This window comes from Klenkia taihuensis, from assembly GCF_900112525.1.
GTDB classification, from domain to species: domain Bacteria; phylum Actinomycetota; class Actinomycetes; order Mycobacteriales; family Geodermatophilaceae; genus Klenkia; species Klenkia taihuensis.
This window is the reverse complement of record NZ_FOMD01000001.1, coordinates 737,563-962,652: the sequence shown is the minus strand read 5'-3', so window position 1 is coordinate 962,652 and position 225,090 is coordinate 737,563. Positions and strand designations below refer to the sequence as shown.

Annotated in this window: 230 protein-coding genes and 4 tRNA genes (1 of these 234 only partly in view); 107 read left to right on the top strand and 127 right to left on the bottom strand. The window is 75.6% G+C overall.

From position 1 onward, the window contains the following. Together BM158_RS04785 and BM158_RS04780 are read right to left on the bottom strand one after the other, a co-directional pair. Nucleotides 1–469, bottom strand: the 5' portion of a protein-coding gene (locus BM158_RS04785) for a response regulator transcription factor (protein ID WP_091555125.1). Its footprint begins 212 nt before the window's first position; only the first 469 of its 681 coding nucleotides appear in the window; the start codon lies at nt 467–469; the stop codon falls past the left edge of the window. Then, nucleotides 466–1,737: a sensor histidine kinase gene (locus BM158_RS04780; RefSeq protein ID WP_091555123.1), complete on the bottom strand. Its 1,272-nt coding sequence runs from the start codon at nt 1,735–1,737 to the stop codon at nt 466–468. Before BM158_RS04780 ends, BM158_RS04785 begins: the two co-directional genes overlap by 4 nt. A gap of 233 nt (nt 1,738–1,970) precedes the next feature. On the opposite strand from BM158_RS04780, the gene phoU reads away from it, so the two are divergent. Continuing rightward, a complete protein-coding gene (phoU, locus tag BM158_RS04775) occupies nt 1,971–2,633 on the top strand; it encodes a phosphate signaling complex protein PhoU (RefSeq protein ID WP_091555122.1) in 663 nt (220 codons plus the stop codon). Nucleotides 2,634–2,753: 120 nt separating this feature from the next. Here phoU and BM158_RS04770 read toward each other — a convergent pair whose 3' ends face one another. Genes BM158_RS04770 through BM158_RS04760 form a run of 3 tightly spaced genes read right to left on the bottom strand, consistent with a single transcriptional unit; the run spans nt 2,754 to nt 4,467 of the window. Continuing rightward, complete coding sequence (locus tag BM158_RS04770) at nt 2,754–3,512, bottom strand: phosphoglyceromutase (RefSeq protein ID WP_091555120.1); 759 nt, start codon at nt 3,510–3,512, stop codon at nt 2,754–2,756. Nucleotides 3,513–3,525: 13 nt separating this feature from the next. Next, a complete protein-coding gene (locus BM158_RS04765) occupies nt 3,526–3,825 on the bottom strand; it encodes a hypothetical protein (protein ID WP_091555118.1) in 300 nt (99 codons plus the stop codon). An 18-nt stretch (nt 3,826–3,843) separates the two neighbouring features. Next, a complete protein-coding gene (locus BM158_RS04760) occupies nt 3,844–4,467 on the bottom strand; it encodes a hypothetical protein (RefSeq protein WP_091555116.1) in 624 nt (207 codons plus the stop codon). 130 nt (nt 4,468–4,597) lie between these two features. Here BM158_RS04760 and BM158_RS04755 point away from each other — a divergent pair, with 130 nt between their 5' ends. Next, nucleotides 4,598–5,311 carry a YoaK family protein gene (locus BM158_RS04755; protein WP_207506178.1) on the top strand — a complete coding sequence of 238 codons (714 nt, stop codon included), beginning with the start codon at nt 4,598–4,600 and terminating at the stop codon, nt 5,309–5,311. A gap of 1 nt (nt 5,312) precedes the next feature. Here the strand turns inward: BM158_RS04755 and BM158_RS04750 are convergent, their stop codons facing one another. The 6 genes from BM158_RS04750 to mshA form a co-directional block, all read right to left on the bottom strand. Beyond that, nucleotides 5,313–5,873, bottom strand: a complete 561-nt coding sequence (locus BM158_RS04750) for a maleylpyruvate isomerase N-terminal domain-containing protein (protein WP_091555112.1) — start codon at nt 5,871–5,873, stop codon at nt 5,313–5,315. Then, nucleotides 5,870–6,346: an SRPBCC domain-containing protein gene (locus BM158_RS04745; protein WP_091555111.1), complete on the bottom strand. Its 477-nt coding sequence runs from the start codon at nt 6,344–6,346 to the stop codon at nt 5,870–5,872. The genes BM158_RS04750 and BM158_RS04745 overlap by 4 nt, the downstream gene beginning before the upstream one ends. Beyond that, entirely contained in the window at nt 6,343–6,678 is a 336-nt protein-coding gene (locus BM158_RS04740; protein WP_091555109.1) for an ArsR/SmtB family transcription factor, read from the bottom strand. Before BM158_RS04740 ends, BM158_RS04745 begins: the two co-directional genes overlap by 4 nt. A gap of 62 nt (nt 6,679–6,740) precedes the next feature. After that, nucleotides 6,741–8,252: an MFS transporter gene (locus BM158_RS04735; RefSeq protein WP_229827646.1), complete on the bottom strand. Its 1,512-nt coding sequence runs from the start codon at nt 8,250–8,252 to the stop codon at nt 6,741–6,743. Then, on the bottom strand, nt 8,249–8,749 hold the full coding sequence (locus BM158_RS04730) for a type III secretion system chaperone family protein (RefSeq protein WP_091555107.1): 501 nt from the start codon (nt 8,747–8,749) through the stop codon (nt 8,249–8,251). Before BM158_RS04730 ends, BM158_RS04735 begins: the two co-directional genes overlap by 4 nt. After that, a complete protein-coding gene (gene mshA, locus BM158_RS04725; RefSeq protein ID WP_229827647.1) occupies nt 8,746–10,101 on the bottom strand; it encodes a D-inositol-3-phosphate glycosyltransferase in 1,356 nt (451 codons plus the stop codon). Before mshA ends, BM158_RS04730 begins: the two co-directional genes overlap by 4 nt. Nucleotides 10,102–10,172: 71 nt before the next feature. Here mshA and BM158_RS04720 point away from each other — a divergent pair, with 71 nt between their 5' ends. Beyond that, a complete protein-coding gene (locus BM158_RS04720) occupies nt 10,173–10,943 on the top strand; it encodes an SDR family oxidoreductase (RefSeq protein ID WP_091555105.1) in 771 nt (256 codons plus the stop codon). An 83-nt stretch (nt 10,944–11,026) separates the two neighbouring features. Here the strand turns inward: BM158_RS04720 and BM158_RS04715 are convergent, their stop codons facing one another. Continuing rightward, nucleotides 11,027–12,043 carry a UDP-N-acetylmuramate dehydrogenase gene (locus BM158_RS04715; protein ID WP_091555103.1) on the bottom strand — a complete coding sequence of 339 codons (1,017 nt, stop codon included), beginning with the start codon at nt 12,041–12,043 and terminating at the stop codon, nt 11,027–11,029. Between the two features lie 26 nt (nt 12,044–12,069). On the opposite strand from BM158_RS04715, the gene BM158_RS04710 reads away from it, so the two are divergent. From BM158_RS04710 to BM158_RS04700, 3 genes are read left to right on the top strand one after another with little or no spacing between them, the layout of a single operon-like run. Then, entirely contained in the window at nt 12,070–12,933 is an 864-nt protein-coding gene (locus tag BM158_RS04710) for a class I SAM-dependent methyltransferase (RefSeq protein ID WP_091555100.1), read from the top strand. Continuing rightward, nucleotides 12,930–13,790, top strand: coding sequence for a spermidine synthase (locus tag BM158_RS22640; protein ID WP_091555099.1), 861 nt, complete (start codon nt 12,930–12,932; stop codon nt 13,788–13,790). The genes BM158_RS04710 and BM158_RS22640 overlap by 4 nt, the downstream gene beginning before the upstream one ends. 41 nt (nt 13,791–13,831) lie before the next feature. Further along, nucleotides 13,832–14,026, top strand: coding sequence for a PspC domain-containing protein (locus BM158_RS04700; protein ID WP_091555097.1), 195 nt, complete (start codon nt 13,832–13,834; stop codon nt 14,024–14,026). A 60-nt stretch (nt 14,027–14,086) separates the two neighbouring features. On the opposite strand, the gene BM158_RS04695 is transcribed toward BM158_RS04700, so the two are convergent. The 9 genes from BM158_RS04695 to BM158_RS04655 all read right to left on the bottom strand — a co-directional run bounded on the left by BM158_RS04695 (nt 14,087) and on the right by BM158_RS04655 (nt 20,886). Then, on the bottom strand, nt 14,087–14,374 hold the full coding sequence (locus tag BM158_RS04695; protein WP_091555095.1) for a DUF2516 family protein: 288 nt from the start codon (nt 14,372–14,374) through the stop codon (nt 14,087–14,089). 71 nt (nt 14,375–14,445) lie between these two features. Beyond that, nucleotides 14,446–15,405: a hypothetical protein gene (locus BM158_RS22635; protein WP_268247918.1), complete on the bottom strand. Its 960-nt coding sequence runs from the start codon at nt 15,403–15,405 to the stop codon at nt 14,446–14,448. Beyond that, nucleotides 15,402–15,854 carry a helix-turn-helix domain-containing protein gene (locus BM158_RS04685; protein WP_278247547.1) on the bottom strand — a complete coding sequence of 151 codons (453 nt, stop codon included), beginning with the start codon at nt 15,852–15,854 and terminating at the stop codon, nt 15,402–15,404. The genes BM158_RS22635 and BM158_RS04685 overlap by 4 nt, the downstream gene beginning before the upstream one ends. A 64-nt stretch (nt 15,855–15,918) precedes the next feature. Next, nucleotides 15,919–16,872, bottom strand: coding sequence for an asparaginase (locus tag BM158_RS04680; RefSeq protein ID WP_091555092.1), 954 nt, complete (start codon nt 16,870–16,872; stop codon nt 15,919–15,921). Between the two features lie 82 nt (nt 16,873–16,954). Then, the gene (locus BM158_RS04675; protein WP_091555091.1) at nt 16,955–17,524 is read right to left on the bottom strand and encodes an RsiG family protein; all 570 of its coding nucleotides are present in this window, start codon (nt 17,522–17,524) and stop codon (nt 16,955–16,957) included. Then, nucleotides 17,521–18,363, bottom strand: a complete 843-nt coding sequence (locus BM158_RS04670; RefSeq protein ID WP_091555089.1) for a beta-keto acid cleavage family enzyme — start codon at nt 18,361–18,363, stop codon at nt 17,521–17,523. Before BM158_RS04670 ends, BM158_RS04675 begins: the two co-directional genes overlap by 4 nt. Beyond that, nucleotides 18,360–19,460, bottom strand: coding sequence for a CAF17-like 4Fe-4S cluster assembly/insertion protein YgfZ (gene ygfZ, locus BM158_RS04665; protein ID WP_091555088.1), 1,101 nt, complete (start codon nt 19,458–19,460; stop codon nt 18,360–18,362). The genes BM158_RS04670 and ygfZ overlap by 4 nt, the downstream gene beginning before the upstream one ends. Before the next feature lies 1 nt (nt 19,461). Next, nucleotides 19,462–19,917, bottom strand: a complete 456-nt coding sequence (locus BM158_RS04660; protein ID WP_091555086.1) for a Fur family transcriptional regulator — start codon at nt 19,915–19,917, stop codon at nt 19,462–19,464. A 9-nt stretch (nt 19,918–19,926) separates the two neighbouring features. Beyond that, on the bottom strand, nt 19,927–20,886 hold the full coding sequence (locus BM158_RS04655; RefSeq protein WP_091555085.1) for a squalene cyclase: 960 nt from the start codon (nt 20,884–20,886) through the stop codon (nt 19,927–19,929). Between the two features lie 33 nt (nt 20,887–20,919). Between BM158_RS04655 and BM158_RS04650 the strand changes: the two genes are divergently transcribed. From BM158_RS04650 to BM158_RS04635, 4 genes are read left to right on the top strand one after another with little or no spacing between them, the layout of a single operon-like run. Beyond that, nucleotides 20,920–21,123 (top strand): zinc-ribbon domain-containing protein, encoded by a 204-nt coding sequence (locus tag BM158_RS04650; protein WP_091555083.1) that lies wholly within the window; start codon nt 20,920–20,922, stop codon nt 21,121–21,123. A gap of 14 nt (nt 21,124–21,137) precedes the next feature. Next, nucleotides 21,138–21,980 (top strand): aminotransferase class IV, encoded by an 843-nt coding sequence (locus tag BM158_RS04645; protein ID WP_091555082.1) that lies wholly within the window; start codon nt 21,138–21,140, stop codon nt 21,978–21,980. Then, entirely contained in the window at nt 21,977–22,318 is a 342-nt protein-coding gene (locus tag BM158_RS04640; protein WP_207506175.1) for a DMT family transporter, read from the top strand. The genes BM158_RS04645 and BM158_RS04640 overlap by 4 nt, the downstream gene beginning before the upstream one ends. Nucleotides 22,319–22,328: 10 nt before the next feature. Then, nucleotides 22,329–22,655 carry a DMT family transporter gene (locus BM158_RS04635; RefSeq protein ID WP_091555080.1) on the top strand — a complete coding sequence of 109 codons (327 nt, stop codon included), beginning with the start codon at nt 22,329–22,331 and terminating at the stop codon, nt 22,653–22,655. Nucleotide 22,656: 1 nt separating this feature from the next. On the opposite strand, the gene BM158_RS04630 is transcribed toward BM158_RS04635, so the two are convergent. Next, nucleotides 22,657–23,322: an SDR family NAD(P)-dependent oxidoreductase gene (locus BM158_RS04630; RefSeq protein ID WP_207506173.1), complete on the bottom strand. Its 666-nt coding sequence runs from the start codon at nt 23,320–23,322 to the stop codon at nt 22,657–22,659. A gap of 398 nt (nt 23,323–23,720) precedes the next feature. On the opposite strand from BM158_RS04630, the gene BM158_RS04625 reads away from it, so the two are divergent. After that, the gene (locus tag BM158_RS04625) at nt 23,721–24,431 is read left to right on the top strand and encodes a hypothetical protein (protein ID WP_091555078.1); all 711 of its coding nucleotides are present in this window, start codon (nt 23,721–23,723) and stop codon (nt 24,429–24,431) included. Here the strand turns inward: BM158_RS04625 and BM158_RS04620 are convergent. Then, nucleotides 24,412–25,047, bottom strand: a complete 636-nt coding sequence (locus tag BM158_RS04620; protein ID WP_131801973.1) for a hypothetical protein — start codon at nt 25,045–25,047, stop codon at nt 24,412–24,414. The genes BM158_RS04625 and BM158_RS04620 overlap by 20 nt on opposite strands. A 27-nt stretch (nt 25,048–25,074) precedes the next feature. Here BM158_RS04620 and BM158_RS04615 point away from each other — a divergent pair, with 27 nt between their 5' ends. Continuing rightward, the gene (locus tag BM158_RS04615; RefSeq protein ID WP_091555075.1) at nt 25,075–25,461 is read left to right on the top strand and encodes a DUF6992 family protein; all 387 of its coding nucleotides are present in this window, start codon (nt 25,075–25,077) and stop codon (nt 25,459–25,461) included. Here BM158_RS04615 and BM158_RS04610 read toward each other — a convergent pair. The 3 genes from BM158_RS04610 to BM158_RS04600 all read right to left on the bottom strand — a co-directional run bounded on the left by BM158_RS04610 (nt 25,448) and on the right by BM158_RS04600 (nt 28,782). Beyond that, a complete protein-coding gene (locus tag BM158_RS04610; protein ID WP_091555073.1) occupies nt 25,448–27,145 on the bottom strand; it encodes a DUF885 domain-containing protein in 1,698 nt (565 codons plus the stop codon). The genes BM158_RS04615 and BM158_RS04610 overlap by 14 nt on opposite strands. After that, a complete protein-coding gene (locus tag BM158_RS04605) occupies nt 27,142–27,714 on the bottom strand; it encodes a heme-binding beta-barrel domain-containing protein (RefSeq protein ID WP_091555072.1) in 573 nt (190 codons plus the stop codon). Before BM158_RS04605 ends, BM158_RS04610 begins: the two co-directional genes overlap by 4 nt. Before the next feature lie 144 nt (nt 27,715–27,858). Continuing rightward, nucleotides 27,859–28,782 (bottom strand): NAD-dependent epimerase/dehydratase family protein, encoded by a 924-nt coding sequence (locus tag BM158_RS04600; RefSeq protein ID WP_091555070.1) that lies wholly within the window; start codon nt 28,780–28,782, stop codon nt 27,859–27,861. 116 nt (nt 28,783–28,898) lie between these two features. Here BM158_RS04600 and BM158_RS04595 point away from each other — a divergent pair, with 116 nt between their 5' ends. Beyond that, entirely contained in the window at nt 28,899–29,576 is a 678-nt protein-coding gene (locus BM158_RS04595) for a TetR/AcrR family transcriptional regulator (protein WP_091555068.1), read from the top strand. Nucleotides 29,577–29,675: 99 nt separating this feature from the next. Here the strand turns inward: BM158_RS04595 and BM158_RS04590 are convergent, their stop codons facing one another. The 7 genes from BM158_RS04590 to BM158_RS04560 all read right to left on the bottom strand — a co-directional run bounded on the left by BM158_RS04590 (nt 29,676) and on the right by BM158_RS04560 (nt 34,221). Continuing rightward, nucleotides 29,676–29,969, bottom strand: a complete 294-nt coding sequence (locus BM158_RS04590; protein WP_091555066.1) for a DUF1416 domain-containing protein — start codon at nt 29,967–29,969, stop codon at nt 29,676–29,678. 1 nt (nt 29,970) lies between these two features. Then, nucleotides 29,971–30,804: a sulfurtransferase gene (locus BM158_RS04585; RefSeq protein ID WP_091555065.1), complete on the bottom strand. Its 834-nt coding sequence runs from the start codon at nt 30,802–30,804 to the stop codon at nt 29,971–29,973. Between the two features lie 25 nt (nt 30,805–30,829). Beyond that, the gene (locus BM158_RS04580) at nt 30,830–31,261 is read right to left on the bottom strand and encodes a DUF4395 domain-containing protein (RefSeq protein WP_091555063.1); all 432 of its coding nucleotides are present in this window, start codon (nt 31,259–31,261) and stop codon (nt 30,830–30,832) included. A gap of 157 nt (nt 31,262–31,418) precedes the next feature. Next, nucleotides 31,419–31,862 (bottom strand): thioredoxin family protein, encoded by a 444-nt coding sequence (locus BM158_RS04575; RefSeq protein ID WP_229827650.1) that lies wholly within the window; start codon nt 31,860–31,862, stop codon nt 31,419–31,421. Nucleotides 31,863–31,901: 39 nt separating this feature from the next. Next, nucleotides 31,902–32,588 carry an LmeA family phospholipid-binding protein gene (locus BM158_RS04570; RefSeq protein ID WP_091555061.1) on the bottom strand — a complete coding sequence of 229 codons (687 nt, stop codon included), beginning with the start codon at nt 32,586–32,588 and terminating at the stop codon, nt 31,902–31,904. Next, entirely contained in the window at nt 32,585–33,406 is an 822-nt protein-coding gene (locus BM158_RS04565; RefSeq protein ID WP_091555059.1) for a hypothetical protein, read from the bottom strand. Before BM158_RS04565 ends, BM158_RS04570 begins: the two co-directional genes overlap by 4 nt. Beyond that, nucleotides 33,403–34,221: an alpha/beta hydrolase gene (locus tag BM158_RS04560; RefSeq protein ID WP_207506171.1), complete on the bottom strand. Its 819-nt coding sequence runs from the start codon at nt 34,219–34,221 to the stop codon at nt 33,403–33,405. The genes BM158_RS04565 and BM158_RS04560 overlap by 4 nt, the downstream gene beginning before the upstream one ends. A 99-nt stretch (nt 34,222–34,320) precedes the next feature. Between BM158_RS04560 and BM158_RS04555 the strand changes: the two genes are divergently transcribed. From BM158_RS04555 to pstB, 6 genes are all read left to right on the top strand, one after another. Then, nucleotides 34,321–35,061, top strand: coding sequence for a winged helix-turn-helix transcriptional regulator (locus BM158_RS04555; protein ID WP_091555057.1), 741 nt, complete (start codon nt 34,321–34,323; stop codon nt 35,059–35,061). 56 nt (nt 35,062–35,117) lie between these two features. Then, nucleotides 35,118–36,029 carry a mycothiol synthase gene (gene mshD, locus BM158_RS04550; RefSeq protein WP_091556315.1) on the top strand — a complete coding sequence of 304 codons (912 nt, stop codon included), beginning with the start codon at nt 35,118–35,120 and terminating at the stop codon, nt 36,027–36,029. A gap of 210 nt (nt 36,030–36,239) precedes the next feature. Beyond that, the gene (gene pstS / locus BM158_RS04545; protein ID WP_229827652.1) at nt 36,240–37,328 is read left to right on the top strand and encodes a phosphate ABC transporter substrate-binding protein PstS; all 1,089 of its coding nucleotides are present in this window, start codon (nt 36,240–36,242) and stop codon (nt 37,326–37,328) included. Nucleotides 37,329–37,451: 123 nt separating this feature from the next. Continuing rightward, complete coding sequence (gene pstC / locus BM158_RS04540; RefSeq protein WP_091555053.1) at nt 37,452–38,408, top strand: phosphate ABC transporter permease subunit PstC; 957 nt, start codon at nt 37,452–37,454, stop codon at nt 38,406–38,408. Beyond that, on the top strand, nt 38,408–39,487 hold the full coding sequence (gene pstA, locus BM158_RS04535) for a phosphate ABC transporter permease PstA (RefSeq protein ID WP_091555051.1): 1,080 nt from the start codon (nt 38,408–38,410) through the stop codon (nt 39,485–39,487). The genes pstC and pstA overlap by 1 nt, the downstream gene beginning before the upstream one ends. A gap of 28 nt (nt 39,488–39,515) precedes the next feature. Continuing rightward, nucleotides 39,516–40,295 carry a phosphate ABC transporter ATP-binding protein PstB gene (gene pstB / locus BM158_RS04530; RefSeq protein WP_091061034.1) on the top strand — a complete coding sequence of 260 codons (780 nt, stop codon included), beginning with the start codon at nt 39,516–39,518 and terminating at the stop codon, nt 40,293–40,295. 129 nt (nt 40,296–40,424) lie between these two features. Here the strand turns inward: pstB and BM158_RS22260 are convergent, their stop codons facing one another. After that, complete coding sequence (locus tag BM158_RS22260; RefSeq protein WP_242657452.1) at nt 40,425–42,515, bottom strand: LytR C-terminal domain-containing protein; 2,091 nt, start codon at nt 42,513–42,515, stop codon at nt 40,425–40,427. A 211-nt stretch (nt 42,516–42,726) separates the two neighbouring features. Between BM158_RS22260 and BM158_RS04515 the strand changes: the two genes are divergently transcribed. Beyond that, complete coding sequence (locus tag BM158_RS04515) at nt 42,727–43,524, top strand: hypothetical protein (protein ID WP_091555048.1); 798 nt, start codon at nt 42,727–42,729, stop codon at nt 43,522–43,524. A gap of 13 nt (nt 43,525–43,537) precedes the next feature. Here the strand turns inward: BM158_RS04515 and BM158_RS04510 are convergent, their stop codons facing one another. Continuing rightward, complete coding sequence (locus BM158_RS04510) at nt 43,538–43,957, bottom strand: DUF2795 domain-containing protein (RefSeq protein ID WP_091555046.1); 420 nt, start codon at nt 43,955–43,957, stop codon at nt 43,538–43,540. After that, complete coding sequence (locus BM158_RS21695) at nt 43,954–44,163, bottom strand: hypervirulence associated TUDOR domain-containing protein (protein ID WP_165628836.1); 210 nt, start codon at nt 44,161–44,163, stop codon at nt 43,954–43,956. Before BM158_RS21695 ends, BM158_RS04510 begins: the two co-directional genes overlap by 4 nt. Before the next feature lie 293 nt (nt 44,164–44,456). Here BM158_RS21695 and BM158_RS04500 point away from each other — a divergent pair, with 293 nt between their 5' ends. The 6 genes from BM158_RS04500 to cysD all read left to right on the top strand — a co-directional run bounded on the left by BM158_RS04500 (nt 44,457) and on the right by cysD (nt 50,124). Continuing rightward, nucleotides 44,457–45,233 (top strand): siderophore-interacting protein, encoded by a 777-nt coding sequence (locus BM158_RS04500; RefSeq protein ID WP_091555043.1) that lies wholly within the window; start codon nt 44,457–44,459, stop codon nt 45,231–45,233. Nucleotides 45,234–45,354: 121 nt separating this feature from the next. Beyond that, on the top strand, nt 45,355–46,077 hold the full coding sequence (locus tag BM158_RS04495; protein ID WP_091061016.1) for a response regulator transcription factor: 723 nt from the start codon (nt 45,355–45,357) through the stop codon (nt 46,075–46,077). Nucleotides 46,078–46,222: 145 nt separating this feature from the next. After that, nucleotides 46,223–47,635 (top strand): sensor histidine kinase, encoded by a 1,413-nt coding sequence (locus tag BM158_RS04490; protein WP_229827654.1) that lies wholly within the window; start codon nt 46,223–46,225, stop codon nt 47,633–47,635. Between the two features lie 25 nt (nt 47,636–47,660). Beyond that, a complete protein-coding gene (locus BM158_RS04485) occupies nt 47,661–48,392 on the top strand; it encodes a PaaI family thioesterase (protein WP_091555040.1) in 732 nt (243 codons plus the stop codon). Then, nucleotides 48,389–49,120, top strand: coding sequence for an inositol monophosphatase family protein (locus tag BM158_RS04480; protein ID WP_091555038.1), 732 nt, complete (start codon nt 48,389–48,391; stop codon nt 49,118–49,120). Before BM158_RS04485 ends, BM158_RS04480 begins: the two co-directional genes overlap by 4 nt. A 92-nt stretch (nt 49,121–49,212) precedes the next feature. Then, complete coding sequence (gene cysD, locus BM158_RS04475) at nt 49,213–50,124, top strand: sulfate adenylyltransferase subunit CysD (RefSeq protein ID WP_091555036.1); 912 nt, start codon at nt 49,213–49,215, stop codon at nt 50,122–50,124. Here cysD and BM158_RS04470 read toward each other — a convergent pair. After that, nucleotides 50,115–50,330, bottom strand: a complete 216-nt coding sequence (locus BM158_RS04470; RefSeq protein ID WP_091555034.1) for a hypothetical protein — start codon at nt 50,328–50,330, stop codon at nt 50,115–50,117. The two genes, cysD and BM158_RS04470, sit on opposite strands and share 10 nt — an antisense overlap. A gap of 59 nt (nt 50,331–50,389) precedes the next feature. Between BM158_RS04470 and BM158_RS04465 the strand changes: the two genes are divergently transcribed. Beyond that, nucleotides 50,390–51,676 carry a sulfate adenylyltransferase subunit 1 gene (locus BM158_RS04465; protein ID WP_207506169.1) on the top strand — a complete coding sequence of 429 codons (1,287 nt, stop codon included), beginning with the start codon at nt 50,390–50,392 and terminating at the stop codon, nt 51,674–51,676. A gap of 81 nt (nt 51,677–51,757) precedes the next feature. Here the strand turns inward: BM158_RS04465 and BM158_RS04460 are convergent, their stop codons facing one another. From BM158_RS04460 to BM158_RS04450, 3 genes are all read right to left on the bottom strand, one after another. Further along, nucleotides 51,758–52,621, bottom strand: a complete 864-nt coding sequence (locus BM158_RS04460) for an FAD binding domain-containing protein (RefSeq protein ID WP_091555032.1) — start codon at nt 52,619–52,621, stop codon at nt 51,758–51,760. A 70-nt stretch (nt 52,622–52,691) separates the two neighbouring features. Next, complete coding sequence (locus BM158_RS04455) at nt 52,692–53,195, bottom strand: (2Fe-2S)-binding protein (RefSeq protein ID WP_091555030.1); 504 nt, start codon at nt 53,193–53,195, stop codon at nt 52,692–52,694. Further along, on the bottom strand, nt 53,195–55,498 hold the full coding sequence (locus BM158_RS04450) for a xanthine dehydrogenase family protein molybdopterin-binding subunit (RefSeq protein ID WP_091555029.1): 2,304 nt from the start codon (nt 55,496–55,498) through the stop codon (nt 53,195–53,197). Before BM158_RS04450 ends, BM158_RS04455 begins: the two co-directional genes overlap by 1 nt. Nucleotides 55,499–55,633: 135 nt before the next feature. Between BM158_RS04450 and BM158_RS04445 the strand changes: the two genes are divergently transcribed. Beyond that, entirely contained in the window at nt 55,634–56,848 is a 1,215-nt protein-coding gene (locus BM158_RS04445; protein WP_091555027.1) for an MFS transporter, read from the top strand. Between the two features lie 3 nt (nt 56,849–56,851). Here BM158_RS04445 and BM158_RS21690 read toward each other — a convergent pair whose 3' ends face one another. The 3 genes from BM158_RS21690 to hrpA form a co-directional block, all read right to left on the bottom strand. Beyond that, nucleotides 56,852–57,016, bottom strand: coding sequence for a hypothetical protein (locus tag BM158_RS21690; protein WP_165628835.1), 165 nt, complete (start codon nt 57,014–57,016; stop codon nt 56,852–56,854). A 52-nt stretch (nt 57,017–57,068) separates the two neighbouring features. Beyond that, nucleotides 57,069–58,070: a hypothetical protein gene (locus BM158_RS04440; RefSeq protein WP_091555024.1), complete on the bottom strand. Its 1,002-nt coding sequence runs from the start codon at nt 58,068–58,070 to the stop codon at nt 57,069–57,071. Nucleotides 58,071–58,167: 97 nt separating this feature from the next. Beyond that, nucleotides 58,168–62,100 carry an ATP-dependent RNA helicase HrpA gene (hrpA, locus tag BM158_RS04435; protein WP_191328655.1) on the bottom strand — a complete coding sequence of 1,311 codons (3,933 nt, stop codon included), beginning with the start codon at nt 62,098–62,100 and terminating at the stop codon, nt 58,168–58,170. Between the two features lie 167 nt (nt 62,101–62,267). Here hrpA and BM158_RS04430 point away from each other — a divergent pair, with 167 nt between their 5' ends. From BM158_RS04430 to BM158_RS04415, 4 genes are all read left to right on the top strand, one after another. Further along, on the top strand, nt 62,268–62,846 hold the full coding sequence (locus BM158_RS04430) for a MarR family winged helix-turn-helix transcriptional regulator (RefSeq protein WP_091555023.1): 579 nt from the start codon (nt 62,268–62,270) through the stop codon (nt 62,844–62,846). Then, nucleotides 62,843–64,786 (top strand): MDR family MFS transporter, encoded by a 1,944-nt coding sequence (locus tag BM158_RS04425; RefSeq protein ID WP_091555021.1) that lies wholly within the window; start codon nt 62,843–62,845, stop codon nt 64,784–64,786. The genes BM158_RS04430 and BM158_RS04425 overlap by 4 nt, the downstream gene beginning before the upstream one ends. 222 nt (nt 64,787–65,008) lie before the next feature. Further along, on the top strand, nt 65,009–65,917 hold the full coding sequence (locus BM158_RS04420; RefSeq protein WP_091555019.1) for an alpha/beta fold hydrolase: 909 nt from the start codon (nt 65,009–65,011) through the stop codon (nt 65,915–65,917). Between the two features lie 9 nt (nt 65,918–65,926). Next, nucleotides 65,927–67,717 (top strand): acyl-CoA dehydrogenase, encoded by a 1,791-nt coding sequence (locus BM158_RS04415; RefSeq protein ID WP_091555016.1) that lies wholly within the window; start codon nt 65,927–65,929, stop codon nt 67,715–67,717. Nucleotides 67,718–67,727: 10 nt separating this feature from the next. Here BM158_RS04415 and BM158_RS21685 read toward each other — a convergent pair whose 3' ends face one another. Next, on the bottom strand, nt 67,728–67,895 hold the full coding sequence (locus BM158_RS21685) for a hypothetical protein (protein WP_165628834.1): 168 nt from the start codon (nt 67,893–67,895) through the stop codon (nt 67,728–67,730). 198 nt (nt 67,896–68,093) lie between these two features. Between BM158_RS21685 and BM158_RS04410 the strand changes: the two genes are divergently transcribed. Further along, on the top strand, nt 68,094–69,554 hold the full coding sequence (locus BM158_RS04410; protein WP_091555014.1) for an MFS transporter: 1,461 nt from the start codon (nt 68,094–68,096) through the stop codon (nt 69,552–69,554). Here the strand turns inward: BM158_RS04410 and BM158_RS04405 are convergent. Then, a complete protein-coding gene (locus BM158_RS04405) occupies nt 69,551–69,895 on the bottom strand; it encodes a winged helix-turn-helix transcriptional regulator (RefSeq protein WP_091555012.1) in 345 nt (114 codons plus the stop codon). The two genes, BM158_RS04410 and BM158_RS04405, sit on opposite strands and share 4 nt — an antisense overlap. A gap of 80 nt (nt 69,896–69,975) precedes the next feature. On the opposite strand from BM158_RS04405, the gene BM158_RS04400 reads away from it, so the two are divergent. Next, on the top strand, nt 69,976–70,629 hold the full coding sequence (locus BM158_RS04400; protein WP_091555011.1) for an FMN-dependent NADH-azoreductase: 654 nt from the start codon (nt 69,976–69,978) through the stop codon (nt 70,627–70,629). Between the two features lie 117 nt (nt 70,630–70,746). After that, a complete protein-coding gene (locus tag BM158_RS04395) occupies nt 70,747–71,748 on the top strand; it encodes a YihY/virulence factor BrkB family protein (RefSeq protein WP_091555009.1) in 1,002 nt (333 codons plus the stop codon). Between the two features lie 3 nt (nt 71,749–71,751). Here the strand turns inward: BM158_RS04395 and BM158_RS04390 are convergent, their stop codons facing one another. Genes BM158_RS04390 through BM158_RS04380 form a run of 3 tightly spaced genes read right to left on the bottom strand, consistent with a single transcriptional unit; the run spans nt 71,752 to nt 74,668 of the window. Further along, nucleotides 71,752–72,501 (bottom strand): enoyl-CoA hydratase/isomerase family protein, encoded by a 750-nt coding sequence (locus tag BM158_RS04390; protein ID WP_091555007.1) that lies wholly within the window; start codon nt 72,499–72,501, stop codon nt 71,752–71,754. Nucleotides 72,502–72,509: 8 nt separating this feature from the next. Next, on the bottom strand, nt 72,510–74,063 hold the full coding sequence (locus BM158_RS04385; RefSeq protein WP_229827655.1) for an MDR family MFS transporter: 1,554 nt from the start codon (nt 74,061–74,063) through the stop codon (nt 72,510–72,512). Then, on the bottom strand, nt 74,060–74,668 hold the full coding sequence (locus BM158_RS04380; protein WP_207506161.1) for an acyl-CoA-like ligand-binding transcription factor: 609 nt from the start codon (nt 74,666–74,668) through the stop codon (nt 74,060–74,062). Before BM158_RS04380 ends, BM158_RS04385 begins: the two co-directional genes overlap by 4 nt. 113 nt (nt 74,669–74,781) lie before the next feature. On the opposite strand from BM158_RS04380, the gene BM158_RS04375 reads away from it, so the two are divergent. The 3 genes from BM158_RS04375 to BM158_RS04365 are packed head-to-tail and all read left to right on the top strand — an operon-like array spanning nt 74,782 to nt 76,753. After that, nucleotides 74,782–75,468, top strand: coding sequence for an IclR family transcriptional regulator (locus BM158_RS04375; protein WP_091555004.1), 687 nt, complete (start codon nt 74,782–74,784; stop codon nt 75,466–75,468). A 51-nt stretch (nt 75,469–75,519) separates the two neighbouring features. Continuing rightward, nucleotides 75,520–76,530, top strand: coding sequence for a Rossmann-fold NAD(P)-binding domain-containing protein (locus BM158_RS04370; RefSeq protein ID WP_091555002.1), 1,011 nt, complete (start codon nt 75,520–75,522; stop codon nt 76,528–76,530). A gap of 13 nt (nt 76,531–76,543) precedes the next feature. Beyond that, nucleotides 76,544–76,753: a hypothetical protein gene (locus BM158_RS04365; protein ID WP_091555000.1), complete on the top strand. Its 210-nt coding sequence runs from the start codon at nt 76,544–76,546 to the stop codon at nt 76,751–76,753. On the opposite strand, the gene BM158_RS04360 is transcribed toward BM158_RS04365, so the two are convergent. The 4 genes from BM158_RS04360 to BM158_RS04345 all read right to left on the bottom strand — a co-directional run bounded on the left by BM158_RS04360 (nt 76,686) and on the right by BM158_RS04345 (nt 78,772). After that, entirely contained in the window at nt 76,686–77,849 is a 1,164-nt protein-coding gene (locus tag BM158_RS04360) for an NAD(P)/FAD-dependent oxidoreductase (protein WP_229827656.1), read from the bottom strand. The genes BM158_RS04365 and BM158_RS04360 overlap by 68 nt on opposite strands. Then, the gene (locus BM158_RS04355) at nt 77,846–78,070 is read right to left on the bottom strand and encodes a helix-turn-helix domain-containing protein (RefSeq protein ID WP_091554998.1); all 225 of its coding nucleotides are present in this window, start codon (nt 78,068–78,070) and stop codon (nt 77,846–77,848) included. Before BM158_RS04355 ends, BM158_RS04360 begins: the two co-directional genes overlap by 4 nt. Then, complete coding sequence (locus tag BM158_RS04350) at nt 78,070–78,546, bottom strand: DUF2975 domain-containing protein (protein ID WP_091554997.1); 477 nt, start codon at nt 78,544–78,546, stop codon at nt 78,070–78,072. The genes BM158_RS04355 and BM158_RS04350 overlap by 1 nt, the downstream gene beginning before the upstream one ends. A gap of 153 nt (nt 78,547–78,699) precedes the next feature. Further along, a tRNA-Lys gene (locus tag BM158_RS04345) sits at nt 78,700–78,772 on the bottom strand. Between the two features lie 49 nt (nt 78,773–78,821). On the opposite strand from BM158_RS04345, the gene BM158_RS04340 reads away from it, so the two are divergent. Together BM158_RS04340 and BM158_RS04335 are read left to right on the top strand one after the other, a co-directional pair. Further along, nucleotides 78,822–79,325 (top strand): putative immunity protein, encoded by a 504-nt coding sequence (locus tag BM158_RS04340; RefSeq protein WP_091554995.1) that lies wholly within the window; start codon nt 78,822–78,824, stop codon nt 79,323–79,325. Nucleotides 79,326–79,466: 141 nt separating this feature from the next. After that, entirely contained in the window at nt 79,467–80,594 is a 1,128-nt protein-coding gene (locus BM158_RS04335) for a glycosyltransferase family 2 protein (protein WP_091554993.1), read from the top strand. A gap of 126 nt (nt 80,595–80,720) precedes the next feature. Here the strand turns inward: BM158_RS04335 and BM158_RS04330 are convergent, their stop codons facing one another. Beyond that, the gene (locus BM158_RS04330) at nt 80,721–81,551 is read right to left on the bottom strand and encodes a hypothetical protein (RefSeq protein WP_131801972.1); all 831 of its coding nucleotides are present in this window, start codon (nt 81,549–81,551) and stop codon (nt 80,721–80,723) included. A 251-nt stretch (nt 81,552–81,802) separates the two neighbouring features. On the opposite strand from BM158_RS04330, the gene BM158_RS04325 reads away from it, so the two are divergent. The 3 genes from BM158_RS04325 to BM158_RS04315 are packed head-to-tail and all read left to right on the top strand — an operon-like array spanning nt 81,803 to nt 84,185. Next, complete coding sequence (locus BM158_RS04325) at nt 81,803–82,297, top strand: GtrA family protein (protein ID WP_229827657.1); 495 nt, start codon at nt 81,803–81,805, stop codon at nt 82,295–82,297. 37 nt (nt 82,298–82,334) lie between these two features. Next, a complete protein-coding gene (locus BM158_RS04320; RefSeq protein WP_229827658.1) occupies nt 82,335–83,843 on the top strand; it encodes a metallophosphoesterase family protein in 1,509 nt (502 codons plus the stop codon). 18 nt (nt 83,844–83,861) lie between these two features. Continuing rightward, entirely contained in the window at nt 83,862–84,185 is a 324-nt protein-coding gene (locus tag BM158_RS04315) for a hypothetical protein (protein ID WP_091554990.1), read from the top strand. On the opposite strand, the gene BM158_RS04310 is transcribed toward BM158_RS04315, so the two are convergent. Next, nucleotides 84,186–84,824, bottom strand: coding sequence for an AMIN-like domain-containing (lipo)protein (locus BM158_RS04310; protein WP_091554988.1), 639 nt, complete (start codon nt 84,822–84,824; stop codon nt 84,186–84,188). A 111-nt stretch (nt 84,825–84,935) separates the two neighbouring features. On the opposite strand from BM158_RS04310, the gene BM158_RS04305 reads away from it, so the two are divergent. From BM158_RS04305 to BM158_RS04250, 12 genes are all read left to right on the top strand, one after another. Next, nucleotides 84,936–85,520, top strand: coding sequence for a hemerythrin domain-containing protein (locus BM158_RS04305; RefSeq protein WP_091554986.1), 585 nt, complete (start codon nt 84,936–84,938; stop codon nt 85,518–85,520). Nucleotides 85,521–85,604: 84 nt separating this feature from the next. Further along, nucleotides 85,605–85,677 (top strand) — tRNA-Glu (locus tag BM158_RS04300). Between the two features lie 42 nt (nt 85,678–85,719). Then, a tRNA-Asp gene (locus tag BM158_RS04295) sits at nt 85,720–85,793 on the top strand. A gap of 29 nt (nt 85,794–85,822) precedes the next feature. Continuing rightward, nucleotides 85,823–85,896: transfer RNA gene (locus BM158_RS04290), tRNA-Phe, on the top strand. A 103-nt stretch (nt 85,897–85,999) separates the two neighbouring features. Next, nucleotides 86,000–86,260 (top strand): hypothetical protein, encoded by a 261-nt coding sequence (locus BM158_RS04285; RefSeq protein ID WP_091554985.1) that lies wholly within the window; start codon nt 86,000–86,002, stop codon nt 86,258–86,260. Beyond that, nucleotides 86,257–87,183, top strand: coding sequence for an FAD:protein FMN transferase (locus BM158_RS04280; RefSeq protein ID WP_091554983.1), 927 nt, complete (start codon nt 86,257–86,259; stop codon nt 87,181–87,183). Before BM158_RS04285 ends, BM158_RS04280 begins: the two co-directional genes overlap by 4 nt. Beyond that, the gene (locus BM158_RS22630) at nt 87,180–87,809 is read left to right on the top strand and encodes a ferric reductase-like transmembrane domain-containing protein (RefSeq protein ID WP_207506157.1); all 630 of its coding nucleotides are present in this window, start codon (nt 87,180–87,182) and stop codon (nt 87,807–87,809) included. The genes BM158_RS04280 and BM158_RS22630 overlap by 4 nt, the downstream gene beginning before the upstream one ends. A 5-nt stretch (nt 87,810–87,814) precedes the next feature. After that, nucleotides 87,815–89,002, top strand: coding sequence for an NADH-ubiquinone oxidoreductase-F iron-sulfur binding region domain-containing protein (locus BM158_RS04270; protein WP_091554982.1), 1,188 nt, complete (start codon nt 87,815–87,817; stop codon nt 89,000–89,002). After that, on the top strand, nt 88,999–89,259 hold the full coding sequence (locus BM158_RS21680) for a ferredoxin (protein ID WP_165628833.1): 261 nt from the start codon (nt 88,999–89,001) through the stop codon (nt 89,257–89,259). The genes BM158_RS04270 and BM158_RS21680 overlap by 4 nt, the downstream gene beginning before the upstream one ends. A gap of 5 nt (nt 89,260–89,264) precedes the next feature. After that, nucleotides 89,265–90,032 carry a response regulator transcription factor gene (locus BM158_RS04260; RefSeq protein WP_091556297.1) on the top strand — a complete coding sequence of 256 codons (768 nt, stop codon included), beginning with the start codon at nt 89,265–89,267 and terminating at the stop codon, nt 90,030–90,032. Between the two features lie 7 nt (nt 90,033–90,039). Next, nucleotides 90,040–91,581, top strand: coding sequence for an ATP-binding protein (locus BM158_RS04255; RefSeq protein ID WP_091554977.1), 1,542 nt, complete (start codon nt 90,040–90,042; stop codon nt 91,579–91,581). 55 nt (nt 91,582–91,636) lie between these two features. Next, nucleotides 91,637–92,029 carry an STAS domain-containing protein gene (locus BM158_RS04250; protein WP_229827659.1) on the top strand — a complete coding sequence of 131 codons (393 nt, stop codon included), beginning with the start codon at nt 91,637–91,639 and terminating at the stop codon, nt 92,027–92,029. A gap of 91 nt (nt 92,030–92,120) precedes the next feature. On the opposite strand, the gene BM158_RS04245 is transcribed toward BM158_RS04250, so the two are convergent. From BM158_RS04245 to BM158_RS04235, 3 genes are all read right to left on the bottom strand, one after another. After that, entirely contained in the window at nt 92,121–92,783 is a 663-nt protein-coding gene (locus BM158_RS04245; RefSeq protein WP_091554975.1) for a Type 1 glutamine amidotransferase-like domain-containing protein, read from the bottom strand. Between the two features lie 118 nt (nt 92,784–92,901). Beyond that, nucleotides 92,902–93,306: a hypothetical protein gene (locus tag BM158_RS04240; RefSeq protein WP_091554973.1), complete on the bottom strand. Its 405-nt coding sequence runs from the start codon at nt 93,304–93,306 to the stop codon at nt 92,902–92,904. 66 nt (nt 93,307–93,372) lie between these two features. After that, on the bottom strand, nt 93,373–94,239 hold the full coding sequence (locus BM158_RS04235; RefSeq protein WP_191328657.1) for an SDR family oxidoreductase: 867 nt from the start codon (nt 94,237–94,239) through the stop codon (nt 93,373–93,375). A 76-nt stretch (nt 94,240–94,315) separates the two neighbouring features. On the opposite strand from BM158_RS04235, the gene BM158_RS04230 reads away from it, so the two are divergent. The 4 genes from BM158_RS04230 (at nt 94,316) to BM158_RS04215 (ending at nt 97,022) form a co-directional block, all read left to right on the top strand. Further along, a complete protein-coding gene (locus BM158_RS04230) occupies nt 94,316–94,696 on the top strand; it encodes a hypothetical protein (RefSeq protein ID WP_091554970.1) in 381 nt (126 codons plus the stop codon). Further along, complete coding sequence (locus tag BM158_RS04225; RefSeq protein WP_091554968.1) at nt 94,689–94,922, top strand: hypothetical protein; 234 nt, start codon at nt 94,689–94,691, stop codon at nt 94,920–94,922. The genes BM158_RS04230 and BM158_RS04225 overlap by 8 nt, the downstream gene beginning before the upstream one ends. Before the next feature lie 173 nt (nt 94,923–95,095). Next, nucleotides 95,096–96,577 carry an HNH endonuclease signature motif containing protein gene (locus BM158_RS04220; RefSeq protein ID WP_131801971.1) on the top strand — a complete coding sequence of 494 codons (1,482 nt, stop codon included), beginning with the start codon at nt 95,096–95,098 and terminating at the stop codon, nt 96,575–96,577. Nucleotides 96,578–96,716: 139 nt separating this feature from the next. Next, nucleotides 96,717–97,022, top strand: a complete 306-nt coding sequence (locus BM158_RS04215) for a hypothetical protein (RefSeq protein ID WP_091554964.1) — start codon at nt 96,717–96,719, stop codon at nt 97,020–97,022. A gap of 10 nt (nt 97,023–97,032) precedes the next feature. Here BM158_RS04215 and BM158_RS04210 read toward each other — a convergent pair whose 3' ends face one another. The 6 genes from BM158_RS04210 to BM158_RS04185 are packed head-to-tail and all read right to left on the bottom strand — an operon-like array spanning nt 97,033 to nt 103,188. Beyond that, entirely contained in the window at nt 97,033–98,247 is a 1,215-nt protein-coding gene (locus BM158_RS04210; RefSeq protein WP_091556295.1) for a glycosyltransferase, read from the bottom strand. Nucleotides 98,248–98,306: 59 nt separating this feature from the next. Next, a complete protein-coding gene (locus BM158_RS04205) occupies nt 98,307–99,197 on the bottom strand; it encodes a glycosyltransferase (protein WP_091554962.1) in 891 nt (296 codons plus the stop codon). After that, the gene (locus tag BM158_RS04200) at nt 99,194–100,210 is read right to left on the bottom strand and encodes a glycosyltransferase (RefSeq protein ID WP_229827660.1); all 1,017 of its coding nucleotides are present in this window, start codon (nt 100,208–100,210) and stop codon (nt 99,194–99,196) included. The genes BM158_RS04205 and BM158_RS04200 overlap by 4 nt, the downstream gene beginning before the upstream one ends. Next, nucleotides 100,207–100,998, bottom strand: coding sequence for a glycosyltransferase family 2 protein (locus BM158_RS04195; protein ID WP_091554960.1), 792 nt, complete (start codon nt 100,996–100,998; stop codon nt 100,207–100,209). The genes BM158_RS04200 and BM158_RS04195 overlap by 4 nt, the downstream gene beginning before the upstream one ends. Next, nucleotides 100,995–101,966, bottom strand: a complete 972-nt coding sequence (locus BM158_RS04190; RefSeq protein WP_091554958.1) for a glycosyltransferase — start codon at nt 101,964–101,966, stop codon at nt 100,995–100,997. The genes BM158_RS04195 and BM158_RS04190 overlap by 4 nt, the downstream gene beginning before the upstream one ends. 16 nt (nt 101,967–101,982) lie before the next feature. After that, a complete protein-coding gene (locus BM158_RS04185; protein WP_207506153.1) occupies nt 101,983–103,188 on the bottom strand; it encodes a glycosyltransferase in 1,206 nt (401 codons plus the stop codon). 339 nt (nt 103,189–103,527) lie between these two features. On the opposite strand from BM158_RS04185, the gene BM158_RS04180 reads away from it, so the two are divergent. Continuing rightward, nucleotides 103,528–105,099 (top strand): hypothetical protein, encoded by a 1,572-nt coding sequence (locus BM158_RS04180; RefSeq protein ID WP_091554954.1) that lies wholly within the window; start codon nt 103,528–103,530, stop codon nt 105,097–105,099. Between the two features lie 135 nt (nt 105,100–105,234). Continuing rightward, the gene (locus BM158_RS04175; RefSeq protein ID WP_091554953.1) at nt 105,235–107,469 is read left to right on the top strand and encodes a diguanylate cyclase domain-containing protein; all 2,235 of its coding nucleotides are present in this window, start codon (nt 105,235–105,237) and stop codon (nt 107,467–107,469) included. Here BM158_RS04175 and pcaC read toward each other — a convergent pair. Genes pcaC through pcaH form a run of 5 tightly spaced genes read right to left on the bottom strand, consistent with a single transcriptional unit; the run spans nt 107,459 to nt 111,384 of the window. Next, nucleotides 107,459–107,863: a 4-carboxymuconolactone decarboxylase gene (pcaC, locus tag BM158_RS04170; RefSeq protein ID WP_091554950.1), complete on the bottom strand. Its 405-nt coding sequence runs from the start codon at nt 107,861–107,863 to the stop codon at nt 107,459–107,461. The genes BM158_RS04175 and pcaC overlap by 11 nt on opposite strands. Continuing rightward, nucleotides 107,860–108,630, bottom strand: a complete 771-nt coding sequence (gene pcaD, locus BM158_RS04165; protein WP_091554948.1) for a 3-oxoadipate enol-lactonase — start codon at nt 108,628–108,630, stop codon at nt 107,860–107,862. Before pcaD ends, pcaC begins: the two co-directional genes overlap by 4 nt. A gap of 9 nt (nt 108,631–108,639) precedes the next feature. Then, nucleotides 108,640–109,959, bottom strand: coding sequence for a 3-carboxy-cis,cis-muconate cycloisomerase (gene pcaB / locus BM158_RS04160; RefSeq protein ID WP_091554946.1), 1,320 nt, complete (start codon nt 109,957–109,959; stop codon nt 108,640–108,642). A gap of 25 nt (nt 109,960–109,984) precedes the next feature. After that, nucleotides 109,985–110,644 carry a protocatechuate 3,4-dioxygenase subunit alpha gene (gene pcaG, locus BM158_RS04155; RefSeq protein WP_091554945.1) on the bottom strand — a complete coding sequence of 220 codons (660 nt, stop codon included), beginning with the start codon at nt 110,642–110,644 and terminating at the stop codon, nt 109,985–109,987. Next, nucleotides 110,644–111,384, bottom strand: a complete 741-nt coding sequence (gene pcaH, locus BM158_RS04150) for a protocatechuate 3,4-dioxygenase subunit beta (protein WP_091554943.1) — start codon at nt 111,382–111,384, stop codon at nt 110,644–110,646. Before pcaH ends, pcaG begins: the two co-directional genes overlap by 1 nt. Before the next feature lie 70 nt (nt 111,385–111,454). Between pcaH and BM158_RS04145 the strand changes: the two genes are divergently transcribed. From BM158_RS04145 to BM158_RS04125, 6 genes are all read left to right on the top strand, one after another. Next, nucleotides 111,455–112,252, top strand: a complete 798-nt coding sequence (locus tag BM158_RS04145; protein WP_091554941.1) for an IclR family transcriptional regulator — start codon at nt 111,455–111,457, stop codon at nt 112,250–112,252. A 38-nt stretch (nt 112,253–112,290) separates the two neighbouring features. Then, nucleotides 112,291–113,478, top strand: a complete 1,188-nt coding sequence (locus BM158_RS04140) for a 4-hydroxybenzoate 3-monooxygenase (RefSeq protein ID WP_091554939.1) — start codon at nt 112,291–112,293, stop codon at nt 113,476–113,478. A 189-nt stretch (nt 113,479–113,667) separates the two neighbouring features. Further along, nucleotides 113,668–114,027 carry an STAS domain-containing protein gene (locus BM158_RS21675; protein WP_165628831.1) on the top strand — a complete coding sequence of 120 codons (360 nt, stop codon included), beginning with the start codon at nt 113,668–113,670 and terminating at the stop codon, nt 114,025–114,027. After that, nucleotides 114,024–114,539, top strand: coding sequence for a GAF domain-containing protein (locus tag BM158_RS21670; RefSeq protein WP_165628830.1), 516 nt, complete (start codon nt 114,024–114,026; stop codon nt 114,537–114,539). The genes BM158_RS21675 and BM158_RS21670 overlap by 4 nt, the downstream gene beginning before the upstream one ends. Beyond that, nucleotides 114,536–115,285, top strand: coding sequence for a GAF and ANTAR domain-containing protein (locus BM158_RS04130; RefSeq protein WP_091554935.1), 750 nt, complete (start codon nt 114,536–114,538; stop codon nt 115,283–115,285). The genes BM158_RS21670 and BM158_RS04130 overlap by 4 nt, the downstream gene beginning before the upstream one ends. Beyond that, complete coding sequence (locus BM158_RS04125) at nt 115,282–116,013, top strand: GAF and ANTAR domain-containing protein (protein ID WP_091554933.1); 732 nt, start codon at nt 115,282–115,284, stop codon at nt 116,011–116,013. The genes BM158_RS04130 and BM158_RS04125 overlap by 4 nt, the downstream gene beginning before the upstream one ends. On the opposite strand, the gene BM158_RS04120 is transcribed toward BM158_RS04125, so the two are convergent. After that, a complete protein-coding gene (locus BM158_RS04120; RefSeq protein ID WP_109504823.1) occupies nt 115,940–117,031 on the bottom strand; it encodes an ABC-2 transporter permease in 1,092 nt (363 codons plus the stop codon). The genes BM158_RS04125 and BM158_RS04120 overlap by 74 nt on opposite strands. Before the next feature lie 54 nt (nt 117,032–117,085). Between BM158_RS04120 and BM158_RS04115 the strand changes: the two genes are divergently transcribed. The 3 genes from BM158_RS04115 to BM158_RS04105 all read left to right on the top strand — a co-directional run bounded on the left by BM158_RS04115 (nt 117,086) and on the right by BM158_RS04105 (nt 118,521). Continuing rightward, on the top strand, nt 117,086–117,697 hold the full coding sequence (locus BM158_RS04115) for a TetR/AcrR family transcriptional regulator (RefSeq protein ID WP_207506151.1): 612 nt from the start codon (nt 117,086–117,088) through the stop codon (nt 117,695–117,697). A 5-nt stretch (nt 117,698–117,702) separates the two neighbouring features. Then, complete coding sequence (locus tag BM158_RS04110) at nt 117,703–118,188, top strand: SSI family serine proteinase inhibitor (RefSeq protein WP_165628829.1); 486 nt, start codon at nt 117,703–117,705, stop codon at nt 118,186–118,188. Nucleotides 118,189–118,296: 108 nt separating this feature from the next. Then, nucleotides 118,297–118,521: a hypothetical protein gene (locus tag BM158_RS04105; RefSeq protein WP_091554929.1), complete on the top strand. Its 225-nt coding sequence runs from the start codon at nt 118,297–118,299 to the stop codon at nt 118,519–118,521. Between the two features lie 2 nt (nt 118,522–118,523). On the opposite strand, the gene BM158_RS21465 is transcribed toward BM158_RS04105, so the two are convergent. After that, complete coding sequence (locus BM158_RS21465; protein WP_091554925.1) at nt 118,524–119,654, bottom strand: hypothetical protein; 1,131 nt, start codon at nt 119,652–119,654, stop codon at nt 118,524–118,526. Nucleotides 119,655–119,691: 37 nt separating this feature from the next. Between BM158_RS21465 and BM158_RS04095 the strand changes: the two genes are divergently transcribed. From BM158_RS04095 to BM158_RS04080, 4 genes are read left to right on the top strand one after another with little or no spacing between them, the layout of a single operon-like run. Next, entirely contained in the window at nt 119,692–120,309 is a 618-nt protein-coding gene (locus BM158_RS04095; RefSeq protein WP_091554923.1) for a hypothetical protein, read from the top strand. Then, a complete protein-coding gene (locus BM158_RS04090) occupies nt 120,306–120,944 on the top strand; it encodes a hypothetical protein (RefSeq protein WP_091554921.1) in 639 nt (212 codons plus the stop codon). Before BM158_RS04095 ends, BM158_RS04090 begins: the two co-directional genes overlap by 4 nt. Next, entirely contained in the window at nt 120,941–121,540 is a 600-nt protein-coding gene (locus BM158_RS04085) for a hypothetical protein (RefSeq protein WP_091554919.1), read from the top strand. Before BM158_RS04090 ends, BM158_RS04085 begins: the two co-directional genes overlap by 4 nt. After that, nucleotides 121,540–122,157 (top strand): hypothetical protein, encoded by a 618-nt coding sequence (locus BM158_RS04080; RefSeq protein WP_091554917.1) that lies wholly within the window; start codon nt 121,540–121,542, stop codon nt 122,155–122,157. Before BM158_RS04085 ends, BM158_RS04080 begins: the two co-directional genes overlap by 1 nt. 7 nt (nt 122,158–122,164) lie before the next feature. On the opposite strand, the gene BM158_RS22935 is transcribed toward BM158_RS04080, so the two are convergent. The 3 genes from BM158_RS22935 to BM158_RS04025 form a co-directional block, all read right to left on the bottom strand. Beyond that, nucleotides 122,165–131,650 carry a WXG100-like domain-containing protein gene (locus BM158_RS22935; protein WP_479723821.1) on the bottom strand — a complete coding sequence of 3,162 codons (9,486 nt, stop codon included), beginning with the start codon at nt 131,648–131,650 and terminating at the stop codon, nt 122,165–122,167. 74 nt (nt 131,651–131,724) lie between these two features. Next, the gene (locus BM158_RS04030; protein ID WP_091554896.1) at nt 131,725–132,072 is read right to left on the bottom strand and encodes a hypothetical protein; all 348 of its coding nucleotides are present in this window, start codon (nt 132,070–132,072) and stop codon (nt 131,725–131,727) included. Next, nucleotides 132,069–132,479 (bottom strand): YbaB/EbfC family nucleoid-associated protein, encoded by a 411-nt coding sequence (locus BM158_RS04025; RefSeq protein ID WP_091554894.1) that lies wholly within the window; start codon nt 132,477–132,479, stop codon nt 132,069–132,071. Before BM158_RS04025 ends, BM158_RS04030 begins: the two co-directional genes overlap by 4 nt. A gap of 168 nt (nt 132,480–132,647) precedes the next feature. Between BM158_RS04025 and BM158_RS04020 the strand changes: the two genes are divergently transcribed. Both BM158_RS04020 and BM158_RS04015 read left to right on the top strand, forming a co-directional pair. Beyond that, nucleotides 132,648–133,262: a hypothetical protein gene (locus BM158_RS04020; RefSeq protein ID WP_091554892.1), complete on the top strand. Its 615-nt coding sequence runs from the start codon at nt 132,648–132,650 to the stop codon at nt 133,260–133,262. Next, nucleotides 133,259–135,244: a WXG100 family type VII secretion target gene (locus BM158_RS04015; protein WP_091554890.1), complete on the top strand. Its 1,986-nt coding sequence runs from the start codon at nt 133,259–133,261 to the stop codon at nt 135,242–135,244. Before BM158_RS04020 ends, BM158_RS04015 begins: the two co-directional genes overlap by 4 nt. Nucleotides 135,245–135,254: 10 nt before the next feature. On the opposite strand, the gene BM158_RS04010 is transcribed toward BM158_RS04015, so the two are convergent. After that, a complete protein-coding gene (locus BM158_RS04010; protein ID WP_091554889.1) occupies nt 135,255–135,635 on the bottom strand; it encodes a hypothetical protein in 381 nt (126 codons plus the stop codon). After that, nucleotides 135,632–136,510, bottom strand: a complete 879-nt coding sequence (locus BM158_RS21460; protein WP_091554887.1) for an SseB family protein — start codon at nt 136,508–136,510, stop codon at nt 135,632–135,634. Before BM158_RS21460 ends, BM158_RS04010 begins: the two co-directional genes overlap by 4 nt. A 69-nt stretch (nt 136,511–136,579) precedes the next feature. Between BM158_RS21460 and BM158_RS04000 the strand changes: the two genes are divergently transcribed. Both BM158_RS04000 and BM158_RS03995 read left to right on the top strand, forming a co-directional pair. Next, nucleotides 136,580–138,262 (top strand): right-handed parallel beta-helix repeat-containing protein, encoded by a 1,683-nt coding sequence (locus BM158_RS04000; RefSeq protein ID WP_091554885.1) that lies wholly within the window; start codon nt 136,580–136,582, stop codon nt 138,260–138,262. 5 nt (nt 138,263–138,267) lie between these two features. Further along, nucleotides 138,268–139,590 carry a S8 family serine peptidase gene (locus BM158_RS03995; RefSeq protein WP_109504821.1) on the top strand — a complete coding sequence of 441 codons (1,323 nt, stop codon included), beginning with the start codon at nt 138,268–138,270 and terminating at the stop codon, nt 139,588–139,590. 76 nt (nt 139,591–139,666) lie between these two features. Here BM158_RS03995 and BM158_RS03990 read toward each other — a convergent pair whose 3' ends face one another. The 4 genes from BM158_RS03990 to eccD all read right to left on the bottom strand — a co-directional run bounded on the left by BM158_RS03990 (nt 139,667) and on the right by eccD (nt 143,259). After that, nucleotides 139,667–139,963 (bottom strand): WXG100 family type VII secretion target, encoded by a 297-nt coding sequence (locus tag BM158_RS03990; RefSeq protein ID WP_091554883.1) that lies wholly within the window; start codon nt 139,961–139,963, stop codon nt 139,667–139,669. A gap of 17 nt (nt 139,964–139,980) precedes the next feature. Then, entirely contained in the window at nt 139,981–140,307 is a 327-nt protein-coding gene (locus tag BM158_RS03985; RefSeq protein ID WP_091554881.1) for a WXG100 family type VII secretion target, read from the bottom strand. A gap of 123 nt (nt 140,308–140,430) precedes the next feature. Then, nucleotides 140,431–141,855 (bottom strand): type VII secretion protein EccB, encoded by a 1,425-nt coding sequence (eccB, locus tag BM158_RS03980; RefSeq protein ID WP_091554879.1) that lies wholly within the window; start codon nt 141,853–141,855, stop codon nt 140,431–140,433. A 6-nt stretch (nt 141,856–141,861) separates the two neighbouring features. After that, the gene (gene eccD, locus BM158_RS03975; RefSeq protein ID WP_207506149.1) at nt 141,862–143,259 is read right to left on the bottom strand and encodes a type VII secretion integral membrane protein EccD; all 1,398 of its coding nucleotides are present in this window, start codon (nt 143,257–143,259) and stop codon (nt 141,862–141,864) included. 125 nt (nt 143,260–143,384) lie between these two features. Here eccD and eccCa point away from each other — a divergent pair, with 125 nt between their 5' ends. Genes eccCa through BM158_RS03955 form a run of 4 tightly spaced genes read left to right on the top strand, consistent with a single transcriptional unit; the run spans nt 143,385 to nt 150,208 of the window. Next, nucleotides 143,385–147,332: a type VII secretion protein EccCa gene (gene eccCa, locus BM158_RS03970; RefSeq protein WP_229827921.1), complete on the top strand. Its 3,948-nt coding sequence runs from the start codon at nt 143,385–143,387 to the stop codon at nt 147,330–147,332. 37 nt (nt 147,333–147,369) lie between these two features. Beyond that, nucleotides 147,370–148,977, top strand: coding sequence for a type VII secretion protein EccE (gene eccE, locus BM158_RS03965; protein WP_091554877.1), 1,608 nt, complete (start codon nt 147,370–147,372; stop codon nt 148,975–148,977). Further along, entirely contained in the window at nt 148,974–149,651 is a 678-nt protein-coding gene (locus BM158_RS03960) for a hypothetical protein (protein ID WP_091554875.1), read from the top strand. Before eccE ends, BM158_RS03960 begins: the two co-directional genes overlap by 4 nt. 47 nt (nt 149,652–149,698) lie before the next feature. Beyond that, on the top strand, nt 149,699–150,208 hold the full coding sequence (locus tag BM158_RS03955) for a hypothetical protein (RefSeq protein ID WP_131801967.1): 510 nt from the start codon (nt 149,699–149,701) through the stop codon (nt 150,206–150,208). Between the two features lies 1 nt (nt 150,209). On the opposite strand, the gene BM158_RS03950 is transcribed toward BM158_RS03955, so the two are convergent. The 5 genes from BM158_RS03950 to BM158_RS03930 form a co-directional block, all read right to left on the bottom strand. Next, nucleotides 150,210–150,884, bottom strand: a complete 675-nt coding sequence (locus tag BM158_RS03950) for a GNAT family N-acetyltransferase (protein WP_091554872.1) — start codon at nt 150,882–150,884, stop codon at nt 150,210–150,212. Beyond that, a complete protein-coding gene (locus tag BM158_RS03945; RefSeq protein WP_131801966.1) occupies nt 150,881–151,825 on the bottom strand; it encodes a MinD/ParA family ATP-binding protein in 945 nt (314 codons plus the stop codon). Before BM158_RS03945 ends, BM158_RS03950 begins: the two co-directional genes overlap by 4 nt. 63 nt (nt 151,826–151,888) lie before the next feature. Next, nucleotides 151,889–153,481: a GMC family oxidoreductase gene (locus tag BM158_RS03940; RefSeq protein ID WP_091554868.1), complete on the bottom strand. Its 1,593-nt coding sequence runs from the start codon at nt 153,479–153,481 to the stop codon at nt 151,889–151,891. After that, a complete protein-coding gene (locus BM158_RS03935) occupies nt 153,478–154,788 on the bottom strand; it encodes a class I adenylate-forming enzyme family protein (RefSeq protein WP_091554866.1) in 1,311 nt (436 codons plus the stop codon). The genes BM158_RS03940 and BM158_RS03935 overlap by 4 nt, the downstream gene beginning before the upstream one ends. Continuing rightward, nucleotides 154,785–155,654: an MBL fold metallo-hydrolase gene (locus BM158_RS03930; protein ID WP_091554864.1), complete on the bottom strand. Its 870-nt coding sequence runs from the start codon at nt 155,652–155,654 to the stop codon at nt 154,785–154,787. Before BM158_RS03930 ends, BM158_RS03935 begins: the two co-directional genes overlap by 4 nt. 65 nt (nt 155,655–155,719) lie before the next feature. Here BM158_RS03930 and BM158_RS03925 point away from each other — a divergent pair, with 65 nt between their 5' ends. After that, nucleotides 155,720–156,250, top strand: a complete 531-nt coding sequence (locus BM158_RS03925) for a hypothetical protein (protein WP_091554862.1) — start codon at nt 155,720–155,722, stop codon at nt 156,248–156,250. A 67-nt stretch (nt 156,251–156,317) separates the two neighbouring features. Here BM158_RS03925 and BM158_RS03920 read toward each other — a convergent pair whose 3' ends face one another. The 5 genes from BM158_RS03920 to BM158_RS03900 form a co-directional block, all read right to left on the bottom strand. Then, nucleotides 156,318–157,583 carry a peptidoglycan DD-metalloendopeptidase family protein gene (locus tag BM158_RS03920; protein ID WP_091554859.1) on the bottom strand — a complete coding sequence of 422 codons (1,266 nt, stop codon included), beginning with the start codon at nt 157,581–157,583 and terminating at the stop codon, nt 156,318–156,320. Nucleotides 157,584–157,769: 186 nt separating this feature from the next. After that, nucleotides 157,770–158,558: an ATP-binding cassette domain-containing protein gene (locus BM158_RS03915; protein ID WP_229827457.1), complete on the bottom strand. Its 789-nt coding sequence runs from the start codon at nt 158,556–158,558 to the stop codon at nt 157,770–157,772. Continuing rightward, a complete protein-coding gene (locus BM158_RS03910; protein ID WP_091554857.1) occupies nt 158,555–159,598 on the bottom strand; it encodes an ABC transporter permease in 1,044 nt (347 codons plus the stop codon). The genes BM158_RS03915 and BM158_RS03910 overlap by 4 nt, the downstream gene beginning before the upstream one ends. After that, nucleotides 159,595–160,569, bottom strand: coding sequence for a substrate-binding domain-containing protein (locus BM158_RS03905; RefSeq protein WP_091554855.1), 975 nt, complete (start codon nt 160,567–160,569; stop codon nt 159,595–159,597). Before BM158_RS03905 ends, BM158_RS03910 begins: the two co-directional genes overlap by 4 nt. A 58-nt stretch (nt 160,570–160,627) precedes the next feature. After that, nucleotides 160,628–161,389: a GntR family transcriptional regulator gene (locus BM158_RS03900; protein WP_191328564.1), complete on the bottom strand. Its 762-nt coding sequence runs from the start codon at nt 161,387–161,389 to the stop codon at nt 160,628–160,630. A 67-nt stretch (nt 161,390–161,456) separates the two neighbouring features. Between BM158_RS03900 and BM158_RS03895 the strand changes: the two genes are divergently transcribed. Then, on the top strand, nt 161,457–162,527 hold the full coding sequence (locus BM158_RS03895) for a Glu/Leu/Phe/Val family dehydrogenase (RefSeq protein WP_091554853.1): 1,071 nt from the start codon (nt 161,457–161,459) through the stop codon (nt 162,525–162,527). 183 nt (nt 162,528–162,710) lie between these two features. Further along, nucleotides 162,711–162,923, top strand: a complete 213-nt coding sequence (locus tag BM158_RS03890) for a DUF3073 domain-containing protein (RefSeq protein ID WP_091554851.1) — start codon at nt 162,711–162,713, stop codon at nt 162,921–162,923. 78 nt (nt 162,924–163,001) lie between these two features. Here the strand turns inward: BM158_RS03890 and purM are convergent, their stop codons facing one another. Genes purM through BM158_RS03865 form a run of 5 tightly spaced genes read right to left on the bottom strand, consistent with a single transcriptional unit; the run spans nt 163,002 to nt 168,091 of the window. Continuing rightward, nucleotides 163,002–164,078 (bottom strand): phosphoribosylformylglycinamidine cyclo-ligase, encoded by a 1,077-nt coding sequence (gene purM, locus BM158_RS03885; RefSeq protein ID WP_091554849.1) that lies wholly within the window; start codon nt 164,076–164,078, stop codon nt 163,002–163,004. Beyond that, nucleotides 164,075–165,655, bottom strand: coding sequence for an amidophosphoribosyltransferase (gene purF / locus BM158_RS03880; protein WP_091554847.1), 1,581 nt, complete (start codon nt 165,653–165,655; stop codon nt 164,075–164,077). The genes purM and purF overlap by 4 nt, the downstream gene beginning before the upstream one ends. Nucleotides 165,656–165,678: 23 nt before the next feature. Continuing rightward, the gene (locus tag BM158_RS03875) at nt 165,679–166,386 is read right to left on the bottom strand and encodes a DUF72 domain-containing protein (protein WP_278247558.1); all 708 of its coding nucleotides are present in this window, start codon (nt 166,384–166,386) and stop codon (nt 165,679–165,681) included. A gap of 8 nt (nt 166,387–166,394) precedes the next feature. Further along, entirely contained in the window at nt 166,395–167,003 is a 609-nt protein-coding gene (locus BM158_RS03870) for an MBL fold metallo-hydrolase (protein WP_091554843.1), read from the bottom strand. Next, nucleotides 167,000–168,091 (bottom strand): S-(hydroxymethyl)mycothiol dehydrogenase, encoded by a 1,092-nt coding sequence (locus BM158_RS03865; RefSeq protein WP_091554842.1) that lies wholly within the window; start codon nt 168,089–168,091, stop codon nt 167,000–167,002. The genes BM158_RS03870 and BM158_RS03865 overlap by 4 nt, the downstream gene beginning before the upstream one ends. 182 nt (nt 168,092–168,273) lie before the next feature. Between BM158_RS03865 and BM158_RS03860 the strand changes: the two genes are divergently transcribed. Beyond that, nucleotides 168,274–169,677: an OFA family MFS transporter gene (locus tag BM158_RS03860; RefSeq protein ID WP_091554840.1), complete on the top strand. Its 1,404-nt coding sequence runs from the start codon at nt 168,274–168,276 to the stop codon at nt 169,675–169,677. Beyond that, nucleotides 169,674–169,805, top strand: coding sequence for an MFS transporter small subunit (locus BM158_RS22620; protein WP_268247899.1), 132 nt, complete (start codon nt 169,674–169,676; stop codon nt 169,803–169,805). Before BM158_RS03860 ends, BM158_RS22620 begins: the two co-directional genes overlap by 4 nt. Before the next feature lie 57 nt (nt 169,806–169,862). Here BM158_RS22620 and BM158_RS03855 read toward each other — a convergent pair whose 3' ends face one another. From BM158_RS03855 to purS, 4 genes are read right to left on the bottom strand one after another with little or no spacing between them, the layout of a single operon-like run. Continuing rightward, nucleotides 169,863–170,246: a sterol carrier family protein gene (locus BM158_RS03855; RefSeq protein WP_091554838.1), complete on the bottom strand. Its 384-nt coding sequence runs from the start codon at nt 170,244–170,246 to the stop codon at nt 169,863–169,865. Next, the gene (purL, locus tag BM158_RS03850) at nt 170,246–172,531 is read right to left on the bottom strand and encodes a phosphoribosylformylglycinamidine synthase subunit PurL (protein WP_091554836.1); all 2,286 of its coding nucleotides are present in this window, start codon (nt 172,529–172,531) and stop codon (nt 170,246–170,248) included. Before purL ends, BM158_RS03855 begins: the two co-directional genes overlap by 1 nt. After that, nucleotides 172,528–173,208: a phosphoribosylformylglycinamidine synthase subunit PurQ gene (gene purQ, locus BM158_RS03845; RefSeq protein ID WP_242657451.1), complete on the bottom strand. Its 681-nt coding sequence runs from the start codon at nt 173,206–173,208 to the stop codon at nt 172,528–172,530. Before purQ ends, purL begins: the two co-directional genes overlap by 4 nt. Continuing rightward, nucleotides 173,205–173,444, bottom strand: a complete 240-nt coding sequence (purS, locus tag BM158_RS03840; protein WP_091554834.1) for a phosphoribosylformylglycinamidine synthase subunit PurS — start codon at nt 173,442–173,444, stop codon at nt 173,205–173,207. The genes purQ and purS overlap by 4 nt, the downstream gene beginning before the upstream one ends. Before the next feature lie 105 nt (nt 173,445–173,549). On the opposite strand from purS, the gene BM158_RS03835 reads away from it, so the two are divergent. Beyond that, entirely contained in the window at nt 173,550–174,224 is a 675-nt protein-coding gene (locus BM158_RS03835) for a PilZ domain-containing protein (RefSeq protein ID WP_091554832.1), read from the top strand. Between the two features lies 1 nt (nt 174,225). Continuing rightward, nucleotides 174,226–174,915, top strand: coding sequence for a PilZ domain-containing protein (locus BM158_RS03830; RefSeq protein WP_091554830.1), 690 nt, complete (start codon nt 174,226–174,228; stop codon nt 174,913–174,915). On the opposite strand, the gene BM158_RS03825 is transcribed toward BM158_RS03830, so the two are convergent. The 3 genes from BM158_RS03825 to BM158_RS03815 are packed head-to-tail and all read right to left on the bottom strand — an operon-like array spanning nt 174,882 to nt 177,660. Continuing rightward, the gene (locus BM158_RS03825) at nt 174,882–175,742 is read right to left on the bottom strand and encodes a phosphoribosylaminoimidazolesuccinocarboxamide synthase (protein WP_091554828.1); all 861 of its coding nucleotides are present in this window, start codon (nt 175,740–175,742) and stop codon (nt 174,882–174,884) included. The genes BM158_RS03830 and BM158_RS03825 overlap by 34 nt on opposite strands. After that, on the bottom strand, nt 175,739–177,046 hold the full coding sequence (purB, locus tag BM158_RS03820) for an adenylosuccinate lyase (protein ID WP_091554826.1): 1,308 nt from the start codon (nt 177,044–177,046) through the stop codon (nt 175,739–175,741). The genes BM158_RS03825 and purB overlap by 4 nt, the downstream gene beginning before the upstream one ends. Continuing rightward, nucleotides 177,043–177,660: a mismatch-specific DNA-glycosylase gene (locus BM158_RS03815; protein WP_229827460.1), complete on the bottom strand. Its 618-nt coding sequence runs from the start codon at nt 177,658–177,660 to the stop codon at nt 177,043–177,045. Before BM158_RS03815 ends, purB begins: the two co-directional genes overlap by 4 nt. 99 nt (nt 177,661–177,759) lie before the next feature. Here BM158_RS03815 and BM158_RS03810 point away from each other — a divergent pair, with 99 nt between their 5' ends. Beyond that, nucleotides 177,760–179,238, top strand: coding sequence for an AI-2E family transporter (locus BM158_RS03810; RefSeq protein WP_229827461.1), 1,479 nt, complete (start codon nt 177,760–177,762; stop codon nt 179,236–179,238). A 9-nt stretch (nt 179,239–179,247) separates the two neighbouring features. Here the strand turns inward: BM158_RS03810 and purD are convergent, their stop codons facing one another. Together purD and rsgA are read right to left on the bottom strand one after the other, a co-directional pair. Next, on the bottom strand, nt 179,248–180,519 hold the full coding sequence (purD, locus tag BM158_RS03805; protein ID WP_091554822.1) for a phosphoribosylamine--glycine ligase: 1,272 nt from the start codon (nt 180,517–180,519) through the stop codon (nt 179,248–179,250). 11 nt (nt 180,520–180,530) lie between these two features. Then, complete coding sequence (gene rsgA / locus BM158_RS03800; protein WP_091554820.1) at nt 180,531–181,523, bottom strand: ribosome small subunit-dependent GTPase A; 993 nt, start codon at nt 181,521–181,523, stop codon at nt 180,531–180,533. Between the two features lie 156 nt (nt 181,524–181,679). Between rsgA and BM158_RS03795 the strand changes: the two genes are divergently transcribed. Continuing rightward, on the top strand, nt 181,680–182,687 hold the full coding sequence (locus BM158_RS03795) for a glycerophosphodiester phosphodiesterase family protein (protein WP_091556279.1): 1,008 nt from the start codon (nt 181,680–181,682) through the stop codon (nt 182,685–182,687). A gap of 89 nt (nt 182,688–182,776) precedes the next feature. Here BM158_RS03795 and BM158_RS03790 read toward each other — a convergent pair whose 3' ends face one another. Both BM158_RS03790 and BM158_RS03785 read right to left on the bottom strand, forming a co-directional pair. Continuing rightward, a complete protein-coding gene (locus BM158_RS03790) occupies nt 182,777–183,646 on the bottom strand; it encodes a DUF559 domain-containing protein (RefSeq protein ID WP_091556277.1) in 870 nt (289 codons plus the stop codon). Nucleotides 183,647–183,785: 139 nt separating this feature from the next. Continuing rightward, nucleotides 183,786–185,075, bottom strand: a complete 1,290-nt coding sequence (locus BM158_RS03785) for an adenylosuccinate synthase (protein ID WP_091554819.1) — start codon at nt 185,073–185,075, stop codon at nt 183,786–183,788. 64 nt (nt 185,076–185,139) lie between these two features. Here BM158_RS03785 and BM158_RS03780 point away from each other — a divergent pair, with 64 nt between their 5' ends. Continuing rightward, nucleotides 185,140–185,760: a hypothetical protein gene (locus BM158_RS03780; RefSeq protein WP_091554817.1), complete on the top strand. Its 621-nt coding sequence runs from the start codon at nt 185,140–185,142 to the stop codon at nt 185,758–185,760. Here the strand turns inward: BM158_RS03780 and BM158_RS03775 are convergent. Next, nucleotides 185,751–186,992 carry an MFS transporter gene (locus BM158_RS03775; RefSeq protein WP_165628827.1) on the bottom strand — a complete coding sequence of 414 codons (1,242 nt, stop codon included), beginning with the start codon at nt 186,990–186,992 and terminating at the stop codon, nt 185,751–185,753. The genes BM158_RS03780 and BM158_RS03775 overlap by 10 nt on opposite strands. A gap of 78 nt (nt 186,993–187,070) precedes the next feature. Between BM158_RS03775 and BM158_RS03770 the strand changes: the two genes are divergently transcribed. Together BM158_RS03770 and BM158_RS03765 are read left to right on the top strand one after the other, a co-directional pair. Next, on the top strand, nt 187,071–188,120 hold the full coding sequence (locus BM158_RS03770) for an ABC transporter permease (RefSeq protein WP_229827462.1): 1,050 nt from the start codon (nt 187,071–187,073) through the stop codon (nt 188,118–188,120). After that, nucleotides 188,117–188,959: an ATP-binding cassette domain-containing protein gene (locus tag BM158_RS03765; RefSeq protein WP_229827463.1), complete on the top strand. Its 843-nt coding sequence runs from the start codon at nt 188,117–188,119 to the stop codon at nt 188,957–188,959. Before BM158_RS03770 ends, BM158_RS03765 begins: the two co-directional genes overlap by 4 nt. On the opposite strand, the gene ppsA is transcribed toward BM158_RS03765, so the two are convergent. The 5 genes from ppsA to fbaA all read right to left on the bottom strand — a co-directional run bounded on the left by ppsA (nt 188,956) and on the right by fbaA (nt 195,016). Beyond that, nucleotides 188,956–191,322: a phosphoenolpyruvate synthase gene (ppsA, locus tag BM158_RS03760; RefSeq protein WP_229827464.1), complete on the bottom strand. Its 2,367-nt coding sequence runs from the start codon at nt 191,320–191,322 to the stop codon at nt 188,956–188,958. The genes BM158_RS03765 and ppsA overlap by 4 nt on opposite strands. Further along, nucleotides 191,319–192,227 carry a pyruvate, water dikinase regulatory protein gene (locus BM158_RS03755; RefSeq protein WP_091554813.1) on the bottom strand — a complete coding sequence of 303 codons (909 nt, stop codon included), beginning with the start codon at nt 192,225–192,227 and terminating at the stop codon, nt 191,319–191,321. Before BM158_RS03755 ends, ppsA begins: the two co-directional genes overlap by 4 nt. Nucleotides 192,228–192,410: 183 nt before the next feature. Then, nucleotides 192,411–193,403: a type IV toxin-antitoxin system AbiEi family antitoxin domain-containing protein gene (locus BM158_RS03750; RefSeq protein WP_091554811.1), complete on the bottom strand. Its 993-nt coding sequence runs from the start codon at nt 193,401–193,403 to the stop codon at nt 192,411–192,413. Nucleotides 193,404–193,580: 177 nt separating this feature from the next. Then, the gene (locus BM158_RS03745; RefSeq protein WP_091554809.1) at nt 193,581–193,988 is read right to left on the bottom strand and encodes a DUF3151 domain-containing protein; all 408 of its coding nucleotides are present in this window, start codon (nt 193,986–193,988) and stop codon (nt 193,581–193,583) included. After that, nucleotides 193,985–195,016, bottom strand: coding sequence for a class II fructose-bisphosphate aldolase (gene fbaA / locus BM158_RS03740; RefSeq protein WP_091554808.1), 1,032 nt, complete (start codon nt 195,014–195,016; stop codon nt 193,985–193,987). The genes BM158_RS03745 and fbaA overlap by 4 nt, the downstream gene beginning before the upstream one ends. A 105-nt stretch (nt 195,017–195,121) precedes the next feature. Here fbaA and BM158_RS03735 point away from each other — a divergent pair, with 105 nt between their 5' ends. After that, entirely contained in the window at nt 195,122–195,754 is a 633-nt protein-coding gene (locus tag BM158_RS03735) for a hypothetical protein (RefSeq protein ID WP_091554806.1), read from the top strand. Here the strand turns inward: BM158_RS03735 and BM158_RS03730 are convergent. Continuing rightward, entirely contained in the window at nt 195,732–197,090 is a 1,359-nt protein-coding gene (locus BM158_RS03730; RefSeq protein WP_091554804.1) for an FAD-dependent oxidoreductase, read from the bottom strand. The two genes, BM158_RS03735 and BM158_RS03730, sit on opposite strands and share 23 nt — an antisense overlap. 19 nt (nt 197,091–197,109) lie before the next feature. Further along, the gene (locus BM158_RS03725; RefSeq protein ID WP_091554802.1) at nt 197,110–198,531 is read right to left on the bottom strand and encodes an FAD-binding oxidoreductase; all 1,422 of its coding nucleotides are present in this window, start codon (nt 198,529–198,531) and stop codon (nt 197,110–197,112) included. 80 nt (nt 198,532–198,611) lie between these two features. On the opposite strand from BM158_RS03725, the gene BM158_RS03720 reads away from it, so the two are divergent. Then, nucleotides 198,612–199,223 carry a DedA family protein gene (locus BM158_RS03720; RefSeq protein WP_229827465.1) on the top strand — a complete coding sequence of 204 codons (612 nt, stop codon included), beginning with the start codon at nt 198,612–198,614 and terminating at the stop codon, nt 199,221–199,223. On the opposite strand, the gene pyrE is transcribed toward BM158_RS03720, so the two are convergent. Continuing rightward, nucleotides 199,224–199,778: an orotate phosphoribosyltransferase gene (gene pyrE / locus BM158_RS03715; RefSeq protein WP_091554800.1), complete on the bottom strand. Its 555-nt coding sequence runs from the start codon at nt 199,776–199,778 to the stop codon at nt 199,224–199,226. 34 nt (nt 199,779–199,812) lie between these two features. Beyond that, entirely contained in the window at nt 199,813–200,451 is a 639-nt protein-coding gene (locus BM158_RS03710) for a fasciclin domain-containing protein (protein ID WP_091556270.1), read from the bottom strand. Between the two features lie 97 nt (nt 200,452–200,548). On the opposite strand from BM158_RS03710, the gene BM158_RS03705 reads away from it, so the two are divergent. Further along, nucleotides 200,549–200,983, top strand: a complete 435-nt coding sequence (locus BM158_RS03705) for a hypothetical protein (protein ID WP_131801964.1) — start codon at nt 200,549–200,551, stop codon at nt 200,981–200,983. A 3-nt stretch (nt 200,984–200,986) separates the two neighbouring features. Here BM158_RS03705 and BM158_RS03700 read toward each other — a convergent pair whose 3' ends face one another. The 4 genes from BM158_RS03700 to clpB all read right to left on the bottom strand — a co-directional run bounded on the left by BM158_RS03700 (nt 200,987) and on the right by clpB (nt 205,656). Next, a complete protein-coding gene (locus BM158_RS03700) occupies nt 200,987–201,625 on the bottom strand; it encodes a hypothetical protein (protein WP_091554798.1) in 639 nt (212 codons plus the stop codon). A 49-nt stretch (nt 201,626–201,674) separates the two neighbouring features. After that, nucleotides 201,675–202,007 carry a hypothetical protein gene (locus tag BM158_RS03695; RefSeq protein WP_091554796.1) on the bottom strand — a complete coding sequence of 111 codons (333 nt, stop codon included), beginning with the start codon at nt 202,005–202,007 and terminating at the stop codon, nt 201,675–201,677. Between the two features lie 188 nt (nt 202,008–202,195). After that, nucleotides 202,196–202,891 (bottom strand): hypothetical protein, encoded by a 696-nt coding sequence (locus tag BM158_RS21980; RefSeq protein WP_091554794.1) that lies wholly within the window; start codon nt 202,889–202,891, stop codon nt 202,196–202,198. A 131-nt stretch (nt 202,892–203,022) separates the two neighbouring features. Beyond that, nucleotides 203,023–205,656 (bottom strand): ATP-dependent chaperone ClpB, encoded by a 2,634-nt coding sequence (clpB, locus tag BM158_RS03685; RefSeq protein ID WP_091554792.1) that lies wholly within the window; start codon nt 205,654–205,656, stop codon nt 203,023–203,025. Nucleotides 205,657–205,793: 137 nt separating this feature from the next. Between clpB and BM158_RS03680 the strand changes: the two genes are divergently transcribed. From BM158_RS03680 to BM158_RS03670, 3 genes are all read left to right on the top strand, one after another. Further along, nucleotides 205,794–206,255 carry a MarR family winged helix-turn-helix transcriptional regulator gene (locus BM158_RS03680; protein ID WP_091554789.1) on the top strand — a complete coding sequence of 154 codons (462 nt, stop codon included), beginning with the start codon at nt 205,794–205,796 and terminating at the stop codon, nt 206,253–206,255. A gap of 61 nt (nt 206,256–206,316) precedes the next feature. After that, nucleotides 206,317–206,760 carry an OsmC family protein gene (locus BM158_RS03675; RefSeq protein ID WP_091060611.1) on the top strand — a complete coding sequence of 148 codons (444 nt, stop codon included), beginning with the start codon at nt 206,317–206,319 and terminating at the stop codon, nt 206,758–206,760. Nucleotides 206,761–206,869: 109 nt separating this feature from the next. Beyond that, on the top strand, nt 206,870–207,175 hold the full coding sequence (locus BM158_RS03670; protein ID WP_091554788.1) for a hypothetical protein: 306 nt from the start codon (nt 206,870–206,872) through the stop codon (nt 207,173–207,175). A gap of 52 nt (nt 207,176–207,227) precedes the next feature. Here BM158_RS03670 and BM158_RS03665 read toward each other — a convergent pair whose 3' ends face one another. The 8 genes from BM158_RS03665 to BM158_RS03630 form a co-directional block, all read right to left on the bottom strand. After that, on the bottom strand, nt 207,228–209,000 hold the full coding sequence (locus tag BM158_RS03665) for an MDR family MFS transporter (RefSeq protein ID WP_091554786.1): 1,773 nt from the start codon (nt 208,998–209,000) through the stop codon (nt 207,228–207,230). Between the two features lie 47 nt (nt 209,001–209,047). Beyond that, nucleotides 209,048–209,518, bottom strand: a complete 471-nt coding sequence (locus BM158_RS03660) for a MarR family winged helix-turn-helix transcriptional regulator (protein ID WP_091554784.1) — start codon at nt 209,516–209,518, stop codon at nt 209,048–209,050. Between the two features lie 152 nt (nt 209,519–209,670). Next, complete coding sequence (locus BM158_RS03655; RefSeq protein ID WP_091554782.1) at nt 209,671–210,219, bottom strand: MarR family winged helix-turn-helix transcriptional regulator; 549 nt, start codon at nt 210,217–210,219, stop codon at nt 209,671–209,673. Continuing rightward, nucleotides 210,216–210,644, bottom strand: a complete 429-nt coding sequence (locus BM158_RS03650) for a heat shock protein transcriptional repressor HspR (RefSeq protein ID WP_091554780.1) — start codon at nt 210,642–210,644, stop codon at nt 210,216–210,218. Before BM158_RS03650 ends, BM158_RS03655 begins: the two co-directional genes overlap by 4 nt. Nucleotide 210,645: 1 nt before the next feature. Next, entirely contained in the window at nt 210,646–211,872 is a 1,227-nt protein-coding gene (gene dnaJ / locus BM158_RS03645; protein ID WP_091554778.1) for a molecular chaperone DnaJ, read from the bottom strand. A gap of 96 nt (nt 211,873–211,968) precedes the next feature. Continuing rightward, a complete protein-coding gene (gene grpE / locus BM158_RS03640) occupies nt 211,969–212,712 on the bottom strand; it encodes a nucleotide exchange factor GrpE (protein WP_091554777.1) in 744 nt (247 codons plus the stop codon). After that, nucleotides 212,709–214,586, bottom strand: coding sequence for a molecular chaperone DnaK (dnaK, locus tag BM158_RS03635; protein ID WP_091554775.1), 1,878 nt, complete (start codon nt 214,584–214,586; stop codon nt 212,709–212,711). Before dnaK ends, grpE begins: the two co-directional genes overlap by 4 nt. Nucleotides 214,587–214,718: 132 nt before the next feature. After that, nucleotides 214,719–215,774: a GGDEF domain-containing protein gene (locus BM158_RS03630; protein ID WP_091554772.1), complete on the bottom strand. Its 1,056-nt coding sequence runs from the start codon at nt 215,772–215,774 to the stop codon at nt 214,719–214,721. A gap of 203 nt (nt 215,775–215,977) precedes the next feature. Between BM158_RS03630 and BM158_RS03625 the strand changes: the two genes are divergently transcribed. From BM158_RS03625 to BM158_RS03595, 7 genes are all read left to right on the top strand, one after another. Continuing rightward, entirely contained in the window at nt 215,978–218,332 is a 2,355-nt protein-coding gene (locus BM158_RS03625; protein WP_091554768.1) for a (Fe-S)-binding protein, read from the top strand. Between the two features lie 22 nt (nt 218,333–218,354). Further along, nucleotides 218,355–218,915 carry a hypothetical protein gene (locus BM158_RS03620; protein ID WP_091554765.1) on the top strand — a complete coding sequence of 187 codons (561 nt, stop codon included), beginning with the start codon at nt 218,355–218,357 and terminating at the stop codon, nt 218,913–218,915. Between the two features lie 10 nt (nt 218,916–218,925). Then, nucleotides 218,926–219,882 (top strand): DUF389 domain-containing protein, encoded by a 957-nt coding sequence (locus BM158_RS03615; protein ID WP_207506147.1) that lies wholly within the window; start codon nt 218,926–218,928, stop codon nt 219,880–219,882. Nucleotides 219,883–219,923: 41 nt separating this feature from the next. Next, nucleotides 219,924–221,099 (top strand): ROK family protein, encoded by a 1,176-nt coding sequence (locus tag BM158_RS03610; RefSeq protein WP_229827466.1) that lies wholly within the window; start codon nt 219,924–219,926, stop codon nt 221,097–221,099. A 284-nt stretch (nt 221,100–221,383) separates the two neighbouring features. After that, nucleotides 221,384–222,895 carry a sugar ABC transporter ATP-binding protein gene (locus BM158_RS03605; RefSeq protein WP_091554762.1) on the top strand — a complete coding sequence of 504 codons (1,512 nt, stop codon included), beginning with the start codon at nt 221,384–221,386 and terminating at the stop codon, nt 222,893–222,895. Then, nucleotides 222,892–223,992 (top strand): ABC transporter permease, encoded by a 1,101-nt coding sequence (locus BM158_RS03600; RefSeq protein ID WP_091554761.1) that lies wholly within the window; start codon nt 222,892–222,894, stop codon nt 223,990–223,992. Before BM158_RS03605 ends, BM158_RS03600 begins: the two co-directional genes overlap by 4 nt. 59 nt (nt 223,993–224,051) lie before the next feature. After that, the gene (locus BM158_RS03595) at nt 224,052–225,077 is read left to right on the top strand and encodes a substrate-binding domain-containing protein (protein WP_229827467.1); all 1,026 of its coding nucleotides are present in this window, start codon (nt 224,052–224,054) and stop codon (nt 225,075–225,077) included. Nucleotides 225,078–225,090: the final 13 nt, after the last annotated feature.

Genomic DNA, 225,090 nt, shown 5'->3' with positions numbered 1-225,090 from the left:
CCTTCAGCGGCAGCGGCACGACCTCGCCGTCCACGGTCACGGTGTGCCGCTCGACGTCCATCCGCACCGGGCCGGCCGACAGGGTCGCGTCCGGCGGCAGGTCGGCCTCGCTGCCGCGGCGCAGCACCGCCCGGATCCGGGCCAGCAGCTCCCGCGCCGAGTACGGCTTGGTCACGTAGTCGTCGGCGCCCAGCTCCAGGCCGACGACCTTGTCGATCTCGGTGTCCTTGGCGGTGAGCATGATGATCGGGACGGCGCTGCGCGAGCGCAGCGTGCGGCACACCTCCGTGCCCGACAGGCCCGGCAGCATGAGGTCCAGCAGCACGATGTCCGCGCCGCCCCGGTCGAACTCGGCCAGGGCGTCGATCCCGTTGCCGGCGACGACGGCCTCGTAGCCCTCGCGGCGCAGCATGTAGGACAGCGCGTCGGAGAAGGACTCCTCGTCCTCCACGACCAGCACTCGGGTCATGTCCGTCCTCTCTGGAGGTCTGTCTCGGTGACGGCGGCGCGCAGCGCGTCGACGCGGTCGCGGGAGATGCCCGCGGGGTCGGTGGGCGGGTCGGCCGGCTCGGCGGCGACCGGGGCGAGCGGGATGCGGAGGGTGAAGGTCGACCCCAGCCCCTCCTCGCTCCACACGCTGACCGAGCCGCCGTGGTTGGTGGCCACGTGCTTGACGATCGCCAGGCCCAGGCCGGTGCCGCCGGTGCTGCTCGCGCGCGACTGGTCGACCCGGTAGAAGCGCTCGAACACCCGCGCCCGGTCGGCCCGCGGGATGCCGATGCCGGAGTCGGTCACCGCGATCTCGGCGAACCCGGAGCGGGCCCGGGTGCCGACGGCGATCTTGGTGCCCTCGGGCGAGTAGGTGACGGCGTTGGCCAGCAGGTTGGTCACCGCGGTGGTCAGCTGCGCCTCCACCCCGAGGACGACCAGGTCGGACTGCTCCCCCACGGCCAGCTCGATGCCCTTGGCCACCGCCGCCAGCCGGGTGCGGTCGGCGGCCTCGGCCACCACCGCGCCGACCTCGACCGGCGCGAGCTCGGGCATCGGCTCGGCGCCCTGCAGCCGGGACAGGTCGATCAGCTCGCGCACCAGCCGGGAGAGCCGGTCGGCCTCGTGGGTCATCCGGGCGGCGAAGCGCTGCACGGTCTCGGGGTCGTCGGCCGCGCCCTGGGTGGCCTCCGCCAGCAGCGCCAGCGCCCCGACCGGGGTCTTCAGCTCGTGGCCGACGTTGGCGACGAAGTCCCGCCGCACGGCCTCGACGCGACGGGCCTCGGTGACGTCCTGCAGCACCAGCGCGACGGGGCCGCGCTCCAGCGCCGGGCCGCTGTCCAGCCGCACGCCGTGCACCCCGACCAGCCGCGGGCCGGTGCCCACCAGGTCGCCGGGCAGCTGGACGTCGGCGCGCCGGCTGCCGTGCTTGCGCACCTCGTGCGCCACCGACACCAGGCCGGGCACCAGCAGGCGGGTGCCGCGGACGATGCCCAGCGCCCGCGCCGAGGGGTTGGCCAGCAGCACGGAGTCGTAGAGGTCCAGCAGGACGACGGCGGGGTCCATGAGGTCCAGCAGCCGGCGGGCCAGCACGGTCTCGTCGTCCACCGGCGGAGGGCTGCCGGGCAGGTACTCCGGGGGGTCCTCGAAGGAGTCCGGGTCGGTGGCCCGGCGCCGGGCCCGGGCGATCAGGGCGACGACCGCCCCGCCGACGAGCAGGCCGAGCGCCAGCCACAGGAGCGGGTGCACGGGGTCGATGCTAGGCCGACCGGGGACCCGTTCCTGCCCGCCGACGACCGGATCACCCCTCCGGGGAGCACTGTTCACGGGCCGGTGCCCCCGCGTTCACCTGCTGGCCCCGTCGCCGGACGCCGCTGCTCCCTAGACTCGCCTGCGGGGCCGCCGAGCCGCAGCCACCCGGCTTGCGCCGCGCCCCGGACGACTGCCCCGGGCGCGGCCCGGGGACGCGTTGGAGGGGAACCGTGCGCGACACCTACCGCGAAGAGCTCGACGACATCACCACCTGCCTGGTGGAGATGACCAACTCGGTCGGCTCGGCGATGAGCAAGGCCACCACCGCGCTGCTGGACGCCGACGTCGCGCTGGCCGACCTGGTCATCGCCGGCGACGCGCACATCGACGCGGTGCGCGAGAACGTCGACGACCGCTGCTTCACCCTGCTGGCCCGCCAGGCCCCGGTCGCCACCGACCTGCGCTCGGTCACCACCGCCATGGCGACCGTGCAGGACCTCGAGCGGATGGGCGACCTGGCCCAGCACATCGCCAAGGTGGCGCGGATGCGCTTCCCCGACCACGCGGTGCCGCAGGAGGTCCGCCCGGTCTTCCTCGACATGGGCCACACCGCCGAGAGCCTGGTCGCCCAGGCCGGCGCCATCATCGCCAAGCGCGACGTCGCGGCCGCCGCCCAGCTCGAGGCCGACGACGACCTGATGGACCGCAGCCACCAGCAGCTGTTCCGCGAGCTGCTCGACGACGCCTGGCCGCACGGCATCCAGTCGGCCATCGACATCACCCTGCTGGGCCGCTACTACGAGCGCTTCGCCGACCACGCCGTCAGCGTCGCCCGCCGGGTGGTCTACCTGGTCACCGGCGAGCGCCCGCTCCCCGTCGCCGCCGCCAGCTGACCCCACCACGACGAAGGGCCCCGGGACGCCGTCCCGGGGCCCTTCGTCAGTCAGTGCTGGAACGGCCCCGTCGCAGGGTCCCGCCGCGAGCTCGCTCGTGGTGGGGGGCGACGGGGTCCTTCACTTCTTGCCCTGGTTCGCCACGGCCTTGATCGCCTCGGCGGCGGCCTCGGGGTCGAGGTAGGTGCCGCCGGGGTTGGTCGGGCGCAGGTCGTCGTCGAGGTCGTAGCGCAGCGGGACGCCGGTGGGGATGTTCAGGCCCACCACCTCGTCGTCGCCCATGCCGTCCAGGTGCTTGACCAGCGCCCGCAGGCTGTTGCCGTGCGCGGTGACCAGCACGGTCTTCCCGGCCCGCAGGTCCGGCACGATCGCGTCGTACCAGTAGGGCAGCATCCGGACGACGACGTCGGCCAGGCACTCGGTGGCCGGCCGCGCCTCCGGGGGCAGGAACGCGTAGCGGGGGTCGGCGTCCTGGCTGTACTCGTCGCCCGGGTCGATCGGCGGCGGCGGGGTGGCGTAGCTGCGCCGCCAGGTCATGAACTGCTCCTCGCCGTACTCGGCGAGGGTGGCGGCCTTGTCCTTGCCCTGCAGGGCGCCGTAGTGCCGCTCGTTGAGCCGCCAGGAGCGGGTCACCGGGATCCACTGCCGGTCGGCCGCGGCCAGCGCCAGCTCGGCGGTGGTGATGGCCCGCTTGAGCAGCGAGGTGTGCAGCACGTCGGGCAGCAGGCCCTCGGCCTTGAGCAGCTCACCGCCCCGGGCGGCCTCCGCGCGGCCCTTCTCGGAGAGCGCGACGTCCACCCAGCCGGTGAAGAGGTTGGCCTTGTTCCACTCGCTCTCGCCGTGGCGGAGGAGCACCAGAGTTCCGGTCACGGCGCCCATCCTGCCCGACGGCTCACCCGGTGAGCAGGGGCCAGAGCAGCCAGGCCTCGAACAGCAGCGGCGGCAGCAGACCGGCCAGCAGCCAGGGGCTGCGCACCCGGCGCCCGGTGCTCCAGCGGATGACCGCGACCACGGCCACGCACAGCGCCGTCCCTGCCGTCCCCCAGCCGACCGCGGCACCGGGGTCGTCGATGAGGAACTGGGCCAGCGCCACCTGCACCGCGCAGACGAGGAGGGGGTAGACCAGCGCGGTCGCACCAACCACTCCGGTGAGCGCGCGGGTGCGGCTGCGCAGCTCCGTCTCGTCGGCCATCGCCGTCGACGGTAGGCCTCAGGTCAGGGTGCCCGCCCGCCAGCGGCGGGCCGCGGCGGCCAACTGGTCGGCGGTGCGGGCCAGCGCGTGCCCGCCGCGGGTGACGCGGTCGGCGGCCGCGGAGTCGGCGTCGTCGAGGTCGTCGGCCAGCACGGCCCGTCCGCCCGCGACCACCCAGCAGAAGGCGGCGGCGCGGTCCAGGGCGACGTCCAGGTCGCCCTCGAAGACGCCGGTGAGCACGGCGTCGGCCAGGTCGCGGACGCCGTCGGGACCGGGCGGGTCGGCCAGGCCGGCGACGACCTCGCGGGGAAGCACCCGGCCCTGGCCGGCCCCGAACTGCCGGGCCGCGGACACCGGGTCGCGCTGCACCCACGCGCGCAGCAGGTACAGCCGCCACAGGGCCCCGGGCAGCGACACCGCCGGGGCGTCGGCCCACAGCTCGGCCAGCTCGTCGAGCCCCTGGTCGTCGGCCAGGCGCACCAGCCGCCGGGTGACCTCGGGGTCGTCGCTGTCGCGGGCCCGGTCGACCAGCGCGTAGGCCACCCCGCGGGCGGCCTCGGTGGTGGCGATCGGGTCCACCTCGCCGGCCAGGTGGGCGCCGAGGGTGGCGCGCAGCAGCGGTCGGCGGTTCCGGGCGGCCATGCGGTCCTCTCGTCGGCGACGGCCGCGGTGGTGGACGACCTCCTCCGTTGTACGTGGCCGACCGCGCCGGGGCCAGTCCGCCGGCGCGGGTTCTCGGCCACGGGGAGCGGGACGGGTGCAGGATCGGCCGGTGGGCACGGAGGGCACGCTGGTCGGGAGCTACCTCCGCCACCCCCGGCACGGCCCGCTGCCGGCGGTCCTCGTGCTGCTCACCGTGGCGACCGGGGTCGTGGACGCGGTGTCCATCCTGGGGCTCGGCCGGGTCTTCGTGGCCAACATGACGGGCAACGTCGTGTTCGCCGGTTTCGCCCTGGCCGGCGCGCCGGGCTTCTCGCTGGCGGGGTCGGTGCTGGCGCTCGGCGCCTTCCTCGTGGGCGCGGCCGCCACCGGCCAGCTGCTGCTCCGGCGCGCCGACCACCGCGGCCGGCTCCTGCGCGACGCCCTGGTGGTGCAGCTGGTGCTGGTCGCGGTGGCCCTCGCGGTGGCGGCGTCCGCGCGGGGCACCGGCTCCCAGCTGGTGGTCCTCGCCGCGCTGGCCCTCGCGCTCGGGGTGCAGAACTCCGTGGTGCGGCACCTCGCCGTCCCCGACCTGACCACCACCGTGCTCACCATGACGCTGACCGGCATCGGCGCCGACCTGCGCCGGCGGGACACCGCGACCGTGGTGCGGCGACTGGCCGCCGTGGTGGCGATGCTCGTGGGCGCCGGCGTGGGCGCGCTCGTGGTGCTCGGTCCCGGGCCCGTGGCCGGCCTGGCGCTGGTCGCGGTCCTGCACGCCGTCGCCCTGGGTGCAGCCGTCGTGGCGGGTCGCTCGCGGGCCGCCTGGACCCGGCCGGCCGGCTGATTCAGGCGGTGCGGGGTGCGGGCCGCCAGGCGGGGTCGCGGCCGACGAAGCCCATGAGCCGGTCGACAGCCGGGGCGTCGGCGGGCACCTCGACCTCCGGCCCGTACTGGCCCGAGGCGCGCAGCACCTCGTCCATCGGCTCCATCCCGGCCAGCAGCTGCGCGCACTCGGCCTGGTCCAGCCCGGCGTCTTGCCCGCTGGCCGCGGCCAGGTCCCAGGTGTGCAGGAACACGTCGGTGGTCCAGAACCGGTCGACGGCGTCGGCCAGCGGCAGCGTGCCCAGGTGCGGGTGGGTGAACGGCTCGGCGGCGCGCGGCGAGGCCAGCAGCGCCCGGACGGCGGTGGTGTGCCGCGCCCAGTCGTGCGCCGGGTCACCGGTCCGCTCCACGGCCAGCACGACGTCGTCCGCGGCGAGCAGGCCCGGCAGCCAGTCGACCAGGTGGCCCACCACGTCGGCCGCCGTCCAGCCCTCGACCGGGGCCGGCGCGGCCCAGTCGGGGACGCCGGCGACGACCTCGGTGAACCGGCCGGTGACCCGGTCGAACCGCTCGAGCGCGCTCACGCCGCGGCCAGCAGGGCGTCGAGCTTGGCGTAGCCCTGGTCCACGCCGGTCTCCATGCCGCTGCGCAGCCAGGCGTCCCGGCCCTCGAAGGAGTCCACCAGCGACTGCGCGTGCAGCCGGACCCGGCCCCCGCCCAGGTCCTCGAACCGCAGCGTCTCCAGGGCGACGTCCTCGGGCATGCCCTCCCAGGTGAAGGTCTGCACGATCGTGTCGGTGCCGATGCGGTGGAAGCAGCCGCGGAAGGACCACTCCTCGCCCTCCCGGACCCCGGTGAACCGCCACGACCCCCCGTCGCGGGCGTCCCAGACGTCGATCCGGGTGGCGGTGTCGTCGGGGCCGACCCACCGGGCGTAGAGGTCGGGGTCCAGGTGGGCGCGCATCAGCTGCTCGACCGTGCCGGTGAAGTCGCGGGTGATCCGGATGATCGGCAGCGCGGGGTCGGCCTCGATCCGGGCCTGGGTGGCGGTGGTCATGACGGGTCCTCCTCGGCGGTGAGCTCCGCCAGGACGGCGTCCAGGCGGGTGAAGCTTTCCTCGGCGCGGCGGCGGTACCGCTCGATCCACGCGGTCATCAGGTCCAGCACCTCGGCCTCCAGGTGCACCGGTCGGGTCTGGGCGGACCGGCTGCGGCTGACCAGACCGGCGCCCTCGAGCACCTTGAGGTGCTTGGAGACGGCCTGGGTGCTGACGTCGTAGGGCGCGGCGAGCTCCCCGACGGTGGCGTCGCCGACGGTCAGCCGGGCGACCATGTCGCGCCGGGTGGGGTCGGCCAGGGCGGCGAACACCCGGGACAGCTGGTCGGCCATCGGCCCTCCTTCTGCAACCGATCGGTTGCCGAAGTCAGGATGACGTCACCGGTGAAGAGTTGTCAACCCATCGGTTGCGGACGGCGTCCGGGGAGCCAGACCAGGCAGACGACGGCGGCGAACGCGGCCGACGCCGCCGTCCCGATCGCGGTGACGTGCATGGCCGCCACGAACGCCTCCCGGGCCGGCTGCACCAGCTCGGTGGCCCCGGTGACACGGACCGCCTCCAGCGTGGCGACCACCGACTGCCGGGCCTGCTCGCGCGCGGCCTCGGGCAGCACGTCCACCGCGTCGCCCAGCCGCGCGGCGTAGACCCCGGCCACCAGCGACCCCAGGATGGCCACGCCGAGCGCGCCGCCGACCTGCCGGACGGTGTTGTTCACCGCTCCCCCGGCCCCGGCCTTCTCCCGCGGCACCACGCTCATGATCGACTCCGTCGCCGGGGCCAGCACCGAGCCCAGGCCGAGGCCCTGCACGAACAGCACCGCCAGGACCAGCCACACCGGCGCCTCGAGGTCGAGCAGCTGGTTGGCCGCGAACGCCGTGGCCATCAGCCCGAACCCGGCCGCGCAGACCAGCTTCGCGCCGAACCGGTCGGCCAGCCGCGAGGCCCGCGGCGAGGCGATCGCGATGGCCACCGCCATCGGCACCAGCGTCGCGCCGGACTGCAGCGGCGAGAACCCCAGCGCGCCCTGCAGGTAGTAGACGAGGTAGAAGGTGGCGCCCTGCAGCGCGAAGAAGTTCAGCGCCAGCGCACCGGCCGCGGCGGAGAAGGCCGGCAGCCGGAACAGCGAGACGTCCAGCGCGGGGTGGTCGGTGCGCCGCTGCCACCAGACGAACACCCCGAGCAGCGCCACCCCGGCCAGCAGCGGCCCGAGGACGCCCGGCGTCGTCCAGCCCACCCCCTCGCCGCCGCGGATGATGCCGAACACCAGCGCCCCGAGGCCGGCGATCGACAGCAGCACCCCGGGGACGTCGAGCCGACCCGGGGCCGGGTCCTTGGACTCCGGCACCAGGGTGAGGACACCGACCGCCCCCACCGCGGCGACCGGGATGCCGAGCAGGAACACCGCACCCCACCAGAAGTGCTCCAGCACCAGGCCGCCGGCCAGCGGGCCCCCGGCGATCCCGATGCCGGCCGCCCCGGCCCAGATGCCGATCGCCCGGCTGCGCTCCCCCGGCGGGAAGACGTTGCTGATCACCGCCAGCGTGGCCGGCTGCACCGCCGCACCGCCGACGCCCATGAGCGCCCGCCAGGCGATGAGCTCCCCGGCGGAGCCGGCGACGGCGGCCAGCACCGACCCCAGGGAGAAGATGCCCAGGCCCAGCAGCAGCGCGCGCCTGCGGCCGATCCGGTCGCCGATGACGCCCCAGCTGAACAGCAGCCCGGCGAAGACCAGGATGTAGGCGTCGATCGCCCACTGCAGCTGGCTCTGGGTGGCGGCGAGGTCGCGCTGCAGGGTCGGCAGGGCCACGTTGAGCACCGTGTTGCCCATGATCACGACCATGAGGCAGACGATCATGGTGGTGAGCACCCACCAGCGGCGCTCGTAGCCCGCCGGCCGGTCGGTCACTCCCGCGGTCGGCGCACGAAGTCGGCGAACGCCTCCAGGTTGCGCAGCGACTCACCGCGCTTGACCCGCCAGTCCCACTCCCGCCGGATCGAGGTGCCGAAGCCGATCTCGAGCATGGTGTTGAAGTGGTCGTCGGCGTAGCTGAGCACCGCCCCCAGCAGCCGGTCCACCTCCTCGGCCGTCACCGAGGCCGCGCTGACCCGGCCGGTCAGGTAGACGTCGCCGACGGCGTCGATGGAGTAGGCGACGCCGTACATCCGGGCGTTGTGCTGGAGCAGCCAGGTCCACAGCTGCTCGCGGTTCTCGTCGGGCTGCCGGCAGACGAAGGCCTCGACGCGCAGCCCGTGCTCCCCGATGACCAGCCCGCAGACCGTCTTGAGCTTCTTGGTGCCGGGCAGGTCGACCAGGAACCGGCCGGGCGCGGGGTGCTCGTAGACCAGCTCGGCCTCCCGCAGCGCGGCGTCGACCACCCGCTCCAGCTCGGCGACGGTGCTCACCGCGACCCCCCGACCGAGAACGCCCGGACGGCGGCGCGCACCCGGTCGCGGGGCGGCCGGACCACCGCGCGCATCTCGCCGATGGCGGCGGCGTAGGCGTCGACGAGGGAGTCGGTGGTGCGGTCCCAGCTGAACCGCTCGGCGTGCCGGCGGGCCCCGGCCGACAGCAGCTCGCGCTGCTCCACGACCTTGCGGATGGCCGCGGCGTAGTCGGCCGGGTCGTGGCCGGGGACCAGCACGCCCGACACCCCGTCGTCGACCGCGGTGGGCAGCCCGCCCACGGCGGCGGCCACCACGGGGGTGCCGCAGGCCTGCGCCTCCAGCGCCACCAGCCCGAAGGACTCGTTGTGGCTGGGGACGACGGCGACGTCGGCGGCGCGGTAGTGCTCGGCCAGCGCGGCGGGCGCCTGCGGCGGCACGGACCGGACGACGTCGGTGATGCCCAGGGAGACGGCGAGCTCCTGCAGCCGGCGGGGCTCGGCCAGCCCGCTGCCGCTGGGCGCACCGACCACCAGCACCTGCAGCCGGCTCCGCAGTGCCGGCTCGTCGGCCAGCAGCCGGGCGGCGGCGCGCAGCAGCACGTCGGGGGCCTTGAGCGGCTGGATGCGGCCGACGAACAGCAGCACCAGCGCGTCGTCGGCCACCCCGACCGCGCGGCGCGCGGCGGCCCGGTCGCCGGGGGTGAACCGGTCCAGGTCCACCCCGGGCGGGACGACGAGGGTGCGGGCGGGGTCGGCGTCGTACCAGCGCACCAGCTGGCGGGCCTCCTCGGCGGTGTTGGCGATCAGCCGGTCGGCCTCGGCCACCACCTGCTCCTCGCCGATCACCCGGGCCCGCGGCTCGGGGGCGTCGCCCTCGGCCAGCGCGGCGTTCTTCACCTTGGCCAGCGTGTGCGCGGAGTGCACCAGCGGCACGCCCCACCGGTCGCGGGCCAGCCAGCCCACCTGGCCGGAGAGCCAGTAGTGGCTGTGCAGCACGTCGTAGTGGCCGGGCTCGTGCCGGGCCTCCTCGCGCAGCACCGCGGCGGTGAACGCGCACAGCTGCGCGGGCAGGTCGTCCTTGCCCAGGCCCTCGAACGGGCCGGCGGACACGTGCCGCACGGTGACGCCGGGGACCATCTCCACCACCGGCGGCAGCTCCGAGGAGGTGGCCCGGGTGAACACCTCGACGGCGATGCCGCGGGCGGCGAGCCGGCGCGACACCTCGACGACGTAGACGTTCAGCCCCCCGGCGTCCCCGGCCCCGGGCTGGTCCAGCGGGCTGGTGTGCACGCTGAGGGTGGCGACCCGGCGCGGCAGCGGGACGCGCCCGTGCCGCTGGCCCACCGGGCGCAGGGGGCGACGACCAGGCACGCCACTCCTCCCGCGGGCGCCCCGGGCGGGCGCGTTGTCGGCCCCCCATCCTGCACCAGCAGACTGGGGGCATGCCTGCCGAGACCCCGTCGCTCCCCTTCCCCGGCACCGGTCGTGTGGCCGTGGTCACCGGTGCCTCCAGCGGCATCGGCGCGGCCACCGCGACCCGGCTGGCCGCCGACGGCTTCGACGTCGTCCTGGCCGCCCGCCGGCTGGACCGGCTGAGCGAGCTGGCCGGGCGGATCGGCGGCCGCGCGGTCGAGCTCGACGTGACCAGCGACGAGTCCGTGGCCGCGCTGGCCGGATCGCTGGACCGGGTCGACGTGCTGGTCAACAACGCCGGCGGCGCGTTCGACGCCGCCCCCGTCGCCGAGGCCGACCTGTCCTCCTGGACCCGCGCCTTCGAGGTCAACGTGCTGGGCACCGTGCGGGTGACCAAGGCGCTGCTGCCCGCGCTGCGCGCCTCCGGCGCCGGCGACGTGGTGCTCATGGGCTCCACCGCCGGGCTGGTCAGCTACGAGGGCGGCGCGAGCTACACCGCGGCCAAGCACGGCGTGCACACCCTGGCCGAGACGATGCGGCTGGAGCTGGTCGCCGAGCCGGTGCGCGTGGTGGAGATCGCGCCCGGGATGGTCCGGACCGACGAGTTCGCGCTCAACCGCACCGGTGACGCCGCGAAGGCCGCCAAGGTCTACGAGGGCGTGCGGGAGCCGCTGGTCGCCGAGGACGTCGCCGACTGCGTGGCCTGGGCGATCACCCGCCCGCACCACGTGAACGTCGACCTCATGGTGGTCCGCCCCCGCGCCCAGGCCGCCCAGCACAAGGTGCACCGCGAGCCCTGACCCCCCGGGGTACCGGAAGCTCTACCCGTCCCGACGGGCCCGTTCGCTCGGGTGGAGCTTCCGATACCCGGGCCGTGCCCGGGTCAGGAGGGGCGCACCGCGGTCGGCTCGGGGACGAGGGTGACGCCGAACCGCTCGCGGACGGCGTCGACGACGCGGCCGGCGAAGGCGAGCAGCTCGTCGGCGGTGGCGCCCGGCTCGGTGGTGAGCGCCAGCGAGTGCCGGGACGACGTCCCCACGAGGCCGTCGCGGGTGCCGCGGCCGAACCCGGCGTGCTGCACCAGCCACGCCGCCGACAGCTTCACGTCGTCCCCGGCCGGCCAGCTCGGGCACCCCTCGACCGCCATCGACGCCGGGACGACGGGGTTGGTGAAGAACGAGCCGGCGCTGCGCGAGTCGGGGTCGGCCGGGTCGAGCACCATGCCCTTGCCGCGGCGCAGCTCCAGCACCGCGGCCCGGACGTCGGCCAGCGGCGCCCGCTCCCCCACCTCGACGCCCAGCCGCCGGGCCAGCTCGGCGTACCCCACCGGCATCGACAGCTCCGAGGCGGTCAGCCCGAAGGTCACGGTGAGGACGACGAACACGCCGGGGTCCCGCTTCAGCGCCGAGTCCCGGTAGCCGAACCCGCAGTCGCCCGGCGAGAGCGTGCGCACGGTGCCGTCGCGGCGGTCGAGCACCCGCACGGCGGTGATGGTCTGGGCGACCTCCTGGCCGTAGGCGCCCACGTTCTGCACCGGCGTGGCCCCGGTGCTGCCGGGGATGCCGGAGAGCGCCTCCATGCCGGCCAGGCCCTCGGCGACGGTGTGCGCGACCAGGTCGTCCCACGGCTCCCCGGCCTGGACCTCCAGCGAGTCGCCGGTGCGCACCATCCCGCGCGAGCGGACGGCGACGACGTCCCCGGGCCAGCCGGCGTCGGGGGCGACCACGTTGGAGCCCCCGCCCAGCACCAGCAGCGGCCGGCCGGCCTCGTCGGCGCCGCGCACCGCGGCGACCAGCTCGTCGGCGTCGTGCACCTCGACCAACCGGTCCACCGGACCCCCCACCGCGAGCGTGGTGAGGTCGGCCAGCCGGGTTCCCTGATGCACCTGCACGGCCCCCACGCTAGCCGCGACTACGCTGCGGGCCGGTGAGCAGCGACCACGGGCGGGACCACTCCGCCAAGGCGGTGCTGCCCCCGACCCGCAGGCAGCCCCGGCTGGCCGCCGGCCGCGCCCGCGCGCTGGGCCTGCCCACCCGCGGCACCACCAACGCCAACCGGCTGCGCAGGGTCGACCGCTGGCTGCTCGCCACCCAGGTGCCCCGGCTGCGCGACGCGGCCCGCCCGCTGGTGGTCGACCTGGGGTACGGCGCCTCGGCGGTGACCACCCTGGAGCTGGTCGACCGGCTCGGGCCCGAGGTCGACGGCCTGGAGGTCGTCGGGCTGGAGATCGACCCCGAGCGGGTGGCCGCGGTCGCCGGCGACCGGGACCCGCCGCGGGTGGACTTCCGGGTGGGCGGCTTCGAGCTGGCCGGGCTGGCGCCGGTGCTGGTGCGGGCGTTCAACGTGCTGCGCCAGTACGACGAGGAGTCCGCGGCCCGGGCCTGGCAGACCATGTGCGCGGCGCTGGGCCCCGGCGGGCTGCTGGTCGAGGGCACCTGCGACGAGTGGGGACGGCGGGCCTGCTGGGTGGCGCTGGACGAGTCGGGGCCGCTCACCCTCACCCTCGCCGTCCGGCCCTCCGACATCGACCGGCCCTCCGACCTGGCCGAGCGGCTGCCCAAGGCGCTCATCCACCACAACGTCCCCGGGCAGCCGGTGCACGGGTTCCTGACCGCCTTCGACACCGCGTGGGCGTCGGCGGCGGGGCTGTCGACGTTCGGCCCGCGGCAGCGGTGGGTGGCCGCCGTGGAGGCGCTGGCCGCGCAGGGCTGGCCCCTGGTGGGCTCGACCCGGCGCTGGCGGCACGGCGAGGTGACCGTCCGCTGGTCCGCCGTCGCGCCCGCCCCGTGAGCAGGCGCAGGGCGCCCGAGCACCCCGTCCTGCCCGGGCAGGTGGCGGTGGCCGGCGGGGTGGCCGAGATCCTCGGGGACGCCGACCGCGACCGCAGCTACGTGCTCATGCTGGACGGCGTCCCGCAGTCGCACGTGGACCTCGACGACCCGGCGCACCTGGAGTTCGAGTACGTGCGCCGGATGGGCCACGTCGTCGACCTGGCCGCCGAGGAGGGCGCGCCGCTGGACGTCGTCCACCTGGGCGGGGGCGCGCTGACCCTGCCCCGGTACGTGGCGGTCACCCGGCCGGGCTCGCGGCAGCGGGTGGTGGAGGTCGACGAGCCGCTGACCGAGCTGGTCCGCGAGCACCTGCCGCTGCCCCGCGGGGCGCGCATCCGGGTGCGGGCCGCCGACGCCCGGGCGGGCCTGGAGGCGATGCACGACGCGAGCGCCGACCTGGTGCTGGTCGACGTGTTCGCCGGTGCGCGCACCCCGGCGCACCTGACCAGCACCGAGTTCGCCGCGCAGGTGGCGCGGGTGCTGCGGCCGGGCGGGGTGACGGCGTGGAACGTCTCCGACGGCCCGCCGCTGCGCTTCCTGCGCACCCAGGCCGCGACCCTGCGGGCGGTGTTCGGCCACGTGCTGCTGGCCGCCGAGCCCGGCACGCTGCGGGGACGCCGGCACGGCAACACCGTCGCGGTCGCCTCGGGTGCCGAGCTCCCGGTGGCCGCGCTGACCCGCCGCTGCGCCGGGGACCCGATGCCCTCACGGGTGGTCGCGGGCGAGGACCTGGACGCGTTCGTGGGGACGTCGCTGCCGGTCGCCGACGATGCGGCCGTGGCGTCGCCGGAGCCCCCACCAGGCATCTTCGGCTGATCCACCAGGCGCCTGCCAGCGGGCGACCTTACGGTGTCGGCATGACCTCCCCGGCTCCGCGCAGCTTCGCCCGCGACACCCAGCACAAGGTCATTGCCGGGGTGTGCTCCGGCCTGGCCCGCCGTTTCGGGCTGTCCCGCACCGTCGTCCGGGCGGCGTTCCTGATCTCCTGCGTGCTGCCCGGGCCGCAGTTCATCGCCTACCTGCTGCTCTGGGTGGTCATGCCCCGCGGCTGAGCCGCGCAGGGGTGCCGCGGCTGAGCCGCGCAGGGGTGCCGCGGCTGAGCCGCGGGCAGCTCACCAGCTGCTGTTGCCCGACTGCAGGCCGCGCAGGGCCGGCCGGACGTCGACCAGGTAGACGATGATGGCCACGATGGCCGGCAGGCCCAGGAACGACAGCACGCCGAAGGCGTAGACGACCAGCGTCGCGATGGCGGTGATGGCCACCCACGCGGGCTTGCTCAGCTTGCCGGTGGCCACGTATCCGGCGGCCGGGCGGATGATCGCGTCGACCGTCGCCCAGGCCCCGAGGGCGAGCACGGCGTAGAGGATGACCGCGAACACCGCGTTGTCGAAACCCGCCATGCGCCCAGCGTAGCTGCGGGGACACCGCAGGGCCCGCAGCGGCGGTTGCGCTGCGGGCCCTGCGGTCGTGCTCAGCTGGAGCTGGGGGCGGAGCTGGACGCCGAGGGGGCGTTGCTCGAGGCCGACGGCGCGCTGCTGCGGGCCGACGGGGCGGTGGCCTTGGCGGAGGCGGCCTTGGCGGGGGTGGCCTTGGTGCCCGTGGCGGCGGCGGTCCGCTTGGCCGGGGTGCGCTTGGCCGGGGCCTGGGTGGTGGTGCCGGCGGTGGAGCGCAGCGAGCGCTTGGCCGAGCGGGCCTCGCGGCGGACGTCCCGCTTGACCTCGGTGACGGCCTTGCTGGTGCGCGCCTTGGTCCTCTGCGCCGCGGAGGTGACCTCGTCGGCGGCCTCGCCGGCCTCGGACTTGGTCCTCTGCGCGACCGAGGTGACCTCGTCGGCGGTCTCGCCGACGGTCTCGTCGGTCGTGTCGAGCACGTCCTCGAGGGCGTCCTCGACGGTGTCGACGGCGCGCTCGGCGGTGCCGACCAGGTTGCGGAAGCCGGGCTGGCGGCGCAGGTCGTCGACGACCTCCTCGCCGCGGGCGGCCAGGCCGGTGACCATGGTCAGCGCCTGGTCGCGGACGGCGCCGGCCAGGGTGGTGACGGTGCCGCGGACCTCGGTGGCGGTGTCCTTGACGGCCTCGGGGCGGGCGGCGTCCTGCGCGCGGTCGGCCGCGCTCCCCGCGCGGGTGCGGGCCTGGCCGAACAGCGAGGTGACCCGCTCGCGGGTGGCCTCGGCGCGGGCGCGGGCCTCCTTGACGGCGGCGTCGGCCTGGGCCTGGGCCTCGCCGGGCAGGGCCTCGGCGCGACCGCGCAGCGTCTCCAGGACGGTGCGGGCGCGGTCGACGGCGACGTCGCCGGCGCCGATGGCGGCCAGCACGCCGGTGCGGCCGGTGCTGACGGCGTACTCGCCGGCCGCCTTGGCGGTCAGCTGGACGTCGCGGACGGTGCGCTGGGCGCGCTTCTTGGTGAGCTCGCGGGCCTCGGTGGCGTTCACGGGTGCTCCTCCTTGTTCGAGAGCGGGGTGTTCTGCGGGGTGGGGGGACTGGCGAGGGACTCGTAGAGGTCGAGCAGCACGGCCTTGTGCCGCTCGCTCAGCGCCGGGTCCGACCGGATCGCGGTGACCGTGTCCGGCGTGCCGGACCGGCGGTCGAGGATCCCGGCCTGCTCGTAGAGCGTCTCGGCGGAGATCTTCAGGCCCCGGGCGATCTGGGCCAGGATCTCCGCCGACGGCTTGCGCAGTCCCCGCTCCACCTGCGAGAGGTAGGGGTTGCTGACCCCGGCGCTGCGGGCCAGTTCGCGCAACGACACCTGGGCGGCGTTGCGCTGGGTGCGGATGAAGTCACCGACCTGGGAACCGACCTGCGACCCCACGGTGGTGGCCTCGACCGCAGCGTGGGTCACGCTGTCGCGGACCTGGCTGACGATCTCCGACGGGTTCTGCACGCCGTCGACCATAACCAGCACTGCTTGCTCCTGCAAGCACAGAGCTAGCAGTGTGAGCGACCCCTCAGACGGCCGCGCGGACCTCGCCCACGACGCCGTCCCCACCGCTGACCGGCAGCGCCGCGAAGGGCGCCAGCAGGTCGGCGTCCACGCCCAGCCGGGCCAGGCCGGCGGCCAGCGCCGGCATCCGGCCCCGGTCGCCGCCGTCGTCCAGCTTCAGCGCCACCGCGCCCGCGCCGGGCAGCGCGGCCACGTGCACGCCGTCGGCGCCGCCCTTGACCAGCAGGCCGGGGACGGCGTCCATCAGCCGGGTGTCGTCCTTGCCCGTGCCGGCGACCAGCCACGGGTGCGCCCGCACCGCGTCGGCCACCGCGCGGCCGGGTGTGCCGGGGTCGGCCTGCACCAGCGACAGCACGCCGCGGGCCAGCGCGGTCACCGGCAGCGCGTGCTGCGGGGCCCCGCACCCGTCGACGACGACGGCGCTGACCGGGACGCCGCCGGCCTCGCCCAGCCGCGCCTCGATCGCCTGCTGCAGCGGGTGCGCGCGGTCCAGGTAGCCCCGGGTGGGCCAGCCGGCGGCGACGCAGGCCGACAGCATCGCGGCGTGCTTGCCCGAGCAGTTCATCGCCGCCCGCTCGGGTGCCCGGCCGGCCACCAGCCAGCGGGCCCGCTCGGCCTCGTCCGAGGGCAGCGCGGCGGGGCAGCCCAGGTCGTCGGGGCCGAGGCCCACGGCGGCCAGCATCGCCAGGGCGAGCTGGACGTGGCCGGGCTCGCCGGAGTGCGAGCCGGCGGCGATGGCCAGCTCCTCGGTGGAGCGGGGCACCCACCCGGCGTCGAGGTAGGTGGTGGCCTGCACCGGCTTGTTCGACGACCGGGGCAGGGTGGGGACGTCGACCGCGCCGGCCGCGTGCACGACCGCGCCGTCGGCGTCGAGCACGACGAGCGACCCGCGGTGCACCGACTCCAGGAACCCCGACCGGTGCACCTCCACCAGGACGGGGTTGACAGGGAAAGACATCAGGTTCCGATCTCGCGGTTCGGCCCCCTCGCAGGGGCCTGCGGCGTGCGGAGCACGTCGTGTGGGGCGAGGGGGTCCTTCTTCAGTGGCGGCCCTCGGCGGCGAGGAGCTGGGCGACGTCGGCCTCGCCGTCGCGGTAGCGGCGGCCCAGCTCCCCGGCCAGCGCGTCCATCACCTGCTGCACGCCGCGGCGCCGCTCGGACAGCCCGCGCTCGCCCTCGGCCAGCGCGCGGGCGGCGGTCTCCAGCTGGTCGTCGGGCAGCTCGCCGACGTCGGAGAGGTCCACGCCGGGGGCGAGGGAGTTCACCCAGTGCTCCAGCGCCACCGGGTCGCCGGGCTGCACGGTCTGGTGCCGGCCCAGGCCGTGCGCGGGGCCGCGGCCCTTCTCCGAGAGGATCTCCGGGAGCAGGTCGACCAGCGAACGGCCGTCGTGCTCGGCCCGGCGCTGCAGCTCGCGGCGGACGATGTCCAGCCGGCCCTGCAGCAGGCGGCGGGTGTAGGACAGGTCGACCTCGGACTGCTCGGCGCGGCGGCGCAGCCCGCGCACCTCGAGCATGGGGCGCTGCTGCACGCCCTCGAGGAACGCGGGGTCGAGCAGCGTGTCGACGGCGGTGCCGCCCGCAGCTGCGGGCCCGGGCTGCGACGTGGTCATCGGGTTGCCTCCTGGCGGGTGCGGATGCCCAGCAGCTCGCGGGCCTCGGTGGTGGTCAGGGCGGGGCGCTGGGCGATCCTGGCGAGACCCGCGGCGCGGGCGACCAGCTGGGCGTTGTCGCGGACCGGCTCGCCGGGGGCGTAGGTCAGCGTGTCCTCCATGCCGACCCGCAGGTGGCCGCCCGCGGACAGCGCGGCGAGCATCACCGGCAGCGACGTGCGGCCGACGCCGGTGGCGGCGAAGGTCCAGCCGGGCTCGATGGCGGGCAGGCACGCGGCCAGCGCGCCGGTGGTGCCGGGCATGCCGCCGGGCACGCCCATCACCAGGTCGACGTGCACGTGGCCGCCGGCCGGCAGGCCGTGCCGGTCCAGCAGCCGGGACAGGGTGGCCAGGTGGCCCAGGTCGAAGGCCTCGTACTCGGGCACGATGCCGCGGTCGCGCATCTGGGTGTGCAGCTCGACGATCAGGTCCCACGGGTTGCTGAACACGTCGCGGCCGAAGTTGACCGTGCCCAGCGACAGGGAGGCGGCGTCGGGGTCGGCGTCGAGGACGGCGACCCGGTCGGGCAGCGGGTCGGTGACCGCGCCGCCGGAGGACAGCTGCACCACCAGGTCGGTGCTCCCGCGCACCGCGGCGACCACCTCGCGCACCCGGCCGAGGTCCAGCGTGGGCCGGGTGTCGAGGTCGCGGACGTGCAGGTGGACGACGGCGGCACCCAGCGCCTCGCAGTCGCGGGCGGTGGCCACGACCTCCTCCACGGTCACCGGCAGCGCCGGCACGTCGGCCTTCGCCGACTCGGCCCCGGTGGGGGCGAGGGTGATGAGGGTGCCCGTGGTCACCGGCCGATCGTCGCAGACCGGACCGCGCGGACGCGCTCCCGGGCGGCCAGCACCGTGTCGTCGGGAGTGACGACGAGGTCGTCGGGGTCGACGGCGACCACCGAGCCGTCCGCGCGCAGCTCCGGGAGGGGCTCCTTCTCCAGCACCGAGGACTTCACCAGCGCCAGCCCCACGACGCCGAGCTCGTGGTGCCGCACCACGGTGCCCAGCCGGCCCACCTCGCGGGTGCCCGCGGTGACCGGGGTGCCCGGCGGGGGCAGCTGCTCCTCCATGCCGTCCAGGTGCACCAGCACCAGCCGGCGCGGCGGGCGGCCGAGGTTGTGCACCCGCGCGACGGTCTCCTGGCCGCGGTAGCAGCCCTTCTCCAGGTGCACCGCGCTGGCCAGCCACGGCGTCTCGTTCGGGATGGTGCGGTGGTCGGAGTCGGTGCCGACCCGCGGCCGGTGCGCCTCGACGGCCAGCGCGGCGTGCGCGTCGACGCCGGCCGGGGTGGCGCCGGCGGCCAGCAGGGCGTCGGCCACCGCGGCGAGGTCGGCCCGGGGCACCAGCAGGTCCACCGCCGCGACGCCGTCCCCCAGCGGCGGCATCCGGCGCACCCAGCCGCCGCCGGCCAACGGGGTCACCCCCGTGGGCACGGGCAACCCGGCGGCGGCGAGGACGTCGTCCCCCCGCGGGCCGAGCAGGGTGAGCACCGCCCAGGCGTCGGTGACCAGCGCGGGCTCGACGCGCAGCATGAACCGCATCCGGTCCAGCCAGCCGGCCAGCGCCGCCCCGGCGCCGGGCTCGGTGTCCAGCCAGGTGGTGCCGCCGGTCTCGGCGACCACGACGTGGTGCTCGACGTGGCCCTGCGGGGAGAGCACCAGCGCCTCGGTGCCGCTGCCGTCGGGCAGCCGCTCGAGGTGCTGGCTGAGCAGGTTGTGCAGCCAGGACAGCCGGTCGGGCCCGGGGACGGCGACGACGTCGCGGTCGCTGCGGTCGACCAGCACCGCGCCCTCGGTGGCCCGGCGCTGCTCGGGCAGCGGGTCGCCGTAGTGCGCGGCGACCTGGCCGCCGTCGGTGGCGACGGCGCCGGGGCGGGACAGCAGCGGGGAGGGCACCTCAGGACTCCGATCCGGCCGCACGGCAGTCCCGGCACGTCCCGGACAGCGCCACGTGGCCCACGTCCAGGGTGTAACCCAGGTCGGCGGCCAGACGTTCCGCGACGCCGTCCATCACCGCGGGGTCGACGGAGTCGATCCGCCCGCAGCCGGCGCACACCACGTGCAGGTGCGGGTGCTGGGCGGCGTGGTAGACCGGCGCGCCCTTGCCGAGGTGGGTGTGCCAGACCAGGCCGAGGCGCTCGAGCAGCTCGAGGTTGCGGTAGACGGTGGAGGTGTCCGGTGCCGCGCCGTCGGGGCCGGCCTGCTCGGCCAGCCAGGTGCCGATCTGCTCGGGCGTGCCGTGCTCGAGCGCGCCGACCGCCTCCAGCACCCGCTGCCGCTGGGTGGTCAGCCGCAGCCCGCGGGAGCGCAGCTGCTGGGCCAGCGGCGGCGGCTCGTGGTCGTGGTCGGCCATGGCGGGAGCCTAGGTCCCGTCCCACCAGCGCAGGACCCGCAGCGCCCCCAGCGTGACGCCCTTCGAGGGCTCGCCGGTCGGCGCGTCCACCGGGAACCACACCGCGCCCGGCTGGACCGGGCCCTGCAGCCACCGGCCGTCGGGCTGCCGGCCGGCCCGCAGCCGGTCCACCGCGTCGGCGGCGCGCGGGTCGGGCGGCGTGCCGTCGTGCAGCGACGCGGCGCGCAGGTGCTCCAGCGCCCGCAGCGCGTCGAACCGCCAGCGGGAGGGCCAGACCGGCGGGGTGAGGCAGGCCTCCAGCGGGGTGCCGTCGGAGCGGTGGGTCAGCCGGCGGGCCAGCAGGTGCTCCTCGCCGCGGTGCCGGGCCGCGCGCAGCTCGTCGCTGCCGCCGGTGGCCACCTCGTGCGCCAGCAGCCCGCGGACGGCGTTGAGCGTGGAGTGCACCGACGAGCGGGTGGAACCCTCGACCCACGCGCAGTTCCAGCCGCCGTCGGCCAGCTGGTGCTCCGGGAACCAGGCGGCCAGCGCCTCGACGTCGGCGCCCAGCCACACACCGTTGGCGAGGGTCTTCGCGTTGATGCAGACGTCGGTCTCGCCGCCCCAGTAGGGCAGGTCCTCGTACTCCCACCGGCAGTGCGCGGCGAGCAGCTCGGCGGTGCCGGCCAGCGCCCCGGCGTCCAGGCCCCACTCGCGCAGCGCAGTCAGCGACCAGGTGGTCGCCGTCCAGGGCTGGCCCTCGCCCTCGGCCGGCCACTGCACCTCGCCGTCGGCGCGGGGGAAGAAGGCGCCGCCGGCCCACTGGCCGTCGTCGTCCTGCAGCGCGAGCAGGCGGGCGCCCCACCCCTCGACGGCCACGCGGGCCCGGGTGGCCTGCCAGACCCCGGGCGGCGCGTCGGCCAGGTCCCGCTCGACCTGCCAGCGCAGCGCCGGGTCGGAGTCCAGCAGCCAGGTCAGGACGTCGTCCGCCATGCCGGGACCCTAGACCCCTCCTAGGGTCGGTCCGTGATCTTCTTCTTCGGGTTCGGCAGCAAGCAGAAGGAGCTGGGCCCGGGGGCGACCCGCACCTGCCCGCGCTGCGGCAACACCACGGTGTGGGCGCGGGTCCGGCGGTACCGGCAGTTCACCGTCTTCTTCGTCCCGCTGCTGCGGTGGCGGCGCGAGCAGCTGGAGATCTGCACCGTCTGCGGGACCGCCGTCACCGTGTGAGGCAGGCTGGTCGCGTGGGTGACCAGCGTGCGGTGGCGGTGTGGCGGGACGGCGGTGCGGTGCGGGTGCCGGCCGACCAGCCGGTGGTGACGGCGTTCGACGCGGGGCTGGCCCGCGGGGACGGCGTCTTCGAGTCGGTGCTGGTCGACGGCGGCGCGACCCCGCGGCTGGCCGACCACCTGGTCCGGCTGCAGCGCTCCACCGGCCTGCTCGACCTCCCCGCGGTGCCCGACGAGGCCTGGCGGGCGCTGGTCACGGCGGTCACCGACGGCTGGCCGGCCGGCGTCGAGGGCGTGTGCCGGCTGTTCCTCACCCGCGGCGACGGCACCACCCCGACCGCGCTGGCTCTGCTCGCCCCGGTCGGCGCCGACGTGCTCGCCCAGCGGCGGGACGGCGTCGCCGTGGTCGCGCTGACCTACGGCCTGGCCGCCGGCGTCCGCGCCGGGGCGCCCTGGCTGCTGGGCGGGGCGAAGACGCTGTCCTACGCGGTCAACATGGCCGCCCAGCGGCACGCGCACGCGGTGGGCGCCGACGACGTGGTCTTCACCTCGGCCGAGGGCCGGCTGCTGGAGGGCCCGACGTCCACGGTGGTGTGGGCCGCCGGCGGCACCCTGCACACCCCGCCGCTGGACACCGGCATCCTGGCCGGCACCACCCAGGCCCGGCTGTTCGCCGCCGCGGCGGCCGACGGCTGGCCCACCGCGGTCACCCCCGGCACCGTGGCCGACCTGCACGACGCCGACGCCGTCTGGCTGCTCTCGGGCATCCGCGGCGCCGCCCGGGTGACCGCGCTGGACGGCACGGCCCGCGGCGACGCCGGGCTCACCGGGCGGGTCCAGGAGCTCCTGACCCGTTGACGCGCTCCTCCTCCGCCTGGCTGCTCGGGGGCGCGGTGGTCAGCGAGGTGGCCGGCACGCTGGCCCTGCGGGTCTCCGATGGCTTCACCCGTCCGCTGCCCACCGCGGCGACGCTGGTCGGCTACGGCGTCTCGCTGTGGCTGTTCGCCCGGCTGCTCGACCGCGGCGGCGTCGCGCTGGGCACCGCCTACGCCACGCTCACCGGGGTCGGCCTGGCCGCGGCGACGGTGGCCAGCGTGCTGCTGTTCCGCGACCCGCTGACCGTCGTCCAGCTGGTCGGCATGGCCGTCCTCGCGGCGGGCGTGCTGGTGCTGCAGACCGGGCCCCGGCCGTCGTGACAGCGGCCTCGTGAGCGGTGCGGCGGCGGCCTGGCTGGCGGGGGCGGTGCTCGCCCAGGTCGTGGGCATCGGGTCGCTGCGGGCGTCGGCGGGGTTCCGCCGTCCGGTGTTCGCCGTGCTGACCCTGCTGGGCATCGGCGCCTCGGTGGCGTTGATGGCGCGGGCGCTGGTCAGCGGGGTGTCGCTGGCTGTGGGCTACGGCATCTGGACCGGGTCGGGCATCGCGCTGGCCACCCTCGGCGGGGCCGCGGTGTTCGGCGACCGGCTGGGCCGCCGCGAGCTGCTCGGCGTCGCGTTGGTCGTGCTCGGCGTGGTGGTCGTGCACGCCGGCGGCTGACTCAGCTCCCGTCGACGACCCGGTCGACCGACCACGAGCCGCGCGGCTCGCGGTGCAGCTCCCAGTAGGTCTCGGCGATCCGGTCGGGGTCCAGCGGCGTCCCCGGCTCGACGACCCCGACGACGGTGACGCCGGCCGCGTGCACGCCGTCGGCGGCCAGCTGCTCGTGCAGCACGGCGACGGCGTTGCGCAGCGCCGCCTTGCCGAGGGTCAGCGACGCGTGGGCGGGGTCGGGGTGCAGGGCCGGGCCGCCGCCGGTGACGAGGAACGTGCCCGCGCCGGCTGCGCGCATCGCGGGGGTGAACAGCTGCGCGACGGCGACCGCGCCGACGACGTCGACGGCGAGCGCGTGGGTGAAGTGCTCCGGCGGGTCGACCAGCAGGTCATCGGCCACCACCAGCCCGACGTTGTAGACCACGACCCCGGGCAGGGCAGCGGCCACCGGGGCGAGCGCGGCGGCCAGCGCCGCCGGGTCGGCGACGTCGGCGGTGACCACGTCGACGTCGGTGCCGGCCGCTCTCAGCTCCCCGGCGAGCGGGGCCAGGGTCCCGGCGGAGCGGGCCACCAGGGTGAGCGCGAAACCCTCCCGGGCGAAGCGGCGGGCGATGCCGGCACCGAGCCCGGGGCCGGCACCGACGACGACGGCGTGCGTGCGGTCGATGTCCACCGTGCAGTGGTGTCCCGCGACCGGGTTGCGCACACCCCGTCGCCGTCGGAAAAGGGCGTTGCGGTGGCGGTCGCACCGGTCGTACCGTGGCCGTACACGGGAGAGGAGGTGGTCCGAACAATTGATGTCGTTCAGGACTCGTGAGGTGGCTGTCCGCTAGCCGCCGTCCAGATGGGCCGCCCGCTCAGCACCGGATCGAACCGGTCTGACGCGTGTGGCATCGCCCGTCCGTCGTACGGCGGCGAGCGAGAACCGGACAGTTCACCCGACCCCCGGGCCGCCGACCCAGTCCAGTCGGCCCGCCCCCCGCCACAAGTGCTCATCGAGCCGGCGGGGATGGCGGAGCAGCCCGGGGGTTGTCCGTGCCCGGAACCGGTCGGGTTCCCTAGGGTGGACCCGTGCAGTTCGCCGGGCGCGACCCCGAGGCCGACGTCTCCCCGGGTCGGTGGGTCGCCGACGCCGTCCGCCCCGGCCTGGGCGTCGCGGGTCTGCTGCCGCCGCTGTTCCCCGCCGCCGCCCGGGTGCTGCACCCGGCCGCGCAGTACGACGGGGACGACGACGTCGACGTCCGCTGGGCCGACGTCGCCGCGGCCAACGGCACCGTCGCGCACCCGCTCATGGAGTGGGGCGGCATCACCGGCTCGCTGGACTTCTACGAGGAGGCCGACCAGAGCCCGCTCTGGGAGGGCGCACCTGCCCGCGGCCACCTGCCCGAGCAGGTCGCCGGCCCGCTGGCCGAGGTGCTCGCCCGCCACACCGGCACCCCGCAGGACTGCCTGTTCGCCGTCTGGGACGGCTTCGGCTACATCAGCGCACCCCAGCCGCGGCTGACCGTCGGCGCCCGCAGCTTCTGGCTGGTCCGCGGACCCGTCGGGCTGGCCGCGGCGAACATGGCCGTCGAGCCGTGGGACCAGAGCGCGAGCCTGTGGTGGCCGGCCGACCGGGCCTGGTGCGTGGCCACCGACGTCGAGCTGGTGAGCACCTACGTGGTGGGGTCGGCCGCCTGCATCGCCGAGGTGCTGGCCGACCCCCGGCTGGAGGCCGTCCCGGCGACCGCCACCCAGCCGGTGGGCGACGACGCCGACACCGTCAACCCGCCGCCGGACTGAACCGCCGGGCGGCGACCACCCCGGTGGGCAGGTCGGCGCGCAGCGGGCCCAGGACGTCGGCCAGCTGCTCGACGGTGAGGTCCGGGCCGGCCTGCCCCAGCGCGGCCACCGCGGGCCACGGGGTGCGCCAGTCGCCCAGGCCCTGGTCGTCGGCGACGCCCTCGACGTAGGAGTCGACCATCCCGTAGAGCTGCTCGGCGTCCACCGGCAGCCCGGCCAGCCCGCCGCTCCGCAGATCGGGCTGCAGGTCGGCGGGCACCCGCTCCCACCGGCCGGACGACCAGCCGAGCAGGAACGCGACGTCCTCGGTCCGCCCGCGCAGGGGCTGCGCCCACCAGTCGGGGGCGCCGGTCAGCAGCTCGCCGGTGGGTTCGCCGTCCGGCCGGCGGGACAGCGACCCCCGGGCGGTGCGGTCCCAGCCGAGCAGCACGGCGCGGTCGGCGTCCAGGACGGCGACCTCGGCCCAGTTTCCGCCGCCGTCGTCCCACCGCCAGGCACCGGCGTCGCGGGCGTGCGCGGCCCCGGGGAAGCCCAGCGCGGCGACGACCGCCGCGGCCGCGGCCCACCGGCCGCGCAGCACGTCCAGCGGGGGCAGGTCGGCGACGGCGAGCTCCACGCCCGGCACTGTAGGACGATCAGGCCCATGGACGCCGCGCTGGTGGAGACCCGGCTGACCACCGTGCTGGGTGCGTGGGCCGCCGGGTCCGTCGTCCTCGGCGGGGTGCTGGCCACCCGGCCGGCGACCCGCGGGTTCGGCCGGCAGACCGCGGCGTGGGGCGCCGTCGACGGCGCGATCGCCGCGGTCGGGGCGCGCAACCGCCGTCGGCGCGGGCCCACCGCCCCGGCCCGGCTGCGGACGGTCCTGCTGGTCAACGCCGGGCTGGACGTGGGCTACCTGCTCGCCGGCGCGGCCCTGCTCCGCAGCGACCGGTGGCGCGGCGACGGCGCGGCCGTGCTCGTCCAGGGTGCGTTCCTGCTGCTCCTGGACGGCACGGCCGCGCGGGCGCTGCCGCGGACTACAGCCGGCTGAGCTCGTCCACCAGGTCGTCGAGGCCCAGGCTGCCCTGCGAGAGCGCGGCCATGTGCCAGGCCTTGAGGTCGAAGGCGTCGCCCTGGGCCGCACGCGCGGCCTCCCGGCCGGCCAGCCAGGCCCGCTCGCCGAGCTTGTAGCTGATCGCCTGCCCGGGCATGCCGAGGTACCGGACCAGCTCGCTGTCCAGGAAGTCGGCGTCGCGGCCGCAGTACTCGCCGAAGAAGGCCCGCGCCGTCGCCGGCGTCCACGGCTGGCCGCGGTGGCCCTCCAGCGCGCCGTCGGCGTCGTCGGGGATGGGCAGCTCCAGGTGCATGCCGATGTCGACGACCACCCGGACCGCGCGCATCTGCTGGGCGTCCAGGTAGCCGAGCCGGGCGCCGGGGTCGGTGAGGAAGCCCAGCTCGTCCATCAGCCGCTCGGCGTAGAGCGCCCAGCCCTCGAGGTTGGCGCTGACCCCGCCGACGGCGGTCTGGAACACCGACAGGTCGCCGGAGACGTAGGCCCACTGGGCCAGCTGCAGGTGGTGGCCGGGGACGCCCTCGTGGTACCAGGTGGAGACCAGGTCCCACAGCGGGAAGCGGTCCTTGCCGAGGGTGGGCAGCCAGGTGCGGCCGGGCCGGGAGAAGTCCAGCGACGGCCGGGTGTAGTACGGCGCCGCGGCACTGCCGGGCGGGGCGATCATCGCCTCGACGCGCTTGATGGGGTCGGCGATGTCGAAGTGCGTGCCGTCCAGTGCGGCCATCGCCTCGTCCATCATCGCCTGCAGGCGCTGCCGGATCTGCTCGACGCCGTCCACGGCCTCGCCGTGCTCGCCGAGCCAGCGCATGGCCTCCATCGGCGTGGCCCCCGGCCGGACCAGCTCGGCGGCGGCCCGCTGCTCCTCGCGGATGCGGCGGTGCTCGGCCCAGCCCCAGGCGTAGGCGTCCTCCAGACCGGTGCCGGCCCCGAGGTCGCTGCCGTTCCAGCGGCGGGCGAAGCGGGCGTAGCGCTCGCGGCCCACCGCGTCGGGGGTGCCCTGGGCCTGCGGCAGGTAGGTGTCGCGCAGGAAGTCGCGCACGTCGGCCACGGCGGCGTCGGCAGCGGCCGCGGCGTCGTCGAGCTCGGTGCGCAGCTCGTCGGGGCCGCCCGCGACGACGCCGGCGAAGTAGGGCCCGGCCAGCCACTCGTCGAGCTGGCCCACGACGGTCTCGACCTGTCGGGGCGCGGCGAACAGGCCCCGCGACGCGCCCTCGGTGAGGGTGGCCAGGTAGCCGCGGTAGGCCTCCGGCACCCGGGCCACCCGGCGGCCGAGCACGGCCCAGTCGTCGGGGGTGGCCAGCGGCATCATCGAGAACACCTGGCGGACCGAGTGCACCGGGGAGAACAGGTTCGACAGCTCGCGCAGGCCCTCGCCGGCCTCGTGCAGGTCCAGCGAGGCGGTCAGCCGCTCGCGCAGCAGCCGGGCGCAGCGGAACTCGACCGGGTCGTCGGCCAGGGACGGGTCCTCGGCCAGCACCCGGTCCAGCTCGGCGAGGGTGTCGCGCTCCAGGCGGGCCGCGGCCTCGAGCCCGGCCGGGGACAGGTCGGGCAGCCGGTCGTCGCCGGGCCGGGTGCCCAGCGCCGTGCCGGCGATCGGGTCGAGGTCGCAGAGGGCGTCGACGTAGGCGTCGGCGACCTGGCGGGGGGTGCGCGCGGTGCTCATCGGATCCTCTCCAGGCGGGCGGACATGACCGGGCGCAGCTGGCCGTCGGCGCCGGCGCGGTCGACGGCGTACATCAGGGCGCCCTCGACGATGCCGTAGAGCCGGGCGGCCTTCGTGGTGTCCGGGTGGTCGGGGGTGCGGGCGATGACGTCGCTGGCCAGCTCCCAGCTGGTCGTCGTCCGGGCGCGGCCGACGTAGATCTCGACCAGGCCGTCGGGCGAGGCGGTGAGCAGCTCGACCTCCTCCTCGCCGCGCGGGCGCCAGAAGCCGGCCTCGCGGACGTCGGGGCCGGCGGGCCTGCCGTCCTCGCCGATCCGCCAGGTGCGCGACTCGTAGGCCAGGAAGTCGCGGCCGTCGTGGGCGAAGCGCACCCACTGGCCGAACCGGTGGTCGCCCTGGGCGCCGGCGGCCTGCCCCTCGCCGTGCCACTCGCCCAGCAGCGGCAGCACCGACAGCAGCTCGTGCGCCACCTCGGGGCCGGTGCGGACGTCGGTGGTCTCCTCGACCGGCAGCTCGGTGCGGCCGGACGCCGGCTGGGCGGGCAGGCCGTCGGGGGTCGGGGTGCTCACCGGGCCCCCCCGCTGCGCTCGCGACGGGTCAGCCTGACCGCGCCCGTCGCGCACCACAGCGCGGCGAGGACGGCCAGGGCGACGAGAACCCAGGCGGTGACCAGACCCATGCCCGCCACCGTAACCACGACCCCCGACACCGGCTCAGACGAGCACCGCGCCGACCGTCGCCCGGCACACCTCGTCCCACGGCGTGGGCTCGATGCCCAGCGCCTGCACCGTCTCCGAGCCGTCGACCACGAAGTCGGCGTCCCACTGGTGGCGGATCGCGGCGATCTCGCGCATCTGCGGGGACAGCACCCCGACCGCGCGGACCACCGGCCAGGGCAGGCCCGACACCCGGGCGGGCCGGGCGCCCATGGCGGCGGCGAGGTCGGTGAGCACCCGGCGCTGGCTGCGGGCCCCGGTGCTGGGCACGACCCACGGCCGGCCCCAGGTGGCGGGGGTGGTGGCCAGCGCGGCCAGCACCCGGCCGACGTCGGGCAGGTAGGCCCAGCTGTGCAGCACGTCGGGGTCGCCGATGACCCAGGCGCGCCGGCCGGCGCGCAGGGTGGCCAGCTGCCGGGTGACGTGGGACTGGGTGACCGGCACGGTGGGGCCGACGAAGTCCGAGGCCCGGGCCTCCACGACCCGCACCCGGCCGGCCTCGTGCGCGGCGAGCATGTCGGTCCACACCCGGGCCCGGACCCGGCCCTTGGTGTCGGTGGCCGCCAGCGGGCTCGCCGCGGTCATCGGCCCGGCCGGGCGGCCGTGCACGTACAGGTTGCCCATCGCGACCAGCGCCGCGCCGGTGCGGGTGGCCGCGTCCAGCATCGCCGCGGCCATCGGCGGCCAGTCGGTCGCCCACCGGTCGTAGGCCGGGTTGACCGCGTTGACCAGGGCGTCCGCGCCCCCGGCCGCGGCGGTCAGCGCGTCGGCGTCGGCGGCGTCCACCGCCCGGTGCTCGACGTCGGCGGTCGACGTCCCGCCGCTGCGGGACAGCACCCGCACCCGGTGCCCGGCGCGCACCAGCTCCTCGGCCACGGCGGTGCCCACCGGCCCCTTGCCCACGACGACGTGCAGTCCCACGACGGCTCCCTCGGTTCGACGAGAGCGGTGCTCTCGTTCCGGGGACACCGTGCAGTGCGCCGCTCCCGCTTGTCAAGAGCAGTGCTCTCGATCGCGAGCGGTGCTATCGTCGAGGCGTGGTGAGCACCGCCAGGGAGCGCGCACGGGCCGCGCTGACCGAGGAGATCCTGGAGTCCGCCCGCGGGCAGCTGGCCACCGTCGGCGCCGCGGGCCTGTCGCTGCGGGCGGTGGCCCGCGACCTGGGGCTGGCGTCGTCCGCGCTGTACCGCTACTTCCCCAGCCGCGACGACCTGCTGACCCGGTTGATCATCGAGGGCTACGACGCGCTGGGCGCCGCGGCCGAGGCGGCCGACGACGCCACCGCGCAACCCCGGGCCCGGTGGCACGCGGTCTGCGCCGCCGTCCGGGCCTGGGCGCGGACGCACCCGCACGAGTACGCGCTGCTCTACGGCTCGCCGGTCCCCGGCTACGCCGCGCCGGCCGACACGGTGCCCGCGGCGACCCGGGTGGGCGCGGTGCTGGGCGCCGTCCTGGGCGACGCGGCCCGGGCCGGCCTGCTCCCCCCGGCCGAGGGGCGGCGCACCGCGCTGGTGCTCCCGGCCGCGGCGGCGGTGCTGGGCGGGGAGCACGAGGCGCTGGACGACGGGGTGCGCTCGCGGGCGCTGCTGGTGTGGAGCTCGCTGTTCGGGCTGGTCAGCTTCGAGCTGTTCGGCCACTTCGAGGGCTCGGTCGCCGATGCCGACGCCTTCTTCACCGAGCAGGTGGGCGAGCTGGCCGACCTGCTCGGCCTCTAGCCGTCCTCCTGCACAGAAGTCCGTCCTCCTGCACCAGATCCGGCGCAGGAGGACGGACGTCGATCAACCTCCCTGGTCAACGCTGCGGGAGGGGGTGCCTCAGGCGATGGCGAGGGTGGTCTCGTTCAGGCCGACCTCGGCGCTGAGCACCCGCTCCGCCCGGCCGACCGGGGCCAGCGAGCGCAGCTTCCACTCACCGGGCGCGGCGAAGAACCGGAACTCGCCCTCCGGGGAGGTCACCACCTCGGCGGTGAACTCGTCGGTGGCGTCCAGCAGCCGCACGTAGGCGCCGGCGACCGGTGACCCGTCGTGCCACACCGAGCCCTGGATGACCGTCTGGGTGGACAGGTCGACCCCGGCCAGCGCGCCGCCCTGCTTCGGGGCCCCGCACACGTCAGGCCCCCTTGGCGATCGGGACGCCGACCAGCGAGCCGTACTCGGTCCAGGAGCCGTCGTAGTTCTTGACGTCGGCGTGGCCGAGCAGCTCGTGCAGCACGAACCAGGTGTGCGAGGAGCGCTCGCCGATGCGGCAGTAGGCGATGGTGGCCTTGCCGTCGTCCAGGCCGGCGTCGGCGTAGAGCGCGGCCAGCTCCTCGTCGCTCTTGAAGGTGCCGTCCTCGTTCGCGGCCTTGCTCCACGGCACGTTGACCGCCGAGGGGATGTGGCCGGGGCGCTGCGCACCCTCCTGCGGCAGGTGCGCGGGGGCGACCAGCTTGCCGGCGAACTCGTCGGGGCTGCGCACGTCGACCAGGTTCTTGGTGTCGATGGCGGCCACGACCTCGTCGCGGAACGCGCGGATCGAGGTGTCGGGCTCCTGGGCGCGGTACTGGGTGGCCGGGCGGGTGACCTCGGCGTCGGAGAGCGGACGGCTGTCCAGCTCCCACTTCTTGCGGCCGCCGTCGACCAGCTTCACCGCGTCGTGGCCGTAGAGCTTGAAGTACCAGTAGGCGTAGGCGGCGAACCAGTTGTTGTTGCCGCCGTAGAGCACGACGGTGTCGTCGTTGGAGATGCCCTTGGCCGACAGCAGCTGCTCGAACTGCTCCTTGTCCACGAAGTCGCGGCGCAGCGGGTCCTGGAGGTCGGTCTTCCAGTCCAGCTTCACCGCGCCCTCGAGGTGGCCCTTGTCGTAGGCGCTGGTGTCCTCGTCGACCTCGACGAAGACCAGGCCGGCGTCGCCCAGGTGCTCCTGGGCCCAGTCGGCGCTGACGAGCACGTCGCTGCGGCTCATGGGTTTCTCCTCCTGCGGGTGGGGGTCAGTGGGAACGGGCGGGACGGGCCCGCCGGACGATCAGGTACAGCTCGCAGCCGAGGCAGAAGCCCACGGCCGCGTTGAGCAGGGCGGCCACGAGGGCCAGCCCGGTCGCGACGGCGCCCACGACCGGCGCGCCGGTCAGGTAGCCGAGGGTGCCCACGAGGGCGAAGCCGAACCCGACGAGCTGGGCGAAGCGCGGGGGCGCCTCGTCCTCGGTCTCGCGGACCGGCCCCAGCCGGGGGGCGACGAGGGTGCGGAACAGCACGCCGTAGGGGGCGTGCCGCAGGCCGGCGAAGGCGCCGACGGCGAACACGACCGCCTGCGCGGCGAGCAGCCATCCGCTGCCGGTCAGCAGCACGACGGCCAGTACGACCGTGGTGACCCAGGCGCCGAAGCGCGGGCCACGGACGTCGACCTGCCGGGGAGGTGTCACGGGGTGGGGGCCTTCCGAGGAGCGGGGTGAGGGCTCGTCGAGGCGGGAGGTCAGCCTCGGAGGGAGGCGCGACACAGGCAGCTGCCCAGGCGGCACAGGTCGACTGTGCGTCGCTGAGTCAGCAGGGTGCCCACGCCGGGGAGGGTAGCAACACCCATCACACGTGCCCCTGCGCCGGGGCGTGCGCGGCCACCAGGGCGGCCAGCTCGTCGGGGCGGGGCGCACCGCTGCTGCGGCCCAGCAGGGCACCGCTGCGGTCGAGGTAGAACAGCGTCGGGGTGCGCCGCACGTCCAGCGCCCGGACGGCGTCCAGCTCGCTCTCGGCGTCCACGTGGACGGCGGCCAGACCCGGGTGGCGGGTCTGCAGCTGGGTCAGCCGGGCCTTCGTCGCGCGGCAGGGCGCGCAGAACGCGGTGGCGAACTGGACCACCGTCAGGTCGGCGTCCTCGGGCCGCACGCCGAGCCCGCGCAGCACCTCGACCTCCCGCACGGTTGCCCCTCCCGTCGTCCGGACCGCCCCGCTGCGGGTCCGCAGCCACCAGGCCACCACCGCCGTCAGCAGGAGGGCGGCGCCGAGCACCACCGCACCGGTCAAGTCCACGACCGGCACCAACGCGACCGGTCCGGTGGGGATTCCCCGCTACTGCAGGACGACGTCGTCGGCGACCGCGGTGACGTCGACGCCGGTGCCGGTGACCTGCAGCCCGGTGAGCTGCAGGCCGAAGGGCAGCGCGGGCAGCGTGTAGCGGAAGTCCAGCAGGTCCTGGGCGGCGTCGAGCAGGAACTGCGGGACGTCGACGCCGGCCCCCGCGGCGGAGTCGACGGTCACGACGAGGTCCTGGCCGTCCAGGTCGACGGTGCCCGCAGCCGTGAGCGGCACGCTCTGGCCGAGCACCTCGACGGTCTTGGTGATGCGCAGCCCGTCGCCCTCGCGGGTCAGCGTCGTGTCGCCGCCCAGCTGCGCGGCCAGCAGGTCGAAGGGCACGGAGGCGCGGGCGTCGACGTGGTCCACCGGCAGCTGGGACACCTGACCGCCGACGACGTCGGACAGCGGCAGCCGCACGCCCTGCAGGGACACCCGCGCCGAGGTGCCGGCGGGCTGGCCGAGGTCGTCGGCGGTCAGCGCGATGCGCACGTCGTCGTAGCGGCCGGCGCCGGCCTGGGTCAGGAACGGGAAGCCGGTGATGTCCACCGACGGCTCCCCCGCCAGCCCGGCCTGCTGCTGCACCCGGGCGGCGACCTGGTCCTCGGCGACCAGCACGCCCACCCGGTCGGCGGCGACGAGCAGCACGACGAGCACCCCGAGGGTGATCAGCAGGCCCTTCACAGGCTGGTCTGCAGCGCGAGGAACCAGGCCACCGGCGCGGCCGCGGCGAAGGGCAGCACCGCCTGCACGGCGGGCAGCGCCCACCCGCGCTGCGGCCGGTCGACCGCGCCGAAGGAGGCACCGACGGCGACCAGGGCGGCCACCCCGGCGAGGGCCGCACCGACCAGCGCGGCGGCGAGGGCACCGGGGAGGTCCTCGGACTGCCGGCGCAGCACGGCGACGACGACGCCCGCGAGCACCGCCAGCACCAGCCCGGGCAGGCCCCGCGGCACGCCCGGCGCGATCGCCGGGCGGGGCAGCAGGTAGTCCACGGCGTGCCCGACCAGCAGCACGGCGCCGACCACGAGGACGGCGGTCGACGCCAGCCGGTCGCCGTCCGGGGTGCGGCCCAGCGCCAGCAGCAGGGCGGGCGCGGTGACGGCGCACAGCAGCAGCAGGACGCCGGCGAGGGAGGCCACCAGGTAGCGGCGCGGCGCCGGCCGGGCCATCTGGTGCAGCACGCAGACCAGGAACCCCGGGCCCAGCACCAGCAGCAGGGCGCCCGGTTCGGGGTCCTCGGGCAGCCCGAGCAGCAGGTCGGCGCCGACCGCGGCGGCCGCGCCGATCGCCAGCGAGCCGATGAACCCGCGGATGCCGGTGGCCAGCACCCAGGCAGCGACCAGCGCGAGCTGCAGCACCGCGACCGCGACCGCCCGGCCGGTGTCGCCCAGCGCCAGCGGCAGGCCGGCGAGCAGGCCGGTGGCCAGCAGCACCCCGCCGGCGGCCGGCAGGTGGTGCGCCGTGCGGGAGAGCTCGACCGCCGGGGCCGTGTGGCTCATCGCCCGGCCGGCGCGGGGACGGCGGGTCGGGTCACCGGGCCATCGTCGCAGAGCGGGTCCCGCCCGACCGTCCCCCGCGCCCAGCGGCCGATCCGCTCGGCCAGCGGGCCGGTCATGCCGTTCTCGGCGTGCCCCATGCCCGGCACCACCCAGACGGTGGCGGCGGGGCCGGCGGCCTGCGCGAGCAGCCGGAAGTGCTCCAGCGGGAAGTAGGCGTCGCGGTCGCCGTGCACCAGCAGCAGCGGCGTGGGCGCGATCGAGCTGACCAGCTCCACCGGCGCCGGCGGGTTGACCGGCCACGGCGGGCCCAGCCGGATGCCCACCAGGCGCGAGCCCAGCCGCCGGCCGGCGGTCGTCTCCAGCAGCCAGTGCACCCGCCGCATCGGCGGGGTGTCGCGGACGAACCAGCGGCTCACCGCGCTGACGCTGACCACCGCGTCGGGGCGGTGCGCACCCACCGCCGCCTGCCGCAGCGCCGCGCCCCCGCCCATCGACAGGCCCACCGTCACCACCGTGGCCGCCCCGTCGGCGCGGGCCGCGGCGACCGCGGCGTCGACGTCCAGCAGCTCGGGGTCGCCGCCGGCGCCGGAGAGGCCGCCGGAGCGGCCGTGGCCGCGGAAGTCCAGGCCGCGCACCTCGCCGAAGCGGCGCAGGTACCCGGCCAGCCGCAGGAACGGCGGGCGGGCTGTGGAGTTGGTGAAGCCGTGGGCCAGCACGAACGTCAGCGGGTGTTCACCTGCCGGCAGTGGACGGGGCAGCGCCGGCGGGACCACGATGCCGTGCAGCCGCACCCCGTCCGCCGTGCGCACGGTCACGTCACGGTGGGGCAACGGCGGGGTCCCACGGTGCCTCACGTCGGATAGTCTGCGCTCTCCCCCCGACACCGGTGTCGACGCCACCTGTGAGGAGACGGCATGCGGCTCGTGCTCATGACTTCCGCCCGTCAGGCGACCACCGAGGTCCTGCCTGCCCTGGGGTTGCTCGCCCACCAGGTCCGGGTGGTCGCCCCCGAGCTGTCCAGCCTGCTCGACGGCGACGCCGGCGACGTGGTGCTGGTCGACGCCCGCCACGACCTGGTCTCGGCCCGCACGCTGTGCGCGCTGCTGTCCTCCACGGGGGTGGCCGCCTCGCTGGTCGCCGTCCTGTCCGAGGGCGGGCTGGTCGCGCTGTCGGCCGACTGGGGGGTCGACGACGTCGTCCTGGACACCGCCGGCCCGGCCGAGGTCGACGCCCGGCTGAAGTGGGCCACCGCCCGCCGGCAGGCGGCCAGCGCCCCGAACGCGGCCGACGACGGCGGCGTCACCAAGGCCGGCGAGCTGGTCATCGACGAGCACAGCTACTCCGCCAAGCTGCGCGGCCGCCCGCTCGACCTGACCTACAAGGAGTTCGAGCTCCTCAAGTACCTGGCCCAGCACCCGGGCCGGGTCTTCTCCCGGGCGCAGCTGCTGCAGGAGATCTGGGGCTACGACTACTTCGGCGGCACCCGCACCGTCGACGTGCACGTCCGGCGGCTGCGCGCCAAGCTCGGCACCGAGCACGAGGCGCTGATCGGCACCGTGCGCAACGTCGGCTACAAGCTCGACCAGCAGGTGGCCGACGCCACCGCGGCGGCGAACGTGGCCGCCGAGACCACCGACGAGCCGGTCGTCTCCTGACCGCACCCCGGTTCGACCCCCTCCCCGACGGCCCCGTCGCCGTCGGGGTGTCGGTCGTGCCGCGCAGCGAGGGCGCGGTGCTCGCCGCCGCGGTCGAGGCCCTCGAGGCCGCCGCGCGGGAGGACGGCGTCCGTCCCCTCAGCGAGGAGGCCGAGCTCCGGCTGCGGCACGGCGGGCCGGACGACGGCCGGGACGTGCTCCTGCACCACGCGGACGGCCCGGCGGGCTACGCGCGCCTGGACCGGGACGGCGACGGCTGGCAGGCCGAGTTCGTCGTCCACCCCCGCTTCCGCCGCCGCGGGCTGGGCGCGGCGTTGGCCGCCCAGCTCGAGGAGCTGGCCGGGGACGACCGGCTGGCCGTCTGGGCGCACGGCGAGCTGCCCGGGTCCACCGAGCTGGGCACCGCCCGCGGCTGGACCCGCGCCCGCACCCTGCTGCAGATGCGGATGCCGCTGGCCGGTGTCGACCCCGACCCCTCGCCCGCGCTGCCCGACGACGTCGTCGTCCGGCCCTTCCGCCCCGGGGTGGACGAGGACGCCTGGCTGGCCGTCAACGCCGCCGCCTTCGCTCACCACCCCGAGCAGGGCGGGATGACCCGCCGCGACCTGGAGCTGCGCGAGGCCGAGGAGTGGTTCGACCCGGCCGGCTTCCTGCTCGCCTGGCGCACCGGGCCCGACGGCGAGACCCTGCTGGGCTCGCACTGGACCAAGGTGCACCCGCCCGGCGAGGCGGCCGACGAGGCCGTGGGCGAGGTCTACGTGCTGGGCATCGCCCCGCAGGCGCAGGGGCTGCGGCTGGGCCGGGCGCTGACCGACCTGGGCCTGGCGCACCTGCGCGGCCGCGGGCTGGGCGAGGTGCTGCTCTACGTCGAGGCCGACAACACCGCCGCGGTCTCGCTCTACGAGAAGTCCGGCTTCACCCGGTTCTCCGCCGACGTCCAATGGCACCGCGAGGCCGTGCGCGCCTGACGACGCGCCCCCGTTCACCTGGTCGCCGTCCGCGGTCCGCCCGGGTGTGGCGCAGACCTCCGTCGGCGTTCATCCCGCGTTCACCGACGCAGCCAGATCCGTCCACCTCGGCTCCCTAGCGTCCTCCCCGTTGGACCTCACTGCCCGGCACCGACGTCCGGGCACCATCGGAAAGGCACTGAGTTGAAGCTCAGCACCAAGACGCGCGCCGTGACCCTGTCCGCGGCGTTCGCCAGCACCCTCGCGCTCGCCGCCTGCGGCGCCTCGAACGAGGGCGGCGGTGGCACCTCCGCGGACGCCTCGGGCGGCCAGGAGCAGCTGAGCGGCACCCTGAACGGCGCCGGCGCCTCCAGCCAGCAGGCCGCCGTCCAGGGGTGGGTCGCCGGCTACAACGCCCAGCAGCCCGACGTGACCGTGAACTACGACCCGGTCGGCTCCGGCGGCGGCCGGGAGCAGTTCCTCTCCGGCGGCGTGGACTTCGCCGGCTCGGACTCCCCCCTCGACGAGGAGGAGCTGACCCAGGCCGAGGAGCGCTGCGGCACCGACGGCATCTTCGAGCTGCCGAACTACATCTCGGCCATCGCCGTGGTCTACAACCTCCCCGGCGTCGACGACCTGAACCTCTCCCCCGCCACCCTGGCCGGGATCTTCACCGGCGCGATCACGACCTGGGACGACGCGGCCATCGCCGCCGACAACCCGGACGCGACCCTGCCCTCGACGTCGATCACCCCCGTGCACCGGGCCGACGACTCCGGCACCACGAACAACTTCACCCAGTACCTGTCGGCCACCGCCCCCGACGTGTGGACCGAGGAGCCGGACGGCGAGTGGCCGCTGGAGGGTGGCGAGGCCGCCAACCAGACCTCGGGCATGATCTCCGCCGTCCAGGCCGGCGAGGGCGCGATCGGCTACGCCGACGAGTCCCAGGCCGGTGACCTGGGCGTGGCCAACATCGGTGTCGGCGGCGAGTTCGTCGCGCCGTCGCCGGAGGGCGCCGCGGCCGTCGTCGAGGGCTCGGAGCTGCAGAGCGGCCGTGGCGAGTACGACTTCGCCTACGACATCAACCGCACCACCGAGAACCCCGACGAGTACCCGATCGTGCTGGTCAGCTACCACATCGGGTGCATCAGCTACGAGGACGCCGCCCAGGCCGACCTGGTCAAGTCCTTCATGTCCTACGTGATCAGCTCCGAGGGCCAGGACGCCGCCGCGTCCGCCGCCGGCAGCTCGCCGATCTCGGACTCCCTGCGCGAGCAGGCGCAGACCGCGGTCGACGCCATCACCTCCGGCAGCTGACCCCTGGCGGACGGCCCGGGCGCGCACACCGCGCCCGGGCCGTTCGCGCGTCGGCCGTCCGGCCGGCCGGCACCACCCCCGCACCACGCCCCGCACCGCCCGCCACGCCCGCACGGAGTCCACGTGACCTCGCTCGACACCCAGCGCCGCAAGGACGCCCAGCCGCCCAAGCCGGTCCGCAGCCCCGGTGACCGCACCTTCGCCGGGCTGTCCACCGGCGCCGGCATCCTCATCCTGCTCGTGCTCGCCGGGGTGGCCGCCTTCCTGGTCTCCGAGTCCCTCGACGCCATCTCCGCCCCGGCCGAGGACATCGCCGGCGGCGAGGGCGTCTGGGCCTACGTCGGCCCGCTCGTCTTCGGCACCCTGGTCGCCGCCGTCATCGCGCTGGTGGTCGCCACCCCGCTGGGCGTGGCCATCGCGCTGTTCATCACCTACTACGCGCCCAAGCGGGTCGCCGCGACGCTGGGCTACCTGATCGACCTGCTGGCCGCCATCCCCAGCGTCGTCTACGGCTTCTGGGGCCTGGCCGCGCTCGCGCCGGCGATGGTGCCCTTCTACGCCTGGGCCGAGGACAACCTGTCCTTCATCCCGTTCTTCGCCGGCCCCGCCTCCGCGACAGGCCGCACGATGCTCACCGCCGGCCTGGTGCTGGCGATCATGATCCTGCCGATCATCTCGGCCATCTCCCGCGAGGTCTTCTCCCAGGCCCCGGCGCTGCACCGCGAGGCCGCGCTGGCCCTGGGCGCCACCCGCTGGGAGATGATCAAGATGGCGGTGCTGCCCTACGGCAAGTCCGGCGTCATCGGTGGCTCGATGCTCGGCCTGGGCCGCGCGCTCGGCGAGACCCTCGCGGTCGCCATCGTGCTGTCGGTCTCCGGCGGCGTGACGTTCAACCTGATCAGCTCGTCGAACCCCTCCACGATCGCGGCGAACATCGCGCTGCAGTTCCCCGAGTCCAGCGGGCTGGGCGTCAGCACGCTGATCTTCACCGGCCTCGTGCTGTTCGTGATCACCCTCGCGGTCAACATGCTCGCCCGGTACGTGGTCAACCGCCGGGCCGACTTCTCCGGAGCGAACTGATGACCACCACGGCCCCCACCCGCCCCGAGGCGCCCGAGCCCGAGGCGCCCGCCGTCCGCACCCGGCGGGGCCTGCCCCGCTTCGGCGGCACCGGGCTGTTCGTCGCCGGCCTCGTCGTCGCCGGCCTGCTCACCGCGCTGTCGGGCTGGTCCTGGGGCCTGTTCGCCGTCTACGGCATCGTGCTGGGCACCCTGGTCACCTACGTCGGCTCCCGGGTCGTCGAGGGCCCCCGCAAGGCCACCGACCGGCTGGTCACCTGCCTGGTCAGCTCCGCGTTCGCCATCGCCATGGTGCCGCTGGTCTCGCTGGTCTACACCGTGGTCAGCAACGGCATCACCCGGCTGGACGGCACCTTCTTCACCAACTCGATGGTCGGCGTCGTCGGCGAGGGCGGCGGTGCCTACCACGCCATCATGGGCACGCTGATCATCACCGCCCTGGCCGCGCTGATCTCGGTGCCGATCGGCCTGCTGGCCGCGATCTACCTGGTCGAGTACGGCCGCGGCAAGCTGAAGAAGGCCCTGACGTTCTTCGTCGACGTCATGACCGGCATCCCGTCGATCGTCGCCGGCCTGTTCGCCTACGCGTTCTTCGTGATCTTCTTCGGCCCCGGCGTCCGGTTCGGCCTCGGCGGCGCGGTGGCGCTGTCGGTGCTGATGATCCCGGTCGTCGTCCGGTCCTCCGAGGAGGTGCTCAAGCTCGTCCCCAACGAGCTGCGCGAGGCCTCCTACGCCCTGGGCGTGCCGAAGTGGCGCACGATCACCAAGGTCGTCATCCCCACCGCCATCGCAGGCCTGGGCACGTCGGTGACGCTGGCCATCGCCCGCGTCATCGGCGAGACGGCCCCGCTGCTGGTGATCGTCGGCATCACCGCGGCCACCAACTTCGACCCCTTCGACGGGCGCATGGCCACCCTGCCGGTCTACGCCTACTACCAGCTCACCCAGCCGGGCGTGCCGCCGCAGTTCGGCATCGACCGGGCCTGGACAGCGGCCCTGGTGCTCATCATCATCGTCATGGCCCTCAACGTCGTGGCCCGCCTGATCAGCCGATTCTTCGCCCCCAAGACCGGTCGCTGACCGAGGAACCAGGAGTAAAGGACCAGACATGGCCAAGCGCATCGACGTCTCGGACCTCGACATCTTCTACGGCAACTTCAAGGCCGTGGAGGGCGTCAACGTCTCCATCGAGCCGCGCAGCGTCACCGCGCTGATCGGCCCCTCGGGGTGCGGCAAGTCCACCTTCCTGCGGTCGCTGAACCGCATGCACGAGGTGATCCCCGGCGCCCGCGTCGAGGGCAAGGTCGTCATCGACGGCCAGGACCTCTACGGCTCCGACGTCGACCCGGTCGACGTCCGCCGCCAGATCGGCATGGTCTTCCAGCGGCCCAACCCGTTCCCGACCATGTCCATCTACGACAACGTGGTCGCCGGCGTCCGGCTCAACGCCCGCAAGATGAAGAAGAGCGACCTCGACGACCTGGTCGAGTCCTCCCTCAAGGGCGCCAACCTGTGGAACGAGGTCAAGGACCGCCTCGACCGGCCCGGTTCGGGCCTGTCCGGAGGCCAGCAGCAGCGCCTGTGCATCGCCCGCGCGATCGCCGTCCAGCCCGAGGTGCTGCTCATGGACGAGCCCTGCTCGGCCCTGGACCCGATCTCGACGCTGGCCATCGAGGACCTGATGACGGAGCTGAAGGACCGCTTCACCATCGTCATCGTCACCCACAACATGCAGCAGGCCGCCCGCGTCAGCGAGCAGACCGGCTTCTTCAACCTCAACGGGGTGGGCCAGCCCGGTCGGCTGATCGAGTTCAACCCGACCGAGAAGATCTTCTCCAACCCCGACCAGAAGGCCACCGAGGACTACATCTCGGGCCGCTTCGGCTGAGCCGGCACCCACCACGGAGCCCCCGTCGACCACCGGTCGGCGGGGGCTCCGTCGTCCCCGCAGGCTCGCCCGTCGAGTGGCGCCAGGGCCGCGCCGACCTGTGGTGGTGGGACCGGGAGCGCGGGCCGGTCAGCCGCAGGTGGCGGTGGGGGCCCGGGCCGGCAGGGCGGTGTCGGGGACGGCGGCGCCCACGGCCACCGGGGACACCGGGAGGTCGGGGCTCGCGACCACCAGCTGGACGCCGCTGCCGGGCGCGGCAACCGGCTCGAGCACCGCGCCGGGGACGGCGGCGGCGACGGTGCGGGCCTGCTCCACCGCGTCGGGGGCGTAGCGCACCAGGCTGGTGGGCACCGCGGCCGGCTCGATGCCCACCGCGCCGGGCACGAAGCCCTGCGCGGCCAGCGCGGCCGCGGTGTCCGCGCCCGCGCCGGTGGCCGGGTCGGTGGTGTCGCCGGTGGCGTCCAGCACCGACACCGTCACCCCGCTCGGCGGGACGGTGACGCTGACGTCCTCGCCCGCGGCCGGGGTGGCCGGGTCGGCCGGCACCGGCGGGGGCAGCTCGCCGGTGCTGATGACGGAGTCGAACAGCTCGCGGGTGGCCGTGCCGTCGAGCACCACCGCGGCGGTGGTCGACCCGACCGGCAGGTAGCCGGGCCGGGCGACGGGCAGCGAGCTGCGCTCGACCGCGCCGGCCGGCAGCGCCCGCAGCGTGTCCGCCAGGCCGCGCAGGTCGGCCAGCGAGGTCTCCTCGTCGGTCGTGGCGACGTCGGCCGCGCCGGTCGCCAGGGACACCGCCCGCACCGGGTTGAGCAGGGTGGCGACGGTCGCGACGGGGAGCGCGTCGGTGGGGCAGGACGCCGGGACGCCGCCGCCGGCCCGGCCGAGGTCGACGTCCAGGTAGTGGTCCACGCGCAGGCCCGACAGCTGCTGCACCGCCCGCACCAGGCACCCGGGGCCGGCGGCCAGCGCCTGCGCGAGCGGCTCGGTCACCGGCTGCCGGACCTCGCCGTCGGGCGTGCGGCACAGCGGGGTGTCCACCAGGGCCGTGGAGGGGACGTCGAGGACGAGCGCGCGGTCGCCGTCACCGGTCAGCCGGAGCAGCGAGGCGCTGACCGCCGCCGCGCCCTGCTCCCCGGGGGCGCCGGTGCCCAGCACCAGCCAGGTGGTGGCGCCGTCCTGCAGCTGCGGGGCGAGGATCTCCGGCGCCGTCGTCGACAGCGCGGCGACCCGGTCGACCGAGCGGTCGGCGTAGACGTAGAGCCCGACGTAGAACCCGCCGACCAGGGCGACGAGCACCGACACCACGACGGCGACGCGGACCAGCCGGCGGTGCAGCGGGCTGCGCGCAGCCAGCCGCTCGGCGCGGGTGCGCGGCACCTCGGGGACGGGCACGTCGCGGCCCGGGATCGGAGGCAGCGGCGCGGCCGGCCGCAGCCCGGGCAGCGGCGGCACCGGTGCCGACGTCCGGGCCCGCTCGGTGCCCGGCAGCGGCGGCACGGGGGCGGACGGACGCCGACCGCGCTCGGTCCCGGGCAGCGGGGGCACCGGCGCGGACTGCCGGGTGACCGGGGCCGACGCGCGCACCGGGGGTGCGTCCTCGGCGGCCGGCACCGGGGGCAGCGTGGGCCGGGGCCCGGCGGTCTGCGCCGGCAGCGCGCTCGTACCGGGGGACGGGGCGGGGGCGACCACGATGCCGGAGGCCGGCAGCTCGCTGGTCCCGGGGGCGGCGGACACGGGCGGCGGGACCGGCGGCGGGGGCGCCGACGAGGGGCCGGACGACGGGGCCGGGCGGGCGGCCGGTGCGGTGACGGGGGGCGTCGGGGCCGAGGCGGGGCCCGGCGAGGGGTCCGGGCGGGCGGACGACGGCGGCACCGGCGGGGTCGGGGCGGACGCGGGCCCGGGCGACGGGGCCGGCCGGGCGGGTGCGGCGGCGCGGGCGACCGGGGTGGCGCGCACCGGCGGCGGACTGCTCGGCCGGGGCGGCGGCGGGGGCGTGGTGGTGTTCGGCCGCGGCGCGGACGAGGCCGGCCGGGACGGCGGCGCGGGCGAGGAGGCCCGCCGGTCGGCCCGGCGGCGCCCGCCGGTGCCGGCGACGGCGGCCTCGCGCGAGCGGGCGAGCAGCGCCTCGACGGTGAGCTGGGAGTCGGTGGTGGCGCCCCGGGCACGCGGGGGGACGGCGGGGGCCTCGTCGGGTCCCCCGCGCCTGTCCTGCTCCGCCACCGGTGTCCGCACCCCGCTGTCGTGGTCCCCCGGCCGGTCGACATGGCGATCGACCGGCTCCGCGTCGACGCCGTCCGCGGCGCCGTCCGCACAGACTACGGGCTGAACGACACCCGTGTGATTCACACGCCGTGGTCGACTTGTCGACCCGCCGTCACGACGACGGTCCTCGCGGTCGCCGCGCGGGCCGCCGCTGCGTAGCGTCCGCCCGGTGAGATTCCCGCAGCTACCGGGCCCGGCCGACCTGATCGGCGCCGCCGAGGGCCTGCGCGACCTGGTCGCCGAGTCCCTCGCCCTGGTCCCCCGGGTGGTCACCGCCGTCGGGCAGGCCGAGCAGCTGCTCACCCGGGTGGGCGCCCTGCTGGACCGGGTGGAGGCGGTGGTGGACCGGGCCGAGACCGCGGTCGCCGACGTCGCCGGCACCCGCGAACGCGCCGAGGCGGTCATCCGCGGCGTCGAGGCCACCCGCGTCTCCGCCGACGCCGCCGTGGCCGGCGCGGGCAGCACGCTGCGCGCGGCCGACGCGCTGGTCGAGCAGGCGCAGGGCACCCGGCAGGGCGCCGACGACCTCGTCGCCGGCGCGCGCTCGACCCGGGAGGGCGCCGACGCGCTGGTCGCCGAGGCCCGGGCCACCCGGGAGCGCGCCGACGAGCTGGTCGGCTCGGCCGGCGGGCTGCTGGACCGCACGAGCCCGCTGCTGGCCTCCTACGAGCCGGCGCTGACCCAGCTGGCGCCGCTGCTGCAGCGCTTCGCCGACGACCTGGACCCGGCCGAGGTCGAGGCCCTCGTGCACCTGGTCGACCGGCTGCCCACCCTGGTCACGCACCTGGACGAGGACATCCTCCCGGTGCTCGCCTCGCTGGACAACGTCGCGCCCGACGTGCACGCCCTGCTCGACACCGTGCAGGACCTCCGGGAGCTGGCGAAGGGCTTCCCGGGGTCCAAGCTGTTCCGCCGCCGCGGCGCGGAGGAGATCGCCGAGGAGGAGGCCGGGGGCAAGCGGCGCTGACCCCCGGCCTCCCTCAGCCCTCGGTCGGGTGGCCGAGGGCGCGCACGACCTCGCCGACCCGGTCGTAGCTGCGCGTGGGCTCGAGGCGGGCCAGTTCGTCGGCCACCGCGTCGGGTGCCCGGTGGTCGCGGGCCGCCTCGACCAGCTCGGCGCCGGTGGCCGGGAAGTCGGCCCGGTCCAGCCAGCGGGCCAGCTCGGCGCGCAGCTGCACGGTGGCCTGGTCGATGCCGGTCGGCGTCCCGCCGGTCAGCGTGCCGTCCGGGGCCAGGTCGACGTCGGGCTGGTCCTCCCCGCTGGGCTCCACCTCGCGGGACTCCTCGGCCCGGCCGCTGTGCCCGGACCGGGTGATGGGCTCGGCCTCGGCCGCGAGGACGTCGTCCGCCCGGGCGCCGTGCGTGCCCGAGGTCTGCCGGTCCTCGCCGGGGCCGGTCACTGCTTCTCCAGGGCGTCGGGCTTGTGCACGGCCTTCTTGCCCGACTTGTCGCTCTTGACCTCGTACTGCGGGTCGTCGTCGCTGGCCTTGACGGTGCGCCCGGCCGCCTTCGTGTCGTCGGTGATCTTGCGGGTGACGGTGCCCTCGGTCTCGGTTCCGTGGGTCTTCCAGGTGACGTCGTCACCCTTCTTCAGGTCGTCGCTCACGGTGCCCTCCTGTGCTCGCGTCCGGTGTCGCCGACCACTGCCCACGGCCGGGGGGTAGCACACCCGGCCCCGCCGGCCGGTCCGGCCGTCCCCCGTCGGGGTGAGACCGCCGCCGGACGACGGCGCAGCGCCGCGGTGCTCACGTAGCGTGGTCATCGGGCCCGGGAGATCCCCACCGTGAGCGCAGCGGATCTCACGCAGGGTGAGCACCGGCCCCGCGGACGCCGGCCCGGTCGGTCCCCTCCCCCGGGACCGGCCGGGTCGGCCCGTCCCGCCCCCTAGGCTGGCCGGTCGTGACCGACCCGACCGGCGCCCGCCCCGTCGACGTGCTGACCGTGGTCTCCTCCGCCCCGGTCACGCCCTCCGTCGTCCGGGTCACCCTGCGCGGCGCCCCCGAGGTGGTCGCCGCCGCCGACCCCACCCTCGCCGTGCTGGTGCCGCGCGTCGGCGACCGCGGGCCCGCGTGGCCGGCGGTCGCCCGCGACGGCCGGGTCGTGTGGCCGCAGGGCAGCCACGGGGTGAGCCTGCGCAGCTACACCGCGCGCCGGCAGGACCCGGCCACCGGCGAGGTCGACGTCGACTTCGTCCGGCACGGCGACGGCCCGGCCGCCGCGTGGGCCGCCGCGGCGCAGCCCGGGGACGTGCTCGGCCTGGCCAGCAGCGCCCCGCTCGGGGACCGCCCGGCCGGCTGGCTGCTGCTGGCCGCCGACGAGACCGCGCTGCCGGCCGTCGCCCGCATCCTGGCCGCCGCCGACCCGGCGACCCGGGGCACCGCCCTGCTCGAGGTGGCCGGCCCGGCCGAGGAGCAGCCGCTGCCGGCCCCGCCGGGGGTCTCGCTCCGCTGGCTGCACCGCGGGGACGCCGAGCCCGGCACGCTGCCGCTGCTGGCCGACGCCGTCGCCGCCCTCGACCCGCCGGCGGGCGCGGACGTGTTCGCCTGGGTGGCCGCGGAGTCCGCCGCCGTCCGGGCCGTGCGGGCCGACCTGCGCGGGCGCTGGGGCCTGGGCCGGGCGCAGCACCACGCGATCGGGTACTGGCGGCGCGGCCGCGCCATGTCGCCCGCGGGCTGACCTGGCCGTCGGCGCCCCCGTTCGCAGTGTTCTCACAGGTAGCGTCCAGGACGACCTCAGACCCTGTGCGCACCGTGTGCCCATGACGACGACCGCGCCCGAGCGTTCCGTGGGAGGACAGATGACCGGTTCCGTGGGCCAGCGAGCACCCGAGGCGCGGTTGCTCGTGGTCGACGACGAGCCGAACATCCGGGAACTGCTGTCGGCGAGCCTGCGCTACGCCGGCTTCGAGGTCGCCACCGCCGCCGACGGGCAGCAGGCCCTGGCCGCCGCCGCGCAGTTCCGCCCCGACCTGCTCGTGCTCGACGTGATGATGCCGGGCCTGGACGGCTTCGGCGTCGTCCGCCGGCTGCGGCAGAACGGCACGCACACCCCGGTGCTGTTCCTCACCGCGCGCGACGCCGCCGAGGACAAGGTGTCCGGGCTGACCCTGGGCGGCGACGACTACGTCACCAAGCCCTTCAGCCTCGACGAGGTGCTGGCCCGCATCCGCGCGGTGCTGCGCCGCACCCAGGGGGCCCGCAAGGTCGAGGAGGCCCCGCGCCTGGTCTTCGCCGACATCGAGCTGGACGAGGAGTCCCACGAGGTCCTCAAGGCCGGCGAGCTGATCAGCCTGTCGCCGACGGAGTTCAAGCTGCTGCGCTACCTGATGAGCAACCCGGGCCGGGTGCTGTCGAAGGCGCAGATCCTCGACCACGTGTGGAACTACGACTTCAACGGCGAGGCCAACGTCGTGGAGTCCTACATCTCCTACCTGCGGCGCAAGATCGACACCACCGAGCCCCGGCTGCTGCACACGCTGCGCGGCGTCGGGTACTCCCTTCGGCTGCCGCGCGGGAGCTGACATCGCCGCCGACACCGCGACGACCGCCGGGACGGGCGGGGAGGACACCTCCCCGCCCGTCCCGGCGTCCGCACCCGCCCCGGCGAGGGCCGCCCGGCGCCCCGCCGACCCGTGGCGCACCCGGGTGCCCCTGCGGGTGCGCCTGGTGGCGCTGCTCGTCCTCCTGGTCGCCGTCGCCCTCGCGGTGACCGGCTTCGTCGGCACCTCGATGCTGCGCAGCTACCTGGTCGACCAGCAGCAGGAGCAGCTGCGCGAACGGGTCAACTCGCTGCTGGACGTGCAGCAGGCCCAGCGGGCGTGCGGGCAGCCCGACCGGCTGGTCGGGCCCGAGCTGCTGGCCTGCGTCGACAGCGGCGGGTCCGGGGCCATCGTCAACGGTGGCAACACCTCCGGCGACGACCTGCCCGACCTGTCGGGCATCACCGCGCAGACCATCCAGCAGTACTACGACGCGCCCTTCACGCTGCAGGCCAGGGACGGCAGCACCACCTGGCTGCTGATCGCCGTGGCCCTGCCGACCGACCAGATCATCGTGGTCGGGCTTGACCTGGCCGGGGACCAGGCGACGCTGGGCCACCTGGTCGTCGTCCAGGTCGTCGTCGGGCTGGTCGTGCTGGTGCTGCTCGGGGTCACCGGCTACGTGCTGGTGCGCACCTCCCTGCGCCCGCTGGTCGAGGTCGAGCACACCGCCGCGGCCATCGCCGCCGGGGACCTCTCCCAGCGCGTGCCCGAGGGCGACGACCGGACCGAGGTCGGCCGGCTGGCCCGGGCGTTCAACGGCATGGTCGGCCGCATCGAGGGCGCCTTCCGTGCCCAGGCCGCCTCGGAGGAGCAGGCCCGGGCCTCGGAGGGGCGGATGCGCCGGTTCGTCGCCGACGCCAGCCACGAGCTGCGTACCCCGCTGACCTCGATCCGCGGGTTCGCCGAGCTGTACCGGCAGGGCGCCTACGCCGAGCCGGCCGAGACCCACCGGATGATGGGCCGGATCGAGTCCGAGGCCGCGCGGATGGGCTCCCTCGTCGAGGACCTGCTGCAGCTGGCCCGCCTGGACCAGCAGCGACCGGTCGACGCGCTGCCGGTGGACCTGGGCGAGCTGGCCGACGACGCCGTCCACGACGCCCGTGCCGTCGCCCCCGACCGGCCGATCACCCTGGACATGGACGACTCCCTCACCGACGTCCCCGTGGTGCTCGGCGACGAGGGCCGGCTGCGCCAGGTGCTGGCCAACCTGGTGACCAACGCGCTCACCCACACCCCGGCCGGCACCCCGATCACCGTGCGGGTGGCCGAGGACCCGGCCGACCCCGACGTCGTCCTGGTCGCGGTCGCCGACGAGGGCCCGGGCCTGCCGCCCGAGGACGCCGAGCGGGTGTTCGAGCGCTTCTACCGCGCCGACGCCTCCCGGGCGCGGGTCGCCGGCGGCAGCGGGCTGGGCCTGTCGATCGTCTCCTCGCTCGTCGCCGCGCACCACGGCACGGTCACCCTCACCACCGCCCCCGGGCAGGGCGCCACCTTCACCGTCCGGCTGCCCCGCACGGGCCCGACCGGTCAGGACTGACCGCCCGGGTGCCAGACTCCCCCGGGTGACCACGACACCGTCGTCCTGGGGCGCGTCCCCGCAGGACACCTTCACCCCCGACCCGGAGCTGCAGGCGGCGGTCACCGAGCTGGGCAGCGCCGTGCGGGACCTGCTGGAGACCAGCGTCGCCACCACCGTGCCCCCCGCCGAGCAGGCCGACGTCGCCGCCCGCCTGCGCGAGCTCACCGCACGGCTGGCCACCGCCACCCGCGACCGGCACACCCTGTCCGCGCTGGACGACCTGCCGACCTTCCGCCGCACCTACTCCCCCGTCTCCGGCGCCGGCCACGGGTTCGCCCCGCCGGTGCGGTTCCGGCGCGAGGGCGACGCCGTGGTCGGCGAGTGCACCCTGGGGCTGCGGCACGAGGGCCCGCCCGCGCACTCCCACGGCGGGATGACCGCGATGCTCATGGACCAGCTGCTGGGCAGCACCGCGTTCCTCGCCGGCCGGTGGGGCATGACCGCGCACCTGGGCCTGGAGTACCGCGGCGCCGTCCCGCTGCAGACCCCGCTGGTGCTCGTCGGCCGGGTCGCCGAGACCTCCGGCCGCAAGACCGTCGTCACCGGCACCGTCGCGCTGGCCGCCGAGCCCGACCGCGAGCTGGTCCGCGGCGAGGGCGTGTTCGTGTCCCCGCGCCCCGAGCTGCTGGAGCGCTACTTCGGTGACCTGACCACCGCCGACGGCCAGCGGGCCCCGGGCCACGCGGAGGCCGCGACCGACGGCACCGCCCCGTGAACGACGTCCAGGTCGCGGTCGCGGCCGCCCGCGCCGCGGCCGAGGTGCTGCTGCCGCTGCGGGACGGCGACCTGCGCGACGGCGCGCTCGGGGACGCCGGGGACGCCGCCGCCCAGCGGGCGATCGCCGCGGTGCTGGCCGCGCACCGCCCGGGCGATGCCGTGCTCAGCGAGGAGGCCGCCGACGACCCCGCACGGCTGACCGCGGACCGGGTGTGGGTGGTCGACCCGCTCGACGGCACCAAGGAGTACCGCGCCGGTGGCCGGCACGACTGGGCGGTGCACGTCGCGCTGTGGGAGCGAGGCCCCGGTGACCTCACCGTCGGCGCGGTCGGCCTGCCCGCGTTGGGCGAGGTGCTGGCCACCGACCCGGCGCCCGTCGTCCCCCCGGTGCCGGCCGGGCCGCTGCGGGTGGCGGTGTCCCGGTCCCGCGCCCCCGAGGTCGCCCGGGCCGCCGCGGCCGCGCTGGACGCCGTCCTGGTGCCGCTGGGGTCGGCCGGCTACAAGACGCTGGCGGTCGTGCGCGGCGAGGCCGACGCCTACGTGCACGCCGGTGGGATGTACCAGTGGGACTCCGCCGCGCCGGTCGCCGTCGCCCGGGCCGCGGGGCTGTGGACGTCGCGGCTGGACGGGTCGCCGCTGGTCTACAACGCCCAAGACGCGTGGCTGCCCGACCTGGTGGTGTGCCGCCCCGAGCTGGCCGACCGGGTGCTGGCTGCGGTGCGCTGAGGCCCGTACCGGACACTGGTCGCCGGAATCCGCACCACACCGCTGTGGTTGGAGGTCCTGACCGCCGTCCCCGAGTCCCGGAGCGCCCGCGCGTGACCACCACCGCCGACCTGCACCTGACCCAGCTGCAGACGCTCGAGGCCGAGTCCGTCCACGTGCTGCGCGAGGTCGCCGCCGAGCTGGAGCGGCCGGTGCTGCTGTTCAGCGGCGGCAAGGACTCCATCGTGATGCTGGAGCTGGCCCGCAAGGCCTTCGCGCCGGCCCGCATCCCGTTCCCGGTGATGCACGTGGACACCGGCCTGAACTTCCCCGAGGTGCTGGCCTTCCGCGACCGCCGGGTGGCCGAGCTCGGCGTCGAGCTGGTGGTGGCCTCGGTGCCCGACGCGATCGCCGCCGGCACCGTGCGCGAGGAGCCCAACGGCTCGCGCAACCGCATCCAGACCCCGGTGCTGCTCGAAGCGGTGGAGCAGCACGGGTTCACCGCGCTGTTCGGCGGGGCCCGCCGCGACGAGGACAAGGCGCGGGCCAAGGAGCGGGTGTTCAGCTTCCGCGACGAGTTCGGCCAGTGGGACCCCAAGAACCAGCGGCCCGAGCTCTGGGACCTCTACAACGGCCGCATCCACCTCGGCGAGTCGATCCGGGTCTTCCCCCTGTCGAACTGGACCGAGCTGGACATCTGGTCCTACATCGCGCAGGAGCAGATCGCGATCCCCGAGCTGTACCTGGCGCGCGAGCTCGACGTCGTCGACCGCGGCGGCATGCTCTACGCGGTCAACGAGTTCATCACGGCCAAGCCCGGCGAGACGGTGACCCGGGAGTCGGTGCGCTACCGCACCGTCGGCGACGCGAACCTGACCGCCGCGGTGCGCTCGACCGCGTCGACGGTCGAGGAGGTCATCGCCGAGATCGCGGTCACCCGGCTGACCGAGCGCGGCGCCACCCGCGGCGACGACAAGGTCAGCGACGCCGCCATGGAGGACCGCAAGAAGGAGGGCTACTTCTGATGCCGGTCCGCACGGCGGCGCCGGCGCAGCAGCCACCACAGCACGCCCACCAGCAGCACCAGGCCGGTCAGCCAGCCCACCACCTCGGGCGTGCGCGGGCCCAGTGCCCCGCCGAGCAGGTGGTCGACCAGCGAGGTGGCGCCGTAGCCGGCCAGGTAGCCGACCACCACGACCAGCAGGCCGGGCACCAGCGGCGCGAGGAACACCCGGTCAGCGTCCGCCCCGGTGCGCTCCCCAGCCAGCCAGACACCCAGGAGGTGGCCGCGTGAGCGCCCCCGTCGACGACCTGTCCACCGCCGCCGCGGAGATCGCCACCGCCCGCAAGGACATGCTGCGCATCGCCACCGCGGGCTCGGTGGACGACGGCAAGTCCACCCTGATCGGCCGGCTGCTCTACGACTCCAAGGCCGTGCTGGAGGACCAGTACGAGGCCATCTCCCGGGCCTCGCGCGGTGACCACGTCGACCTGTCGCTGCTCACCGACGGCCTGCGCGCCGAGCGGGAGCAGGGCATCACCATCGACGTCGCCTACCGGTACTTCACCACCCCCCGGCGCACGTTCGTCCTCGCCGACACCCCCGGGCACGTGCAGTACACCCGGAACATGGTCACCGGCGCCTCCACCGCGGACCTGGCGATCGTGCTGGTCGACGCCCGCAAGGGCATGCTCGAGCAGTCCCGCCGGCACGCGTTCCTGGCCGCGCTGCTGCGGGTGCCGCACCTGGTGGTCGCGGTGAACAAGATGGACCTCGTCGACTGGTCCCAGGACGTCTTCACCGCCATCCGCGACGAGTTCACCGCCTTCGCCGCCCGGCTCGACGTCCCCGACGTCACCGTCGTCCCCATCTCGGCGCTGGCCGGGGACAACGTGGTGACGCCGTCGCAGAACATGCCCTGGTACGACGGCCCGTCGCTGCTGCACCACCTCGAGGAGGTCGAGGTCGGCAGCGAGCTGGTGCACACCGGCCTGCGCTTCCCGGTGCAGTACGTCATCCGGCCGCAGTCCGACGCGCACCGCGACTACCGCGGCTACGCCGGCAGCGTGGCCAGCGGCGTCGTCCGGGTGGGGGACGCCGTCCAGGTGCTCCCCAGCGGCCTGACGACGACGGTCGCGGCCATCGACGGGCCCTCCGGTCCGCTGGAGCAGGCGTTCGCGCCGATGGCGGTCACCGTCCGGCTGGCCGACGACGTGGACGTCTCCCGCGGCGACCTGCTCTGCCCGGTCCAGGACGCCCCCACGGTCACCCAGGACCTGGAGGCGGTCGTGTGCTGGATGACCGACGAGCCGCTGCGCGACCGCCGCAAGCTGGTGCTCAAGCACACCACCCGCTCGGTGCGGGCGATCGTGAAGTCGGTGCACCACCGGCTGGACGTCAACACCCTCGACCACGACGTCGAGGCCGGCGAGCTGGGCCTCAACGACATCGGCCGGGTCACCCTGCGCACCACGCAGCCGCTGTTCGTCGACGACTACGCCCGCAACCGGGCGACCGGCCGCTTCATCCTGGTCGACGAGGCCACCAACGCCACCGTCGGCGCCGGCATGCTCTGACGCCGCTCGACCCGACCCGTCACACGACGCCGGGGACCCGTTCCCGCGCGGAAACGGGTCCCCGACGTCGCACGACGGCGGCTACGCGGCGGTGGACTCCGCGGTGCTGGCCCCGGTCTCGCCGGCCGCGACCTTCAGGGCGCGCTTGGTGAGCAGGCGGGCCAGGTGCGAGCGGTACTCGGCGTCGGCGTGCATGTCCGACGACGGCGAGGTGCCCTCGGCGGCGAGCTCCGCGGCCTCCTCGATGCTCTTCCCCTCGGCCAGCGCGGCCTCCACGGCCGAGGCCCGCAGCACGACGCCGCCCATGTTGGCCAGCGCCACCCCGGTCGAGCCGTCGGGCAGGTGCACCGCGGCGGCGGCCACGATCGGCCAGTCGTTCTCCCGGCGGGTGAACTTCTCGTAGCCCCAGCCGCCGGCGCCGGTGCGCGGCACCCGCAGCTCGACCACGAGCTCGCCCTCCTCCATCGCGGTCTCGAAGAACCCGAGGAAGAACTCGGTGATCGGGATGGAACGCCGGCCCGACGGGCCCTGGACCACCACGGTCGCGCCGAGCGCCAGCAGCGCCGTGGGCAGGTCGGAGGCGGGGTCGCAGTGCGCGACCGTGCCGCCGAGGGTGCCCTTGTGCCGGACCTGCGGGTCGCCGACCCGGGACGCCACGTGCGGCAGCAGCGGCACCTCGGCCTGCGCGACCTCGGACTTCTCCAGCTCGTGGTGCCGGGTGGTGGCGCCGATGGCGACCTCGTCGCCCTCGACCCGCACGTAGGACAGCTCCTGCACCCCGGAGATGTCGATCAGCACCGACGGCACGGCCAGCCGCAGCTTCATGATCGGCAGCAGCGAGTGCCCGCCGGCGAGGACCTTGGCGTCCTCGCCGTGCTCGGCCAGGGCGGCCACCGCCTCGTCGACGGTGGAGACCCGGACGTAGTCGAACGGCGCGGGGATCACGACCGCTCCTCGCTGACGCTCGTCGGGATCGTGACCCCGGGGGCAGTGTTCATGGACCTCGCACGCTCGGTCACGCGGTCACCTCCTGCTTGGCCGCGGGGACCTGGCCCGCGGCGGGGCCGGACTCGGCGGCCTTGAGCACCGCCCGCACGATGTTGTGGTAGCCGGTGCACCGGCAGAGGTTGCCCTCCAGGCCCTCGCGGACCTCGCGGTCGGTGGGGTTCGGGTTGTCGGCCAGCACGCCGACGGCGGCCATCACCATGCCCGAGGTGCAGAACCCGCACTGCAGGCCGTGCTCGGACCGGAACGCCGCCTGCACGGGGTGCATCTCGCCGTCGGTGGACAGCCCCTCCAGCGTGGTCACCTCCGAGCCCTCGGCCTGCAGCGCGAGCACCGTGCAGCTCTTGACGGTCAGCCCGTCGACGATCACGGTGCACGCCCCGCAGGACGTGGAGTCGCAGCCGATGTTGGTCGCGGTCAACCCCAGGTTGTCCCGCAGGTGGTGGGCCAGCAGGGTGCGCGGCTCGACCTCGTCGGTCCGCTGCTGCCCGTTGACGGTCATCGAGACCTGCATCAGTTGGTGCTCCCCTTCTGGGCGCCGGAGTTCTGGGCTTCGCGGATCGCGCGCCAGACGCGCATGGAGGTGGCGGGCATGTCGACGTGCCGGACGCCGAGGTGGGCGACGGAGTCGACGACGGCGGACTGCACCGCCGGGGTGGAGCCGATGGTCCCGGCCTCGCCGATGCCCTTGGCGCCGAGCGGGTTCATCGGGGTGGGCGTGGCCATCTCGACGAGCTCGAAGCTGGGCAGCTCGGTGGCGGAGACGAACGGGTAGTCGGCGAACGTCGAGGTCTGCGGGTTGCCGTCCTCGTCGTAGAGGATCTCCTCCAGCAGCGCCTGGCCGACGCCCTGCGCGATGCCGCCGTGCCGCTGACCCTCGGCCAGCAGCGGGTTGATGATCGTGCCCGCGTCGTCGACGGTGACCAGCCGGGTGACCACGGCCTTGCCCGACTCGACGTCGGTCTCCACGACGGCGACGTGCGCGCCGAAGGGGAAGGTCGGCGCGTTGGCGGTGAACGTGGTCTGCACGATCAGCTGCTCGTCGGCGGCCAGCTGGGCCCAGGTGACGCCCGTGCCGGGCGTGCCCTTGACCGACAGGCCGGCGTTGGCGAGGTCCACCTCGAGGTCGTCGGGGTTGGCCTCCAGCAGCTCGGCGGCGCGCTTGCGGGCCACCTCGACCAGCTCGACGGCGGCCTGGTGCACCGCGGCGCCGCCCTGCTGCAGCGAGCGGGAGCCCATGGTGCCGCCGCCGTCGGGGACCTTGTCGGTGTCGCCGTGCAGCACGGTGATCTTCTCGACCGGGATGCCCAGCTGCTCGCTGGCCAGCATCGCCCAGGTGGTGGCGTGGCCCTGGCCGTGCGGCGAGGTGCCGGTGAGCACGGTCGCCGTCCCGTCGGGGTGGACCTCCAGCTCAGCGTTCTCCGACGTCCCGTGGCCGGAGTCGGCCCCGGTGATCTCGACGTAGGCCGACACCCCGATGCCCAGCTGCCGGACGTCGCCGCGCTCGCGGCGGCGGGCCTGCTCGGCCCGCAGCTCGGCGTAGCCGGCGGCCTCGAGCACGCGGTCGAGCGCGGCCTCGTAGTCGCCGCTGTCGTAGGTGGCGCCCGAGGAGGTCTGCACCGGCTCGGTGAAGGCGGGGATGAAGTTGATCCGGCGCACCTCGGCCGGGTCCATGCCGATCTCGGCGGCGAACAGGTCCATCGCCCGCTCGACCGCCGCGGTGGCCTCGGGCCGGCCGGCGCCGCGGTAGGCGCCGATCGAGGTGCCGTTCGTGGCGTAGCAGGTCGCCTGCGCGTGCACCTTGGGGATGTCGTAGACCGCGGCGGCCATGAGCATCGTCAGGGTGGGCAGCACGGTGCCGATGCGCGGGTAGGCGCCGCAGTCCTGGGTGACCTCGAGGCTGTAGGCGGTGACCTTGCCGTCGCGGCTGCCGCCGATGGTGACGACCTGGTCCTGGGCGCGGCCCTGGAGCATCCCGGTCATGTTCTCCGAGCGGCTCTCGCTCCAGCGGACCGGACGGCCCGCCTGCTGGGCCAGCCACGCGACGAAGGCGTACTCCTGGTCGGCGCCGATCTTGGCGCCGAACCCACCGCCGACGTCGGGGGTGATCAGGTGCACCAGCGCGGGGTCGAGGTCCAGCCAGCCGGCGATCTGGCCCTTGGCCTGCTGGGCGCCCTGGTTGGTGCACCAGATGGTCACCCGGCCGTCCTCGCCCCAGGCGGCCGAGGCGGCACGTGTCTCCAGGGGTGCGGCCGCGACGCGCTGGTTGGTGATGGCGCGGGAGACGACGACCTCGCAGTCGGCGAAGAAGTCCTCGGGCGCGGGCTCGCCGAAGGCGGCCACCTTGTTGGTGCCGACCTCGGGGAACAGCACCGTCTCGTCGGTGGCGGCGGCCCGGGTGGTGACCACGGCCGGCAGCGGGTCGATGTCGACCACGACCTGCTCGGCGGCGTCCTCGCCCTGGTACCGCTCCTCGGTGAGGACGACGGCGACCAGGTCACCCACGAAGTGCACGCGGCCACCGACCGGGACCAGCCACGGACGGGAGAAGCCGGCGTCGAGGAAGGGCAGCGGCGGGGGTACGGGCTTGAGGTCGCCGAGGTCCTCGGCGGTGTAGACGGCCACGACGCCGGGGGCCTCCCGGGCGGCCGAGGCGTCGACCGAGGTCACGGTGCCGTGGGCGACGTTGGACCGGACGAAGGTGGCGTGCAGGGCGCCGGCGAGGCGCTCGTCGGTGAGGTCGTCGGTGTAGACCGCCCCACGGGTCAGGAAGAGGGGGTCCTCCGTGCGGACGACCCGGGTGCCGAGGATGCTCATGCGCTCGCTTCCGTAGCTGGACGACGGGTGGGGCGCGCCCCGCGGACGGGGTGCTCGACGTCACTCTCGCACGTCGCGTGTGAGCAGGACCACCCTGGTCGGCACCCGGTGCCACGCCTGTGGTCCCCTGGCGCGGTGCGCACCGCCCCGGCCCCCACCCGGACCCGCGGACGGCTGCTGCTGGTCCTGGTCGCCGTCGTCGTGGTGGCGCTCAACCAGCGCCCCGCGCTGGTCGGCGTCGCCCCGCTGCTCGGCGACCTGCGGGCCGACACCGGCCTGTCCAGCGCGCTGGCGGGGCTGCTGACCGCGCTGCCGGTGCTGTGCTTCGGCGCCTTCGCGCCGGTGGCGCCGCAGCTGGCCCGCCGGGTCGGCCTGGGGACGGCGGTCGCGGCGTCCCTGGTGCTGCTGGGCGCCGGGACGGCGCTGCGCCTGCTGCCCCCGGTGACCGCGCTGTACGCCGGCACCGTGGTGGCCGGCGGGGCGATCGCGGTGGCCAACGTGCTGGTGCCTGCCTACGTGAAGCGGGAGTTCGCCGAGCCCGGCCTGGTGATGGGCGTCTACTCGGCCGCGCTGAACGTCGGGGCCGCGCTGGCCGCGGGGCTGACCGTGCCGCTGGGCCTGGCGCTGGGCTGGGGCTGGCGCGGGTCGCTGGCGGCGTGGGGGCTGCTCGCCGTCCTGGCGCTGGCGGTGTGGCTGCCGGTGGCCGGGACCGGGCGGGCCGACCGGGCCGCCGCCCCGCCCGGGACGGCGTGGGGGCTGCTGCGGCACGCCCTGGCCTGGCGGGTGACGCTGTTCCTGGGCATGCAGAGCATCCAGTTCTACGGCCTGAGCGCCTGGCTGCCGACGCTGCTGGTCGACGCGGGGCTCGAGCTCGCCGACGCCGGGCTGATGCTGGCGGTGGCCACGGTGACCGGCGCGGTCGGGGCGTTCCTCGGCCCGACGCTGGCCGGGCGGCTGCAGGTGCGCGGCCGGGGTCAGCGGCCGCTGGTCGGGGTGGTGCTGGCCTGCTACCTCGCCGGGCTGACCGGCCTGCTGCTGGCCCCGGCGAGCGCCACGGTGGTGTGGGTGGCGGTGTTCGGGGTCGCGCAGGGCGGCGGGTTCGCCCTGGGCCTGACCCTGGTGGTGCTGCGCAGCGCGACGCCGCTGACCGCGGCCCGGATGGGCGGGGTGGCGCAGTGCCTGGGCTACCTGGTCGCGGCGACCGGGCCGGTGGTGCTGGGCGCGCTGCACGACCTCACCGGCGGCTGGGCGTGGTCGATCGGGCTGCTGCTGGTCCTGCTGGTGCCCATGGCGTGGGCGGGGTGGGGTGCGGCCCGCGCCGTCGTCCTGCCGGAGGCGGCGCGGGCCTGAGGATCACTCCGTCGGGTCGGGCGCCTGGGCGGCCTCGCCGTCCCAGTCCTTGCCGGCGTTCTGGGCGTTGACCGACGCGCTGTCGGTCTGCTCGGCGACGGCCTCGACCATCTCGCGGTCGCTGACCCCCTCGCCTGCGGCGTGGGTCTCGGCGCTGTGCTTGCTCATCGGTGGAGCCCTTCGTCGGTGGACGGTCCAGCAGACCCTCCCCGCCAGCAGGTCACGGCAAACCGCCCGCCGGAGCCCGGGAGATCAGGTCGACGCACGCCTGGCGAAGCGCCGGGAGCCCGGCGAGGCAGCGGTCGCTTCGAGCCGCCAGGTCCGTCGGACCCCTGAGGCCGGTCAACCCCGCGGCCAGGTCGGCGAACGGTGCGCCGTCGCCCCGCCCGAGCGCCACCGCGCACCGGGCCGCCGAGACGACCGTCCAGAAGACCGCCTCGCGGTGCAGACCGGCGTCCACCAGCTCCGCGCCGCTGCCCAACGCCACTGCGCGTGCCCACGCCGAGAGGTCCGCGGAGAAGGGCAGGTCCACGTCGTCGACCCCGTCCGCCGGCCACGCGGCGGTCAGGTCGGCGAGCGCGGCGCGCACGGCAGCAGGCCCCGGGTCCTCCGGTACCAGCAGGTCGACCAGCCATGCGTAGGTCTCCGCGTCGAGCACCTCGCGAGTCGCCGCGTACCGCCGGCGGACGGTCGGGGTGCGCAGGGCAGCGATCAGCGGCGCCTGGGTGGGCAGGCTGATCGGGAACACCCACCCGAGGACGGCGGCAGCCCACGAACCGGCCGGTCCGGCGGCAGCCAGACGGTGCCGCACCAGCTCCAGCACGTCGTCCACTCGGCCCAGGACGGCGTCCGGCGCGGTGAACCCCGGTGCGATGCGGTCCTCGAGCCGCCGCAGCGCACCGGTCGGGTCGGCGAGCACGAACCCTCCGCGGAAGGACGGCGCCAACCAGTGCGTGCGGGCCACCCGCTCCTCGTCGGCGAGCTCGGCGACGTCCAGCAGGGTGGTCTCCACGACGAGCTCCCCGATACGGGCCTTGCGTCGTCCACCCGTCGTCCCAGCCAGCACCACGGTGACGTCGATGTCGGAGGTCGCAGGCACCTCGTCGTCCGGCTCGAGATCGGTGACCGAGCCGGCGAGGAACGCCCCGCGGAGAGCTGGATCGCCCGACCACCGTCCGAGGACGGCGTCCGCGGCCGCGGCGACGGCCCCGGCCGCCCTCATGCACCCACCCCCGTGATGATCATCGTCTGGTGCAGGTCGGACACGCCCGGCGTCGGCGCGTCCGAGCTGCGGATGACGATGATCAACAGAGCAAGGCTCAGCCGAGGGCGTCGATCGCCTTGTGGATCCGCTGCTCGCTGACCGGGCGGGGCGTGCCCACCGACTGGGCGAACAGGCTCACCCGCAGCTCCTCGACCATCCAGCGGATCCGCACGACCGGGTCGTCCGGTCCGCCCACCCGCGGCACCCGGCCTCGGACCTCCAGGTACTCGGCCCACACCGCCTCGACCTGGGCCTGCCACAGCGTGTCGCGGGCGGAGGCGGCGGGCAGCTTCTCCAGCCGCACCGCCATCCCCCTGAGGTAGCGGACGACGTCGGGCAGCCGCCTGCGGCCGGTCGCGGCGACGAAACCGCGGTGCAGCAGGCCGGTCATCTGCGCCCGCAGGTCGGCCACCACCGCGGCCGGCACGCCCCGGCCGGGGGCCGCGCCGATGGCGATCGCGGTCTCGCGCGCCTGGGTCAGCACGGTCTCCACCCGGCGCACCACCTCGGCGGTCAGCGTGTGCAGCTGGGTGCGCGAGGCCTCCACCAGCGCGTCGAAGGCCTCCTGGGTCCGCGGCGGCCCGCCGTGCAGGGCGACCAGCTCGTCGGCGGCGGCGTCCACGCAGTCGGCCACCAGGTCGGGGATCTCGCCGTCCGGGTTGAACTGCAGGGCCAGCCGGCTGCGCGGCTGCAGCGACTTGACCACCTTGGCCGCGGGGGAGCCCACGGTGAGCAGCAGCAGCCGGCGCGCCCCGGCCCAGCTCAGCCGCGACGCCTCGGCGGCGGTGGGCACGACCCGGACGCCGACCGTGGTGCCCTCGTCGACCAGCGCCGGGTAGGCGGTGACCAGGTGGCCCTGCCGGTCGACCTGCACGGTCTCCGGCAGCGTGCCGAGGGTCCAGGAGGTCAGCCCGGTGCGGGAGACGTCGGCCGAGGCCCGGGCCAGCGCCCTCCGCGACTCCCCCGCCACCTGCGCCCGCAGCGCGTCGAGGTCCTTGCCGGTGGCCAGCGGGCGGTCGCGGTCGTCGAGCACCCGGAAGGTGGCCCGCAGGTGGTCGGGCACCGAGGACGGCGACCACGCGTCCGGCGGCACCTGCACCGCCACCGCGCGGCGGATCTCCCGCTCCAGGGCCGGCAGCAGCGGCTCGGTGGGGTCGATGTGCGGCAGCACCTCGCGCACCCGGTCGGGGATCGGCACCAGGCCGCGGCGCAGCTGCTTGGGCAGCCCGCGCAGCAGCGCCGTCACCAGCTCCTCCCGCTGCCCCGGGACGGTCCAGGCCAGCGAGGCACCCGACGTCTCCGCGGCCACCGTGTCCAGCACACCCAGCGGGACGTCGACGGTCACGCCGTCGTCCTCGGCGCCGGGGTCGAAGGCGTAGGACAGCGGCAGCACCAGGCCGTGCGTCAGGTGCACCTCGTCCGGGAAGTCCCCGGCCCGCACCTCCTCGGCGACGGCGGCGTCGGTGACCATCTCCGGGGTGAGGTCCAGCAGGTGCGGGTCGCGCCGGCGGGCCTGCTTCCACCACGTGTCGAAGTGCCGGGTGGACACGACCTCGGGCCCGATGCGGGCGTCGTAGAGCTCGAAGACGGTCTCGTCGTCGACCCGCAGGTCGCGGCGGCGGGCGCGCTCCTCGAGCTCGGCGACCTGGGCGAGCACCGCCTGGTTGTGCGCCCAGAACCGGTGGTTGGTGTGCCACTCGCCCTCGACCAGCGCGTGCCGGATGAACAGCTCGCGGCTGAGCACCGGGTCGATCGAGCCGTACTGCACGCGGCGGCCGACCACGAGCGGGATGCCGTAGAGGGTGACCCGCTCGGTGGCCACGACCGAGCCGCGCTTGGCGTCCCACCGCGGCTCGGAGTACTGGCGCTTGACCAGGTGGTCGGCGAGCTTCTCGATGGTCTCGGGATCGACCCGGGCGACGGTGCGGGCGAACAGCCGGCTGGTCTCCACCAGCTCGCCGGCGACCACCCACCGCGGCGGCTTCTTCGTGAGCACCGACCCGGGCGCGATGACGAACTTGGCGCCCCGCGCGCCGAGGTACTCCCGCGATCCGCGCCGCTTGTCGCCGGGCGAGGCGTCCTTGCCGAGGTCCTGCTGCAGCCCGACCTGGGAGAGCAGGCCCGACAGCAGCGCGGCGTGCACACCGCGCTCGTCCGGTTCGGGCGCCAGGTCGCCGGTCGTCATCCCGAGGCGCCGGGCGGTGCCGCGCAGCTGGCCGTGCAGGTCCTGCCACTCCCGGATCCGCAGCCAGTGCAGGTACTCGCGCTTCACGGTGCGGCGGAACTGGTTGCCCGACAGCTCGGCCTGACGCCCGACCAGGTAGCGCCAGAGGTTGAGGATCGAGGTGAAGTCGGAGTCCTCGGCGGCGAACCGGGCGTGCAGCTGGTCGGCGGCGGCCTGCGCGTCGGCGGGGCGCTCGCGCACGTCCTGCACGGTGAGCCCGGCGGCGATGACCAGCACCTCCTCCAGCACCCCGCGGCGGTCGGCCTCGACGACCATCCGGGCCAGCCGCGGGTCCAGCGGCAGCGCGGCCAGCGCCCGGCCGGTCTCGGTCAGCCGGCCCTCGGTCAAGGCACCGAGCTCGTCGAGCAGGGCGTACCCGTCGGCCACCGCGCGCCGGTCCGGCGGGTCCAGGAACGGGAAGTCCTCCACCGCGCCCAGCCCCAGCGACGCCATCTGCAGCAGCACGGAGGCCAGCGACGTCCGCAGGATCTCCGGGTCGGTGAACTCCGGCCGGCTCTCGAAGTCCTCCTCCGAGTAGAGCCGGATCGCGATGCCGTCCGACGTGCGGCCGCACCGGCCCGAGCGCTGCCGGGCCGAGGCCTGGCTGATGTCCTCGATCGGCAGCCGCTGCACCTTGGTGCGCGCGGAGTACCGGCTGATCCGCGCCGTGCCGGGGTCCACCACGTACCGGATGCCGGGCACGGTCAGCGACGTCTCGGCGACGTTGGTGGCCAGCACGATCCGCCGGCCGGTGTGCGGCTGGAAGACCTTGTGCTGGTCGGCGGCCGACAGCCGGGAGTAGAGCGGCAGCACCTCGGCCTGCAGGGCCGCGTCGGCCAGGGCGTCGGCGGTGTCGCGGATGTCCCGCTCGCCGGCCAGGAACACCAGGACGTCGCCCGGACCCTCGGCCACCAGCTCGCGGCAGGCGTCGACGATCGCCGTCACCTGGTCGCGGTCGGGGTCGGCCTCCGGGTCGTCCGGGTCCACCACGGGCCGGTACCGGACCTCGACCGGGTAGGTGCGGCCGGACACCTCCACGACGGGGGCGTCGCCGAAGTGCTTGGCGATCCGGTCGACGTCGATGGTCGCCGAGGTGATGACGACCTTGAGGTCGGGACGGCGGGGCAGCAGCTGGGCCAGGTAGCCGAGCAGGAAGTCGATGTTCAGCGACCGCTCGTGCGCCTCGTCGACGACGATGGTGTCGTACTGGCGCAGCAGCCGGTCGCGCTGCACCTCGGCCAGCAGGACGCCGTCGGTCATCAGCTTGACCAGGCTGGTGTCGCTCACCTGGTCGGTGAACCGCACCTTGTAGCCGACCACCTCGCCCAGCGCGGAGCCCAGCTCCTCGGCGATCCGCTCGGCGACCGTGCGCGCGGCGATCCGGCGCGGTTGGGTGTGCCCGATGCGGCCGCGGACACCCCGGCCGAGCTCGAGCAGGATCTTCGGCAGCTGGGTGGTCTTGCCCGACCCGGTCTCGCCGGCCACCACGACGACCTGGTGGTCGCGGATCGCCGCGGCGATGTCGTCGCGCCGTCCGCTGACCGGCAGCTGCTCGGGGTAGGTCACCGCGGGGACGGCGGCCGCGCGGGCGGCGATGCGCGCCTCGGCACGGGCGACGTCGGCGGCGAGCTGCTCGTGCTTGCGGGCGCGGGCGGCGGGGTCGCGCACCCCGCGCAGCTGGTCCAGCCGCCGGCGCAGCCGGTGCTCGTCGTCGAGGGTCAGCGCGGGCAGCCGGGACCGTAGTTCGTGGGTCTCGGCAGGCACGCCCTCCAGGGTCCCACCCGCCCGCCACCCGGTTCTCGGTGCAGGGAGCAACCAGTTGCCCACCTCACATCAACATGCACCCTGCAACTGATTGCATGTACCGCACAACGAGTTGTACCGTCCAACCGTCCCGCGACCGCGGGTCGCCCCACCCGCGAGGAGCACGCATGACCGACTCCCTCCTCACGCCGAACCTCGACGGGGTGTGCAGCCGGCCGGGCGACGTGTCCACGGTCTCCGACCAGATCTCCCGCCTGATGCGGGTCATCCACGCCCTCAAGGCGGCCATCACCGCCGGTGGCGACTCCCGCGAGCGGGCCGCCCACGTGCTGCTCTTCCCGCTGCTCCGTCTCGGACCGCAGCGGCAGAGCGCGCTCGCCGAGATGGTGCACGCCGACCCCTCGACGATCAGCCGGCACGTCGCGCTGCTGGTCGAGAACGGCCTGGTGCGCCGGGAGGCGGACGCCAGCGACGGCCGGGCCAGCCAGCTGGTGATCACCCCGGCCGGCGAGTCCGTGGTGGCCGCGATGCACCGCGAGCGCGAGGCGCTGTTCCACACCGTCACCGCCGAGTGGTCCGACGCCGAGCTCGCCACCTTCGGCAGCCTGCTGGACCGCTTCGTCAGCGACCTCACCGACGCCCTGCCCTCCGTCGCGGCCGCCGCCCAGGGCACGGCCGCCCCCCAGATCCCCGCTGCCGCCGCCGGCGTGCAGCGGACCCGACCCACCCCCGAGAAGGACCGATGACCCAGACCACCGACCGCGGTCCCGCGGCCGCCGGCACCCGCGCCGCAGCCGCCGCGCCCGGTGCCGACGGCACCTTCACCCACCGGCAGATCATCACCATCCTGGTGGGCCTGCTGCTCGGCATGTTCCTGGCGGCGCTCGACCAGACGGTCGTCTCCACGGCCATCCGGACCATCGCCGACGACCTGCAGGGCTACGACCTGCAGGCCTGGGCCACCACGGCGTTCCTCATCACGTCGACGATCGCCACCCCGCTGTACGGCAAGCTCTCCGACATCTACGGACGTCGTCCGTTCTTCCTCTTCGCGATCGCGGTGTTCGTGGTCGGGTCGGCGCTGTGCGGCATCTCGACCTCGATGTACGAGCTCGCCGCCTGGCGGGCCGTGCAGGGCATCGGCGCCGGTGGCCTGATGTCGCTGGCGCTGGCGATCATCGCCGACATCGTGCCGCCCCGTGAGCGCTCGAAGTACCAGGGCTACTTCATGGCCGTCTTCGGCACCTCCTCGGTGCTCGGCCCGGTCATCGGCGGCGCCCTGGCCGGCCAGGACTCGATCCTGGGCCTGGCCGGCTGGCGCTGGATCTTCTGGGTCAACGTGCCGCTGGGCATCCTGGCGCTGGCCGTCGTGTTCAAGAACCTGCACCTGCCCCACCAGCGGCAGAGCCGGCGCATCGACTACCCCGGCGCCATCACCCTGGTCGCCTTCCTGGTGCCGCTGCTGATCGTGGCCGAGCAGGGCCGGACCTGGGGCTGGGGCTCCACCAGCGCGATCGTCTGCTACGCCATCGGCGCCGTCGGCTTCGTCGCCTTCGTGCTGGCCGAGCGGGCCTACCGCGACGACGCGCTGCTGCCGCTGCGGATGTTCGCCAACCGCACGTTCTCCGTCAGCGCGATCAGCTCGGTCGTCGTCGGCATGGGCATGTTCGGCGGCCTGCTGCTGCTCCCGCAGTACCTGCAGATCGTGCACGGCTCCTCGGCCACCGAGGCCGGCCTGCAGATGATCCCGCTGGTGCTGGGCATCATGACCGGCGCGATGAGCTCCGGCATCGTGATCGGCCGGACCGGCAAGTACAAGAAGTTCCCGCTCATCGGCCTGGTGCTGATGATCGGCGCGCTGACCTCGCTGTCGTTCATCGTCGGCGCCGACACGAACTACTGGGTCATGGTGCCGTTCATGGTCGCCATGGGTGTCGGCCTGGGCTTCAACTTCCAGCCGATCATCCTGGCCGTGCAGAACGCCGTCAGCCCCCGCGAGATCGGCGTGGCCACCTCCTCGGTGACCTTCTTCCGCCAGATGGGCGGCACGCTGGGCACCGCGATCTTCCTGTCGGTGCTGTTCAGCTCGCTGCCGACCAACATCGGCGACGCCTACGCCGACGCGCAGTCCAGCGCTGCGTTCCAGCAGGCCGCGCAGGCCAACCCCGACCAGCTCCAGCAGCTGCAGGGCGCCGGCGCCGACCTGTCGGACACCTCGTTCGTCCAGCGGCTGGACCCCACCCTGGCCCTGCCGTTCAAGGACGGGTTCTCCACCTCGATCGACTTCGTGTTCCTGCTCGCCGCCGCCGCCCTGGTCATCGGTCTGGTCGTGCTGTTCTGGCTGCCGCAGGTCGCCCTGCGCAACCAGTCCGGCGTCCAGGCCCGGGCCGCCGGTGCCGGTGCGCCGACCGCCGACGCGCCCACGGAGCAGCCGGCCACCGTCGCGGCGAACGCCGCCGGTGCGGCCGCGCCCACCTCGGTCGCCGCCACGGACCCCGCCACGGACCCCGCCACGGACCGGGCCACGACCGACACCGGCCGGCACGGCGTCGTGACCGACCAGCCGGCCGGCAAGCACGAGGACACCGGGGCCGACCACGGCAGGCACGAGGGGGACGACGGCCGGCCCACGGGGCTGGACAGCATCCCCGCCGACCACCTCCCGGCCGGCCGCCCCCAGGACTGACGTCCGCCCGCACCACCGCCGAGGCCCCCGACCGCACCCGCGGCCGGGGGCCTCGTCGCACCTGCGCCCCCCACCCCCTGTTGATCATCGTCAGGTGCAGGCCGGACACGCCGCGCGCCGGCGAGCCCCGGCTGCACCTGACGATGATCAACTGCGCGGGGGGAGGGCGGGGGGAGGGCGCGGGAGGGTGCGGGGGTGGGGGCGTTCGGGCAAGGTGCGGCCATGGGCGACCCCTTGTTCCCCGGGTTCGAGGTGCTGGACGTCGACGTCGAGCACCCGCAGGGCGGCACGCGGGTGCACGCGGTCACCGGCGGCGAGGGTCCGCCGCTGCTCCTGCTGCACGGCTACCCGCAGACCCACGCGCTGTGGGCCGGGATCGCGCCCGACCTGGCCCGCGACCACACGCTGGTCGTCCCGGACCTGCGCGGCTACGGCGACTCCGGCAGGCCCGCCGACACCCCGGACCACGCCGGCTCCTCCTTCCGCGCGATGGCCGCCGACGCCGCCGCGCTGATGGCCCACCTCGGCCACGACCGGTACGCGGTGGTCGGCCACGACCGCGGCGCCCGGGTCACCCACCGGCTGGCCCTCGACCACGCCGACCGCATCACCCGCGCCGCCGTCCTCGACGTGCTGCCGACCGCGCACGTCTACGCGCACGTCGACCGCCGGCTGGCCACCGCCTACTACCACTGGTTCTTCTACCTGCAGCCCGCGCCGCTGCCGGAGAACCTCATCGCCGGGGACCCGACCGGCTACCTGCACAGCCTGCTCGGCGGGTGGGGCGGTCCGCTGGGCGCGCACTCCCCCGCGCAGCTGGCCGAGTACGAGCGCTGCTTCGCCGACCCGGCCACCCGGCACGCGATGCTCGAGGACTACCGGGCCGGCGCGTCGATCGACCTGGAGCACGACGAGGCCGACGCCGCCGCGGGCCGGCGGGTCACCTGCCCGCTGCTGGTGCTGTGGGGCGGGCGCAGCGTGGTCGGCACCGGCCCGGAGGACGTCCTGGCGGTCTGGCGCGAACGGGCGGACGACGTCCAGGGGCAGCCGGTGGACGCCGGCCACTTCCTCGTCGACGAGGCCCCGGACGCGACCCTGGCCGCCCTGCGGAGCTTCCTGGCGCAGGCCTAGCCTCGGGGCATGCGCGAGTCACTCGTCCTGTCCCGCCGCGACCTGGACTTCCTGCTGCACGAGTGGTTGCAGGTCGAGCAGCTGACGAAGCGGGAGCGGTTCGCCGCCCACGACCGCGCGACCTTCGACGCCGTCGTCGACCTCGCGGCCGAGATCGCCGTCGAGCACTTCGCGCCGCACAACCGCGCCGCCGACGAGCACGAGCCGCACGTGGTGGACGGCAAGGTCGTGCTGGTGCCCGAGGTCGCCGCCGCGCTCAAGGTGTTCGGCGAGGCCGGTCTGGTGGCCGGCACGCTGCCCGAGGAGCTGGGCGGCCTGCAGCTGCCGCAGGTGGTCAGCAAGGCCGCCACCGTGTGGTTCCAGGCGGCCAACGTGGGCAGCTCGGCCTACCCGTTCCTCACCATGGCCAACGCGCACCTGCTGCTCGCGCACGGCAGCCAGGAGCAGGTCGACACCTACGTGCGGCCGATGGCCGAGGGCCGCTGGTTCGGCACGATGGCGCTCAGCGAGCCGCAGGCCGGGTCGAGCCTGGCCGACATCACCACCAGGGCCGAGCGGCAGGACGACGGCTCCTTCCGGCTCACCGGCACCAAGATGTGGATCTCCGGCGGCGACCACGAGCTCAGCGAGAACATCGTCCACCTGGTGCTGGCGAAGGTGCCGGGCGGACCGGCCGGGGTGAAGGGGATCTCGCTGTTCGTCGTCCCCAAGTTCCTGCCCGAGGGGGACGGCGTCGGCGAACGCAACGACGTCGTGCTGGCCGGGCTGAACCACAAGATGGGCTACCGCGGGACGACGAACACCCTGCTCAACTTCGGGGAGGGCGTGCACACCCCGGGCGGGCGCGCCGGCGCCGTCGGCTGGCTGGTCGGCGAGGAGAACCGCGGCCTGGCCGCGATGTTCCACATGATGAACGAGGCCCGGGTCGGCGTCGGGCTGGGCGCGACCGCGCTGGGCTACACCGGCTACCTGCACGCGCTGGACTACGCCCGCACCCGCACCCAGGGCCGCCCGCCGGCCGGCAAGGACCCGCTGGCGCCGCCGGTGCCGATCATCGAGCACAGCGACGTCAAGCGGATGCTGCTGGCCGCCAAGAGCTACGTCGAGGGCGGCCTGGCGCTGGGTCTGTACTGCGCGAAGCTGGTCGACGAGGAGCAGACGGCGGAGACCGCCGAGGAGCGCGCGGCGGCGCACACCCTGCTCGAGGTGCTCACCCCGATCGCGAAGAGCTGGCCCTCGCAGTGGGGCCTGGCGGCCAACGACCTGGCCATCCAGGTGCACGGCGGCTACGGCTACACCCGCGACTTCCCGGTCGAGCAGTTCTACCGGGACAACCGGCTCAACCCCATCCACGAGGGCACGGTCGGCATCCAGGGCCTGGACCTGCTCGGCCGCAAGGTCGTCGCGGGGGGCGGCGAGGGCCTGCGGCTGCTCGCCGAGACCATCGGAGCGACGACCGCGCGGGCGGCGAGCACCGAGTGGGCCGACCTGGCCGCGGACGTCGACGCGGCGGTGGCCCGGGTGGGCGAGGTGACCGCGACGCTGTGGGGTGCGGGCGACCCGGACGCCACGCTGGCCAACGCCACGGTCTACCTGGAGGCGGTGGGCCACGTCGTGGTGGCCTGGCTGTGGCTGGAGCAGGTGCTGGTCGCCGGGGACGGCGAGGGGGCGTTCTACGCCGGCAAGCGGGCCGCGGCCCGGTACTTCCAGCGTTACGAGCTGCCGCGGACGGGGCCGCAGCTGGACCTGCTGGCGAGCCTGGACCGGACGACGCTGGACGCCGACCCGGACTGGCTCTGAGCAGCCGCGGTCAGGCGGCGGCGGACTCGGCGGCGGCGGCGTGCCGACCGCGGGGGGTGGGGGCGTTCGCGGTGCGCTTCTCGGTCTCGTACCGGGACGTCGACTGCGTCCCCATCGCGATCACCAGGGCGGTCAGCAGCAGGAAACCCACCAGGGTCACGACCGGCCACAGCAGCATCGGGTTGGTCTCCCCATCCTCTCGAGAACCCGGCGGAGGCCCGCCGGGACGTCGTCCGTGACGTCCACTGCCCGCATCTTCGGCAACCGAACCCCGCATCACCCGGAACCCAGGTGAACATCCCGTAACACTGCTCACAATTCCGGACGGCGTGGTCCCATACCGGGGTCAGGCTACCGATACCTACCGGGAGGTCCCGTGACCCGCGATGCCCCGCGTGCCGGGTTGCTGGTGCTCACCCTGTCGCTGGCGGTGACCACGCTGTCGCTGCTCCAGTCGCTGGTGGTGCCGATGCTCCCGGTGATCGGGGAGCAGCTCGGCGTGGGTGCGGGCGCCGCGGGCTGGGTGCTGACGGCGAACCTCCTCGCCGCCGCGGTGCTGACGCCGGTGATCGGCCGGCTGGGCGACACCCTGGGCGAGCGGCGGGTGGTGCTCGGCGTCCTGGTGGTGATCAGCGCCGGCACGCTGCTGGCGGTGCTGACGACGTCCCTGCCGTCGCTGCTGGTGGCCCGGGTGCTCCAGGGCGCCTCCTACGGGCTGTTCCCGCTGTCGATCTCGATCCTGCGCCGCGAGCTGCCCGCCGGCCGGCTGACCGTCGCGATGTCCGTCGTGTCCAGCACGCTCGCGGTCGGCGGCGTCATCGGCCTGGTGGTCACCGGGCTGCTCACCCGGGACGGCGGCGACTACCACGGCCCGTTCTGGCTGGGCCTGGCCATCGCGCTGGTGTCGCTGGCCCTGGTCGCCTGGGCGCTGCCCGACCGCCCGGCCAGCGCCACCGGCGGGGTCGACTGGTGGGGCGCGGTGCTGCTCGGCGCCGGGCTGGTGCTGCTCCTTCTGCCGCTCTCGCAGGGCCACACGTGGGGCTGGGGCTCCCCGCTGACGCTGGGCTGCCTGGCCGGCGCGGTCGTCGTGCTGGTCGGCTGGGTGCTGCTGCAGCGGCGCCGCACCCACCCGCTGGTGCGACCGCAGCTGCTGGCCGACCGCCGGATGCTGGTGCCCAACGTCGCCGGGCTGATGACCGGGTTCGGCCTGTTCGCCTCCTTCCTCGCGGTCACCCAGTTCGTGCAGGTGCCCGAGGCGGCGGGCTACGGCTTCGGGGCGTCCACGCTCGAGGCGGCCGTGGTCTACCTGCTGCCCGGCGGCGTGGTCGGGATCGTGCTGGCGCCCTTCGCGGGGCAGGTGGTGTCCCGCATCGGCGGGGAGACCACGCTGCTCATCGGGGCGGCGTCCGGGCTGGTCGGCTTCACCCTGTTCGCGCTGGCCCGGTCGGTGCCGTGGGTGGTGGTGCTCATCGGCCTGCTCACCCAGCTGGCGGTCACCGTCGCCTTCGCTGCGCTCCCGGCGCTGGTGGTGCAGGCGGTCGACCCGAGCGAGACCGGGGTGGCCAACGGGGTCAACTCGATCACCCGGTCGGTGGGCAGCGCCCTGGCCAGCGCGCTGATCATCACGGTGGTGGCGGGCTCGGCCGACGCGACCGGGCTGCCGTCGAACGGCTCGTTCACCGTGGTCGCCCTGCTCGGCGGCGGCAGTGCGCTGGTCACCGGCCTGGTCGCGCTGTGGGGCCGGCGCAGTGCGCGACGGCGGCCCGACGAGCTCGCCGACGTCGAGCGGGCCACCGCCTGCGCCGGCGAGTGGTCCCCGGTGAGCGGGATCCGTTAGGGGGCGCAGCGCGGCGCGAGGTTCGTCGACGCCCAGGCGGCGAGCTGCTCGAGCACCGGCGAGAGCGCCGCGCCCGAGTCGGTGAGCGCGTAGCTGACCCCGACCGGTGGGCCGGCGTCGACGGTGCGCTCGACCAGACCGGCGGCGGCCAGCTCGGTGAGCCGGTCGGACAGCACCGAGTCGCTGATCCCGCCGACGGCCCGCCGCAGCTCGCTGAAGCTGGCCGGGCCGCTGCTGAGCACCCCGATGACCAGGCCGTTCCAGCGCTTGCCGAGGAAACCGAACGCGTGGGCGAGGGCGGCGTCGCACGTCCGCGGGGCGTGCTGGACGTCGTCGCTCACGCGGGCCAGCGTACTCGTGCTAGCTTCGTGCCGGTCGCTCGTTTTTCCCTAGCGACCTCTACGAACCTAGCGAGGTAGCCATGTCCCTGTTCCGCCTGGACGCCAGCATCCGCACCGAGGGCTCGGCCAGCCGGGCCATCGCCGACATCGTGGAGACCGAGTGGCGCGCCGGGAACCCCGACGCCCCGGTCACCCGCCGGCACGTGGGCACCGAGCCGCTGCCGGCCACCGCCTGGGCCGCCGCGGTCAACGGCTCGTACGCGCCCGCCGACCAGCGCACCCCCGAGCAGTCCGACGCGATCGCCCTGGCCGCCACGCTCACCGACGAGCTCGTCGACGCCGAGGCGCTGCTCCTCGCCGTCCCGCTGTACAACTTCGGCGTCTCCCAGCACCTGAAGACCTGGGTCGACCTGGTCATCACCGACCCCCGCATGGCGCCCGGGCAGCAGCCGCCCCTGGCCGGCAAGCCCGCCGTCCTGGTCACGGTGCACGGCGGCAACTACAGCGCCGGCACCCCCCGTGAGGGCTGGGACCACGCCACCGGCTGGCTGCGCCGCATCCTGGCCGACGTCTGGCAGCTCGACCTCACCGTGGTCACCCGCGAGTTCACCCTGGTCGGCGTCAACCCCGCCCTCGACGAGTTCGCCGACCTGGCCGCGGACCTCAAGGCCTCCGCCGAGCAGGAGGCCGCCGAGCACGGCCGCCGGCTCAGCTCGGTCCGCACCGCGGCCTGACCGGTCGCCGGTCGGCGGGGCGACCCGCCGACCGGCGTCCGTTTCCGTTCCGCGATCCCGGGCACCAGGGTGGACGGCGGGAGCAAACCGCTTCCCTGCGACCGCCGGAGTCCCACGATGTCCAGCAGCAACCGGGGCGCACCGCCCCGTGACGAGAAGATCTCCCAGGGTGGGCGCGCCGACCACGCCCCCACCGGGGCGGACCCGAAGGCCACCACCGGGGGCACGCTCAAGCGGCTGGTCACCGAGACCAGCGAGGACAACCTCACCGACTGGGCGGCCTCGCTCACCTACTACTTCGTGCTGGCGATGTTCCCGGCGCTGATCGCCCTGGTCTCGATCGTCGGGCTGGTGTTCGACCCCCGGCAGATCACCGACGCGCTGACCCAGATCCTCGACCAGGTCGCACCGGGCACCGCCTCGCAGACCTTCTCCGGCGTCATCGAGCAGGTGGCCGGCAGCACCACCACCGCCGGGTTCGGGCTCGTGGTCGGCCTGGCCGGCGCGCTGTGGTCGGCGTCGGGCTACGTCGGGGCGTTCACCCGCGCGGCCAACGTCATCTGGGAGACCCCGGAGGGGCGGAAGTTCTACGTCCTCAAGCCGCTGCAGCTGCTGGTCACGCTGATCGGCATCCTGTTCGTCGTCGTCATCGGCCTGGCCGTGGTGGCCACCGGCCCGCTGACCGACGCGATCGGCAACGCCCTGGGGCTGGGCAGCACCGCCACCACCGTCTGGGACATCGCCAAGTGGCCGGTGATGGTCGTGCTCGTCGCGATCATGATCGCGGTCCTGTACTACGCCACGCCCAACGTCCGGCTGCGCGGCTTCCGCTGGGTCTCCCCCGGGGCGGCCTTCGCGCTGGTCGTCTGGCTGGTCGCGTCGGCGCTGTTCGCGTTCTACGTGGCCAACTTCGGCAGCTACAACAAGACCTACGGCGCGCTGGCCGGCGTCGTCGTGTTCCTGGTCTGGCTGTGGATCACCAACCTGGTGCTGCTGGTCGGCCTGGAGCTCGACGCGGAGCGCGAGCGGACCGTGGAGCTGCGCGAGGGCGTGCCCCGCGCGGACAAGGAGATCCAGCTCGACGCCCGCGCGGAGCCCAAGGACCAGCGGACGACGTAGGGCTCAGCCCCGTTCGGCGGACCGGCGCATCGACCACATCTGCGCCGGCCGCTCGAACTGGGTCGCGATCTCCCAGGAGACGTGCGGCGGGCCGGTCTCCTTGCGGAAGTTGGCCACCGCGACCCGGGCCAGCTCGGGGTCGGCCGCCACGCGTGCGGCCAGCTCCCGGGCGCGGGGCTCGACCTCGTCGGCCGGCAGCGACGCCCAGGCCAGGCCGAGCTCGGCGGCGCGGGCACCGCTGACCTCCTCGCCGAACAGCGCCATCGCCGACGCGGCCTCCCGCCCCACGAGCCGGGACAGGATGACGAAGTGCCCGCCACCGGGGTGCAGGCCGCGCTTGAGGAACCCGCAGATCAGCCGGGCGTCGTCGGCCACGACCCGCAGGTCGGCGGCCAGCAGCATGTTCATCCCCGCCCCCACGGCCGACCCGCGGACGGCGGCCACCGTGGGCACCCGCACCTGGCCGAGGCGGTAGAACGAGTCGTAGATGGCACCCATGCCGTCCCAGGCGGGCCCGGCGGCGGGGTCCTGGCCGGCGTCGAGCAGGGTCTGCACGTCGCCGCCGGCGCAGAAGCTCCTGCCCACCGCGGTGAGCACCAGCGCGCCGACGTCGTCCCGCCCGTCGACCTCGTCGAGCACCGCGATGAACTCCGCGGCCATCGCGGGGGTCAGCGCGTTGCGCCGGTCGGGGGCGTTCAGGGTGACGACGGCGACGCCGCCGTCCACCTCGAGCAGGACCTCGCTGTCAGCCATGCCGCTGATCAGACCACGGAACGCTCGTCCTCGAGACGCTGGGCACCGCTGGTGGTCTTGAGCGCCTTCTCCTTGATGAACACGACGACGACCAGGGCCAGCGCCGCCAGCGGGGTGGCGATGAGGAACAGCTCGGCCGTGGCGTCGCCGTAGGCGTCGCGCACCAGGCCGGCGACCTCCGGCGGCAGGGCCGACATGTCCGGCGCCGCGGCGTGCCCGCCGCCCGACGCACCGCCCAGGGCGCCGAGGTCGGAGCTGACCCGGGCGGCGAGGACCGCGCCGAGCACGCTGACGCCGACCGTGCCGCCCAGGCTGCGGAAGAAGGACAGCACCGAGGTCGCCGAGCCCAGCTGCGCGGCGGGGACGTCGTTCTGCGCGGCCAGCACCAGGTTCTGCATGAGCATGCCGACGCCGGAGCCGAGCACGACCATGTAGGCGCCGATCAGCACGATCGAGGTCTGCGCGTCGATCGTGGCCAGCAGGCCGAAGCCGAGGGTCATCAGCGAGGCACCGGCCACCAGGTAGCGCTTCCACCGGCCGCTGCGGGTGATCAGCTGACCGGCGACGGTCGAGGAGACCAGCAGGCCGAAGATCATCGGCAGCGACAGCAGGCCCGCCGCGGTCGGCGAGTAGCCCAGGGAGACCTGGAAGTACTGGGACAGGAACACCGTGCCGCCGAACAGCGCGATGCCGACCAGGGCGCTGGCGACCACGGTGAGGGTGATCGTGCGGTTGCGGAAGATGCTCAGCGGCACGACCGGGTCGGCGACCCGCGACTCCACCCAGACGGCCAGGGCCAGCAGGACCAGCCCGCCGGCGACCAGCAGCGCGCTGGTGCCCGAGACCCAGTCGTAGGAGTTCCCGGCCAGGGTGACCCAGATGAGCAGGGTCGAGACGCCGGCGGTGATGAGCAGCGCGCCGAGCCAGTCGACGCGGGTACCGGTCCGCGTGACCTGCTGCAGCTTCAGCGTCTTCTGCAGCAGCACGATGGCGGCCAGCGAGAACGGCACGCCGATGAAGAAGCACCAGCGCCAGCCCAGCCACGAGGTGTCGACCAGCAGCCCGCCGATCAGCGGCCCGGCGACGGTGCCGACGGCGAAGACGGCGCCGAAGATGCCGGCGTACCGGCCCAGCTCGCGCGGCGGGATCATCGCGGCCATCACGATCTGCACCAGCGCGGTCAGGCCGCCGGCGCCGATGCCCTGCACCACGCGGGCGGCGATGAGCATCGTGGTGTCCTGCGCCAGGCCCGAGGCCAGCGAGCCGACGACGAACAGGCCCAGCGAGCCCTGCACCAGCAGCTTCTGGCTGTAGAGGTCGGCGAGCTTGCCCCACAGCGGCACGGTGGTGGTCATCGCCAGCAGCTCGGCGGTGACCACCCAGGTGTAGACCGACTGGCTGCCACCGAGGTCGCTGATGATCGTGGGCAGGGCGTTGGAGACGACGGTGCCGGCCAGGATGGCCACGAACATGCCCATCATCAGGCCGGACAGCGCCTGCAGCACCGAGCGGCGGTCCATGGCCGTCTGCGCTCCGGCGACGGGTTCCTGCGTGGTGGTCACTGTTCCTTCTTCTTCCGGGGTGGGGTGGGCAGGCCGGCGGCGACGGCGTCCAGCGCCTCGTCGACCAGCTCGGCCAGGGGGACGGTGCCGGCGTGCCAGCGCATGAAGGCGACCCGGACGGCGGCGGTGGTGACCGCGGCGACCAGGTCGGGGTGCAGGTCGGTGCCGGCGGTGGTGCCGGTGCGGGCGGCGACGGCCTCGGCCAGGGCGCGCTCGTCGGTGGCGCCGAGCTCGACGAGGCGGGGCAGCAGCGCCGGGGTGGCGGCGATGACGGAGAACCGGTCGCGCCAGGTGGCGGCGTCGTCCTCGATGCGGGCGAGGTCGGCGCGCATCGCGGCGCGCAGCGCGTCCAGCAGCGGCAGGCCGGGGTCGGTCTCGGCGAGCCGGTCGCCCAGCCTCGGCCGGTCGGGGCCCTCGGGCTGCAGCAGCGCCTCCTCCTTGGAGGCGAAGTGGTTGAAGAAGGTGCGGTAGGAGACGTCGGCGGCAGCCGCGACCTCCTCGACGGTGACGTGCTCGAAGCCCTTCTCCACCGCCAGCCGGAGCACCGCCGCGGCCAGCGCGGCCCGGGTGTCGGCCTTCTTCCGCTCGCGCAGTCCGGTGCTCACGGCAACCATCGGACACCTTCGCTGCACAGTGTGCAAGTTTGCTCGGTGTGCAGCCAGTCACGCTGGACGCCCGTGGTTCGATCTCCGCACACGGTGTGCGCGGAGGGAGACAGGTGGCCGACGACGGCGAGGTCCCGGCGTCCCAGACGCTGGACCGGGGCATCCGCGTGCTCGAGCACCTGGCCACCACCCGCACCCCGCAGTCGATCGCCACGGTCGCCGCCGCGGTCGGGGTGCACCGGTCGGTCGCCTACCGGCTGCTGCGCACCCTGGAGGCGCACCGGCTGGTCGAGCGCGACGCCGAGGGCAGCTACGGCGTGGGCCTGGGCGTGGTCGGGCTGTCCCGCGCCGTCCGCCGCACCCTGCAGGCCGCCGCCACCCCCGAGCTGGCCCGGCTGGTGCAGCAGCTGGGCATGACCGCCTTCCTCGTCGTGCGGGACGGCGCCGAGGCGGTCACCGTCAACGCCGTCGAGCCCCGCGACTCCCCCGCCCACGTGGCCTTCCGGCCGGGCAACCGGCACCCGGTCGAGCTCGGCGCCACCGGGCAGGCGCTGCTGATCCCCGAACCGCCCGCCGACGACGACCGCGCCGAACTGGTCGCCGCCCGGGCGCGCGGGTGGGCGTCGTCGCTGGGCGAGGTCATCCCGGGCATGCGGGCCGTCGCCGCGCCGGTCCGCCGTCCCGACGGCTCGGCCGCGGGAGCCCTGGCGGTCATCTTCGTGGACCAGACCGTCGACGCCGGGGTGGTCGGCCCGGTGCTGGTCACGGCCGCCGACCGGGTCTCCGACGCCCTGGGTTGAGCCCCCCGACGGCGGGGGTAGGCGGCCCCGACGCCGACGAGGGGAACCGCCGTGCACCTGCTGGTCCTGGGCGGAGGTGGCTTCCTCGGCCACCACGCCGTCACCGCCGCGCTGGGCCGCGGCCACGAGGTCACCGTGCTCAACCGCTCCGGGGACACCCCGGTCGAGAACGCGGTGGTGCTCACCGGCGACCGGAACGGCGACCTGTCCGCGCTGGGCAGCGGCACCTGGGACGCGGTGCTGGACACCTTCACCGACCCGCGCCCGGGCCGGCCGGCGATCCGGCGCACCGCCGAGCTGCTGTCGGGCCGGGTGGGCACCTACGGCTACGTGTCGGGGATGAGCGTCTACGCACCGGCCGGCCCCGCCGTCCCCGACGAGTCCGCCCCGGTGCGCACCGCCGGCACCGAGCCCGGCGACGACCCCCTGCAGGAGCGGTCGCTGGCCAAGCTGGGCGCCGAGGACCTGCTGGACGACGTGTTCGACGGCCCGGTGTTCGTCCCCCGGGTCGGCATCATGGTCGGCCCGCGCGACCCCTCCGACCGGTTCAGCTACTGGCCGCTGCGGCTGGCCCGCGCGCTGGCCGGCACCCGGGAGGGACCGGTGCTCGCCCCCGGCGACCCGGCGCGGCCGGTGCAGCACAGCGACGCCCGGGACGTCGCCGACTGGGCCGTGGCGATGCTCGCCGAGGGCGCGTCGGGCACGTTCAACGCGGTGGGCCCCGGCCGCCGGGAGACCCTCGGCGAGGTGCTCGACGCCTGCCTGGTCGCCGCCGGGGGCAGCCCGGGTGACGTCGAGGTCGTGTGGGGCGACGAGGACCGGCTGCGCGAGGGGCTGGCCGGTGTCCCCGAGGAGCGCCGTCCGCTGTGGTTCCCCGAGGACCAGATCCCGCAGGACGCCGTGGACAGCTCGGCCGCGCTGGCGGCCGGGCTGTCGTTCCGGCCGGTCGTGGAGACCGCCCGCGACACCCTGCAGTGGGCGTGGGACCACGCGCTGGACGAGGGCCTGGCCGCAGGGCTCACCGCGGAGCAGGAGCGGGACCTGCTCCGGCTCGCCCGCTGACTACCGTGGCGGCATGACCGAGCCCGCCGAGGAGACCCCCGAACCGCAGAAGACCCCGGTCTGGTGGACGGCGGTGCCGGTGCTGGTGGGCGCCTACGCGGTCTACGGCCTGGCCCGCGGCGACACCGGCTCGATCTGGCCGTGGGGCGACATCGTCATCCTCGTCGTGGCGCTGGTGCTGCTGGGGATCGTGCTGGCACCCCGGCTGCGCGGGCGTCGCTGACCGCGTCGGGGAACGAGCGGTCCCCGAACAGCACGGCCCCGGCCAGCGCCCGGCCCGGGGGCGAGGCCAGCAGCGGGAAGCCGGCCTCCACCAGCCCGGGGGCGCGGACGGCGGCCAGTGCCCGCCGCAGCGCGATCCGGCCGCGGAAGGCCCGCCGCAGCGCCGCGCCGTTGTAGCCCACGGGGGCCGCGCCGGTGCGCAGCGCGGTGTGCAGGACGTCGACGGCCTGCGCGGCCTGGCGCAGGCACGGGTCCAGGCCGCCGGCCGTCAGCGGGGAGACCGCGCCCGAGGCGTCGCCCACGAGCAGGCCCTCGGGTGAGCTGATCCGGCGCAGCAGGCCGCCGACCGGGATGGGGCCGCCCCGGCGCTCGGCGTCGGCGGGGACGGCGTGGTGCAGGCCGGGGGCGGTCGCGGTGAAGCGGCGCAGCGCCGCGGTGAGGCCCTGCGGGTAGCGGTCGGGGTAGCCGGCGGTGCCCACGTGCACGTGCTCACCGTCGTCGACCACCCAGGCGAGGTAGCCGGGTGCGAGGACCGGGTCCAGGACGCAGTGGAAGGCCGGCGGCCGGTCGTGCCGGGGCACGGCGAAGACGGCCTCCGCGCCGACCAGCAGGTGCTGGTTGCGGTCCAGGCCGAGCTCGGCGGCCACCCGGGAGCGGGCGCCGTCGGCCCCGACCAGGAACCGGGCCCGGGTGGTGCGCTCGCCGTCCGGGCCGGCCAGCCGCCAGCCGTCGCCGTCCCGGCCGAGGAAGCGGGTGGACAGCGCGATGCGCACGCCGGCCTCGACGGCGTCGCGGGCGGCGGCGAGGTAGAGGCCCGCCATGTCGCCGACCCGGTACTCGGTGCGCGGGCTGTCCAGCACGACCGCGCGGCGGCCCGAGGGCGGGTGCAGCACGACCCGGCTGATCGGCGGGCCGAGGTGGGCGGCGGGCAGCGGGAAGTCGGCGAGGGTGCGGGCCACGAAGATGCCGGTGGTGCGCACCGCGCCGTCCAGCCGGGAGCGGCGGTCGACCAGGACGACGTCGTGGCCGCGGCGGGCCAGGCCGGTGGCGGTGTGCAGGCCGGCCAGGCCGGCGCCGACCACCAGGACGTCGGTCACGAGACCACCTCGGCGTCCTCGTCGACCCACTGCAGCAGGTCGCCGGGCTGGCAGTCCAGCACCCGGCAGATGGACTCCAGGGTGCTGAACCGGACGGCCTTGGCCCGGCCGTTCTTCAGGACGGCGACGTTGGCGGGGGTGAGCCCGACCTTCTCGGCGAACTCGCCCACGCCCATCCGGCGCTCGGCGAGCAGCACGTCGATGCGCACGACGATCGGCATCAGATGACCTGCTCGAGGTCGGCGCGCAGCTCGGTGGCCTGGCGCAGCAGGGAGCGCAGCACCAGCACGACCAGCTCGACGACGACGATGCCGAGCAGCACGACGAACAGCAGCAGCGGCAGGCCCGGGTCGGTCGCGTTGACGCCGACCAGCAGGAAGCCGGCGGCGAACACCGCTCCCCCGCCGGCGGTCGCCCGCACGATCACGTCCACCCAGCGCAGCGCGTCGGGGGTGAAGATGCGGTCGCGCTCGACCATGCCGAGCAGCTTCCAGGTGGCGACCAGCACGACCTCGAACCCGAGCAGGGTGCCTCCGGCGACCAGGGTCAGCGGCCAGCGCAGCCAGGCCAGCTCGGTGTCCACGCGCGCCATGTAGGCGAACTGGCCGGGGAAGGAGAACAGCTGCAGCACCAGCACGACCCCGAACAGGGCGACCAGGAAGACGCGGAGCAGCGGGACCACCCGCAGACGAGGCATACATCGACTATCGATAGCTACCTATCGAATGTCAACAGCTTGTGCCGCGGCGCGCCGCGTGGGTGTGCCGCGTTGCGGGGTTCTCGCCCTGCCGTCGCCCATCGAGTGGGCGGGATCCTCGCAACCCGATGTCGCCGGGTACCACTGGAGGGGTGGGCCCCGTGGGGATCGAACCCACAACCCGCGGATTAAAAGTCCGCTGCTCTGCCAGTTGAGCTAGAGGCCCGTGGCGCGACGCCACCCGGTGAGCCTACGGGCGGGTGCACGATGGGCCGGTGATCCTGCCGCCGGTGCGCGACCCGCGGATGGTCACCGTGCGCCGCGGCGGCACGCTGACCGACGAGCACCACCACCTGCTCGCGCTGTGGGCCGCCGCGTGCGCCGAGCGGGTGCTGCCGCTGTTCGCGGCCGAGCGCCCCGACGACCCCCGGCCCGCCGACGCACTGGCCGCCGTCCGGGCCTGGACCCGCGGCGAGCTGCCGATGATGGTCACCCGCGCCGCCGGCGGGCACGCCATGGGCGCCGCCCGCGACCTGCGCGGCGCCGCCCGGTTCGCCGCCTACGCCGCCGGCCAGGCCGCCGTCGTCGCGCACGTCGCCGAGCACGACCTCGGCGCCGCCGCCTACGCGATCAAGGCGGTCCGCGCGGCCGGGGGCCCCGACGCCGGACGCCGGGAGCGCGACGCGCAGCGCACCCTGCTGCCCGCCGCCGTCCGGGACCTGGTGCTGGAGGACCAGCAGCGGCGCGACGCCCTGTGCTGGTCGGTGTTCAGCGCCTGAGCGACCACCCAGCGTGGCCGGCGCCCGACCGGTCACCCGTCCGGGGCCGCGCGCGCACCGATCGAGGGATGCCGCGGCCACGCAGGGTCACCTAGCGTCGTCCGGGTCCCCGCCCAGACCCTGCAGGAAGCGAGCGCCCCCATGCCCGGCAAGCACCAGGTCTCCCCGACCGGGCCGCTCGTCCAGGGCCGCGTGCTGCCGCCGCGCCCGCGCCTGCTCACCCGGCTGGGTCGTCACCGTGCGCAACCGGCCGCTCCCTCCGCCGCGCGGCTGCTGGTGCTCGTGCCCGCCCAGGACGCCGAGCGCACGATCGCCGCGACCCTGCGCTCCCTGCAGGCGCAGACCCGGGTGCCCGACCGCGTCGTGGTGCTCGCCGACGACTGCCTCGACGACACCGAGCAGGTCGCCCGCGGGTTCGAGGGCGTCACCGTCATGCGCACCGTGGAGAACCCCGACGGCCGCGCGGGCGCGCTGACCGCCGGCTGGCGCCGGTTCCGCACCGGCGCCGACCTGGTCGCCGTCGTCGACGCCGACACCGTGCTGGCCCCCGACTGCCTCGAGCAGCTCGAGCGGGCACTCGACGGGCGGACCGGTGGCGTCGTCGCCCGCTACGGCGTCGACCAGGAGCTCGGCTCGACCCCGGTCGCCCGGCGGCTGGTCCGTCGTGACGCCGCCGAGCTCGCCGACTGGACGTTCGGCGCGCTGCGCGGCGAGCGGGCCGAGTACGCCCTGGACGGCCAGGTCGGGCTCTACGACGGCGACGCGCTGCGCACCGTCACCGCCCGCCGCGACACCCCCGGCCCGTTCGACCTGCTCGACGGCGACCCCCAGCTGCTGCGCGACCTGCGCCGCGCCGGGGCACCGACCAGCACCGTCGCGACCGCCCGGGTGCACGCCGGTCCGGTGCTCACCGTGGGCGGGCTGGCCCGGCGCCGCCGGGTCCGGGCCGAGCGCGACGCGCTGGCGCTGCGGTCCGGCGACCCCCGGCGGCTCGGCCGCGCCCGCACCGCCCTGCTCCTCGGCGCCGGCGCCCGGGTCGGGCTGCTCGCCGTGCTCGTGGGCGCCCTCGCCGCCGGCGCCCCGCTGTGGCCCTGGCTCGCCGTCGCGGCCGTCGCCGCGGTCGTGGGCGGGGTGCAGGCGTGGCGGCTGCCGCACCGCTCCCCCGCCGACGTCGTCGCCGGTGCGCTGGTGCTCCCCGGCGAGGTCGACCTGTGGCTGCGCGTCGGCTGCACGGCCGCCGGCTGGGCCCGCGCCCTGCGCGTCCCCTGACCAGGGGTGGCCGGCCCCCTCCGGTCACCCCTCATGCCTGCGCCGCGGCCCCCCACCGCGGTCGCGGGTGCACGACCCCGACCCCGGACACGCCCTCCCCCCTGAGGCGCGTCCGGGGTCGGGCCGTCAGCCGCAGACGCGGTCGACCAGTGCCTGCAGCTGCCCCCGCTGGACGTCGGACAGCGGCAGGTCGACCACCGCGGTCTCCCCGGCCGCCTCGACCGTCAGCGGGAACACGAACGGCTTCTTGGTCTCGGCCAGCACGTGCGGGTCGCAGCTGGCCAGGCCGACGACGAGGGGCAGGGTCAGCTCCTGCTCCCCCGCGCCCAGCGTCGCGGGCAGGTCGGGCGCGGCCGGCTCCAGCAGCACGCTGCGGCCCAGCGCGTCGACCCGGACCTCGCCGCCGTCGTCGTCCACCCGGGTGAGGACGACGGACCCGCGCACGCCGTCGCCGTCCTCGGTGAACCCGTCGACGGCGACCACGACGTGCTCGGCGAGCCGCTGGGCGGCGCACTGCTCGCCGGCCACGAGGTCGAGCGCGTCGCCGGCCAGGGGGACGACGACCTCCACCGGGCCGGCGCCCCTGTCCAGCTGCAGCCGGGCGCCGACGGGGTGCACGTCGGCGGCGCAGTCGACCGGGCCGAAGGGCACCGGCAGGTCGATGGTGCGGCCGGGCGCGTAGGTCGCGGTCTGCTCCGTGGGCGGCTGCTCGGCGAAGGCCGGGCTGGTCAGGGCCACGCCGAGGACGGTGAACGGGGCGTCGCCGGTGTCGGTCAGCCGCACCTGCACCTGGCCGCCGAGCGCCTCGTCCGCGCGCAGCCGGACCACCTCGCCCGAGATGCCGGGCACCTCGTCGAACGCCGGGACCGGGGTGGGGGTCGCCGCGGCCGGGGCGCGATCGGCCGAGCAGCCGGCCAGCAGCACGAGGACGGCGACGGCGACCGGCACACCCCTCATGCCCGGGCACCCTAGAACCGGGCGGGCCGTCGTCCTACTGCACGGAAGTCCGTCCTCCTGCACCAGATCTCGTGCGGGGGGACGGACATGGATCAACCTCCCTGATCATCGCTGCACCCCCGCGCGGCGGTTGCTTGTGACAACCATCACCGGACTAGCCTCGGGCACCGGGAATGCACAGCCCCACCACGGGTTGGTCCCGAAGACTGTGGGCGGACGCAACCATCTGCCCTGGATGACCGGAGACCCACGTGACCTGCGCGACCCTGCTCCACCGCCCCCGTGCGGAGGGCTCCCCGCGGTCCCGGGTCGCCCTCCTGCTGGCGGGTCTGCGCCACGGCGAGGACGGCCGGTCCCAGTTCGCCCGCTTCGTCTTCGTCGGCGCGGTCTCCAGCGCGCTCTACGCCGTCCTGTTCGTCGCTCTCGACGGCATCGGCGACCAGACCGCGAACCTGGCCGGCGCGATCGGCTCCACGCTGGTGGCCAACGAGCTGCACCGCCGCCTGACCTTCCACGCCGACGGCCGCATCGGCTGGTTCACCGCGCAGTGGGAGGGCGGCGGGCTGGCCGCGGTCGGGCTGGTCGCCACCTCGCTGGCGCTCGCCGGGCTCGACCAGCTGACCGGCGAGGCCTCCTGGCAGGTGCAGGTGCTGCTGATCGGCGCGGTCACCGGCGCCATCGGCCTCGCCCGGTTCGTCGCGCTGCGCGCCTGGGTGTTCACCGCCCGCGCGCTCGGCCGGCGCTGAGCAGGACCGTCCACCCGGGACTCGTTACCGTCGTCCGGTGACCGAGCCCGCGGACGCCGCTCCCGACGTGGACCGGCCCGCCGGCGAGCAGCCCGGACGACGCCGGCTGCGCACCGCCGTCCGCTGGTCCCAGCGCGTCGTGGTCGCCGTCGCCGGGGCCACCCTCGGCATCGCGCTGCTGGGCCACGTGCAGGCCCCCATCGGCCCCTTCGACGCCACGGTCTCCTTCACCCCGGCCCCCTCCGGGGGCGCGGAGGTCGAGATCCCGCCGCTGGGCTCGCTGGCCGTGGACGCCTACGACGGCCCGCTGCGGCTGGACGTGCAGCTGCGCCGGGTCGACCAGCTGCGCGCCCAGGCCCTGGCCACCGACCCCACCCAGCTCAACGGCGTCGTCAACCGGGTCAGCGACGACCTGCGCGCCGCCGTGGAGCGCCTCGCCTGGACCACCGCCGGGGCCGGTGTCGGCGGTGCGCTGGTGCTGTCGCTGGTCGTCTTCCGCCGCCGCCGCGAGCAGTGGGTCGCCCTCGGCCTGTCCTCGTTGATGCTGGCCGGCACCGCCGGCCTCGGCGCGGCCACCTGGCGGCCCGAGGCGCTGTCCCAGCCCACCTACACCGGCCTGCTGGTCAACGCGAACAGCCTGATCGGGTCGGCGCAGGACATCGTGGCCCGCTACGACGCCTACCGCGCGTCCCTGCAGGACCTGGTCGGCAACGTCAGCACGCTGTACTCGGCGGTCTCCACGCTGCCCGACACCGGCGGGACGGCCGACAGCGTCGCGCTGCTGCACGTCTCCGACATCCACCTCAACCCCGCCGGCGCCGACCTGGTCGGCCAGGTGGTCGCCCAGTTCGACGTCGACGGCGTGCTCGACACCGGTGACGTCGTCGACTGGGGCAGCCCGGTGGAGAACCAGACCTTCGGCTGGATCGGCGGCCTCGGCGTCCCCTACGTGTTCATCCGCGGCAACCACGACTCCGCGGTCACCGCCGCCGCGGTCGCCGAGCAGCCCAACGCCGTCGTCCTCGACGACAGCTCCACGACGATCGCCGGCATCACGGTCGCGGGAGCGCCCGACCCCCGCTTCACCCCGGACAAGGACGCCGAGGAGGAGACCGAGACCCTCGAGGAGTCCGGGCAGGAGCTGGCCGACTACATCGCCACCCTGGACGAGCCGCCGGCCATCGCGATGGTGCACGAGCCCCCGCAGGCCGACCCGCTGGACGGCGTCGTCCCGCTGGTCCTGGCCGGGCACACCCACGAGCGCGACGTGTCGGTGCTGGACGAGGGCACCCGGCTGATGGTCGAGGGCTCCACCGGCGGCGCCGGGCTGCGCGGGCTGCAGGGCGAGGACCCCACCCCGCTGAGCTGCACCGTGCTCTACCTGGACCCGGTCACCGGCGAGCTGACCGCCTACGACGAGATCACCCTCGGCGGGCTCGGCCAGTCCGAGGTCACCATCCAGCGCACCTACGTCGACCCGCTGCCCACCGGCGACGGCGAACCGACCGACGAACCGCTGCAGGGTCCCGCGCTCCCGACCCCCTGACCCCTACGCTGACCAGGCATGACGACCCTCCGCGCCGCCCGGTTCGCCGTCCCCCTGCTCGCCGCCGTCGCCGTCGCCGTCGCCGGCTGCTCGTTCACCTCGAACAACGTGTCGTGCTCGGGCAACGAGTGCACCGCCACGCTGACCGGCGAGGGCTCGGAGGCCTCGATCCTGGGCAACTCCCTGGTGTTCGCCGGCACCCAGGACGGTCGGGCCACCCTGTCGGTGGGCGACGCCGAGGTCTCCTGCGCCGCCGGCGAGAGCGTCAGCGCCGGCCCGCTGACGCTGACCTGCACCAGCGTGCAGGACGACAGCGTGGAGCTGACCGCCTCCCTGGGCTGATCAGCGCTGGACGTCGACCACGATCCGGGTCGGGTTGCTCAGCGCGTACACCCGGAACGGGCGCTCGGCGTCCAGGCCGAGGTAGGCCAGCGCCTGCCCCTCGAACACGGAGTCGTAGTAGATGGCCTGCACCGGGCCACCGCTCGGGCCGGGGTAGACGCCGCGGGCGGTCTCGGGCGTGCCCGGGGCCTCGTAGGGGTTGGTGACCCCGGTCAGGGTCACCCGCAGGAAGACGGTGCCCGGCATCTCCACCGGTGAGCCGCTGCCCTCCTGGGTGGGCGCGTCGGTGTAGGCGACGTCCCAGCCGGGCACGGCCGTTCCTGCGAGGTCGAGGACCACGCGGTCCGCGCCGTCCTGGCTGCCGACCCGCACGGCGGTGACCACGGTGGGGCCCTCGCCCGCGACGGCCTCGCCGGTGTCGGGCGAGGTGTCGGCCGGGAAGGGCGGCGCGTCGGTGACCTCGTCGGTGGCCGGCGCCGTCGTCGTGGCGGACGGCGTGCCGGCCGACGACGACGTCGTGCCGGCCGAGGTCGACGTCCCGGTGGCCGCCGTCTCCGTGGGGTCCCCACCACCGCAGCCGGCCAGCAGCACCAGCGCGGACAGCGGGACGACGGCCAGGCGGCGGGCTCCGGAGCGCATGCGGCCAGCGTGGCACGCACGGCGGGTCAGGTGAGGGTGCCCTGCCGTTTCGGGGACCGCCGGACCGGGGACGGGTGCGCCCGGAACACCCCCCCGACCGGAAGGCCACCCGTGCTCGACGTCTGCGACCTGGTCCTCGAGGACCACCACACCATGCGGCGCCAGTTCGCCCTGCTCGACGACTGCTGGGACGACCCGCGTGCGCTGGGGATGATCTGGAAGGGCCTGGCCCGGATGCTCGACGTCCACGCCGCCTGCGAGGAGGAGGTCTTCTACCCCTACCTGCTGAAGTACGGCGACTCCGGCGACGACGACGCCACCGAGGGCGACGTGGTGGACGAGACCGACGACGCGATCGGCGACCACGACGAGATCCGTGACGCCGTGGCGGCCGCGAAAAAGGAGGAGCCGGGCTCGGAGGCGTGGTGGGCCGCTGTGCGCAAGGCCCGCGAGGAGAACGACGACCACCTCGCCGAGGAGGAGCACGACGCGCTGCCGGACTTCCGCCGCAACGCCTCGGTCGAGCTGCGCGCCGAGCTGGCGCTGCGCTGGCTGGACTGGCGGTACGCGCACGACTCCGGCGAGGGCATCACCTACGACAAGGACCCCGAGGAGTACATCGAGCAGTACCGGTCCTCGCCGGTCGCCGACCCGGTAGCGCACCCCGTGGACCGCTCGTCGGTGACCGCCTCCTGACCCCTGCGGGGCAACCCGCCGGGCCCCCTGTCACGAGGGGGTCCGGTGGGCATGTATGGTTCCTCCTGCCTCCAGCGAGCACGAGCCCTCATCGTCTAGTGGTCCAGGACGCCGCCCTTTCAAGGCGGTAGCACGGGTTCGAACCCCGTTGGGGGCACGCACCACAGATCCACAGCAGCACAGCCCAGTAGTTCAGCAAGGCCCTGTAGCGCAGTTGGTTAGCGCGCCGCCCTGTCACGGCGGAGGTCGCGGGTTCGAGTCCCGTCAGGGTCGCCGACCGATGTCCACGGATGTCGGGCTGGGGCCAGGTAGCTCAGTCGGTACGAGCGCTCGCCTGAAAAGCGAGAGGTCGGCGGTTCGACCCCGCCCCTGGCCACCCCCTCCACCACCCGCCGGGTCGCACAGACTCCGCACACCATCCGCACCGGCTGCTCATCGCCGCGCCGGGCACCGTCCTCCTCGTCACCCGAGGAGGACCCGTGGACCCCACCGATGCCCGCCGCCGCGGCACCCGCCGCGTCCGGCTGGTCACCGCCGCCGTCGCCGGCGGCGCCCTGGTCGGCACCGGCGCGCTGACCGTCGTCGTCGCCGACGCCCACCCGGCCGCCGCCGAGAGCGCCACCACCACCGCGACCGACCCGGGCACGAGCACCGGGGACGGCGGACGGCTCTCGGGTCCCCCCGGCGGCGTCGGCGCCGGCCACGGCGGCTCCTCCCACGCCTCGAGCGGGTCGTCGTGACCGCGCTGCGGGACCGCGCCGTCGCCACCGCCGACTGGACCGTGTGGACCTGCCGGGTCCGGCTCGCCGTCACCGACCCCGCCGCCCTGCCCGCGGCCCGCGACGTCGTCGAGCGCGAGATCGCCGCCGTGGACGCCGCCTGCAGCCGCTTCCGCCCCGATGGCGACCTGGCCGCCGTCGACGCCGGCGCCGGGCGGTGGACCCCGGTCGGCCCGCTGCTGGCCGAGGCCCTGGCCGTCGCGCTGCGCGCCGCCCGGCTCACCGACGGGCACGTCGACCCCACCGTCGGCGGCGCGATGACCGCGCTGGGCTACGACCGCGACCTGGCCGACGTCGACCCCGGCACCGTGCCGCCGGTGCTCGCCCCCGTCGCCGGGTGGCGGACCGTCGAGCTGGACGGCGACCGGGTGCGGATCCCGTGGGGCGCCCGGCTCGACCTCGGCGCCACCGTCAAGGCGTGGACCGCCGACCGGGCCGCGGCCGCCGTCGCCGACCGCACCGGCGCCGGCGTGCTGGTGTCGATCGGCGGGGACGTCGCCGTCGCGGGCCCCGCCCCCGACGGCGGCTGGCGGATTCGGGTCGAGGACGTCACCGGCGACCCGGACGCCCCGCCCCCGCCCGGCTCGGCCACCGTCTCGGTCGTCGACGGCGGGCTGGCCACCTCCGGCACCCGCGCCCGCCGCTGGCTGCGCGGCGGGGTCGAGGTGCACCACCTGCTCGACCCCCGCACCGGGCTGCCCACCCGCCCGGTGTGGCGCACCGTCAGCGTCGCGGCCGGCAGCTGCACCGACGCCAACACGGTGAGCACCGCCGCCGTCGTCCGCGGGCACGCCGCCCTGCCGTGGCTGCGCGAGCTCGGGCTGCCGGCCCGGCTGGTCACCGAGCACGGGGACGTCGTCACCTGCGGGGGGTGGCCGGCGTGAGCGTGCTGTCCGACGGGTCCTTCCTCTGGTACCTCAACCGGGCCACCGGCCTGGTCTCGCTGCTGCTCATGACCGCGACGGTCGTGCTGGGCGTGCTGGTGCAGCGGCAGGTGCGGCTGCCCGGCCTGCCCCGGTTCGGCACGGTCGGGCTGCACCGCGACGTCTCGCTGGTCTCGGCGGTGCTCCTGGTGGTGCACGTGGTCAGCGCGGCGGTCGACGGCTACGTCAGCATCGGCTGGCTGGACACCGTCGTCCCCTTCGTCGCCGGCTACGAGACCTCCTGGGTGGGCCTGGGCACCCTGGCCGTCGACCTGACGGCCCTGGTGGTCGTCACCAGCCTGCTGCGCGGCCGGCTGCCGCTGCGGGTCTGGCGCGGGGTGCACCGGACCTCCTACGCGCTGTGGCCGCTGGCCTTCGTGCACGGCCTGGGCGCCGGCACCGACCTCGGCTCGGGCTGGCTGCTCGCCGGCGCGGTGGCCTGCGCGGTCGCCGTCGCGGCCGCCACCGCCGTCGCCGTCACCGGCCGGCTGCGGGTCCGCCCCGCCCTCGACCGTGCCCCCGCCGCCCTGGCGCGGACCCGCGCCGACCTCCCCGCCGGGCGCGTCCCGGCCTTCCGGAACAGGTGACCGACATGAGCGCCCCTCCCCTGACCCGCGGCCTGCTCGGCACCGGCGACCCGTCGCTGGCCGCGCACGTGGCCGCCCACGGACCGCTGCCGCACGGCGGCCACCCGACCTCCTTCGTCGGCGACCTCACCGGCCGCGGCGGCGCCGGCTTCCCCACCGCCCGCAAGCTGCACGCGGTCGCCGAGGCCGCCCGGGCCGCGGGGACTCCCGCCGTCGTCGTCGGCAACGGCGGCGAGGGCGAGCCGGCCGCGGCCAAGGACGCCACCCTGCTGGCCCGCTCCCCGCACCTGGTGCTCGACGGCCTGCAGCTGGCCGCCCGGGCGGTCGGCGCCGACACCGTCGTGCTCGCCGCGGCGCACTCCCAGCTGGGCGGCCTGGACCGGGCGCTGGCCGAGCGCGGCGACCGCGGCCGGGTGCGGCTGGTCGGGCTGCCCGACCGGTTCCTGGCCGGCGAGGAGACCGCCCTGGTGGCCGCCGTCGACGGCGGGCCCTCGCTGCCCCGCGGCAAGGTGCCGCCGGTATGGCAGCGCGGCGTGCGGGGCCGGCCGACGCTGGTGCAGAACGTGGAGACCCTGGCCCGGCTCGCGCTGCTGGCCCGCGGGGACGACGCAGCCGGGCACACCCTGGTCACCCGGCACACGGCGGGGCGGGTGGACGTCGCCGAGGTGCCGCTGGGCGCCCGGCTGGCCGACGTGCTGCCGCTGGCCCCGGGCACGCAGGCGGTGCTCGTCGGCGGCTACCACGGCAGCTGGCTGCCTCCCGCGGTCGCCGCGGACCTGACCCTGGAGCGGTCCGCCCTGGCCTCGGTCGGGGCCTCGCTGGGCGCCGGTGTGCTGGCCGCGCTGCCCGCGGACCGGTGCGGGGTGCGCGAGACGGCGTCCGTGCTGGCCTACCTGGCCGCGCAGTCGGCCGGGCAGTGCGGTCCGTGCCTCAACGGCCTGCCCCGGATCGCCGCCGCGCTGGAGCTGCTGGCCCGGCCCGGGCCGCGGCGGCCCGGGCTGCTGGCCGACCTGGAGCGCTGGGCCGGCCTGGTGGTCGGCCGCGGCGCCTGCACGCACCCCGACGGCAGCGTCCGGCTGGTGGCCAGCGCGCTGCGGGTGTTCACCCCGGAGCTCGCCGAGCACGCCGCCGGCCGCTGCACCGCCGCGCCGGGCGCCCCCGCGTTCCTGCCCGTGCCGGGGGGTGCCCGGTGAGCGAGCGGCTGCGCGTGGACCGCATCGCCTGCACCGGCCACGGCGCCTGCGCCGACCTGCTGCCCGAGGCCGTCGCCCTGGACGAGTGGGGCTACCCCCTGCTGGCGGCCGGGGAGCTCCCCCGCGAGCTGCACCGCCCGGCCCGGCGCGCCGTCGCGGCCTGCCCCGCGCGCGCCCTGCTCCTGGAGCGCACCGGGGTCCGACAGCCACTTCCTGGACGGCTCACAGGAAGCACGCAGGGAAGGTCCGCACAGTGATGTCCATGACCGCGATCGACTCTCGCCCCGCCGGGACCGCCAACGCCTCCCGGGCCCAGCTCACCCGCCCGGACGGCAGCGCCCTGCGCGTGCTCGTCGTCGACGACGAGCGCTCGATCTGCGAGCTGCTCTCCCTCGCCCTCCGCTACGAGGGCTGGGACGTCAAGACCGCCGCCGACGGCGCGGAGGCCGTGCGCGCCGCCCGTGAGTTCCGCCCCGACGCCGTCGTCCTGGATGTCATGCTCCCCGACATGGACGGGCTGGAGGTGCTGCGCCGGCTGCGCGCGGACTCCCCGCTGGTCCCGGTCGTCTTCCTGACGGCCAAGGACGCCGTCGAGGACCGCATCGCCGGGCTGACCGCCGGCGGCGACGACTACGTCACCAAGCCGTTCTCCCTGGAGGAGGTCGCGGCCCGGCTGCGCGGCCTGCTGCGCCGCACCTCCCGCGCGGTCGCCGACGACGGCCTGCTGGTGGTCGGTGACCTGACCCTGGACGAGGAGTCGCACGAGGTCACCCGCGGCGGCGACGACATCCGGCTCACCGCCACCGAGTTCGAGCTGCTGCGCTACCTGATGCGCAACCCCAAGCGGGTGCTGTCCAAGGCCCAGATCCTCGACCGCGTCTGGCAGTACGACTTCGGCGGTCAGGGCAACATCGTCGAGCTCTACATCTCCTACCTGCGCCGCAAGATCGACGCCGGCCGCACCCCGATGATCCACACGCTGCGGGGCGCCGGCTACGTGATCAAGCCCGCCGTCCGGCAGGACGCATGATCGAGGCATGACCGGCAGCACCGAGCCCGCAGCCCGACCCGCCCGACGGCGGCTCTCGCTGCGGGCTCGCCTGCTGGTGGCCTTCCTCGTCCCGACCGTGGTGGTCCTGGGCGTGGTCGGGCTGGTCTCCACCCTGACCCTGCGGCACCAGCTGGTGACCCAGGTCGACGAGGAGCTGGGCGGGGCGGGCTACCGGGCGCTCATGTACGCCGACGACTACGACGACCGGCCCCAGCCGCCCGGGGGCCAGCCGCCCGAGGGCGAGGGCCCCGAGGACTTCGGCGGCCCCGGTCAGGGCGAGGGCACCGTGGTCGCGTACCTGGACGACGGCGAGGTCTCCAACGCCGTGGTCATCGACCGGAGCGGCGACCGGACGGCGCTGAGCGCCGCGCAGAGCGCCGTGCTGGCCGGGCTGCCCGTCGACGGCCGGCCGGTGACCGTCGACCTCGGCGACGACCTCGGCACGTACCGGGCGCAGGCCGAGACCGTGCCCGACGGCGCCGTCGTGGTCACCGGGTTGCCGTTGACCGGGGTGAGCAAGGCGCTGGCCCGGCTGGTCGTGGTCGAGCTGGTCGCCGGGGTGGTCGCCGTCCTGCTGGCCGCGCTGGCCGCCGGGCTGACCATCCGCCGGCAGCTGCGGCCGCTGGACCGGGTCGCGGCCACCGCGACCCGGGTGTCGCAGCTGGAGCTGTCCACCGGTGAGGTGCAGCTGGCCGAGCGGGTGCCGCCGGCCGACACCGACGTGCGCACCGAGGTCGGCCAGGTCGGGGCGGCGCTGAACACCATGCTCGACCACGTCGAGGGCTCGCTGGCCGCCCGCCAGGCGTCGGAGACGCAGGTGCGGCAGTTCGTCGCCGACGCCAGCCACGAGCTGCGCACCCCGCTGGCCTCCATCCGCGGCTACGCCGAGCTGGTGCGCCGGCAGCACGCCGACGTCGAGCCCGAGGTGGGCCACGCGCTGCGTCGGGTGGAGTCCGAGGCGGTGCGGATGTCGGGCCTGGTCGAGGACCTGCTCCTGCTGGCCCGCCTGGACGCCGGCCGCGACCTCTCGGTCGACGAGGTGGACCTCGCCGCGCTGGTGGTCGACACCGTCTCCGACGCGCACGCAGCCGGCCCCGACCACCGGTGGCGGGTCGAGCTGCCCGACCACGGCGTGCTGGTACCCGGCGACGCCGCCCGGCTGCACCAGGTGCTGGCCAACCTGTTGGCCAACGCGCGCACGCACACCCCCGCCGGCTCCACCGCCACCGCGCGGCTGCGCGCCGAGGGCGGCTGGGCGGTGCTGCAGGTGGTCGACGACGGCCCGGGGATCCCGCCCGAGCTGGCGGCCCACGTGTTCGAGCGGTTCGCCCGCGGCGACTCCTCCCGCTCCCGGCAGGCCGGGTCCACCGGCCTGGGGCTGGCGATCGTCGACGCGGTCGTCACCGCCCACCACGGCACGGTGGCGGTGGCCAGCGAGCCCGGGTGCACGCAGTTCACCATCCGACTGCCGCACGCCACGGTGGTCAGCGCCGACCTCGACCCAGAGCTGCTCGACGACCCCCGGTGATCGTTCCCGGCGCCCGGAGGCGTGACCTGCGCTGCACCCGGGTAGGGCGGGCCACGTGACGAGTCCTGGTGATCCGCCGCCCGCCCCCGCCGACAGCCCCGTCGACGCCGCCGTCCCGGAGGTGTCGGTCGACCGGACCGGCCCGGACGGCGCCCGGATCACGGTCACCGGCGAGTTCACGGCCGAGGCCCGCCGGCCGGTGATCCGCGAGGTCACCGACCTGCTGCTGGGCGGCGACCCGCCGTCGCGGGTGCTGCTGGACCTGCACGGCGTCACTTTCCTCAACTCGGCCGGGCTGTCCACCGTCGTCCAGCTGCACCGCATGCTCGAGGGCCGCGGCGCGGAGCTGGAGCTGCTGGTCGGCACCACCGTCGTCGCCCGGCCGCTGCAGCTGTCGGGCCTCTGGCACCGCTTCCACGTGCGGGACGAGCGACCGCCGGGCAGCTGACCCGCCTGAGCCCGCCTCTCTGCGTCGATCGTGCAGAACCGCAACGGCGGCGCGCCGCCCGTCCGCGTGTCGGCGGTGCCGTTCTGCACGGTCAATCCGGGAAGCGGCGCCTGCGGCCCTCCGAGACGACGTCGACCCGGCCGTCGACGACGCGCAGCGCGGTCTGCTCGTCGATCGCGTAGGCCGGGCCGCCGATGTCCGCGGCCCACTGCTCTGCGGCGGCCATGGTGTTGGTCGGGAACAGGTCCAGGTGCGGGAAGACCGAGAAGTCGACCAGTCCGAGGGTGCGGTCGTCGGGGGCGCCGGACCACTCCACGAACAGCTGCCCGATCCGCGGCGTGAGCACCATGCTGCCGGCGCTGACCCCGACCCAGACGGTGTCGGTGAGCTCGGGCAGCAGGTCGGCCAGGCCGGAGGCGCGCAGCCAGTGGTGCAGGTAGGTCGCGTCACCGCCGTCCACCAGCAGGGCGTCGGCGGCGCGCACCCAGGCCACCCAGCGGTCCCGGTCGACGGTGGGCAGCGCGGTGAGCTCCAGCAGGCCCAGCGACGCCCAACCCAGCCCGGTCAGGGACGCCGACGGCGGCTCGGCGGCGACGAACCCGCGCGCCGACGCCGGGCCGCACATCGGGTGGCCCCACTGCGCCGTCGGGATGCACAGCGCGTGCGCCTGCTCGACGGGCTTGCCGAGCAGGTCGACCAGGGCCTCGCGGATCCCGGGGTTGGTGACCCCGCCGGAGGTGAGCAGCAGCTTCACGGTGACCTCGTTCTCGCCGGGGACGTCTGCAGGTGAGGACCGCCGTCCAGCCTGTGGCTCATCGCACCCCGCGGACCTCGCCGTCGACGACGGGGACCGTCTCGGCCGCGCCCACCGGTCAGCAGGTGGCGCGCAGGTCGGCCAGGGAGGTGTTGATGCCGTCGAGGTCGGAGGTCGTGACGCCCCGACCGAGGACCGCCCCGGCGTCAGCCGCATCGGCGTAGGAGTCGTCGGCGGCACCCGCGGCCTGGGCCAGGCTCGAGATGGCCAGGAGCTGCTGCAGACCCGGCCCGTCGCCGAGCCGGGCGCCGTCCTCGTCGACGCCGTCGGGGAACGCCCCGGCCGCGAGGTCGCACGCCTGCGCGTGCATGCCGGCGGCATCGGCCCCGCCCCCGGAGGACAGCGGGGACGGCAGCAGCCACCCCAGGCCCAGCCCGACGACCAGCGCCGCCCCGCCCACGGCGAGCAGCGGCCCGCGGGACCGGGCGGGCTGCGGACCGGGGGGTGTCGGCTGCGCGTCCATCCGCCCAACCTAGGCGAGGCCGCGCGCCGTCGCGGACGCCCCCGCGGGTACGGCCTGCCCGGGACCTCACCCGCCGCGCGGGGCGACGCCGGCGCGGATGCCCCACCCACCGTCGGAGTCGATCGTCTGCCCGGTGATCCACCCGGCCTGCTCCGACACGAGGAAGGCGACGAGCTCCGCCGCGTCGGCCGGCGTCCCCCAGCGCCGGGCCAGCGGCATCCGGTCGGCGAGCCAGGCGCGGGTGCCGTCGTCGGCCCAGCCGGTGTCGTTCGGCCCGGGGTTGACCGTGTTCAGCGTCGCCCCGGACGGCGCCAGCGCGGCGGCCAGCGAGGCGGTCATGCCCTGCACGGCGGCCTTGGACAGCGCGTAGGGCACCTCGGTCGGCATCGGGCCCTGGTGGACGCCGGTGGTGAACAGCACGACGCGGCGCACCCCGAGCCGGGCGGCGGCCTGCACGAGCAGCACGGTGGCGCGGGCGTTGACGGCGAAGGAGGCGTCGAGCTCGTCGGCGGTCACCGTGGCCAGGTCCTGGTCGCTGGAGCGCGCGTGCACCGCGACCAACGCGTCGAGCCCGCCGTGCCGGGCGGCGTGCGCCTCGACCAGCCGGGCGGGGACGCCGGGGTCGGCCAGGTCGGCGGCCTCCCAGTGGACGCCGGCCGGCACGGGGACGTCGGCGTCCGCGCCCCACGGCTGCTCCTCGTCGTGCTGCGGCCAGCCGGTGGCCGACACCGCCCAGCCGTCCGCGGCCAGGCGCTCCGCCACGGACGCCGCTATGCCGGCCCGTCGGCTCAGGCCGGTGACGAGCGCACTGGGCACGGTGATCCTCCTCGGCAGCGGGTGACGCGTCGGGCCCACCCTGCCGTGGCCGGGGACGGCCGTCGACCGGGTTGTCCGGGCAGGCGTCGCGCCAGGGCGACGGCCACTGCGCCGCATGACCACCCCTCTGCCGTCTTGTCCGTCCTCCGGCAGCCGGCGTGCTGCGAGCTCGTCCGGGTGCCAGTCTCTCGACGTGCAACCACCCGCCGACGAGGCAACGAGCCGCTGGCCGGGGCCGTCGCTGTACACGCTCCTGGCCTGGGTGGAGGTCGAACTGCTGCTCGAGTCCGGCGCCCGGGTGGACGCTGCCCACGCGGTCGTCACGTACGGTGCGGAGTCTGCGTTCGGGCCGGGATGGGTGTCGGCGCTCTGCGCTGCCGCGGCCACCGAGGGCGTGCCGATGGACGACGGCTTCCCGGTCCTTGCCGAGCTGCGGACCGACGAGGACCGCGCGCTGCGGGTGCTCGACCGCCTCCACGCGTGGATGCGCAGCCGCGCCGGTGTCCCTGGCGCGCCCCCGGCTCCGCGGGACGATCTGCGGTGGAGCGCCGTCCGGCCGGGCAGCGATGACTGAGGACCCGGCCGACGGCCAACGGGCCGACGCCGAGGAGTTCCTGGCCCGGCGCCCGTTCGGCCGTTTCCTGGTGGTGCAGCTCGCCTGGGGCTGCCTGGGCGCACTGGTCGGCGTCCTGCTCAGCGGGTGGGTCCTGGCCGTCGTGCTGTTCGTGGTGTTCGCCGGCAGCGGCCTCGTGGGCCGGGAGGTCGTCAGACGACGACACGGCCGGGGTCGGGGGCGCTGACCCCGCCGGACGCGGTGGGCCGCGTACCGCGCCGACCCGGCGACAGGGCGGCCGTTGCATCCCGCCGTTCTGGGGGATAAAAGCGGCTCTGAGCTGCGCTTTTGCTTTGCCATGACCCCCCGGGTGCGGTACTGTTCGAACAAGTGATCGAACGCAGGAGGGAGGTGCCCGAGGTGGGAGAGCTGACCGACGGCGCGCCCTTCGACCCCTTCCCCGACACCGGGATGTTCTCGGCCGGGGCCTCTGCCGTGGTGGCGTCGGCGTGGGCGGCGCTGGATGCCGAGGTGGCGGGCACCCGGGCCGCGGAGCCGGCGCGCGTGGCCGCCGCCGCAGCCGACCGGGCGGCCCGGGCCGCCGAGCGGGAAGCCGCTCGCCAGGTGTCGATGACCGTGCCCGACGACGTCGCCGCCGTGCTCGCCGCGGCCCGCGAGGTGGTCGACGCGGTGACGCCGGCCGGCGCCCCCGGCGCGGTGGCACCGGCACTGCTGGCCCGGGTGCGGGGCCTGCAGCAGCTGGCCAACGTCGTCGACACCGCGCTGGCGCACGCCGTCCGGGCCGCGGAGAACGCGCAGGCCGCGGAGTTCGACGGCCAGAGGACGATGCGGTCCTGGATGTCCGGCCACCTCGGCGTCAGCCCGGCGACCGCGGCCCGGGTCGTGCGCGCCGGGCGCACGCTGGAGCAGCTGCCGCAGTGGGACACCGCGGCGTCCGAGGGCCGCATCACCGCTGACCAGACCGCCGTCGTCGCCCGGGTGGCCACCCCCGCGCGGCTCGCCCGGGCGGGCGAGCTCGGCGTGCAGGTGCACGGGGACGACGGCCTCGACGCCACCCTCACCGCCTGCGCCAGCGGTTCGCAGCGCGAGGCGTTGCCCGCCGTGGTCGAGCGGACCCTTGACTGGATCGACCCCGACGGCCCCGAGCCCGACCCCACCCGCCGTCGCGAGCTGCACCTCAGCCGCGCCACCGACGGCACCGGCGGGTCGGCGCACGGCCGCTGGGACGCGGTCGGCTTCGAGAAGCTCATGACCGCGCTCACCGCCTACCAGCAGGCCGGCCGGACCAAGGACGACGACCGCAGCCACGCGCAGCAGATGGCCGACGCTCTCGTGCAGCTGTGCGACAACGCTCTGGCCGCCGCCACCACCCCGGTGCTGCGCGGCAACCGGGCGCACGTCGCGGTCACCATCGCCGCGGAGGACCTGCTCGACACCGACGAGGTCGCCGGCTCAGCCCGCCTCGGCTCCGGCCAGCAGGTCTCCAACACCACGGCCCGGCAGATCGCCTGCGACTCGCTCATCACGCGGGTGCTCCTCGGCCCCGACGGCATGCCGCTGAACATCGGCCGCTCGCAGCGGCTGGTCCCCCCGCACATCCGCCGGGCCGCCGAGGCCCGCGACGGCGGGTGCGTCTTCGCCGGGTGCGCCGCCCCCAGCTGGTGGTGCGACGCCCACCACGTGGACGAGTGGATCGCCGACCACGGCGAGACCAGCGTCGAGAACACCGCTCTGCTCTGCGAACGGCACCACACGAAGGTGCACCACGGCTACGCGGTGCGGTGGGACCCCGATGAAGGCCGATGGCGCACCTTCCGCGACGACGGCACCGAGATCATCACCGGCTACCCACCGGACGAGCCCGCGTCGGCGAGCACCTAGACCCCTCCTGCGCCTCCCGGGTGGTCCCGCGGCGGGATCTCCCGTGCCCGGATCCGGCGGATCCGCTCGGCGAACGCCGCCTGGCGTTCCTCCTCCTGGCACCGCGCGTCGAGCACCCGGCGCGTGCTGGGCATGCGGCGTGCCGCACGAGCCGGAGCCCGCCACCCGGGGCGACCTGCCGGCGCACCGCGTGCGCTGGCTGGCCGGCGCCCTGGTCGCGACGACCGTGGCGGTGGTTCTCACGGTCGTCGGGGACGGCGTCCCCCCGGTGGGGACCGGGACGTGGGGCTCTCTGGTGGACGCCGGGCACGCCGCTGCCTGGGGCGCCCTCGCCGTGGCCGCCTGGATCGCCACCGCGCGGGGTCGGTGGGTAGGGGTCTGCTCCGTGCTCGCGGCCCTGGCGCTGGGCCTCTACCTGCTCTTCGTCGGCGCCGTCGTCCTCTGACCGGTGAGGCTCAGAGCCGGGGCAGCCAGTGCGCCACGTCGGGGTGCTCGCCCAGCGGCTCGGCGGGGACGTCGACCTGCGCCTCGCCGAACAGGGTCGACATGTCGACACCCCACCGGGCGCAGCGGCGGAGCGCCCGGGTCGCGGCCACCTCGACCTGCACGCCGTCGACGACCCCGGTGACCCGGCCGACCCCGCCGGGGCGCACCTGCGCCACCAGCCCGGCCAGGCCCCCGGGTGCCCAGCGCAACGGGCCGGACAGCGTCACCTGGGTGCGGCAGCGGGCCAGCACCGGCGGGGGCGGTTCCCCGGCGTGCACCCGCGGGTCGTCGTCGACCACCGAGGGGTCGACACCCCACACCTGCAGGTCGAGCCCGGCCGCGAGCAGCGACCGCACCCCCAGCACCGTCGCGTCGACGTCCCCGCCCGGGGTCATCCGCACGACGACGTCGGGGTGGCGCCACCAGCCGCCGACCCCGCGCGCCGCGGGGTCGGGCAGCAGCCGGGCCAGCGACCGGGTCTCGGCGTTCTTCTCCCGCCGCGCCGCCACCGGGTCGTCGCCGCGAAGGCCCCAGTCCGGGCCGTCGTGCCAGGCCACCGCCCGCTCGCGGTGGGCCAGCACCGCCCCCGCGGTGAACAGCCGGTGCGCCAGCTCCCAGTCCTCGCCGCCGTAGCCGTCGAAGGTCTCGTCGAAGCCGCCGACCTCGCGGAACAGCGCCCGCGACGTCCCCATCACCGCGCTGATCACGAACCGGTACGAGCGGTCGTCGGCGTCCAGCAGCGACCCCGCCTCCCGCAGCCAGGCCGGCTCGGTCAGCTCCTCCGGGGCCGGGCCGCCGGCGAACCACGCGCGCAGCCGGTCCGGCGTCCAGCCGGTCAGGTCGGCGTGCCGCCGCCGGCCGGTGACCAGCGCGTCGGGCAGCAGTGCCGGCAGCGCGGCCAGCTCTGCCACGTAGGCCGGCTCGGGCACCGTGTCGCCGTCGACGAACAGCAGCACCTCGCCCTCGGCCGCGCGGGCGCCCAGGTTGCGCGCCGCGGCGGCCCGGAAGCCCCGGTCCTCGTGCCGCACCACGACCACCCCGGGGCCCACGACCGGCGGCTCCGGCGACCCGTCGTCGGCGACCACCACCTGCAGCCGGGTCGCCGGGTGGGTCTGCGCGGCCAGGCCGGCCAGCACCAGGTCCAGCTGCGCCTGCGCGCGGTAGTACGGCACCACCACGCTCACCGTCGGCGGCTCCGTGGGACGGACCCCGTCGAGCCCGGACCAGTCGTTCCCCGCGACCGTCAGCACGCGGCCCACACCGTCCGGTAGGCGGCCACCGTCGCCGCCCACGACGGGCCGACCGGCGTCCCGGGGTCCAGCCAGGTCAGCTCCGGCTCGGCAAGGGCCCGGGCCAGCGCCGGGGCCAGGTCGTCGTAGAGCCACAGCGCCCCGGGCGAGCGGCCCTCGACCTCCCGCGTGTAGGGCACGTCGGGCACCAGCGGACGGCGGCCGGCGGCCAGCCACGAGCCGATCGAGCCGGACGCCGAGACGTGCCGGTGCGGGGCCAGCGGGACCGACGCCGCGCGCAGCCGGGCGGGCAGCTCGTCGTCGGGCACGTAGCCGGTCACCGTCAGCGGCCCCCGTGCCGACAGCTGCTCCACCAGGTCCTCGTGGCCGTCCGACGGGCGGCCCAGCGCCGTCAGCCCGGTGCCCGGCGGCAGCGCCCGCAGCGCCTCCTCGTGCCCCTTCCCGGGGTACAGGAAGCCCAGCACCACGACCTGGCCGTCCGGCGGCGGCACCGGGCCGGGCGGCAGCGGCTGCACCGGCAGCGGCACCACGGCGGGCCGGACGGGCGAGAACCGGGCCAGCCGGGCGGCCTCGTGGTCGCTGTTGACCACCACCGCGGCCGCCGCCCCCACCACCGCGGCGTAGGCCCGCGCGCGGCGCCGCTGCAGCACCGAGCCGTCGTCCGGGGGCACGTCGTGCAGCGTCACCACCACCGGGCGGCCGAGCGCGACGACCTGCGTGGTGAACGCGGCGGCGGACTCCTCGGCGGTGGGCCCGAACAGCCGGTCGGTGTAGTGCACGTGGACGACGTCGGGGCCGACCGTGCCCGCGGCGTCGGCCAGCTCGCGCGCGTACCGGGTGACGCCGTGCTCGGGCGGGCCGACCACCCAGTGCCGAACGGTCACGCCCGGGCGCGGTCGGCCGCGACCCGGCCGTACACGTGGTCGTGCACCCGCCGCAGCTGGGTGCGCTGCTCGGCCCGCCAGCCGGGGTCGGCGCGGGCCGGCCAGGGCCGGGTGACGGCCACCAGCACCGCGGCGGTCAGCGAGCCGGCGTCCAGGCCGCGCACCTCGTCGTTGCCGTAGAGCACGACGTCGTCCCACTGGTCGGCGTAGTGGCCGCAGGTCGGCGCCACCACCCGGGTGCCGACGTCCCGGCAGGCCTCCAGCCAGCCCGAGTGCGTGCCGAAGCGGTGCGGCAGCACCGACACCGCCAGCATCTGCAGGTAGGCGGTCAGCTCCCGGTCGTCGAAGCGCGCGTGCACGACCAGCTCGTACTCCCCGGCCTCGGCGCCCTCCCGCAGCCCCGGCACCCGGGCGTCGAGGTCGACGTCGTCGTGCACGTCCACCCGCAGCCGCCCGCCCCCGGACACCGCCCCCGACGCCGCCGCGCGGACGACGTCCAGCGGGTCGAGCAGGTTGCTGCGCAGCGACTTCAGGTGCACCCCGACCAGCCGCGGCTCCCGGCCGACGTCGGGCAGCGGGGTGACCAGGCCCGGGTGCGGCACCACGATGCAGGACCGGGAGAACCGCTCGGCGATCTCGTCGGCGGCGCCCTCGGTGAGGGTCAGCACCACCTCGGCGGCGCCCAGCAGCGCGACCAGGTGCCGGTCGTGCCGCTCGCGGGTGGAGTGGTGCGGGTTGCGCAGGTCGTGCACGGTCACCACCAGCGCGATCCCGCTGCGGCGCACCGCCTCGGTCCAGGCCACGACCTCGTCGGGGGTCATGTGGTCGAAGCCGAAGTGCAGGTGCACCACGTCGACCTCGTCGGCGTGCGCGGTCAGGTACGCCGGGTCCAGCCAGGGGCTCGGTGCCCACGGGTCGGCCGGCGGGGGCGGCGGGCCCACCCGCACGACGTCCGCGGGCAGCACGGCGTCGAGGTAGGGGTGGGCGTACGGGACGGTCGCGACGCGGATCACGCGGCCACCCAGCCCTCGCCCGAGCGCCGCACCAGGCCGCGCTCGGCGAAGGCCTCCAACCACCCCTGCATCGGCCACCAGCCCCACCGGTCGGCGAAGACCCGACCGTTGACCAGCACGTCGTCCAGGTGCTCGACCGGGGGCCGGGACACCGGGTGGTGCTGGTGGAACGCCGCGGCGCCGCCCACCCAGCGCAGCCCGACGCCCGCCGCGTGCGCGGTCTCTGCGAAGTCGGTGTCCTCGCCGCCGTAGCCGGCGTAGGCCTCGCAGAACCCGCCGAGCCGCGTCCAGGTCGCCGCGGTCAGCGCGAAGGACAACGACCAGAACAGCCGGTGGTCCTCGGCGGGCAGCACCTCGCCGTCGCGCGGGGCGGGCCGGGCCGGGTGCGGGTCGGCGAGGGCGGCCAGGCCGTCCAGGTCGTAGTCGTCGGCCGGCGGCAGGTAGCTCACGGGGCCCGAGTCGAGCACACCGTCCTGGGCGACCGCTGAGTACCGGGCGACGAGCTCCGGTGCGGGGATGCAGTCGACGTCGAGGAACACCAGGTGGTCCGCGCCGGCGGCCAGCGCGGCGGCGGCACCGGCGTTGCGCGCGGCCGCCAGCGGCAGCCGCGGACCGGCCGGGAGGTCGACCACCCGCGCCCGCCCGCCCACGACCGCGCGCACGCCGTCGTCGCCCATCGCCACGACCACGTGGTCGTCGGCGGGGCGGGTCTGCCGGGCCAGGCCGGCCAGCTGCCGGGCGAGGTGGTCGTGCCGGCCGTGCACGACGGTGACGACCGCCGTCCTCACGTGCGCGCCACCGCCTCGATCTCGCGGGCCGCGCGCCGCGCCGCGTCGCCCGGCGACCAGCGGGCCCAGCCTCCGCCGCCCAGCGCCCGGGCCTGCTCCAGCAGCCGCGGCCAGGCCGCGGCGTCCGGCCAGCGGGGCAGGCCGACGGCGATGCCCGAGCGGTGCAGCGCGTCGGTGGTGCGGTGCTGCTCGCGGAAGGGCCGCTCCTGGGCGACCACCACGGCCGGACGCCGGGCCGCGGCCACCTCGGCGAGCGCGTTCTGCCCGGCGTGGGTCACCACCACGTCGGCCGAGGACAGCACCGGCCAGGGGTCGGCCGACCAGTCGCCGGGGCCGCCCAGCACGGTCCACCCCAGCCCGGGGGTGACCGCGCGCAGGGCGTCGACGTCGGCCTGCGTCACCGCGGAGCCGCCCCCGCCGGCGAGCAGCACGCCGCTGCCGGGCACCGGGTCGGCCGGCTCGCGGCCGTCGAAGCGCGAGACCGCGCCGACGTGCACCACCCGGTCGCCCAGCCGGGACAGCCACGGCGGGTCCAGCACGTCCTGCGGCCAGAAGGCGAGCACCCGCTCCGCGACGGTGTAGCCGGTGGTGTGCGGGGCGTCGGTGCGGTCGCCGGGCATGGCGGTGACCACGACGGGCACGCCCATGAGCCGCAGGAACACGCTGACCTCGACCGACACGTCGACGACGACGGCGGCCGGGCGAGCCTGCTCCACCCAGGCGGCCAGCCGGGACATCCGCTGGCGCATGCCGTCGTGCCCGCGCGGGGCCCAGTGCAGCGCGCCGCCGGCGGTGACCTCCTCGACGGGGTGGCCGGCGTCGTCGGCGAGGGGCACCCAGTCGGCGAAGGGCTCCCCGGGGGACGGCAGCGACGACAGGCCCACCACCGGGGTGTCCAGGACTGCCGCGACCGCGGCCGCGCGGTGCAGGTGCCCGCGGCCCTGGTGGTGCACGTACCAGCCGATCACCGGATACCCCTCCCGCTCACGCGGTGGCCACCGCCGCGCTGACCAGCGAGCCGTAGAGCTGCTCGTACCGGTCGACCATCGTCTCCACCGAGCAGTGTGCGCGCGCCCGCTCCCGGGCCGCTGCGCGGGAGAGCTGCTCGGCCTCCGGGATCGCCGCCGCCAGCGCCGCGACGTCGCCCGCGGGCACCAGCCGGCCGCACTGCGGGGTGACGATCTCGGGGATGCCGCCGCGGGCGAACGCCACGACCGGGGTGCCGCAGGCCAGCGCCTCGGCGACCACCAGGCCGTAGGGCTCGTCCCAGCACGGGGTGACCAGCGCGACCGAGGCCCGGCCGACGGCGTCGGCGAGCTCGGGGTGGTCCAGGTGGCCCAGGTGGGTGACGCCGCGGCCGAGGAACGGCGCGATCGTGCGGTCGAAGTAGCCGCGGTCGACCACCGGGCCGGCGATCTGCAGCTCGCGGCCGGCGGCCAGCGCGGCCTGCACGGCCAGGTGGGTGCCCTTCTCCGGGACGATGCGGCCCGACCAGATCAGCGGACCGCCGCCGGGCCCGGCGACCCAGCGGTCCAGGTCCACGCCGTTGGGGACCACGCCGACGCGTTGGCCCACGGCCGGGCTGCCCTGCCACGCGGCGGCGGTGTGCCCGCTGACCGCGACCAGGTGGGCCGGGGTGGGGCCGTCGCTCTGCAGCGCCGACTCCAGCCACGGCGTCGGCGGGCAGTGCAGCGTGGAGACCATGGGGACCTGCAGCGCCGGGGCCATCGCCAGCGGCAGGTAGTGCGTGGCGTGGTTGTGCACGATGTCGAAGTCCAGCGCGCGGCGACCGGTCAGCTCCAGCATCAGCGCCAGGTAGGCGTGGTGGTCCTCCAGGAAGACCTCGGGCGCCATGCTGACGTCGGCCCGGGCGGTGGTGCTGATCCGCAGCGGGCGGACCGCCAGGCGCTCCACCGGCAGCCGCGGGTCCGAGCCGGGCGCGGCGAAGAGGGTCACGTCGTGCCCGCGGGCGGTCAGCGACCGGGTCAGCTGCCAGACGTGGGACTCCAGACCCCCGGCGAAGGGCTCGCCGATCGGGTAGCGGCTGGACCCGATGAGCGCGATCCGCAGCCGCCGGCCCGGGTCGGCCACCACGGGTGGCGACGCGGGCACGGGCGGGACGGCGTGCAGCCGGGAGCGCCGGCGGCCGGTGGTGCGGGCACGCAGGGTCGGGGTGAGGTCCTCGGGCACGGGCGAGCAGCACCTCCTGGCAGCGGGGCACCTCGCGGGCACGACGGCGAGGCAGGGACGACGGCCACCCCGCTTCATGAGGCATCCCCGCGGCCGGCGCGGACCCCCCGGGTGCCCGCCCGGTCCACGGGGGACCGAACTCCGCGATCTTCACAGACCCCCCCTCCCCCCGCACCTCGACCCCCCGTCCGGGTGGTCGGCGTCACCCGGCCCGGCGTGCGCAAGCACCGTTTCCGCCCCCCACCCCGTGCGGACCGGGCGGTGCCGTTGGGGGTCCGATAGCGTTCCGACCTGCACGGAGCGGGTCCCCGGCACCCGCCCGGCCAGGAGGAGGGGCGTGTGACCGAGCGCGGCGACGGCGGCTGGCAGACCTGGGGGAACCAGGGCGGCACGCCCGGCGGCTGGCAGCAGGGCCCCCCGCCGCAGCGACCCGGCTGGGACGGCCGCGAGCCCACCCAGCAGTTTGGCGCGGTCCCCGGCCCCCCGCCGCAGGCCCCCCCGCAGGGCGCCTGGAACCCGGCCCAGGGCCCGGCCCCGTGGGCGCCGCAGCCGCCGAGGCGCAGCCGGCGCACCCCGCTGCTGGTCGGCGGCGCCGCGCTGCTGGTGCTGCTGCTGGTCGGCGGCGGCCTCTTCTTCCTCCTGCGCGGCGACGACCTCAGCTACGCCGGCCGCGCCGTCGCCGAGCCCCAGCAGGTCGTCGACGACGGCGAGGCCGCGCTGGACGCCTACGTCTCCGAGCGCGGCGGGGCCAGCAGCGACGACACCGGCTGCTGGTTCCGGTTCCTGTCGCCGGACACCTCCGACGTCCAGGACGACCTGGTCTGCGGGCCGGTGCTCTTCGTCGACGGCGACCCGTCGGCCACCTACCTGGAGTTCCCGCTCACCCCGTCCGGGGGCCGCGGTGACGTGGTGTTCGAGGTCGCCGCCGAGCCGACCTCCCCCGAGCCGCAGCCGCTGGCCGACCGCGAGCTGCTCACCCGCCCCGACGGCGCGACCCCGCCCGACGGCGCCGGCGACCTCACCGCCCCCGAGCCCCGCGCAGCCGACCCCGGCTTCACCGCCGACGGCCCCTTCGACGACGTGCAGCTCGAGGCCCCCGAGGGCCCGGCGACCCTGTCCGGCGCCTCGGCCCGGGTGACGGTCACCGGGCTGGCCTCCACCGACCGCATCGGCACCGGCGACGACGCCCGCCGCCCCGCCGACGGCGAGGTGTTCCGGGTCTTCGGCTACACCCTCGACCGCGGCGAGGGCTACGGCGACGACGCGCCGCTGCTGTCCTACCGCGTCGACGGCGGCGACGAGGTCCCCGTCGACCCGTCGCTGGTCACGCCCGGCGCCTCCGTCGAGGGCCTGCTGTCGGTCCCCGAGGACGCCGACGTCCAGCTCGTCGTGGTGGACGGCGAGGACACCCAGACGCTGTCGCTGGTCGACGGCTCGCCCGGCCCGGACAACCTGGTGGTGACCACCCGGGAGAACCGCACCGCCGACCCGGTCGCGGCGCAGCAGATCCCGGGCGTCATCAGCGCGCCCGGCCGGGTGACCACGCCGTTCACCTTCACCGTGACCATCCAGAGCGCGTCGCTGAGCTGGTACGCCGGCACCAACGTCACCGCGCGGCCCTCGGGCCCGGACCGGGCGTTCCTGGTCATCGACTCCGACCTGGTCGCCGACACCTTCAGCGCCGGCGAGGGCCCGCCCGCCTACTTCTCGCTGACCCTGCCCGACGGCACGGTCATCCCCTCGCAGGACATCGTCGACGACCCGGCGCTGGTGGCCACCGCCTTCGACGTCCCGGCCGACTTCACCGAGGGCACCGTCACCTTCGGCGGGGTGTTCACCTACCCCGACGGCGCGACGGTGGACTTCCAGCCGGGCACGCTGTCCTTCCCGGTCACCGTCCCGGCGGGGTGACGCACCCGTCGGGGTGAGGGCCCGACCGGGAGGGGTGTGCGCGCGACCGTCCCGGTCGATGAACCTGCTGAGCGCCTTCCGTCTCCAGCCACGGGGACCCCGGGCGCAGCCCACCGACAGACGGGTCCCCCCACCGTGACCATCCACGACGTCCTCGCCGCCGAGGCCGTGACCAGCGTGTTCCAGCCCATCGTCGACCTCGACAGCGGTGCGGTGGTCGCGTACGAGGCCCTGGCCCGCGGCCCGGAGGGCCCCCTGCAGTCCCCCGCCGCGCTCTTCGCGGCCGCCCGCGAGGCCGGGCGGCTCGCCGAGCTGGACGCCGCCTGCCGCACCGCGGCCTTCCGCGGCGCGGTGGCGCAGGGCCTGCTGGCCCCGCTGACCGTCTTCGTCAACGTCGAGCCCGAGGTCCTCGACAGCGCCCCGCTCGAGGACCTGCTGGCCATCGCCGACGCCGCGCCCGCCCAGCTGCGGGTGGTCGTGGAGATCACCGAGCGGGCGATCGCGGCCCGCCCGGCCGAGCTGCTGCAGACCGTGCAGCGCATCCGCGAGATCGGCTGGGGCCTGGCCCTGGACGACGTCGGGGCGGACGCGATGTCGCTGGCGTTCATGCCGCTGCTGCGCCCCGACGTGGTCAAGCTGGACCTCAGCCTGGTGCAGGACCGCCCCGGACCCGAGGTGGCCGAGGTGATGAACGCCGTCAACGCCTACGCCGAGCGCACCGGCGCGGTCGTGCTCGCCGAGGGCATCGAGACCGACGCCCACCTGGTGCAGGGCCTCGCGCTGGGCGCCACCCTGGGCCAGGGCTGGATGTTCGGCCGGCCGCAGCCCGGCCCGGCCGCCCACCTGCCCACCGGCGAGCTGCTGCTGCCGCCCGCCCCGCTGGACCCGCCCGGCACCGAGGTGTCCCCGTTCGGGTGCCTGCCCCCGGGCACCGCGCTGCGCCGCTCCCCCAAGCGGCTGCTCATCGAGCTGTCCAAGCAGCTGGAGCGGCACGCGATGCGGCTGGGCGGCACCGCCGTCGTGGCGTCGACCTTCCAGGAGGCGCGGCACTTCACGCCGTCCACCGTGGCCCGCTACCGCGAGCTGGCCGAGCGCACCGGGTTCGTGTGCGCGCTGGGCGACGGGCTGTCCACCGAGCCGGTGGCGGGGGTCCGCGGCGCCGAGCTCACGGCCGCCGACGAGGTGCGGGGCGAGTGGGACGTCGCGGTCATCGGCCCGCACTTCAGCGCCGCGCTGCTGGCCCGCGACCTGGGCGACACCGGGCCGGACCTGGAGCGCACGTTCGAGTTCGCGCTGACCTACGACCGGGACACCGTCGCCCGGGCCGCGCACGCCCTGGTCGCCCGGGTGGTGCCGCAGGCGCAGCGCCCGGCCCCGGTCGAGCGGACGACGCCGGCGGCCACCGCACCGCGGCTGCCCGAGCTGCCCGCCCTGACGCCCGCGGCCAACGAGGGCCTGCTGCACCGGGCGCTGGCCGCGACCACCAGCGGGGTGGTCATCGTGGACATGGAGCTGCCCGACCAGCCGCTGGTCTACGTCAACCGGGCCTTCGAGGAGCTGTCGGGGTACCCCCGCGAGGAGGTGCTCGGCCGCAACTGCCGGTTCCTGCAGACCGCCGACACCGACGTGGCCGCCGTGTCCCGCATCCGCGAGGCCCTGGACGCCGGCCGGGAGTGCCGGGAGACCCTGCTCAACCACCGCGGGCCCGACCGCACCCCGTGGTGGAACGAGCTGCACCTGGCGCCGGTGACCGACGCCGCGGGCCGGGTGGTGCAGTACATCGGCGTGCAGAACGACGTCACCGCCCGGGTCGAGGCCCAGCAGCGGCTCGCCCGGGAGCAGGAGCGCACCCGGCAGCACCTGGCCCGCATCGAGCAGCTGGCGTGGACCGACCCGCTCACCGGGCTGCCCAACCGGCGGCGGCTGCAGGAGCAGGTGGAGCTGGCGCTGTGGGAGGCCGACGCGGCCGGCACCGCGGTGGGTCTGCTGTTCGTCGACCTGGACGGGTTCAAGGCGGTCAACGACCGGCTCGGCCACGCCGCCGGCGACGAGCTGCTGGTCGAGGTCAGCACCCGGCTGCGGTCCTCGGTGCGCCGCACCGACCTGCTCGCCCGGCTCGGCGGCGACGAGTTCCTCGTCGCGCTGCCCGGACTGCCGGTGGCCACGGCCGCCGCCGAGGCCGCCCGCGTCGCCGTCACCCTGACCACCACGCTGGCCGCGCCGGTCGAGGTGCGCGGCGAGCAGGTGCGGGTGGGCGCCAGCATCGGCTGCGCGGTCACCCCCGAGGACGGCGCCGGGTTCGACGCGCTGCTGCACACCGCCGACCAGCGGATGTACGCGGTCAAGGCCGGCCCGCTGGTCAGCCCCTGAGCTCGGCCAGGATCGGCTTGGCGACGGCGAGGGCGTGGTTGGCGGCGGGCACCCCGGCGTAGACCGCGGTGTGCAGGCAGACCTCGGCGATCTCCTCGTCGGTCAGCCCGTTGTGCACCGCGGCCTTCACGTGCAGCGCGAACTCGTCCCAGTGCCGCAGCGACGCGGTGATGGCCAGGGTGAGCATCGAGCGGGTGCGCCGGTCCAGGCCGGGCCGCTGCCACAGGTCGCCCCAGGCCACCCGGGTGATGAAGTCCTGGAAGTCGGCGGTCAGGGGGGTCACCCCGGCGACGGCCCGGTCGACGTGGGCGTCGCCGAGCACCTCCCGCCGGGTGCGCATGCCGGCCTCGCGGCGTTCGTCGTCCGTGCTCGGGCCGCTGACCGGCTCGCTCATCGGGTGCCGCCCAGGTGCGCGAGCAGCGCGGCGGTGACGTGCTCGGCCTGCTCGACGCTGGCGATGTGCGCGGCCGGGGACAGCGTCAGCAACGCCGCGCCCGTGATGCCCGCGGCGATGGCCTCCTGGTGCTCCGGCGGCAGCGCGGGGTCGTCGGCGCCGCTGACCACCAGGGTGGGCGCGGTGATGCTGCCCAGCTGGTCGCGCAGGTCCAGTGCCCCGACGGCGGCGCAGCAGCTGGCGTAGCCCTCGTCGTCGCACTCGACGATGCCCTGCCGCATGCGGGCCACCACGTCAGGGTGCTCGGCGGCCCAGCCGGGGGTGAACCAGCGGCCCACCACCGCGTCGGCCAGCGAGGCGGTGCCCTGGCTGCGGGCGGTGGCGGCCCGCTCGGTCCAGGCGTCGGGGTTGCCCGGGTGGGCGGACGTGCAGAGCACGGCCAGCCGGCCGACCCGCTCGGGCTCGCGCGCGGCCAGCCGCAGGCCGGTCATGCCGCCGATGGACAGGCCGACCACGTGCGCGCGGGCGACGTGCAGCCGGTCCAGCAGGGCGACGACGTCGTCGACCAGGTCGTCGACGGTCGAGTCGCCCTCCGGGGACGGCGACCGGCCGTGCCCGCGGGTGTCGTAGCGGACCACCCGGAACCGCTCGGCGAGCGCGGGGACCTGCGGGTCCCACATCTCCAGGGTCGTCCCCAGGGAGTTGGACAGCAGGACGACGGGGGCGTCCTCCGGACCCTCCACCACGGCGTGCACGTCGACGGTCAACGGGGCTCCTCAGCTCTCGGCGATCGTGTGGGCGGCGAGGGCGGCGTCGACCTGCGCGCCGGCCTCCCCGGTGTCGGGGGCGGCACCGGCCAGCAGTGCCTCGACGTCGACGTCGGTGCGCTCCCCGACGACCTCGGCCAGCGGCCGGCCCTCCCGGGCAGCCTGCCGGACGGCGTCGGCGGCCGCGTCGTGCGCCGGCCCGCGGCCGAGGGACGGCGTGAGCGCGTCGGCCAGCGCCCCGGCCAGCTGCGCGCCGCCCGCCGCGTCGACGACGGCGGCCATCCGGGCGGTGTCGAACCGCAGCCCGCCCAGGCAGTCGGCCAGCCACGCCGCGGCCGACCCGGTGGTGGCCAGCAGCGCGGACAGGGTGGGCCACTCGCTGTGCCAGGCGCCGGCGGAGCGCTCGTGCTCCTGCTCCATGGCGCCGAACAGCGTGCCGACCAGGCCGGGGGCCCGGCGGGCGCAGGCCCGGGCGGAGATCGCGGCGACCGGGTTGCGCTTGTGCGGCATGGCGCTGGACCCGCCCCGCCCCTCCCCGGACTCGGCGGCCTCGGCGACCTCGGTCTGGGCGAGCAGGACGACGTCGAGGGCGACGGTCGCCACCACGCCCGCGGCGGCGCCCAGCGCCCCGGCCAGGTCGGCGACGGGCAGCCGGACGGTGAACCAGGGGACGGCGGTGGTGGCCAGCCCCAGCTCGTCGGCGAGCGCGGCGCGGACGTCGACGCCGGACCCGTCGGTGGCGGCCAGCGTGCCCACCGCGCCGCCGTACTGCACCGGCAGGGACCCGGCGACGGCGGCCAGGCGCGCGCGGGCGCCGTCCAGGCCGGCCAGCCAGGCGGCGGCCCGGAAGCCGGCGGTGGTGGGCAGCGCCTGCTGCAGCAGGGTGCGGCCGATCGCGACGTCGTCCCGGTGGTCGGCGGCCAGCCGGGCGGCGGCCTGCCCGGCCTCGGCCAGGTCGGCGTCGACGGCGGCGAGCGCCCGGCGGGCCAGCAGCACCATCGCGGTGTCCACGACGTCCTGGCTGGTGGCGCCGACGTGCACCGCGCCGGCGGCGTGCGGGCCGACCGCGTCGGTGAGCACCCGGACCAGCGGCGGCACCGGGTTGCCGGCGTCGGCGGCGCGGGCGACCACGGCGGCGACGTCCAGCGCACCGGGGGTGCCGGCCACCCGGGTGACCTCGGCGGCGGCGGTCTCGCTGACCAGGCCGCAGCGCGCCGCGGCCCGGGCCAGCGCGGCCTCGACGTCGAGCATCGCCTGCAGCCACGCGTCGTCGGACACCGCCGCGGCGGCACCCCCGCGGGCGAAGGTGCCGTCCCAGAGCCCGCTCATGCGGTCATCCTCACAGCGCAGACCCTCACACGGCGAAGAAGACGGTCTCGGCGTCGCCCTGCAGGTTGATGTCCAGCCGGTAGCCGTCCTCGGTGCGCTGCGCGACGAGCGTGGCGCGGCGGTCCTCCGGCAGCGCGGCGAGCACCGGGTCGGTGGCGTTGGCCCCGGCCTCGTCGGCGAAGTAGATGCGGGTGACCACCCGGTCGAGCAGGCCACGGGCGAAGACGGAGACGTCGACGTGCGGGGCCTGCAGCCCGCCCTCGCCGTCGGGCACCGGGCCCGGCTTGAGCGTGCGGACGGCGAACTCCCCGCCCGGGGTGGCCGAGCGCCCGAAGCCGCGGAAGCCCGGGGTGGTGGCGGAGCCGCGCGGGTCGTCGGGGTGGGCGAAGCGGCCGTCGGGGTCGGCCTGCCAGGTCTCCACCATCGCGTCGGGGACGACGTCGCCGTTGCCGTCGCGGACCGTGCCGCGCAGCCAGATCTCCCCCGCGGTGCCGGGCGCGACCGCGTCGGCGCCGTCCGGCCAGGTCAGGCCGATGGCCAGGTACGGGCCCACGGTCGCGCTGGGCGTGGTGCGCAGGGTGAGCGGCTCGTCGAGGAAGCCGGTGCCGCGCCGCGGGGTGCCCGGGCGGCGCTCGTTGGTCTCGTCGGCGTCCTGGACCAGCGGTGAGTCGTGCTCGAACGCCATCAGGCCACGTCCCCGTCGTCGTCGGTCTCGAACGGCGTCTGCTCGGTGCCGCGCAGCACGATGTCCCACTCGAAGGCCAGCGCCCAGTCCGGCTGGGTGCGGCCGAGGTCGAACCCGGCGACCGCGCGGTGCCGGGCGGCCGGCGGGATGGCGTTGAAGATCGGGTCCTGGCCGAACAGCGGGTCGTCCGGGAAGTACATCTGGGTGACCAGGCGCTGCGTGAAGGCCTGGCCGAACAGCGAGAAGTGGATGTGCGCCGGTCGCCACGCGTTGTGGTGGTTGCCCCACGGGTAGGCGCCGGGCTTGACGGTGGTGAACTCGTAGCGGCCCAGGGAGTCGGTGACGACCCGGCCCAGGCCGTCGAAGTGCGGGTCCAGCGGGGCGGGCCAGTTGTCCACCACGTGCCGGTAGCGGCCGGCCGCGTTGGCCTGCCAGATCTCCAGCAGGGCGCCGGGCACGGGCCGCCCGCCGCTGTCGAGCACCCGGCCGAAGACGATGATCCGCTGGCCCTGCGCCTCGCCGCCCGCGCGCAGCGTGAGGTCGGCGTCGCCGGCGGTCACCCGGTCCTCGCCGAGCACCGGGCCGGTGATCTCGGTCAGCCGGTGCGGCAGGTCGACCGGGGTGCGCAGCGGTGCGCGCAGCCCGGTGGAGCGGTAGCCGTCGAACGCGACGGGCGTGCGCTGGCCGTCCTGCTCCTGCAGGTAGCGGGGCAGCACCAGCCGCGATGTGGTCCCGGTCATGCCCGGGAACGTACGAGATCGCCGCGGCGTCTGGCACCCTGACCTTCCCGCTGGGTGGAAGGAGAGCCGGATGGCCGGAGGCGGCGCGCTGACGGGTCGCTCGGTGACCTCCCGGGCGCTGGGCGTGCTGGAGGCCTTCGACGCCGGGCACCCGCGGCTGACGCTGTCCGAGATCGCCGCCCGCAGCGGCACCCCGCTGACCACCGCGCACCGGCTGCTGGCCGAGCTGACCGCCTGGGGCGCGCTGGCCCGGCGTCCCGACGGCCGCTACGAGATCGGCCGGCGGCTGTGGGACCTCGGCCTGCTCGCCCCGGTGCAGGCCGAGCTGCGCCAGGTGGCCAGCCCCTTCCTCCTCGACGTGCACACCGCCACCCGCGACACCGTGCACCTCGCCGTGCGCGACGGCCTGCACGCCCTCTACGTCGACCGGGTCTCCGGCCGGGAGTCGGTGCCGGTGGTCAGCCAGGTGGGCAGCCGGCTGCCCCTGCACGCCGTGGGGGTGGGCAAGGTGCTGCTGGCCGCCGCGCCGGCCGACGTCGTCGAGCAGGCGCTGCAGGCCCCCGAACGGCAGACCCGGCACACCGTCGTCGACCCGGTGCGGCTGGGCCGCGAGCTCGCCGAGGTGCGCCGGTCGGGGTCGGCCCGGACGTCGGAGGAGATGTCGCTGGGCGCGGCGTCGGTCGCCGTCCCGGTCGCCGTGGAGCTGGCCGGCGGCCGGTCGGTGGTCGCCGCCGCGCTCGGCATCGTCGTCCCCACCCACCGGGCCGACCGCGACCTGCCCCGGCTGGTCCCGGTGCTGCAGGTGGCCGCCCGCGGCATCGGCCGGGCCCTGGCCAGGACCGAGGAATTCCGCTCAGCGGGAAGCTGACCTCGCCCCCGCGACGTCACCGTGGTCACACTCCGGTCGTGCGTACTCAGGTGGGGATCATCGGGGCCGGGCCGGCCGGGCTGCTGCTGTCGCGTCTGCTGCACGTGCAGGGGATCGACTCGGTCGTGCTGGAGAACCGCGACCGGGCCTACGTCGAGGCCCGCATCCGCGCCGGCATCCTGGAGAGCCACACCGTGCAGACCCTGCGCGACGTCGGGGTGGGCGACCGGCTCGACCGCGAGGGCCTGCACCACACCGGCATCCACCTGCAGGTCCCGGGCGAGCGCGTGCACCTGGACTTCGAGGCGCTGTGCGGGCGCACCGTGTGGGTCTACGGCCAGACCGAGGTGGTCAAGGACCTCATCGCCACGCAGCTGGACGAGGGCCCGCCGCTGCTGTTCGAGGTGTCGGACGTCCAGCCGCACGACGTGGACACCGAGTCGCCCCGGATCACCTTCACCGACGCCGACGGCGCGGCGCAGGAGCTGCACTGCGACGTGGTGGTCGGCACCGACGGCTTCCACGGGGTCTCGCGGCCGATCGTGACCGCGGCGACCGGCGGGGAGGTCTGGGAGCGGGTCTACCCCTTCTCCTGGCTGGGCATCCTGGCCGACGCCGCCCCGGCGACCGACGACCTCGTCTACGCCTGGCACCCCGACGGGTTCGCGCTGTACTCGATGCGCTCGCCCAGCGTCTCCCGCCTCTACGTGCAGGTCGACCCGACGGAGAAGATCGAGGACTGGTCCGACGAGCGGATCTGGGACGCCCTCGACGAGCGGCTGGGCCTGCCCGGTTGGTCGGTCAACCGCGGTCCGGTCACCGAGAAGTCGATCCTGCCGATGCGGTCGTTCGTCTCCACCCCGATGCGGCACGGTCGGCTGTTCCTGGCCGGGGACGCCGCGCACATCGTGCCGCCCACCGGCGCCAAGGGCCTGAACCTGGCGGTGGCCGACGTGACCCTGCTGGCCACCGCCCTGGTCCGGCTGCTGCAGGAGAAGCGGACGGACCTGGTCGACGGCTACTCCGACACCGCGCTGCGCCGGATCTGGCGGTGCACCCACTTCTCCTGGTGGATGACCTCGATGCTGCACACCATCTCGCCGGCGCAGGGCGGCGACGACTTCGACCGGCAGCTCCAGCTCTCGCAGCTGCGCCGGGTGTTCGCCTCGGAGGCCGCGCAGCGCGAGCTCGCCGAGAACTACACCGGCCTGCCGATCGAGCACTGAGCGCGACCCGGCCGGGTGCGGCCGGGTCGGGTGCACTTCGTTCGGCGCACGCAGGGCTTCGCCCCGTGCGGTTGCCGAGCCCCGCCGATATGTAGAACGGTCGGGGCCGTTCCTGCAGAACAGCGGGGACGCACCACCACCGCCCTGTGTCCGCGGTGACCTCATGGTCGACCTTGGACGGAGCGCGCCGTGCTCAGCACCCTCCCCATCCCCACCCGCACCCGCACACGAGGGCCGGTGGCCGTGGCCACCGGACCGGTCGTGCACGTGGTCGGGCCCCTGGACCAGTTCACGGTCGGCCAGCTCGACGGCTGCCTGCGCCGCGGGCGGCGACCCCGCGCCGGCGACGTCGTGCTGGTGCGGCTGGAACGCTGCGACTTCGTCGACGCCCGCGGCTTCCGCGGGCTGGTGCGGCTGCAGGCCGAGGTCCTGCGCACCGGCGGCCGCCTGCTGGTCGTCGACCCGCCCCGGTCGCTCGAGATCGCCTGCGAGGTCTACCCCGGCCGGCTGGACCTGGTGCCGGCGCCGGCCGCCGAGGGCTCACGGTGACCGGCAACAGTGCGGCCGCGGTGGCCGGGCAGTTGACCGACCTGGTCGAGTCGGTCGCGGCCATCCTCGACGTGGAGTGCGTCGGCCTGCTGCTGCGCGACAGCGACGACCAGCTGCGCACCATCACCACCAGCGGCGCGGCCGCCGCCGCGCTGGAGCGGGGGCAGGTGGCCTCCGGGGTCGGGCCGGGCCCGGACGTGCAGCGCGCCGGTGTCCCGGTCGCCGTCCCCGACGTGCTCGCCGTCCCCGACTACGCCGGGCTGGCCGTGCTGGTGCGCGACGACGGGGTGCGCGCCGTGCTCAGCGCGCCGGTCATGGCCGACGACGCGGTGATCGGGAACCTCAACGCCGTCGACGCCTGGCCGCACGGCTGGACCGACCGCCAGCAGGCGGCGCTGCAGACCTTCGCCGCGCTCGTCGCCGACCTGCTGCTGCTGTCCGCGGCCGGCCGCGGACAGGACGTCGCCCACCTCACCGACGGCCTCGCCGAGCAGGACGGAGCACCGTCATGAGCGCCATCGACGCCGACACCCTGGCCCGCACCCTGCGCGACCTCGACTCGGACCCGCGGGCGGGCGGCGAGGACCTGCTCAACGCATCGCTGCAACGCGTGGTGGACGCCTGCGCCGGCCTGTTCGACATCGCCGGCTGCGGCCTGATGCTGGCCGACGAGGACGGCGGGCTGTGCTACGTGGTGGCCACCGACGACACCAGCTGGGCGATCGAGGACGCCCAGCTGAGCAGCGGCGAGGGCCCGTGCATGGACTCCTTCGCGCACGACCGCACGACCACCACCGGGGACGCCACCACCGACCCGCGGTGGCCGAGGTTCGGCGAGGCGCTGGCCCGGGCGGTCCAGGCGGGGACGGCACCCGGCCCGATCGGCGGCCTGCTGGGCACCCCGCTGCGCCTGCACGGCACCGTGGTCGGGAGCCTGGACGTGCACCACGGGGCGCCGCTGGAGTGGACGGCGGACCAGGTGCGGGCGCTGGAGCGGTTCGGCCGGGTCGCCGAGACGATGCTGGCCGTCGGCGTGCAGGCCCACCAGGCCGGCCGGCTGGCCGCCCAGCTGGACTACGCCATCGGCCACCGCGCCCCCATCGAGCGCGGGGTGGGCTACCTCATGGCCCGCGACGGCCTGGCCCAGCGGGACGCCTTCGCGGCGCTGCGGCGCGCCTCGCGGTCCTCCCGGCTGCCCATCGCCGACGTCGCCCGCACCCTCACCACCACGGGCCGGCTGCCCGGTGAGACGTCGTGACCGCCCTGCTGCCCGCCGCCTCGCGGGCCGCCTCCTGCGCCGACGACCAGCTGCCCGCGCTCGCCCAGGCACTGCTCGCCGAGCAGGTCGGAGCACTGCCGGGTGCGGTGTCGGCGACCGTGGTGACCGTCGCCGGGCCCCGGCTGCGGCCCTGGGCGGGCGCCGGACCCGCGGGACCCGACGTCGACCGTCTCCAGGCCCGCACCGGCCAGGGCCCGGCGTTCCCCGCCGCCGCCGCCACCGACGGCCAGCCGGTCGTCAGCGCTGACCTGTGGGCCGACGCCCGGTGGCGGCTGCCGACCGCGCACGGGAGGCCGCCGGTCCGCTCGGTCGCGGCCATCGCGCTGCCCGGGCCCGAGCGGGCCCGCGCCGTGCTCGCCGTCTACGGCGCGGACGACGACCTGCTGCAGGCGGTGGCCGGTGGGGCGCTGGCCGAGGTCGTGCCGGACCTGGCCGCCGCCGTCTGCGTGGTGCGCGCCCGGCTGGAGGTGGCCGACCTCCAGGTGGCGCTCATCACCAACCGCACGATCGGGGCGGCCATCGGCATCACGATGATCAGCCGGCGCCTGCCCTACGAGCAGGCCGCGGAGCTGCTCCGGACGCTGAGCAACCACACCAACACGCGGTTGGGCGATCTCGCCGAGGAGATCCTGCTCACCGGGCTGGTGCCGGAGCCACCGGAGCCTGCTCGGCACCGGCCGGCTGCGGGGCCGGCTCCGGGGCGCTGACCCCCCGCCCGGACCCGAGCAGGGTGGCCACCGCGCCCACCACGGCGTAGCCGGCGAGGACCGCCGCGGCCTGCCCGACGCCGGCCCCGTCGAAGTAGACGACGCCGCGGACGGCGCCGGTGCCCGCACCCGGCGGCAGCCACGGTCCGATGGCCGCCCAGAACGGCGGCAGGAGCGGGGCGGGGTAGGCGCCGCCGGCGCTGGGGTTGCCCAGCACCACGAAGGCGAGGATGGCCAGCCCGATGCCGACCAGGCCGGTCCAGACCTGCAGGGCGGCGGTGGCAGCACCCACGGCGAACACCAGCAGGGCACCGACGAGGGTCAGCGCGAGGGTGTGCCCGCCGTCGAGCGCGCCGAGCACCGGCCCCGCGACGAGCGCGCCACCCAGCCCGCTGACCAGCGCGTAGACCGCCAACGCCCCCAGCCGGGTGATGGCCCGGCCGCGGGTGGCCGGTCGCGACCCGGCGCTCACCCCGATGATCGAGGCGACGAGGTACCCGCCGACCACCCAGCCGACGGCGAGGTAGAAGGCGGACAGGCCGCGGGCGTCGCCGTCCCCGGCGGGCAGCGCGTCGGTGGTGGTGAGGGTGCGCTGCTGGGCCGCCTCGGCCCGGGTGAGCACCTGCTCCAGGGCGGTCGCCACGGCGCCGCCCTCGGCGCCGGCCACCAGCAGGGTGTCCTCGGTCCCGGTGCCGGGCAGCAGGACGCCGTCGACGTGTCGGTCGGCCAGCGCCTGCCGGGCGTCGTCCTCGCTGCCGTAGGCGGTGGCCTCGAGCGGATGCCCGGGCAGGCCGTCGAGCTGCGCGACCAGCTGGTCGGCGGTGCCCGCCGGCGCCCCGGCCGGGGCTACGACGGCGAGCGGCACCCCGCGCGGGACCGGGGCGTGGAAGGCCCCGACGTAGCTGAGCACGAAGCCCAGCTGCAGCAGCAGGACGCCGACCACCAGGACGGCGGCGCGCCGGGTCACACCCGGCAGCAGCTCCCGCTGCGGTGCCTCGTGCTGGCCGTGCGTGCTCATCTTCGACTCCTCGATACCGATGCGTATCCGATACCGACGAGTATGCTCCGGTGCGTGACCAGGGCAAGGGCAGCCGACGTGACGGTGCGCACGCGACCGCGCCGCGAGCAGGTGCGGGCGCGGGTGCTCGAGGCGGCGCGCGAGGTGTTCGCCGAGCGCGGGTTCGCCGGGGCCAGCACCGACCTGGTCGCCGCCGCCGCGGGCTTCACCAAGGGCGCGGTCTACTCGAACTTCGGCAGCAAGGACGAGCTGTTCCTGGCGCTGATGGCCGCCGAGGCCACCGCGCGGGTCGCCGCCGTCGAGCGGGCGCTCGCGGCCACCACCGACCTGCCCGGCGCCCTGGCCGCCGTGGGTGTGCAGCTGTCGCGGCCCGACGCCGCCTGGCAGCTGCTCTACCTGGAGTTCTGGCAGCGGGCGGTGCGCGACCCCGCCGTCCGCACCGCGTTCACCGCCTCCCGGCGCGAGCTGCGCGGCCGGGTCGCCGCGGTGGTGGAGCGGTTCCTGGCCGAGCACCCCGTGCAGACCGGCTGGGACGCGGGCAGGCTGACCGTCGTGATCCTCGCGCTCACCCACGGCCTGGCCCTGGAGTCCCTCCCCGACCCCGGCGCCGTCCCGGACGACGTCATGCCGCGGGTGCTGGCCGACCTCGTGGACCGGGCACCGTGAGGCGCGTGCTGCTCGCCGGCGCGGTGCTCCTGCTGGCCGGGTGCGGCGGCGGCCAGGGCACCGGCGCCACGGCGACGACGTCCTCGGGCACCTCGTCGCCGGCGGGCACCGCGTCGCCGGCGGGCACCTCGGCACCGTCCTCCGCGCCGACCGCGACCCCGACCGCCGTGGGCGGCACGGCGCTGACCGTGGTGGTCGACCCCGACGGCACCGGCGAGGCCGTCGTCGTCGGCACGCTGACCTGCGACCCGACCGCCGGCGACGTGCCCGACCCCGCGGCCGCCTGCACCCAGGTGGCCGCCGTCGGCCCCGCCGGGTTCGCCGCCCCCGACCCGGGCGCGGTGTGCACCCAGCAGTACGACGGCCCGCAGACCGCCACGGTCAGCGGCACGGTCGCCGGTCAGCCGGTCGACGCGTCGTTCAGCCGCACCGACGGGTGCGCGATCAGCCGGTGGGACGCGCTGTCGGAGCTGCTGTCCACCACCCGGTGACCGGTGGGGCGGGTGGGACCAGGATTGGCACACTGTCCGCGACTGCCCGGTGATGTTCGGTGACATCTGTCGGGGCGACGGACCGGTCGGTCACCTAGCGTCGAGGCCATGATGTCGACCCTGGTGATCATCGGTGGTGTGCTCCTGGCACTGGTCGGGCTGCTCGCGCTGATCGTCAGGCTCAGCGCCCGCCCGGCGACCCGCCGCGGCTCGACGACGTCCTCGCGCACCGCTGCGCGCACGCCCGGCTGGGTCGTGGACTCCGGGCAGAGGCACCCCGGTGCGTGGGACCCGCTGTCCCAGACCAGCACCCAGATCCGCGCCCAGCGCTGACCTCACCAGGGCAGGTCGGGAGGGGCGGCACCGCGGCGGACCAGCTCGGCGTGCACCTGCTCGACCCGCGCCCGCCGCTCCCCCGCCTGCCGCTGCAGCACCGTCCGGGTGAGCTCCCGGGTGCTCTGCGCCAGCGGCAGCGGGTGCCCGGCCAGCCGCCACGACGGCACCGAGCGGCGGTGCGGCGGGACCAGCGCCAGCAGCTCGGCGGTGGCCTGCACGGACACCGCACCGTGGGCCAGCGCGGTCCCCAGCGCGGCGGTGCCGGCGGCGGCGACGTCGAGCTCCTCGGGCACCGCCAGCGTCGTCGCCAGGTGCTGCCAGTCCCCGCCCCCCAGGCCGGACCCGCGGCTGCCGCGGGCGCCGAGGGCCAGCGGGTCGTCGGGTGCGGCCCGCTCGTCCGGCGGGGCGTCGGCGAAGGTGACCGCGTAGGGCTGCCCGCAGCGGGGGCAGGCGCCGCGCAGCACCGCCCCGGTGCGCTCGGCGTCGGCGACCGGCTCGGCGCCGCCGGGCGGCAGCGCGAGGACCTGCCCGCACCGGTGCGGGCGCGCCTGCAGGAACGCCCACACCTCCCACCCGCTGCGCACCGTCGGGCCGCGTCGCAGCAGCACCTCGGTGGGCCACCGCCGCACCGCGGGGGCGGCGAGCAGCGGCACCGGGAGCAGGGTCAGCGCCAGGAACGCGAAGGGGGCGGCCATCGACGCCTCCACCGGGTTCCCGCGGACCTGCGTCCAGAACACCAGGAACCCGGCGACGGGCACGCAGACGATCCCGGCCACCCGGGAGGGGAACCGCAGGCCGCGGGTGTCACCGAGGTGCACCGCCCGCAGCACCCCCCGCAGGCACAGCGCGGCCAGGCCGAGCAGGATCCCGACCAGCAGCACCGGGACCAGCACCCGGGGGAACAGCCCCGCGTCCGAGGTGACCGCCCGGGCGACGACCAGCACCGCGAGCGCGGCCAGCGCCAGCGGCGTCAGCGCGCCGAGCACCCCGGCGAGCACCAGCGCCGCCGGCGGACGGCGGGACCGCCAGCCGGCGTGCAGCTCCGCCCACCCCGGGCTCGGCCCCTCGGGCGCACCGGCGGCCTGCAGCACCTTGCCGAACTCGTTCGTCGTGGTCACCGGCCGGCTCACCCGTCCAGCCTGCCACCGGGCCGCTAGGGTCGGCCCGATGTCCCCCGCCCCCCTGCCCGGACCGTCCTGGGTGCTGCCCGTCGGCCGGTCCCTGGGGCCGCGCGGGGCCGGCTACGACGTGCTGGCCGGCCGGCAGGTGCACGAGCTGGACCCGATGAGCTGGGTGCTGTGGTCGCTGTGCCACGGCCTGCCCGGCCACCGCGCGCCGTGGACCCTGGCCGACGTCGAGCTGCAGGCGACCGCCTCCGGGCTCGCCGACGCCGTCCCGCTGCTGGACGGCCTGCTCGAGCGGGGCCTGGTCACCCTCGCCGCGCCCGACGACGACGCCGTGCTCACCCGGGTGCGGGCGGTCGTGCAGCTGCCGGCCCTGGGCAACACCGCCGACGACCCCGACACCTTCTCCCTGGGCACCCCCGAGGTGCCGCTGGTGGGCCTGGACCGGGTGACCTACGACGTGGTGACCAGCGCGCACCGCTTCCCCGACCTGGCCGCGGCGGTCGCGTCGGCGGCCGGTCTCTGGTTCCGGGCCGGGGCGCCGGCCCTGGCCGGCGGGGACGCCGCGGCGCTCGGCGCACGGGTGCGGGAGGCGCTGCCGCTGCTGCTCGCGGTCGGCGCGGTCCACCTGGAGCTCGCCCCGGCCGGGACGCCGTCGTGAGCCTCCCGGGCGGCGCCCGCCTGTACCCGGTCGGGCAGCGGCTGGGCGAGCTGCACGAGGACGGCGCGGGCAGCCGCGGGGTCGTCGTGGGTACCGGTGAGCGGGGGGTGCTGGTCGAGGACGGCGACCGTGCCGACGCCTGGGACGCCGCCCACGGGCTGGGGCACCTGGTCCGGCACGTGGCCTGGGACCGCAGCCAGCTGGGCGGGGTCCTCGGCGGGCTGCCGTCGCCGGACCTGGACCGGGTCGTGGCGGACCTCCTCGACCGGGGCCTGGTCGCCGAGGTCGACCCCGGCGACCCCGCCGCCACCGAGCGGTTCCTGGCGACCCACCGCTGGTTCAGCCGGCTCGGCGGGCTCGGCCAGCAGGAGCGGCCCGGCGGGTTCGTCTGCGGGATCGGCGTGCCCGGCGCTCCCCCGGTCCGGGAGGTGTCGCCCCGGGTGTACGAGTTCTGGAGCCTGGCGCCCGAGCTGCCCACCCTGGCCGCCGCCGCGGACTTCCTCGCCGCGTCCGCCGTCGACGACGACGGCGTCGAGCCCGAGGAGACCGACCCGGCGGCGGTGCGGCTGGCGCTGCTGGACTGGCTGCACGACCTGCTCTGCGTCGGCGCCGGCTGGCTGGAGGTCGTCCGGTGAGCCTGCCGGGACCGGGTCTGCTGGCGCTGGGCTGGTGCTACGAGCTGTGGCCCGACCGTGCCGCCGTGCTGGTCGGTCGCCGGCTGCCCGAACCGTGGGACGCCCGGACCCACCGGGTGTGGGCGGCCACCCGCGGTGCGCCCGGGTGGCCCGTCGGGCAGCCCTGGACGCCGGCCGACGTCGCCCGCACCGCCGGGCTGGACGAGGCCGAGGCGGTCGCCGTCCTGGAGCGGCTCGTCGAGCAGGGCGCCGTCGTCGGCGTGGACCCGGCCGACCCGCGCCCGGTGGCCGGCACCCTCACGCTGCTGCCGTTGGCGGAGGGCTGGGGCACCGACCCCGCCGACCCGGCGGTGCACCGGTACGGCCTCGGCGACGTCGAGCTCGCCCGCGTGCCGTGGGTGCTGCACAACGTGCTGGCCCTGGCCCACCGCTGGCCCGACCTCGGCGCGGCGTGCGACGCCGTGGCCGGCTTCGCCCGCGACGCCGGCACGCCGGTGGACGGCGACGGCGACGGCGTGCTGCGCCTGGCGGTCGGTTCGCTGCCCGCGCTGAGCGCGCTGGGCCTGGTCTGCCTGCAACCGGCCGGGGAGGTGTGATGCCCCCCGTCGCGCAGTGGCAGGGGTGGATCCTGCCGGTCGGCCACCCGCTCGGGGAGCACCACGACCCCGCCGGCCATGGTCCGCGCCGCCTCGTGGTGCGGCACGGGTCGTCCGCCGAGGTGCTCACCCCGGAGGACGGCCGCATCTGGTCGCGGGCCCGCGCCGACTCGGTCAGCGGCGCCGGTGCGGGGCGCGTCGCGGAGCGGATCATCGGCCTCGGGGCGCGCCCGGAGGAGGCCGTACCCCGGTTGGTGGACCGGGGCCTGCTCGTGCACGTCGACCCCCGTGACGCCGACGCCGCGCGGGTGTCGGCCACCGTGCGGGCCCGCCCGCTCGGGTCGGCCACCGGCGGCGACCCCGACGGCAGCATGGGCTACGGGCTGCCCGGGCTGCCCCCGCTCACCCGGCTCGCCGGCCAGGACGTCGAGGTGTGGCTGCTGGCCGTCCTCGCCGGCGACCTGCGCAGTGCCGCCGAGGGGCTGGAGCGGGTGTGGGCCGAGGACCTCGGCCGCGAGCCCGACGCCGGCGTGCAGCGGGCCGCGCTGCGCACCGTGTGGGACACCGTCGTGCAGATGACGACGGCGGGGGCCGGCTACCTCGACACGTCCGCCTGACCGGCGGTCACCGCGCCGGGGTGCTCGCCAGCCGGCCGAGCAGCTCGGCCACCGGGGCCAACCGCAGCGCGGACGCCGCGGCCTGCGCCTCCTCCGGCACCAGCGGGGTGGGTCCGACCGTGGTCCGCAGGGTCCCGCCGGGCTCGACGACCGCCGGGATGCGGGCCAGGTCGGGCCGCCCGCCCGGGCCGGGGCGCTCGGCCAGCAGGACCGCGCCCCGCAGCCGGTCGACACCGGCCCCGGGCAGGAGCCTGGCCAGCGCGGTGGCCACGGCGAGCTGCACGGCGGCCGGCACACCCCACCAGAACGACTCGCCGGGCAGCTGCGACAGCACCAGCACCGGCGGCCGCCCGCCGCCCTCGACCCACCGGGCGAGCAGGTGCAGCACCTGGCCACCCGGGGAGGTGACGTCGACGACGACGGCCAGCGTCCGGCCCGCCCCGTCGGGCCACTCCGCCACCAGCACGCCCGCGTCGGCCGGTTCCGGGACGGGGGCCGTCGGCCGGGGCGGGGGCGGGGCGTAGGGGAAGGGCGGCGGGCCGGCTGCCGCGCGCTGGGGCGGACCCTGCGGAGCCGGAGCCTGCGGAGCCGGGGCCTGCGGAGCCGGGGCCTGCGGAGCCGAGGCCTGCGGACCCGGGGTCTGCGGAGCCGGACCCTGCGGAGCCGGGCCCCCGGGTGCGGGTGCGGCCGGTCCGGGCTCGGCCAGCCCGGGCCGGAGGAGGCCGGCGACGCGGGGCAGCGGCTCCTCCTCCTCGGGCCACCAGCCCACCGCGTTGGCGATCTTCGCGACGTGGGCCCAGTCGACGGCACCCTCTCCGCCGACGGCTCGGTCGGCCGCCAGGACGCGGTCCAGCTCAGGGCTGCCGGGGACGTCGCCGGGGCCGATGCCGGCCTCGCGGGCCGCGGCCACCACCCGGGCGATGCCGGCCGGGGCCTCGTCCCGGGGCACCGCCGGCAGGTCCGCGGCGAGCCGGGACAGCGCTGCCCGGTGCGCCGGGTCGCCGGGCCGGGTGCCGTCCAGCACGAGGTCGACCACGGCCCGGGTCTGCGTGCGCATCCACTCCACCAGCCGCGGCACCAGGCCCGCCGGCCGGTGCGGCACGGCCGCCTCCGCCTGCCGCTCGCCGTCCAGTGCCCGGGCGATGTCGCCGGCCTCCGACCGCCGGACGGCGTCCAGGAGACCGTCCCGCCTCGCGCGGGCGCGGCCCAGCTCCACCTCGCGCCGTGCGGTGGCCCGGGCGGCCTCGTGCACCTTCAGCGCGGCCGCGCGGCGTTCCTTCGCCGCGGCCGCCGAGCGATCCGACCAGGCGTCCACCACGCTGCTGGAACCCACCGCGAGGACCGCCGCGGCAGCGGCCGTGACCGCGACCGCCCCGACCTGGGGCAGACCGTCCAGTGCCGTCCAGGTCGCGGGGTCGAACAGCGACCCGGCCTGGTCGGCGAAGGTGGCCTGCCAGGCCAGGACCGCGGTGACGGTGCCGACGACCGGGGCGCTCACGGCGGTGAGGGCCGAGCGCAGCCAGGGCGCGCTGATCGGCCGGTCGGGTGCGACGGCGCCGGCCGGGGCGGGCGCGGTCGGGGGAACGGGTGCCGGGGTGGCCGGGGCCTGCGGCAGCTCGACGACCGGGTCGGCCGGACCCGCCAGCGCGCCCAGGACCCGCTCCGCCACCGTCCGGCGACGCGCCGCGCGGGCCTCCCGCACCGCCGCCACGTCGTCGGCGACCTGCTCGGCGGCCTCGAGGTCGCCCCGGCGCGCGTCGGTGACCGCCCGGGCGTCGGCCAGCTCGGCGTCGAGCACCCCGCGGGCGGCGGCGGGCAGGTCCGCCTTCACCTGCGCGCGTGCCTGCACGGCCTGCTCGACCCGGGTGGCCGCGCCGTGCTGGCGGACCGCGGTGGCCACGGCCGTGGCGACCGGGACCAGCCCCGCCGCGACGAGGGCGAGGGGGCCCACGCCGACGCCGAGCAGCACCCCGGGCAGCGCGGTCATGACCCCGGGCAGGCCGACCCCCCACGCCGCGTTGGCCAGGTGGCTGCGCAGGGAGGGCACCCCGCTGGGCAGGGTGTCCAGCTTCTGCAGGACCGGTTGCAATTCCGGGTCCAGGAGCAGGCGGCGGTGCGGCCAGCCGAGCTCGTCGGGGTCGGTGCCGGTGCCGGTGGGGTCGCTGAGCATCCCGGCGTCCTCGGCCGCGGACCGCAGCCGGGCCAGCTGTGCGGGGGTGACGGCGTCGCCGGCGTCCAGCACCGCCTGCGCTGCGGCTGCCACCTCGGCCAGCCGGTCCTGGTCGACGGGGCCCAGCGCGAGGGGGTCCAGCGGCCCGGTGACCGGTCCCGGCGCCAGCAGCGGCTCGCCGTCGGGTGCGGTGGCGCCGTCCGGTGCGGCCGGCGGGCGGCCGGTCAGCTCGCCCTGCACCCCGGCCAGCCGTTCCTCGACGTCCTGCCGGCTGCGGGCCTCGGCGGCCAGCTCGGCGGCGCCCCGTGCCTGCGCCCAGGCCTGCGACCGGGCCCGCTCGACCGACCGGCGGGCGGCCTCGAGCTCGGCCTTGGTCCCGGCGGCGGAGCGCTGCGCGGCGGCGACCAGCGCGGCCGCCGCCGTGGACGCGAGCGCGCCCCAGGCCAGCGCCGGCGCCAGCGGCAGGGAGACGACGGCCAGCACGGCGACGCCGACCACGGTCGTGCCGGGGCCGGCGAGCGCCTTGCCGACCCAGGCCCGCGTGCTCGGCACCGACGGGGTGCTGCCCGGACCGGCCGGCGGACCGGAGGCGGACGGGGTGGCCCCGCCGGGGGCGGTCGTGACCGGGGGCAGCGTGCGGGCGGGACGGGCCCGCCCGACGGGGGTGTCGTGGCGCGCGGCCAGCTCGGTGCCGTAGGCCTCGGCCTCGGCCGCCAGCCGGGCCAGGGCGGCGTCGAGGACGCCCCGGACGGCGGGGGCCGGGCCGCGTCGGGCGTCGTCCTGCACGGCCAGGCGCGCGGTCAGCCGGGCGTGGACGCGGTCGGCGAGCCCGATGGAGGCCGAGGCCGCGATGCCGACCGCACCCGAGGAGACGGCGGTGGCCAGCTTGCTGAGGTCCCCGCTCAGCCACCCCACGAGGACACCGGGGGCCTGCGCGAGCACGGCGGTCAGCCCGCCCCCGAACACGGCGCGGACGACGGTCGCGACCCGTCCGGCCACGGCCTCGGGCACCCCGGTGTTCCCGAGGAGCTCGTTGACGGTGCGGACGTCGGCCTCGACGTCGGCGGGCAGGCGGGCCAGCCGGACCTCGACGTCCGGGCTGTCGCCGACCACCTGCCCGGTGCCGGTGTCGGCGCGGCCCTGGACCAGGTCCAGCTCGGCGAGCAGCTCCTGCGCCGGCCCGCGGGCCGCCCGCCGGTCGAGGGCGCCCCCCTCGACCAGCCGCTGCCGCAGGTCCGCCAGCCGCCGGGCCTGCTCGGGGGTCAGCTCCCCTGCTCGGCCACCAGGTCCTCGTAGACCTCCTGCGGGGTCCTGCTGCGGTTGGACAGGACCGGCCGGACCTCGCCCCGCCGCACCAGGTAGATCGACCCCCCGCGCGCCTGGGTCACCGGGCAGACCAGCACGGCGTCCTGGAACGGCAGCACCGTCCACTCCTGCTCCGGCGCTGGCGTCGGGGCGCGTGACAGCCAATCCCGGACCAGCTCGACCGCCGTCTCCTCCGTCGTCCGCTCCTGGTCGGCCAAGGCCCACCGCCTCCCACGCGCCGCCCGGTGGCCGGGCGATCGCCTCGATGTTCCAGATGGTGTCGCGGTAGGACGGCGGCCAGCGGCCGATCGAGCCGTCCTGGCCGTCCACCCACAGCAGCCCGTCGGGGCCGACGACGGCGTTGAACCAGTGCCCGCCCAGCGGACCGCGGGGCAGACCGGTGGCGTGCCAGTCCACGCCGACGACCGCGACGGTGCCCACCGGACGACCCTCCAGCGCCCGGGCCACGGCGTCCCACGCATCGCGGGTGAAGGCCGTGGTGTCGTCGACCGGCGGTGGTCCGTCCGTCCCCGGCTCGGCCACCGGGGTCGGGGCGACCAGCCCGTCGCCGGGACCGGGCCGCACCCCGGCCCAGGCCCACATCTCCGCGCCCTCCCCGCGGTGGGTGTCCCCCCGGGCCGGGGTGGCCCCCAGCCCCTGGACGGCGTCGGCCACCCGCCGCGAGACGTCGCCGCAGTTGTTGGTCCAGTCGCCGGCCTCGGGGGAGGTCGGCGGGAGGTCGTGGAACTGCGGGTTGACCTGGGCCAGCCACGCCGCGAGGTCGCCGCCCGAGGCGCGGACGGCGTCCCGCAGCCGCTCCGCCGTGCCGGCCGGGGGCTCGGTGTACCGGCCGGCCTCCACGACCTGCCGCGGCACCCCGGTCTCGTCCTGGCCGGGCTGCCACGTGGAGGTGGTCGGCAGTTCCTGGGCGAGGGGCGCGCCGTCGGGGCCGGTGCCGACCTGCACGCAGGCGACCGACCCGGTGCGCAGCCCGTCGGCCAGCTCCTGCGCCAGGGTGCCGTGGGCGGGGTCCTGCGCGAGGGCCCGGGCGACCTGGCCGAGGGCGGCGTCGGCGTCGACCGGGCCGCCGGGGCCGACGACGGCCAGCCGCGGACCGACCCGGACGACGTCGTGCCCGGCGGCGCGGGCGACGACCTCCGGGGCCACCCCGGACGCCGCGCCGAGGGCATCGGCGACGGCCGTCAGGAGGCCGGGCTGCGCTCCTGCGTCTCCTGCACCACCTCGGACGCCGGCACCGTCGTGGTGAACACCCCCGGTTCGCGCTGGGTCAGACCCAGGCTCTCCGCCTCCTGCTGGTCGTGCCCCAGGTAGCCCAGGTGCACCTGGTCCGCCGTCCGGCCCAGCACCTGGAACCTGGCTCCCCGCCAGGTCGCCGTCGTGGTCAGCCGGAAGACCTCGACCTCCGTCAACGGGACCTCCCGCTGGTAGCCCCGACCCGGGTTCCGCGGGGTGAAGCCCTCCTCCGGCTCGCGGCTGAGCAGCACCGCCGTCGTCGGTGAGCGGACCGCCCCCGTCCAGGTCCGACCGGCCCACACCAGGTACAGGCCGTCCGGGGTCCGGGGAGTCGTTTCGGGCACGGGGTCCTCCTGGGGTGGTCGGGCCGGTGGCCGGGGGTGCGGTGTCGCCGCTCGTGGCCCACGCCGTCGCCGCGGCGGTGGGGTACCACGCGCCCTGCGACGGGTCGTCGACGTCCTGGGCGTAGACGGCCAGCAGGGTCTCGCCGCCCTGCGGGTCCAGCGCCCAGATCTCCGCGCCGTCGGGCAGCGGACGGAAACTGCTGTCCTCGAACTCCGGCACCGGGTTCACCGGGTCCTCGGTGAACCCGGTGCCGGTGAACGGGCTGGCGTAGTTCGCCGGCCCGCCCAGCTGCCGGCCGTAGGGCACCGTGAAGCCGGACGTGCCGTCGTCGGCGTACCGCAGGACCGCGACCGACGGGTCGGACGGGTCGTACGGGGGGCGGCCCTCGCGGCCGACGTAGCCGGGGTCGGTGTAGTCCAGCCGGAGCCCCTGCTGCACGTCGGCCGGGGTGTCCAGGCCGAGCACGTCCACCGCCCGGGCGGTGAACCCCTTCGTCGTCGTCGGGGAGAAGATGCCCGGCACGTCGTTGCCGGTCAGGTAGTTGCGCAGGGTCTCGGGGGTGAGGGCCTTCTGCATCACCTCACCGGGGCCGGTGGTCACGCCGTCGCGCACCGCCCGGATGGCGTCGACCTGCTGCTGGGTGAGCGGGGTGCTCGCCGGGCTGCCGGCGGCGGCGGTGAACTCGGCCTCGGTCATCCCCGGCGGGAGGGCGTCCGCCAGGCCCTCGCGCCAGCCGCCGGTGTCGGGCAGCTGCGCGCGGCCCAGCTGCGGCTGCACGACGGAGCCGTCGGCCAGCTCCACCGTGCCGTCCGGCCGGGCGTTCCTCGGTGCCGGCCAGCCGGCGTCGTTCAGTCCGTCGGGCCGACCAGGACCGTCCCCGCCGTCACCAGGTCCGCGTCCTCCGGGTGCAGGAAGATCCCCAGCAGCTCGCCGTCCTCCGTCGAGCTGGAGTGCATCTCCCTCGACCGGATCCGGACCACCGTGGCCGTCCCCTCGACCTGCAGGGTCGACGCGGAGAAGGGGATCTCCCCGTCCTCCAGCCAACCCAGCGCCGCCGGTCCCCTCCCCGTCAGCTCGTAGGTCCGCTGGACCCGGTAGCGCACGCCCATCTCCACCCCTCCGGTAGCTCTCCCAGGCCGCCTGCTCGACGGCATCCGCCTCCTGCTCCAGGGCAGCCGTGTTGCTGTCCACGACCTGTCCGGCCAGCCACTGCTCGACGTGGACCGCCTCGTGCGCGACGGTCTTGACCAGGGTCTCGATGTCCGCGAAGGCCGACGGGGCGAGCACGACCACCGGCCGACCGTCCGCGCCGGCATTGGTGGAGCCGAACGCTCGCCTGCCGTCGTAGTAGGCCACGTCGTCCGGCGTCGTCCCCAGTACGACGTCGGCTCGCCCCAGGTCGATCCCCAAAGCCGAGGCGACCTCGTGCACGCTCTGCAGCGAGATCTCGACCTGTGCGCCACCGGCGAGCGCATCGGCGCTGGTCATCATGCCGTCCCGGCCGCTGCTGTGCAGCCCGTCGGTCCGGGGTGCTCCCCCCGCCGCTCCGGCTAGGCCGTCGCTGCGTCCGCCGGGCCGACCAGGACCATCCCCGCCGTCACCAGGTGCGCGTCCTCCGGGTGGACCTCCAGCCCGATCACCGGGCCCTCCGGCGTCTCCCGTCGGTGGACGTCCACGAAGGAGATCCGGACGGACCTGCTCGTGCCCTCCACGGTCAGGACGTCCCCGTTGCTGATCTGCCCCGCGGTCAGCAGACCCGTCAGCACCGGTCCCCGGCCCGGGATCGCGAACCTGTCCTGCACCAGGAACCGCACCGTCACCGACGCTCTGCGCGCCACGGGCCTCCTGCTCCCGGCTGCCCCCATGGTCAGCGGTCTCCCTCCTCGCCGGTGAACCCTTCCGCTGCAGGAGGTCGCCTGCACGGCCGTTCGGCTCGCCCGTCGTGCCGGTGTGCGAGATCGCGGCGTCGCGTGCGCCCATCTGTCCCGTGCGGTCGGGGGGCCGTGGGTCGGTCAGTGCTGCACGACGCCCCGCTCCGGCCACGTCCCCGTCGCTCGCAGCCTCCTGATGACCGCTCGGACCACCATCGGCATCTGCGCGTGGTCCCCGCCCACCGTCGGCCACGCCGTCGGATCCCGAGGATCGAGCACCACCCTGCTCGAGAGGTCCTCCTCGCTGGGCCCCCAGCGGTACTCCACCGCCTCGGGCGTCTGCTCCCCCCGCCTGTACAGCAGGTACACCGCCATCGGTCTGCTCCAGCCCTTCCGTGGTCTCACCGGTGCGGACTGTCCTGCCGGTCTCGTCCGACGGACCCGCTTGCTCGCGTGCTCCGTCCGACGGGCCTGCGGTAGGTGCCCGGTCCGACATCGACGGCGTCGCGGACACGTTCGACAGTGCGCTCGGTCCGGTCAGGCCCGTCGAGGCCGTGGCGCTCGTCGGCGAGGCAGAGGTCGGCGTCCCCGACAACGGCGTGACCGAGGACGGCGTGCTCGTCGACGGCGTGCTCGTCGACGGCGTGCTCGGCGAGGCAGAGGTCGGCGTCCCCGACGACGGCGTCCCCGACGACGGCGTGCTCGGCGAGGCAGAGGTCGGCGTGCTCGACGAGGGCGTGCTCGTCGAAGGCGTGCTCGTCGAAGGCGTGCTCGGCGAGGCAGAGGTCGGCGTCCCCGACGACGGCGTCCCCGCCGACGGCGTGCTCGGCGAGGCAGAGGTCGGCGTGCTCGACGAGGGCGTGCTTGTCGACGGCATGCTCGTCGAAGGCGTGCTCGGCGAGGCAGAGGTCGGCGTCCCCGACGACGGCGTCCCCGACGACGGCGTACCCGGCGAGGCACTGGTCGGCGTCCCCGACGACGGCGTACCCGACGACGGCGTACCCGACGACGGCGTACCTGGCGAGGCACTGGTCGGCGTCCCCGACGACGGCGTGCCCGAGGACGGCGTGCCCGAAGACGGCGAGCCCGACCCGGCGGCGCCGGGTGCCGCCGAGGACGTACCCGCGGCCGGGCTCCCGGAGGAGGAGGCCGGGGTGCCGGAGCTGCCCGCCGTCGCCCCGCCCGAGCTCCCGGCACCCGGCGACGACGCCGACGAGGCCGACGACGCCGACGACGAACCAGAACCCCCGGCGGCCGGCGCGCCGCCGGTCGCCGTCGACCCGGCGCCCGACGGTGCGCCGGCGCCCGCCGTCCCCGCGCCGGTGGCCGGGTTGCCCACCCCGCTGCCGGCCGCGCCCGGGTTGCCCAGGAACGGGGTGCCGTCGGCACCGACGGAGTTGGCGTAGTCGGCGTGCGCCTGCTGCGACGCGACGTCGACCGGCAGACCCGCCGACGCGTTCTGCGCGGAGGCCATGCCCTCGGCCATCGTGTCGATCGGGCTCCGCACGGCGGAGGCGACCTCGGGGCTGAACGGGCTGATCGTCCCCGCGCGCCCGACACCGGCGGCCGCGGCGCCGAGGCCCGCGGAGAAGTCGACCGAGAAGTCGCCGGTGAACACGCCGTTGCCGACCGCGCTGGCCAGCGGGGAGGTGATGCCGTTGGTGACGCCGGCCTGCACGGCCGTCCCGGGCCACCGCTTGATGGGCGCGGTGAGCGGGTTGCCGTTCGCCCCGACCCGGCCCAGGTGCGAGATGCCGGGGACCCGGCTGACCATGCCGCCCACGCCCATCCCGATGACGCCGCCGGCGGCGCCGGCGACCGCCGAGATGCCCAGCTGCTGCAGGTCGAAGCCGTCGCGGGTCCCGGTGGCCACCTGGTAGCCCTGCGAGATGGCGTCGATGGCGACCTCCTCCGCCACCTCCTCCGCCACCTCGCGCGCCAGGCGCTGGGTGAGGGTGCGCTGCGCGACCCGGGTGCCCAGCTGGGTGGCCGCGCGGGTCATCACCTGCTGGGCGACCTTCTTGCCGGCCAGGCTCAGCAGCTGCTGGATGATCCGCCGCGCGGCCTCCCGCAGCGCCATGCCGATGGGTCCGAGGGCGACCGTCGAGGTGCCGAAGGTGAAGAACGCGGCCAGGACGGCGATGAAGGCCGAGATCAGCGCGACGTAGAAGGCGACGTTGACCGAGATCTTGGCGTACTGGACCTGCACGCCCATCGCGTGCGACTGCTGCGACAGGGCCCCCGCCTGGCCGAGCATCTTCGCGATGCTGTCGCCCTCCTCGGCGTACAGCGTCTTCTGCACCCGGTCCAGGAAGGCCTGGGTCGCCGGGCTGGACCACCCGGCGAGGAGGTTCTCGACCGCCCCGGACTCCTCGCCCAGCGCGGTGTCGAGGGCATCGGCGAGGGACTGCCAGTGCTCGGCGAGCTCCCACAGCTTCGACTCGCTGCCCTTGGGCCACTCCTGCCCGGACGACACGTAGGAGAGCAGCTCGCTGGCCCAGTCGGGCAGGCCGAGGAACTCCCAGGCCGGCTCGATGTCGCCGCTCATCCCACCCCCCGTCTGCGCGTCGTCACCGGTGCGGGGAGTCTGCCAGCCCGGCCGTGGCCGGGCCGGTCACCCGCTCAGAGCCCCTTGACGTCCACGTCGACCTGGCCGGCCTGGACCTCGTCGGAGGCCAGCGAGTTCTGCACGGCGGTGCGGACGTCGGGGCCGAACTTCCCGACGTCGGTGACGGCGGCCTGGCCCTTGGCGCCGACCTCGGTGCCGCCGGACTCGGTGTAGGCGCGCTGGAACTCCTCGCCCGGCCCGTCGGTGCCCCAGGTGCCGGCGTTGTTCAGGCCCTCGATCGCGGAGATCGCGTCGGTCCAGGAGCTCTCCAGCTTCGAGGCCGTGGCGTCCATCTGCGCCGTCGCGTTCGCCACCTGCTGGGGGTCGATCTCGACGTTGCTCTGCCCGCCCGATCCGCTCACGACCAGCCCCTCCCGCTCATCTGCTGCTGCATGCCGTCGACGACGGCGTCGGTGTCACCGCTGATGTGCGCCTGCATGACCTCGCGGGGCACCAGCGACTGGAAGACGTCGAGGACCTGCTCCTGCGCCTGCGCGGCGGCGGCGTGGACGGTCTCGGTGATGGTGTCGGCCAGCTCCCGGGCATCGGGACGGCGGAAGACCCGCGGGTCGATGTCGAGCTGCACCAGCTCGCCCCGGGCGCCGACGGTGACGGTGACCAGGCCGTCGTCGGAGGTCTTCGTGACCTGCACGGCCTTGGCCCGCGCCGCGACGGCGGGACCCTCGGTGGCCAGCTTCTCCGCGGTGCCGCGCAGGCTCTCCGCGAGCGCGGCGAGGCCCGCGGTGTCGGGGCGGTCGGCGGCGGTCACGACGACCTCCTTCCACGGCTGCGGGCACGGACGACGGGACGAGGATACGGACCGGAGGTGTCCCGGTCACCTGGACGACGGATGTGCGGACCCGCCGGACTCGGTAGACTCCCGCCCGACCGACGGCCCGCAGCGCCCCCGCCGACGAGAACGCCCCGGGAGACCACCGTGTCCGGAACCAACGCGCGCATCGAGAGCATCAGCGACTTCGCCTCGCAGGTGCAGCCCCTCGCCGGCGAGTTCGCCGAGGCGGCCAGCACCGAGCTGGGCACGATCGCCCAGGCCAGGATCGGGGCCTCGGGCACCTCGGAGGGCGGCGGCGCCCTGCAGTCGCACATGATCGCCGGGCAGCTGGTCGCGATGCTCAACAACGACGCGACCCTCGGTGTGATGGCGCTGGCGACGGGCGCGCAGACCATCGCGGTGAACTACCTGACCGCCGACGCCCAGCAGCAGGACGAGATGGACGTCGTCAACGGCGCGTTCATGCCGGCGCCGGGCAAGGGCATGCAGTCCGCCATCGCCGAGCAGCAGGCGGCCGCCGAGCGCGGCGACGCCGACGACGCCCCGGGTGTGGCCGTCGACGGGTCCGACGTGGAGCTGCCCGAGGCGACCACCGAGGGCCCGGCCGAGCCGTCCCAGTCCTCGCAGGACACCGACCGGGTGTCGGAGAACCAGCAGGCCTACGGCGAGGACGAGAACAAGTACGACGGCGTCGGCACCCCCGACCTGCAGACCGAGGGCCCCCCGGTCTACACCTCGGGCACCGACTACACGGCGTGAGCGAGGCCAACTTCGGCTTCGCCGAGGACGGGCACGCGCACGTCGGCCCCGACGGCGGTTACCACCTCCCGGACGCCCCCGAGCGCCCCGACGTCCGGCTCGACCCCGCGTCGGCCCAGATCGACGAGATCTGGCTCAACATGCAGCAGGAGGAGCCGGAGACGATCACGGCCGCGGCAGCGGCCTGGGGTCGCCTGGCCACGCGTCTGCAGGACCTCTCCGACCGGCTCACCACCAAGGGCAAGGCCCTGGCCGCCGACTGGGACTCCGAGGCCGCCGAGCGCTTCCTCCTCCACGTCGGTGCCACCACCTACTCGCTCAACGAGTGGCACCAGGCGGCGGTGGACAACAAGACCGCCCTCGAGGTGCTCGGGCAGGAGATCGCCGAGCACCAGACGGCGATGAACTCCCTCTACGAGGAGTACGAGCGCGAGGCGCAGAAGCTGCAGGAGCAGGACGACGCCGGGTGGGGCAACCTCAACCCGGTCGAGATGTACCGCGACGTGACCGACGTCGTCGGCTACCACCGCTCGGGGAACCTGAAGGCCCAGTACAACGAGCGGGCCCGCGCCCTGATGAACCAGGTCGCCGACAGCTACTCCAACGCCCAGATCGGCATCCGGTCGGGCAACCGGTTCATGGGGCCCCGGGACGCGACCATGCCCACGCCGGGCCAGCCCGGTGGTCCGGGCGCACCCGGAGCCCCCGGTGCGCCAGGCGCCCCCGGTGCGCCAGGCGGTGCGCCGCCGAGCGCCCCCACCGGGCAGCCGCCGACCGCGCCCCAGGGCCCGCGACCCGAGGCCGTGCTGGTCGGCGTCCCGGTGCTGACGCTCCCGACCACCCTCCCGACGCCGGTGGCGCCGCCGGCGCCGTCGGTCCTGCCCGGTCCGGCCCCCCAGGCGCCCGTCCTGCCCGACGGCGCCACGGGGACGACCCCGGAGCCTCCCCCGCAGCTGCCCGGCGGGCTCGCCGGCGCCGCCGGGCTCACCGGCGCTGCCGGTCTGGCCGGCGCGGCCGGGCTGGCCGGTGTCCGTGGTACGCCCCCCTCGGCCCCGCGAGGGTCTCTCGGCGGCGCCCCCACCGCCCCGGCCGCACCGCGCGGTGCGGCACCGCAGGCCCCGGCCGGTGCCCCCGGCGCCCGGCCCGCGGCACCCGGCGCCCCCGGTGGACTCGGTGGCCGGACGGCCCCCGCGGCACCCACGGGCCGGCCCGGTGCCGGCGGCGGGGCACCCCAGCTCGGCGGGCGGCAGAGCCCGTCGGCACCCGGCGCCCCCGGGGCCGGCGGCCAGGGCCGCCCCGGTGCGCCCGCCTCCCCCGGGCACGCCGGCTCGGCGCGTCCCGGTGCACCCGAGGCACCCGGCACGGGCCGCCCCGGAGCCCCCGGCGCACCCGGGTCCGGTCGGCCCGGAGCCCCGGCCCGGCCCAGCGGTCCCGGCGGCGCCGCCCTCCCCGGACGCAGCGCCCCGACCCGGCCGGGCACCCCGGGCACGGGTGCCCCGGCCGGCCCCGGCGCACCCGGCGGGGCCGCCCGGCCGCTGCTGGGGGCCCGCACCCCACCCACCGGCGCCCGCCCGGCCGCCCCCGGCGGCGTCGCCGGCCCCGGCGCCGGCGGGCTGCCCGGCGCGGGCGGCCTGGCCGGTCGCGGCCGCACCGGCCGTCCCACCACGCCCGAGTCGGGGACCACCGGCCGGACGGCGATCAGCCGCGGCCTGGACGGGCGCGGCGTACCGTCCGCCCGTCCCGGCACCCCCGGCGAGATCGGCGGCGGCCGCCCCGTGGCCGGCGGTGGCCGTCCCTCCACCGGCGCACCGGTCGCCGGGCGGGGGCGGGGGAAGGACCGCGACGAGGAGAAGGTGCAGCGCCCCGGGTTCGTCGGCGACGCCGAGCTGTTCGACGTCGACGACGCCACGCCGCACGTGGTGGAGCGCCCGAAGGAACGGACCCGGCCCGAGCGCTCCGGCCCGGCCCTGGGCCGCGGCTGACCGGTCCGGGTCAGACCTCCACGAGGGTCTGCGCCTCCCGGACCGACCTGACCTCCTCGCGCGGCACCCGGCGGTGCCACACCCCGCGGTCGACGCGGGTCGCCCCGGCGGCCCGCGCCACGGGGTCGGCGCCCCCGAGGTGCTCCAGCAGCAGGTCGTCGCCGAGGTCCTCGACGACCAGCCAGTCCTCGCCGCGCCACCGGCCGACGGTGCGCACGTGCAGCAGCGCCTCGACCTCCTGCGCGGGGACGGCCAGCACCCACGTGCCCGGGGCCACCTCGTCCCAGCCCGGCCGTGCCACCTCGCTGCGCAGCCGCACCCGCAGGCCCGCCGGCCCGGGGTGCGGGGAGCACGGGTGCTCCTCGCCGCCGTGCCGGGCGCGCCAGCTCACGCCGGCACCTCCGCGTACCGCGGCGGGGTGAGCAGCCAGGTGCCGCGGTCGCCGTCCCAGGTGCCCCAGCGGTGCTCCCGGCCGTCCTCGCCGAGCTCGAACAGCTGGGCGTCGTGCGGCAGCTCCACCCCGTGCACCCGGTGCTCGCGGACCAGGGCGTCCACCTGCGGCGAGAACCCGAGCCCGACGAACGGGGCGTCCTCGACCACCCACCCGGCCACCGCGTCCCGGCCCTCCTCCGTGCGCCCGCCGTAGGCGGGGCGGTAGAGCTCGGGGCCCACCGCCGGCCAGCGCAGCAGGAAGACCGACCCGCGGTCCCCGACCAGCTCGGGGCCGTCACCGGACCGACCGAGGGCGCGCACCAGCCCCGTCGGGGTGGCGATGTGCAGCACGTCGTGCAGCTGGTGCACGTAGCCGGAGTAGCGGCCGTCGCCGCGGTCGAGCCGGGGGTCGACCTCGGCCACCGGCAGGAGCGCCTGCACCAGCGGGTGCACCAGGTCGGGCTCGGCGGCGACCTGCTCGGCCAGCGACGGCGCGGCCAGCCGCGCGACCGTGCCCGCCTCCAGCGTGAGGTGCCCGGCCAGCCCGGGGTCCACCGCCAGCCCCCACGTCGGGTCCGGCCAGCCGGCCGCCAGCTCCGGCAGCGAGACCACCCGGCCCGGCACCCCGCTGCGCCCGGTCGCCCGCTCCATGGCCGGCCAGCTGGTGAAGGCCACCAGCCAGCGGCGGTCGGCGGCCTCCAGCGTGCCCCAGCGGTGCGCCCCGCCCGGTGCGCGCTCGGCCAGCGGCACCACCAGCTGGGCCGGCCGCAGCAGCTGCAGCGCCGCCACCACGTCGTCCCGGGCCAGCGCGTCGGCCAGCAAGCCGTCGTCCATGACCCGGACCCTAAGCGGTGGTGGACGGTAGGGTCTCGGTCGTCCCGCCCCGCCGTCGGAACCGGAGCGATGAGCCAGACCCTCCAGGTGGACCCGGGCACCCCGGGCGCGTACCCGACGATCGGCGAGGCCGTGGGAGACGCCCCCACCGGCGCGACCGTGGTGGTCGCCCCGGGCAGCTACCCCGAGTCGCTGCAGGTGCTGGGCAAGGACGTCACGATCCGGGCCGCCGACGGCGCCGGCGAGGACGCCGAGGTCGTGCTGGCCGGGTCCGGCGACTACCTGGCCACCCTGGGCGTCCGCGACGCGACCGTGGTGGTGGAGGGCCTGGTGGTGGTCGGCGGCGACACCACCGCCGTCGAGGCCGAGGGCGCCCGGCTGACCCTGCGGTCGGTCACCGTGCGCGCCGGGCACGGCGCCGGGGTGCGGCTGTCCGACCGGAGCACCCTCACCGCGACCGGCTGCACCGTCACCGGCGGCACCCAGGGCCTGGTGCTCGAGGAGAGCGGCGGCACGGTCGAGGACACCACCGTGCGCGACAGCGGCGACGACGCCGTCCTCGTCCGGCTGGGCGCCGACCCGGTGCTGCGCAACCTCGTCGTCGTGGGCGGGCACCGCGGCGTCTACGCCTACCAGGGCGGGCACCCGGTGCTCGAGGGCTGCGACATCAGCGGGACGGCGGCCGCCGGCGTGCACGTCACCCAGAGCAGCTCCGCGAAGCTCACCCGCTGCAAGCTGCACGCCTGCGGCGGGCCCGGCGTCCTGTTCGACGCCGGCACCACCGGCACCGTCGACGGCTGCCGCACCGAGCGGACCGCCGAGCCCGGCGTCAGCGTCGACCCCGGCGCCCAGGTCGAGGTGCTCGAGGCCGCGCAGGGCGCCGCGGCCGGCGTCGGCGCCGCGGGCGCGGCCGAGCAGGGCGACCCGGAGCGGGTCGACGAGCTGCTGGCCGAGCTCGACGCCATGGTGGGCCTGGAGGGCGTCAAGGCCGAGGTCCGGGCCATCATCGACGAGATCCAGGTCAACGAGTGGCGGCGCAGCGCGGGCCTGGCCGTCGGCGGCGCCAGCCACCACCTGGTCTTCGCCGGCGCCCCGGGCACCGGCAAGACCACGGTGGGCCGCATCTACGGCCAGCTGCTGGCCGCGCTGGGCGCGCTGCCGGGCGGCCCCCTCCGGGAGGTCTCCCGGCGGGACCTGGTGGGCCAGTACATCGGGCACACCGCCGAGAAGACCGCCGCGGTGTTCGACGAGGCCGCCGGCGGCGTGGTGTTCCTGGACGAGGCCTACACGCTGTCCCGGCAGGCCGGCGGGGGCAACGACTTCGGCCAGGAGGCGATCGACATGATCGTCAAGCTGATGGAGGACCGCCGCGACACCCTGGCCGTGATCGCCGCGGGCTACACCGCGGAGATGCAGCAGTTCCTCGACGCCAACCCGGGCCTGGCCTCCCGCTTCGTCAAGACCGTGGAGTTCGAGAACTACGGCGCCGACGAGCTGGTGCTGATCATCACCCGGATGATCGGCGCCGGCGACTACCGGCTGGCCGACGACGCCGTCCCGCTGCTGGAGCACCACTTCGCCACGGTGCAGCGCGGCGCCGACTTCGGGAACGCCCGCGAGGCCCGCAAGCTGTTCGAGAAGCTGCGCAAGGTGCAGTCCCAGCGGCTGCGCGCGCTCGGCGCCCGCCCCGCGCTCGCCGACCTGCAGACGCTGACCGCCGAGGACGTGTCCCGCGCCCTCGCCGACGGCTGAGACCCGTGCCCGCCCGCCCGGGCGCCCGCGCCGCGCTGGTCGTCGGCGCGCTCGTCGCCGCCGTCCTCGCCGTGCCCGGGCAGGCCGCCGCCGTGCAGGTCTGCGACCAGCCCCTGGCCCCCGACGCCGCCGTGCAGGACGTGCCCTGGGCGCAGGCCGGGTACGACCCGGCCGCCCGGCTGTGGCCCTTCAGCCGCGGCGCCGGGGTGACCGTCGCGGTCGTGGACACCGGGGTGGACGCCGCCCACCCGCAGCTGGCCGGCCGGGTGGCCGAGGGCGTCGACCTGGTGCGCGCCCAGCCCGGCGCGGGGGTGGACTGCGTGCCGCACGGCACCGGCCTGGCCGGCGTGGTGGCCGCCCAGCCGGTCAGCACCACCGGCATGGTCGGCCTGGCCCCGGACGCCACCGTGCTGCCCGTGCAGGTCTCCGACGACGTCACGGTGACCGCCGGCGGGGACGAGCCGCTGTCCCCCGACCTGCTGGCCGCCGGCATCGACGCCGCGGTCTCCGCGGGCGCGGCGGTGGTCGACGTCGGCGTGGTCGCCGGGTCGGGCAGCCCCGCCCTGCAGGCCGCGGTGCAGCGCGCGGTCGACGCCGGCGTGCTCGTGGTGGCCCCCGTGGGCGACGGCCACGTGCCCGACCGCGACGACCCCGGACCCACCCCGGAGTCGCTGACCCCCTACCCGGCGGCCTACCCCGGCGTGGTCGGCGTCGGCGCGGCCACCCGCACCGGGGGCCGGCTGCAGACCTCCCAGGTCGGGCCCTACGTCGACCTGCTCGCCCCCGGCGAGGACGTCGTGTCCACCGGTGTCGTCGGCCAGCGCGTCTACGAGGGCACGGGCATCGCCACGGCCTTCGTCGCGGCGACCGCCGCCCTGCTGCTGGCCCTCCCCGACGCCGAGCGCGCCCGGCCCCTGCCCGACGCCGGCCCGGACCGCGTGGCCGCGCTGACCGAGCGGCTGCTGGCCACCGCCACCGGCGGGACGGACTCGCAGCGCTACGGCACCGGGGTGCTGGACCCGGTGCGGGCGCTCACCGAGTCGCTGGCCTCCGCCGGGCCGGCTGCGGCCACGCCGTACCAGGCGCCCCCGGTGGACCCGCAGGAGCAGGCCCGCGCCGAGGCCCGGCAGGCCTCCGGCACGACGGCGGGCCGGGTGGCCGCGGTGCTGGGCGCGGTGCTCGTCGTCGGGTTGCTCGCCGGGCTGCTGGTGCCGCGGGCCCGGCGCCGCCGCTGGCGGACCGGCGTGGCCCGCCCGGTGGTGCGCCCGGACGACCCGCCCCGCTTCCTGTCCGGCGACGCCCTCTACCGGCGCGGCCCGACCCCCTGACCCGCGGGGACCCCCCGGACGCGACGAGGCCACCCCCGCCGGGCGGGGGTGGCCTCGTGCTGCGGTGCGGGGTGCGTCAGGCGACGACGCCGGTGTTCGTCGACTCGGTCGACGAGGCGGTGTCGGCGGCGCTGTCGAGGCCGCCGGCCCACTGGGTCAGGGCCGTCTTGATGTTGTCCGACGCGGTGGACCACTGGGTCTGCCGGCTGGAGTAGGCCTGCTGGGCGTCGGAGTCCCAGGTGCTGTACATGGCGCGCACCTGCGACTCCAGGGAGGACAGCTGGCTCTCCATCGAGGAGACCGCGGAGCGGACGCTGGCGGCGCCGTCGCCCTGCATGTTCCAGTCGACGGCGTAGGTCGAACCACCACTCATGATCTGGTCCCTCCCTCTCAGGCGAGCCCGGCGGTGATGCCGGTCGTCGTGCTCTGGACGCTCTGCATGGCCGAGGACTGCTCCTCGTCGCCGGTGTCGTAGTTGTTGGCCGCGGTGCGGATGTCGCCGCCCATCGCCGTCAGTGCGGCGTGCAGCTTGTTGACCTCGGTCTCCACCGTGCTCTTCACCTGGATGAACGAGGTACCACCCCGGCCCTTCCAGGTGGACTCGAGGCCGCTGAGCTGGCCCATCAGCGAGTTGAGCATGCCGCGGATGCTGTCGGCGGTCTGCTCGGCGCCCGTGGCGAAGGAGCGCATCTGGACCGGATCGGCATTGGTCGCCATGTGGTCTCCCACCTCTCTCGTCGTCGTGGAGGCGCCTGAGCGGCACCAGTTAGCGGGGCGAAACTACCCGGCTGAAGCGAGTCGCGCGAGTCCGGTCACTGGCTGTTCACCCGTTCGGCACGCTCAGAGAGGGAGTCGGGCGTCCGTGACGTCCAGCGTCGGGCCGGCCGGCAGGCGGGCCACCAGCGAGCTCGGGAGGGCCACCGGGGTCACCCCGGCGTAGCCCAGCACGGCCAGGGTGTCCTCGTCGGGCACCGGGTAGCGGACCCCTGCGTCGGTGACCAGGAACAGCCCCCCGGTGGTCGCGGTCCCCGAGCCCTGGGCCAGCACCACCGCGCCGCCGCCGGGCGCGACCACCACCGAGTCGGCCAGCACCGCGCCGTCGGCACCCACCCCGCCGGTGGCGGCCGCGATGTCGGTGCCGGCGACCTCGGCCTGCACCGAGACCTCGGGCAGCTGGGCGGCCCCCGTGAACGAGGCGCACACCGTGCTCTCCGCCGAGGTCACCGCCGCGGGCTCGGGACGCTGCGCCGGCGGGTCGGCGTCGGTGCGCTCGGCCAGCTCGGCGCGGGGCACGGAGTTGGCCTCGGCGGCCGACAGCGGCACCGGTTCGACCGCCCGCCCGACGTACACGGTCGAGGTCAGCGACGGGTCGGCCAGCAGCAGGTCCTTCTGCACCGCGGTGATCTCCTCGATCCCCCCGCGGGTGACCTGGTAGTACTGCGCGCCCTCGCCGGAGCCGACGACCCGGACCTCCCCGACCACCGCGCCGGCCAGCGCGGAGGGCTCCCCGCGCCCCTCGGCCGGCTCGGGCACCAGCGCGTTGCCCGCCGGCATCGCGTTCAGCCAGGCGGTGCCGACCTGCACCTGCGGCTGGGTGCGGTAGGTCAGGCCCTCGAGCACCGCGTCCTCCTGCGGGACCGGGTACTGGTGGCCGGCCCACACCAGGTGCAGCGAGCCGTCCTCGACGTCGCGCACCAGCACGGCCGCCTGGTCCACGGGGTCGCCGCTGGTGGTCGAGCGGCCGACCACCAGCTGGGTGTCGGGCACCTCGTCGCCGCTGCCCTGCTCGGGCGGGGTCGAGCACAGCGTCCAGGGGGCGCCGAGCAGCCGGTCGGGGGCGGGCATCGAGTCGGGGGCGTCGGGGATGCCCAGCCGGGGCCCGCGCGGCACCCCGGCCAGCGACGCCGCCGACACCTGCACGGTCGTGGCGGTGCCCATGAGCAGCGCGCCGCTGGCCAGGTTGGGCACCGGGTGCAGCCGCTGGGTGCCGTCGGCGTCGGGCAGGTAGGCGAACCGGGCGCCGGTCTCCTCCTCGACGACCACCTGGCCCGAGGTCTGCCAGGTCGTGTTGCCCCCGGGCCGGACGACGCCGATGACCCCGGCGACGGCGAGGGTCAGCGCGGCGACCATGACGCTGCCGAAGACCGCGCCGCCCATCCGCCGCAGCGGGGTGCGGGCCGGGTCGGCCTCGCGCAGCACGAGCCCGGAGACCAGCCGGCGCACCGACGACTGGTAGCTCTGGAAGAGGTCCTTGCGGCTGGCCACGGCGGATCAGCCGTAGAGCCCGCGGACGTAGCCGTACAGGCCCGCCACCACGCAGACGGTGGGCACCAGCGCCAGCACGAGCACCACGTCCAGCACGTCGGCCACCCGGCCCAGGTAGGGGCTGGGCGGGCGCACCGCCCAGGCACGGCCGGCGGCGAGCGCAGCCAGCGCCAGCACGAGCAGCACCGGGACCGCGAGCACCACCCGGTCGGCGGCGTCCAGGCCGAGCGCGGCGAGGGCCAGCAGCGCGACCGCGAGCGCCCCGGTCGCGGCGAGCGGCAGGCGGTGGCGCAGCGCGGGGAACAGCCGCGTGCGCAGCAGCGACACCGCGGCGACCAGGCCGACCAGCACCAGGGCCGACGTGCGGGCCGACGCGACGAGGACCGCGCAGCAGACCACCGAGACGACCGCCCCGCCGCCGAGCATCCCGGTGAGCAGCTCGTCGGAGCGGCGCACCCGGGCCTCGACCCGGCTGCGCGGCGCCGGGGTCTCGTCGGCCAGCAGCTCCTCGGGCGTGGTGGGCAGCACCGGCACCGGCAGCCCGCCCAGCCGGATGCTCAGCAGCGGCACCAGCGGGGTGGCGGCCAGCACGACCGCCAGCAGCACCGCGGCGGTGTCGACCGCGTCCATCGCGCCGGGCAGGGCGAGCAGCCCCCCGAGCCCGCCGAGCAGGCCCGCGGTGATGCCGGCCGAGCTGTACTGGGTGCGGTCCCCGACACCCAGGTGCACGGCCAGGGCGACCACCAGCACGACCAGGGAGGCGGTCAGCACGTGCACCGGCTGGAGCTCGGCCAGGGACTGGTCGCCGAGGGTGACCACCAGCCCGCCGAGCGCGGCCGCCGGCAGCGCCAGCACGCCCAGCAGGGCGCCCGCGGCCGTGTCGCCCAGGGCACGGGCCAGGCCGACCGCGAGCAGCACGCAGCCCACGGCGGTGCCCAGGGCCACCAGGCCGGTCGTCGTCCAGCCCGCGTCGGGGCCGGCGGTGAGCAGGAGCGCGAGGGCCGCGAGGACGGCGACCGCCGTACCGGTCAGCCCGGCCCGGCGGGTGTCGGCCGCCGTCCAGGACCGGCTGACCGCCCGCGCGCCGGAGGCGACCGCGTCCACGACGTCGTCGTAGTCCAGCTCCGGCCACTCCTGGTGCCGCGGCACCAGGTGCAGGACCTCGCCGTCGAGCACGCCCGCCGCGCCCAGCGAGCGGGCCGGGTCGACCGGTGCGCCGTCGGGCCGGCGCAGCACCCAGCCGCCGTGCACCTGGCCCTCGTCGGCGAGCTCCTCGCCGGCCGCGCGCAGCAGGCCGGGCAGCAGCTCGGCCACCGGGACCCCGTCGGGCAGCGCCACGTCCACCCTCCGACGGGGCGCCGCCACGGTCACGCGGGCCAGGCCGCCGCCGATCGCACGGGTCATCGGTGTCGAGCTCCTCGGTCGGGGCGGCACGGGGCAGTGGCATGCGGTGGGCGCCCATACGATACGGAGATGTCCGAGGCCGAGCGGCCCCGGCGCGGGCGGGGAGGTCGATCCAGCTGAGCACCGTGGTGATCCGCCGCCAGCCCCGGCGGGACGCACCCGAGCTGCCCACCGGCGACGTCGTCGTCGACCCGCCCCCGGAGCTGCCCGGCGCCGCCGGCCGGCGCTGGACCCAGGTGCTCATGGTGCTGCCCATGCTGGCCGGCGCCGGGGCCATGGCCCTGCTGTTCACCGGCGGGCGCGGCGGCCCGCTGGGCTACCTGGCCGGCGGGCTGCTCGGCGTCAGCGCCCTGGGCATGGTCGTGATGATGGTGGCCAACAGCGGCGGCACCTCCAAGGCCGAGATGGCCGAGGCCCGCCGCGGCTACCTGCGCCACCTGGCCCTGCACCGGCAGAAGGTGCGCGCCAACGCCGTCCAGCAGCGCAGGGCGATGCTCTACCGGCACCCCGACCCTGACCAGCTGTGGGTGACCGCGGCCAGCCACCGGCTGTGGGAGCGCCGCCGCGACCACGCCGACTTCGGCGTGGTCCGCATCGGCATCGGGCCGCTGGCGCTGGCCACCCCGATCGTGCCGCCGCAGACCCGCCCGCTGGACGAGCTCGAGCCGCTGGCCGCGGCCGCGCTGCGCCGCTTCGTGCTGGCCTACAACTCGGTGCCCGACCTGCCGGTCGCGATGGCGGCCAACGGGTTCTCCCGCGTGCACCTGACCGGCGACGTCGAGCGCGCCCGGTCCCTCACCCGGGCCGTGCTGGCCCAGCTGGCCGTCCACCACGCCCCCGACGACGTCCTGGTCGCGGTGGTGGCCGGCACCGAGGAGCGCGCGCAGTGGGAGTGGGCCCGCTGGCTGCCGCACTGCCTGCACCCCGAGCGCTCCGACGCGCTGGGCCGGTTGCGCCTGCTCACCCCGACCGTGCCGGCGCTGGAGGCGCTGCTGGAGGACGAGCTGGCCGCCCGGCCCCGGTTCGACCCCACCGGCCCGGCGACCTCGGTCACCGGGCCGCACCTGGTCGTGGTGCTCGACGGCGGCGAGGTCGCCGGCTCCAACCACCTGATGACCGACGGCGGCGTCGAGGGCGTCACCGTGCTCGACCTGTCCACCCCGCCGCCCCGGCTGCTGGACCGCGCGACCCTGGTGCTCGACGTCGACCGCGACGGCACCGCCCGCAGCCGCACCCTCGAGGGCGAGGCACCCATCGGCCGGGCCGACGAGCTCGGCGTCGCGGGCATCGAGGCGCTGGCCCGCCAGCTGGCCCCGTTCCGGCTGTCCGCGGGCCCCCGCGGGGAGCAGGCGATGAGCACCGCGATGGGGCTGGCCGAGCTGCTGGATATCTCCGACCCCTACGAGCACGACGTCGCCCGGGGCTGGGCCCCCCGGCCCAACCGCGACCGGCTGCGGGTGCCGATCGGGGTCGGCCCGGACGGCGCCCCCATCGAGCTGGACATCAAGGAGTCCGCGCAGGACGGCATGGGCCCGCACGGCCTGCTCGTCGGGGCGACCGGGTCGGGCAAGTCCGAGCTGCTGCGCACCCTGGTGCTGGCGCTGGCGGTCACCCACGACTCCGAGGCGCTCAACTTCGTCCTCGTCGACTTCAAGGGCGGTGCGACCTTCACCAAGCTCGACCGGCTGCCGCACACCAGCGCGGTGATCACCAACCTGGCCGACGAGCTGCCCCTGGTCGACCGGATGACCGACGCGATCAACGGGGAGCTGCTGCGCCGCCAGGAGCTGCTGCGCACGGCCGGCAACTACTCGTCGCTGCGCGACTACGAGCGGGCCCGCACCTCGGGTGTCCCGCTGGCGCCGGTGCCCAGCCTGCTCATCGTCTGCGACGAGTTCAGCGAGCTGCTCAGCGCCAAGCCCGACTTCATCGACATGTTCGTGCAGATCGGCCGGGTGGGCCGTTCGCTGGGCGTGCACCTGCTGCTGGCCAGCCAGCGCCTGGAGGAGGGCCGGCTGCGCGGCCTGGACACCCACCTGTCCTACCGGATCGGCCTGCGCACCAACTCGGCGATGGAGAGCCGCGTCGTCCTCTCCGCCCCCGACGCGTTCGAGCTGCCCCGCGCCCCGGGCCACGGCTACCTGAAGTTCGGCACCGACCCCCTCGAGCGCTTCCGCGCGGCCTACGTGTCGGGCACCTACAAGCGCCGGACGGCGGGGTCGGTCAGCGAGGGCCGCAGCGAGGGCGCGGTCGTCCTGGAGTACGACACCCAGTACCTGGCTCCCCCGGTGGACACCGACCGCGACGAGGACGCGCCCGTGGTCGAGGACGACGCGGTGGGCGAGAGCCTGCTCGACGTCCTGGTGGAGCGGCTCGAGGGCGCCGGGGCGCCGGCGCACCCGGTGTGGCTGCCCCCGCTGAAGGAGCCGCCCACGCTGGACCAGCTGCTCGCCCAGCTCGTCGAGGACCCGCAGCGCGGGCTCACCGCCGCCAACCCCGACCTGTGGGGCCAGCTGCAGGCCGCCGTCGGCCTGGTCGACCGGCCGCTGGACCAGCGCCGCGACCCGATGGTGCTGGACTTCGCCGGCTCGGGCGGGCACGCGGTCGTCGTGGGCGGCCCGCAGTCGGGCAAGTCGACCCTGCTGCGCTCGGTCGTCACCGGGCTGGCGCTGACCCACACGCCGCAGGAGGCGCAGTTCTACTGCCTGGACTTCGGCGGCGGCACCCTGGCCTCGCTGCGCGACCTGCCGCACGTGGGCTCGGTCGCCGGGCGGATGGACGTCGACCTGATCCGCCGCACCGTCGCCGAGGTGCGCGGCCTGCTCGCCGACCGCGAGGCACGCTTCGCCCGGCTCGGCATCGACGGCATGCCCACCTACCGGCGCCGGCTGCGGGCCGGGCAGGTCGACGGCGACCCCTTCGGCGACGTGTTCCTGGTCGTCGACGGCTGGGCCACCGTCCGCAGCGAGTTCGACGACCTCGAGGCCGTCATCACCGACATCGCCGCCCGGGGCCTGGGCTACGGCGTGCACGTGGTGGTCGCCGCCAGCCGCTGGATGGACTTCCGGCCGGCCATCCGCGACCTGCTGGGCACCCGGGTGGAGCTGCGGCTGGGTGACCCCAACGACTCGGCGCTGGACCGCCGGACCGCGGTGAACGTCCCCGCCGACACCCCCGGCCGCGGGCTGAACGCCGACCGGATGCACGTGCTCACCGCGCTGCCGCGCATCGACGGCGGCCAGACCGTCGACGACCTCGCCGACGGCGTGGCCGGCCTCGTCGACGCCGTGGCCCGGGCGTGGCAGGGGCCGGTCGCACCCGCCGTCCGCCTGCTCCCGCCGGTGGTGGAGTACGCCGACCTGCGGCCGGTGCCGGAGAAGGGCTTCGCCGTCGGCATCGCCGAGGCCGACCTGGGCACCGTGCACCTGGACCTGCGCACCGACTCCCACCTGGTGGTGTTCGGCGACGCCGAGACCGGCAAGAGCGCCTTCCTGCGCACCTTCGCCCGGCAGGTCCAGGAGACCTGCACCCCGCGGCAGGCCAAGATGCTGGTGCTGGACTACCGGCGCAGCCTGCTCGGCTGCGTGGAGGGCGAGCACCTGCTGGCCTACGGGACGTCGGCCGCGCAGGCGCGGGACATGATCGCCGAGGTCGCCACCGTGATGGACAAGCGCCTCCCCGGGCCCGACGTCACGCCCGAGCAGCTGCGCGACCGCAGCTGGTGGACCGGCCCGGAGCTCTACCTGCTGGTCGACGACTACGACCTGGTCGCCGCGGCCCAGCCCAACCCGTTGACGCCGCTGCTGGACGCGCTGGCCCAGGGCCGCGACGTCGGACTGCACCTGGTGCTCACCCGTCGCTCCGGCGGCGCCGGCCGGGCCCTGTTCGAGCCGGTGCTCATGCGCCTGCGCGAGCTGTCGACCCCCGGCATCGTGATGTCGGGCAACAAGGACGAGGGCGCGCTCGTCGGTGCGGTCAAGCCGCAGCCGCTGCCGCCGGGCCGGGGTTTCCTGGTCACCCGCCGCGAGGGCACCCGCCTGGTGCAGCTCGCCTGGACCCCGCCGGGGGTCTGACCGTGCCCGCCCTCCCCCACCTCCCCGGGAGCACCGGATGACCGCCTCGACCCCGCCGCCGGAGAGCCGACCGGGCGGCCGGCACACCGGCCCGCCCGCGGACGAGGTCGGTCCCGCGCTGCGGGCGCCCCGGGCCACGGCCGGCCCGGCACCGGACCGGGCCCCCGCCCGGACACCCGCCCCGACCCCCGCCGGACGCCCGGCCGGGCTGCCCCCGATGCCCTACCAGCGGCAGGCCGCCCCCGCGCCCGCCCCGGCCTGGTCCGCCCGGCCGGACGCGGTCGCGGCGCCGGCCGGCGACGCGGCCGCCGACGCGGCGACCGACGCCGCCCGCGCCGCTGGGGGGCAGGCGCAGGGGGCGCCGGTCGCGCTCGCCGACGACCGCACCCAGGGCGCCGCCGTCCCGGCCCTGGACTCCGCGCTGCCGGGCAGCCGGCCGCCCGAGCGGGTGCGCCCGGGCCGGCCGGCGCCGCGCCGCCGGCCGTGGACGCTGGGCCCGTTCCACCTGCTGCAGGTCGTCGTCTGGGAGGCCGCCGCGGCCGTGGTGCTGGCCGTGCACCGCCAGCCGCCCGCCGTGCTCGTCCCGGTGGCGGTCCTCGCCGGCGCCGCCGTGCTGGTGACGGCCGTCCGGGTGCGCGGCAGGTGGCTGCACTCCTGGGTCGCGCTGGCCGCCCGGTTCCGCGCCCGGCGGCGGCGCACGCCGCTGACCGCCGGCGGTGCGGGCCCGGCGCCGGTGGTCGACGCCCTGCTGGACGCGGTGTCCCCGGAGGCGCGCGTGCAGGCCGTGCGGTTCGACGACGCCGACGCCGGCCTCGTGGTGCACCGGGACGGCGTCGCGGTGGTGCTCTCGCTGGCCCCCACCACCGAGGACCCGACCACCGAGCCCGTGCGCACGCTGCCGCCGCTGACCGCCCTGCTGCCGCCCGACGAGTCCGGCGACCTGCCGGTGGCGGTGCAGCTGCTGGTGCAGACCGTGCCAGCCCCCGGCTGGACCGGCGACACCGACCCCGCGGCGGTCTCCTACCGCGAGCTCACCGGTGGCCAGGTGCCGGCCCGCCGCCGCAGCTGGGTGGTGCTGCAGGTGGCCCGGCTGCCCGAGGACGACCGCGTCGACGACCTGGTGACCACCGTCGCCAACGCCGTCCGGCGGGTCCGTCGCCAGCTCGAGCGGGCCTCGCTGCGCAGCCACCTGCTGGGCCCCGACGACCTGCGCGCGGCGCTGCTCGGGGTGGCGGGCCTGGACGCCGGGCCCGACGGCGTCGTCCGGGCGGTGTCCGGTGCGGCCGAGCCGCCGGAGGCGGTCGAGACCTGGCGGTCCTGGCGGGCCGGCGGTGTCGAGCACGTGACCTACCGGCTGGTCGACTGGCCGTCCCTGGACGCCGCGGCCGGGCAGGACCTGGTCGACCGGCTGGGCACCGCGGCCGGTCTGCAGACCACCGTGTCGGTGGCCGCCCGGCGCAGCGGCGACCGGGTGGAGCTGGCGACCGCCCTGCGGGTGCGGGTGCCGGCCGGCACCGGGGCCGACGAGCTGGCGGCGGTGCTCTCCCGCACCGCCGCCGACGCCGGGGCCCGGGTCGAGCCGCTGCACGGCCGGCACCGGTTCGGCATGGCGGCCGCGCTGCCGCTGGGCGGGTTCCTCCGGTGAACGCGCTCCCGCCGACCCAGCTCGGCACCCACCTCGCCGACCGGGCGACCGCCGCCGCGGTGACCCTGCGCACCGGCGGGTCGGGCGTGGTGCTCGGCCGGGACGACTCCGGCGGGCTGGCCGGGGTGGCGCTGTTCCGGCCCGAGCCGACCACCGGCGTGCTGGTGGGCGGCATCGCGCTGGCCCAGCTGGTCGCGTTCCGCTCGCTGGCCGTCGGCGCCGCCGTCGTGGTCGAGACCGGCCGGCCCGCCGCCTGGCAGGCCTTCGTCAACCTCGCCGCCGGCGCGACCGGCTCGATCACCACCGTCGCCCACGCCCCCGACGAGGGGCCCGGCACGGTCGACCGGCCCCGGTTGCTGGTCGTCGACGCCGACTCCCCCGCCAGCGTCGAGCCGCACCGCCCCGGCGGCTGGTCGACGGTGCTCACCGCGCACGACCGGGCCAGCTCGTGGAACGCCCCGCTGCTGGCCGGCTGCGACGTCGCGCTGCTGCACCAGCTCGCGCCCGGCGAGGCCCGCGTGGTGGCCACCGCGCTCAACCTCCCCGACGCGGCCCGGGCGCTGTCCGGCCAGCCGCCGGGCCGGGTCGCGGTGGCCTCCCGCGCGGGCTGGCGGTCGGTGTCGGTGCAGCTCACCGAGGTGGAGCGCTGGCTGATCCGCGACCTGGTCCGCTGACCCCGGTCCGGCCGGTGGGACCGGTCGGGGTCGGTTAGCGTGCTGGCATGCGTCTGCGAACCCTCGTGCCCGCGACCCTGTCCGCCGCGGCCCTGCTGGTCCTGCCCGCCTGCGGGGGGAGCTCCGACGACACCGGCTCCGCGGCCACCTCGTCGTCCTCCTCCTCCGCCGCGGCCACGACCGGGAGCTCGGCGGCGGCCGACGACTCGGAGTTCTGCCAGCAGGCGCAGGCCGCGCTCGACGCGAACAACCAGGCCGTCACCGACGCCCAGTCCGACCCCTCGCAGCTGTCCTCGATCCTCACGCAGGCCACCGACCAGCTCGAGGCCGTCACCCCGCCCGAGGCCATCGCCGGAGACTGGCAGACCCTCGTCGACGCCGGCCGCCAGCTCGCCGACGCCACCGCCGGGGTCGACCTGACCACGCCCGAGGGCCAGCAGCAGGTCGCGGGCACCCTGCAGCAGATCGGCGCCACCGTGGAGCCGGCGTCGGCGAACGTGCAGTCCTACCTCAGCGAGAACTGCGGCATCGCCACCACGCCGACCGCCACCAGCTGACTCACCCGGGGACCCGGAACCCCCGGAACACCACCGGCCGCCGCTCGGTGAAGCCCAGCCGCGCGTAGAGCGCCCGGGCACCGGCGTTGGTGTCCACGACGTGCAGGAACGCCCGGCCGCCGTCCGCGGCGGTGCGGGCGACCTGCGCGGCCACCAGGACCGCGGCCAGGCCCCGGCCGCGGGCCCGCTCGTCGGTGCAGACCGCGCTGATCTCGACCCAGCCGCCGGGGTGCAGCCGCTGCCCGGCCATGGCGACCAGCGCGTCGCCGTCCCGGACGCCGAGGAAGGTGCCCAGCCGGGCGGTGCGGGTGAAGAACGGCCCGGGCCGGGTGCGGGTGGCCAGGTCCAGCATCGCCGCGTCGTCGTCGCGGCCCAGCTCCACCACCCGCGGGTCGACGTCGCCGGTGGGGGCGGGCGCGACCAGCTGCCGGCCCGGCATCGCGAAGACCGGGTCCCAGTCCGCGGGCGGGGTGCCCGGCGCGGTGAACAGGTCGGCCAGCCCGCCGGGCCCGACCAGCGCGGCGAGGTCGGCCCAGTCGTCCGGTCCGGGGTCGGCGGGGACGGCGCAGAAGGTGGCGACGTCGGCCGGGTAGGTGGCCACCCGGCCGGTCCGCCGGGCCAGACCGGCGTGCGCGCCGTGCAGGGAGGCGCCGACCGGGTCGTCCAGCTCGCTCATCGGGTGGCGAGCGCCGCCCCGAGCGCCGAGGCGGCCAGCCGGACGGCGGCCGCGCGGGTGCCGCCGTCGAGCATCTCCAGCCGCAGCTGGCTGCCGGTGGCCAGGTGGGCGTCCGAGGGGACCGTGAGGAAGTCGCCGGCCTGCCCGGCGAACCGGTTGCGGGCCTCGGCGACGTCGACCGCCGCGCCGCGCGCGGGCACGTTCGTCACGGCCACGATGCTCCGGTCGGCCAGCGGGGCGAACCCGCTGGCGCGCAGCCAGCGCAGCACGTTGTGCGCGGCCAGCATGCCGTCGACGCTGGGCGAGGTGGCCAGCACCAGGCTGTGGCAGCCGCTGACCACCCGGCGCATGAGCGGGGTCGCCAGGCCCGCACCGCAGTCGGTGACCATGACCGCGAAGTGCCGGTACACGGCGTTCATCGCCTGGACGTAGAGCTCCTCGGTGAGCTGCGCGCTCTGCTCGGGGTCGCGGCCGCTGGGCAGCACCCAGGCGCCGTCGGCCGAGCGGGCCAGCGCGCCGGCCAGGATCTCGAACCGGCCGGGGTCACCCGCGGCGGCGAGCTCCTGCACCGAGGCCTGCAGCGGCACCCCGGTGCGCAGTGCCAGCGAGCCGAAGGTGGTGTCGGTGTCGAACAGCAGCACCGGGTCGGGCCGGGAGCGGGCGATGGTGCTGGCCAGCAGCACCGACAGGGTGGTCTTGCCGACCCCGCCCTTGAGCGCGACGACGCCGATCCGCCGCGGGGAGGGCACCGGCGCGCCGAGCAGCCCGGTCCAGGCGGCGACGTCGGCGGGGCTCGGGGCCGGCTCGCCCTCGGTCAGGCCGCGACCGAACAGCCGGCGGCGCGGGGCCTGCCGGGGCGCGTCCAGGCCCGCGACACCCGGGTCGAGGTGCGGGGCGGCGTGCTGGCCGGAGTAGGGCATCGGGGGGTACGGGGAGCTCACCGGCGCAGCAGCTCCTCGGACCCCGCGCGCCTCATGGTGCGCAGGATACGGCGCGGCGGGCGCTCAGGCCGTGCACACCAGCTCTGCGGCACGTTCCCCCACGGCGACGGCGGTGGCGGCGGGTCCGCGCGTGGGCACGGTGGGCAGCACGGAGGTGTCGGCCACCCGCAGGCCCTCGACGCCGCGGACCCGCAGGTGCTGGTCGACGACGGCGCCCGGGTCGTCGTCCGGGCCCATCCGGGCGCTGCCGGCGAGGTGGACCGCGGTGGCCAGGTGGGCCCGGGTCCAGGCGTCCAGCGCGGCGTCGTCGCGCAGCACGTGGTCGGGCAGGTCGGTCCGCGCGGCCACCAGCGGGGACATCGCGCGGGTGGCGAGCAGGTCGGCGGCCAGCCGGACCGCCTCCCGCATCCGGCGCCGGTCGCCGCCGGTGGACAGGTACCGGTACTCGATCCGGGGCTGCACGGCCGGGTCGGTGCTGGTCAGGCTGATCCGCCCCCGGCTCTCCTCGGCCTGCAGCGCGACGCCGAGGTAGAGGTCGTCGCGGGTGCGGGCGTGCTGCAGCACCTTGCGCAGGTCGGCGTGCCGGACCGCGCGCAGCGTGGCCGCGGGCCGGCGCAGCACCTCGGCCAGCCCGGACAGCGCCCCACCCAGCGAGCGGTCCAGCATCACCTTCGAGAACGGCTTGAGCCAGGGCATGACCTCGAGGTGGTCGGCGGTGTTCAGCGCCGTGGTCAGCGGCAGCATCCCGCGCGGCATCGGCGTGCGGCGGGCCGGCGCGTAGGTGACGTAGAGGTCGGGGTGGTCGGTGAAGTCCGCCCCCACCCCGGGCGCGTCGACCAGCACGTCGACGCCGAGCGCCCGCAGCTGGTGGGCCGGGCCGATGCCCGACAGCAGCAGCAGGTGCGGCGAGCCGACCGCACCGGCCGACAGCACCACCTCGGCGGCCCGGTGCTCGGTCCCGTCGGCGCACCGGACGCCGACCGCCCGCCCGCGTTCGACCAGCACCCGGACGACCGGGCTGCCGCCGCGCACGGTGAGCCCGGGGTGCCCCCGGCGCGGGGACAGGTAGGCCATCGCGGTGTTCACCCGGACGCCGTCGCGCACGTTGACCGGCACCGGGCCCACCCCGGGCGGGGCGTCGCCGTTCTTGTCCGGCTCGGCCGGGAAGCCCAGCTCCCGGCACGCGGCGGTGAAGGCGTCGGTGACCGGGTGCGGGTCGGTGGTGCGGCTGACCGGCACCGGCCCGGTGGTGCCGTGCAGCGGGTCGGCCTCGCTGCGCTCGAAGGAGGGCAGCAGCGCGGCGTGCGACCACAGGTCGTTGCCGCGGGCGGCCCAGCCGTCGCAGTCCTCGCGGGTCGCGCGGATGAAGTAGGTGCCGTTGAGCGCGCTGGACCCGCCGACGACCCGGCCGCGCGGCACCGGCCAGCGCACGCCGTCGACCAGCTCGCCGGTGAGGTCCCAGTTCGCCGGGTGGCCGGGGACGGCGGCGCCCATGGTCGCGGCGTCCCGGATGGTGGCCGGGAAGTCCTCGGGGGCGCGGTGGTCGGCGCCGGCCTCCAACAGCAGCACCCGCCGGCCGGCGTCCACCAGCCGGGCCGCCAGCGCGCACCCGGCCGAGCCCGCGCCGACCACGACCACGTCGTGCTCCCCGGTCACAGCCCGAGGACCCCGGGCAGGTCGAGGCGGCGCACCTTGCCGGTGGAGGTGCGCGGCAGGTCGTCGAGGCGGTGCACCGCCTTGGGCCGCTTGGCCGGGGCCAGCCGTTCCCGGGCCCACGCCGACAGCTCGTCGGGGGCCACCGGGCCGACGTAGGCGGCGACCACCCGCTGGCCCCACTCGTCGTCGGGCACCCCGAAGACGGCGGACTCCACCACGTCGGGGTGGCCGTCGAGCACCGCCTCGACCTCGGCGGGGTAGACGTTGACCCCGCCGGAGATGACCAGGTCCTCGCGCCGGCCGTCCAGCCAGACGGTGCCGTCGTCGTCCACCCGGCCGAGGTCGCCGACGGTGACCCGGTCGCCGTCCCAGGCGGCCGCGGTCTTCTCCGGGGCGCGCCAGTACTCGAAGCGGGCCCACCGGGGCACCTCGCACCACAGCTGGCCGCGCTCGTCGGTGGTCAGCCGCCGGCCGGGGCGGGCGCGGCCGACGCTGCCCGGGTGCGCCAGCCAGTCCTCGGTGGTGCAGACGGTGAACTGCACCTCGGTGGAGCCGTAGAACTCCTGCACCGCGCCGTCGGGCAGCGCCGCCAGCACCGCCCGCTTGGTGGGCTCCGGGCAGGGCGCCCCGGCGTGGGCGAGCAGCCGGAAGCTCGACCAGTCGACGTCCTCGCGCAGCAGCCGCAGCAGGTGGGTGGGCACGCAGAACGTGGTGGTCGGTCGCTGCTCGGTGATGGTGCGCGCGGCGCGGGCGGCGTCGAAGGGGCCCGGGAGCAGCACCTCGCCACCGGCCAGCAGGGTGTGCACGGCGAAGCGCAGCGGCGCGGAGTGGTGCAGCGGGGACAGCTGCAGGTACCGGTCGGCGGCGGTGAGGCCCCAGAGGTCGATCTCCTCGCGGGCCAGCGCGCGGGCGTCGTCGTCGGGCAGCACCCCGGACCACACGCCCTTGCGCCGGCCGGTGGTGCCCGAGGTGTAGTGCATCGGTCGCGCCAGCGGGAACGGGGCGAGGTCGCCGACGGCGTGGCCCAGGAGCTGCCCGGGGTCGTCGCCGACGTCCAGCGCCGGGTCGGCGTCCTCGACGAGCGCGGCCCGCTCGGCGGCGGGCAGGGCCGGGTCGAGCACCACCGGGACGACGCCGGAGCGCAGCGCCCCCAGGACGACGGCGAGCAGCTCCGGCGAGGCGGCCGCGCTGACCACGAGCCGCTCCCCGCGCCCGACGCCCCGGGCCCGCAGCTCGCCGGCCACCCGCCGCTGGTCGGCCTCGCTGTCCGCGGCCCGGACGACGGGCACCGTGCCGGGCCCGCTCATGCCAGCCGCCAGCTGTCCCCGGCGCCGCGCACCACCTGGCCGGTGGCCGACAGCTTCGCCAGGGTGGCCCGGGTCGACTGCTCGGCGGCCGGCCACACCGCCCGCGGCACCTCGGCGTAGACGTGCGCGACCAGCTGCTCCACCGTGCGCGCCCCCGGCCGGAGCGCGTCCAGCAGCTGCCACTCGCGGTGGGCCCGGTGGGCGGCGTAGAACTCCAGCACCGCGCCGACGTCCTCGGTCAGCTCCGGGCCGTGCCCGCAGTACAGCGCCGAGGGGCCCAGCCGGTGCACCCGGCGCAGCGAGTCCAGGTAGGCCAGCACGTCGCCCTCCGGGTGGGCGAGCACCGACGTCCCGCGGCCCAGCACGTGGTCACCGACCAGCACCGACCCGCTCTCCGTGCGGAAGGCCAGGTGGTCCCGGGTGTGCCCCGGCGTGGCGACGACGTCCAGCCGGGTGCCGGCCAGCACCACCGCGTCGCCGTCGGCGAGCACCCGGCCGTCGGGCCCGGCGACGTCCCCGCTGCCCGCGGCCACCTGCACCCCGAACCGCGCCGCCCACGGCAGCGCGGCCTCGGCGTGGTCGCCGTGGTGGTGGGTGACGAGCACGCCGACCACCTCGGCGTCGCGGGCGGCCAGCACCTCCTGCACCGCGGCCAGGTGCGCGGCGTCGTCCGGCCCGGGGTCGACCAGCACGGCCTGCCCGCTGCCGGGGGCACCCACGACGTAGGTGTTGGTGCCGTCCAGCGTCATCGGCGACGGGTTGGGGGCCAGCACGCGGGTGACCAGCGGCTCCGGCTCGGCCACCCGGGGCAGGTCGCCGGGGGCCGGCAGCGTCCAGGACCGGCGGGGGTCGACGGGGGCGTCCACAGCCGGACTCTAGACACCCGGCCGATGTGCGGGCCGCGCGTGCCGGTGGTCCGTAGCGTGGCCCCATGCGCCTGACGACCCCCCTGAAGACCGCCCTGGCCGGGGCCGCCTCCCTGGCCCTGCTCACCGCGTGCGGCGGCGGCTCGGACGACACCGCCGCCTCCACCAGCTCCTCCTCGTCCGCGGCGACCAGCAGCAGCGCCGCCGAGACCTCCGGCTCGACCGACCCCGACGACGAGGCCTTCTGCACCGACGCGCAGGACGCCTTCACCGACCTGGAGAACGCGGTCACCGCCACCGCCGACCCCTCGGCCATCCCGGGCCTGTTCTCCGACGCCGCCTCCCGGCTGACCGCCATCGAGCCGCCGGCCGAGATCGCCGACGCCTGGGGCTCCGCGACCTCGGCGGTCCAGCAGCTGGCGACCAGCATCCAGGGCCTGGACCTGAACACCCCCGAGGGCCAGCAGGCCTTCCTCGACCAGGTGAACCAGCTGCAGACCTCCGCGGGCCCGGCGCAGACGGAGATCCAGTCCTACGTGGCCGCCAACTGCGGTGGCGCGCTGGGCAGCACGGAGTCGGCCTCCCCCACCAGCTGACCCCACCTCCCACGCCGCGGAGGCCCGGTCCCACCAGGGACCGGGCCTCCGTCGTGCGGGGAGGGGTTCAGCAGCCGCGGATCACCACGCCGCGGGCCGACATCCACGGCACCGGGTCGACCGCGCCGCTGTACATCGCGCCGCTGGGGTGCACCTCGAAGTGCAGGTGCGGCCCGGTGGACTGGCCCTCGTTGCCGACGTCGGCGATCTGCTCGCCGGCCTGCACCCGGTCCCCGGCGCGCACGTAGTAGCGGCTGACGTGGCCGTAGACGGTCACCGCGCCGTCGGAGCCCAGCACGTAGACGGCCTGGCCGAAGCCGGTGGCCGCACCGGCGCGCTGCACGACGCCCGAGGTGGCGGCGTAGACCGGGGTGCCGATCGGGGCGGCGATGTCCACGCCGAAGTGCGTGGTCCCCCAGCGGGAGCCGTAGCAGCTGCTCGTCCGCCCGGCGGCGGGCAGCACGTAGCCGGCCTGCGCCCCGGAGGCGGACGGCGCGTTCCGGGCCCCGGCGGCCGCGGCGGCCGCGGCGGCGGCGGCCTGCTGCTGGGCACGCGCGGCGGCGGCCTCCTCGGCGGCCCGCTGGTCCAGCCAGGCCTGGTAGGCGTTGCGGGCGCCCTGCAGCGACAGCAGCTGCACCTGGGCGGCCTGCAGCTGGGCGTCGTAGCTCGCCTTCTGCGCGCTCACCTCGGCGTAGGCGGACTGCTGGACCGCCACCTGGGCGTCGGAGGCCGCCTTGGCGTCGGCGGCGGCCCGCTCGGCGGCCGACTGCTGGTCGACCGCCTGCCGGGCGGCGGAGTCGGCGTTGGCCTGCACCAGCTGCGCGGCCTCCAGGTCGCCGAGCACGTCGAGCTGGTTGTCGGCCACCCACTCCAGCATCGCGGCGCGCTGCACGAGCTCCCCGGGGCCGTCGACGTCGAGCAGCACGACCTCGCTGGTGAGCGCGGCCCCGTTCATGTAGCTGTCGCGGGAGAAGGTCGAGATGCGGCCCTGCGCGGCGGTGACCTGCTCGGTGGCCGCGGCCAGCTGCGCGGCGGTCTCCTGGGCGGCGGCCTGGGCCTGCGCCAGCGCCTCCTGCGCGGCCTCGTAAGCGATGCCGGCGGACTCGGCCTGCACCTGCACCTGCTGCAGCTGCGACTCCGCGGCGGCCACCAGACCGGCGATCCGGCCCACCTCGGCGGCGGCGGCGTCCTGGGCGGCCTGCGCCGCGGTGATCTCGCCGTCGCTCGGGTTGCCCGGCGCCGGCGGCGCGGCCAGTGCGGGCGCGGCGCCCAGCGCGACGGCGGCAGCCGTCACCGAGGCGACGAGCAGGGCACGCAGCGGGTGCTGCGACATGGAGCGCTCCCTGGGGAAGAGGGATGGCGGGCGAGCCGATGGACTGTCCCACCCGCCCCACGAGTCACATGCGCAACACGCCGGGGCGGCCTGGGACCAGTCCGTCACGAACCTTCGGCCCGTTCCGTTGTCCCTGTCCCATCGACACGGGACCGCCCCGACTTGAACGCCGGGCCCGGACCGGTCTCAGACGACCGGGTCGACCCCCGGGGCGCGCTCCAGCTCGTGGCCCAGCGCCTCCAGCTCGGCCCCGCCGGCCATCAGCTCGACCAGCTCGTCGCGGGTGATGTCGTCCTTGACCCGGTCGGCGATGCTCCGGCCCCGCCGCAGCACCAGGAACCGGTCGCCCACCGGGTAGGCGTGGTGCGGGTTGTGGGTGATGAACACGACGCCCAGCCCACGCTCCCGCGCCGCCGCGATGTAGCGCAGCACCACGCCGGACTGCTTGACGCCCAGCGCCGCGGTGGGCTCGTCCAGGATGAGCACCCGCGCACCGAAGTGCACCGCCCGGGCGATGGCCACGCACTGCCGCTCGCCGCCGGACAGCGTGCCGATCGGCTGGTCGACGTCGCGCAGGTCGATGCCCATCGCGGCGAGCTCGTCCTTCGTCGTCCGCTTCATCAGGTCGACGTCCAGCATCCGGAAGGGCCCCTTCCGGGGCTCGGAGCCCAGGAAGAAGTTCCGCCACACCGGCATCAGCGGGACGACGGCGAGGTCCTGGTAGACCGTCGCGATGCCCAGGGCCAGCGCGTCGCGCGGGCTGGCCATGTGCTGCTCGACGCCGTCGACCCGGAAGCTGCCCTCGGTGTGCTCGTGCGCCCCCGAGAGGATCTTGATGAAGGTGGACTTGCCGGCGCCGTTGTCGCCGAGCACGCAGGTGACCTCGCCGGCGCGCACGGAGGTGGTCACGCCCTGCAGCGCCACCACGCTGCCGTAGGTCTTGCCCAGGTCGGTGACCTCGATCAGCGCGCTCACCGCAGCCGCTCCGCCCGCTGCCGCACCCAGTTGTTGACCAGGACGGCGGCCAGCAGCATCACGCCGAGGAAGGCGTAGAGCCAGTTGGAGTCCCAGCCGGCGTACACCACGCCCTGCCGGGTCATGCCGTAGATCAGCGCGCCCAGCGCCGCGCCGATCGCCGAGCCGTAGCCGCCGGTGAGCAGGCAGCCGCCGACCACGGCGCAGATGATGTAGATGAACTCGTCGCCCACACCGGTGGAGCTCTGCACGGTCGAGGACTGGAACAGGCTGATCATGCCGACCAGCCAGCCCGCGCCCGCCGTCGTCATGAACAGGCCGATCTTGGTGCGGGCCACCGGGACGCCGGTCGCCCGGGCGCTGGCCTGCGCCCCGCCGACCGCGAACACCCAGTTGCCGGCGCGGGTGCGCAGCAGCACCAGGGTGGCGACCGCGGTGACGGCGAGGAACCACAGCACGGAGACCGAGATGCTGGCCCCGCCGACCTTGATGACCCCGCCGAAGAAGGGCCGGACGGAGTCGAAGAACGGCACGTCGGAGAAGCCCTGCACGGCGACCTGGCCGTAGACCAGCTTGACCAGCGCGAGGTCGATGCCCTGCAGCACGAAGAACGTGCCGAGCGTGACGATGAAGCTCGGCAGCCCGGTGCGCATCACGAGGAACCCGTTGAGCGCACCGATGGCCAGCGCCACGACCAGCGCGAGCAGCACGGCCACCCACACGTTGAGGCCGTAGCCGGTGGTGGTGACCCCGACCAGCAGGCCGGTGGCGCCGGTCATCGCGCCGGCGGAGAGGTCGAACTCGCCGCCGATCATGAGCATCGCGACCGCGACGGCCATGATCCCGAACCGGGACGCCGAGTTCAGCCAGGTGCCGACGCCCGACGGGGTGAGGAACTGCTCGGCGACGACGGTGAAGAACACCAGGACGGCCAGGGCCGCCACGGCCGCCCCGACCTCGGGACGACGGAGCACACGGGTGGCCCGCCCGGTGGGCGCCGCCTCGCGGTCGGCGTCCCGGGCCGGGGCGGTGGTGGTCACCGGGTGCCGTTGGCGGCGTACCGGGCGACGTCGTCCACGTTGTCGGAGGTGACGAAGGCCGGGCCGGAGTTGACCGGCTGGCCGCCGCCGACGACGTTCCCGTTCGACGCGTAGAGCTGCAGGAACGACACCGGCAGGTAGCCCTGCAGGTAGGGCTGCTGGTCCACGGCGAAGGTGATGTCGCCGGCGGAGATGGCGTCGGTGACGTCCTTCGAGATGTCGAAGGTGTCGACCTCGGCCGAGGACCCGGCGTCGGCGGTGGCCGAGACGGCCGCGACCGCGACCTGGCCCTGCAGCGCCAGCACGACGGAGACGCTGGGGTCCGACTGCAGCTTGGACAGGACCGTGTCCTGCACCTGCGCGGTGTCGGTGCCGTCGACCTGCAGGTTCTCCACGGTGCCGCCGTAGGTCGCGGCGACCGCCGAGCAGCGGTCCTCCAGGCCCACGTTGCCGGCCTCGTGGATGACGCAGAGCACCTTGCCGGTCTGCCCCTCCTCGTTCAGCCGGTTGCCGACCGCCTCGCCGGCGGTGGTCTCGTCCTGCCCGACGTGGGTGATGGCGCCGAACTCGGCCGACTGCTGCTGCCCGGAGTTGATGGTGATGACCGGGATGCCGGCGGCGACGGCGGCCTCGACCGAGTCGCGCAGGCCGTCGGGGTTGGCCATCGAGACCACGATGCCGTCCACGCCCTGGGAGACGGCGTTGTCGATCAGCTCGGCCTGCCGGGTGGGGTCGGGGTCGCTGTTGTAGTCGACGGTGACGCCGAGGTCGGTGGCGGCCTGGTCGGCGCCGGAGCGGACGACGTCCCAGAACGAGTCGCCGGGGGCGCCGTGGGTGATGACCGCGATGTCGAGGTCCGTGGCGGCCGCGGAGCCCTCGCCGGAAGAGTCCTCCTGGCCGGTGCCGCTGCACCCGGCCAGGGCCAGGACGCCGGCGACGGCGAGCACGCCGGCCGATCGGGTGATGCGCATGTGGTGCTTCTCCTCGCGATGGGGACCTGCCAAAGCAATCAGTATGTATGCCCCGCGCTCAGGGGGTCAGCAGGCTCATCTCGAAGGACCACCGAGCCGCGACGTAGACGTGCCGTCCGTGCTCGACCGGGGTGCCGTGCTGGTCGTAGGTGGTGCGCTCCATCGTCAGCAGGATCCCGCCGGTCTCGATGCCCAGCAGCTCGGCCTCCGGCTCCGTCGCGGGCCGCGCGCCGATGACCTGCCGGGCGGCGTGCAGGTCGATCCCGGCGTCCCGGATGGTCGCGTAGAGCCCGGTGTGCTCGAGCCCGCCGGCGTCGAGGTCCAGCAGGCCGACGCGCAGCCAGTTGGTCAGCCGGGCGATCGGCGCGCCGTCGACGGCGCGCAGCCGCTCGACGGTGAGGACGTCGGAGCCGGCCGGGACGGCGAGGGTGCGCGCGGTGCCCGGGTCGGCGGGCCCCGTGGTCAGCGAGAGCACCCGGGTGGTGGGCTCCTGGTCGGCCCGGCGCAGCTCGTCGTAGCTGCTGTCGGGCACGGGGGCGGGCAGGTCCAGCGGCTGGCCGACCCGGGTGCCCGCGCCGCGCCGGCGGACGATGAGGCCCTTCTCCACCAGGTAGCGCATGGCCTGCCGCAGGGTCGGCCGGGACAGCCCGAGGGAGTCGGCGAGGGCGACCTCGTTGTCCAGCCGGGTGCCCGGGGGCAGCCGGCCCGAGGCGATGCCGGCCTCCAGCCACTGGGCGACCTGCCGGTGCAGCGGGACCGGGCTGGAGCGGTCCAGCCGCAGCCCGGCGACCGGGTCGGGGACGCCGTCGCCGGTCCTCATGGTGTGGATCCTCCCTCTGCGACCTGGGCCACACAGTGGCACGGACCCGGCTCGTAGGCTCCCGGACGTGGACATCCTCGCCTCCGGGCACGAACAGGTGGTCTTCTGCAGCGACCGGGAGAGCGGGCTGCGCGCGGTCATCGCGATCCACTCCACGGCCCTCGGGCCGGCCCTCGGCGGCACGCGGTTCTTCCCCTACCCGACCGAGGAGGCAGCCGTCGCCGACGCGCTGGCCCTCTCCCGCGCGATGTCCTACAAGAACAGCCTGGCCGGCCTGGACCTCGGCGGCGGCAAGGGCGTCATCATCGGCGACCCGAAGGTGCACAAGACCGAAGCGCTGCTGCGCGCCTACGGCCGCTTCGTGGAGGCCCTCGGCGGGCGCTACCTCACCGCCTGCGACGTGGGCACGTACAACGCCGACCTCGACGTCGTCGGCCGGGAGACCCGGTTCGCGCACGGCCGGTCGCTGGCCGTCGGCGGGTGCGGGGACTCCTCGGTGCTCACCGCGTTCGGCGTGTTCCAGGGCATGCGCGCCGCCGCCCAGCACCGCTGGGGCTCCCCCAGCCTGGCCGGGCGCACCGTCGCGGTGGCCGGCGTGGGCAAGGTGGGCTCTTGGCTGGTCGACTCCCTGGTCGAGGACGGCGCCTCGGTCGTGGTGACCGACGTGGACGCCGCCGCGGTCGAGCGGGTGCTGGCCTTGCACCCGGGGGTGCAGGCGGTGGCCGACACCGCCGAGCTGGTGCGCACCCCGCACGACGTCTACTCCCCGTGCGCACTGGGCGGGGCGCTGGACGACGAGACGGTCGCCGTCCTGCCGGCGGAGGTCGTGTGCGGCGGGGCGAACAACCAGCTGGCCCACGACGGCACCGCGCAGGCACTGGCCGACCGCGGCATCCTCTACGCCCCCGACTACCTGGTGAACGCCGGCGGCGTGGTGCAGGTGGAGGACGAGCGGCACGGGTTCTCCTTCGCCCGCGCCGAGGCCAAGGCCGCCACCATCCGCGACGTCGCGTTGCAGGTCTTCGCCGCCGCCGACGCCGAGGGCGTGTCCCCCGCGGTCGCGGCCGACCGGCTGGCCGAGGAGCGGATGCGGTCGGTGGGCCGCTTGTCGACCATCCGGTTGCCCGCCACCCGGTGAGACGCCCGTCACCCCGGCGCCCGCTGACCTGCCCGTCCGGGGGACGCGCGGAGCGGACGTGTGCCGAGCTCCGATCCGTGACGTAAGCTCGTCAGCGGACACAATCACTCAGTCGGGGTCGCCACACGGGCCGTCCAAGCCCAGTGCTGGACGGCCGCCACTCCGTCACGAGGGGGTCGAGCCATGGGGCGCGGCCGAGCGAAGGCCAAGCAGACACGCGTGGCCCGTGAGCTCAAGTACAGCTCACCCACCACCGACCTGACTGCGCTGCAGCGGGAACTCGGTGGTCAGTCGACCTACACCGCCCCGGCGGTCAAGGACGACGACGAGGACAACATCGCCTCGCGGTGGATCGACGACGACGACGCGGACGACGGCTGGGTCGCCAGCCGCTGACCGGGGTCGTCGACCCACAGCAGCACCGCACCACCACGAGCACCGCCGTCCCCCGGGACGGCGGTGCTGTCGTGCTGCTCAGCGGTAGGCGCTGACCAACCGGGCCGAGCCGCCCGGGCCGGTCTGCACCGTGCCGGCGACCCACGCCGGGACCCCGCGGCCGGTGAGCAGGTCGACCGCGCGGTCGGCGACCTCGGGGGCGACGGCGGCGACCATGCCGACGCCGCAGTTGAACGCGCGCTCGGACTCGGTGCGCGGCACGCCGTGGGACTCCAGCAGCTGCACCGCGGCCGGCAACGCCCAGGTGCTGCGGTCCAGCACGGCCTCCAGGCCGTCGGGGACGACGCGGGCGGCGTTGCCGGCCAGCCCGCCGCCGGTGATGTGCGCGAAGGCGTGCACGCCCTCGACGCCCAGCTCTCCCACCAGGGCCAGGCAGTCCAGCGCGTAGATGCGGGTGGGCTCCAGCAGCTCGGTGCCCAGCTCGCGGTCCAGCCCGGCCGGGGTGGCGTGCAGGTCCAGGCCCGCCTCGGCGACGACCCGGCGGACCAGGGAGTAGCCGTTGGAGTGGAACCCCGAGGACGCCATGGCGACCACGACGTCGCCCTCGCGCACCCGCTCGGGGCCGAGCACCGCGTCGGCCTCGACCACGCCGACCGCGGTGGCGGCCAGGTCGTAGTCGTCGGGGCCCATGAGGTCGCCGTGCTCGGCGGTCTCCCCGCCGACCAGGGAGGCACCGGCCAGCCGACAGCCCTCGGCGATGCCGGTGACGATCGCGGCGATCCGCTCGGGGACGACGGTGCCGCAGGCGACGTAGTCCTGCAGGAACAGCGGCTCGGCGCCGCAGGCCACCAGGTCGTCCACGCACATGGCGACCAGGTCGATGCCGACGGTGCCGTGCCGGTCGAGCTGGCGGGCCAGTGCGATCTTGGTGCCGACGCCGTCGGTGGAGGAGGCCAGCAACGGTCGCCGGTACTTGGCCACGTCCAGGGCGAACAGCCCGGCGAAGCCGCCCAGCCCGCCGACCACCTCGGGCCGGTTGGTCGCCTCCACGGCGCCCTTCATCAGCGCGACCGCCCGCTCGCCGGCGTCGATGTCGACGCCGGAGGCGGCGTAGGTGAAGCCCTCGGTCACGGGGTGGTCGGGCGGGACCGTCATGGACGGGTGAGGGCGTCGTCGGCGCCACCCGCGGTGGTGGGGCTGCCGGCCTGCTGGCCGGTCCAGCCGCTCACCGCGCGGGCGGCCTCCCGGTCGACGTCGTCGATGACCGGCAGGGTGCGCTTGGTGATGCCCTCGAGCACGTGCTTGCCCAGCACCTCGGGCTCGCCCAGCGGGATCGGGTACTCGCCGGTGAAGCAGGCCGTGCACAGCCGGTTGGCCGGCTGCTCGGTGGCCGCGATGAGGCCGGCCTCGCTGACGTAGCCCAGCGAGTCGGCGTTGATGGAGGCGCGCACGCCGTCGACGTCCAGGCCGTTGGCGACCAGCTCGGCGCGGGAGGCGAAGTCGATGCCGTAGAAGCAGGGCCACTTGACCGGCGGGGAGGAAATGCGCACGTGCACCTCGACCGCCCCGGCCTCGCGCAGCATGCGGATCAGCGCGCGCTGGGTGTTGCCCCGCACGATCGAGTCGTCGACGACGACCAGCCGCTTGCCGCGGATGACGTCGCGCAGCGGGTTGAGCTTGAGCCGGATGCCCAGCTGCCGGATGGTCTGCGAGGGCTGGATGAAGGTGCGGCCCACGTAGCTGTTCTTGACCAGGCCCAGGCCGTAGGGGATGCCCGAGGCCTCGGCGTAGCCGACCGCGGCCGGGGTGCCCGACTCGGGGACCGGGATGACCAGGTCGGCCTCGACCGGGTGCTCCTTGGCCAGCCGGCGACCGACCTCGACCCGGGCGGCGTGCACGCCGCGGCCGGAGATCGTGGTGTCGGGCCGGGCGAGGTAGACGTACTCGAACACGCAGCCCTTGGGCTCGGCCGGGGCGAAGTGCTGGGAGCGCAGCCCGTCCTCGTCGATGGCGATCAGCTCGCCGGGCTCGACCTCGCGGACGAAGGAGGCGCCCACGATGTCCAGGGCAGCGGTCTCGCTGGCCACCACCCAGCCGCGCTCGAGCCGGCCGAGCACCAGCGGGCGCACGCCCTGGGCGTCGCGGGCGGCGTACAGGGTGGTCTCGTCCATGAACGCGAAGCTGAACGCGCCGCGCAGGGTGGGCAGCACCTGCATCGCGGCCGCCTCGACCGAGAGGTCCCGCTGGGCGGCGATGAGCGCGGTGACGATGTCGGAGTCGGTGGTCGCGGCGAACGCGCCGGTGACGCCCTCGTCGGCGGCCCGGCTGGCCAGCTCCGCGGTGTTCACCAGGTTGCCGTTGTGGCACAGCGCGATGCCGGTGCCCGCACCCGTGGTGCGGAACGTGGGCTGCGCGTTCTCCCAGGTGGAGGCCCCGGTGGTGGAGTAGCGGGTGTGCCCGACGGCGAGGAAGCCGCGCAGGCTGGACAGCGTCGACTCGTCGAAGACCTGGCTGACCAGGCCGAGGTCCTTGTAGACCACGACGGAGGCGCCGTCGGACACCGCGATGCCCGCCGCCTCCTGACCGCGGTGCTGCAGGGCGTACAGGCCGAAGTAGCTGAGCTTGGCGACCTCCTCCCCCGGCGCCCAGACGCCGAAGACGCCGCAGGCGTCCTGGGGTCCGAGGTCCTGGGGGTCGAGGTCGTGCGTCAGCCGTCCATCACCGCGAGGCACGGGTCCGAGGGTACCGGCTGGGGTCAGCGCAGCAGCTCCCGCAGCCGACGGGCGTTGCGGACGGCGTGCCCCTCGCCGTCGTTGTTGAAGTAGCCGAACACCTCGGTGCTCCCCCACTCCCGGATCCGGTCGGCCCACCAGTGCAGGTCCTCGTCGGGGTAGGAGCCGGCGTAGAGGTGCTCGTGGTCGGGGCCGTGCCAGCGCACGTAGGCGAAGGGCGCGGTCACCCGCAGCACGCACGGGATGCCGGCGCCGCTGACCACGCAGTACGCCGCGCCGTGCCGGGCGAGCAGGTCGAACACGTCGTCGTGCTGCCAGGTGGGGTGCCGCAGCTCGACCGCCACCCGCAGCCACGGCGGCAGGTGGCCCAGGAACCAGGCCAGCCGGTCGTCGTCCCGCTCGTGGTCGGGGCGCAGCTGCACCAGCAGCACGCCGCGGCGGTCGGCGAGCTCGTGCCAGCCGGCGGCCATCCGGCCGATCCAGGTCTCCGGGTCGTACAGCCGCTTGGCGTGGGTGAGGCCCCGGGCGGCCTTGACGCTCATCGCGAAGCCCGGCGGCAGCCGCTGCCGCCAGCCGGCGAAGGTGGTGTCGCGCGGCCAGCGGTAGAAGGAGGCGTTGAGCTCGACGGTGTCGAACTCGGCCACGTAGTGCGCCAGCCGGTCCCGGGACGGCGTCCCCGGTGGGTAGAGGACGCCGTCCCAGTGGTCGTAGCTCCAGCCGGAGGTGCCGATCCTGGCGTTCAGTGGATGTTGTCCACCTCGGCCGCGACGGTGGTGTCGTCGCCGTGGCCGGTCTTCACGACCGTGTCGCCGGGCAGGGTGAGCAGCCGCTCCTGGATGGAGTTGATGATCGTCGGCTTGTCGCTGTAGGACCGGCCGGTGGCGCCCGGGCCGCCGCAGAACAGGGTGTCGCCGGTGAAGACGGTGTCCAGCTCCGGGGCGTAGAGGCAGGTGCTGCCCGGCGAGTGGCCGGGGGTGTGCATGGCGACCAGCTGGGTGCCGGCCACGTCGAAGGTGGTGCCCTCCACGAGGTCGTGGTCCGGGGCGGCGTCGGGGTGCACGACGTCCCAGAGCATCCGGTCGGCGGGGTTGAACCAGATCGGTGCCCCGGTGGCCTCGCGCAGCGCCACCGCGGCGGTGATGTGGTCGTTGTGCCCGTGGGTCAGCACGATCGCGGCCAGCGTGCGCGGCCCGACGGCCTCCAGGATCGGCGCGGCGTCGTGCGGGGCGTCGATGACCACGACGGTCTCCTCGTCGCCGACCAGCCAGACGTTGTTGTCCACGTCGAAGTCCTGGCCGTCGAGGCTGAACACCCCGCTGACGACGGTCTTGTCGATGTAGACCGTCACTTGTCGAACACCACGACCGAGCGCAGCACGTCGCCGTGGTGCATCTTCTCGAACGCGGCCTCGACGTCGCCGATGCCGATGGTCTCGGAGACGAACGCGTCGAGGTCGAAGCGGCCCTGCAGGTACAGGTCGATGAGCATCGGGAAGTCGCGGCTGGGCAGGCAGTCGCCGTACCAGGAGGACTTCAGCGCGCCGCCGCGGCCGAACACGTCGATCAGCGGCAGGGTGATCTCCATGGTCGGGTTGGGGACGCCGACCAGGACGACGGTGCCGGCGAGGTCGCGGGCGTCGAAGGCCTGCTGGTAGACCGCCGGGTGCCCGACCGCGTCGATGGCGACGTCCACGCCGAACCCGCCGGTGAGCTCCTTGATCGCGGCGACCGCGTCGGTCTCCTTCGAGTTCACCGTGTGCGTGGCGCCCAGGCCCTTCGCCCACTCCAGCTTGCGGTCGTCGATGTCGACGGCGATCACCTTCGCCGCACCCGCCAGCTTCGCCCCGGCGATGGCCGCGTCGCCCACGCCGCCGCAGCCGAAGACGGCCACGGTGTCCCCGCGGCCCACGCCGCCGGTGTTGATCGCGGCACCGACGCCGGCCATGACGCCGCAGCCCAGCAGCCCGGCGGCCTCCGGCTTGGCGGCGGGGTCGACCTTGGTGCACTGGCCCGAGTGGACCAGGGTCTTCTCGGCGAACGCGCCGATGCCCAGCGCCGGGGACAGCTCGGTGCCGTCCTCCAGCGTCATCTTCTGGGCCGCGTTGTGGGTGGCGAAGCAGTACCAGGGCTTGCCCTTGGTGCAGGCCCGGCACTGCCCGCAGACCGCGCGCCAGTTCAGGATCACGTAGTCACCGACGGCGACGTTCGTGACGCCCTCGCCGATCGCCGAGACCACCCCGGCGGCCTCGTGGCCGAGCAGGAACGGGAACTCGTCGTTGATGCCGCCCTCCCGGTAGTGCAGGTCGGTGTGGCAGACCCCGCAGGCCTGCACGTCGACGACCGCCTCACCCGGACCCGGGTCGGGGACGATGATCGTCTCGAGACTGACGGGGGCTCCCTTGCTGAGGGCGACGACGCCCTGCACCTCGTACGGCATGCACCGGAGCCTATGGGTCACCGTCCGGGGCCGGGGCCCCCGCTTCCACCCTCCGGACAGGTGACGATCCGGTCTCGCTCGCCGCGCGGGTGGTTGCGCGTCGCACTACCGTCGCGCGGGCATGGCCCGCGTCACAGCGGGCGCCCAGCAATCCCGGGGTCCACCCCGGACAGGAGGACCTCGTGGCCGTTCCCGGCTTCCTGGCTCGCGACCGCATCGTCGCGAAGCCGGGGTTCAACCGGTGGCTGATCCCACCGGCCGCCCTCGCGGTGCACCTGTGCATCGGGCAGGCCTACGCGACCAGCGTCTACAAGACCGCCCTGGTCGAGCACTTCGACGCCAGCCTGACCTCGATCGGCGTCGTCTTCTCCATCGCCATCGTGATGCTCGGGCTCTCCGCCGCGCTGTTCGGCACCTGGGTCGACCGCAACGGCCCGCGCGCGGCGATGTTCACCTCGGCCTGCTTCTGGTCCGCCGGCTTCCTGGTCGGTGCCCTGGGCATCGCGACCGACCAGCTGTGGCTGCTGTACCTGGGCTACGGCGTGCTCGGCGGCATCGGCCTGGGCATCGGCTACATCTCGCCGGTCTCCACGCTGATCAAGTGGTTCCCCGACCGCCCGGGCCTGGCCACCGGCATGGCGATCATGGGCTTCGGCGGCGGCGCTCTCATCGCCACCCCGCTGTCCCGGCAGCTGATGAGCTTCTACGACCCCGCCTACGACGGCACCGCGGCCACGACCCCCAGCGGCGGTGCGGTGGCCGGGCTGTTCCTCACCCTGGGCATGGTCTACCTGGCCTACATGATGTTCGGTGCGTTCATCGTGCGGGTGCCGGCCGACGACTGGAAGCCTGACGGCTTCGACCCCTCGACGGTGAAGCAGAAGGCGCTGGTCACCACCGACAGCGTCTCGGCCGCCAACGCCATCAAGACGCCGCAGTTCTGGCTGCTGTGGGTCGTGCTGTTCTGCAACGTGACCGCCGGGATCGGCATCCTCGAGCAGGCAAGCCCGATGATCCAGGACTTCTTCCGCGAGGGCGACGCCTCCACGGTGGCCGCCGCGGCCGGTGCCGGCTTCGTCGGCCTGCTGTCGCTGTTCAACATGGCCGGCCGGTTCGTCTGGTCCTCGACGTCGGACAAGATCGGCCGCAAGCCGATCTACATGGTCTACCTCGGTGTCGGGCTGCTGCTCTACGTCGCGCTGGCCACCGTCGGCAGCTCGGCGACCTGGCTGTTCGTGGCGCTGGCCGCGATCATCATCAGCTTCTACGGCGGTGGGTTCGCCACCATCCCGGCCTACCTGCGCGACCTGTTCGGCACCTACCAGGTGGGCGCCATCCACGGCCGGCTGCTCACCGCGTGGGCCGCCGCGGGCGTGGCCGGGCCGCTGATCGTCAACGGCGTGCTGGACACCCAGGGCACCCCGGGTCAGCTGGTCGCCGCGGACTACCGGATCGCGCTGTTCATCATGGTCGGCCTGCTGGCCGTCGGGTTCGTCGCGAACCTGCTGGTCCGCCCGGTCGACAGCAAGTGGCACGAGCCGAAGGGCACCACCACCCCGACCCCCGAGAGGAGCGCGGCCCGATGAGCTCGCCGAACCGGAGCAGCACCCCGACCCTGCTGATCGTCGTGGCCTGGCTGCTGGTCAGCATCCCGCTGGCCTACGGCCTGGTCCGCACCGTCATCACCGCCGCCCCGCTGTTCACCGGCGGCTGACCCACCCGCACGCCACGGCGCCCCGTCCACCCCCGCGGTGGGCGGGGCGTCGTCGTCTCAGGTGAGGGGGCGCAGCGGGAGGACGGCGGAGAGGTCGGCGCGGTTGCCGCTGGCCGCGACCGTGCCGCCGGCCACGGCGTCCTGCCACGACTGCATGCCGGTGACCAGCCGCAGCCAGGTGGCGGCGTCGGTCTCCACCACGTTGGGCGGGGTGCCGCGGGTGTGCCGCGGCCCCTCGATGCACTGCACGGCGACGTGCGGGGGCACCCGCACCTCGACCGAGCGCCCGGGCACCTGCTGGGCCAGCCACCGCGCCGAGGTCTTCACGGCGGCACCCAGCACCGCCCGGGCCGGCTTCTCGGCCTCGCCGCGCAGCCAGGGCAGGCACGCGGCGACGGCCGCGCGCAGCTCCTCGGCGGGGATCGGCGCCGTGCCGGCCATCAGCTGGTCGGGACCGCCCCGGTGGGGACGGCGCCGACGACGTCCTCGGGGTGGCCGAACAGGTCGGGCAGCGTGCGGGTCCAGGTGCGGCGCAGCTCGGCGAGCGGCAGCTCGACCAGGCCCTCCACGACCAGGCCCTCCACGACCAGGGCGTCCCCGCCGGTGGTGCCGAGCTCGGTCACCGGGACGCCGGCCGCCTCCGCCGCGGCGCGCACCGCGGCGGCGTCGGTGGTGGTGACGACGGCGCGGGCGACGGACTCGGCGAACAGCGCCGCGGTGGGGTCGCCGTCCACGCGCAGGGTGGCGCCGGTGCCGTACCGCAGCGCCGACTCGGTCAGCGCCTGCGCCAGCCCGCCGTCGGCCAGGTCGTGCGCCGAGGTCACCGCACCGTCGGCGGCGAGCTGCGCCAGCAGCCCGGCCAGCGCGCGCTCGGCGTCCAGGTCCAGCCGCGGCGGCAGCCCCCCGAGGTGGCCGTGCACCACGCCGGCCCACGCCGAGCCGCCGAACTCCGGCCGGGTCTCCCCCAGCAGCAGCACGGTCTCGCCGGCCGCGCGCCAGCCGCCGCGGACCCGGGTGCGGACGTCGTCGTGCACCCCGAGGACGCCGATGACCGGGGTCGGGTTGATCGGCACGTCGCCGGTCTGGTTGTAGAGGCTGACGTTGCCGCCGGTGACCGGCAGGCCCAGCGCGCGGCAGCCGTCGGCCAGCCCGCGGACGGCCTCGGCGAACTGCCACATCACCTCGGGCTCCTCCGGGGAGCCGAAGTTCAGGCAGTTGGTGACCGCCAGCGGCACGGCGCCGGAGACGGCGACGTTGCGGTAGGCCTCGGCCAGGTTCAGCTGCGCGCCGGTGTAGGGGTCCAGCCGGGCGAAGCGGGCGTTGCCGTCCAGCGCGAGGGCGATGCCGCGGTGCGTGGTCTCGTCGATGCGCACCAGGCCGGCGTCGTCGGGCTGGGCGAGCACCGTGTTGCCCTGCACGTAGCGGTCGTACTGCTCGGTGACCCAGGACTTGTCGCAGCCGTCGGGGCTGCCGACGACGGCCAGCCAGTCGGCACGCAGGTCGGCCGAGGCGGTGGGCGGCAGGTCGGCCTGCAGGTCGTCGAGGTCCGCGGGGCGGTGGTAGGGCCGCTCGTAGACCGGGCCGTCGTGGGCCACCGTGCGCGGGGGGACGTCGACGATCCGCTCGCCGTGCCAGTCGATGAGCAGCCGGTCGCCGTCGGTGACCTCACCGATGACGGTGGCCAGCACGTCCCACTTCGCGCAGACCGCGAGGAACTCCTCGACCTTGGCCGGCTCGACGATCGCGCACATGCGCTCCTGCGACTCGCTCATCAGGATCTCGGCCGCGGTCAGCGTGGAGTCGCGCAGCGGCACGGTCTCCAGGTCGATCCGCATGCCGCCCGAGCCCGCCGCGGCCAGCTCGCTGGTCGCGCAGGACAGCCCGGCGCCGCCGAGGTCCTGGATGCCGGTGACCAGGTCGGCGGCGAAGATCTCCAGGCAGGCCTCGATGAGCAGCTTCTCGGTGAACGGGTCGCCGACCTGCACCGACGGGCGCTTGGCCGGGCCGTGCTCGTCGAAGGTCTCGCTGGCCAGCACCGAGACCCCGCCGATGCCGTCCCCGCCGGTGCGCGCGCCGAACAGCACGACCTTGTTGCCCGCGCCCTCGGCCTTGGCCAGCCGGACGTCGGAGTGCTTCATGACACCGACGCACAGCGCGTTGACCAGGGGGTTGCCGGCGTAGCAGTCGTCGAACAGGACCTCGCCGCCGATGTTGGGCAGGCCCAGGCAGTTGCCGTAGCCGCCGACGCCGGCCACCACGCCGGGCAGCACCCGGGCGGTGTCGGGGGCGTCGGCCCGGCCGAAGCGCAGCGAGTCCATGACCGCCACCGGCCGCGCGCCCATGGTGAGGATGTCGCGGACGATGCCGCCCACGCCGGTGGCCGCGCCCTGGTAGGGCTCCACGTAGCTGGGGTGGTTGTGCGACTCGACCTTGAAGGTCACCGCGTAGCCGTCGCCGACGTCGACGACGCCGGCGTTCTCGCCCATGCCGACCAGCAGCGCCTCGCTGCGGGGCAGGTCGCCGAAGGTGCGCAGGTGCACCTTGGAGGACTTGTAGGAGCAGTGCTCGCTCCACATCACCGAGTACATGGCCAGCTCGGCGGTGGTGGGCCGGCGGCCGAGGATGTCCCGGATCCGCAGGTACTCCTCGTCGCGCAGGCCCAGCTCGCGGTAGGGCTGCTCCTCGTCCGGGGTCTCCCCGGCCCGGGTGACGGTGTCGACGGTCATGCGGAGAGCGCTCCCTGGAGGACCGAGGTGAAGAAGCCGAGGCCGTCGACGGAGGGGCCGGTGAGCTCCTCGACCGCGTGCTCGGGGTGCGGCATGAGCCCGACGACCCGGCCGTCGGCGCTGGTCACGCCGGCGATGTCGCGGCTGCTGCCGTTGGGGTTGCCGCCGGCGTAGCGCACCACGACGCGGCCCTCGCCCTCGAGCCGGTCGAGGTCGGCGTCGGAGCCGACGTAGCGGCCCTCGCCGTTCTTCACCGGGACGACGATCGTCTGGCCCTGGTCGTAGGACGAGGTCCACGCGGTGTCGGCGCGCTCGACGAGCAGCGCCTGGTCGCGGTTGCGGAAGTGCAGGTGGCTGTTGCGGGTCAGCGCCCCGGGCAGCAGGCCGGCCTCGCAGAGCACCTGGAAGCCGTTGCAGATGCCCAGCACCGGCATGCCGGCGCGCGCCCGGTCGACGACGGCGCGCATCAGCGGCTGACGGGCGGCGATGGCGCCGGCACGCAGGTAGTCGCCGTAGGAGAACCCGCCGGGCAGGACGACGGCGTCGACCGCGGGCAGCTCGGCGTCGGCGTGCCACAGCGGGACCACCTCACCGCCGGCCAGCCGCACGGCGCGGGCGGCGTCGACGTCGTCCAGCGACCCCGGGAACGTCACGACCCCGATGCGCACGCCGGTCACGCCCCGTCGAGGTGCAGCTCGACGTCCTCGATGACCGGGTTGGCCAGCAGGGTCTCCGCGATCTCCCGCAGCTCGGCCTCGTCGGGGGTGCCCTCGACGTCGAGGACGAAGTGCTTGCCCTGCCGGACGCCGGTCACCCCCTGGTGGCCCAGCCGCCCGAGGGCGCCGAGCACGGCCTGCCCCTGGGGGTCGGAGATCTCGGGCTTGAGGACGACGTCGACGACCACGCGCGGCACGGGGCGAGGGTACCGGTCGAGGTCGTCGCGGTTTCGAGGCGAGTTGGCGCCGGAGCGGCCGATACCGCGTGCACGACCTGTCCGCCGTCCCCGAGGAGGCTGCCCGTGCCCGACGCGCTGCCCGTCGGCGACCGCCCCGTCGCCGGCGACCAGGTCGAGGTCGTCGCCGTCCAGGGGCAGGCGCAGGCCGTGACCCGGGTCGAGGAGAGCACCGACGGCGAGCTGGTGCTCGCCGTGGGCGTCGACGCCGACGGCCGGCGGGTGCGGCTGGGCCTCGGCGCCGGCGTCGTGGTCTGGTGGACCCAGCCCGACGGCTCGGTCCGCTGCCGGCCCTACGCCGTGGCCGACGTCCGCGGCGGGCCCGAGCCGGTCTGGGCGCTGCACCCCACGGCCCCCGCCTCCGAGGGCGACCGGCGCGCCACCCCGCGGGTGGAGATGGAGGTCCCGGTCGGCCTGCTCACCCCCCTGGGCATGGTGCTGGGCGCGACCACCGACATCAGCGAGGGCGGCCTGCGGGCCCTGTTCGCCGCCCCGCCCACCACCGGGTTCGGCGACGCCACCCAGCCCTTCGCCGAGGTCGGCGAGCTGGTCACCCTCGCCCTGGTCCTCGGCGGCGTCCGCACCGAGCTGCGCAGCCGGGTGCTCGACGTCCGCCGCCGGTCCGACGGCTGCCGGTTGCTGCGGGCCCGGTTCGAGTCGCTGCCGGAGGACGTCCGGCTCCAGCTGCGCGCGACCACCTCCCAGGAGATCGGTCGCCAGCTCACCAGCGGGAGGCGATGACGTGGTCGTCGGCACCAACAGCGTCTTCGGCCGCGACCGGCCCGAGCGGGGGTCGTCGCTGCACGTGGTGCTCGACGGCGTCCCCCTGGTCAGCACCGCCGGCGCCTCCAGCGAGGTGGAGCTGGTCGCCGAGGTCCCGATGACCCGCTCCGGACGCCGTCCGCGGCTGGCGCTGGGCACCGAGCTGCAGGTGTCGTGGGGGTGGCGGGACAAGGTCCGCACCCGGCCCTACCGGGTCACCGACGTCGTCTCGACCGTCTCCGGCCACCCGAGCTGGCGGCTGGAGCCGCTGGCCCCCTCGGTCGAGGGCACCCGCCGGGCGGTGCCGCGGCACTCCCTCGCGCTGCCCGCCGTCCTGGTGCTCGAGGAGTCCCGCTGGTCGGGCCAGACCGTCGACCTCAGCGTCGCCGGGGTGCGGCTGGCGTTCCCGCCGGTCACCAGCGCGGCGGTGGGCGACCTGCCCGAGCCCGGCACGGCCGGTGAGCTGGCGCTGCTGCTGGACGGCGAGCGGGTCGCGGTCCCCGTCTCGGTCGTGCGCGCCTCCGTGCTGCCCGACGGCACCCGCGACGTGCGGGTGTTCGTCACCGGCGACCTGGACGAGCAGCGGATCAAGCTGCGCGACTTCGTGCAGGCCGCCGACCTCGCCGCGGTGCCGGGTCAGGCGAAGGACGAGCCGGTCAGCGCCTCGTAGGCCGCGACGTAGCGCTCGCGGGTGGCGGCGACGACGTCCTCGGGGAGCTCGGGCGGCGGGGACTGCCGGTCCCAGCCCGAGGTGGTCAGCCAGTCCCGCACGTACTGCTTGTCGTAGGAGGGCTGCACCGCGCCCGGCGACCAGGTGGTGGCCGGCCAGAACCGCGACGAGTCGGGGGTGAGCACCTCGTCGGCCAGCACCAGGACGTCGCCGTCGGTGCCGAACTCGAACTTGGTGTCGGCCAGCACGATCCCGGCCCGCTGGGCGACCTCGTGCCCGCGGCGGTACAGCGCCAGGGTCAGCTCGCGCAGCTGCTCGGCCCGCTCCTGCCCGACCAGCTCGACGGTGCGGGCGAAGGAGATCGCCTCGTCGTGCTCGCCGACCTCGGCCTTGGTGGAGGGGGTGAACACCGGCTGCGGCAGCCGGGAGCCCTCGACCAGCCCGGCCGGCAGCTCGACGTCGACGATCGCGCCGGTGCGGCGGTACTCGACCGTCCCGGAGCCCGACAGGTAGCCGCGGGCCACGCACTCCACCGGCTCCATCGCCAGCCGCCGGACCAGCATGGCCCGGCCGGCGACCTCCGCCGGGACGTCGTCGGCGCTGAGCAGGTGGTGCTGCGCGCCGTGCGCGGCGAGCACCTCGGCGAGCTGCTCGAACCACCACACCGACAGCCGGGTGAGCACCGCGCCCTTGTCCGGGATCGGGGTGGGCAGCACGTGGTCGTAGGCCGAGATGCGGTCGGAGGCCACCAGCAGCAGCCGGTCGTCGCCGGCGTCGTAGACCTCGCGCACCTTGCCCCGGGCGAGCAGCGGCAGGTCGAGGGTCACGACAGCGCCGCGAGCCGCTCGAACAGCGGGTCGAGGTTGGCCACGTACCGCTCGGGCCGGCAGATGTCGTCCAGCCGGGCCTCGTCCAGCGCCACGCCGTCGGTGGCGGCGCGTGCCCGCAGCGTCTCGCGGAAGGGGGTGCCGGTCTGCCAGGTCTGCATCGCCGCGCCCTGCACCAGCGCGTAGGACTGCTCGCGGCCCATGCCGGCCTCGACCAGCTCCAGCAGGACGGCGGAGGTGTAGATCAGCCCGCCGGTGGAGTCCAGGTTCGCCCGCATCCGCTCGACGTCGACGACCAGGTTCTCGACCAGGCCGGCGGTGAGGTCGAGCAGGTAGTCCAGGGTGATGGCCGCGTCGGGCAGGAACACCCGCTCGGTGGAGGAGTGCGAGATGTCGCGCTCGTGCCACAGCGGGATGCCCTCCATCACCGGCACGACCGCGGCGCGCACGACCCGGGCCAGGCCCGCGATGCGCTCGGAGCGGATCGGGTTCTTCTTGTGCGGCATCGCGCTCGAGCCCTTCTGGCCCGACCCGAACGCCTCGGACAGCTCGCGCACCTCGGTCCGCTGGCCGTGCCGCACCTCCAGCGCCACCGCCTCGCAGACCGTGGCGAACACCGCGAGCGCCGACACCCACTCGCTGATGCCGTCGCGCAGCACCACCTGGGTGGAGGCGTCGGCGGCGCGCAGGTCCAGCGCCTCGGCGACGATCCGCTCCACCGAGGGGTCGATGAGGGAGTAGGTGCCCACGGCGCCGGAGATGGCGACGACGCCGACCGCGGTGCGGGCGGTGCGCAGCCGGTCGCGGCAGCGGGCCGCGGCGAAGGCCAGGTCGGCGACCCGGTGGCCCCACACGTCGGGCTCGGCGTGCACGCCGTGCGTGCGGCCGACCTTGAGGGTGTGCCGGTGGGCCAGCCCGTGGTCGCGCAGCGCCGCGACCAGCCGGTCGGCCTTGGCCAGCAGGACGTCGGTGGCGTCGGTGAGCTGCACGGCCAGCGCGGTGTCCAGCAGGTCCGAGGACGTCATGCCGTGGTGCACGTAGGCCGCCGCGGACCGGGGCTCGGTGTTGTCGGCCCACGCGGTGAGGAACGCGATCACGTCGTGCTGGGTGGTGGCCTCGATCTCGGCCACCCGCTCCGGGGTCGGCGGGGGCGCCTGGCGCACCGGCTCGACGACGTCGGCGGGCACCCGCCCGGCCGCCGCGTGCGCTTCCAGCACCAGGGTCTCGACCCTGCACCACAGCTCGTACTTGTGGGCATCGCTCCAGACCCGGCCCATCTCGGGGAGGGTGTACCGCTCGATCACGCCGGTGATCCTCCCGCACCGGACCCGACGCCGGCCGCCCGGGCCACCTCGCCGTACGCCGCGGCCAGCGTCTCGAGCGTGTCGTGGGCGTTCAGGCCGCTGGGGTTGGGCACCACCCACAGCTGCACGCCGTCCGGCCAGCCCGGCGGGACGTCGTCCTGCCGGCCGGTCCGGGCCCGCGGCACGCCGAAGGCCTGCCGGTAGGCCGTCACCCCGGCCACCGCGACGACGTCGGGACGCCGCTCGGTGACCAGCCGCACCAGCCGGGCGCCGCCGTCCCGCAGCTCGGCCGGCGTCAGCTCGTCGGCGCGGGCGGTCGCCCGGCGGACCAGGTTGGTGATCCCGATGCCCGCGGCGGTGAACCGTGCCCGGTCGGCGTCGGTCATCCCGGCGCCGGCGTCCACCGGCTCGGTGAGGACGCCGGCCCGCAGCAGCGCCGGGTAGAAGCGGTTCCCCGGCCGGGCGAAGTGGGTCCGCACCGCGGCGGTCCACAGCCCGGGGTTGATCCCGACGAACAGCAGCCGCACCCGGCCCGCGGGCAGCAGGTCGGGTACCTCGGCGCCGGCGAAGGCCAGGAGCTCCGAACGGGTGAACCGCATCTCGTCCCCGATCATGGGTGTAGTGGCCAACGACGCCGGGCATCCATGATCAGGGCGCGCGGCGTGGCGGGTCCACCCTGCTCGCCCACGCACCCCCCGGCCCTGGAGGTCCACGTGCTCGACCGCACCGCATCACGGGCGACGTCCCTGGTGCGCCGCGCCCGCGAGCGCATCCGCGCCGCCAGCGAGCACGACCCGCACGCCTGGCCCGAGGGCACCGTCCTGGTGCTCGAGGACGGCTCCCGCGCCGTCGTCGAGCACGTCGAGGACCCCGCGCAGCCGCAGCCGCCGTCGGTGGACCGCACCGAGGACGGACCGCGCCCCGCCGACGCCCACCCCGCGGGGTCCCCCGACCCGGCGGCCCCCGACAGCGACGTCGCCGACGGCGTCAGCGGCCCGCCCCGGCCCGGCGGCCCCCCGCCCGTCCCGCAGCACCGCGACCGCTCGACCGGCAGCCTGCTGTCCAGCGAGCACCCCCGCAACGCCGCCGACGAGGTGCCCAACGGCCTGCGGATCGCCGCGGCGTGGTCGTGGCGGGCCGTCGCCATCGGCGTCGCGCTCTACCTGGTGCTGATGGGCCTGGCCTACGTCGCGGTCGTGGCGGTCCCGGTCATCGTCGCGCTGCTGCTCGCCGCGCTGCTGCAGCCCGGCGCGGCCTTCCTGGTCCGGCACGGCTGGCCGAAGTCGCTGGCGGCGCTGCTCATGCTGCTGGTCGGGCTGGGCGTCGTCGCGGGCATCGTCACCCTGGTCGTCGAGCAGTTCGCGGCCGGCTACGACGAGCTGGCCAGCCAGGTCGGGCAGGGCCTGACCCAGATCCAGGACTTCGTGGTCAGCACGTTCCCGGTCACCCAGGGCGACCTCAACGACCTGCTGGCCAACGCGAGCACCAGCGTGCAGCAGGCGTTGATGGACAACCGCGACACCCTCACCGCCGGCGCGCTGACCACGGCCGCGACGCTCGGCGAGGTGCTCACCGGCATCGTGCTGGCGCTGTTCACGCTCTTCTTCTTCCTCATGGACGGCCGCGAGATCTGGCTGTGGCTGGTCGGGCTCACCCCGCCCAACTCGCAGGCCTACATCGACGAGGCCGCCCGCCGGTCCTGGCGGACGCTCATCTCCTACGTCCGCGCCACCGCCGTGGTCGCCGCCTTCGACGCGGTGTTCATCGGCATCGGGCTGACCTTCCTCGGCACCCCGCTGGTGGTGCCGCTGGCCGCGCTGGTGTTCCTGGGCGCGTTCATCCCGATCATCGGGTCGTTCCTGGCCGGCTCGGTGGCCGTGCTGGTCACGCTGGTCGCGGTCGGCCCGGTCAAGGCGCTGGTCGCGCTGGGCATCATCGTGCTGATCATGCAGCTGGAGGGCCACGTGCTGCAGCCGCTGCTGCTCGGCCGCGCCGTCTCGGTGCACCCGCTCGCGGTGGTGCTGGCGATCGCCGCCGGCCTGCTCATCGCCGGCATCTTCGGGGCGCTCATCGCCGTCCCGGTGATCGCCTGCGCGAACGTGGCCGGCACCTACCTCTCCCGCCGGCACCAGGGTCCGCGGCCGCCCACGCCGGACACCCGGCGCGCCCGCGCCGCCGTCCGGGCCTCCTGACCCCGGCCGTCAGACGCCGATGCGGCCCTCGAGGGCGGCCAGGCCGATGTCGGTGCGCCAGTGGGCGCCGTCCAGCCGGACGCCGGCGACCCGCTCGTAGGCCACCCGGCGGGCGTCGGCGAGGTCGGTGCCGACGGCGGTGACCGCCAGCACCCGCCCGCCGGCGCTGTGCACGGTGCCGTCGGCGGCCAGCCGGGTGCCGGCGTGCAGCACGCCCTCGCCGTCGGCGCCGGTGATCGGCGACCCGGTGCGCGGGGACGCGGGGTAGCCGGGCGCGGCCACGACGACGACGACCGCCGCGCCGTCGGCCCACTCCAGCGGCGGGTGGTCGGCCAGCGTGCCGGTGGCCGCGGCGTGCAGCAGCCCGGCCAGCGGGGTGCGCAGCAGCGGCAGCACGACCTCGGTCTCGGGGTCGCCGAAGCGGGCGTTGAACTCCACCACCCGCACGCCGCGCGAGGTGAGCGCGAGCCCGGCGTAGAGCAGGCCGCTGAACGGCTCGCCGCGGCGGGCCATCTCGTCCACCGTCGGCTGCAGCACGCGGGCGAGCACCTCGTCGACCAGGCCGTCGGGCGCCCAGGGCAGCGGGGCGTAGGCGCCCATGCCGCCGGTGTTGGGGCCGCCGTCGCCGTCGTCGCGGCGCTTGTGGTCCTGGGCGGGCAGCAGCGGCAGCACCGTCGTCCCGTCGGTGACGGCGAACAGCGACACCTCGGGGCCGTCCAGGTACTCCTCGACCAGCACCGGGTGCCCGCCCTCGAGCACGGCGAGCCCGTGGGCCAGCGCGGCGTCCCGGTCGGGGGTGACGACGACGCCCTTGCCGGCGGCCAGGCCGTCGTCCTTGACCACGTACGGGCTGCCGGGGGCGTTCAACGCGGCGACCTCGTCCAGCGCGGTGTGCAGCTCGGCCTCGGTGCCGACCGGCCAGGCCTGCGCGGTGGGGACGCCGGCGGCGGTCATCACGTGCTTGGCGAAGGCCTTGCTGCCCTCGATCTGCGCGGCCTGGGCGCCGGGGCCGAAGCAGGCCACGCCCGCCTCGCGGACCGCGTCGGCCACCCCGGCGACCAGCGGCACCTCGGGCCCGACGACCACGAGGTCGGCCGACCAGGCGGTGGCCAGCGCCGCGACGGCGACGGGGTCGGCCGCGTCGACCGGGTGCGGCTCGGCGACCGCGGCGGTGCCGGCGTTGCCCGGCGCGCAGGCCAGTGCGGTGACGGCGGGGTCGGCCTGCAGGGCCACGCACAGGGCGTGCTCCCGGGCTCCGGATCCGATGACGAGCACGCGCATGGGCCCGGACGCTACCGGGGCCGCTGCGCCCGCCCGCGCGCCTTCTCCCACCGGCGCCGCTCGGCCCGGCGCAGCCCGGTCCGCTCCGCCTCGGTGCGCAGCTTGCGCCAGGCCCGGTAGCGGGCGGGGTCCAGCCGGCCGTCGTCGAGGGCGGCGGTGAGCGCGCAGCCGGGTTCGCCGGAGTGGCCGCAGTCGCGGAACCGGCACCCGGTGAGCAGCTCGGCGACGTCGGCGAACGCGGCGTCCAGGCCCTCGTCGTCGGCCAGTTCCAGCTCGCGCAGGCCGGGGGTGTCGACCAGCAGCGCGCCGCCGGGCAGCACGTGCAGCTGGGCGGCGGTGGTGGTGTGCCGACCGCGGCCGTCGCCCCGGACCTCGGTGGTGGCCGCCGCGGCACGCCCGGCCAGGGCGTTGAGCAGGGTGGACTTCCCGACGCCGGAGGGGCCGACCACCGCGCACGTCGCCCCGGGGGCCAGCCGGGCGCGCAGGGCCTCGAGCCCGGCCCCGGTGTGCGCGCTGACCGCCAGCACCTCGACGCCCACGGCGTCCTCGGCGACCTGCGCGACCGCGGCGTCGACGTCGGCGCAGGCGTCGGCCTTGGTGAGCACGACCAGGGGGACGGCGCCGCTGCCCCACGCCATCGCCAGGAACCGCTCGACGCGGCGGACCCGGGCGTGCTCGGCCAGCGTGTCCACCACCAGCACGAGGTCGAGGTTGGCGGCGAGCACCTGCGCCGCCGACGTCCGGCCGGCGACCGTGCGGGTCAGCGCCGTGCGCCGGGGCAGCACCTCGGCCACGCGCTCGTCGGCGACCGCCACCCAGTCACCCACCGCGGGGGCGTCGTCCGCCCGCAGCCGGGGCCCGGGCGGCAGCCGCACCAGCCCCTCGGCGGTGGCGACGGTGAGCAGGCCGCGGTCCACCCGGACGACGCGGCCCAGCCGGGCGCCCGACGGCGGCGCGGGCGCGGCGGTGCCCCAGGCGGGGACCTGCGGGTGGAGGACGCTCACACCGCCATGCTCCGCGGGCCGTCGACCCCTTTTCGGGCGTGACGCTGCGCACAACAGGGTTGTGAACCCCCTGCTCAGGTCGATGTAGCTGACATGACAGGAGATTGTCAGGTGCAGTTCGCCATGGGGACACCTGGAGCGGGTGTTGTGGCCACCATGCACGAGACCGGTCTCGCGACCGCCACCTCCGCCCGCCTGCGCGCCCGCCGGCCGGTGGTGATCGGGCACCGCGGTGCCGCCGCGCACCGGCCCGAGCACACCCGCGCCGGCTACGAGCTGGCCGCCGACCTGGGCGCCGACCGGATCGAGCCCGACGTCGTGGTCAGCCGCGACGGCGCGCTGGTCGTCCGGCACGAGAACGAGCTGTCGCTGTCCACCGACGTCGCCGCGCACCCCCGGTTCGCCGGCCGCCGCCGGACCCAGGAGGTCGCCGGCGTCGAGACCACCGGGTGGTTCGTGGAGGACTTCACCCTCGCCGAGCTGCGCACGCTGCGCGCCCTCGAGCGCTGGCCGCACCTGCGCCCGGGCGGCACCCTGCACGAGGGCACGGTGCTGACCCTCGGCGAGGTGGTCGGGATCGCCCGCGCCCGGGGCATCGGGGTGCAGGCGGAGCTGAAGAACCCGTCGTGGTCGGCCTCGATCGGGCTGCCGCTGGTCGAGCTGGTGTGCGCCGAGGTCGGCGCCGCGCCCGACGTGGTGTGGCAGAGCTTCGACGTGGCCGGGGTGCAGGAGCTGCGCGCCCGGCTGGGGGCGACCGCCTCCCTCGTGCAGCTGATCGGCGACGAGCCCGCCCACGACCCCCTGGTGACCCCCGCCGGGCTGCGCGGGATCAGCACCTACGCCGGCGGGATCGGCCCGTCGAAGCACCGCATCCTGCAGCGCGACGGGCGGGGCAACCTGGTCGCCGTCTCCGACCTGGTCGCCCAGGCGCACCGGGCCGGGCTGACCGTCGCGCCGTTCACCGTGCGCGCCGAGAACGCCTTCCTGCCGCTGCACCTGCGCCGCGGCACCGACCCCGCCGGGCTGGGCGACGCCGGCACCGAGGCCCGCCTGCTGCTGGCGCTGGGCGTCGACGGCCTGATCACCGACAACCCGGAGATCGCCGTCCGCGAGCGCGCCGCCCTGGCCGCCCCCGCCCTGGCCCCCGTCCGCCCCCGCACCTGACCTCGGGGCCGCGTCCCCGCGTGCGCTCGAGATCGGGGTCCGCGTGGTTCTGCGACCACCCATGAGCCCGCCGACCCCGATCTCGGGGGTCAGGACGCGAGCAGTGCGCGCAGCCGCGCGATGAGCGCCGTGGGGTCGTGCAGGTCGGCGGCCGTCACGTGCAGCACGCGCCAACCAGCCGCCTGCAAGGCATTGAGCCGACGCCGGTCGCGTGCGAACTGGCCGCGCTCGGCGTGCCACCACCCGTCGTACTCGACGGCCACCCGCTGCTCGGGGAACGCCAGGTCGACCCGCGCGACGAACCTCCCCTGCGCGTCGACGACGACGTGCTGGCTGACCGGTCGCAGACCCGCTGCCCAGAGCAGCAGGCGCACCCGGGACTCCTGCGGGGACTCCGCGAGCTGGTCGACACGGGTCAGGGCCTCGCGCGCGTCGGCGCACCCGCGGCCGGAGCCGACCGCCCGCCAGACGTCGGAGACCAGCGCCCCGGTGCGGCTCAGCAGCGGGTCGAGCACCGGCACGGTCTCCGCCGGCGGGCCCGAGCGGGCGATGTCCGCGGCGGTGCGGACCGCCGACGTCACCCGCCGGCGGCCGATGCGGACGACGTCGCCGGCGGCCAGGCGCGCATGTCGGATGCGGACGCCGGCCACCGGCCCCCACCGCGCACCGGGTGGCACCACCACCTCGACCGGGTGAGCCTCCTCCCAGGCCGTGTCCACGCCGTGCAGCCAGGCGGCGGTGCGCCCGGCGAGGACCGCGGTCGGCGGGGCAAGCAGCTCGACCGCGCGCAGCCGGTGCTCGGGGTGGTCCGCCAGCGCGGCGTCGACGTAGACGCCGCGCAGGACCCGCCGCCACGCGGAGGAGCGCAGCTGCTCGCGCGTCAGGAGCCCGGCCTGCACCGCGCCGGCGCCCAGGAACACCTGGCCGACGAGGGCGGCAGGTCGGGAGGGCGTGCGCACGGGCAGCAGCCTGCCGTCATCACCGGGATCGACCACCCGTTGTCCACAAGCAGGTAGCGAGAACGGGGTTCGCGGGGTCCAGACAGCCGTCAGAACCCCGCGGACCCCGTTCTCGAGCGACGCCGCTGCAGCGCCGGGATCAGTCGAGGAGGTCGTGGATGAGGACGTTCTCGTCGCGGCCGGGGCCGACGCCGATCACGCTGATCCGCGCGCCCGAGAGCTCCTCGAGGCGTTTGACGTAGGCCTGCGCGTTGGCGGGCAGCTCGTCGAAGGTGCGGCAGTGCGTGATGTCCTCGAACCAGCCCGGCATCTCCTCGTACACCGGGGTGGCGTGGTGCACGTCGGTCTGGGTCATCGGCATCTCGTCGTGGCGGACGCCGTCGACCTCGTAGGCCACGCAGATCGGCACCGTCTCCAGGCCGGAGAGGACGTCGAGCTTGGTGAGGAAGTAGTCGGTGATGCCGTTGACCCGCGAGGCGTAGCGGGCGATGACCGCGTCGAACCAGCCGCAGCGCCGGTCGCGGCCGGTGGTCACGCCCACCTCGCCGCCCTGCTTGCGCAGGTACTCGCCGTTGGCGTCGAACAGCTCGGTCGGGAAGGGACCCGAGCCCACGCGGGTGGTGTAGGCCTTGAGGATCCCGACCACGCGCTCGATGCGGGTGGGCCCGATGCCCGAGCCGGCCGAGGCACCGCCCGCCGTCGGGTTGGACGACGTGACGAACGGGTACGTGCCGTGGTCGACGTCGAGCAGGGTGCCCTGCGAGCCCTCCAGCAGCACCCACTCGTCGCGGTCGAGGGCGTTGCCCAGCAGCAGCCGGGTGTCCGCGATGCGGTGCTTGAGCACCTCGGCGTACTCGGCGTACTCCTCGACGACCTCGTCGACGTCGATGGCCTTGCGGTTGTAGACCTTGACCAGGATCTGGTTCTTCTCCCGCAGCACCGCCTCGAGCTTCTGCCGGAGGATGCCGAGGTCGAGCAGGTCCTGCGCGCGGATGCCGACCCGGGCGACCTTGTCGCCGTAGGCCGGGCCGATGCCGCGCCCCGTCGTCCCGATCTTGCTCTTGCCGAGGAACCGCTCGGTGACCCGGTCCAGCGCCCGGTGGTGCGGCATGATCAGGTGCGCGTCGCTGGAGATGACCAGGCGCGAGGTGTCCACGCCGCGCTCCTCGAGGCCCGCGAGCTCGCCGATGAGCACCTGCGGGTCGACCACCACGCCGTTGCCGATGACCGGCGTGCAGCCCGGCGTCAGGATCCCCGACGGGATCAGGTGCAGCGCGTACCGCTCGCCGTCCGGGGTGATCACGGTGTGCCCGGCGTTGTTGCCGCCCTGGTAGCGGACGACGTAGGGCACCCGGCCGCCGAGGATGTCGGTGGCCTTCCCCTTGCCCTCGTCGCCCCACTGGGCACCGATCAGCACGACTGCCGGCATCGGGCCGTTCTCCTTCGCGTCAGCATCCGGAGGGTCCCCGGCTGGCAGGTGGCAGGGTATCGCTGTGAGCACCACCCGGTTCGACCTGCGGGGGCTGGCCCCCGGTCAGGGTCCCTCCCGCCGGCACGTCGCGTCGGTCATCGACGCCGTGGACGACGCCGTGGTGGTGCAGGGTCCGGTCCAGGCGCTGGCCGCCGTCCTGGCCCGGCTGTGGACGAGCGACCGCCTGCCGGCGGTGACCGTCGGCTGGGAGCCGGTGGACGGCGACGCCGACTGCCGCGGCCTGGCCCGCGACCTCGGCCTGGGCACCGGGTCGGTGCGGGAGCTGCCGCTGGTGCGCGACGACCACGGCGGGGTGCTGCTGCACCACGGCCGGGTCGAGCCCGCCACGCCGGGCCGGGCGCTGGCCCGCCGGTTCGGCGCGCAGGCCCACCACGACGCCGCCAAGGTGGCCGACGGCGACATCACCCGCATCGAGGTCCGCCCGAGGTGGGACGTCGAGGACCAGATCTCCGTCGCCGTCGTCACCGTGCCGCTGCGCCGGCCGGGCCGGACGACGGGGCGGGCGCTGCAGGTGGCGTGCGACCCGGCCCGGGTGCTCCGCGACGGGGTGCCCGTCGACCGCGAGGTGCAGCGCTGGACCTGGTACGCCGACGACCGGGTGCGCTGGCGCCTTCAGCCCTGAGGCCCGGTCTCCACGACCGGCACCAGCGGCGGCGCCGTGGTGGCCCCCGCCGCCCGCAGCGCCGACCGGCCGGGCCCGAGGAGGACGACCGCGAGCAGCAGCCCGAGCGCGCCGAGCACCAGGATCGGGACGCCGCCGCGCAGCGCGTCGCCGCTGACCAGCGCCAGCACGGTGGGCACGAGGAACCCGGCGTAGACCGGCAGGTAGAAGGCGCTCAGCAGCGCCCCGCGGCGGTCGGGCGGGGCGACCCGGTCGCAGACGGCGACGCCCGACGTCATGCCCAGCCCCTCCCCCAGCCCGATCAGCAGGCAGGCCGGCAGCACCCACGGCCAACCCCCGGGCTGCACGGCCAGGTACCCCAGCCCGCACCCGACCGCGGACAGGACGGCGGCCAGCGGCCCCGACACCACCGGGCCGAGCCGGGTGGCCAGCGGCGTGACCAGCGCGGCGCTGCCCTGCACCAGCAGCGCCGAGACCCCGACCAGCGCGAACACCGCGCCGAAGCCGGCGTCGGCGACCAGCAGCGGGAAGACGGTCAGCGAGAGGACCGCGTAGGTGTAGACGGTCAGCCCGACCGGCAGCAGGTAGGCCCAGAACGCGCGCCGGGCGACCGGGGGGACGCCGAGGGCCAGGCGCCCCGGACGGCGCTCGGTCACCGTCTCGGGCACCCCGCGCAGGCCGAGCACCCCGACCAGCAGGAGCAGCGCCGACGGCGTCAGCGAGACCAGCTGCGGCGCGGGACCCCACTGCACGAGGACGCCGGCGACCAGCGGTCCGACGGCGAACCCGGTGGCCATCGCGGCGCTGGCGACGGCGGCGGCCCGGCGCACCCGGCCGGGCGCCCCGGCGTCGGTGCCGCCGGAGAGCTCGCGCAGCCACACGGTGCCCACGGTGAACACCGCGCCGCTGACCAGCCCCTGCGCGACCCGGCCGACGGCGAGGAACCACACCCCGCCCACGTCGGCGGCGATGAGCACCAGGGTGCAGGCCAGTGCGGCGAGCAGCCCGCCGACGACCACCCGGCGGCGGCCGTCGCGGTCCGACAGCGGGCCGGCCAGCAGCAGCGAGGGCACCAGCCCGAGGGCGTACGCGGCGAAGAACAGGGTGAGGGTCAGCGCGCCCAGGTCGAGCTCGTCGGCGTAGCGGAGCAGGAGCGGGGACGGCGACTGGGTGCTGACCGCGGTGGCGAACAGCGCGACCAGCAGCCGGCGGCGCTGCCGGACGGAGTCCACTCCCGCACCGTAGGGGACACTGGATCCCTGCACCCCCGAGGAGGCCCCCCTGCCGCCGACCGCCGTCCGTCGCCCGTGGTGACCGCTGCCCAGCGCCCGGTGTTCGGGGCGCCGGAGCGGCGTGCGCCGTCCCGGGGCCGCCGGCTGCTCACCCGGCCCAGCACCCCTGCGCTGGCCGGTGTGGTCGTCGCGCTGGTGGTGTTCGGCGTGCAGGCCCCGCAGCTGCTCGGGGCCGGCGGCTGGGCGTCGGTGCTGGACGCGGCCGCGCTCATCGGCATCGGCGCGGTGGCCGTCACGGTGCTGCTGGTCGCCGGGCAGTTCGACGTGTCCATCGGGGTGCTGGCGGTAGCCAGCAGCGTGACCGCGGGCCTGCTGGTCAGCGAGGCGGGCTGGGGGCTGTGGCCCGCGCTGGCGGTGTCGCTGGTCGCCGCGCTGGCGGTGGGCGCGGTGAACGGGCTGCTGGTGGTCATCACCGGCCTGCCCAGCTTCCTGGTCACGCTGGCGACCTTCCTGGTGCTGCAGGGCGGCACGCTGGTGGTGGCGCAGTCGGTGGCCGGCACGTCCCTGGTCGACGGCGTCGAGGGCGCCCCGGGCTGGGCGTCGGCCGACGCGGTCTTCGGGTCGGTGCTGGTGCTGGGCGACGGCCGGTTCCGGGTGTCGATCGTGTGGTGGGCGGCCGCGGTGCTGCTGGCCGGCTGGCTGCTGCGCCGCACCCGGTTCGGCAACGCGGTCTACGCGCTCGGCGGGTCCCGCCGGGCGGCCCGCGAGCTGGGCGTGCCCACGGCCTGGACGACGGTCGCGCTGTACCTGCTCACCGCGACGGCGGCCTGGCTGCTCGGCACGCTGGCGCTGGTCCGGCAGGGCGGGGTGCCGGTGGCGCCGGGCTTCGGGGCCGAGATCGAGTACCTGGTGGTCGCGGTGATCGGCGGCTGCCTGCTCGGCGGCGGGTACGGCTCGGCGGTGGGCGCGGCGGCCGGGGCGCTGCTCTACGGCGCGGTGCGCACCGGCATCGGCGTGGCCGGCTGGCCCCCGCAGTCCTTCCAGGTGGTGCTGGGCGTGCTGCTCGTGGTGGCGCTGCTGGCCAACGGCGTCGCCCGCCGGCGGCTGATCGCGGTGCCCCGCTCGTGAGCGTGCAGGAGGCGCTGCCGTTCCCGGAGCCCGAGGGCGCCCCGGTGCTGCCGCCGGTCGCCACGGCCCCGGTGCTGGAGCTGCGCGGGGTGACGGTGCGCTACGGCCAGGTCCCGGCGCTGGACCGGGTCTCGCTGCGGCTGCTGCCCGGCACGGTCACCTGCCTGCTGGGCGAGAACGGGGCGGGCAAGTCGACCGTCGTCCAGGTGATGTCGGGGGTGCGCCGGCACGACGAGGGCGAGCTGCTCGTCGACGGCACGGCGGTGCGGTTCCGGCGTCCGCGGCAGGCCCGGTCCCGGGGCATCGCCACCATCTGGCAGGACCTCGCCGTCATCCCGCTGATGACGGTCTGGCGCAACTTCTGGCTGGGCGACGAGCCGACGCGGGGCGTGTGGCCGTTCCGGCGCATCGACCTGGAGGCCGCCCGCGACGGCGCCGCGCGGGGGCTGGCCCGGGTCGGGCTGCCGGGGCTCAACGTCAACCAGCCGGCGGCGGCGCTGCAGCCGGGGCAGCGGCACAGCCTGGCGGTGGCGCGGGCGATCCACTTCGGTGCCCGGGTGCTGGTGGTCGACGAGCCGGCGGCACCGCTGACCGTGGCGCAGCACGCGCTGGTGCTGCGCACGGTCGTCGCCGCCCGCGACGCAGGCATCGCGGTGCTGTTCGTGACGTCGATGCCCGGCTACGCGCACCTGGTCGGGGACCGGTTCCTGCTGCTGGCCGGCGGCCGGGTGGCCGCCGACCTGACCCGCGAGGACGTCGACGTCGAGGGGCTGACCCAGCTGATGAGCGGTGGCGACGCGCTCGCCACCCTCACCGCCGAGCTGCGCCGGGGCCGCTAGCCCTTCGTCCCCGCGATCGCCAGCCAGGTGTCGACGACGGTGTCGGGGTTCAGCGACATCGACTCGATGCCCTGCTCGACCAGCCACTGCGCCAGGTCGGGGTGGTCGGAGGGGCCCTGGCCGCAGATGCCGACGTACTTGCCCCGCTCCAAGCAGGCCTGGATGGCCATCTCGAGCATCTTCAGCACGGCCGGGTTGCGCTCGTCGAAGGTGGCCGCCACCAGGGAGGAGTCGCGGTCCAGGCCCAGGGTCAGCTGGGTCATGTCGTTGGAGCCGATGGAGAACCCGTCGACGTGGTCGAGGAACTGGTCGGCCAGCAGGGCGTTCGAGGGCAGCTCGCACATCATGACCACCGACAGGTCGTTCTCCCCGCGCACCAGCCCGTGCGTGCCGAGCAGCTCGACGACGCCCTCGATCTCGGCCACGGTCCGCACGAACGGGATCATGATCTTGACGTTGGTCAGGCCCATGTCGTCGCGCACGTGCTTGAGCGCGGCGCACTCCATCGCGAAGCACTCGGCGAAGTCCTCCGACAGGTACCGGGAGGCGCCCCGGTAGCCGATCATCGGGTTCTCCTCGTGGGGCTCGTAGGCCTCCCCGCCGAGCAGGTTGGCGTACTCGTTGGACTTGAAGTCGCTCATCCGCACGATGACCGGCTCGGGGGCGAAGGCCGCCGCGATCATCGAGATGCCCTCGGCGACCCGCTGCACGAAGTAGTCCCGCGGGGTCGGGTAGGCGGCGATGATCTCGCTGATCTCCTCCTTCAACCGGCCGTCGAGGGAGTCGAGGTCCAGCAGGGCGCGGGGGTGGATGCCGATCTGGCGGTTGATGATGAACTCCAGCCGCGCCAGCCCGACGCCCTTGTGCGGCAGGCGGGAGAAGGCGAAGGCCTGCTCCGGCGTCCCCACGTTCATCATGATCTTGGTGGGGATGTCGGGCATCTCGTCGAGCTTGGTCTCGCTGACGTCGAAGTCGACCCGGCCCTCGTAGACGTTGCCGACGTCGCCCTCGGCGCAGGAGACGGTGACCTCGCGGCCGTCCTCCAGCACCTTGGTGGCGTTGCCGGTGCCGACGACGGCGGGGATGCCCAGCTCGCGGGCGATGATCGCCGCGTGGCAGGTGCGGCCGCCGCGGTTGGTGACGATGGCCGAGGCGCGCTTCATGATCGGCTCCCAGTCGGGGTCGGTCATGTCCGCCACCAGGACGTCGCCGCGCTCGAAGTCGGCCATCTGGTCGATGTCGGAGAGCACCTTGACCGCGCCGGCGCCGATCTTCTGCCCGATCGCCCGGCCCTCGACGACCACCTCGCCGGTGCCGGTGAGCGTGTAGCGCTCCAGGGTCGACCCGGCGCGGGAGACGACGGTCTCGGGGCGGGCCTGCAGCACGTAGAGCTCGCCGTCCAGGCCGTCCTTGCCCCACTCGATGTCCATCGGGCGGCCGTAGTGCTCCTCGATGGTCACCGCGTACCGGGCGAGGGTCAGCACGTCCTCGTCGGTGAGGCTGAGCAAGCGGGACTCGGCCTCGTCGACGTCGACGAACTCCGTCGTGCGGCCGACCGTCGCGTCGGTCGTGTAGACCATCTTGGTGGCCTTCGCGCCCACGCCCCGCTTGAGGATCGCGGCCTTGCCGGCCTTGAGCGCGGGCTTGTAGACGTAGAACTCGTCCGGGTTGACCGCGCCCTGCACCACGCCCTCGCCCAGGCCGAACGCGCTGGTGATGAACACGGCGTCGGGGAAGCCGGACTCGGTGTCCATGGTGAACATGACGCCCGACGAGCCGATGTCCGAGCGGACCATCCGCTGCACGCCCGCGCTCAGCGCGACGGCGTCGTGGGCGAAGCCGTGGTGCACCCGGTAGGCGATCGCCCGGTCGTTGTACAGCGACGCGTAGACCTCGCGGATCGCGGTCAGCACGGCCTCGATGCCGCGGACGTTGAGGAACGTCTCCTGCTGACCGGCGAAGGAGGCGTCCGGCAGGTCCTCGGCGGTGGCGCTGGACCGGACCGCGAAGGACAGCTCGGCGTCCGAGGCCAGCTGCTCGTAGGCCGAGCGGATGTCCTTCTCGAGCTCCTCGGGGAAGGGCTGGTCGACCATCCAGCCGCGGATCTCCTTGCCCGCCGCCGAGAGCGCCCGCACGTCGTCGACGTCCAGGCTGCCCAGCTTCTCGCTGATCCGCTCCGCCAGCCCGGTGTCGCCCAGGAACGAGCGGTAGGCGTGCGCCGTCGTGGCGAACCCGTCGGGGACCTTGACGCCGGCGTCGGCCAGGTTGGAGATCATCTCCCCCAGCGAGGAGTTCTTGCCCCCGACCTCCTCCAGGTCCCCCATCCCCAGCTCGGCGAACCAGCGGACGTTCTCGGTGCTCACGGATTTCCTCCAGGGGTGCCGGACGCCGGCCGGCGGGCGCCGGGGCGGGTGCGCTTGAGGGTCTGCAGGACGACGGCGGCGATCTCCTCGACCGACGAGCTCGAGGTGTCGATCGTCGGCATCCGGTGCCGGTCGTACATCGCCACGGCCTGGCGCAGCTCGAAGCGGCACTGCGCCTCGGACGCGTAGCGCGAGTTGGGGCGCCGCTCCTGGCGGACCCGGGACAGCCGGGTCACCGTGGTGGTCAGCCCGAAGCACTTGGCCGCGTGCTCGCGCACCGGGCGGGGCAGGTCGGTGGTCTCCAGGTCCTCGTCGACCAGCGGGTAGTTGGCGACGAAGAGGCCGTGCTGCAGGGCCAGGTACATGGCGGTGGGCGTCTTCCCGCAGCGGGAGGGCGCCAGCAGGATGACGTCGGCGCGCTCGATCGCCCGGAAGGTCTGGCCGTCGTCGTGCTCGATCGCGAACTCGACCGCGGCCATCCGGTCGTTGTAGCGGCGGACGTCGCCCACCCCGTGCAGCCGGCGGGCCTCGCGCAGACCGCGGGCGCCGAGCAGCTCCTCGACCCGGGCCATGTGCATGCCGAACAGGTCGATGACCGGGGCGGTCGTGCGGAACAGCTCGGCGCGCACCTCGTCGACGACCGCGGTGCAGAAGACCAGCGGTGCGGCGGCCGTGCCGGCCCGGGCTGCCGCCATCGCGTCGTCGAGCTGGGCGACGACCTCGCGGGCCATCTCCACGGTCGCGATGAAGGGCACCAGCGTGCGGTCGAAGCTGACCTCGGGGAACTGGATGAGCAGCGCGTTGCCCATGATCTCGGCGCTGATGCCCGTGGAGTCGGACAGGAAGAAGACCGGGACGACGGGACGGTCGTCCGGAGCCACCGGAGGCAGAGCTGCGTTGCTCATCCCGCGCATCGTGCCACGGGATGGCGCAGCACAGAAGTGCCTACCGTCAGAACATATGTGCAGACAGGAAGGGTCAATGTCCGGCCGTACACGGTCACCGCGTGCACAGCCGGTCGCGGTGCAGCGATCTGGTCAGCGCATGCACCGACCGGATCGCTGCCCGGTGATCGGATTCCGTCCGCATCACCCGGCGCGGGGCCTGCGGCGGCGCTCGCCGGACACCACGACGCGCAGCGGCACGGGCGAGGTGTGCGCCATGAGCTCGAGCAGCCGCGCCATCGCCCGCGGCCACCCGTCCTCGACGTCCTCGGTGGTGACCGTCCAGAAGCGGACGCCCGCCGCCATCAGCACCTCGCGCTGGCGCTTCTCCTGCCAGTGCTTCTGCTCCGTCGTCATCCCCCATGGATCCCGGTACTTCTGCCGGCCGTCGCAGGCCATGACGATGCCGTGCCGACCGAACCAGCCGTCGGCCTCGTGGGACACCCCGTCGGCGCGGATGACGACCTGCAGCTCCGGGATCTCGAGGTCCGCCTCGTGCAGCCGCAACCGGGTACGAGTCTGGAGCGGGGAGTCCGCGCCGTCGCGGGCGAGCCCGACCGCCCGTCGCGCGGCCGCCACGCCCCGGTGGTCGGCCGCGGCGCCCAGCGCCTCCTCGAGCTCACGCGCGGTCAGCCGGTCGCCCCAGCGGGCGGCGTCGGCCAGGATGACCGCCTCCTCCATCGACCACGACCGGGCGCAGTCGACCACCGTGCGCGCCAGCGTGGTGACGGGGAGGCCGCGGTGCACGGTGGTCGAGCCCGGCGGCAGCGGTCCGTGGGTGATCACGTACCCGTGGCCACGACGGTGCTGCTCGGGGTCGGTGAGCGTCACGGTCCCGCGTAGCCGCCGCGGCGTGGGCAGCCCCCACACCTTGGCCGCCGAATACCCGCTGAGCACCGCGCCGGGGCGGTCGACGCTGTGCACCACAGCGGTGGCCTCCACGAGGTGGCGCTCCCCTGCCGCATCGGCGCCCGCCAGCGCGGTGGACTCGATGAACGCTCCGCGCCGCAACCTGACCCATGCGCCGTTGACCACCGCCCGCCGCACCTCCTGCGGCGTGATGCCGGCCCGGGTGAGGTCGCGCGTGGTGACGACGCCGTGCTGCTGGGTCGCCGCGGCGCGCAGGAAGGGGTGCATGCCGTGGACAGTGGCCCGGCGCAGGCCCCGGCGGTGTGGTCGTCAGCGATCTGTGGACAGCCCCGGCCATCCACAGCCCCGTGCGTGGCCACTGCGCAGCGATCCGGTCAGTGCGTGCACTGACCGGATCGCTACCCGGTGACCGGATGCTGCCCTGGTGACCGGATGCTGCTCCAGCTAGGGGGCGAGGGTGGGGTCGCAGTCGCGCAGCAGCTCGGTGAGGCGCTGGGTCTCCGCGGTCTCGCCGATCGCCTCGCTGGCCTTGGCCAGCTCGGTCACGCAGCGCAGGAAGCCACGGTTGGGCTCGTGCGACCACGGCACCGGGCCGTAGCCCTTCCAGCCGTTGCGGCGCAGCGCGTCCAGGCCGCGGTGGTAGCCGGTGCGGCCGTAGGCGTAGGCCTCGATGACCCGGCCCCCGGCCAGCGCGTCCTCGGCCAGCTGCGCCCAGGCGGCGCTCACCGTCGGGTGACTGGCTGCGACCTCGGCGGCCGGGGTCCCGGCGGCCAGCGCAGCGTCGGCCTCGGGGTTGGCCGGCAGCAGGGTCTCCGGCGGCGGGCCCAGCAGGTCCCGGTGGGCGTGGGTCACGACTGCGACGTCCCGGCCGAGAGCAGGTCCTCGCAGGCCTGGGTGACGCGGGCGGCCATGCTGGTCTCGGCCAGCTTCATGTAGGTGCGCGGGTCGTAGGTCTTCTTGTTGCCGACCTCGCCGTCGACCTTGAGCACGCCGTCGTAGTTGCTGAACATGTGCCCGGCGATCGGCCGGGTGAAGGCGTACTGGGTGTCGGTGTCGACGTTCATCTTCACCGTGCCGTAGCTCAGCGCCTCGCGGATCTCCTCCTGCGAGGAGCCCGACCCGCCGTGGAAGACGAAGTTGAACGGCTTGGAGCCGGCCTCCAGACCCAGCTCGGAGACGACGACCTCCTGGCCCTCCTTGAGCACCTCGGGGCGCAGCTTCACGTTGCCCGGCTTGTAGACGCCGTGCACGTTGCCGAAGGTCGCGGCCAGCAGGTAGATGCCCTTCTCGCCCAGGCCCAGGGTCTTCGCGGTCTGCACGAAGTCGCCGGGGGCGGTGTAGAGCTTGTCGTTGATGTCGTGGGAGACGCCGTCCTCCTCGCCGCCGACGACGCCGATCTCCAGCTCGAGCACGATCTTGGCCGCGGCGGTCTTCTCGATCAGCTCCGCGGCGATCGACAGGTTCTCGTCCAGGTCGATGGCCGACCCGTCCCACATGTGCGACTGGAACAGCGGGTTGCCGCCCTTGTCGACCCGCTCCTGCGAGAGCGCGATGAGCGGCCGGACGTAGCTGTCCAGCTTGTCCTTGGGGCAGTGGTCGGTGTGCAGCGCGACGTTGACCGGGTAGTGCTGCGCGGCCACGTGGGTGTACTCGGCCAGCGCGGTGGCGCCCACGACCATGTCCTTGACCCGGGTGCCGGAGATGAACTCCGCGCCGCCGGTGGAGAACTGGATGATGCCGTCGGACCCGGCGTCGGCGAACCCGCGCAGCGCGGCGTTGACCGTCTCCGAGGAGGTGCAGTTGATGGCCGGGTAGGCGAAGCCGTTCGCCTTCGCCCGGCTGATCATGTCGGCGTAGACCTCGGGGGTCGCGATGGGCACGGTGACGCTCCTGTCGAAGAGAGGACGAGCTGCTCGCCGGTCAGTATCCCGCCCGACCTGCGGACGACGACAGCGGGCGAGCACGGCACCCGGCAGGATCGCCCCGTGGTGACCGATCGCCCGCGCCCCCGCGGTGGCCCCCTGCTCGGCTGGCTGCTGGTCGTCGCCGCGGCGGCGGCCTCGGCCCTGCTCACCGGCGACACCACCTGGGCGTCGGGCGCACTGGACGGCGGCGGGCGGGTCGACGCCACGCAGGCCGACCTGCTCCGGCTGGACGGCTACCAGGCCACGGTCGTCCCGGCCTTCGCCGGCATGGTGGCCGCGGCCCTCGTCGGCCTGGTCGCCGTCCCGTGGTCCCGGCCGGGACGGTGGGCCGTGACCGCCCTCGTCGTCGGGCTGGTGGTCGCCGGGGTCGTGGTCACCCTGGCCGTCGACGTCGGGGCCACGCCGGAGGAGCAGGTCGGCGGGGCGGTCGTCGGCGTCGTCCCCGCCGCCCTGCTGCTGGTCCTCGTCTGGCTGCGGCTGCGCCGGGGCTGCGCCTGGGTGGCGCTGCTGTTCGCCGTCGTCGGACTCGTCGCGCACGTGGTCACCGTCGTCCGGCTGCTGGGGTCGGCCGGCACCCCGGCCTGGGGCGCGTGGGCGATGCTGCTGCTGGAGCTCGTCGCCGTCACCGGGGCGGCGCTGGCCGTGCGCACCACCCCGCCGCGCGACCGGGTCAGCCCCGTTCGGCCCGGCTGACCACCCGCGCGGCCACCGCCACCACGTCGTAGGTCGGGGAGAACGGCGGGGCGTAGGACAGGTCGGACTCCGACAGCTCCTCCGCCGTCATCCGGCCCCAGATCGCGGTGGCCAGCACGTCGACCCGCTTGCCCGCACCCGCGCCGCCGACGACCTGGCCGCCCAGCAGCCGCCCCGACCCCGCCTCGGTGACCAGCTTGACCGCGATGTCCTCTGCGCCCGGGTAGTAACCGGCCCGGGTGGTGCCCTCGACGACGTCGGTGCGGAAGTCGAACCCGGCCTGCTCGGCCTGCGTGGTGCACAGCCCGGTGCGGCCGATCTCCAGGTCACCCACCTTGGTGAGCGCCGTCCCCAGCACGCCGGCGAACCGGGCCGGCCGACCGGCGATGACCGACCCGGCGACCCGGCCCTGCTTGTTCGCGTGCGTGCCCAGCGCGACGTGCGCGGGCTCCCCGGTGAGGTGGTGGTAGGTCTGCACACAGTCGCCGGCGGCGAAGACGTTCTCGTGGGTGCGGCTGCGCATGGTCGCGTCGACGTCGATCCCGCCGGTCACCCCGATGCCCAGACCGGCGGCCTCGGCCAGCCGGGCCTCGGGCCCCATGCCCAGGCCGAGGACGACGAGGTCGGCGTCGTAGGTCCCCTGGTCGGTGCGCACCCCGCAGGCCCGGCCGTCGCGGTCCAGCAGCACCTCACGCACCGCCTGGTCGGTGTGCACGCCCATCCCCATGGCCCGCATCGCCTCGCAGACCCGCTCGCCCATGTCGGCGTCCAGCAGGCCCATCGGCAGCGGGTCGGCGAGCACGACGTCGACGGCCAGCCCGCGGCGCTGCAGCACCTCGGCCATCTCCAGGCCGATGTAGCCCCCGCCCAGGACGACGGCCTTCCCCTGCCGGTCGCGCGGCAGCGCGTCGATCGCGGCCCGGATGCGGGCGCCGTCGTCGAGGCGGTGCACGCCGAGGACGCCGGGGGCGTTCAGGCCCTCGATCGGCGGGCGGGAGGGCCGGCCGCCGGTGGCGATCAGCAGGTGGTCGTAGTCGAAGGTGCGGCCGTCGGCGGCGGTGACCCGGCAGGCGTCCAGGTCGACCGACTCGGCACGGGTGCCGGTGTGCACCGCGATGCCGCGCCGGCGGTGCTCCTCCGGCGTCCGGGCGACCAGGTCCTCGCGGCTGCCGACCAGGTCACCGACCCAGTACGGGATGCCGCAGGCGGAGAACGAGGTGTCCTCGCCCTGCTCGAGCACCACGACGTCCAGGGACCCGTCGATGCGGCGGGCCTGCGCCGCGGCGGACATGCCGCCCGCGTCGCCCCCGATGACCAGCAGCCGTTGTCTCGACACCGCCCCCGGGTGCCCAGGCTCAACCCGCGCTGAACATCTTCCCCGGGTTGAGCAGCCCGTCGGGGTCCAGCGCGCGCTTGATCGAGCGGTGCACGTCCAGGGCCACCGGGCCGATCTCGCGCTCCAGCCACTCGGACTTCAGGTTGCCCACCCCGTGCTCGCCGGTGATCGTGCCGCCCAGCGCCAGGCCCAGCTCGAGGACGTCGTCGAAGGCGGCGAAGGCACGCGCCTTGTGGTCCTCGTCGGTCGGGTCGAAGCACATCGTCGGGTGCATGTTGCCGTCGCCGGCGTGCCCGACGACGCCGATGACCAGGCCGCGCTCGCGGGCGATGGCGTCGCAGCCGTCGAGGAAGGCGGCGATCCGCGACCGGGGGACGGCGACGTCGTCGATGAGCGTGGTGCCCAGCTGCTCCAGCGCGGGCAGCGCCATCCGGCGGGCGGCCAGCAGCAGGTCGCCCTCGGCGGCGTCGTCGGTGACGTGCACCAGCTCGCAGCCGGCGTCGCGGCACAGCTGCGCCAGCACCTCCATCTCGGCGACGGCGGCCTCGCCGCCGGCGTCGGACTGCGCGACCAGCAGCGCGTGCGCGTCGCGGTCCAGGTCGGCCTTGAGCATGTCGTCCACGGCCCGGATGCAGGTCTGGTCCATGACCTCCATGAGGCTGGGGACGACGCCGCAGCTCACCGCGGCCTCCACGACCTGGCCGGTCTGCGCGGTGCTGGAGAAGGTGGCGACCAGGGTGACCGGCGTGCGCGGGGCGGGCCGCAGCGACAGCGTGGCCTCGGTGATCACCCCGAGCGTGCCCTCGGAGCCGACGAACAGCTTGGGCAGGTCGTAGCCGGCCACGCCCTTGACCGTGCGCCGGCCGGTGCGCAGCACGCGCCCGTCGGCGAGCACGACCTCCATGCCGAGCACGTAGTCGGTGGTGACGCCGTACTTCACGCAGCACAGGCCGCCGGAGTTGTTGGCCAGGTTGCCGCCGATCGTGCACCAGTCGTAGGACGACGGGTCCGGTGGGTAGAACAGCCCGTGCTTCGCGACCTCGTCGCGCAGCGCCTTGTTCACCACGCCGGGCTGGACGACGGCCAGCCGGTCGGCGGTGGACACCTCCAGCACCTTGTCCATCCGCGTCATGACCAGCGTGATCGCGCCGTCGACCGCGTTCGCCGCGCCCGCCAGGCCCGAGCCCGCGCCGCGGGGGACGACCGGCACGCCATGGGCGTGCGCGATGCGCAGGGCCGCCGACACGTCGGCGGTGGTGCGCGGCAGCACGACCGCGGCCGGGGTGCCGGCCGGGGCGAGCATCGCCTGGTCGCGGGCGTAGGAGGCGGTGACGTCGGGGTCGGTGAGCACGCTGTCCCGGCCCAGCGCGGCGGTGAGCTCCGCGAGCCAGTCGGGGGCGGCGGCGTCCGGCGATGTCGTCGTCGCTGTGGTGGCGGTCACGCGGCCACGGTACGTCGTGGGACCGACGCTCCCCAGCACGTCCAGCGTCCTCACAGTCGGCGCACGTACGGTCCCGCGCCGTGAGCTCCTTCCTGGACCCGACGCACCTGGTCAACACCTTCGGCCTGATCGGGATCATGGTGATCCTGTTCGCCGAGTGCGGGCTGCTGGTCGGGTTCTTCCTGCCCGGTGACTCCCTGCTGTTCACCGCGGGCCTGCTGGTCGCCGGCGGGGTGTTCTCCGTGCCGCTGTGGGTGCTGCTCGTCGCGCTCCCGCTGGCCGCGATCGCCGGCAACCTGGTCGGCTACTGGATCGGCCGCCGGGTGGGGCCCACGGTCTTCAGCCGGCCCGACAGCCGCCTGTTCAAGGCCGAGTACGTGGAGAAGGCGCAGGGGTTCTTCGACCGCAACGGCAACAAGACCGTCCTGCTGGCCCGCTTCGTGCCGATCGTGCGCACCTTCGCCACCGTGATGGCCGGGGTCTCGCTGATGGACGTCCGGCGGTACGTCGTGTGGTCTGTCCTGGGCGGCGTCCTGTGGGCGGCCGGGGTGACGCTGCTGGGCTACTGGCTGGGCCAGGTCGCCGTCGTCCGCGACCACGTCGAGCTGTTCATCCTCGGCGTCGTGGTGCTCTCGCTGGTGCCGGCGGTCGTCGAGGTCGTGCGCGGCCGCCGCAGCGGCCGCCCCGCCTGATCAGCTGAGGCCGAGGTCCTCGAGGGAGAACGCGGCGCGGTACTCGTAGCCGGCGGCCTCGACGGCGGCCCGGGCTCCGCGGTCGACGATCACCGCCACCGCGATGACCTCGGCGCCGGCCTCGGTGAGCGCCTCGGCGGCGGTCAGCGGGCTGCTGCCGGTGGTGGAGACGTCCTCGACCACCAGCACGGCGCGTCCGGCGACGTCCGGGCCCTCGATCCGGCGCTGCAGGCCGTGCGCCTTGCCCTGCTTGCGCACCACGCAGGCGTCCAGGAAGCCCTCGCCGTCGCCGGCGGCGTGCAGCATCGCGGTGGCCACCGGGTCGGCACCCAGGGTGAGCCCGCCGACGACGTCGTAGCGCAGGTCGGCGGTCAGCTGCCGCATCACCCGGCCGACCAGCGGCGCGCCCTCGTGGTGCAGGGTCAGCCGGCGCAGGTCGATGTACCAGTCGGCCTCGCGGCCCGACGAGAGCGTCACCTTGCCGTGCACGACGGCGAGGTCGGTGATCAGCTCCAGCAGCCGGGTCCGGTCGGGGTGGGAGGTCGGCGCCGTCATGCACCCGACCCTACTGAGGTCGACGGTGCCCGGCTCAGGCCTGCGGGGCGAGCACCTGGTCGACGAGGTAGAGGGTCGCGTTCGCCGTCTGCACGTTGCCGCAGACCACGGTGGCGTCGGCCGCGCCGAGCAGCGTCTGGTCCGCCGCAACGACCGGGGCGTCGGCGCTGCCGGTGACCGTGATGGTGTCGCCGAGCAGCGTGGTGTGGTCCCCGACCACCTGGTCGGGGGACAGCCGGCCGCTGACCACGTGGTGCTGCAGCACCGACGTCAGCCGGGGCAGGTCGGCGAGCAGCCCGTTCAGCTGGTCGGCGGGGACGGCGTCGAAGGCGGTGTTGACCGGGGCGAAGACGGTGATGTCGCTCTGCGCGTCCAGCGCGGCGGTCAGGTTCGCCGCGCCGACCGCGGAGGCCAGCGTGCTCACCAGCGGCGCACCGGCCAGCGCCGTGCCGACCGGCTGGGTGGCCAGGGTGGCCAGGGCGTCGGCGGGCAGCTGCGAGCAGCCGGCGCCCACCGGGTCGGTGGACGGGGCGGTCGAGGGCGCGGAGGTGGCGGTCGCGCCGGTGCTGGCCGCGCCGGACCCGCCGTCGTCGGAGGAGCAGCCGGTCAGCCCGGCGACGAGGGCGACGGCGGCCGCGATCAGGGCGCCGCGCACGGGGCGGGTGCTGGTCATGGTCGGGGTCTCCTCGGGTGCGGGGTCCTGCTCGGGCACCGACCAGTGTCGGGCATCCGGGGCCCGGACGCGGTGCGCGGCGTGCCAGGGTGGCCCGGTGACCGCTGCCCCTCCCCCTCCCCCGTCGGTGCGGGTGGCCGCCGGGACGCTGCTGGCCGTCGCGGTGCTGCTGACCGCGAGCACCGTGCTGACCCTGGTCGGCCGGGACACCGTGGTCGACCAGTACCTGGCCGCGCAGCCGGACCTGGACCGGGCCGCGGTCACCCGCAGCCTGGTGCTGGGCCAGGTGCTGTACCTGGTCCTGGGTCTGCTCGCCGGGCTGGCCGCGGTCTTCCTGCTCCGCCGCCGCGCGTGGGCACGTTGGACCGGCGTCGCGGTCGGCCTGTTCGTCGCGCTGCGCACCGTGCTGTCCTCGCTGGACGCGGGCGGGACGACGATCTCCTCGCTGCTGGTGCTGGTGCTCTGCGTGGCGGCGGTGGCCAGCCTGCTGGCCCGGACCACCCGGGAGTGGCTGCCCGCGCGGGCAGGCTGAGGGTCAGTCGGGCAGGTCCGCCGCGCGCCGCAGCCCGCGCACCCGGTACCAGGTGTTCGCCGGGCCCAGTGCCAGCAGCACCGCCCCCGCGCCGAGCAGGAGCACCTGCACGACACCGAGCACGGTGATCACGGCCAGCGGTGCCTGCAGGGCGCCGATCAGCCCGAACAGGCCAAGCCCGCCGAGCACCCACAGCACGATGCGGGCCCAGTGGTGGCCCTGCCACGCGAAGGCGGACATGGTGGCGTACAGCGCGACGCCGAGCAGGGTGGTGACCGCCGCCGCCGTGGTGGCCGCGGTGCTGACGCCGCCGATGAACGCGCTGCCGAAGCCCGACTCGATGTCGCTGCTGCTCAGGCCCACCTCGCGGAGCGCCTGCTCGACGTAGGCGTCGCGGTTGGTGAGCACCACGACCGCGCTGACGAGACCGACCAGCGCGCTGACCGCGAAGGCGAGCACGCCGGCGGTGACGACGGTCGGCCGCGCCATCGGCGGCGGGACCGGCCGCGGCGGTCCGTAGGGGTGGCCCGGGGGCGGTCCGTAGGCCGGAGGCGGTCCGTAGGCCGGGGGCGAGCCGTAGCCGGGCGGCGGTCCGTAGCCGGGAGGCGGGCCGTAGCCGGGAGGCGGGCCGTAGCCGGTCATCGCGGTCTCCTCGTCGTGCTCGGTGGTCGGGCCGGGCGGGCCCAGCAGATCACGGTCCGGGCCGGACCCACTCGCGGGCGTCGGGGTGCAGCAGCAGCCCGAGCAGGACGGCGTGGCCGGCGACGGCCCAGACCGGGCCGGACACCAGGAGCAGGCCGGCGTCGAGCACGGTGAGGGCCACCAGGCCGGCCCAGGCCCACCGGTGCTGGCGGACGAAGGCGTGCCGCAGCCAGCCCACCAGCAGGACCTGCAGGAGCGGTGGCAGCACCGACACCGGGTCGAGGACCAGCAGGCCCGCCAGCACCCGGACGCACAGCAGCGCGACCTGCACGGTCAGCAGCCGCACCACCCAGCGGGTGCTCTGCAGGTGCCGCAGCCGCACCGGCCACCGCGGCCCGTGGTCCCCCGCGCCGCCCCCGGATCCTGCCGCCGTCCGCGCCGTCGTCGTCCGCTCCACCGTCGTCCCTCCCTCGTCCCCGGCGTGCCCGGGTGCGACGAGGGTGGCCGACGGGGAGACGGCACGGGGCCGTCGTCCACAGGCTGTGGACGGCGGCCCCGGTCAGCTGGTGGTCAGCGACCCTTCATGGCGGCGTACCACTGGCTGGACGCCTTCTGGGCCAGGAAGAAGATGCCCGCGGCGATGAGGACCAGCTGCAGGATGCTCAGGATCGTGATCAGCGCGACGCCGGTGCCGGCGATGTTGAACACCGACAGCAGGCTCAGGCCACCGAGCACGAACAGCACGATGCGCGCCCAGTTCTTGCCCTGGTAGGCGAACCAGATGACCGCGCAGTAGGCGGCGAAGAAGATCAGCCCGATGACCGCGCCGGCCGTGGCGGCGCCGTTGCCCACGCCCGACAGCGAGGCGTCGACCGAGTCGGGGTCGATGCCGGCGTCGCGGTAGGCGTTGTCGAGGATCGTCTGCAGGTTCAGGAAGGTCACGATCGACCCGATGAGCCCGAGGACGGTGGCGGCGACGAAGGCGTAGATGCCGTTGGTGACCGTCGCGGGCCGGGCGGGCGCCGGGCCAGCAGGGCCCTGGGGACCCCAGCCGGCGTTCGGCGCGGCGGGGTAGCCGCCGGGCTGCTGGCCGTACCCCTGCTGGCCGTACCCCTGCTGGCCGTAGCCCTGCTGGTAGCCGGGCTGCTGGCCGTAGCCGGGCTGGCCCTGCTGGTAACCGGGCTGCTGGCCGTACGGCTGGCCCTGCGGGGGCTGACCCTGTCCGGGCTGGCCCCAGTCGCCGGGGTTCCCCTGTCCTGACGTCATGCGTCCTCCTCCATCGGGCCCGGCGCACCCGGGCGGGAAGATCATGACGGCTCCCCCGGACTCCGGCGACCCGGAACGCGACGGCGCCCACCGACCGGGTGGTCGGGAGGCGCCGTCGGTCGGGCCGCAGGTCAGGCGGTGAGTTCCCGCGGCGGCTCGGCGGCGCCGTCGGCCTGCGGCGGGGTGCTGCCGGCGCGGCGGACGACGAGCCCGGCGTCGAGCTCCCCGGCCACGTCCACGGCCACCACGTCGCCGTCCCGGATGTCCCCGGACAGCAGCGCGCGGGCCAGCTGGTCGCCGATCGCGGACTGCACCAGCCGGCGCAGCGGCCGGGCGCCGTAGACCGGGTCGAACCCGTTCATGGCCAGCCACTCGCGGGCGGCGTCGGAGACCTCGAGGGTCAGCCGGCGGGCCGCCAGGCGGCGGGCCAGCACGGCGACCTGGATGTCGACGATGCCGGTGAGCTCCTCGGTGCCCAGGGGGCGGAACACCACGACGTCGTCGAGCCGGTTGAGGAACTCCGGCTTGAAGTGCGCCCGCACCACGTCGTCGACCGCGCGCCGCTTGGCGTCGGCGGCGATCGACTGGTCGGCGATGACCTGCGAACCGAGGTTGGAGGTCAGCACCAGGATGGTGTTGCGGAAGTCCACCGTGCGGCCCTGGCCGTCGGTGAGCCGGCCGTCGTCGAGCACCTGGAGCAGGACGTCGAACACGTCGGGGTGGGCCTTCTCGACCTCGTCGAGCAGCACGATCGTGTACGGACGGCGCCGCACCGCCTCGGTGAGCTGGCCGCCGGCCTCGTAGCCGACGTAGCCGGGGGGCGCCCCGACCAGCCGGGAGACCGAGTGCTTCTCGGAGTACTCGCTCATGTCGATGCGGACCATCGCCCGCTCGTCGTCGAAGAGGAACTCCGCCAGCGCCTTGGCCAGCTCGGTCTTGCCGACGCCGGTGGGGCCCAGGAACAGGAAGGACCCGGTCGGCCGGTCGGGGTCGGCCACGCCGGAGCGGGCCCGGCGGACGGCGTCGGCCACCGCGCGCACGGCCTCGGGCTGCCCGACGACGCGGCCGGAGAGCACGTCCTCCATCCGCAGCAGCTTGGCCGTCTCGCCCTCGAGCAGCCGCCCGGCGGGGATGCCGGTCCAGGACTGCACGACCTCGGCGATGTCGTCGGGGCCGACCTCCTCCTTGAGCATCGAGGCGTCGGCGGTGCTCGCGGAGGCCTCGGCCAGCGCCTTCTCCAGGGCGGGCAGCTGGCCGTAGCGCAGCTCGGCGACCCGGGCCAGGTCGCCGTCGCGCTCGGCGCGCTCGGCCTCCTGGCGCACGGTCTCCAGCCGCTCCTTGGTCTCCCGGATGCGGTCGATGGCGCCCTTGTCCTGCTGCCAGCGGGCGGTCAGCTGGTCCAGCAGCTCGCGGCGGTCGGCGAGGTCCTCGCGGAGGGCGACCAGCCGCTGCTGGCTGGCCTCGTCCTCCTCCTTGGCCAGCGCCATCTCCTCGATCTCGAGCCGGCGGACCACGCGCTCCACCTCGTCGACCTCGACGGGGCGGCTGTCGATCTCCATCCGCAGCCGGCTGGCGGCCTCGTCGACGAGGTCGATGGCCTTGTCCGGCAGGAAGCGGGCGGTGACGTAGCGGTCGGACAGCGTCGCGGCCGAGACGATCGCGGCGTCGGTGATCCGGACGCCGTGGTGCACCTCGTAGCGCTCCTTGAGCCCGCGCAGGATGCCGATGGTGTCCTCGACGCTGGGCTCGCCGACCCACACCTGCTGGAAGCGCCGCTCCAGCGCGGGGTCCTTCTCGATGTGCTCGCGGTACTCGTCCAGCGTGGTCGCGCCGACCATGCGCAGCTCGCCGCGGGCCAGCATCGGCTTGATCATGTTGCCGGCGTCCATGGCGGAGTCGCCGCTGGCGCCCGCGCCCACGATGGTGTGCAGCTCGTCGATGAAGGTGACGACCTCGCCGTCGCTCTCGGTGATCTCCTGGAGCACGGCCTTGAGCCGCTCCTCGAACTCACCGCGGAACTTGGCGCCGGCCACCATCGCCGAGAGGTCCAGGCTCATCAGCCGCTTGCCCTTGAGGCTCTCGGGGACGTCACCGGCCACGATGCGCTGGGCCAGGCCCTCGACGATCGCGGTCTTGCCGACGCCGGGCTCGCCGATGAGCACCGGGTTGTTCTTGGTGCGGCGGGAGAGCACCTGCACGACGCGGCGGATCTCGGTGTCCCGGCCGATGACCGGGTCGACCTTGCCCTCGCGGGCGCGCTCGGTGAGGTCGACGGCGTACTTCTCCAGCGCCTTGTAGGTGCCCTCGGGGTCGGCGGAGGTGACCTTGCGGTTGCCGCGCACGGTGCGGAAGGCCGCCAGCAGTGCCTCGTCGGTGGCGCCGGCGGCGGTCAGCGCCGACCCGGCCTCCCCGCCGACGGCGGCCAGCCCCACGATCAGGTGCTCGGTGGAGACGAACTCGTCGCCGAGCGCGGTGGCCTGCTCCCCCGCGGCGTTGACCACCCGCAGGAAGTCGCGGGACGGCGCCGGCGCGGCCACGGTCGACCCGGAGACGCTGGGCATCCGGCGCAGCGCCGCCTCGGCCCGCGCGCGCACCTCGCCGGGGACGGCACCGGTGGCCTGCAGCAGCGGACCGGCGATGCCGTCGGTCTGGTCGAGCAGGGCGAGCAGGAGGTGCAGCGGCTCCAGCGCGGCCTGGCCGCGGTCGACCGCCAGCCGCTGAGCTGCGGCGATGGCCTCCTGCGCACGGGTGGTCAGCTTGTCCATGGTCGGGGTGGGGTCCTTCCGTCGTGGGGTGTCTCCGCCGTCAACGATCGCAGAGTTGAGTCTGTTCCGCTCAACCCGAACAGCGCAACGAGACCGCCCGGATCCCGAGGTTGCATTGCGCCCCCTAAGCTTGTGGGATGCCGGACACCCCACAGCCCAGCGTCGAGCTGGACGACCAGCTGTGCTTCGCCCTGTACGCGGCCTCGCGTGCGGTCACCGCCCGCTACCGCCCCATGCTGGACAAGATGGGTCTCACCTATCCCCAGTACCTGGTCATGATGCTGCTGTGGGAGGAGGACGGCCAGACCGTCGGCCAGCTCGGCAGCCGGCTCGCCCTGGACTCCGGGACGCTGTCCCCCCTGCTCAAGCGCCTCACCGCGGCCGGTCTGGTCACCCGCCACCGCCGGGTCGACGACGAGCGCTCGGTGTCCATCCAGCTCACCGCGGCCGGCCGCGAGCTGGAGTCGCAGGCATTCGAGGTGTCGCGCGACATGATCGGGGCACTGGGCATGACGATCGCCGAGTTCGACCACCTGAAGGGTGAGCTCCGGACCCTCACGGACCGGGTCTCCTCGGACGGGAACAGTTCACCGAACTGATCGGTTGTGCGCGATCGAACGGCCCGTCGAGACACGGCGGCCTGACGACGAAGGAGCACACATGCCCACTCGCACCGCACGCACCGCCTGGAACGGCACCCTCGAGGAGGGCTCCGGCCAGGTCGAGCTGTCCAGCTCGAAGGTCGGCACCTACGACGTGTCCTTCCCCAAGCGCGCGGCCGACGAGGCCGGCGGCACCACCTCCCCCGAGGAGCTCATCGCCGCGGCCCACTCAGCCTGCTACGCGATGCAGTTCTCCGCCCTGATCGCCCAGGCCGGCGGCACCCCCGAGAGCCTCGAGGTCTCCGCGGACGTCTCGCTCGGCCCGGACTCCGCCAACGGCGGCTTCAAGCTGACCGGCATCAAGCTGACCGTCCGCGGCGAGGTCAGCGGGCTGGACGAGGCCGGCTTCAAGCAGGCCGCCGAGGACGCCAAGGCCGGCTGCCCGGTGAGCAAGGCCCTGACCGGCGTCGACATCACGCTGGACGCCGCGCTCGTGTCCTGACGCACCCCGCACCACCACAGGGCCCCCTCCCGCGATCGGGAGGGGGCCCTGCTGCGTTCCCCAGCCGGCGCATAGGCGGGGCACGGGTCGGGCGGTCACCGTCGTCCGCATGGAGCCCGAGACCCCGTTCGGAGCACGTCGCCGCGGCACCCTGCGCCTGCGGCTCGTCACCGCCGGCGTCGCCGCCGCGGTCATGGCCGGCACCGGTGCCGCCACGATCGCCCTGGCCGACACCGGGACGACCACGACCCCGGAGTCGACCGGCACGGAGTCGACCGGCACGGGGACGACCGCCGCGACCAGCACCGACTCCACGACCACCGGCACCACGAGCTCGGAGGACCCGCTCAGCACCGGGTCGGGCGTGACGTCGTCCTCCGGGTCGGGCAGCGACGCCAGCTCCGGCAGCTCCTGACGCAGCAGGGCCCGCCCCCGGGTGGGGGCGGGCCCTGCTGCGCGGGGGCGGGTCAGCGGCGGGCGGCCACCGGCTCGTGGGCCCCGTGGCGGCCGTGGTCCTCCTCCTCGAGGAGGACGGTCACCCGGACCGGGTGCTCGGGGGCGTCGACCCCGCCGACGGCGTGCCGGCCGGCCAGCTGCTGGTCCACCGCAGCGGTGCTGTCCGAGGGCACCGGGGCGGCGACCGGGGCGCCGGAGCGCTCGGCCCGGGCCCGCTCGTCACCGCTCTCGGTGCGCAGCGCGACCTCCCTGATGAACAGCACCGACACCACGGTGATCACCGACAGGACCGCGGCGACCAGGAAGATCCGGCCGGTCGCGTCGCCGTAGGACACCCGGATGAGGTCCTGCACCGGGGCAGGGGCGTCTGCCAGGTTCGCCAGGCCGACGTCGCCGCCGCCGGACTGCGCCGCGGCACCGGCGGGCAGCCCCGCGGTGATCAGCGAGCTGACCCGGGCGCTGAGCACCGCACCGAGCACCGAGACGCCGATGGTGCCGCCGAGGCTGCGGAAGAACGCGACCGCGGAGCTGGCCGCACCCAGGTCGGTGGCGGCCACCGTGTTCTGCACCGCGAGCACCAGGTTCTGCATCGTCATGCCGATGCCCAGGCCCAGGACGGCGAGGAAGACGCCGAGCAGCACCATGTTCGTGGTGTGGTCGATCGTGGACAGCAGCCCGAAGCCGGCGGCGACCAGCACGGACCCGGCGACCAGGTAGGCCTTCCACTTGCCGTACCGGGAGATCAGGATGCCCGACACGGTGGAGGAGACCAGCAGCCCGCCGACCATCGGGATGGTCAGCAGACCGGCGGCGGTCGGTGAGTAGCCGCGCGAGATCTGCAGGTACTGGCCGAGGAAGACCGTCGAGCCGAACAGCGCGACGCCGACGGCGACCGAGGCGACGATCGCCAGCGTCGTGGTGCGCTCGCGGAACAGCCGCAGCGGGACGATGGGCTCCTTGGCGCGGGTCTCGGTGACCACGAAGGCGACGACGGCGAGCAGGCCGCCACCGACCATCAGCGCGGTCTCCAGGGACAGCCAGGCGAAGCTGTCGCCGGCCAGGGTCACCCAGATCAGCAGCAGGGAGACGCCGGCGGTGAGGAAGGCCGCGCCCAGGTAGTCGATGTGCACGGTCCGCTTGACGGTGGGCAGGTGCAGCGTGCGCTGCAGCAGCACGAGGGCGACGACGGCGACCGGGACGCCGACGAAGAAGCACCACCGCCAGCCCAGCCAGCTGGTGTCGACCAGCAGGCCACCGATGAGCGGCCCGGCGACGGTGGCCACGGCCATCACGCCGCCCAGCAGGCCGGAGTACCGGCCACGCTCGCGGGGGCTGATCATCGCGGCCATGGCGATCTGCACCAGGGCCTGCAGACCACCCAGGCCCAGGCCCTGCAGCACGCGCCAGCCGATGAGCGTCGGCACCGACTGCGCCAGCCCGGCCAGCACCGAGCCGGTCACGAAGACCACGATCGCGATCTGGATGAGCAGCTTCTTGCTCATCAGGTCCGACAGCTTGCCCCAGATCGGGGTCGAGGCCGTGCTGGCCAGCAGGGTGGCGGTGACCACCCAGGTGTACTGGCTCTGCGAGCCGCGCAGGTCGGTGATGATCGTGGGCAGCGCGTTGGAGACGACCGTCGAGGACAGCATGGCGACGAACAGCGCCAGCATCAGCCCGGACAGGGCCTCGAGGATCTGCCGGTGGCTCATCCGGCCCTGCTGCTCGGCCGGGGACTCCTCGGCCGGGCGCGCGGTCGCGCGGTCGGCGGTGGTGGTGCTCGCCATGCGTGCTGCTCCTGCGTTCTCGTGGTGGGTGGTGGGGGCGGCGGTGCTCACGCCGCGGCCTCGGGCCGGGGTGCGCGGCCGACGCCGAGGTCGGCGGTCAGCCGCTCGAGCAGGCGGCAGAGGGTGGCGGCCTCCTCGTCGGTCCAGTCCGACAGCGCGGCGGCCGCCCACTCCCCGCGCACCTCGCGGGTGCGCTCGAGCGCGGCGGCGCCGGCCTCGCTGAGGCCGATCAGGCTGGCCCGGCCGTCGAGCGGGTCGGGCCGGCGGACGACGAAGCCGGAGCGCTCGAGGACGGCGACCTGCCGGCTGACGACGGAGCCGTCCACGCCGACGGCGGCGGCCAGCGCACTGCACCGCTGCTCGCCGTCGCGCTCCAGCGGGACCAGCAGCGCCCAGCCGAAACCGGGGAGGTCGCCGTAGAGCTCGTGGGCGGCGCGGTGCGAGAGCTGGCGACCGGCGCGGATGAGCTGACCCAGACCGGCGGTCAGCCGGTCGGCCGTGTCCTGTGCGACGTGCACGCTGCACCTCCGACGTTGCTTGTAGACCTCAACCATCTTCACGCAATTGGTTGAGGTCTGCAACCTGTACGCCGGAGAGGTGGGTCACCCAGGACGCACGACGGCCGCGCCCCCGGGTGGGGACGCGGCCGTGGTCGGGCTGCGGAGCGGGGTCAGTCGTCGGCGAGCGCGGTGCCGCGGACCTGGGCCTCGCGGGCCTCGCCGAGCCGGTTCAGCCGGCCGAGCAGGGCGGCGAGCGACGCCACGTCGTCGGTGGCCCAGTCGGCCAGGTCGGCCTCCCAGCGCGCGCGGCGGGCGTCGCGGATCTCCGAGAGCCGGCGGTGCCCCTCGGTGGAGGTGGACAGCACCTGCGCCCGGCCGTCGTCGGGGTCGGCGACCCGGTCGACCAGGCCGGCGTCCACGAGCGAGGCGACCTGCCGGCTGACGGTGGACTTGTCCAGCCCGAGCCGGACGACGACGTCGCTGGCGCGCAGCGGGCCGGCGTCGTCGAGCAGCACCAGCAGGCCGTAGGCGGCGCCGTCCAGACCCCGGTGTAGCTCCCCGGCGAGCCGGCCCTGGATCGCCCGGGCCCGGCGCAGCAGCAGGGCCACCTCGCGCTCGAGGGCCACGTGCGCCTCGTGGGCGGCGGGGTCGGCGGTGGTCGTCGCGGTGCTCACGTCGTCCTCGACGTGCACCGGCCCCGTGGGGTTCCCGTCGCTCATCTGCTGCTCCTCGGTCCGCGGGGTCGCCAGACCACCAGGGCGGTGCCCGGCGCGGGGTAGCCGGTGTCGGCGCGGAAGCCCGTGGCCGCCGCCTCGGCCGCCGCCGCCCGGTGCCGGGCGTCGTCGACCTCGGCGAGCAGCTCGCGCACCCGGTCCTGCAGCGCCTCGACCTGCGACTCCAGCTCGATGATCCGTTTGATGCCGGCCAGGTTGACGCCGTCCTCCTGGGACAGCCGCTGCACCTCGCGCAGCAGCGCGACGTCGCGGGGGCTGTAGCGGCGCCCGCCCCCGGCCGTGCGGCCGGGGCTGACCAGCCCGAGCCGGTCGTACTGGCGCAGCGTCTGCGCGTGCATGCCGGCCAGCTGGGCGGCCACCGAGATGACGAAGACGGGGGCGTCGTCGGCCACGGACCGCGGTTCGCTCACCTCACACACCCCCTCCCGCCCGGACCGCGGCGGTCACCTGCGGTCGCGGGTCCTCGTCGATCCGGGCGGCCAGCTCCTCCACCGCGGCGCGCGCCTCGGCGTCCAGCGAGGTGGGCACCGCGATGCTGACCGTGACCAGCAGGTCACCGGTGCGGCCCTTGCCGTGCACGCCGCGACCGCGCACCCGGAAGGTGCGGCCGCCGGCCGTGCCCGGGGGCACCTTGAGCGACACCGTGCCGTCCAGGGTGGGGACGGTCAGCGTCGTGCCGAGCGCGGCCTCGGCGAAGCTGATCGGGACGTCGAGGGTCAGGTCGTCACCGCTGCGGCCGAACAGCTCGCTGCCGGTGACGTGCACGACGACGAACAGGTCGCCGGCCGGGCCCCCGCGGCGGCCCGGTGCGCCCTTGCCGGCCAGCCGGATGCGCTGGCCGTCCTTGACGCCGGCCGGGATGCGCACGGTGATGGTGCGGACCTGGTCGGTGATGCCGCTGCCCTTGCAGGTGGCGCACGGGTCGTCGACGACCGTACCGCTGCCGCGGCACTCGCGGCAGGGCTCGGAGAAGGCGAAGGCGCCCTGGCTCCGGCTGGTGACGCCGGCGCCGTTGCAGACCGGGCAGGTGTGCGGGGCGGTGCCGGGCTTGGCGCCGCTGCCGTGGCAGGTCGGGCAGGAACCCGGGCTCTGCATGCGCAGCGGGACGGTCACGCCCAGCACGGCCTCGTCGAAGGCCAGCGTCGCCTCGGTCTCGACGTCCTGCCCGCGTGCCGGGCCGGATGCGGCCTGCTGGCGGCTGCGGGTGCCCGTGGCACCGCCACCGCCGCCGCCGAAGAGCCCGCCGAACAGGTCGCCCAGGCCGCCGCCCGCCCGGGCGCCGCCCCCGCCGGAGGCGGCACCGAACAGGTCGCCGAGGTCGAAGGGCTGCCCGGCACTGCCGGCCGGGAAGCCGCCGGGCGGGAAACCGCCACCGCCGGCGCCGGGCCGGAAGCCGCCCGAGCCGAAGAGCCGGCGGGCCTCGTCGTACTCCTTGCGCTTGGCCGGGTCCGAGAGCACGCCGTAGGCCTCGGAGGCCTCCTTGAACTTGGCCTCGGCCTGCGCGTTGCCCGGGTTCTTGTCCGGGTGCAGGTCACGGGCCAGGGCCCGGTAGGCCTTCTTGATGGCGGCCGCGTCGGCGTCCTTGGCGACGCCCAGTGCGGCGTAGTAGTCCTTCTCGATGAAGTCCCGGGTGCTCATCGGGCGCCCCCCTCCTGCTCGGTGTGCGTCCGGTGGCCGGACGGGATGGTCGGGTGCGGACGGGGTGGGTCAGGACCCACCCCGTCCGCGTCGTGCTCAACCGGCCGGGGTGTCCCCCGGCTGCTGCTCCCCGTCGGCCGCCGGCGCCGCCGGCGCGGGGCTCTCGGGGTCGGTGACCCCGACCATCGCGGTGCGCAGCACCCGGTCACCGCGCCGGAAGCCCGGGCGCAGCACCGTGGTGGCGGTGGGCACCTGCACGTCGGCGGAGGTGTCGTGCAGCACCGCCTCGTGCAGCGCCGGGTCGAACGCGTCGCCCGGGGCGCCGAAGGTGACCACGCCCAGGCCGTCGAGCAGGCCCAGCACGCGGTCGGCGACGACCTTGAACGCACCGGTCAGGTCGCCGTGCTCCCTGGCCCGCTCGATGTCGTCGACGATCGGGATCAGCTGGCCGGCGAACCGCTCCGCGGCCTGGTCGACCACGGCGACCCGGTCGCGGTCGACCCGCCGCCGGTAGTTGGCGTACTCGGCGGTGACCCGCTGCAGGTCCTCGGTCCGCTCGGCCAGCTGCCGGGCGGTGTCGTCACCGACCAGCTCGGCCGGGGTGTCGGGGACCTCGGGGGTCACCACGTCGGGCTGGTCGGGCTCGGGGGCCGGACCGTTCTGCTCGCTCATCTGCTCCCCTGGGGTGGCTGTCGACCCTGGTCGACCGGCGGTGCCGGCCGGCGAGCCCATCACGGTCTCGCCGGCCGGCTCCCGCACCTGGCCGCTGGTCGGGTCGATCCGGCGCTTGTCACGGATGACGACGCGCGGGGTCTCCTCGTCCTGCGGTCGGTCGGTCACTTCTTGTCGGTGTCCTCGTCCACGATCTCGGCGTCGACGACGTCGTCGTCCGGGGCCGAGCCGGCGGCACCGGCACCGGCCGCACCGGCGCCCGCGGCACCCGGCTGGCCCTCGGCGCCGGCCGCGTTCTCCGCCTGCTGGGCGTAGAGCGCACCGCCGACCTCCTGCGAGATCCGGGCGACGTTCTCCTGCGCGGTCTTGATGGCCGCGATGTCCGAGCCGCCGAGGGCCGAGCGCAGGTCGGTCAGCGCCGCACCGAGCTCGTCCTTCTTGTCCTCGGGGATCTTGTCGCCGTTCTCCGCCAGGAACTTCTCGGTCTGGTACTGGAGGGACTCGGCCAGGTTGCGGGTCTCGGCCTCGTCGCGGCGCTTCTTGTCCTCCTCGGCGTGCGCCTCGGCGTCCTTCATCATCCGCTCGATGTCGTCCTTGGGCAGGGCCGAGCCGCCGGTGATGGTCATCGACTGCTCCTTGCCGGTGCCCAGGTCCTTCGCGTGGACGTGCACGATGCCGTTGGCGTCGATGTCGAAGGCCACCTCGATCTGCGGGACCCCGCGGGGGGCCGGCGGCAGACCGGTCAGCTCGAACATGCCGAGCTTCTTGTTGTAGGCGGCCATCTCGCGCTCGCCCTGGAAGACCTGGATCTGCACGGACGGCTGGTTGTCGTCGGCCGTCGTGAAGATCTCGGAGCGCTTGGTCGGGATCGTGGTGTTGCGCTCGATGAGCTTGGTCATGATCCCGCCCTTGGTCTCGATGCCCAGGGACAGCGGGGTGACGTCGAGGAGCAGCACGTCCTTGACCTCGCCGCGGAGCACGCCGGCCTGCAGCGCGGCACCGATGGCGACGACCTCGTCGGGGTTGACGCCCTTGTTGGGCTCCTTGCCCCCGGTCAGCTCGCGGACCAGGTCCGACACCGCCGGCATGCGGGTGGAGCCACCCACGAGGACGACGTGGTCGATCTGGCCGACGGAGATGCCGGCGTCGCGGACGGCCTGGTTGAACGGCGCCTTGGTGCGGTCCAGCAGCGACTGGGTGAGCCGCTGGAACTCCGCGCGGGTGATCGTGACGTCCAGGTGCAGCGGGCCGTCGGCCCCGGCGGTGATGTAGGGCAGGTTGACGTTGGTCGACTGCGCGCCCGACAGCTCGATCTTGGCCTTCTCCGCGGCCTCGCGCAGCCGCTGCATGGCCAGCTTGTCCTTGGACAGGTCGATGCCGTTGGCGGCGTTGAACTGCTTGACCAGGTGGTCCATGACGGCCTGGTCCCAGTCGTCACCACCGAGCTGGTTGTCACCGGCGGTGGCCTTGACCTCGATGACGCCGTCGCCGATCTCCAGCAGGCTGACGTCGAAGGTGCCGCCACCGAGGTCGAAGACCAGGATGGTCTGCTCGGTCTCGCCCTTGTCCAGGCCGTAGGCCAGGGCCGCGGCGGTGGGCTCGTTGACGATGCGCAGGACGTTCAGGCCGGCGATCTCGCCGGCCTCCTTGGTGGCCTGGCGCTGGGCGTCCTCGAAGTAGGCGGGGACGGTGATGACGGCCTCGGTGACCGGCTCGCCCAGGTAGGTCTCGGCGTCGCGCTTGAGCTTCTGCAGCACGCGGGCGCTGATCTCCTGCGGGGTGTACTGCTTGCCGTCGATGTCGGCGGTCTTCCAGTCGGTGCCCATGTGCCGCTTCACCGAGCGGATGGTGCGGTCGACGTTGGTGACCGCCTGGTTCTTCGCCGACTGGCCGACCAGGACCTCGCCGTTCTTGGCGAAGGCGACGACCGACGGGGTGGTGCGGGAGCCCTCGGAGTTGGCGATGACCGTGGGCTCGCCGCCCTCGAGGACGGTGACGACGGAGTTGGTGGTGCCGAGGTCGATGCCGACCGCTCGTGCCATGGGATGTGGCCCTTCTCGTGCGCTGGTGTGCCGTGCAGGTCCGGTGGTCTCGCGTCGGGCGCCTTGCGCCCCGGCCGCTCAACTTTCCTGCCCACCGTAACGGCAAACCTCCGGGTGGTGTTCCCGGCCCCCTCAGGGACGGGGCAACCGGGAGACGACGAGGTCGCGGCCGCCCTCCTTGGCCACGTAGAGCAGCCGGTCGGCGCGCAGCAGCACCGCGTCCACCGAGTCGACGTCGTCGAGCACGCTGACCCCGAAGCTCGCCGTCATCACCAGTCCGCCGGGGAAGCCGTGCGCGGCGATGTCCCGGCGCAACCGCTCGGCCACCGCGGCGCCGGCCTCGAGGTCGGCCCGGGGCACCACCACCAGGAACTCCTCGCCGCCCCACCGGCCGAACACCGCGTCGGGCCGCAGCGACGCGCGCACCACCTCGGCGACCTCCTGCAGCACCAGGTCGCCGACGTCGTGGCCGTACCGGTCGTTGACGGCCTTGAAGTGGTCGAGGTCGAACAGCACGACGGCGGTGGACCCGCCGGCCCGGCGGTCCTGCACCGCGGTGTGCAGCGCGTCGATGAGGCTGCGGCGGTTGGGCAGGCCGGTGAGGACGTCGGTGTGCGCGAGCTCGCGCAGCCGGGCGGCCTCGGCGCGGCTGAGCGCGAGGGCCTCCTTGCTGCGGGCCATGAGGAACGCCAGCATCGCCAGCACCGCCACGTAGCCCAGCGCGCCGACCAGGTCGGGGGCGTAGCCGCGCCCGCCGGGCTCCCCGGGGACGAACCGGAGCAGGCCGACCACCAGGGCGACGGCCGGCCCGGCCAGCGAGGCGATCAACGCCCAGCGGGTGTCGAACCACAGGTGCGCGAGCACGACGAGCAGGCACAGGTTCGCGAACACGCCCGGGAACAGCGACGCCCAGGCGGCGGCGTCGTCGGGGGCGGTGGCCAGCTGCAGGGCCATGGTGGTCAGCCACACGGCGGCCAGCACGACGAACCCGCCGACCTCGACCCACCGGATGCGGTCGGGGAACCGGACCAGGACGACGCCCGCGCCGACGAGGAACACGGCCAGCAGGGGGAAGGAGACCGTGCGCTCGAGCGGGTGCCCCTCGGCGCCGGCGATCTGCCAGCCGCAACCCACCAGGCCCAGCACGCAGATGGCGAGGTAGACGCGGCGGCGCACCTGCCCGTGCACGTGCCGCCTCCCCGTCCCGGCCCGCAGCGCCGTGGATCGGTGCTCGTCGGGCGGTCGCCAGAGGTTGCCACGGCGGCGTGTCGAGGGCAACGCGACCCGGCGCGCACCGTCCGGGGTTACTCGTCAGTAGCCTGTGGGTGCCCTGGACTATCGTCCGGGCACGTCACCTCGGTCGTCGTCGACCGGTGGGGAGAGGGAGTTCCGTGGGCCCGTTGCAGGTCGTCCTGGGCACGCTCTGCGTGCTGCTGCTCGTCGTCGCCGTGGTCCTCGCGACCCAGGCCGTGCGCAAGATGCTGGCGGTGATCAGGACCGGCCAGCCCGACGGCAGCCGGTTCGGCCCCGTGGGCCCCCGGCTGAAGAACCTCGCCGTGGAGTCCCTGGGCCACACCCGGATGCTCAAGTGGTCGACCATCGGCGCCGCGCACTGGTTCGTGATGGTGGGCTTCTACGGCCTGTTCCTCACCCTGGTCGAGGCCTTCGGCGAGGTGTTCGACCCCTCGTTCCACCTGCCGCTGATCGGCACCTGGGGCATCTGGAACCTGTTCGTCGACGTCATCGGCCTGGGCACCGTGCTCGGCATCCTGGTGCTGATCGTCATCCGGCAGAAGGACCACCCGCGGCGCACCGGCCGCAACGGCCGCTTCACCGGCTCCAACGAGGGCCGCGGCTACTTCGTCGAGGCCGTCGTCCTGGTCATCGGCATCTGCATCCTGTCCATCCGGGCGGCCAAGATCGCCTCGGGCCTGGACGACGCCCCCGGCTGGTCGCACCCGGTCAGCTCGGCGCTGTCGAACCTGTTCCCCGACAACGCCGACCTGGTCAGCGTCATCGCGTTCGTGAAGATCGTGGTCAGCCTGGTCTGGCTGATCGTGATCGCCCGCAACCTGACCATGGGCGTGGCCTGGCACCGGTTCAGCGCCTTCTTCAACATCTACTTCAAGCGCGAGGACGACGGCGCCGTCGCGCTGGGCCCGATGCAGCCGATGACCTCCGGCGGTGTCCCGATCGACTTCGAGGACCCCGACGAGGACGCCGTCTTCGGCCGCGGCAAGATCGAGGACTTCACCTGGAAGGGGATGCTGGACTTCACCACCTGCACCGAGTGCGGGCGGTGCCAGAGCCAGTGCCCGGCCTGGAACACCGGCAAGCCCCTGTCGCCGAAGATGGTGATCATGGACCTGCGGGACCACCTGTACGCCAAGGCGCCGTACCTGGTGGGGGCCCGCGAGGTCGGCGACGGCAAGGGCGACAGCGCGGGCGGGGAGTCCGTGATGACGCCGGAGGCCCCGTCGATGGAGCAGACCTGGTACTCCGGCTTCGCCCGGATCCAGGGCACCAACGACGCCCAGGCCGAGCGGCCGCTGGTCGGCACCCTCGAGGAGGGCGGGGTCATCGACCCCGACGTGCTGTGGAGCTGCACCAACTGCGGCGCCTGCGTCGAGCAGTGCCCGGTCGACATCGAGCACGTCGACCACATCAACGACATGCGCCGCTACCAGACGCTGATCGAGTCCAGCTTCCCGTCCGAGGCCGGCGTGATGCTGCGCAACCTGGAGAACCGCGGCAACCCGTGGGGCGTGAGCCCGTCCACCCGTGACGAGTGGATGAAGGACATGCCCTTCCCGGTCCGCCAGGTCGAGGGCGCCATCGACGACGACGTCGAGTACCTGTTCTGGGTCGGCTGCGCCGGCGCGATCGACGACCGCGCCAAGAAGGTCACCAAGGCCGTCGCCGAGCTGCTGCACACCGCGGGCGTGGAGTTCGCCGTGCTGGGCTCGGGCGAGACGTGCACCGGCGACCCGGCCCGCCGCATGGGCAACGAGTTCGTCTTCCAGCAGCTGGCCGCCGAGAACGTCGAGACGCTCAACACCGTCTTCGAGGGCCGCGAGGCCGGCCGGCGCAAGATCGTGGCCACCTGCCCGCACTGCTTCAACTCGATCAACCGCGAGTACCCGCAGCTGGGCGGCGACTACGACGTCGTGCACCACACCCAGCTGCTGGGCCAGCTGGTCGAGGAGGGCCGGCTCACCCCGGTCACCCCGATCGACCGCAAGGTGACCTACCACGACCCGTGCTTCCTGGGCCGGCACAACAAGGTCTACACCCCGCCGCGGGAGATCCTGGACAGCGTGCAGGGCCTGCGCACCCAGGAGATGCACCGTTGCAAGGACCGCGGCTTCTGCTGCGGCGCCGGCGGTGCGCGCATGTGGATGGAGGAGAAGATCGGGTCGCGGATCAACATGAACCGCACCGAGGAGGCCCTCGAGCTCGACCCCGACGTCATCTCCACCGCCTGCCCGTTCTGCATCACGATGCTCAGCGACGCGGTGAACTCCAAGAAGGAGAAGGGCGAGGCCGCCGAGCACGTCGAGGTGCTCGACGTCAGCCAGATCCTGCTGCGCTCGATGGCGCCGGTGGGCGCGGCGGCGGCCGGTGCGGAGTCCGGTCCGCAGCCGGGCGCCGAGGGCACCACCGACCGCGGCACCGCCCCGCAGGGCACCCAGCACGGGGAGACCCAGCAGGGCCAGTCCGGCCCGGGCGCGGCCCCGGCGGAGTAGGAGAACGGGGGACACTGGCGCGGTGAGCTTCATCTTCGGTGGCGTCCGCGGGCGGGAGGACCCCGAGCTGGCGGCCGGCAACCGGCGCACCGCCCAGCACTTCGCCCGCGACGTCGGCGACGAGCGGGCGCTGGCCGGTGACCGCACGCCCATCCGCCGCGGCAACCACTGGACGTGGCTGGCCGTCGCCGTCGTCGTGCTCGCGGTGCTGGGGTTCACCTCCTCGCGCGGGGCCGACGAGGTGCCGCTGACCGCGGACTGCACCACCCCGGCGATCGGGGTCTCCTCCAGCCAGGTCACCGCCGGGCAGACCATGTACGTGCGGCTCACCGGCCCCGACGGCGTGCCCTACGTGCTCACCGTCGACGGCGCACCGGTCCGCGGCGACGCCGGCTCGACGGTCAGCTACACCCAGACCGGTGCCGGCCCGGCGCTGGAGCTCACCCAGTGCCTGTCCCCCAGCCTGGCGATTGCCGCGCCCGCCGGCGACGGCCCGCACGAGGTCGCCGTCCTGGCCGTCGCCGCGGACGGCACGACCCGCCAGGTCGCCACCACCACCCTCCAGGTCACTGGGACCAGGTGACAATCTGCGCGTGCTGCTGCATCTGCGGATCACCGTCCCGGCCGACCGGGCCGACGAGGTCCACGCGCTGCTCGACGACCACGTCGGGGTGACCCACCTGGTCCACCTGCGCGGGGCGGTGCGCCGGCCCGACGGCGACCTGGTCATGTGCGACGTGGCGCGGGAGTCGGTCGACCACCTCGTCGACGAGCTGCAGCGGCATGGCGTCGACGAGGACGGCGGGATCGCGATCGAGTCGGTGGACACCTCGCTGTCGGCGGCCTCCGAGCGCGCCGAGCAGGACGCCCCCGGGGACGGCGCGGACGCGGTGGTCTGGGACCAGGTGGTCGCCACCGCCGACGAGGAGTCGCGGCTGACCTGGACGTTCTGCGCGTTCCTGACCATCGCCTGCCTGCTGGCCGCGCTGGCGATCATCACCGACTCCGCGGTGCTGCTCATCGGCGGCATGGTCATGGGCCCGGAGTTCAGCCCGCTGGCCGGGATCGCGCTGGGCCTGGTGCACCGGAACCGGCTGGTCATCCGGCACTCGCTGACCTCCCTCGGCGTCGGGTTCGCCGTCGCCACGGTGCTGACCGTCGGCTTCGCGCTGCTGCTGCGCTGGTGGGGCTGGGCCGACGTGTCCGACCTGCTCGCCGAGCGACCGGCGACCGGGTTCATCACCCGCCCCGACCGCTGGTCGTTCCCGGTGGCCTTCATCGCCGGTGTCGCCGGGATGCTGGCGCTGACCAGCTCGAAGTCCGCCAGCCTGGTCGGCGTCTTCATCTCGGTGACCACGGTGCCGGCGGTCGCGGCCCTCGCGCTGGGCATCGCGTTCGGCGACTGGACCGACTCCGCCCGGTCGCTGCTCCAGCTGGGCATCAACGTCGTCGGGATCATGCTGGCCGCGGTGCTCACGCTGCTCGCGCTCAAGGGCCTGTGGCGCCGGGTGCCCCGTTCGGTGCCCCGCCGGCTGGGCGAGGCGGGCTGACCGCGACGGGCCCGCCGCGGGGCCGTGCCACCATGTCGCGCGTGGTCCAGCAGCCGTCGGTCTCCGCCTCGCCGGCTGCGCTGCTGCAGCACGTGCGCGCCGGGCGGGCCAGCAGCCGGGCCGAGCTCGCCGCGCTGACCGGCGCCTCGCGCAACACCATCAGCAGCCGGGTGGACCAGCTCATCGGCGCGGACCTGCTGGTCGAGGGCGGGCGCGGGGACAGCACCGGCGGCCGGCCGCCGACCCTGCTGCAGTTCAACAGCCGCGCGGGGTGCGTGCTGGCCGTCGACCTCGGGGTGACCAGCGTCGACGTCGCCGTCACCGACCTGTCGGCCCGGGTGCTGGCCACCGCCGGCCACCCGATGGACATCGCCGAGGGGCCGCACGCGGTGCTGGCCGAGGCGGTCCGGCTGGGGGCCGAGGTGCTGGCCGCGGCGGGGCTGTCCGACGCCGACGTCCGGGCGGTCGGGGTGGGCGTCCCCGGGCCGGTGGAGTTCTCGACCGGCCGGCCCTCCCACCCGCCGATCATGCCGGGCTGGCACGACCACCCGATCCCGGAGGCCTTCGCCCGCTGGCCGGTCCCGGTGGTGGTCGACAACGACGTGAACGTCATGGCGCTGGGCGAGATGGGCGTGACCGGCTCGGACCTCGACGTCCTGGTGGTCAAGGTCGGCACCGGCGTCGGCTGCGGCGTGGTGGTCGAGGGCCGGGTCTACCGCGGCGCCCAGGGCAGCGCCGGCGACATCGGGCACATCCACGTCGCCGCCCCCGACGACCGCAGCGTGCTGTGCCGCTGCGGCAACACCAACTGCCTGGAGGCGCTGGCCAGCGGCTCCTCGCTGCTGCGCGACGCGCTCGCCGCGGGCCTGCCGGTCACCTCGACCCGCGACGTCGTCGGCCTGGCCGCCCGCGGCGACGGGCCCGCGCTGGAGCTGGTCCGGCAGGCCGGCCGCACGATCGGCACGGTGCTGGCCGCGCTGGTCAACTTCTTCAACCCGCACCGGATCGTCGTCACCGGCGGGGTCGCCCACGCCGGGCTGCCGCTGCTGTCGGGCATCCGCGAGTCGGTGTACGCCCGGGCGATGCCGCTGGCCGCCCGCACCCTCGCCGTCGAGCTCAGCGCCGCGCCCGAGCTGTCGGGCCGGGTCGGTGCCGCGCTCATGGCCGTGGAGGCCTGCCTCGACGAGGACGGCGTCCGCGGGGCCCTGCACGCCTGACCGGCTGGTCTCGTTCCGGTAACAACGCCGGGAGACCTTGACCACGCCGCTGCGCGTCTCCTAGGTTCCTGCTGAGCGGACTAACGCTCAGCGTTGCGCATAAGTCGGATTCCCGATCACCGCGCGCCGCGACCAGATCACGGTTCGATCACGTCTGTGCAGGCCCTGTGCAGCCGAAGTGATCCGTGTCATAGTTCAGCCGCTGAACTCGTTCATCGGTTGAACTAATAGACCACCCAACGGAGGGCGGCGGTGTGAGCAGCGGCGACGGAGCTCTCCTGCAGATGCAGGGGATCGTCAAGACCTTCCCCGGGGTGCGGGCCCTCGGCGGCGTCGACCTCGACGTCCGGGCCGGCGAGGTGCACTGCCTGCTCGGCCAGAACGGCGCCGGCAAGTCCACCCTCATCAAGGTCCTGGCCGGGGCGCACCAGCCCGACGAGGGCGAGATCCGCTGGGACGGCGAGGCCGTGCGGCTCACCGACCCGCAGGCCGCCATGAAGCTCGGCATCGCCACCATCTACCAGGAGCTCGACCTGGTCTCGGGCCTGTCGGTGGCCGACAACGTCTTCCTCGGCCGCGAGCGCTCCCGCTTCGGCCTGTCCCGCCCCGCCGCCGCACACCGGGCCACCTCGGCGCTGCTCGAGCGGCTCGGCCACCCCGAGATCCGCCCCGGCACCGAGGTCGGCGCGCTGTCGGCGGCCAGCCAGCAGATGGTCAGCATGGCCCGCGCGCTGTCCCAGGACGCCCGGCTGATCGTCATGGACGAGCCCTCCGCGGTGCTGGACAACGAGGAAGTCGAGCGGCTGTTCGCCGTCGTCCGCGACCTCACCGCCGACGGCGTCGCCGTCGTCTACATCTCCCACCGGCTCGAGGAGATCCGCCAGGTCGGCGACCGCATCACCGTCATCAAGGACGGCCGCACGGTGGCCACCGGGCTGCCCGCCCGGGAGACCCCGACCCGCGAGGTCATCTCGCTGATGACCGGCCGCACCATCGAGTACGTCTTCCCGCAGCGCACCGAGCGGGCCGCCGTGACCGCCGCGCCGCTGCTCGAGGTCGACCACGTCACCGTCCCCGGCCACGTCGACGACGTCTCCTTCACCGTCGCCCCCGGCGAGATCCTGGGCCTGGCCGGGCTGGTCGGTTCCGGCCGCTCCGAGGTGCTCGAGGCCGTCTACGGCGCCCGCCGGCCGACCAGCGGCGAGGTCCGGGTGGACGGGCAGAAGCTGCGCCCGGGCGACGTCGCGGCCGCGGTCGCCGCCGGCGTCGGCCTGGCCCCCGAGGAGCGCAAGAGCCAGGCGCTGCTGCTCGGCGACCCGATCTACCGCAACATCACCCTCTCCAGCATGGCCCGCTTCGCCCGCGGCGGGTTCCTCTCCGTGCGCGGGGAGAAGGCCGCGGCCCGCGAGCAGACCGAGGCCCTCGACCTGCGCCCGGTCGACGTCGACCGCGAGGTCCGCACGCTCTCCGGCGGCAACCAGCAGAAGGTCGTGCTGGCCCGCTGGCTGCTGCGCGAGTGCCGGGTGCTGCTGCTGGACGAGCCCACCCGCGGCGTCGACGTCGGCGCCCGGTCGGAGATCTACGCCCTGGTCCGCGCCCTGGCCGACCGCGGCGTCGCCGTCGTGGTGGTCAGCAGCGAGATCCCCGAGGTCCTCGGCCTGGCCGACCGCGTCCTGGTGCTGGCCGAGGGCCGCGTGCTGGCCGACCGGCCGGCCACCGCACTCGACGAGCACCAGGTCCTCGACCTGGTCATGCAGGGCACCCCCACCCACACCAGCAAGGGACACGTGGCATGAGCACCCCGACCACCCAGGCCCCCCCGGCCACCGGCACGGCGCCCCGGCGCGGCACCGGCGGCTCGTTCCTCTCCGGCTCGGTCGGCCGCAACGCCGGACTGGTGATCGCCCTGGTCATCCTGTGCGTCGTCGGCGTCGTCACCGCCGGCGACCGGTTCGCCAGCACCGACAACCTGATCACCATCCTGCGGCTGGCCGCGGTGACCGGCGTGGTCAGCATCGGCATGACCTTCGTGATCATCGGCGGTGGCATCGACCTGTCGGTCGGCGCGCTGGTCGCGCTGTCCTCCGTCTGGGCCACCACGCTGGCCACCCAGGCGCTGGCCGACGACATCCACTGGATCGTCATGGTCGGCACCGCGCTGCTGGTCGGCGGGCTGGCCGGCCTGGTCAACGGGGTGGTGATCGCCTACGGCAAGCTCGTGGCCTTCATCGCCACCCTGGCCATGCTGGTGGCCGCGCGCGGCCTGGCCGAGATCCTGGCCAACCGGCGCACCCAGACGGTGAAGAACGACGGCTTCCTGGACTTCTTCACCGCCTCGCCGCTGGGCCTGCCGGCCCTGGTGTGGATCTTCGCGCTGGTCGCCGTCGTGGGCTGGGTGCTGCTCAACCGGACGACGTTCGGCCGGCGCACCTTCGCCGTCGGCGGCAACGCCGAGGCCGCCCGGCTGGCCGGCATCCGGGTGCAGCGGCACACGGTCGCCCTCTACGTGCTGTCGGGGATCACCTGCGGCATCGCCGCCGTGATGCTCATGGCCCGCACCACGACCGGCAGCTCCACCCACGGCACGCTGCTCGAGCTCGACGCCATCGCCGCGGTGGTCATCGGCGGCACCCTGCTCATCGGGGGCCGCGGCACGATCGTCGGCACCGTCCTCGGCGTCCTGATCTTCACGTCGCTGAGCAACGTGTTCACGCTCAACAACATCTCCAGCTCCGCCCAGGCCGTCGCCAAGGGCGTGATCATCGTCCTCGCCGTGCTGCTCCAGCAGCGGGTCGCCGCCGGTCGCAAGCAGCGCCGCTCCCCCGCGAGCACGCCCCCCACCGCCGCCGACGGCGCCCCCGCCGGCGCCAGCCCCGGCGTCCCCGCTCCCTGACTCCCCCGCACCACCCCACCTCAAGGAGAACCAGCATGTCCGCACGGCACCGTCGCCTGTTGACCACCACCGTCGCCGTCGTCGGCGCCGCTGCCCTGGTCACCGGCTGCACCGGCAACACCCCCGAGGCCAGCGAGTCCGGCAGCGGGAGCGGCGGCAACAACGCCGCCAGCTCCAACGACGACCCGGGCGACACCGTCGTCATCGGTTTCTCCGCCCCGGCCGCCGACCACGGCTGGATGGCCCAGATCACCGCGGCCGCCCAGGCCGAGGCCGACCGCTACGAGGACATCGACCTGCGCGTCGCCGAGGGCACCAACGACGTGAGCGCGCAGATTGCCCAGGTCGAGACCTTCATCAACGACGGCGTGGACGCCATCGTGCTGCTGCCCTTCGACGGCGACGCGATGACCCCGATCGCGCTCGAGGCCATGCAGGCCGGCATCCCGGTCATCAACGTCGACCGCGAGTTCAGCGACCCCAACGCCGCCCGCGTCACCGTGCTGGGCGACAACTACGGCATGGGCATCTCGGCCGGCCAGTACATCTGCTCCGAGCTGGGCGACCAGCCCGACGCCGTGGTCGCCGAGGTGGCCGGCATCGACTCCCTCCCGCTGACCCAGGAGCGCAGCCAGGGCTTCGCCGACGCCCTGGCCGAGTGCGGCCTGGACGTCGACAACCGGGTCGCCGCGGAGTTCACCGTGGAGTCCGGCGAGGAGGTCACGGCGAACCTGCTGCAGGCCGCCCCGCAGATCGACGCCATCTGGAACCACGACGACGACCAGGGCATCGGCGTCCTGGCCGCCATCACCAACGCCGGCCGCGACGAGTTCTTCATGGTCGGCGGCGCCGGTTCGGCCAACGCCATGCGCAGCATCCAGGCCGGCGACTCGGTCCTGCAGGCCACGGTCATCTACCCGGCCAGCCAGGCCGCCGACGGCGTCCGGCTCGCCCGCCTGCTCGCCCAGGACAAGGGCCTGTCCGACCTGACCGACGTCGAGGTGCCCCGCCAGATCACCCTGTCGGCCCCCGTCGTGACCGCGGACAACGTCGACCAGTACATCGACAGCGCGTTCGAGTCCTGATCGACCGCCGGGG

Bases quoted from the DNA above. Each gene is read 5' to 3' on its own strand.
- BM158_RS04660 (WP_091555086.1), bottom strand. From the start codon at position 19,917: ATGGCCGACCACGACCACGAGCCGCCGCCGCTGGCCCAGCAGCTGCGC.
- pcaG (WP_091554945.1), bottom strand. From the start codon at position 110,644: ATGGCGTTCGAGCACGACTCACCGCTGGTCCAGGACGCCGACGAGACC.
- clpB (WP_091554792.1), bottom strand. From the start codon at position 205,656: ATGGACAAGCTGACCACCCGTGCGCAGGAGGCCATCGCCGCAGCTCAG.
- BM158_RS03990 (WP_091554883.1), bottom strand. From the start codon at position 139,963: ATGAGTGGTGGTTCGACCTACGCCGTCGACTGGAACATGCAGGGCGAC.
- BM158_RS04455 (WP_091555030.1), bottom strand. From the start codon at position 53,195: ATGCAGGTCTCGATGACCGTCAACGGGCAGCAGCGGACCGACGAGGTC.
- BM158_RS04350 (WP_091554997.1), bottom strand. From the start codon at position 78,546: ATGCCTCGTCTGCGGGTGGTCCCGCTGCTCCGCGTCTTCCTGGTCGCC.
- BM158_RS03950 (WP_091554872.1), bottom strand. From the start codon at position 150,884: ATGAGCGAGCTGGACGACCCGGTCGGCGCCTCCCTGCACGGCGCGCAC.
- pcaC (WP_091554950.1), bottom strand. From the start codon at position 107,863: ATGAGCGAGCCGGTCAGCGGCCCGAGCACGGACGACGAACGCCGCGAG.
- BM158_RS04555 (WP_091555057.1), top strand. From the start codon at position 34,321: ATGCGGCTCGTGCTCATGACTTCCGCCCGTCAGGCGACCACCGAGGTC.
- BM158_RS04310 (WP_091554988.1), bottom strand. From the start codon at position 84,824: ATGCGCTCCGGAGCCCGCCGCCTGGCCGTCGTCCCGCTGTCCGCGCTG.
- BM158_RS03865 (WP_091554842.1), bottom strand. From the start codon at position 168,091: ATGCCGTACGAGGTGCAGGGCGTCGTCGCCCTCAGCAAGGGAGCCCCC.
- BM158_RS04095 (WP_091554923.1), top strand. From the start codon at position 119,692: ATGTCCCCCGCCCCCCTGCCCGGACCGTCCTGGGTGCTGCCCGTCGGC.
- BM158_RS04270 (WP_091554982.1), top strand. From the start codon at position 87,815: ATGAGCGCCCCTCCCCTGACCCGCGGCCTGCTCGGCACCGGCGACCCG.
- BM158_RS04145 (WP_091554941.1), top strand. From the start codon at position 111,455: ATGGCCGGAGGCGGCGCGCTGACGGGTCGCTCGGTGACCTCCCGGGCG.
- BM158_RS03750 (WP_091554811.1), bottom strand. From the start codon at position 193,403: ATGCACCCCTTCCTGCGCGCCGCGGCGACCCAGCAGCACGGCGTCGTC.
- BM158_RS03920 (WP_091554859.1), bottom strand. From the start codon at position 157,583: ATGTCGCAGCACCCGCTGCGTGCCCTGCTCGTCGCCTCGGTGACGGCT.
- BM158_RS03710 (WP_091556270.1), bottom strand. From the start codon at position 200,451: ATGACCAGCACCCGCCCCGTGCGCGGCGCCCTGATCGCGGCCGCCGTC.
- BM158_RS04395 (WP_091555009.1), top strand. From the start codon at position 70,747: ATGTCCAGCAGCAACCGGGGCGCACCGCCCCGTGACGAGAAGATCTCC.
- BM158_RS03600 (WP_091554761.1), top strand. From the start codon at position 222,892: ATGAGCACCCCGACCACCCAGGCCCCCCCGGCCACCGGCACGGCGCCC.
- BM158_RS04105 (WP_091554929.1), top strand. From the start codon at position 118,297: ATGATGTCGACCCTGGTGATCATCGGTGGTGTGCTCCTGGCACTGGTC.
- BM158_RS04610 (WP_091555073.1), bottom strand. From the start codon at position 27,145: ATGAGCACCGCGCGCACCCCCCGCCAGGTCGCCGACGCCTACGTCGAC.
- BM158_RS04390 (WP_091555007.1), bottom strand. From the start codon at position 72,501: ATGGCTGACAGCGAGGTCCTGCTCGAGGTGGACGGCGGCGTCGCCGTC.
- BM158_RS04675 (WP_091555091.1), bottom strand. From the start codon at position 17,524: ATGACCACGTCGCAGCCCGGGCCCGCAGCTGCGGGCGGCACCGCCGTC.
- BM158_RS04700 (WP_091555097.1), top strand. From the start codon at position 13,832: ATGACCTCCCCGGCTCCGCGCAGCTTCGCCCGCGACACCCAGCACAAG.
- BM158_RS03900 (WP_191328564.1), bottom strand. From the start codon at position 161,389: ATGAGGACCGGCGACGGCGTCCCCGACCCGGTCGCCGGGCTGCGGCTG.
- BM158_RS04330 (WP_131801972.1), bottom strand. From the start codon at position 81,551: ATGAGGGGTGTGCCGGTCGCCGTCGCCGTCCTCGTGCTGCTGGCCGGC.
- BM158_RS03905 (WP_091554855.1), bottom strand. From the start codon at position 160,569: ATGCGCATCACCCGATCGGCCGGCGTGCTCGCCGTCGCCGGCGTCCTG.
- BM158_RS04440 (WP_091555024.1), bottom strand. From the start codon at position 58,070: ATGAGGGCGGCCGGGGCCGTCGCCGCGGCCGCGGACGCCGTCCTCGGA.
- BM158_RS04585 (WP_091555065.1), bottom strand. From the start codon at position 30,804: ATGAGCCGCAGCGACGTGCTCGTCAGCGCCGACTGGGCCCAGGAGCAC.
- BM158_RS04400 (WP_091555011.1), top strand. From the start codon at position 69,976: ATGTCCCTGTTCCGCCTGGACGCCAGCATCCGCACCGAGGGCTCGGCC.
- BM158_RS03785 (WP_091554819.1), bottom strand. From the start codon at position 185,075: ATGCCGGCAGTCGTGCTGATCGGTGCCCAGTGGGGCGACGAGGGCAAG.
- BM158_RS04745 (WP_091555111.1), bottom strand. From the start codon at position 6,346: ATGACCACCGCCACCCAGGCCCGGATCGAGGCCGACCCCGCGCTGCCG.
- pcaH (WP_091554943.1), bottom strand. From the start codon at position 111,384: ATGACCGGGACCACATCGCGGCTGGTGCTGCCCCGCTACCTGCAGGAG.
- BM158_RS04225 (WP_091554968.1), top strand. From the start codon at position 94,689: ATGACTGAGGACCCGGCCGACGGCCAACGGGCCGACGCCGAGGAGTTC.
- BM158_RS21460 (WP_091554887.1), bottom strand. From the start codon at position 136,510: ATGGACGACGGCTTGCTGGCCGACGCGCTGGCCCGGGACGACGTGGTG.
- BM158_RS04120 (WP_109504823.1), bottom strand. From the start codon at position 117,031: ATGAGCACGCACGGCCAGCACGAGGCACCGCAGCGGGAGCTGCTGCCG.
- BM158_RS03985 (WP_091554881.1), bottom strand. From the start codon at position 140,307: ATGGCGACCAATGCCGATCCGGTCCAGATGCGCTCCTTCGCCACGGGC.
- BM158_RS04765 (WP_091555118.1), bottom strand. From the start codon at position 3,825: ATGGCCGACGAGACGGAGCTGCGCAGCCGCACCCGCGCGCTCACCGGA.
- dnaJ (WP_091554778.1), bottom strand. From the start codon at position 211,872: ATGAGCACCCGGGACTTCATCGAGAAGGACTACTACGCCGCACTGGGC.
- dnaK (WP_091554775.1), bottom strand. From the start codon at position 214,586: ATGGCACGAGCGGTCGGCATCGACCTCGGCACCACCAACTCCGTCGTC.
- BM158_RS21685 (WP_165628834.1), bottom strand. From the start codon at position 67,895: ATGCTGCTGTGGCCGGTCGTGACCCTGGTGGGTTTCCTGCTGCTGACC.
- BM158_RS04260 (WP_091556297.1), top strand. From the start codon at position 89,265: ATGACCGCGATCGACTCTCGCCCCGCCGGGACCGCCAACGCCTCCCGG.
- BM158_RS03925 (WP_091554862.1), top strand. From the start codon at position 155,720: ATGCGCCTGACGACCCCCCTGAAGACCGCCCTGGCCGGGGCCGCCTCC.
- purD (WP_091554822.1), bottom strand. From the start codon at position 180,519: ATGCGCGTGCTCGTCATCGGATCCGGAGCCCGGGAGCACGCCCTGTGC.
- BM158_RS04130 (WP_091554935.1), top strand. From the start codon at position 114,536: ATGAGCGCCATCGACGCCGACACCCTGGCCCGCACCCTGCGCGACCTC.
- BM158_RS04760 (WP_091555116.1), bottom strand. From the start codon at position 4,467: ATGGCCGCCCGGAACCGCCGACCGCTGCTGCGCGCCACCCTCGGCGCC.
- BM158_RS04655 (WP_091555085.1), bottom strand. From the start codon at position 20,886: ATGGCGGACGACGTCCTGACCTGGCTGCTGGACTCCGACCCGGCGCTG.
- BM158_RS04355 (WP_091554998.1), bottom strand. From the start codon at position 78,070: ATGCCGATCGTCGTGCGCATCGACGTGCTGCTCGCCGAGCGCCGGATG.
- BM158_RS04425 (WP_091555021.1), top strand. From the start codon at position 62,843: ATGACCCAGACCACCGACCGCGGTCCCGCGGCCGCCGGCACCCGCGCC.
- BM158_RS03890 (WP_091554851.1), top strand. From the start codon at position 162,711: ATGGGGCGCGGCCGAGCGAAGGCCAAGCAGACACGCGTGGCCCGTGAG.
- BM158_RS04680 (WP_091555092.1), bottom strand. From the start codon at position 16,872: ATGTCTTTCCCTGTCAACCCCGTCCTGGTGGAGGTGCACCGGTCGGGG.
- BM158_RS03795 (WP_091556279.1), top strand. From the start codon at position 181,680: ATGCACGAGACCGGTCTCGCGACCGCCACCTCCGCCCGCCTGCGCGCC.
- BM158_RS04080 (WP_091554917.1), top strand. From the start codon at position 121,540: ATGCCCCCCGTCGCGCAGTGGCAGGGGTGGATCCTGCCGGTCGGCCAC.
- BM158_RS21980 (WP_091554794.1), bottom strand. From the start codon at position 202,891: ATGACGTCAGGACAGGGGAACCCCGGCGACTGGGGCCAGCCCGGACAG.
- BM158_RS03855 (WP_091554838.1), bottom strand. From the start codon at position 170,246: ATGGCCGGCACGGCGCCGATCCCCGCCGAGGAGCTGCGCGCGGCCGTC.
- pstB (WP_091061034.1), top strand. From the start codon at position 39,516: ATGGCCAAGCGCATCGACGTCTCGGACCTCGACATCTTCTACGGCAAC.
- purM (WP_091554849.1), bottom strand. From the start codon at position 164,078: ATGACGGTCCCGCCCGACCACCCCGTGACCGAGGGCTTCACCTACGCC.
- BM158_RS03680 (WP_091554789.1), top strand. From the start codon at position 205,794: ATGCCGGACACCCCACAGCCCAGCGTCGAGCTGGACGACCAGCTGTGC.
- BM158_RS04615 (WP_091555075.1), top strand. From the start codon at position 25,075: ATGGACGCCGCGCTGGTGGAGACCCGGCTGACCACCGTGCTGGGTGCG.
- eccE (WP_091554877.1), top strand. From the start codon at position 147,370: ATGACCGCCTCGACCCCGCCGCCGGAGAGCCGACCGGGCGGCCGGCAC.
- BM158_RS22620 (WP_268247899.1), top strand. From the start codon at position 169,674: ATGAGCTCGCCGAACCGGAGCAGCACCCCGACCCTGCTGATCGTCGTG.
- BM158_RS04720 (WP_091555105.1), top strand. From the start codon at position 10,173: ATGCCTGCCGAGACCCCGTCGCTCCCCTTCCCCGGCACCGGTCGTGTG.
- BM158_RS04240 (WP_091554973.1), bottom strand. From the start codon at position 93,306: ATGGACGCGCAGCCGACACCCCCCGGTCCGCAGCCCGCCCGGTCCCGC.
- BM158_RS03670 (WP_091554788.1), top strand. From the start codon at position 206,870: ATGGAGCCCGAGACCCCGTTCGGAGCACGTCGCCGCGGCACCCTGCGC.
- BM158_RS03665 (WP_091554786.1), bottom strand. From the start codon at position 209,000: ATGGCGAGCACCACCACCGCCGACCGCGCGACCGCGCGCCCGGCCGAG.
- BM158_RS03935 (WP_091554866.1), bottom strand. From the start codon at position 154,788: ATGAGCGGGCCCGGCACGGTGCCCGTCGTCCGGGCCGCGGACAGCGAG.
- BM158_RS04000 (WP_091554885.1), top strand. From the start codon at position 136,580: ATGAGCCAGACCCTCCAGGTGGACCCGGGCACCCCGGGCGCGTACCCG.
- BM158_RS04235 (WP_191328657.1), bottom strand. From the start codon at position 94,239: ATGCGGCGCAGTGGCCGTCGCCCTGGCGCGACGCCTGCCCGGACAACC.
- BM158_RS04315 (WP_091554990.1), top strand. From the start codon at position 83,862: ATGACGACCCTCCGCGCCGCCCGGTTCGCCGTCCCCCTGCTCGCCGCC.
- BM158_RS04365 (WP_091555000.1), top strand. From the start codon at position 76,544: ATGACCGAGCCCGCCGAGGAGACCCCCGAACCGCAGAAGACCCCGGTC.
- BM158_RS21690 (WP_165628835.1), bottom strand. From the start codon at position 57,016: ATGAGCAAGCACAGCGCCGAGACCCACGCCGCAGGCGAGGGGGTCAGC.
- BM158_RS03675 (WP_091060611.1), top strand. From the start codon at position 206,317: ATGCCCACTCGCACCGCACGCACCGCCTGGAACGGCACCCTCGAGGAG.
- BM158_RS04335 (WP_091554993.1), top strand. From the start codon at position 79,467: ATGCCCGGCAAGCACCAGGTCTCCCCGACCGGGCCGCTCGTCCAGGGC.
- BM158_RS03700 (WP_091554798.1), bottom strand. From the start codon at position 201,625: ATGACCGGCTACGGCCCGCCTCCCGGCTACGGCCCGCCTCCCGGCTAC.
- BM158_RS04420 (WP_091555019.1), top strand. From the start codon at position 65,009: ATGGGCGACCCCTTGTTCCCCGGGTTCGAGGTGCTGGACGTCGACGTC.
- pyrE (WP_091554800.1), bottom strand. From the start codon at position 199,778: ATGACGGCGCCGACCTCCCACCCCGACCGGACCCGGCTGCTGGAGCTG.
- BM158_RS03655 (WP_091554782.1), bottom strand. From the start codon at position 210,219: ATGAGCGACGGGAACCCCACGGGGCCGGTGCACGTCGAGGACGACGTG.
- BM158_RS03815 (WP_229827460.1), bottom strand. From the start codon at position 177,660: ATGATCGGGGACGAGATGCGGTTCACCCGTTCGGAGCTCCTGGCCTTC.
- pstA (WP_091555051.1), top strand. From the start codon at position 38,408: ATGACCACCACGGCCCCCACCCGCCCCGAGGCGCCCGAGCCCGAGGCG.
- BM158_RS22935 (WP_479723821.1), bottom strand. From the start codon at position 131,650: ATGAGCGGCGACATCGAGCCGGCCTGGGAGTTCCTCGGCCTGCCCGAC.
- BM158_RS03755 (WP_091554813.1), bottom strand. From the start codon at position 192,227: ATGAGCAACGCAGCTCTGCCTCCGGTGGCTCCGGACGACCGTCCCGTC.
- BM158_RS04255 (WP_091554977.1), top strand. From the start codon at position 90,040: ATGACCGGCAGCACCGAGCCCGCAGCCCGACCCGCCCGACGGCGGCTC.
- BM158_RS04430 (WP_091555023.1), top strand. From the start codon at position 62,268: ATGACCGACTCCCTCCTCACGCCGAACCTCGACGGGGTGTGCAGCCGG.
- BM158_RS04565 (WP_091555059.1), bottom strand. From the start codon at position 33,406: ATGAGCCACACGGCCCCGGCGGTCGAGCTCTCCCGCACGGCGCACCAC.
- BM158_RS03955 (WP_131801967.1), top strand. From the start codon at position 149,699: ATGCGTCTGCGAACCCTCGTGCCCGCGACCCTGTCCGCCGCGGCCCTG.
- BM158_RS03605 (WP_091554762.1), top strand. From the start codon at position 221,384: ATGCAGGGGATCGTCAAGACCTTCCCCGGGGTGCGGGCCCTCGGCGGC.
- purL (WP_091554836.1), bottom strand. From the start codon at position 172,531: ATGACCGTCGACACCGTCACCCGGGCCGGGGAGACCCCGGACGAGGAG.
- BM158_RS04770 (WP_091555120.1), bottom strand. From the start codon at position 3,512: ATGGGCGCCGTGACCGGAACTCTGGTGCTCCTCCGCCACGGCGAGAGC.
- BM158_RS04695 (WP_091555095.1), bottom strand. From the start codon at position 14,374: ATGGCGGGTTTCGACAACGCGGTGTTCGCGGTCATCCTCTACGCCGTG.
- BM158_RS04495 (WP_091061016.1), top strand. From the start codon at position 45,355: ATGACCGGTTCCGTGGGCCAGCGAGCACCCGAGGCGCGGTTGCTCGTG.
- BM158_RS04450 (WP_091555029.1), bottom strand. From the start codon at position 55,498: ATGAGCATCCTCGGCACCCGGGTCGTCCGCACGGAGGACCCCCTCTTC.
- pcaB (WP_091554946.1), bottom strand. From the start codon at position 109,959: ATGAGCGGGCTCTGGGACGGCACCTTCGCCCGCGGGGGTGCCGCCGCG.
- eccD (WP_207506149.1), bottom strand. From the start codon at position 143,259: ATGACCCGTGCGATCGGCGGCGGCCTGGCCCGCGTGACCGTGGCGGCG.
- BM158_RS04415 (WP_091555016.1), top strand. From the start codon at position 65,927: ATGCGCGAGTCACTCGTCCTGTCCCGCCGCGACCTGGACTTCCTGCTG.
- BM158_RS04740 (WP_091555109.1), bottom strand. From the start codon at position 6,678: ATGGCCGACCAGCTGTCCCGGGTGTTCGCCGCCCTGGCCGACCCCACC.